This is a genomic window from Dechloromonas sp. H13, from assembly GCF_009469615.1.
GTDB lineage: Bacteria > Pseudomonadota > Gammaproteobacteria > Burkholderiales > Rhodocyclaceae > Azonexus.
Genome location: NZ_SSXX01000004.1, coordinates 112,835 through 331,379, shown reverse-complemented (window position 1 = coordinate 331,379; position 218,545 = coordinate 112,835). Strand labels below are relative to the sequence as shown.

Genomic DNA, 218,545 nt, shown 5'->3' with positions numbered 1-218,545 from the left:
AAGGCAAGGGCAAGACCCAGCCGGTGACCGGCGACAAGTGCAAGGGCAATGCCAAGACCAAGGCCCTGATCGAGTGCCTGCAGCCGGATCGTCGTGCCGACATCGAAATCATCGGCACCAAGTAAGCCTCCGCGCTTCATCAAAAACCCCGCTCGCGCGGGGTTTTTTTTTACGATCAAAAAAATGAAAACCTCCCTGCCCCGACTCCTGCGTCTTCTCGCTTCCACCTCGCTGGCGTTGCTGTTGAGCACCCAGGCGATCGCCGCTGACGGACATCCGAAAATCGGCCTCGTGCTCGGTGGCGGTGGCGCCCGCGGCGCGGCGCACATCGGGGTGCTGGAAGTCCTTGAGGAGCTGAAGGTTCCGGTCGACTGCGTGGCGGGCACCAGCATGGGCGCGCTGGTCGCCGGCGCCTACGCGTCGGGCCTGACCCCGGCCATGATGCGGAAGGCGCTGGCCGAGGCAGACTGGGACACCATGTTCAGCGACATCCCCGACTTTTCGGATGTCAATTACCGTTTCAAGGAGACGCTGCGCCGCTTCATTCCCGGCTCCGAGCTCGGCGTGTCGAGCGATGGCGTCCGCTTCCCGCCTGGCGTTGTCGACGGGATCAAGATCAAGCTCTTCTTCAACCAGCTGGTCGGTGCCAACCGGACCGAGCGTGTCATCGAGAAGCTGCCGCTGCCGGTGTCGCTGATCGCGACCGACATCGGCACCGGCGAGCGCGTGGTCATGCGCGACGGCAGCCTGACCACGGCCATGCGCGCCAGCATGTCGGTACCGGGACTGCTGGCGCCGATCACGCGCGACGGGCGAAAGCTGGTCGATGGCGGCCTCGTCGATAACGTGCCGATCGCCGAGGCGCGCGAACGCTGCGACGCCGACATCGTGATCGCGATCAACGTGGGGTCGCCCCTGATGCCCGCCGAACGCGTCGGTTCGCTGCTGACCATCTCGGCGCAGATGGTCAACATCCTGACCGAGCAGAACGTGACCCGCTCGCTGGCCACCCTCAAGCCGACCGACATCTACATCCAGCCCGATCTCGGAACGATCAGCGCCGGCGATTTCAGCCGCAACGCCGAGGCCGCCGACCGCGGGCGCGCCGCTGCCGAAGCAGTGCGCGACCGCCTGGCCAGGCTCGGCACCGATGCCGCCACGTACGCCCAATGGCGGGAACCGATCGATCGCAGCTACAAGCCGAAGCCGGTCATCGATGAAATCGAGATCGCCGGCCTCGAGCGCGTCAACCCGGCCATGGTCGAACGCCAGCTGACGATCAAGCCCGGCGAGCAGTTGGCCACTTCCAGCATCGACCGCGATGTCCTGCGCATGTACGGTGACGGCTTTTACCAGAGCGTCGATTACCAGCTGCTCAACCAGCGCGACCGCAATATCCTGCGCATTCTCCCTGTGGAAAAGAGCTGGGGGCCGGACTACCTGCGTTTCGCGCTGAATCTGGACACCGACAGCAACCAGGGATCCAGCTTCGGCCTGCGGGCCGCCTACCAGAAGACGCTAATCAACGACCTCGGTGCCGAACTGCTGGTAACGGTCGGCATCGGCAGCAATCTGGGGGCCGGCATCGACTTCTATCAGCCGCTCGACCCAGCGCAACGCTTCTTCGTCGAGACCGGCGTCAAGTACGAACGGATACAGCAGGATATCTTCCAGGACAACAGCCGTGTTGCCCAATACACCAACTCGGGCACCGCGTTCGCCTTGTCGGTCGGCACCAATTTCGGCACCCTTGGCCAGGCCCGCCTCGGCTGGATCGAGCAAAAGCGCAATTTCGACCGCGACATCGGCGCGTCGCAATTGCCCAATTTCGAAACCTCATACTCCGGCTGGAATGCCCGACTTTCGCTGGACCAGATGAACCGGCTCTACTTCGCGACGCAGGGCTGGTCGACGAAGCTCGATTATTTCGATTCCAATGACGCCGGGTTCGCACGCGCCGAAGTCGACGTGCAGGGCGCCTTCTCGCTCGGCAAGACGGTGATCACCGGGCGCGCCAATTACGTCGGTTCCCCGCGCGGACAACTCCCGTTCTACAGCGCCGGCCGGCTCGGCGGCTTCCTGAACATGAGCGCCTTTGCCCGCGGCCAGATTCTCGGCGACGAAATCACCTATGCCGGCATCCGCGCCGAGCAGATCATCGGGACCTTCCCGATCGGCCTGCGCGGCGACATGCGCCTCGGCTTCGCCCTCGAGGGCGCCCATGTCGGCACCTACTACACCGAAACGAATCTCAGCGGCACCAACATCCTCAATTCCGCCGCCATCTATCTCGGCGGCGAAACGCCGTTCGGTCCTGCCTATCTCGGCGTCGGCTACTCGACCAGCGGCGCCTCCAATCTCTTCCTGAACATCGGCATTCCATAGAACCCGCCTCCAGTTCGCTGGCATAATCGGCATTTTCCGAAGGAGCAATGCGCCATGAAAACCCGTTCCCTGCTGCTCGCCACCCTGATCGCCACCCTGCCCGCCGTCGCTGCCGCCCAGGAACCGCCGAAAGCGGTAACCGTCGTCGAAAAGGAGAAGGGCGCCGCGACCATCACCGAAGCCGTCGAACTCCAGGGCATCGTCACCGCCATCGACAAGACCAGGCGCGAGCTGACGATCAAGGGCGGATCGGGCCAGGACGTGACCTTCACGGCCGGCCCGCAGGTCAAGAACTTCAAGCAGATCAAGGTCGGCGACCTCGTCACCCTGAATTACATCGCCGCGCTCGGGATCGAACTCAAGAAGGGCGGCGGCCGCCTGCGCGAGCGCATCGAATCGGAACAGGCGATGGTCGCCAAGCCGGGAGAAGTGCCGGCCGCCGGCAAGGCCCGCACGGTCAAGGTGCTCGCCGACGTCACCGCCGTGGATGCGGGCGCCGGCACGATCACGCTGCGCGGCCCGCAGCGCAGCGTCGACCTCGTCGTCAAGGACAGGGAAGTGCTGAAGGACATTCGCGTCGGCGACCAGATCGCCGCCACCTACGAGGAAGCGCTGCTCGTTTCGGTCGCCCCCGCGACGCCGCCCGCACCGCCGGCCCCCGCCGCGCCCGCGGCTCAATAATTTCCTCGATCGGGGATCGCCATGATCAGAAACCTGCTGCGCGCCCTCGCCGGCTGGCTGTTGCTGTCCGGCCTGGCGCTGGCCCAGATCAACATCAACACCGCCAGCCGTGAAGAACTGGACGCTCTCAAGGGCATCGGCCCGACCAAGGCGCAGGCCATCGTCGATTACCGGCGGCAGAACGGCCCCTTCAGGTCAGTCGACGATCTGCAGAATGTCCCGGGTATCGGACCGGCCACCCTCAGGGACATCCGCCGCGACGTGACGGTCGGTGCTTCAGCACCGCACGCGCCGGCGGTTCAGGCACCGGCGGCGCCCAAGGCTCAGGCGAAACCGGCTGCCGCGACGGCGACCCCGGCCCACCCCGCGGCACCGGCCAGGCCGGCCCTGCCACCGTCCCCGGAAACGAAGCCGGCAGCACCGGCCCATCCGGCATCCCCGGCCGCCAGCGACCCGAGGCCGACGCCGGCAACGCCGGCGATGCCCGCGCAACCCGCCCGCCCGGCCGTTCCCGGCAAACCTGCCCAACCGGCTGCCGCGGCGCCGGCGACACCGCCGGCCGCGCCGGCGGCCACTCCCGCCATGCCGGCCAGGCCGGCGCAGCCCGCCCGACCACCCGCGAACTGACCTGCCCGGCTTGACCGACCGCCTGCTCCTCTGCGCCACCTCGCGCCTCGCCCAGACGCTGCGCGGGATGGCGCCGGGCAACGCCGCGGTCTGGCAGACGCCGCGGGCGCTGACCGTCGCCCAGTGGCTGGCGACGCTCGCCGACGAGGCCTTGCTGAGCGGCACGGCGGTCCTGCCGCAGGCGCTCGATCCCTTCGCCGAAGTCCTGCTGTGGGAAAAGGTGATCGCCGATTCCCTGCCCGACGACTCAGCGCCGCTGTTCGACATCCAGGGCATGGCGGCATCGGCCGCCGAGGCGCACGCCCTGACCCGCGTCTGGCAGTTGTCGCTGCCGGCGGCCGCGAGCGCCGCCGAGGAAACCCGGCGATTCCTGGCCTGGCAGGGCGAATTCCTGAAACGCTGCCGGGCGGCGCAGGCGATCGACCCGGCCGGGCAGCAGGCGCTGGTCGTCGAGCAGATCGAGCGTGGTCGACTGCAATTACCGGCCGAAATCGAATTCGCCGGCTTCGATCGCGAAACGCCGTTCGAGGCCCGCCTCAAGCGGGCGCTCGCGGAGCGCGGCTGCCTCGTCGTCGCGCGACCGGCCGGCCGGCAGGCCGCCGAGCCGCCGACCACCCTGCGCTGCCCCGACCCGGCAGCCGAGTGCGCGGCGGTCGCCGCCTGGGCGCAACGCAAGCTGGCCGTGGCGCCGCAGGCCCGGCTCGCCATCGTCGCCCCCGACCTCGCCGCCATCCGCGACCCGCTGGCCTTCGCCCTCGACGACGTCCTGCATCCCGGGCTGATCCGCCCGGCAGCCGCCGAGGCGGCCCGGACCTACAACATTTCGCTCGGCCGTCCGCTGGCGGCCCAGCCGCTGGTCGCGACGGCGCTCGAACTGATCGCGCTGGCCGGTGGCGGCAAGGTCGAGCAATCCCGCCTCGGCGCCCTGCTGCGCGCGCCCGACTGGTCGGCGGCCGCCAGCGAAGGCGACGGCCGCGCCCGCCTCGACGCCGCCATGCGCCGCGATCTGCCCTATTTCATCCGCCCGGCGGCCCTGCTGCGCTTGGCCGTCCGGCTGGCCGGCGCCGGCGATCCTCCGCCGTGCCCGCAGACGACGGAGCATCTGGCGGCCCTGCTCGACGCTGCGACCGCGGCGGGCGGACGGCGGCGGCCGCTGTCGCAATGGGCGGCGCTCTTCCGCCAATGGCTGCGGACGGCCGGCTGGCCCGGCGAACGCAGCCTCTCCAGCCATGAATACCAGGCGCGCCGCGCCTTTTCCGCCCTCCTCGACAGCCTCGGCAGCCTCGACGGCGTGCTCGGGCCGCTGAGCCAGGGCGAGGCGGCGCGCCGCCTGGCGCAACTCTGCCGTCAGCGCATTTTCCAGCCCGAAACCCGCGGCCAGCCGGCGATCCAGGTGCTCGGCATCCTCGAAAGCGCGGGCCTCGAATTCGACGCCCTGTGGGTAATGGGCATGAGCGACGACGCCTGGCCGCCGGCACCGCGGCCCAACCCGCTGCTGCCGGCCGAACTGCTGCGCCAGGCGGGCGCCGCGCACGCCAGCGCCGAGGTCGAACTCGAATTCGCCTCCTGCGTGCATGCCCGCCTGCTGCAGGCGGCACCGGAAGTCGTCTTCTCGTACCCGGCCAGCGCCGGCAACCGCCTGCTCCGCCGGAGCCCGTTGCTCGCCGGCCTTGCGGCGATGACCGACGCCCCGGCGCCGGCGGCGACCCTGGCGCAACGACTCGCCGCCGAGGCGCCGGACGCCTGCGTCGGCCTGCTCGACGCGCAGGCGCCGCCGGTCGGCGACGGCGAACGGGTGGCCGGCGGCACCTGGCTGCTGCGCGCGCAGGCGATCTGTCCGGCCTGGGGCTACTTCCGCTACCGCCTCGCCGGCGAGGCGCTGGAAGCACCGGTCGAGGGCCTCGATCCACGCGCCCGCGGCACACTGGTGCATGGGGCCCTGGAAGCCTTCTGGCGCACCACCGGCGATTCGGCGACGCTGGCCGTCATGAGCGACGCTGCCCGCGGCGCCGCCATCGCCACCGCCGTGGCAACGGCGCTCGCCGAATTCGAGAACGCACGGCGCAGCGCACTGCCGACGCGCTTCCGCCAGCTGGAGGGAATCCGCCTGGCGCGCCTGCTCGCCACCTGGCTCGACTTCGAGGCGCAGCGCGGCGCGCCCTTCACGGTCGTCGCCTGCGAGCAGGAAGCGCTGGTCGAGATCGAGCAAATCCGGGTCAAAATGTTCGTCGACCGCATCGATCAGCTGGCCGACGGCCGCCGGATCATCATCGACTACAAGACCGGGGCGACGATCGACACCAAAAACTGGGCAAGCGAACGGCTGACCGAACCGCAGTTGCCGATCTACGCCGCGCTCGCCTCGCCCGAGCCGGTCGCCGCCGTGGTTTTCGCCAAGGTCCTGGCGGACAAGCCGGCCTTCGCCGGCGTTGCCGAGGAGCGCGACCTGCTGCCAGGGATCGCCGGTGTCGGCGACGACAAGCAGAAGCTGTTCGACCCGGCGCAGTTCCCCGACTGGGCCGCCGTCGTCCGCCACTGGCAGGCGCGCCTGCAAGCGGTGGCCGGCGAAGTGCGCGCCGGCGTCGCCGGCGTCGTCGTCGCCGACGAGAACCTGCTCGCCTATTGCGACGTCAGGCCGCTGCTGCGCCTGGCCGAGCGCCGCCGGCAACTCGAACGGGCCGCCGCCGGAGGCCGAGCATGAGCGACCGCCGCCTCGCCGAAGATGCCGCCGCCCGCCTGCGCGCGCTCGAACTGGCCTCGTTCATCGTCGAGGCGCCGGCCGGTGCCGGCAAGACCGAACTGCTGACCCAGCGCTACCTGCGCCTGCTGGCCGAGGTCCGCCATCCCGAGGAGGTCCTCGCGCTGACCTTCACCAACAAGGCGGCGACCGAGATGCGCGACCGCATCCTCGGCAGCCTCGAATCCGTCGCCACCGCCAATCCCGCCGCACTGGCGCCGCACAAGCGCCAGACCTGCGAACTCGCCCGCGCCGTGCTCGACCACGATGCCCGCCAGGGCTGGGGGCTGCTGCAGCACCCCGGCCGCCTGCGCATCACGACCCTCGATGCGCTGTGCGCCAGCCTCGCCCGGCAGATGCCCTATCTCAGCCGCTTCGGCGCCCAGCCCGGCGTCACCGACGACGCCCTCCCCCACTACCGCACGGCGGCCCGCCGCACGCTGGAGATGGTCGAGGCAGAAGGCCCGGACGCCGAGGTGGTGGCGGCGGCGCTGCAGTTCATGGACAACGACGCCGGCCGCCTGGAAGCGCTGATCGTCAGCCTGCTCGGGCGCCGCGAGCAATGGCTGCACCATGCCGGGCGCATTGGCGAGGAAGACCTGCGCACGGAAGTGAGCGCCGGCTTCGCGGCCCTGATCGGGCGCGACCTGGCGGAACTCGCCGGCCGTCTCGACGCGACGCTGCAGGCGACGCTGATGCCGCCCCTGCGCTACGCCGCGGCCAACCTGCCGGCGCGGCTCGGCGCCCTGCTCGACTGGCAGACGCCGCTCGGTGCCGATCTCGCCGACCTGCCGGCCTGGCAGGCACTGGCCGGCGTATTGCTGACCGGCAAGGGCGAGTGGCGCAAGAATTTCACGAAGAACGACGGCTTCCCCGCCGACAAGGAAGGCAAGCCGTTCAAGGAGGCGATCGTCGCCGCGGTCGACCAACTGGCCGGCAACGACGGCCTGGCCGCCGCGCTGGCGCAGGCCGTCGACCTGCCCACTCCGGAACTGGACGATGGCGAGTGGTCGACCGTGGAAGCCTGCGCCCGCCTGCTGCAACTGGCGGCCGGCCAGTTGTGGCTGGCCTTCCAGGAGGCCGGCGCCGTCGATTTCGGCGAGATCGCCGCGCGTGCCAGCCTGGCGCTGGGCGATGACGATGCGCCGACCGACCTGGCGCAGGCGCTCGACTACCGGATCTCGCACCTGCTGGTCGACGAATTCCAGGACACCAGCCCGCTCCAGGTCGACTTGCTGGAAAAGCTGACGCGCGGCTGGACGCCCGGCGACGGGCGCACGCTGTTCGTCGTCGGCGACCCGATGCAGTCGATCTACCGTTTCCGCAAGGCCGACGTCGGCCTCTTCCTGCGCGTCCGGCAACGCGGCATCGGCGACATCCGCCTCGAAAACCTGCGCCTGTTCCGCAACAACCGTTCGCACCCGGCGATCGTCGACTGGGTCAACCAGACTTTCCCGCAGGTCTTCCCCGCCGCCGACAGCCCCGAGCGCGGCGCCGTGCGCTATGCCGAATCGGCCGCCACGCTGGCGCCCTGCGCCGACAGCGGGGTCCGCATCCACGCCCTGCTCGCCGGCGACGACGGCACCGAAGCCGGCGAGGCGGCGCGGGTGATCGACGTCATCCGGACCACGCTGCGCGAGCATCCGGACCAACGCATCGCCGTCTTGGTCCGCGCCCGCAGCCATCTCGACGAACTGGTCGCGGCCATCCGCCGCGACGCACCCGAGTTGCGCTTCCAGGCTGTCGATATCGAGGGCCTCGCCGACCGCCAGCATGTCCAGGACCTGCTGATCCTTGCCCACGCGCTATTCCACCGCGCTGACCGCGTGAACTGGCTGGCCCTGCTGCGCGCGCCGTGGTGCGGCCTGACGCTGCACGACCTGCACCAACTGGCCGCCGACGACCGCCTGTCGACGATCTGGCAGCTGATGCAGGACGAGGCCCGCGTCGACCGCCTGAGCAACGATGGTCGGCAACGCCTGCGCCAGGTGCGCGACATCCTGCGCGAGGCGCTGGCGCAACAGGGGCGGCAGCATCCGCGGCGCTGGCTTCAGGGCGTCTGGCTGATGCTCGGCGGGCCGCGCTGCCTGGAATCGCCGGCGGCGCTCGCCGACGTCGACGCCTTCTTCGCACTGATGGACGAGCTGGCGGCCGCCGGCAAGCTCGATCCGGAAACGCTGCAGGAGAAAAGCGTCGAACTTTTCGCCCCGCCCGACCCGCTGGCCGGCGCGCAAATCCAGATGATGACCATCCACAAGTCGAAGGGGCTGGAATTCGATACCGTCATCCTGCCCGGGCTGCAGCGCGTCGCCCGCGGCGGCGAAAGCAGCCTGCTGCTGTGGGACGAAGTGACGGTGGCAGACACCCACGAGCATCTGGTCGTGGCGCCGCTCAAGGCGCGCGGCGCCAGCGCCGACGGCCCCACAGCCTACGATTACCTGCGCCGCCTCGAGGCCGAGCGCAGTGCCCACGAAGCGGAGCGTCTGCTCTACGTCGCCGCCACGCGGGCGATCCGCGCCCTGCACCTGTTCGGCACGCTGGAACCCGATGCGAAACAGGAAACGGGGCTGAAGACGCCGGCGGCCGGCTCGCTGCTCCGGCTCCTGTGGCCGCACACCGCCGGCCCGGCCTTCGCAGCGGCGCTTGCCGGCGAGCCGGCTGCCGCGGCCGCGGCGCCGGGCGGCGTCGATGCGGCGAGTTTCGTACCGCAACTGATCCGCCTGCGCACCCCCGCCCTGCCCGGGGAATTCCTGACAGCACCCGCTACGCCGCCGGGCAACCCGCCGGCAGACGAGACCCCGGCGCCGGCCCTTGACGCCGCCGTCGGCACCCTGGTCCATCGCTGCCTCGAACTGGTCGCCAACGACGCGCTGGCCAACTGGTCGGCCGCGCGCATCCGTTCGCTCGAACCGGCCTACCGGCGCTGGCTGGCGCACGCCGGCCACGGCCCAGCAGAGGCCGCCGCCGGCGCCGCCACCGTGGTCGGCGCGCTGTGCCGGACGCTGGAATCGGCGGCCGGACGCTGGGTGCTGGCGCAGGCCGACGCCGCGGCCGCCGAGCAGGCGTGGTCGAGCCGCGCGACGCCGGAGGAGGGAACGGTTGCGGTCCACCACGTAATCGACCGCATTTTCATCGCCGACGGCTGCCGCTGGATCGTCGATTACAAGACGGTGCATGTGCCCGAAGGTGCCGACGAGAGCGCCTTCCTGAACGCGCGGGCCGCCGACTACCGGCCGCAACTGGCGCGTTACGCCAGCCTCTTCGCCAGCGACCCGCTCCCGCTCCGGCTGGCGATCTTCTTCCCGCTACAGGGCGTTCTGGTCGAACTGCCCTGACTTCGGGAAGCCTTGTCGCCGGTCGACGACGCGACAAGGCATTCGGATATACTCGAAATCAATGTAAAAAGTTGTCAAGAACAAATGCCGCCTCGCCTGCGCCTCGCCGTCGCCTGTCTCGCCGCCATCCTCTGTCTGGCGGGCGGGGCGACGCATGCAGCGCCGACCGTGCTCAAGGTCGCCATCCTGGAAAATTCGCCGCCGATGGCTTATCGTGATGCCGACGGCCGGCTGACCGGCTTCAGCGTCGAGATCGCCCGCGCGCTCTGCCAGGAAATGCAGGTCCATTGCGAATTCCAGGTGATCTTCCTCGAGCGCGTGATCGACGCGCTGGTCGGCGGCGAAGTCGACATCGCCGCCGTCAGCCTGCTCGACACGCCGGAACGGCGCGCCAGGATCATTTTTGCCAAGCCCTACTTCCGCTCGATCTCGCTGTGGTTCGCCCGCCCCGGCGTCATGCCCGGCGACCAGGGTGTGCGCGTCGCCACGGTCAAGGGGTCGGCGCAGGAACGCTACGTCCGCCAGCAGGGCTGGGACACGGTCGCCGTGGCGACCAATGGCGACCTCGGCAAGCCGCTGGTCGCCGGCGTCGCCCAGGCGGCCATCGTGCCCATGAACACCGCCCTGAATCTGGTCAAGGATCCGGAGTTCCGACGCCTCGGCTTCGATTCGACGGTGATGAAGGTGCCCGAACTGGTCGGCAACGCCTCCTTCGGCATCAGCCCGCACCGGCCGGAACTCAAGGAGTCGGTGGACAGCGCCCTCGAACGCATCCAGCGCAACGGCGTATACGAGCGGATCAACACGCAGTTCCTGCCCTTCCGCGTGCATTGATGGCGGCCCTGCGCACACTGTTCCTGATCGGCGGCCTGTGCGCGGGCCTCGCCGTCCAGGCCGCCGAACTCGCGGTGGCGGTCGGCGTCCTCGACCCGGCCCAGGTCGCCGGGCAGGACAAGGCCTTTCCGCGCGGCGCGCCGGGCGCCGAACTGGTTGCGGTCAACGACGATCTCGCCCGCGAAATCTGCCGCCGCATCAACGCCCGCTGCGCCCTGAACTACATCGCCTTCGCGGAAATCCTGCCGGGCGTCGAGGCGCGCCGCTTCGACCTCGGCTTCGGCAACTTCCTGCGCTCGCCGGAACGCGAAAGGCGCGTCGCCTTCAGCGACACGATCTGGCGCTCGTCATCGCGCCTGGTCGGCTCCCCGGCTGCCGCCAGAGCCTTCGCCGGCAAGCTCGGGCGGCCGGTGACCCTCGACAGCCTGCGCGACGCCCGCGTGACGGCGATCGCCGGGTCGCAGCAACTGACCTTCCTCGAACGCCTCCCCGGCGAGCGCCGCCTGACGGCGATCGGTACGCCGACGCCGATCGACGCCCTCCAGGCGTTGCGCGACGACGGCGCCGATTTCGCGCTGCTGCCGACCCTGTCCGCCTATTCCCTGCTCAGCCACGACAGCAGCGGCGACTTCGAATTCGTCGGCCCGGCGGCCGCCGACCGCGGCCTCGGCGGCACCGTGCACATCATCCTGCCCCGCCAGCATGAGCAGTTGCGCCGGGCGGTCAACCAGGCCATCGCGGCGATCCGCAGCGACGGCACCTACCAGCGCATCGTGCGCCGCTATTTCCCGGTGGGTCTGGACTGAACGCCATGACGACGCCCGACCGGGAACGCTACAGCGCCAACCGCGCCTTCGTGCTGCTGGCGACCGTCTTCGCCCTGCTGTTCGGCGGCGTCGTCGCGCTCCTCGCCTTCGACCAGCACCGCGTCCTCGAGGCCTCGCAGCGCCTGCAGCAGGAGACGGTGCCGGAAATCATCCGTTTCCAGCGCCTGGCGCGCAACCTCGACCAGCTGCGCCAGGAAGGCGAGCGCCTCTTTTCGGCCGGCACCCCGGAAGGGCGTCAGCAATCGCTGTTCATCGTCATGCTGGTGGCCAGCCACCCGAGCATTCTCGAACATCCGCAATCGGCCGAAACGGCCCGCGACACCGAGAATTTCCTCGTCGAAACCAGCCGCCGTGCCGGCGCCGACCCGGCGCTCCTCAAGGCGCGCCATGCCGAATGGCTGAACTACTCCAAGCGGCTGAGCCTGCTGGTCGACGATCTCTCGGTGCAGGGCGCCAGCCTGGCCACCGACGACCTCGCCAACATGGTCGCGGTCATGCGCCTGGCGCGCATCAAGCTGCTCGGCGCGCTGGTGCTGGTCGGCTGCTTCCTGCTGCTGATGATGCTCCTGCTCAGGCAACACCTGATCCGCCCGCTGCAGCGCATCGACCAGGCCCTGTCGTCGCTCGGCGTCGACCGACCGGCGCCCGAATTCCCGGACGTCCGGCTGACCGAGATCCACGCCGTCGAGGAAGCGACCAAGCGCCTGCACGCCGAGATGGTCAGCAACGAGGAGGCGCGCCGCGAACTGGAACTGCTGGCCAGCCGCGACGGCCTCACCGGCCTCATGAACCGCCGCCATTTCATGCTTCTCGCCCAGGCCGAACTGCAGCGTGCCCACCGCTATGGCCGGCCGATCGCCGTCGCCCTCGGCGACCTCGATTTCTTCAAGCGCCTCAACGACACCTACGGCCACGGCGCCGGCGATGTCGTGCTGCGCACCTTCGCCGGCCTGCTCGCCGAAAGCGTGCGTCAGTCCGACCTGGTCTGCCGTTACGGCGGCGAGGAATTCGCCTTTCTCTTTCCCGAAAGCAGCGTCGAGCAGGCGCGCATCCTCGTCGAACGCTTCCGCCAGCGCTTCGCCGACCACGACATCCGCCTGCCGGACGGCCTGCTGGTGCGCGTCACCCTGAGCATCGGCCTTGCCGATGCCAGCCGCTGCCCGATCGAGGTCGCCCTGCAGCACGCCGATTACGCCCTCTACGAGGCCAAGCGCCTGGGGCGCAACCGCGTCATCGTCGCCGACGAGACGACCTGATGCACATCCTGATCGTCGAGGACGAGCGGCCGATCGCCGAAAATCTCTACGATTTTCTGGAAGGCTGCGGGCATCGCTGCGATTTCGCGCCGACCCTGGCCGCCGCCAACGCCCTGCTCGGACGCGACACCTTCGACGCCCTGGTGCTCGACCGCTGCCTGCCCGACGGCGATGGCGCCCAACTGGCCAGCCGCTTGCGGTCGACCGGGAATTCCGTGCCGATTCTGATGTTGACCGCACGCGACACGCTGGATGACAAGCTGGCCGGCTTCGACGCCGGCGCCGACGACTATCTCGCCAAGCCCTTCGCCCTCAAGGAAGTCGAGGCCCGCCTGCAGGCGCTGCTGCGCCGTGCCGGCGGGCGGACGGCGGCAGCGCGCCTGGCGTTCGGGGCGCTCGCCTTCGATCCGGCGGCGCAAACGGCGACGCTCGACGAGGCGCCGCTGACCCTGCCCCCCAAGGCCGTGCGCCTGGTCGAAATCCTGCTGCAGCAGCCGCAGCGGGTTTTCTCGCGACGCGAGCTGGAAGTCGCCATCTGGGGACAGGCCCAGGAATCGAGCGACAACCTGCGCAGCGTCCTGCACACGCTGCGAAAGGCGCTACCGGCCGGCGCGCCGGTCGAGATCGTCAACGTCCATGGCCTCGGCTACAAGCTCGTCGGGCGCTAGGGCGGCCCCCAGCATGCGCCTGCGCATCGCGGCCGCGGTCGCCGCGCTGACCCTGCTCGCCATCGCGGCGCAGGCGGTGGCCATGCTGATGATCTTCGACGAAAAGGAAGAGGAATTCATCGCGGAAATCCTCGGCCAGCAGATCGCCCACAGCATGGCGGTGTGGCAGACGGCGCCGGAATCCGCCTTTCCCAACACGCCGGACATGCAGCTGTACCGGATCGCCCGGGGCACTCAGCCGGCCGCCGGCATTCCCGCCGACGTCGCCCGCCTGGCGGTCGGCAATCATGAAATCCTGCGCGCCGGCCGAGAATTCCACGTTGCGGTGCGCGAGGACGACGGCGCGCGCTACATCCTGGTCTACGACGTCGAGGACCACGAAACGCGCCTGCACGAGCTGATCCTGATCACCGCCAGCGCCGGCGGCCTGCTCGCCCTGGTCGTGCTGCTCGCCGGCTACGCCCTGGCCGGCGGCCTGGCCAGCCGGCTCGAACGCCTCGCCGGGCGGGTCGGCGAGCCGGGCGACACGGCGCTGGCGGAACCCGGCATGGAGCGCGAACTGCTCGCCATCGCCGACGCGCTCGACCGCTACCGCCAGCGCCAGCAGCAGGCGCTGGCCCGCGAACAGGCGTTCGCCGCCAACCTGTCGCACGAACTGCGCACGCCGCTGACGGCGATCCGCACCGACGCCGAACTCATGGCGGCCCTGCCCGATCTCCCGGAATCCGTCGCGCGCCGCGCAAATCGCGTGATCGGCAACGTCGACCGCATCAATGCCCTCGGCAACAGCCTGCTGCTCCTCGGGCGCGAGGCGCGCCCGGCGCTGCTCGAGGAAATCCGCCTGCGCCCGGCCATCGCGGCGGTCTGGGAAGCGCTGACCATCGCCAATCCCAAGCCGGTGCACCTGCGCCTGGATATCCCGGAGGGAAGCGCCGTCGCCGCCGATCCGGCCCTGTTCGACCTGATCCTGCGTAACCTGCTGGACAACGCCCTGCGCTACAGCGAGGCGGGCGAAATCGTCTGCACCCTGGCCGGCAGCCGGCTGAGCGTGACCGATTGCGGTCCCGGCTTCGCAGCGGCCGACCTGGCGCACGTCTTCGACCGTTTCTATACCGGCCCGCGCGGCCGCCACGGCCTCGGCCTGGCGCTGGTACACCATGTCTGCACGGCCAGCGGCTGGCAGGTCAGCGCCGGAAACGCGACGACGGGCGGCGCCGAGGTCGTGGTCGACCTGGGCCGCAGCGTCCGCCGCTTCTGACCTCACAATTTCCTCACAAATCGCTCACTAAACCCTCACGCGCGGTCGACTAAATTCGCCGGCACATTTTGCCGGGTGGTCGACAATGAATATTTTCAAGGGTTTGAACGGGTCCGCGCTGCGCGTCTGGGGCTTTGCCGTGCTGGTCGCGCTGGCGGTGTTTTCCGTCACGCGCCTCGCCCTGCTGGGCTATTCGGTGCTGTTCAGCGACCAGTCGCTGCGCGACCTGCTCGCCCCGCTGGCGATCGGCGTCCTGCGCGACCTGCCGGTGGCCGCCGCCGCCGCCTCGCCGTGGCTGCTTCTCGAACTGATGCCCGGCACCAGATGGCGGGAACGCCTGCGCTGGCCGCTGTTTGCCGTCTATCTCTTCGCGCTGCTCTTCGTCGGCGTCTCGGAAGGCATCTTCTGGGACGAATTCAGCACCCGTTTCAATTTCATCGCCGTCGACTATCTGGTCTATACCACCGAAGTGATCGGCAACATCCGCGAATCCTACCCGGTGGGCAAGATCATCGGCGCCCTGCTGCTGCTGACCGTTTTCCTCGCCTGTGCCCTGCGCCGTCCGCTGCGCGCCGCCGCCAGCGGCCAAACGACGCGCCGCAGCCAGCTCGGCTGGGGCCTGGGCCTGATCGTGCTCGCATGGTTCGCGGCAGGCAAGCTGGCCGCCCCCGAGTTTTCCGCCAATGCCTACGGCAACGAACTGGCCGACAACGGCTGGCGCAGCTTCGTCGCCGCCGCCGGCCAGAACCGGCTGGATTACCGCCATTTCTACGCCACCCGGCCCGATGCCGAGGTGATGGCCGACCTGCAGCGCCTGTCCGGGCACGACAATGTCACGGCGAGCCGCCCGCCGGTGCGGAAGGCCACCTATGCGGTGCAACGCCAGCCGAATGTCGTGGTGATCATGATGGAGAGCATGTCGGCCGAGTACATGGCGACCTTCGGCAACCGCGAGAACATCACACCCAACCTTGACCGCCTGGCCGGCGAAGGCCTGCTGTTCAGCCGACTGTACGCCACCGGCACGCGCACCGTGCGCGGGCTGGAAGCGCTCTCCGCCGCCCTGCCGCCGCAGCCGGGCATGGCCGTGGTGCGCTGGCCGCACGTCACCAACCTGAACACCCTGGGCAGCACGCTGGCCGCCCACGGCTGGACCCCGCATTTCCTGTACGGCGGCTATGGCATGTTCGACAACATGAACAGCTATTTCGATGCCCAGGGCTATCAGGTCACCGACCGCACCAACTTCCGGGAAGGACTCGTTCAGTTCGAGAACATCTGGGGCGTCGCCGACGAGCACCTGTTCGACCAGGCGCTGCTCAACTTGGACCAGGACGCGGCCACCGGCAAGCCCTTCTTCTATCACATCATGACGACCTCGAACCATCGTCCCTTCACCTACCCCGACGGACGCATCGACATCCCGTCGCCGGGCAAGCGGGCGGGCGGCGTCAAGTACGCCGACTACGCCATCGGCCGCTTCATCGAAATGGCCAGGACGAAGCCGTGGTTCGACAACACCATCTTCCTGATCGTCGCCGACCACTGCGCGAGTAGCGCCGGCAAGACCAAGATCCCGGTCGACCGCTACCACATCCCGGCCATCGTCTATGCGCCGAAGATCGTTTCGCCGCAACGCGTCGACACGCTGGCCAGCCAGATCGACCTCGCCCCCACCCTGCTCGCCATGCTCGGCCTGGAAGGCAACGACCGCTTCGTCGGCCGCGACATCCTCAGTACGCCACCCGACCAGGGGCGCGCCCTGCTGTCGACCTACCAGAACGTCGGCTACCTGAAGGGCGACCTCATGACCGTGCTGCAACCGAAGCGCAGGATCGAAACCTTCCGCATCAGCGCCGACGGCAAGGAAGCCCAACTGGTGCCGACCGACCGGCAACTGGCGGACGAAGCGATCGCCTACTTCCAGGGCGCCGCCATGCTGATGGAAAGACACGGCACCAACGGTTCGCGCAGCTGAGGGAAGCCGCGGGAATGACGCGCCGCTGGTTCCTCGGGCACGGCCTGTTTCTGGCGCTGAGCGGCGTATTGCTGTTTTACGTCTTCGAACGCACCGATCTCGACCTGCAACTGGCGGCGCCATTCTTCAACCCGGTGCTGGGCGACTTTCCGCTCCGCCAGCACGGGTTCTTCACCCCGGTTTTCTACTACGGCGTCAAATTCGCCGTGCTGGCCGGCGCGCTGCTGGCGGGCGCCGGCTGCCTTTATGGCCTGGGCGGCAGGCTGCCCTGGCTGCCGCCGCGCAATGCTGCGCTGGCCCTGCTCGGCCTGATCCTGATTCCAGCGGCCGTCGCCGTCCTCCGACTGAACACCAACCGCCACTGCCCGTGGGACATCTCGGCGTTCGGCGGATTTGCCCCCTACCTGGGCCTGTTTGCGCAAGCGTCGGGCGACATCGCGCGCGGCATGTGCTTCCCGGCGGCGCACGCGGCGACCGGCTTCATGTGGCTGGCCGGCGGTCTGGCCCTGCACACCCATTCGCCGCGCCTGGCCCGCCGCCTCATCCTCGGCGCCCTCTGCCTCGGTCTGGTCATGGGGCTGACCCGCCAGGCCCAGGGGGGACATTTCCTCTCGCACACCCTGTGGTCGGCCTGGCTGGCCTGGGCGATCAGTCTGGCGCTGGCCGCTGCGCTGGGCGTCGGCCGCTCAGCCGCGGGCGATCGGCCACAGCACGCAGAGCCAGATCGCCGCAGCGTTTATCAGGCTTAGGAGCACCGCCGCGCTGCCCATGTCCTTGGCGCGCTTGGCCAATTCGTGCTTTTCGGGCGACGCCTTGTCGACCACGGCCTCGACCGCCGAATTGAGGATCTCGACGATGAGGATCAGCAGGATGCTGCCGACCAGCAGGGCACGGTCGACACCGCTCCGCCCCAGATAAAGGGCGAGCGGAATCGTCACCGCGGCGAGCAGCACCTCCTCGCGGAACGCCGCCTCGTTCTTCCAGGCGGCGGCGATGCCGTCGCGCGAATAACCCAGCGCGTTCCACAGCCGGACCAGCCCCTTCTTGCCCTTCAACTCGGCGGCACTCATGCCTTTTTCTCCAGCAGCGGTTTCAGGAAACGGCCGGTATGACTGGCCTTGCAGCGGACAATCTGCTCCGGCGTGCCGGCGGCGAGGATGCGCCCGCCGCCGTCGCCGCCCTCCGGCCCGAGGTCGACGATCCAGTCGGCGGTCTTGATGACGTCGAGGTTGTGCTCGATGACGACCACCGTGTTGCCGTTGGCGACCAGGCGCTGCAGCACACTGAGCAGCATCTCGATGTCCTGGAAATGCAGGCCGGTGGTCGGTTCGTCGAGAATGTACAGGGTGCGGCCGGTGTCGCGCTTGGACAGTTCGAGCGCCAGCTTGACGCGCTGTGCCTCGCCGCCGGACAGCGTGGTCGCACTCTGGCCAAGGGTGATGTAGCTGAGACCGACGTCGACCAGGGTCTGCAGTTTGCGGGCGACGACCGGCACGGCGTCGAAGAATTCGCGCGCCTGCTCGACGGTCATGCCGAGCACGTCGTGGATGGTCTTGCCCTTGTAGTGGACCTCCAGCGTCTCGCGGTTGTAACGCTTGCCGTGACAGACGTCGCACGGCACGTAGATGTCGGGCAGGAAGTGCATCTCGACCTTGATCATGCCGTCGCCCTGGCAGGCCTCGCAGCGGCCGCCCTTGACGTTGAAGCTGAAGCGCCCGGGCCCGTAGCCGCGCGCCCGCGACTCCGGCACCTGCGAGAACAGCTCGCGGATCGGCGTCAGCAGGCCGGTGTAGGTCGCCGGGTTGGAGCGCGGCGTGCGGCCGATCGGCGCCTGGTCGACGTTGATCACCTTGTCGAACAGTTCGAGGCCGACGATTTCCTTGTGCGGCGCCGGCTCGGCGGTCGAACCGTAGAGGTGCCGGGCAGCGGCGGCATAGAGCGTGTCGTTGATCAGCGTCGACTTGCCGGAACCGGAAACGCCGGTGATGCAGGTGAGCAGGCCGACCGGCAGCTCCAGCGTGACGTCCTTCAGGTTGTTGCCGTAGGCGCCGACCACGCGCAGCTGGCGGTCGGGCTGCTGCGGTCGACGCTGCTGCGGGGCCAGAATTGCCCGGCGGCCGGCCAGGTAGTCGCCGGTCATCGACGCCGGGTTGGCCGCGACCTCGGCCGGCGTGCCTTCGGCGACGATGGCGCCGCCGTGCACGCCGGCGCCGGGGCCGATGTCGACGACGTAGTCGGCGGTGCGGATGGCGTCCTCGTCGTGCTCGACGACGAGCACGGTGTTGCCCATGTCGCGCAGGTTGCGCAGGGTCTGCAGCAGGCGGTCGTTGTCGCGCTGGTGGAGACCGATCGACGGCTCGTCGAGCACGTACATGACGCCGGTCAGCCCGGAGCCGATCTGCGAGGCCAGGCGGATGCGCTGCGACTCACCACCGGAGAGGGTCTCGGCGCTGCGCTCCAGGCACAGGTAGTCGAGCCCGACGTTGATCAGGAAGGAAAGGCGGGCGGTGATTTCCTTGAGGATCTTGTCCGCCACCTGCGCCTTGTGGCCGGCCAGGGTCAGGCAGTTGAAGTAGTTGCGCGCCTCGCCCAGCGGCAGGCGGCTGATCTCGTGCAGGGTGCGCGCGCCGACGCGCACGTGGCGCGCCTCGATGCGCAGGCGCGTGCCGTTGCAGTGCGGGCAGGTCGAGTTGCTGATGTACTTGGAGAGTTCTTCGCGCACCGCCTGCGAATCGCTGCCGCGGTAACGCCGCTCGAGGTTGGGGATGATGCCCTCGAAGGTGTGGCTGCGGTCGAAGCGCGTGCCCTTCTCGTTGGCGTAGCGGAAGCTGATCGCATCGCGCCCGGAACCGTAGAGGATGACCTGGCGCACCGCCTCGGAAAGCTGGGCGAACGGCGTGTCGACTGCAAACCCGTAATGCTCGGCCAGCGATTCGAGGATCTGGAAGTAGAACTGGTTCTTCCTGTCCCAGCCGCGGATCGCCCCCGCCGCCAGCGACAGTTCGGGGTTGCCGACGACGCGCCTGGGGTCGAAGAACTGGATGACGCCCAGCCCGTCGCACTTCGGGCAGGCGCCCATCGGGTTGTTGAACGAGAACAGGCGCGGCTCGAGCTCCTGCAGGGCATACGAGCAGACCGGACAGGCGAACTTGGCCGAGAACAGGTGCTCCTTCCCGCTGTCCATCTCCAGCGCGATCGCCCGGCCGTCGGCATGGCGCAGCGCCGTCTCGAAGGATTCCGCCAGGCGCTGCCGCATGTCGTCGCGCACCTTGAGGCGATCGACGACGACATCGACATTGTGCTTCTGCGTCTTGGCCAACTTGGGAACGGCGTCGATCTCATGGACCGTGCCGTCGACCCGCACGCGGGCGAAGCCCTGGGCGCGCAGTTCGGCGAAGAGATCGGCTTGCTCGCCCTTGCGGTTGGCCACCACCGGCGCGAGGATCATCAGTTTGGTTTCTTCCGGCAGGGCCAGCACGTGATCGACCATCTGCGACACCGTCTGCGCTTCCAGCGGCTGGTCGTGTTCCGGGCAATACGGCGTGCCGGCGCGGGCGAACAGCAGGCGCAGGTAATCGTGGATCTCGGTGACGGTGCCGACGGTGGAGCGCGGGTTGTGCGAGGTCGCCTTCTGCTCGATGGAAATGGCCGGGCTCAACCCCTCGATCAGATCGACATCGGGCTTCTCCATCAACTGCAGGAATTGCCGGGCATAGGCCGACAGCGACTCGACGTAGCGCCGCTGCCCCTCGGCGTAGAGCGTGTCGAAGGCCAGCGACGACTTGCCCGAGCCGGACAGCCCGGTGATGACGATCAGCCGGTCGCGCGGCAGATCGAGGTTGATGTTCTTGAGGTTGTGCGTGCGCGCGCCGCGAATGCGGATGGTTTCCATGATGCCGGAGTCGGAATGAATTGGTGCAGCCGACAACTATACGCAAGTTCGCCGCGCCTTCGGGCAAAGAAGCGCTACGCCCGTTGCTTTCCGCGGCCCCGCGGTTCATGCTATCCGCCACGGGAGGAATTCGCACATGCGTCTGGGTTTTCTCGGTGCGGCCGGCGAGGTGACCGGTTCGTGCACGCTGGTGGACACGGGGGGTTGCCGCTTCCTCGTCGACTGCGGCATGTTCCAGGGCGGACCGGAAGCGCGCACCAAGAACCTGCGGGCGCTGAATTTCGGCTTCGATGTGCGGAACATCGATTTCGTCCTGCTTACCCATGCCCACATCGACCATTCCGGGCTCCTGCCGCGCCTGATGGTCCTCGGTTTCCGCGGACCGATCTACGCGACGCCGGCGACCATCGATCTGCTCGAGGTCCTCCTGCCGGACAGCGCGCACATCCAGGAAAAGGAAGCCGAATGGCAGCTGCGCCACCGCTTCCGCCGCGGCAGGAGCGAACGCGGCGTCGCGGCCCCGCTGTACACCGTCGCCCAGGCGCTGGCAGTGCTCGGACAGTTGCAGCCGGTCGCCTACGGCGCGACGCTGCAGCCGGCGGAAGCGGTCACCGTGCGTTTCCACGACGCCGGGCACATCCTCGGGTCGGCCTGGCTGGAAGTCACGGTTGGCGTTAAAGGTCGGCCGCGGCGGCTGGTGTTCTCGGGCGATCTCGGCATGCCGAACCGGCCGGTGCTGCGCAATCCGGAGAAGGTCGCGGTGGATGCCGACGCGCTGCTGATCGAATCGACCTACGGCGACCGCCTGCACCGTTCGCTGCCGGAAACCGAGGACGAAATCGTCGCCGCCTTCGAGCGGACCCGCGCCGCCCGCGGCAACCTCGTCATCCCCGCCTTCGCCGTCGGCCGCACGCAGGAGATCATCTACCTGCTGGCCGATCTGGTGCGGCGCCAGCGGCTGTCGCCGCTCAAGGTCTATGTCGACTCGCCAATGGCGAATTCCGCGACCCGGATCACGCTGGCGCATCCGGAATTGCTCGATGCCGAGACGCGCGCCCTGATCGCCTGGCAGCAGGCCCATCCGGACCGGATGAAACTCGAGTTCGTCGCCGACGTCGAGGCGTCCAAGGCGCTGAACGAAATCCGCAGCGGCGCAGTGATCATTTCGGCCAGCGGCATGTGCGAGGCGGGACGGATCAAGTACCACCTGCGCGAAAACCTGCCGCGCAGCGAATGCAGCGTCCTGATCGCCGGCTTTCAGGCGGCCGGCACGCTTGGCCGGCGCCTGGTCGACGGTGCCCGGCTGGTCCGCATCTTCGGCGAGACGGTCCCGGTCCGCGCCCGGGTCTATACAGTAGGCGGCCTCTCGGCCCATGCCGACCAAGCAGCCCTGCTCGACTGGCTGCGCGGCTTCCGCAGCCCGCCGGGCCGGGCCTTCGTCGTGCATGGCGAAGCGCTGGCCTCGGAGAACTTCGCCGCAGCGATTCGCGAGCGGCTGGGCTGGACGGCGGTAAGCCTGCCGCACGCCGGCGAATTCGTTGAAATATAGGCCCCCACTATAGCCCACGACCATGGACACGCCAGCCGCCATCGAACGCATCGCCCGCCACCTCGCCCGTTCGCGCCGGGTGCTTTTCATCACCGGCGCCGGCATCTCGGCTGACTCCGGGCTACCCACCTACCGCGGGGTCGGCGGTCTGTACAACGACGAAGAGACCGAGGACGGGCTGCCGATCGAAACGGCGCTGTCGGGAAGCATGTTTTCCGTCCGCCCGGAAATCACCTGGAAATACCTGGCGCGGATCGCCCATCACTGCCGCGACGCGCTGCCCAATCCCGCGCACCGGGCCATCGCGAGCCTGGAAGCGAAAGTTCCCGACACCTTCGTCTTCACGCAGAACATCGACGGCCTGCACCGCAAGGCGGGCAGCACCAAGCTGATCGAGATCCATGGCAACCTGCAGACGCTGGTCTGTGCGAGTTGCGACTTCCACGAACCGGTCGACGATCTGGGCCGCCATGAGCTCCCGCCCCGCTGCCCGAAATGCGGCGGAACGCTGCGCCCGGACGTCGTGCTCTTCGGCGAGGCCTTGCCGGAAGCGGCGATGACCCGCTTCATCGGCGCCCTCGAACGCGGTGTGGACATGGTATTCACCATCGGCACCTCCGCCGTCTTTCCGTACATCGCCGAGCCGGTGGTCTGGGCCGCGCGGGTCGGGATTCCCACCGTCGAGATCAACCCCGCGCAAACCCGCCTGACTCCCCACGTCGCCTACCACTTGCCACTGGGCGCCGCCGCGGCCATGACGGAAATCATGGCCCACCTGGACGGCACCTGACCGCACGGAACACGGGCGGGCTTCCAGGGGCGGCCTTGGCGCAGATCACCCTGGGGGGTTTTGCGAGGCCATAGCGGCTACGGCGTGCATTCTCACGGCGTCCCGATGAACAGGTAGAAATTGCCCATGCCGTTCGGCGCATACCCGTAACCGACATAAACCATCCCCAACGGCGTCTCGCCTCCTGCATAAGCGGTCACCGAGCTTTGCCAGCCGTTCAGGTTCGTTTCCGTGTAGCGGCCGTTGACCTGCCCGCCCTCCAGAGCCACGCCGACCCGCATGTCGCCGCGCAGGCCTGCCGGCAGTCGCCCGACAACCTTCTCGACGCGGACGTTGCCATACATGAGCGAGTCGCCGATGATCTGGTTGCGCACGAACCCCGACAGGTTGAGGAAACCGCCCAGCGCCACGGCGTCGTAGAAGGGCAACGTGCCGGTCAGGGAACCGGCGCCGCGGATCCGCCCGTGGAAGACGTAGTCGCCGATGCTCTGCGCGGCGCGCAGGTCCAGTTCCGCCCGGTCATAGCCGTCGCCCGCCGCGTAGAAGTAGTTCCCGTAGGCCGCCCAGCCGGTCGTCGGGTTGTACAGGCGGTCGAACTGGTCGAATTCCATCTTGGCTAGGAAGCCACCATAGCCCTTGCCTCCACTCCTGAAAGTCGGCGATCCGGTTTCCAGGTCGGCATTGCGGTAACGCTCGGTCCAGCCAAACGCCACCGGCCCCCACAGGCCGACGTTGATTCCCGCCAGCAGGTCGAGGGTCGTCTGATCGACCCGGTATTCGGCCACCCGATTGTTGTTCTGATAGATATCGAGCGGTACGCGCAGGTAGATAAGCCTGGGCTCGAAAAAGAAACGCCGCTCGGCGTCGAGCGGTTGATAGAACTCAGTGAACGCCCCGATTTCGTTGCCGACCTGGACCCCGGCCAGCCACTCGCCGCCCAGGCTGTTGATCAGGGTTTTCTGGTAGGCGACCCGCATGTTGAAGGTGGACGAGCCGTTGGAAACCGAGTTTAGATTGAAGCCAAAGCGCAGGTAATCCGGCCCGAATTCCTTTTCCAGCGGCGTCACGCGCAGGATGTTGCGATCCCGCGTGGACAACAGCGAGAAGTCCACATGGTCATATTCGCCATCGCCGAAGATCAGGCCGATATCCTTGTCCAGCCGGTCGACGTCGACCGGCACGCCTTCGTAATTCTTCAGATAGCGATCCGGATAGGCCGGGTTCACCCGCTTCAGGCCGGCGATCCGCACTTCGTCGACGACCGGCAACGGGCCACGGACCGGCGTCATGGCCGTCAGCCAGGCCTGATACTGCGTCTCGTCCACGCTCAGTGCCTGCAGCCGCGGCAGCAGCGCCTCGGCCGCTGCGCGCCCGCGCTTCGCCGTTTCATCGTAGCGACCGAATTCGGCCGCGGTAATGCCCTCCAGGTCCGGCTTGATGTAGATATCCGACGCGGTGAGCGTAGCCAGCGACCTCGTCACGTTCTGCTCGGTCAGGATGTTGACCATCTGCCCGGCCACCGAGAGGATGCCGCCGATCTCGCCGGCCTTCATCAGCGGCGACCCGACGTTGACGGCGATCACGACATCGGCCTTGCAGTTCTTGCGCACCTCGTCGATCGGCACGTTGTCGACCAGACCGCCATCGACCAGCAGCCGGTCACCGTCCTTGACCGGCGTCATCAGGCCGGGCACCGACATCGTCGCGCGCATGGCCTTGGTCAGGCTGCCCTCGCGGAACACCACCTTGTCGCCGGTCACCAGGTCGGTGGCGACGATGGAAACCGGGAGCGGCATGTTCTCGATCTGCGGCTCGCCATACTGGCTGCGAACCAGCTGATTGATGAACAGCTTGACCTTCTGCCCACCGACGACCGAGGGAAGCGCCTGTACGCCGTCCTTCGTCATCCCCATCTCGGTACCGGGAATGAAACGCCGGGACTGGTACTTGATGCGCGGATTGAGATCCTCCACCGGCGGGTTGTCGTTGAACATGGCCCGCCAGTCAGCCTTGCCCATCGCCGCCAGCATCTCGTCGGGACTCAGGCCGGCGGCAAAGGCGCCGGTGACCAGCCCGCCCATGCTGGTGCCGGCCACGCAGTCGACCGGTATCCGGTTCTCCCGGAGCACCTCGAGGACACCGATGTGCGCTGCCCCGCGGGCGCCGCCACCACCGAGAACGAGGCCGACGCGGGGCCGCTCGGCGGCCGCGGCAAGTGTGCCGACGAGGGCGAATGCAGCAATGCTGCCCGAAGCGATGCGCCGGATGGCGGATCGCGAGCACTTGGGTTCGATCATGACTGGCACCAATGAAGCACGGAGGGAGACGCCGCCGGATACTTGTCGCGGCGGTAGTGAACAGCGCGCAAGCTTACCAGCGGAAACAAAAGCGATGCTGTCAGCAGCAATTTTCGGACCCTGCCAGGCAGAGCCACGAGCGCTAGACCGGCGTTCGCCTCCCTGGCGCCGCGCAGTTCGGTCGCACACCGCCGCGGCAGGTCGCCGAAACCCCTGTCAAGGGAAGCGGATGGTGAAAAAAAAAGGGCGCCGCATCGGCGCCCTTCCCGGTTTTCGTGAACTTGGCGACAAGCCGCCGCCGAAATTCACCAGTTCGGCTCGCGCTCGGGCGTTGCGGTGATCTTGTGGATGCTCAGGTCGGCGCCCTGGTATTCCTCTTCCTGATCGAGGCGCAGGCCGAGCACCGCCTTCAGCGCACCATAGACCAGCAGACTGCCGGCCATCGCCACCACGATCGCCAGCCCGGTCATGATCAGTTGCGGCATGAAGGCGATGCCGCCGGCGCCGCCGAGCGCCTTGCTGCCGAAGATGCCGGCGGCAATGCCGCCCCAGGCGCCGCACAGGCCGTGCAGGGGCCAGACGCCGAGCACGTCGTCGATCTTCCAGCGGTTCTGGGTCAGCGTGAACATGACCACGAACAGTGCGCCAGCGACGCCGCCGACGACCAGCGCACCAATCGGGTGCATCAGGTCCGAACCGGCACAGACGGCGACCAGTCCGGCGAGCGGGCCGTTATGCACGAAGCCGGGGTCGTTCTTGCCGATCAGCAGCGCGACCAGCGTGCCGCCGACCATCGCCATCAGCGAATTGAGTGCCACCAGCCCGGAAATCTTGTCCAGCGTCTGGGCGCTCATGACGTTGAAGCCGAACCAGCCGACCGTCAGGATCCAGGCACCGAGCGCCAGGAAGGGAATCGACGAGGGCGGGTGGGCGGAAATCCGCCCGTCCTTGCTGTAGCGGCCATAGCGGGCACCGAGCAGGAGCACCGCCGGCAGCGCGATCCAGCCGCCCATGGCGTGCACCACCACGGAACCGGCGAAATCGTGGAACTCCTCGCCGAACGTGGCCTTGAGCCAGGCCTGGATGCCGAACGCCTGGTTCCAGGCGATGCCCTCGAAGAACGGATAGACGAAGCCGACCAGCAGGAAGGTGGCGATCAGTTGCGGATGAAACTTGGCGCGCTCGGCGATGCCGCCGGAGATGATGGCCGGAATGGCGGCGGCGAAGGTGAGCAGGAAGAAGAACTTGGTCAGCTCGAAGCCGTTCTTCTCCATCAGCGTATCGACGCCGGAGAAGAAGCTGACGCCGTAGGCGATGCTGTAGCCGATAAAGAAATAGGCGATGGTCGACATCGCGAAATCGGTCAGGATCTTGACCAGCGCGTTGACCTGGTTTTTCTTGCGCACCGTGCCGACTTCGAGAAACGCGAAGCCGGCGTGCATGGCGAGCACCATGATGGCACCCAGCAAAATGAAGAGGACGTTGCCGCCAGACTGAAAAGCTTCCATGAAACCCCCGGATCAAAGAATCCGGATGCGAAAGCAAGCACCATTCCAGTGCATTAATATTATTTCAAATCAGTGCATTAGATTCTCGCATACGAGAAGTTTTGCACCTGTTTTGTGCAAATTACCGGCTGCGCGCATTCAAATGGTGCGCTCATGCCTCATTTTGGGACCGCTTCCGGCGGCAACAGCAACCACATGCGGCCGGCCTGCTTCATGCGCCCCGCCTGCTCGCCAGCTTCCTTGCCGAAGCCCCAGAAGAAGTCGGCGCGCACCGCCCCCTTGATCGCGCTGCCGGTATCCTGAGCCAGCATCAGGCGATTCAACGCCCTGCCCGAATTCGGACGCGTCGTCGCCAGGAATACCGGCGCGCCCAGCGGTACCGAGCGCGGATCGACGGCGATGCTGCGCTCGGCGGTCAGCGGCACGCCCAGCGCGCCGACCGGGCCATCCTTGCTGTTCGGCACTTCACGGAAGAAGACGTAGCTGGGATTGGTGTTGAGCAATTCATCCAGGCGCCCCGGGTTGGCCCGCGCCCAGGCCTGGATGCCCTGCATCGACGCCTCTTCCAGTTTCAGTTCGCCGCGGTCGACCAGCACCCGGCCGATGGATTGGTAGGGATATCCGTTCTGGTCGGCATAGTTGAGGCGGGTCATCGTGCCGTCGGTCAGCCTGACGCGCCCGGAGCCCTGGACCTGCAGGAAGAAGAGCTCGACCGCATCGTCGACGTAGAGCAGCGTGCGCGCCGGCAGCTTGTCGCCGCGCGCGGCGATCTCGCCCCGCGACCAGTAGGGCACGACCTTGTTGCCTTCGAGCCGGCCGCGCACCCGCTTGTCCTTCAGCTCGGGAAAGATGGCCGACAGGTCGACGGTCAGCAGGTCGTCCGGCACGCCGCGCACCGGTTGCTCGAAGCCCCTGGTCCGCGTCCGGCTGCCGCGCAGCAGCGGCTCGTAGTAGCCGGTCACCAGGCCGCTGGCATTGCCGTCGGCGGCCTGGATTGCGTAGGGCTTGAGCTGGGTCTCGAAGAAGCGGCGCGCATCGTGCCCCGGCTTGCCCTCGGCGGCCCGCGCCAGATCGCAGACGCGCTTCCAGCCCGCGCCGTGCGGCTTGCCGGCAATGCCGCGGCAGCTGGCCATGAAGGCCGGCCAGGCGGCGCCGTGATCGTCGTCTACCCAGCCCGGAAGGTCGGACCAGGCGGCCGCCACCAGGGTACGGGAGAAGGGCACGGCGGCGGGTGGCGCCACCGCAGGCGGCGGACATGTCGGGCAGGCGGGACAGGATTTGCAGCCGACGGTCGGCTCACCGGTCGGGGTCGTAGTAGTGGTCGTGGTGCAGGCAGCCAGGAATAGCGCGGCAAGAATGGCGGTGAAAAGCGCGGCAGCTTGGATTTTTCGCATGTGTTTCGTTAGAGTTCGCAGATTCGCCGCGAAGTATAAAGCCACCATGCCGAACACCCTGCAACTCGAACGTCTCCTGACCCGCGCCGAGGCCGTTCTCGGGCAACTTGAAGCCAGCCTCCCACCCGCCCCGCCGCCACCCGCCTGGGATGCGGCGATTGCCTTCCGCTGGCGCACGCGCAACGGCCGCGGCTGGCTGCAGGCGGTGCGCCACCCGCACCCGATCCGCCTCGCCGACCTCGAGCACATCGATGACCAGAAGGCGCGCATCGTCGCCAACACACGCCAGTTCGTCGCCGGCCAGCCGGCCAACAACGTGCTGCTGACTGGCAGCCGCGGCTCGGGCAAGTCGTCGCTGGTCAAGGCGGTGCTCAACGAATTCGCGAAGAAGGGCCTGCGCCTGATCGAGGTCGACAAGGACGACCTGGTCGACCTGCAGGACATCGTCGAACTGCTCGAGGGGCGCCGCGAGCGCTTCATCGTCTTTTGCGACGACCTCTCGTTCGAAGCCGGGGAAACAGCGTACAAGGCGCTGAAATCGGTGCTCGACGGCTCGGTCGCGGCACCGCCGGACAACGTGCTGATCTACGCCACCTCGAACCGGCGCCACCTGATGCCCGAATACTTTGCCGAGAATCTCGACACCACGCGCGTCGACGACGAGATCCATCCCGGCGAGGCGACCGAGGAGAAGATTTCCCTCTCCGAGCGCTTCGGGCTGTGGATTTCCTTCTACCCGTTCAGCCAGGATGACTACCTGGGCATCGTCAACCACTGGCTGCGCCATTTCGGCGTCGACGAGGCGCGGATCGCCGCCTGCGAGCGCGATGCGCTGAACTGGGCGCTCGGCCGTGGCTCGCGCAGCGGACGCGTCGCCTGGCAGTTCGCCCGCGACCTGGCGGGACAGCAGAAGCCGGCGCGAAAGAAGGCGAAGTGAGCCAGGTGGTCGAGGTCGCCGCCGCCGTGATGCTGCGCGCCGGCGGCCGCGAATTCCTGCTCGCCCAGCGCCCCGAGGGCAAGGTGTATGCGGGTTACTGGGAGTTTCCCGGCGGCAAGGTGGAGCCTGGCGAAACAGTGCGCGACGCGCTGGTCCGCGAACTGCACGAGGAACTCGGCATCTTGGTCACCGCCTGTTCGCCCTGGCTGACCCGCGTCTTCACCTACCCGCACGCCACCGTGCGTCTCAATTTCTGGCGCGTGACGGCGTGGGAGGGCGAAATCGGGATCACCGCCCCACTCGAACATGCTGCGGTCGACTGGCAGGAATGCGGCAAATCGGCGACCGTCGCCCCCATCCTGCCGGCCAACGATCCGATCCTGAAGGCGCTGGCGCTACCGACGACGATGGCCATCACCATGGCCGAAAGCGAAGGCGTCGAACGCCAGCTGGAGCGACTGGAAGAGGCGCTGAGCGCCGGCCTGCGGCTGATCCAGGTACGCGACAAGGGCTGGCCGCCGGCGCAGCGTCTGTGGTTTGCCGAGACCGTCGTCCGCCTGGCGCACAGCCACGGCGCGCTGGTTGTCATCAATGACGACGAGGAGATCGCCCGGCGTACCGGCGCCGACGGCGTACACCTGTCGGCCGCCCGGCTTGCCACCTGCACCCGGCGCCCGGATTTCGCGTGGGTGGGCGCCTCGTGCCACGACACGGCGGAAATCGCCCGCGCCGGCGAGTTGGCCTTCGACTATGCGCTGCTCGGCCCGGTGCTGCCGACGCCGACCCATCCGGAATCATCGGGAATTGGCTGGACGGAATTCGAGCGCTTGCTGGCCGGCAATACGCTGCCGGTTCTGGCGCTGGGCGGCATGCGGATGGAAATGCTGACCACGGCCCAGGGCCACGGCGCGCACGGCATCGCGCTTATGCGCGGCTGGTAGGATCGGGATCGACGCCCGGATCGTTGTCTTCTTCCTGCACCGGAATCCGGTAGGAATCGCTGGCCCAGCAACCGAGATCGATCTGCTTGCAGCGTTCGGAACAGAAGGGGCGCCACGGGTTTTCCGGCGCCCACAGCGCCTCGCCGCCGCATTGCGGGCAGCGCACCTTGCGCACAGCCATCAGAGGTTGCAGAAGGTAATGTTGAAAACCGACCGAAGGCTTTTATTAATCATCGTTCTGATCACAAAATATTTATTGGCCACGCACTGAGCTACACAAAGCCTCGGGGGCGAGCAGTTTAACCCCCACCCACCGAGTAGCCTTTAGCGCAAAAGCCAAATGGGCTGCGATAGTAACTGAGACGCCTCAAAGCTCATACCCATTTCTCTTGATGAAGTCCTCGAAGGCGGCACGGGCCTTGCCCTTGAAGTCGGACGGGCGGAAATCCATGTCGTAAAGGTCTTGCCACTCTTCGTCATTGGTCTTGGTTTGCAGTTCAGCTTCGTCGATGTACGTGAGGTTAGCAGGATCGCACTTGATTACAGGTATTTTTGACATTTGTAGCTCCTTGTTCAATACGGATAACGGCTAACCACATCGTCAGCCATCAAGTCCCATTCAAATAAATCGTTCAAGTCGGCACCCACCTGCCGAACGACATCAGAAAGCTCCAATTTCTCGATCCACTCTGAAGGAATTGCCTGAGTACCGAGCAACGCTCCCAAGATATTTCCCGTGATGCTTCCTGTGGAGTCGCTATCCCCACTGTGATTGACGGAGAGCAACAAGGCTTTTCTGAAATCGTCGGGATACGAGAGGGCGCAGTAAATAGCCAACGCAAGAGCCTCCTCCGCTATCCACCCCTCCCCGAGAGAAGTCATCGCGACATGGTCCCCCGGAACGTTTGATGCAAGAGCAATTGCTTGTTCAATGGCTCCGCTTGTTTCGTCATGGTCACGATAAGTCATCAATACGGACAGCGTTCGCCCAAGCGATTCCTCAAGCCCATCGCCTGCCATCAGCGACGCAATCAACAACGAGAAAGCTCCGGCGCTCAGATAGCCGGTTGGATGCCCGTGAGTAATTCTTGCTAGATCACAACCCAACTCAAAGATGGCTTTTTCTGCGCCCGCCCCCGAAAATACACGATGACCAAACAAGCCAACGGGAGCAACACGCATCACCCCACCGCAGCCCTTGCTATCGTTTGTAGCTCGCATTGAGGCCGAAGGGGCGATTCGCTGCAAAGCGTGGATACAGGTTCTTCCCGGTGCGCAGATTTCGTGCAAAGCCCGCGTCTTGTAGAGCCAGCCATTTTGGGGGGCGGGCTGGGCCGCCAGCATTCTCTGGGTTGCGAGCCAGCGGAGGTAAGCATCCGCTGTGGCACCCACATAATCCGGGCTACTGCCATCCTGCTTAGCTTTTACTCCTGCTCGTATCAGTCCTTCGGCGGTAAAGAGGGTCATCTGGGTATCGTCGGTGATCCATCCTAGCCGCCCTGTCGAGACAGGGACATAGCCTGAAATTCCGGAAGGTCCGAAACGGCTCACAATTTCGGAGGCCGACATAAATTCAATTGGTGCTCCTAGTGCATCCCCCACCGCCCCACCGAGCAGGCTTCCGGTGCATCTATCTCGACTTGAAATATCCGCGCTCATCATTCTCCCTTGGTCAAAACTGAAAATCCGGAGTTGCCTGATACAACTGGGCCGGTCTATAAGCCCCCTCCCGGAATTGACCCTGCACAGGGCGAATACAGGTTTCGGCTTTCATTCGACGACGGAAACTGCTCTTATCCACTGGAGAGCCAAGAATGAGGCTGCACGCATCTTGTAGATCAAGGAGCGAAAAAGTCGCATTGAGCAGATGAAGCGGCAGCGCACGATGCTTGATCTTCGCCCGCAGGAATTGCAACGCTTCTGTGAGCATCACTCCATGGTCAAACGCCAGTTCCTTATCTGTAGCAAGCTTTACCGGAACCCAGCCAACCTCACTGGTTTTCAGCCCTGCCACCGCACACACCTGATCCTTCGAGAGCAGGGCGCAATAGAGTTGGCTCAGGGAGTAGCCTCTTGGGTCTCTCGTTGCCCCGCTAAACAACCGAACCTGCTCGACGCATCCCGCTGAAACACCAACCTTGTCACGAATGATGCGAACTGCGGTCTGATCCAATGAAGCATCAATCATCGGCTTTAGGATACCTCCGGGTAGTGCCCACTTGTTCGCCTCCGGGTCGTTAGCTCTTCGAGCAAGAAGAACACACAAGTCCCGCTCTTGGATCGAGAACAGGGCTACGTCAGCGAATACCAGCGGATAGATCACCCCATCGGTCAACATCCTCCACTCCCGTTGCAATTAACTGCAACGGATACTGCCACACTTAGTTGCACGCCGCCAATAACATGACAAAATCACACTGCAATTACATGGGCATGCATGATGCCACCTGAGACAAATCAATGGGAGTAACCATGAAATACAACGGCAGCGATATTGAGCGGATTTTTAATGAAAACCTTTGTCTTGCAATGACGGGACTTGAGTCCATCCCAATCGCTAGAGGACGAAAACCATCATTCCAAGGACTGAATGGTTGGGTATATGAGCAAACCATTCACTCATGCCTTGAAGATGAGTTGCTACTGCAAGACATCACCCTGCCAATCACTCAGCAAAAAACACTGAAGGGCCGTGCCAAGGTTGATCTGTTCGTTGGATTAAATACCGCCGTCGAGATCAAGGCGGGCGGAATTTTTGGCGATGATGCTGAGAGGTATCAAAAGTACTGCAACATCGCAGCAGGGCTTGGCTGGACCTATCTTTACATTACCAAAAAAGAAACCCACAAGCCCTATTACGATGCCACCAAGGCGGTCTTTGGCTCTGATGCAGCCTTCTTCTTGGATGAAGAAACAGGCTGGCACGACTTTGTGAATGCAGTCATCAGAGCAAATGGGACCAACAAGGCGGGCAGCTAAAACGAGAGATCGCAATTAGGACTACTGAATACCCCCAGCGCAGCGCGTAGCCTGATAGCTGGGGGATTGGCTGGCCCCATCAAATCCCTGAGCGTGTTCTCCGCCAAAGAATTCAGGCTATTGATTTCGGCGATTGTATTGTTCAAGGCAAGGAGTCGCATCTCTTGGCAGAGGGCACGAAAAGCCGGCTTACGTTTCCAAATCGAGATCGTTTCAGGGGTAACACCAACGATCTTGGCAACATCTTTGGCAATCTTCCCAACGGTAAGCAGTTCAGCGGCCTTGAGTTGCGACGGGGTAAGTGAGGCGTCAGGGGAAATCACACTTGTCTCCACTAATGGACTTGATAATTATTGAATTTTCTTAATACCGACCAACTCTTTTTCACAACATCGGATTGCAGGTAACTGCACTGGAAAACCGCTGCTCCCTATCCGCTGCCGGCACTCGCCCCCCCCTAACCGCCAGTTCAATCACATCGGCTAACTGGTGCTGCAAGCTCTTATCGAAATCGCCGGTTCCCCTCCCATGGGTCAAAGGGAAGGGGATCACGTTGTAATTTTGGATAGGCAATAGTCCTACGAGAGCTGAGGTAGCTTCGTCTATACCTTTAGCGCCCCTCGCGGGGGCGGGGTCTCCGTATTCTGGGAGGTTGCGTATTAGCTCTTCTAGGTAATTATCGGCATGGTGGCGGAATTTCTCTTCATAAATCTCCGTGAGCATTTCTTCTGCCTGCTTACGAACCGCAATCTCCCGGCGCATTTTCTTATCGGTCAGGCTTTGACCACCCTCATAGCCTGCCTCGTCCTGATTGGATAGCTCTTTCGAGAGCGGATCAAAATATTCGAGGAAAGACTCCCACCATGGGAGCAGCTTTGCACGGCTAACGTTTGACACAGTGGTGCGCTCCCGAAACGACAATCGGGACTTCAGGGCATCTAACGCGAGACGCTTAAACTGTTCCACGTATTCGGGCGGCATGTAGCTATCCAGCACATCCATATCGGATGCGTCATAACAAAGTAGGACTGGGTCTGTCTTAGCTTTCACAGCGTGATACCGAACGTCAGTGTCAGTCTCCATTGGAGCATCTGCAAAAAAAGCTTCCGCAAATTTTCTTGCTTCTGAATCGGCAAGCCTGATTTCCCAGCGGACCCACTCTCCCTCTTCGGCAGCCCCCGTCTCCAATCCTTTGTCGTAGGCGACGAGATAAGAAGCACTGAACTTACTTCCAAACTGGATACTCCGCCCCCGCTGAACGCCAGAAGAAAGCGAGATTTTCTTCTTCGAGTCAGATTCTTTCCAGCGCGAAACAACACACCCCGAATCCACCGCATCACACACGGCATCTAGAGAGAGAACACCTCGTCGATCATCAAAAGCCAAATCCACCCGAGTAGTTTTTACTCCAAGATCAAATAGCTTCTTCAGCAAGGGAAAATGCTCGGAGGGTTTCGTTTTCCCCGAAATGACCAAACAACATGTTTCGTTGTAGCGGTTGAGATGATAAAACCTTGCTCCATCAGCGAACTGCAAACACTTCCGGTAACAACGCATTTCCTTCGGGATGTCATCCCTCGTTTCTGGCATCCCAAATACCGAAATCAGTTGCGCCAGAACAGGTTCATGAAGGGAACTGGGCATCGTGGCCTGAAACCAGTCGCAGACGATTACAGCACGCTGGTTCGGCTGTACCTTCCCCTCTACCTTCCCTATGGTTGAGGGGGTGCGAATTACATCACCCGACTCCCAATCAAGAGTGCAAACACGGATGGCATTTGAAGCAGCCATTAACGGCTCCCCATCCATTCACGTACATCTTCCACAGCCCACGCCGTAACACGCTCAGAAAGTTTGATGGGGCGAGGAAAATCGCCTGATTTCACCTTCCGCCAAAGCGTAGCTGGGGAGAAAGGAATGATGTGCGGAACCAGTTGGGATTGGCGGACATAGCCGGTGCTAGGCAACACCCCGAGCGTCGCTGCTTGCTTTGACATGTACTGCTCCTTCGCGGTCGATTAACTGATGCCTCGAAGTTTGCTGCTATCGGTGTCGCTAGGCGTCCATGGACAAAAGATTGTTGCCATGGACATCCTGCCCCCCTACTTCTCGTCGCTCACCTTCTTGAATCCTAGCAATTCAAGCCCCTCACGAATGCTGTCATTGATCTTGCTCTCGGAGTAAAAATTAAGCTTCTGATTGCCCATTTGTTCGGCTGGCAATGCCGCAATGGCTTGAGATATGGCAAGTGCTATCGCAGAACTGTTGGGCCTCTCCCCCCACGCGAACTTCGTTTGTTCCTTAGACAGAAGAATAGCTAACGCTGCAATTTGCTTGAGCAGTGTGCTCCTGCGTGCAATTGACATTTCCTGCTCATCCGCCCCCATCTCACTTGTGTCCTCGCCAACCAAATTTGCCAACTCTGCGAAGGCTTTTGGCAAAACGATCAAGTGCTCCGCAGTAAGCTGACGCTCCGGGAAAAACACAGGCGTTGCCTCTGATTCATCGAAGCGAATACCTCCCCCAATATACGCATCACCTACACTCGCAATTCTTTTCAGAACATCAGGGGCAACGAACACAGCCCAACTTGGAAATTCATCGTCATCAGTAGGATCGGCAACATAATGATCGGCTCCACGAAACTCAAGAATGGCAACACCAATTCCCCGTTCAAGGACAAGCCTCAGCAGTTCGCAGACATCCAGCTTCCATAGTGAGGCAAGGTCAGTCAGGCGGTAATATTTACTGGCCGAAAGTTTTGTGTCGTAACTCATTTCGCCCCCTTCACGCAGCAGCAAGCTGAACAGAACTCACATGACTTGGTCTGCCGGCCTCGCATGCCTCAAAGTAGTTCGAGAGGCTGGTATGTGCTTTCCTTCGTGCATCTATGTAGTCATGTTGGTCATACACAGCCACGAGCCCCCCGAGCGAGTGATTGATGCATCGCTCAGCAACCAGAAAATCAACACCAAGCGCCCCCAAATGACTTCTGGCTGTTGAACGGAGATCATGAGGCGTAAATCGACGACACTTTTCCTGCATGATCTTTTTACAGAAGGTATTGATCGCGGCGTTAAAGGTTGATGGCTCCATAGGGACATCACCTTCAGCCTTTTTGCGCGCCCGAATCGGCAAAACATATGCCGATCCAAACGCCAACGACTCAAGTTCAAGAAAGGAAGCAATAACTTGCGGGGTCAAAGGAATGACGAAATCCTTCACGTCTTCTCCCTTGCTTGCCTTCACCTTGCGCCCTTTGATGTCTTCCGCCGGGATTGTCCAAAGCTGTTTCTCAAAATCAACATTGACCCACTTCGCATTGATTAGCTCGCCAATCCGCACGCCAGTAGAAACAAGTATCTTGAACATCAAGGCGTTCTGTACCCCCATCTCCGGCAAAAGGGGGAAGATTGCCCGGAGTTCCTGTTCATTCAGCATGATGCGGCTTCTGCTTGTCGGGCGAGGGCCTATTACCGAGTTTGACTTGATATGAGCAGAGGGGTCGCTTGCAATCACATGGCGAGCAATCCCATGGGCAAATACTTCTCGTAACGCAATCAACACCAGCCGTGCGACATGACGGGACTTCACAGTCACTCGTTCCACAATATCAACCAGAGCGAGGGGCTCAACCTCTCTGGCCGGCATATTTCCGATCAAGGGAAAGACGTAATCCCGGAGTTGCTGCCGCCGCCCCTTGATCGTCGTTTCGGCAATCCGCCCCGAGGATTTCTCCAAGTAATCCTCAGCCAATTGCTTCACTGTCCAAGCCCCTGCGGTTATCAACTTGGCCTTCTTCTTTTCCATGGCAACGTCGGTGCCTGTCTGGATTTTTGCCCGATCCTCCGCCGCAATCTTCCGGGCATCAGCGAGAGAAATATCGGGATAACGCCCAATGGTTTTCTCCTTGGCCTTTCCCCCAAAACGGTAGCGCAACACCCAAGCGGCCACACCACTAGCTGACAAAGTGAATGTCAGCCCATTCCCATCAGATTTAGCAACGTGTTCGCCTGCCTTTACCCACTGCTTGAGTTGGACATCAGTAAGTTTTCCCATCGCACCCCCCCAATCACTCTGGCTACACAGCAGTTACGCCAGCCACACCTCGGGCTACATACAGCCACATTAATTCCATGATAGCTCATGAGACAACCAGAAACAAAAAACCCCGCAACAGCGGGGTCTTGAAGGCAATATTGAGGCTGGATGAAATGACGATGGAAGTCGTTATAGATTACAGAAGGTCAGGTCGAAGGGCACATCGTGCTCGCAGACCCGGGCCTTGAGTTCGCCGGCTGACGGGTTGGTGAAGCGGATGTTGAGGAAATACTTGTTGGCGCTGACCTCGGGGATCGCCGGCTCCTCGGTCCTGACCTCGACGCGCACCATCTGCGCCGCGGTGCCGCCGAGATTGAGCTGGAACTGCCCTTTGAGCGCGGTGTGGTGCTTGGGCCGGCCGCTCGAGCGCAGCAGGCGCAGCACGATCGCCGCGGCATCGCGCAGCGGCAGCAGCGGCCGGGTCCACCCGGCGATCGCCTCACGCCGGACTTCCGGAGAGCGGTGCAGCCACCAATGGTAGGACGGCAAGTCGAATTCGCAGACGCCGCCGGGAATCGCGGCGCGGCTCTTGATGCCCATCAGCCAGTCGTTGTCGCGCAGGTACTGGCCGATCTTGCCGGCCATGCCGAGCAGCGCAGCCGACGAATGCTCGATCTCGTACAAGGCGCCGGAGAGGGCCTCTTCGGAAATCTCGGGGTTGTTGCGGTAGGCCAGCAGGGTCTGGCGCTGGCGTTCGAGTTCCTGGATGAGATCCATCTTGAGGTCGGCGCGGCCGGCCGTTTCCAGGATTTCGAACAGGGTGACGAGCGCGGTATGGTGTTCCAGCTGCCCGTCGCTTTCCGCGAAATAAGCCGTTTTTTCGAATAAATCTTCGAGACGCAACAAGGTGCGGATGCGCTCATTGAAGGGATATTCGTAGGTGATCACGCGTTTTTTGGCTTTTAAGAACGGAAAATTTCGCTAATTCTGAGCCATTTGCAGGCAAATCTCAACAGTTTGCTTTAGCTTTCCGCGACGCCAGCCGCAGGTAGTTGCGGTGCAGTTCGCCGACCTGGCGCTCGAGATTGGCCAGATCGCCGTCGTTGGCGATCACGTCGTCGGCGACCGCGAGCCGTTCTCCACGTGTCGCCTGAGTCGCCATGATGGCGCGCACCTCGGCTTCGCCCAGCCCGTTGCGCGCCATGACCCGGCTGATTTGCAGGCTTTCCGGGCAGTCGACCACAACGATCCGGTCGCAGCGCTCGCGATAGCTTCCCGATTCGACCAGCAGCGGCACGGCGAGAATGACGTAGGCCGATTCGGCGAGCCGGCAGCGTTCGGCCGACAGGGTGCGGATCAGCGGGTGCAGGATGGCCTCCAGGCGCCCGCGGGCAGCCGGGTCGGCGAACGCCAGGCGCCGCATGCGCGCGCGGTCGAGAGCGCCGCTGGCGGTCGCCACCGTGGCGCCGAATTCGGCCACCAGGGCCGGCATCGCCGCCCCGCCGGCGGCGGTCAGTTCGTGGGCGATGGCATCAGTATCGACGACGCCGACGCCCAACGCGGCGAAGGCGTCGGCGGCGGCGCTCTTGCCACTGCCGATGCCGCCGGTGAGGCCGACGACGAAACCGCTCACTTGCAGACCTGGGCGGTCGCCTTCGGCACGATGCCGGTGGCGGCGGCCTGCACGTCGGTGCGCTGCGCCAGCGGCCCGCGCGCCTCGACCGAGAAATGGGGTTCCCGGCCCGGACGCGGCGCGATCTTCGCCGATTTGACACCCTTTGCCTTCAGTTCGGCCAGGCGCCCCTGGGCGCCCTTTTCCCCGGAAAAGACGCCGAGCGAAATGGCGAAGCGGTTGGGTCCGGCATCCTGGATGATGAAGAAGTCCTTGACCTCCAGTTCCTTCAATTCACTCGCCTTCTTGTCGGCATCGGCCTTGCTCGCCTGGGGCGGCACGAAGACCCACCAGCCGGAACCCTCGGATGCCACGACCCGGCGCTCGACGCGCACGCCGGCGAACTTCTCGGCCAGCGTCGACGCCAGCTGGTCGGCCTCGGCCGCCGGCAGGCGCTCCCACAACAGGCACAGCTCCTCGGGCTCGGCGCTGCGCTGGGGAACGGCCTCCGGCGCGCCGTTGGCCTCCTTGGGCAGCGGCTGGTTGCCGCGCCCAACGATGCGCACGCGCTCGGGCGCCAGCTGCTGCTCGACGCGCCCGGCATCGGGGTTGCCCGGGCGACCGAAGGAGCCCGACGCAAAGGCATAGAACAGCAGATTGACCAGGACGAGGAAAAAAACCAGGGCTTTCAAGCGCTCAACCCACCTTCGGCAAATGCTTCAGCGACTCGGCGATGGCCGCCGCCGGGTAGTCGTAATCCTCCAACTGGCCGGAGAAATACTTGTCGTAGGAGGCCATGTCGAAGTGGCCGTGGCCGGTCAGGCAGAACAGGATGGTTTTCGCCTCGCCGGTCGCCTTGCATTTCAGCGCCTCGTCGATGGCGGCGCGAATCGCGTGGCAGGATTCCGGCGCCGGAATGATGCCCTCGGCGCGCGCGAACTGGACGCCGGCCTCGAAGGTCGCCACCTGCGGCACGGCCAGCGCCTCGATGTGCCCCTCGTGCAGCAGTTGCGAAACGAGCGGCGAATCGCCGTGGTAGCGCAGGCCGCCGGCGTGGATACCAGGCGGCATGAAGTCGTGGCCGAGGGTGTACATGCGCATGATCGGCGTGTAGCCGGAAACGTCGCCGTAGTCGTAGGCATAGTGGCCCTTGGTCAGCGTCGGGCAGGAGGTCGGCTCGACGGCGACGCAGCGCAGGTTGGCGGCGCGCTTGTCGCCGGCCGCCTTGTCGGCAAGGAAGGGAAAGGCGACGCCGCCGAAGCTGGAACCGCCGCCGCAGGGGCCGAAGATCACGTCGGGGTAGAGGCCGATCTTGGCGAACTGCTTCTTCGCCTCCAGCCCGATCACCGACTGGTGCAGGACGACGTGGTTGAGCACCGAGCCGAGCGTGTAGCAGGTCGTCGGATCGGCGGCGGCCTCCTCGACGGCTTCCGAGATGGCCAGGCCGAGCGAACCCTGGTTGTCGGGATCGGCGGCCAGCGCGGCGCGCCCGGCGTTGGTCAGGTCGGTCGGGCTGGCGAACACCTCGGCGCCCCAGGTCTGCATCATCGAGCGGCGGAAGGGTTTCTGCTGGTAGCTGACCTTGACCATGAAGACGCGCACCGGCAGGCCGAACATCTGGCCGGCGTAGGCGATCGACGAGCCCCACTGGCCGGCGCCAGTCTCGGTGGTCAGCCTTTTCGTTCCCGCCAGCTTGTTGAAATAGGCCTGCGGCACGGCCGAGTTCGGCTTGTGCGAACCGGCCGGCGAAACGCCCTCGTACTTGAAGAAGATCTTCGCCGGCGTGCCCAGCGCCTGCTCCAGGCGCAAGGCCCGGCACAGCGGGGCCGGGCGCCATTGCGCGTAGATCTGGCGCACTTCCTCGGGGATGGCGATCCAGCGCTCGGCCGACATTTCCTGTTCGAGGATCGGCCCCGGGAAAATCGCCCCCATCGCCTCCGGCGGCACCGGCTTGCCGTCCGGACCGAGCGGCGGTGCCGGCGGGTTGGCCAGGTCGGCAACGATATTGTACCAGTGGCTGGGGATTTCTTCCTGTTCCAGATTGATGCGTAGCGGCGTCATTTTTCTCTCCCTGCAAGCGGTTCCGCAAAGGCGGTAAATTACTCCAAAAGCCCCGGCCGACCAAGGGCGCGCCCCGGTTTTCGCCGCTTTTGGACGGTCGACCGCAGCAATCCACCGCGCGAGCGGTTAAAGTACGGCCTGCGCCTTCCGCCTGCCGATCGACGACGTCTTGCCCGCCACCCGAGAACTTATCCTGCGCTGCCACCCCGCCCTGCCCTGCGTGGCTGTCAGCGCCATCGCGGTCAGCGTGCAGCTGACGGAAGGCGGCGACCTCGCGCTGTGCTACGACGTCCGCGGCGCCGCGGACGGCATGCGCATCCCCGCCCCGCGGGTTTCCGGCGCATCCGACGGCCTGTGGCGGCACACCTGCTGCGAAGCCTTCGTCGCCGCGGTCGACGGTCCGGAATACCGCGAATTCAATTTTTCGCCGTCCGGGGAATGGGCCGCCTACCGCTTCACCGCCTACCGTGAACGCGATGCCGGTTTCGTGCCGCCGGTTGCCCCGCAACTGGACTTCCGGCACACCGCCGACGGTTTCCACTTGCACGCGCGGATTCCCGGCGCCCTGCTGCCGCCGTCCGGCGCCTGGCAGGTCGGCCTGAACGCCGTCATCGAAGCCGCCGACGGCGCCACGAGCTACTGGGCGCTCGCCCATGCCGCCGCGCAGCCCGACTTTCACCACCCGCAGAGTTTCACGCTGCCCCTGAACATCGCCAAGCCATGACCGCCACCCTCCAGTTCGGCATCGACCGCCTGCTCGCCGATCCCGCCCTGCGCCAGCCGCTCGCCGGCCGCCGCGTCGCCCTGCTCGCCCACCCGGCCTCGGTGACTGCCGACCTCACGCACAGCCTCGATGCGCTCACCGCCCTGCCCGACCTGAAACTGACCGCCGCCTTCGGCCCGCAGCACGGCCTGCGCGGCGACAAGCAGGACAACATGGTCGAATCGCCGGACTTCGTCGACCCGCAACTGGGCATCCCGGTCTTCAGCCTGTACGGCGAGGTGCGCCGGCCGACCGACGCGATGATGGACAGCTTCGACGTGCTGCTCGTCGATCTGCAGGACCTCGGCTGCCGCATCTACACCTTCATCACCACGCTGCGCTACGTGCTGGAAGCGGCGGCGCGGCACGGCAAGAGCGTCTGGGTGCTCGACCGCCCGAACCCGGCCGGCCGCCCGGTCGAAGGGCTGACCCTGCGCGCCGGCTGGGAAAGCTTCGTCGGCGCCGGCGCCATGCCGATGCGCCACGGCCTGACCCTGGGCGAACTCGGTCGCTGGTTCATCGCCGCGCTCGGCCTGAACGTCGACTACCGCGTCGTCGCCATGCACGGCTGGCAGCCCGACGCGGCGCCCGGCTACGGCTGGCCGCTGGGCGAACGCACCTGGGTCAATCCCAGCCCGAACGCCCCCAACCTGTGGATGGCGCGCGCCTACGCCGGCACCGTCATGCTCGAAGGCACGACGCTTTCGGAAGGGCGCGGCACGACGCGTCCGCTGGAAATCTTCGGCGCTCCCGACCTCGACGCCCGCGCCGTGCTGGCCGAAATGCGCAGCCTCGCCCCCCACTGGCTGGCCGGTTGCCAGCTGCGCGAAATCTGGTTCGAGCCGACCTTCCACAAACACGCCGGCCAGCTGTGCAACGGCCTGCAGATCCACGTCGAGGACGCCCGCTACGACCACGCCGCCTTCCGCCCCTGGCGCCTGCAGGCGCTGGCCTTCAAGGCCATCCGCCGGCTCTGGCCGGACTACCCGCTGTGGCGCGACTTCGCCTACGAATACGAACACGAGCGGCTGGCCATCGACCTCATCAACGGTTCGCCGTTGCTGCGGGAATGGGTGGACGACGCGGCGGCGACACCCGCCGAGCTGGACATCCTGGCGCAAGCCGACGAGGCCGCCTGGTCGGCGGCACGCCGGGAGTTCCTGCTCTATTGACGGCGCGGGCCCCGGCGAACCGCCGCCTTACCTGGCGAATTCGATCTTGCGCGCCGGATCGACGGAATTCAGGTAATAGCCGCCGTCCGCACCCTTGATAATGAAGGCGCACCATTTTTCGTCCTCGGCTTTCCAGTCAATCTGGATGCAATATTTGCCATCACTATTGATCGACCACTTGCCCGACGCCGTCTTTGAGGCGCTCAACGCGCTCCCATGCTTCTGGTTGCTGGTCGAGGCCACAAAGGTGCCATCCGGGTCATTCGTCCACCGCCGAAGGCTGCCATATCTGTTTAGATGTGTCACGTTGGCGCCAGTCACGAGGGTGCGCAACTCGTCACCGGAAACCTTCGTTCCACTTTCCTGCGCCTGCACGCCAGCCAGGGCCAGAATCGAAACGGCTGCAGCAAGGTATCTACGCATTTTCCCTCTCCTCATTGTCGACAAATGCCAAACGCTTTGGCAGATCATTGCCGCACGACTCGGCACACGCATTCATTGTAGATAAATTGCGGGCATTTTAAAGCCGCCGGAATTGTGGCGAAGCGAGTACCTGATCGGCCGCCATCACCCCGCGATACTGGGCCTCCTCGAACAGCGAGAACCCTGAGAGATCGGCGTGCGCCAGCGCGATGCGCGGATGGCGGAAGTTGACCAGCTTTTCCCGCGCGCCGCCCCACAGGCTGCCCGGCAGCGGGCGGCGCATGGCGTGGCCGTTGCGGAAAATGTCGAGGCGCGTGGTCAGGCGGCGGATGTCGGGATGGACCCGTTCCAGTTCCCCGAGAATGCCCTCGGCCCAGGCGGCGCGCGGCGTTTCCAGCAGCAGGCGACGCCCTTCCGCCGGCGCGACCTCGTGCAGGGCACGGTAATAGGTGAACACTGTGCCGCGTAGCCGGCGGCGGATCAACTGATGGGTCGCCGTGACGTAACCCAGGCCGGGGCTGTCGTGGAACACGTTGTCCCAGGCCGGCGGCGCGCCGTGGCGCTCTTCCGGAAAATCGGCGAGATGCAGGTTGGCGGTCAGCCACGGCGCGTAATCGCCGGCCAGCGCAGCCGCCTTGAGTTCGCCCGGGATGGCGCCCCAGACGCGCGGCAGAACGAAGGCCGGCGCTGCCCAGACCAGCTGCCGCGCCTCGTAGCGCACGGTTTTTGCCCCCTGCAGCACGTCGACCGCAACCACCGCCTTGCCTTCCTCAATGCGCCAGACCAACGCCTCGGTCACGATGCGCCCCGCGGCGTGGCGGGCCAGCCCGCGCGCCAGCCAGGCGTTGCCCTCGGGCGCCGTCAGCACGGTGTCGGGCGCAGCGTTGGCCGCTTCGCCGTCGCGGCACGCGAAGTAATGCAGGCCGGCCCAGGCCGAGGTATGGTCGTGGGCTGTACCGTAATCGTCGCGCGTCGCATAGTTGGCCAGCCAGTGCAGGCTGGGCGCGTCGAAGCCGTTGGCGCTCAGCCACTGGCGGAAGGAAATGCGGTCGAGCGCCAGCCATTCCGGGTCGCGGCTCGACAGTTCCATCGGCATGGCGAAGGCACGCCGGCCGTCGCGGCCGCGCGCCACCTTGAGTTCCTCCATGCGCGCCTGAAAGCGCCGCTGCTGCGCGCGCTCGCCGGCAGCGACGCCGCGATGCGGGAGCAGACCTTCTTCCCACAATCCGTGGCGCCAGATCCGCTCCTGCGGTGTCGCGCACAGGAAGCGCTCGTCGTAGGTCGGCCGCGCCGCCTGCGGGTCGCCCTGCAGGACGTTGAGCTCAGCCAGCAGCTCGCGGACCAGCGTCGCTTCCCTCCCGGGCAGCGGCAGGTAGTGCGCGCCCCACGGGTAGGCGACGAGCGGGCTCTCGCCGGCGCGCGAGTTGCCGCCCGCTTCGCTTTCCATTTCGAGCAGCAGGAAATCGTCGACTCCGCCGCGCGCCAGCCGCCAGGCCGCCGAGAGGCCGGAAATGCCGCCGCCGACAATCAGCACCCCGGTCCTTCGGGTCTCGGACGTAGCCGGGAAATCGCCTTCGCGCAGGCGGTGGCCGAGCGCGTGGTTCATGCCGAGCAGTTCGCCGGGCGGCAGCGGCGGGTTTCCCTGCGGCGCGCAACCGGCCAGGGTGGCGGCCCCCACCGTGCACAGGAAATCCCGGCGGCTAGTCAAATTTCCGCAGCGACAGGCTGACGGAGAGCTGCGCGCCGATCCAGCCCAGGAAGGCGCCAAGGGCGGCCAGCGCCGCGACCTCGACGGGGCCCGGTTCACGCAGCGCGAAGCTGCTGCCGTAGAGCGCCGCCAGGTTGCCGACCGGTTCGCCCAGCAGGTGGAGCGCGGCGAACACCAGCCCGGCCGCCAGCAGGCCACCGAGCGCACCCTGCAGCGCGCCGTAGTAGTAGAAGGGCCGCCGGATGAACGCGTCGGTGGCGCCGATCATGCGCGCCACCTCGATTTCGGCGGCCTGCGCCATGACCTGCAGGCGGATGGTGTTGAAAGTGACGGCGACCAGCCCGGCGGCGAAGATGGCGGCCAGCATCCAAAGCGCCAGCCGGGCCAGCCGCAGGAAGGCGTCGAAGCGCTTGACCCAGGCCGAATCGAGCTGGACGTGGGCAACCTTGGGCCAGCCGGCGATCTCCTTGCGCAGGATCTCCAGCGCCTCCGGCTCGCCGTTGGTCGGCTCGATGACGAAGGCGTCGGGCAGCGGGTTGCGCGGCAGGCTGGCGACGATCTCGGCCATGCCCTCGCTCGCCTGCATGCGCTTCAGCGCCTCCTCCTTCGGCACGAAATGCCACTTGCCGGTCGCCGCCTGGCGCAGCCGGTTCTCGATTTCGCCGACGTCCTTCCGGCTGGCGTCCAGGTTCATGAACAGGCTGATCTGCTGCACGCCGGTGGCGCTGTTGCCGAGATCGCGCAGGTTGTCGAGCGCCACGTAGCCGAAGCCGGGCAGGGTCAGCGCGATGCCGATGACGAGCAGCGACAGCAGGGTGTTGAGCGGCGTCGACCACAGGCGACGCAGGGCCGCGGCCAGCGCCGCGCGGTGCTGGGCGAACCAGGCGCTCATGCGACCAGCCTCCCGTGGTCGAGCCGCAGCACGTTCGGGCGGTAGCGCTCGATCCAGTTCTGGTCGTGCGTGGCGACGACGACGGTGACGCCGACGCGGTTGAAGTCGGCAAAGAGTTCGAGGATGTCGCCGGCCGATTCGGCGTCGAGATTGCCGGTCGGCTCGTCGGCGATCAGGATGGTCGGCCGGTTCACGACGGCGCGGGCGATCGCCAGGCGCTGCTGCTCGCCGCCGGAGAGGGCGATCGGCCGCGCCTTCTCGCGCGCCAGCAGGCCGACCTTGTCGAGCGCCGCCTGGGCGCGGCGCACCGCCTCGCGCCGCGGCATGCCGGCAATCTGCAGGGGCAGCAGGACGTTGTCCAGCGCACTGCGGTCGAACAACAGCTTCTGGTCCTGGAAGATCAGCCCGAGATGGCGCCGCACGTAGGGAATGGCGCTACGCCGCAGGGCCGAGAGGTTCTGGCCGTTGACCACCAGGCTGCCGGCGGTCGGGCGCTCGATCGAGGCGACCAGCTTGACCAGCGTCGTCTTGCCGGCGCCTGAATGGCCGGTGATGAACACCATCTGCCCGGCCTCGATGGCGAAGCTGACGTCCCCGAGCGCCTCGTAGCCGCCGGGGTAGCGCTTGCTCAGGTTGCTGGCGACGATCATTTTTAGCCGGTAGTGGTTAGTCGTTGGTTATTGGCGGATTTTGCCGGCGACAAATGACCAGCAATTCGCAACTACTCGAACAGTGCGTCGACGAAATCCCTGGCGGAGAACGGGCGCAGGTCGTCGATCTGCTCGCCGACGCCGATGAAGCGGATCGGCTTCGGGCACTGGCGGGCGATGCCGAGCACGACGCCGCCCTTGGCCGTGCCATCGAGCTTGGTAACGACCAGGCCGGTAACCTGGATCGCCTTGTCGAAGGCCTTGACCTGCTGCAGCGCATTCTGGCCGATGTTGGCGTCGAGCACCAGCAGCGTCTCGTGGGGGCCGTCCGGCTCGACCTTCTGGATCACGCGGCGCACCTTGGCGATTTCTTCCATCAGGTGCAGTTGGGTCGGCAGGCGGCCGGCGGTGTCGGCGAGCACGACGTCGATGCCGCGCGCCCGGGCAGCCGAGATGGCGTCGAAGACGACGGCGGCCGGGTCGCCCTTGTCCTGGGCGATGACCGTCACGTTGTTGCGCTCGCCCCAGGTTTCCAGCTGCTCGCGGGCGGCGGCGCGGAAGGTGTCGCCGGCGGCCAGCAGCACGCTCCTGCCCTGGCCTTGGAAATACTTGGCCAGCTTGCCGATCGAGGTCGTCTTGCCGGCGCCGTTCACGCCGGCGATCATGATCACGTAGGGCTTGTGGCCGCTGACGTCGAGCGGCTGCTCGAGCGGCTGCAGCGTGGCCAGCAGGACGTCGGCCAGCGCCTTCTGGATCGCTTCCGGTGTCTCCAGCTTGTCGCGCTTGGCCGCCTTCTTCAGTTCGTCGAGCAGATGCGTGGTCGCCTCGATGCCGACGTCGCTGGTCAGCAGCAGGGTTTCCAGTTCCTCGAGCAGTTCGTCGTCGACCTTGCCGCGCGAAAAGATCGACTTGAGCGTGCCGCCCCACTGGGCGCGCGTCTTGGCCAGCCCCTTGAACAGGCGCTCGCGCCAGGAGGGAGCGGCGGCGGCCGGCTCGGCAGGCGGCGCGTCGCTGGTGGTTTTTTTCAGGAAACTGAACATGGGGAATGAGGTCTGAAGCCGTGCTGACAGGCAGACGGCAAGCCGTTAAGATGCCGTCCGAATCAATAAAAATTTCGCCGCTGATTCTAGCAGAAAGCCCGATTTTCCATGCGCCTACGACACCTGATCGCCATTTTGATCGCCCCCTGGCTGTTGACCGCAGCGATCGCCAATCCCTACGAGATGACGCTGAAAAACGGCCTGCGCGTCATCGTCAAGGAAGATCGTCGCGCGCCGACCGTCGCCCAGATGGTCTGGTACCGCATCGGCAGCATGGACGAGGTCGATGGCGCCTCGGGCGTCGCCCACGTCCTCGAGCACATGATGTTCAAGGGCACGCCGAGCGTCGGCCCGGGCGAATTCAACAAGCTGGTCGCTGCCGCCGGCGGGCGCGACAACGCCTTCACCAGCCGCGACTACACCGCCTACTTCCAGCAGGTGCCGAAGGAAAAGCTGCCCGAGATGATGCGCCTCGAAGCCGACCGCATGCGCCACCTCAACGTCGATCCCAAGGAGTTCGCGCAGGAGATCAAGGTGGTCATGGAAGAGCGCCGCATGCGCACCGACGACAACCCGCAGTCGCGCCTGTTCGAGCAGATGAACGCCGTCGCCTTCCAGGCCCACCCCTACCGGCGGCCGATCATCGGCTGGATGAGCGATCTCGAGAACTTGAGCGCCGCCGATGCCAAGGCCTGGTACGACACGTGGTACGTGCCGAACAACGCCTACGTGGTGATCGTCGGCGACGTCGACCATCGCGAGGTCTTCGCGCTGGCCGAAAAGTATTACGGCGTACTCGAAGGGCGCGCCCTGCCGGCGCGCAAGCCGCAGGTCGAGCCGGTCCAGGACGGCACGCGGCGGGTCAACGTCAAGGCGCCGGCCGAGCTGCCGGTACTGATCATGGGCTACAAGGCGCCGGTCCTGCGCGACGTCGACAAGGACGTCGATCCCTACGCGCTGCAGATGCTGGCCGCCATCCTCGACGGCCACGACGCCGCGCGCTTCAACAAGAAGCTGGTGCGCGAGGACAAGGTGGCGATTGCGGTGAACATCGACTACGACGCCACGGCGCGCGGCCCCGGCATGATCTACCTCTCCGGCTCGCCGTCCGAAGGCAGGACGGTGGCCGAACTCGAAACCGCGCTGCGTGCCGAGATCGCCCGCCTCCAGAAGGACGGCGTCAGCGAGCCGGAACTCAAGCGGGCGCGGGCCCAGCTGGTCGCCGCCGAGGTCTACAAGCTCGACTCGATGTTCGGCCAGGCGATGGAGATCGGCCAGACCGAATCGGCCGGCATTCCCTACCAGAAGCTCGACCGCATGCTGGAGAAGCTGCAGCAGGTGACCGCCGCCGAGGTGCAGGCGGTGGCGAAGAAGTATTTCACCGACGACACCCTGACCGTCGGCGTCCTCGAACCGCAGCCGCTCGACGGCAAGCAGCGCCGTCCGTCCGCCGCCCCCCGTCACTAAGAAAATGACCATGAAAAAACTGTTGACCGCAGCAATCGCCCTGCTCGCCGCCCAGGCCGCGCTGGCCGGCGTCAAGATCGAACACTGGGTGGCGCCGAGCGGCGCCCGCGTCTACTTCGTCGAAAGCCGGGTGCTGCCCATCCTCGACGTGCAGGTCGATTTCGCCGCCGGCTCGATGTTCGATCCGGCCGGCAAATCGGGCACCGCGGCACTGACCCGCGCAACCCTCGATCTCGGCGCCGGCACGCGTGACGAAACCGCCATCGCCGAGCAGCTCGCCGACATTGGCGCCACGCTTGGCGGCGGCGCCGACACCGACCGCGCCAGCGTCGCCGTGCGCACCCTGGCGACGCCCGAAAAGCGTAACGCGGCGATCGACATCCTGAAGAACGTGCTGCAGGCGCCGCGCTTCGACGCCACCATCGTCGACCGCGAACGCGCGCGCACCGTCGCCGGCCTCAAGGAAGCCATGACGCGCCCCGACGCCATCGCCGGCAAGGCCTTCTGGGGCGCCCTCTATCCGGCACACCCCTATGGCCGGCAGGCGACGCCCGAATCGGTCGCGGCGCTGACCCGCGACGACCTCGTGGCCCACCATGCCCGCTACTACACCGCCGCCAACGCGAGCATCACGCTGGTCGGCGACATCTCGCGCGGCGACGCCGAAAAAATCGCCGAGTCGCTGGGCGCCGGATTGCCGGCCGGTGCCGCCGCGACCTTGCCGGCGCCGCCGGTCGTCGCACCCGGCAAGACCGTCGCCCTCGCCCACCCGGCCAGCCAGGCGCACGTGCTGATCGGCCTGCCGGCGATCGAGCGCGGCAACCCGGATTTCTTCCCGCTGCTGGTCGGCAACTACACGCTGGGCGGCGGCGGCTTCGTCTCGCGCCTGATGAAGGAAGTGCGCGACAAGCGCGGCTACGCCTACAGTGTCTACAGCTACTTCTCGCCGCTCAGGCAGACCGGGCCGTTCCAGATCGGCCTGCAGACCAAACGCTCGCAGGCGAAGGACGCGATCAAGCTGACGCGCGACGTGCTCGACGGCTTCCTGAAGGACGGCCCGAGCGGCGAGGAACTGGCGGCGGCCAAGGCCAACCTGACCGGCAGCTTCCCGCTGCGCCTCGACAGCAACAAGAAGATCCTCGACAACGTCGCCGTCATCGGCTTCTACGGCCTACCGCTCGACTGGCTCGACCGCTACCAGGAAAAGGTCCAGGCGGTTACGGTCGACTATGTGAAACAGGCTTTTTCCCGGCGCGTACGGGCGGCCGACCTGATGACGGTCACGGTCGCCGCCGATTGAACTCGGTCCGCATCATCGGCGGCCACTATCGTCGCCGCATCCTGCGCTTTCCCGACAGCGAAGGCCTCCGTCCGACGCCGGACCGCGTGCGCGAAACGCTGTTCAACTGGCTCGGCCAGGATCTCGACGGCCGGCATTGCCTTGACCTCTTCGCCGGCAGCGGCGCCCTCGGCTTCGAAGCGGCGTCGCGCGGTGCCGCCCGCGTCGTGATGGTCGAACAGGCCCCGAAAGTGCTCGCCGCCCTCCGCGAAAACGCCAAAATGCTGCAAAACCCGCGCGAAGTGGAGATCATGCGCGGGGATGCGCTACAATACTTGGCCTCGAATACGTCGAAATTCGACCTCATCTTCCTCGATCCGCCCTACGGCAAGGGCTGGATTCCCCGCCTGGCGCCACTGCTGGCCGGCGTTGCGAACGAAGATGCGGCGCTCTACGTCGAGGCGGAAGCACGGATCGAGGCCCTGGGCGATTGGCGCGCGGTGCGCCACGGCAAGGCTGGCGAGGTTCATTTTCAGTTGATGCGGCGGGAAACAGCTTGAGCAGACTCAATCATCGCGTGGCGATCTACCCGGGCACCTTCGACCCGATCACCCGCGGCCACGAAGACCTCGTGCGCCGGGCATCCGGCCTGTTCGACAAGCTGATCCTGGCGATCGCCGAGAGCCCGGCGAAGCAGCCGCGCTTCACGCTGGCCGACCGCGTCGAGATGGCGCAGGAAATCCTCGGCGACGTGAAGAACGTCGAGATCGTCGGCTTCAACACCCTGCTCATGGATTTCGTCCACGCCCAGGGCGCCAAGGTCATCGTGCGCGGCCTGCGCGCCGTTTCCGACTTCGAATACGAATTCCAGATGGCCGGAATGAACCGCAGCCTCTATCCCGAGGTCGAAACCGTGTTCCTGACGCCAGGCGAGCAATACATGTTCATCTCCGCCACGATGGTCCGCGAAATCGCGCGTCTCGGCGGCGACGTCAGCAAGTTTGTGCAACCTTGTGTAAATAAGCGCCTGCGGGCGAAAACTTCAGTTAATTGAGAGAGGAAAGAGAGCCATGTCTCTGATCATCACCGACGAGTGCATCAACTGCGACGTCTGCGAACCCGAGTGCCCGAACGAGGCGATTTCCCAGGGCGAGGAGATCTACGAGATCGACCCCAACAAGTGCACGGAATGCGTCGGCCACTACGACGAGCCGCAGTGCGTGCAGGTCTGCCCGGTGGATTGCATCCCCAAGGATCCCGACCACGTCGAATCCGAGGAAATGCTGTGGGTCAAGTACGAGAAGCTGACGGGCAACAAGCGCCCCTGAGCCTCGCGCAGCCCCGCAAAAAAAACCCGCGAAATTCGCGGGTTTTTTGTTGTCGACCGCAGACGGCCGGATCAGGCGGCCCGCAGTTGCGCCGCCGGCGGCAGGAGCATTTCCCGCACCCGCCCGACCACCCCTTCGAGCGCCTGGATCTGTTGCAGCAGGCTCTGCTCGATGCTTTCCAGTTCGCTGATGCGCTCTTCCAGCGTATCGGTCGCCTGGTGGATGCGCTTGATGCTTTCCAGGCGGCGCCTGAGCTGAATCTGGTGCTCGCGCACCTGCGTTTCCATCGGCGCCATGATCGCCCGCAGCCAGGTTTCCGCATCCTTGTTGGCCCGCTCGAAGGCGCGCCGCACCTGCAGCGCGACCTCCTCGAAGAATCTCTGCGTGAGGTGCTTCTTGTCGGTGGTCAGCAGGCTGCGCATCGTGTTGAGATGCGTGTTGCACCAGCCTTCCAGGCGATCCAGCTCCTTCTCGTAGCGCAGCAGCGAGAAGGCCGCCGGGGTGCCGAGCTTGAGCCCGTGCTCGACGGAGAACTTCTTGTAGATCGCCTCCATCATGTTCTGGATCTCGCCGATCTCGCCGGCCGACTTGGCCAGCGCGTAGCGCGAACGGCCGAAAAAGCCGCCCATCGCGTCGGACAGCGTCGTCGAAAAGCTCGCCTCCAGCATCGCGCTGCGGGTTTCATGGGTCAGGTGGCGCAGGGCATCGAGGCCGAGATGGGCGAACAGGTTGTTGGTCAGGGTCGAGAACACGCTGCGCACCGCGTAGTAGCGCTGCAGGCCGGCCTCGAATTCGTCCTTGTCGGAACGCACCTTGCCCATCATGTACTCGACGACGCCCTTGTTCTTGCCGCGCAGTTCGATCAGTTCGGTCAGCTGCTCGCGCAGGCTGGCGAGGCGCGATTCGAGCAGGCCGCGCACGCGCAGGCTGACTTCGCCGAATTCGCAGTCGGTGCTGTCGCGGACGATATCCTGCTTGGCCGGGATCAGTTCGTCCGACAATGCCGCCTCGAGGACGGGCAGGCGGCTCCGGTCGAGCAGCGCCGCGTCGCCGTTGATCTTGGCGACCAGCCCCTTCTGCGCCGACACTGGAAAGATCTGGCGCTCGGGCAGGCCGAGGATCGCCGCGCAGGAATCGACCTGGCGGCCGATTTCGGCATCGACCTCGGCGGCCGACTTCAGTTCGTCCCACTGGCCGTCGATCTTGTTCAGCACGACGACCCGCCCGCGCTTGGCGGTGCCGCCATCGCCGATATGCTCCTTCCAGATCGTCAGGTCGGACTGGGTGACGCCGGTATCGGCGGCGAGGATGAAGAGGACGGCATGCGCGTTGGGCAGCAACGACAGGGTCAGCTCGGGTTCGGCGCCGATGGCGTTGAGGCCCGGCGTGTCGAGGATGACGAGGCCCTGCTTGAGCAGCGGGTGCGGAAAATTGATCAGCGCGTGCCGCCAGCGCGGGATTTCGACCAGGCCGTCGGGACCCGGCCGGTAGAGGTCGCTCGCCCGCTCGCCGATCTCGAAGCCGAGGCGTCCGGCCTCCTCGGGCGTCACCCGGATCGTTTCGCTGACATGGCGCAGCGCCTCCTGCATGACGTCCGCCGACTCCACGTCGAGCGGCACCATGAACCACTCCTCGGGGTAGCGCTTGTATTCGCTGACGCTGCCGTTGGCGGCGCGCGTCTGGATCGCCAGCAGTTCGATGCGCGGCGTCTTGTCCGGATCGCAGAACAGCTCGGTCGGGCACATCGTCGTGCGGCCGGCCGACGAGGGCAGGATGCGGTTACCGTAGTCGGCGAAGAAGATGGCGTTGATCAGTTCCGACTTGCCGCGAGAAAACTCGGCGACGAAGGCGACGTTCAGGCGATCCTCGCGCAGGCGCTCGAGCAGCCGGGTCAGGCTGAGGTCGGTCTGCGCGTCCGACAACTCGTTGGCGGCGAGCCAGCCCTGGAATTCGCCGATATTGGCGGACAGGCGCGAGCGCCATTCGGTGTAGGCAGCAAATTGGTGGGCAAGGGTCATGGCAGTCGGCGGTCGCGGAAGATGGTTCAATTTAGCACGAAAACATGGACTTGCAGCAGGATTTCAATGTTGGCACGCAGGACAGTAGAAGGTCGAGCGGCCGCCCTGCCGCACCTGCCGGACGACCCCGGCGCAGCGCCGGCACGGCGCCCCGGCGCGGTCGTAGACGGCGCACTCGACCTGGAAGCAGCCGGCCCCGCCGTCGCTGTGCACATAGTCGCGGATGCTGCTGCCGCCGGCCGCGATGGCATCCGCCAGGGTCTGGCGGATGGCCGGCACCAGGCGTTTGTAGCGTTCGCGGCTGATCCGGTTGGCCGCGCGCAGGGGCGAAATGCCGGCGCGAAACAGGCTTTCCGAGGCGTAGATGTTGCCGATGCCGACCACCAGATGACTGTCCATCAACAGCGGCTTGATCGGTCCGGCCCGCCGCCGCGTCGCCGCGAACAGCCAGTCGGCCGTGAATTCGTCGCCCAGCGGCTCGATGCCGAGCACCGCCAGCAACGGATGCGGCGGCGCCTCCGCCGCCTGCCAGAGGACCACGCCGAAGCGCCGCGGGTCGGCGAAGCGCAGCGTCTGCCCGGCGAACAGCAGGTCGACGTGGTCGTGCTTGCCGGGCGGCGCATCGGGCGGCACGAACCGCAGGTTGCCCGACATCCCGAGGTGGATGATCAGGCAGCCATCCTCGCCCCCGCCGCGGCAGTCGAGCAGGAGGTACTTGCCGCGCCGGCGCACGGCGGCCACCCGCTGCCCGGCCAGCGTCTCGCCGAGCGCGGCAGGCAGCGGCAAACGCAGGCGCGGCGCGCGCACGACGGCGCCGAGCAGGGTCCGTCCCTCGACCTCCGGCTGCAGTCCGCGCCGGCAAACCTCGACCTCCGGCAATTCCGGCATCGCTTGTCCCTCCGGGCAATCCCCAATAACATCGCAAACTTAGCAGACTTTGCGCGATCCAACGTGCGATCCACGACTGAAAGCAGTCCATGTCCAAGAAGCTGATCCTCGCCACCCTCGCCCTGGCCCTTGCCGGGCCGCTTCATGCTGCCGACCCGGCGCCGGCGAAAAAGCCGCCCCGCAAGCAGTCGACCGCAACCTACGGCCCCGAGGACCTGCTCGCCCGCACCGTTTTCCAGTCCATCCTCGCCGATCTGGCGCTGCAGCGCGGCGATACCGAACTCGGCGTCAGCGCCTGGGCCGATCTCGCCCGCCGCACCCGCGACCCGGCCGTCATCGCGCGCGCCACCGAAGTCGCCGCCGGCGCCCGGCACTACGACCTGGCGCTCGAACTGACCCGCCTCTGGCTGCAGGTCGATCCCGAGTCGACCCAGGCCCGGCAGACCGAATCCTCGCTGCTGCTGCTGTCCAACCGCATCGACGACCTCGCGCCGCAGCTCGCCAAGCTGCTCGAGCAGGACAAGGCCGGCCTGCCCAACAACCTGATGCACCTGAACCGGATGCTCAGCCGTCACCCCGACAAGAAGGCGGTGCAACGGCTGATCGACCGCGTGGCCGCCCCCTACGCCGAGATGCCGGAAGCGCATTTCGCGATGGGTCTCGCCGCCGCCAATGCCGACGACCCGATGCGCGCCCAGAGCGAATTCCAGAAAGCCCTGCAGCTGCGCCCCGACTGGGAGGCCGCCGCCCTAGCCTGGGCGCAGTTCCAGGCACGGCAGTCCAATGCCACCGCGCTCGAAAGCCTGAGCGAGTTCGTCGCCGCCAACCCCGACGCCCGCGACGCGCGCCTGACCCTGGCCCGCCTGCTGATCAGCGAGCGCCGGTACGACGAGGCGCGGGTGCACTTCGACCGCCTGCTCAAGGATCACCCCGACAATCCGGAAGTGATCTACCCGGTCGCCATGCTGGCGCTGCAGCAGGGTGACACCGTCACCGGCCGCGCGCAGCTCGAAAGGCTGCTGAAGTCGGATTTCCCGGACAAGAGCACCGTCCATTTCTTCCTCGGCCAGCTCGACGAGGAGCAGAAGAAGCCGGAAGCGGCCCTCGCACATTTCCGCCAGGTCACCGCCGGCGACCAGTACATCGCCGCCCGTGCCCGGGCTGCGCAGATCCTGCTGCAGCAGGGTAAGCCGGAGGAAGCGCGCGAACTGCTGCACGCGACGCGTGGCGGCAGCCCGGCCGAACAGGCCCAGCTGGCGATTGCCGAAGCGCAGCTGCTGCGCGAGGCCGGCCGCGGCGAACAGGGCTACGCCGTGCTCGAGGCCGCGCTCGCCAAGTACCCGGACAACCCGGAACTGCTCTATGAAACGGCGCTTACCGCCGAACGCCAGGGCAAGCCCGAGGTCATGGAAATGCACCTGCGGCGCCTGCTCGCCTTGAAGCCGGAGCATGCCCACGCGCTCAACGCGCTCGGCTATTCGCTGGCCGATCGCAACATCCGCCTCGCCGAGGCGCAGGACCTGATTGCCCGTGCCCTCAAGCTGGCACCCGACGACCCTTTCATCATGGACAGCATGGGCTGGGTGCTGTTCCGCCAGGGCAAGCTGCCGGAAGCGCTGAAGACCCTCGAAACCGCCTACGGCATCAAGGCCGACCCGGAAATCGCCGCCCATCTCGGCGAGGTACTGTGGACCATGGGCCGCAAGGATGAAGCGGCGCGCGTGCTCAGCGAGGCGGTCAGGAAATTCCCGGACAACGAAGTGCTGGCCGGCGCCGCGAAAAAATTCCTGCCTTGAGCCTGCGCTTCGCCCTGCCGCTCGCCTGCGGCCTGCTGGCGGCCTGCGCCACGACGCCGCCGCCGGCGTTGCCGGCGCGCGCCGAAGTCCGCGACTTCGCCCTCGACGCGCGCTTCGCCCTGCGCATCAGCCTGGCCGACCGAGCGCCGGAAAGCAGCGGCGGTCGACTCGCCTGGGAGCACAAAAATGGCAACGACCGCATCCTGATCTCCAGCCCGCTCGGCGCCGCCGTCGCCGAAATCGACGCTACCCCCACTCTGTCGCGCCTGCGCACCGCCGACGGCCAGACCCGCGAAGCGGCCGACGCCGATGCGCTGATGGCGGAGGTCACCGGCCAGCGCCTGCCCATCCGGCAATTGCCGGCCTGGCTGCTTGGCCGCGGCGGCGGCAAGCTCGAAAAGGACGCCGGCGGACGTCCGCTGCGCCTGGCCGCAGCCGGCTGGCTGGTCGACTACGCCTACGCCGACGAAGCGCCGGACGCCCTGCCCGAGCGCGTCACGCTGCGCCGCGCCGACGAAATCGAACTCCGCCTGCGCATCGAGGAATGGCGGGTATCGCCGTGAGCCGCTGGGACTGGGACAGCGTCTGGCCGGCGCCTGCCAAGCTCAACCTGTTCCTGCACGTGATCGGGCGCCGCGCCGACGGTTACCACCTGCTGCAGACCGTCTTTCGCTTCATCGACCGCGCCGACACGCTGCGCTTCGCCCCGCGCGCCGACAGCGCCATCGTGCTGGCGACGCCGACCCCGGGCGTCGCCCCGGACAGCGACCTCACCGTCCGTGCCGCCCGGCTGCTGCAGCAGGCCACCGGCTGTCGTCAGGGCGCCACCATCCATCTCGAGAAGCAGCTGCCGATGGGCGGCGGCCTCGGTGGCGGCTCGTCGGACGCCGCCACGGTGCTGCTCGCCCTCGACCACCTGTGGCAGACCGGGCTCGGGCGCGGCGAACTGGAGAAGCTCGGCCTCGCGCTCGGCGCCGACGTGCCGGTCTTCGTGCACGGCCGCAACACCTTCGCCGAGGGCGTCGGCGAAGCCTTTACCGATGTCGACCTGCCGGCGGCGTGCTATCTCGTGCTGCATCCCGCGGTCAACGTCCCGACCGCGGCCATTTTCGGCGCCCCCGAACTGTGCCGCGACACGCCGCCGATCCGTCCCGCCGACTGGCGTCACGGCGACGGCCGCAACGACCTCGAACCGGTCGCCTGCGCCAGGTTTCCGGCGGTCGCCGAACACCTCGCCTGGCTCCGCCAGCACGCCCCGGCGGCGCTGATGACCGGCTCCGGCGCCTGCGTCTTCGCCAGCTTCGCGACGCGCGCCGAAGCGGAGGCCGTCTTCGCCCGCCGGCCGGCGCACATGGCCGGCTGGATCGCCGCCGGCCTGGCGGAACACCCCCTCGCCAGTCTCTGAAAGGCTTGCCTGATGGTACCGGCCGGCTTACATTGGCGGCCTATATCAGCTTTTCACTATTTTCTACTGGAGACAAACCATGAAACTGCTCAACGCCGCCCTCGCCTGCCTCCTGGCCGCCACGCTCGTCCAGACCGCCGGCGCCCAGGAAAAGAAGAAGCTGCGCATCATCGGCGAGGAAACCAAGTTCGTCGTGAACACCGCCAACGGCCCGCTCGAAATCACCCGCGTCATGACCCCGTGCGCCAAGAACGAAGGCTGGCTGCAGGCGCTGGTTCCGGAAAAGGGCACGCATCCGGTCACCGAAATCGAGATTCTCCATGCCCTCAACGACAAGGATTCGCTCGTCGTCGACATGCGCGTCGTCGACGACCGCATCAAGGGCACCATCCCCAACTCGATCAGCATGCCCTATACCGAAGTCTCGATGCGCCTGAACGAACTGGGCTGCACCAAGGCCGCCGGCAAGTGGGACTGCAGCAAGGCCAAGAAGGTCTACGCCTTCTGCAACGGCCCGGTCTGCCCGCAAAGCCCGATCGCCATGAGCGCGATGATTCGCGACGGCTTCCCCGCCGACAAGATCTATTACTACCGCGGCGGCATGCTCGACTGGGAAGCGCTGGGCCTGACCACCGTGCGCGGCGATTTCTGATCGCGGCGCACTGCACTTTTCCGATTAAAAATGCTGGATTTCCTGCGGCGACTCCTGTAATATCCGCGCCTCGTTCGCACGCGAACCCGTGCAGACGTCCCGCTGGGGAGTCGCCAAGTTGGTCAAGGCACCGGATTTTGATTCCGGCATTCGAAGGTTCGAATCCTTCTTCCCCAGCCAAATTCCTTCGGGCAGGTCACAAGCCTGCCCGATTTTCATTGTGGCGGGCGAAACGCGAGCAGGAACAGCCCGGAGGATGTGAAAATGGCCTACAACAGCCTGATGGTCTTCACCGGCAACGCCAACCCCCGACTGGCGGCGGACGTTGCGAACCAGCTCAACGTCGATCTCGGACGCGCCAACGTCGGCCGCTTTTCCGACGGTGAAGTCAGCGTCGAGCTGCAGGAACACGTCCGCGGCCGCGACATCTTCGTGCTGCAATCGACCTGCGCGCCATGCAACGACAACCTGATGGAACTGCTGGTCATTGTCGATTCGCTCAAGCGCGCCTCGGCCGGCCGCATCACCGCCGCCATCCCCTACTTCGGCTACGCCCGCCAGGACCGCCGTTCGCGTTCGTCGCGCGTGCCCATCGCCGCCAAGCTGGTCGCCAACATGCTGGTCGCCTCCGGCGTCGACCGCGTGCTGACCATGGACCTGCACGCCGAGCAGATCCAGGGCTTCTTCGACATTCCGGTCGACAACATCTACGCCCTGCCCATCCTGCTCGACGACATCCGCAAGCAGAACTACGAGAACCCGATGGTCGTCTCGCCGGACCACGGCGGCGTCGTCCGCGCCCGCTCGCTGGCCAAGCGCCTCGAATGCGACCTGGCGATCATCGACAAGCGCCGCCCGAAGGCCAACGTCTCGGAAGTCATGAACATCATCGGCGAAGTCGAAGGGCGCACCTGCATCATCATGGACGACATGGTCGACACCGCCGGCACGCTGTGCAAGGCGGCCACCGCGCTCAAGGAAAATGGCGCCAGACAGGTCGTCGCCTACTGTACCCACCCGGTGCTGTCCGGCCCGGCGATCGATCGTCTGAACGACTCCGACCTCGATTCCCTGGTCGTCACCGACACCATTCCGCTGCGCGATGACGCCATCGCCTGTCCGCGCATCCGCCAGCTGTCGGTCGCCGAAATCATGGCCGAAACCATCCGCCGCATCAGCAACGACGACTCCGTCTCGTCGCTGTTCATCGACTAAGTTTTTTCAACCTTCCCGTTCTGGTCGCGGATCGGGAAACATTCTGGAGTATCACCATGCAATTCGAAATCATCGCCCAAGCGCGTACGCTGCAGGGATCGGGTGCGAGCCGCCGCCTGCGTCGCGCCGGCAAGGTACCGGGCATCATCTACGGTGGCGAAGCCGCCCCGCAGGCCATCGAGGTCGACCACAACGACCTGCTGCTCAACCTGAAGAAGGAAGCCTTCCACGCCTCCATCCTCAACATCGTCATCGACGGCACGAAGCAGCAGGTTCTGCTGCGCGACACGCAGCGCCACGCCTACAAGCCGCTCGTCCTGCACGTCGACTTCCAGCGCGTCGATGCCACCCATGAGCTGCACATCAAGGTGCCGCTGCACTTTGTCAACGAGGAAACCGCCCCCGGCGTCAAGCTCTCCGGCGGCCTGGTCAACCACGTCATCACCGAACTGGACGTCCAGTGCCTGGCCAAGGACCTGCCCGAGTTCATCGAGGTCGACCTCGGTGCCCTCAAGGTCGGCGACAGCATCCACCTGTCCCAGCTCAAGCTGCCGAAGGGCGTCAAGCTGGCGCACCACGGCGCTGACGACTCCGTCGTCGTCGGCATCGTCGGCAAGGGCGGCTCTTCCGAAGAAGCTGCCGAAGGCGAAGCGGCTGCCGAGTAATTTCCGGCACCTCGCTGCAATGGCCGCCGCTGGCAAGATGCCGCCGGCGGCTTTTTCGCACTTGTAGCCATGACTCCCCCGCGCCTCATCGTCGGCCTCGGCAACCCCGGGCCGGAATACGAAACCACCCGGCACAACGTCGGCTTCTGGTTCGTCGACCACCTGGCCGACCGGCTGAAGGTAACGCTCGCCCCGCAAGGCAAGTTCTTCGGCAAGGCCGGACGCGCCGGCGACACCTGGCTGCTCGAACCGACCACCTTCATGAACCGCTCCGGGCAGGCGGTGGCGGCGCTAGCCAACTTCTACAAGATTCCGCCGGCCGAGATTCTCGTCATCCACGACGAGCTCGACCTGCCACCCGGCGGCATCCGCCTCAAGCAGGGTGGCGGCAACGGCGGGCACAACGGCCTCAAGGACATCCAGGCCCGCCTCGGCACCCCCGATTTCTGGCGCCTGCGCCTCGGCATCGGCCACCCGCGCACCCTCGGCCTGGCGCAACAGGTCGTCGATTTCGTCCTCCACCCGCCGCGCAAGGAAGAGCTGCCCGAGATCGAGCACGCCCTCGCCCGCTGCCTGCTGGCCTGGCCCAAACTCGCAGCCGGCGACTTCGCCGGCGCCCAACAACAGTTGCACGGCAAAGCCGTCTAAGGAACAACAAATGTCTTTGAAATGCGGCATCGTCGGCCTGCCCAACGTCGGCAAATCCACACTCTTCAACGCCCTGACCAAGGCCGGCATCGAAGCCGCCAACTACCCGTTCTGCACCATCGAGCCGAACGTCGGCATCGTCGAGGTGCCCGACCCGCGGCTCGCCCAGCTGTCGGCCATCGTCAAGCCGCAGAAGATCCAGCCGGCCATCGTCGAATTCGTCGACATCGCCGGGCTGGTCGCCGGCGCCTCGAAGGGTGAAGGCCTGGGCAACCAGTTCCTCGCCAACATCCGCGAAACCGACGCCATCGTCCACGTCGTGCGCTGCTTTGCCGACGACAACGTGGTCCACGTCTCGGGCAACGTCGATCCGCTCCGCGACATCGAGGTGATCGACACCGAACTGGCGCTCGCCGACATGGCAACCGTCGAAAAGGCCCTCAACCGCTACCGGCGTCCGGCCAGCTCGGGCGACAAGGAAGCCAAAATCCTGGTCGCCGTGCTGGAGAAGTGCTTCGCCCAGCTCGACCAGGGCAAGCCGGTGCGCTCCCTTGATCTGGCCAAGGAAGAATGGGCCAGCCTCAAGCCCTTCTGCCTGATCACCGCAAAGCCGGTGCTCTACGCCGCCAACGTCGCCGAAGACGGCTTCGAGAACAATCCACATCTTGATGCGGTGCGCGCCCACGCCGCCGGCGAAGGCGCCGAGGTGGTCGCGCTGTGCGCCGCCATCGAAGCCGAAATCGCCGATCTCGACGATGCCGACAAGGTCGAGTTCCTCGAATCGATGGGCCTCCACGAACCCGGCCTCGACCGCCTGATCCGCGCCGGCTACAAGCTGCTCGGCCTCGCCACCTACTTCACCGCCGGCGTCAAGGAAGTCCGCGCCTGGACCATCCACCTCGGCGACACCGCCCCGCAGGCCGCCGGCGTCATCCACACCGACTTCGAACGCGGCTTCATCCGCGCCCAGACCATCGCCTTCGACGACTTCATCGCCTGCAAGGGCGAAGCCGGCGCCAAGGAAGCCGGCAAGATGCGCGCCGAAGGCAAGGAATACGTGGTCAAGGACGGCGACGTGCTGAACTTCCTGTTCAACGTCTAAACAAAACATAGGATGTTGGCGGATTTCGTCGGACAACAAAGACTGTTTTAATTCAAGCTGTTGAGGTGTTTTTCGCTCCTTGACAATCCGCGATGATCCGTTGAAAGCCGGGTACAAACCGGGTACCATTCCGGGTATGGAGTCGAAACCGGATATCTGAAAACCGGGTACGACTCGAACCCGGAGAACAGGCCATGCTGACCGACACCCAATGCCGCACCGCCAAGCCCAAGGACAAGCCTTACAAACTTTCAGACGGCAAAGGGCTGTATCTGGAAATCAAACCTAACGGGGTGAAGGCTTGGCGCTACCGTTTCGAGTTGCGTGAAGGCGATTCCACCAAGGAGAGCGTCTTTGCGATTGGCGACTACGTTGCCGTCCCTAGTGGCGAATCGTCAGAAGAGGCACAGGCCCGACGGGGTGGTCAGCGATTTTCCTTGGCCGAGGCTCGAGATGAACGCATCAAGGCACGGGCGCTGGTCAAGCAAGGCATCAACCCGGCGCACAACCGACAGCGTGAACGCATCAAGCGCGAGCTGGAAAATGCCACTACCTTCGAGGCCGTAGCAAATGAATGGCTGGCTCTGAAGGACTGGGAGGAGGTCACCAAGACGCGGCGGCTAGACATGCTCACCCGTGTCGTTTTCCCGAAGATCGGTTCGCTACCGGTCAAGAGCATCACCCCGGCTCATATCCTCGACGTACTAAATACCGCGGCGAAGAAAAACGGACTGACCGTTGCAGCGGAAGCCAAGCGCACGATGTCCGGTGTCTTTGAATTGGCGGTATCCACCTTGCGGGTAGAGTCCGATCCGGTGTATCCGGTGCGCAAGGCGCTGCCAGCCAACAAGACCCAGCACAAGCGCCCTTTGGATTCCGGCGAGATCGGGCAGTTATTGCGCGACGTGGAAGGGCATGGTGGTCGCCATGAAACCATCACCGCATTCCGACTCATGTGGCTGACCCTCTGCCGCCCGAGCGAGGCAACTGAAGCGCGATGGGATGAATTCGATCTCGACGCGGCGGTCTGGCGCATTCCCGCAGAGCGGATGAAAAAGCGCAAGGCACATGCGATGCCCCTGCCCACGCAAGCAGTCGAAATGCTGCGTGCACTGCACGGACTCACTGGGCGCCATACTCACCTATTCCCGCATCGTGATGACCGGACGAAACCAATGGTCGCGGCCTCATTCCGGCAAATGCTCAATTCCTTGGGCTGGGGTGGCAAATACAGCCCCCACGCCACCCGGACAACCGGTAGCACCCGGCTAAACGAGTTGGGTTTCGCCTCCGACTGGATCGAGCGCCAGTTGGCCCACGCCGAACCCAACATGGTGCGGCGCACCTACAACCACGCCGAACATCTTACTGACCGCGCCAAGATGATGCAGGAATGGGCTGACATGCTGGACACTTGGAAAAGGAACGACACTAAAGTGGTGCCGATAAAAGAACGACGGATAAAAGCGTAAGGTTCTGCCAAAAGTGCGGAGGAACAGATGAGCAACGATCTGAGCGGCTATGGCCAAGAACTTCGTGAGCTTTCTCAGGCGGCAGAGAAGGGCGATGCAGAAGCAGGTGAAAAGCTGTTGAGACTCTTCGCATCGTTGGTTAATTTTCCCGAACATGCTCACCCGGAATTGGTACGGCACTTGGCAAAGTGTGTGGTCCGCTTCAGGAAGCTCGATTCACTGCAGCGGCGCAATGGTGCACCACGTGCTTTCTGTGTCCAGAAGCCAGCTCATCGCCCCCCCGATGTTAAACCCTCGGAAAATCACGTAAGGGCGTGGTATGCCTTCCTGTTGGCGCGCTCGGAAGGAAAGAGATTTGAGGAAGCAAAGGCTATTGGAGCTGATGCGGGCAACATTTCAGAGGAGACCATGCATGATCTTGCTCGATCTACTAAGAAGACAAAACAAGCGCTGAACGAGGAAATGTTTGCCTTGTTTCAACTCTCACTTGAACAACGTAAAGCGCTTCTTGGTGATTAAGTGATCACTTAATCACCCTGACCCGCTCGAGGTGGACCAATACAGTCGGAGCCGTCTATTAACGTACAAGGACGGATACGATGAGTCTTCTCCCTGAAACCGGCTTCGTTCGCCTGCCTCAAATTATTGGCGACCCCAAAGCAAATCCGCCGATCCCCCCGATCATTCCCGTCAAGAAGACCTGCTGGTGGCAGGGGGTCAAGACGGGGCGCTTCCCCAAGCCCGTGAAGCTCGGGCCGCGCGTTACTGCGTGGCGTGTCGAGGATATTCGCGACTTGATCGCAAAGGCTTAGGGACGATGCCGAACGGACAATGGATGGAGCACCTGCTCATGCTGATGGCTGGTGCTCGGGGGCTGGGCTTCGAGGCGGATATCTCCAGCCTTTCCCTTGAGGAAATCTATGGCCTGTACTTGTACTTGTGTCGAGTATTGCCCATAGAAGGTATCACGCCTAATAACGCGGTAGGGAGCCCGCAGGATGACTAAACGGCGCAAGGGGGCGAGCATTGATGGGCGATTCTTGGCCTTGCCCCATCGTCTGCTGGACAGCAAGGCGTATATCGGGCTCAGCGCGCCAGCAAGCCGCCTCTTGGTTGATTTGGCTAGGCAATATGCAGGGGTGAATAACGGAAAATTACTTTGTACGTTGAGCGCTTTGAAGTCTCGCGGTTGGACCAGTAATGACACGCTGTACCGCGCAAGGCGCGAGCTTGAGGCGGTCAAATTGATACAGCTGACTCGCCATGCAATGAAGCCGAGAAGGGCGGCTTGGTGGGGCCTTTGCTGGCTTCCATTGGACTACGATCCCCTTATGGACATCAAGCCCGCGGACTTCCAAGTCAAGAGCTTCCTCCGGGATGGATAAAGTGCTCTACCGCCTCCCGGTTATACCAATAGTCTCATTAGACCGGCAGACGGTGATACGCATAGGCTGAATTCACCGCTTGCCGGTCTAATAGACACCAAAATCGACGTTTTCGTATCACCGTAAGGCGGTGAATATTTATATTATTTATATATTGCCATCTGAGCGGTGCTTCTTGGTCATGGGGTGTATAGGCGATTTCATAGCCCTTGGTGATTTCGAACGAAGCACTTCTCTCCGTTGGCATACAGTGAGTTCGCCATCGACAGGACCTCAGCGTAACTGAAGTGATCAAAAAGTTTGTTGGCAATTTGGCAATAAAAGACACCATCAGTTAAATGAATCGTCCCTTCGCGGAGATGATATTTCATTAACGCCTGATGGTCTGAACCCATAAATTCTTTCGCGGCTGAGCGATCAAAATAGAGTCTATCTGGGTAATGGAATTCTCCATCGCCAAACGATGATTCATATGTATCCTCGTACAGGATTAGATAGATAACTATTGATTGCCCCTCAAGTTGAGCGAGGTGTCCAGCCAAGTGCTGATAGTCCTTCGCCAGTAAGGGCTTTGGTGGTGGCGGTGGTGGCGGATTGACCGCTTCTGGTGGAATCGATTCGGGTGGTGGAGGCAAGTTTGGCGGAAGATCTTCCTTGTTTATCTTGTCCGGTCGAAAGTTTCTGTAGATGCGCTGATGAACGGCATCCCAATGGTTGTAGTTGTTATTTAAAAGTTTCCATTGCGGAGACTGATCCGTGCGGTTGGCGGCAAAGATGTAATGACGATTTAGGCAGACGAAGTAGTTGTCGGTGTCCCACCAGTCGTCGTAATACTCGATACTGGTCACCTTATTCTGTGACTGGTCAGGCAGGGCGTCAGGAATGGCGGTCACTACCCTATTTTGTGGCCTTGTTAGCGATTCCTGTAGCGCTTTCAGTGCCGGAGTGAATTGCTCAATCACTGCCATTTGCTGCTTGTTGAGATGGACTCGCCACCCTTGATCGGAGCCACTCGAAGTCGTCAAGCAAAACGATGTAATCCCGGTACGTTGCGGAGGGTGAAGATAACCGGGGCCCAGCGTGGTCTCGATGCTGAAAACAGCTCGATAGACTCCAAGCCAGATCCCCTTTTTGGCAACACCATTTATTTTGCATATTTTCGGTGCCGAGGAGCGGGGCTTGGGTTTCGGCCAATGCCCCTCAAGCCACGCGTTCAAGCATTCGATGCAGAGTGTTGCGCTTTCCTCTTTTGCTATTTCGAACAGTCGGGTCGCCCGCGGACCAATCTGGGGCTGGTCTTCCCGGTCTTCGTTTTCGCTTTGCCTGGCGCCTGGAGTTTGGTTGTGAGCGGCCCCTTCGAGTTCGTCAGCGTCGCTCTGTAGTATTCGCAACAACAAGGCCTTGGTACCCAATCGTTCTATCGAGGGCTTGCCAAGTTCTGCACCTTCGTAATCGGTTCCCTCATTTATGAGTTCCCAGCGGTTATTTCCGAGATACCTAACGTACTCCGTCCAAGACTCGGCTCGCCCCGGGGCATCATGGAGTTCTCCGCTATAAAGCTGGTGGTAGCGTGAGGTCATATAGAGTATTTGATGGTTAGATACATGGACGTCGCGACGTGTTCAATATGCAACTGTATGCCTTCAGCCTTCCGCAAGCTCTTGTCGCCCGTCAGGCACTATCCTTCAGCCACTTCCAGTGGGCGTGGTACTTGCGCATACGTTTGACATCCTTATCGGAGAGGTCGGCGATGCGCAGGATGTTCATGTTGTCTTCGAGGTCTGCCAGCTTCACGGTCTTGGCGAGGGGGTTGCTGGCGGCCCGCTGAATGAACCGGGTGTAGTCCTCGTCTTCATGCAGCTTGGTGACACAGCGCAGGGCATCGATGACGACTTCGGGAATGCCCTCCTCCGCCAGTCGTTCAAAGGTCCAGCCTTCGCTGGCGTGGTCTTCGACGACGTCGTGCAGCACGGCGACCATTTTTTCTTCGTCGGTCGTCATTTTCATCATCATCCGCAGGGGATGCAGGATGTAGGGCGAGCCGCCTTTGTCGGGGGCGTGGGTCAGGTGGGCGTTGGCAGCGATTGCCACGGCTTTGACGAGTGGGTTCATGCTCTTCTCCAGACTCCCTATCATTCCGGCGCAGCCGGCCTCCGGGAGTGGAGAAGCGAGCGACGCTTTAGCAGCATTTGTCAGTCGCCCTGCAAGTTGCCTTTAACTCGGCGACGGTGACCGCAGACACCCAAAGAAAAACCCGTTCAGCTCGGCAGCCGGAACGGGTTTTTCACCGCTTTAGCTGCATTTGTATGGCGCCCGCAAGCTGAAACTCAAATCGGCGCAAGTGCATCGTAGATCACACCCGGGGATGGGTCAAGATGCTTCCGAATATGTCGCAGTTTGCCGATACGTTTGCCATCAGGTCGATCTGGCAGGACAAAATACTTGGGGTTTGATTACGATGCCCGGGGACGTAGTGGCTGAATCAGTTTGGCAAAATCACGCCCTCCATCTGGTTACGTAGGGGAATCAACCGGCTTCGTCCTTGCTTGTGCGTGTTGTAAAGTGACAGGCTTCTGCCATTTGGCATTACAACTCCAAGAAGCCCGATCATGGCCCTCAAGAAATCCGAACTTTATTCCTCCCTCTGGAAGTCCTGCGACGAGCTGCGCGGGGGCATGGATGCCAGCCAGTACAAGGATTACGTCCTCATCCTGCTGTTCGTCAAATACGTCTCCGACAAATACGCCGGTGATCCCGATGCCCTGATCGACGTGCCGGCGGGCGGCGGCTTCGCCGACATGGTGGCGGCCAAGGGCAGCAAAGAGATCGGCGACCGCATCAACAAGATCATCGGTAGGTTGGCCGACGCCAACGACAGCCTCAAGGGCGCGATCAACGTCGCCGACTTCAACGACGAAGAAAAGCTCGGCAAGGCCGATGCCATGGTGCAGCGCCTGACCAAGCTGGTCTCGATCTTCGAGGGGCTGAATTTCGGTGGCAACCGGGCCGAGGGCGACGACCTGCTCGGCGACGCCTACGAATACCTGATGCGCCACTTCGCCACCGAGTCCGGCAAGAGCAAGGGGCAGTTCTACACCCCGGCGGAAGTCTCTCGTGTCATGTCCATGGTCATCGATCTGGGCAAGGCCAACCATGCCGGGCAGAGCATCTACGACCCCACCTGTGGTTCCGGCTCCCTGCTGCTCAAGGCGCACGACGAGGCCAAGAGCCGCACCGGGCTGGACTTGGCGCTGTACGGGCAGGAGATGGACAACGCCACCTCGGCGCTGGCGCGCATGAACATGGTGCTGCACGACTGCCCGACGGCGGAAATCTGGCAGGACAACGTCCTCTCGCACCCGCATTTCAAGAATGCCGACGGCGGTCTCAAGACCTTCGACTTCGTGGTCGCCAATTTTCCCTTCTCGGTCAAGGCATGGATGAGCGGCCTCGATCCGGCCAACGACCTCTTCGGGCGCTTCGACTACGGCCTGCCCCCGGCCAAGAATGGCGACTACGCCTTCCTGCTGCACATCCTCGCCTCGCTCAAGAGTACCGGCAAGGGTGCGGTGATTCACCCGCACGGCGTGCTGTTCCGGGGTGGTGCCGAGGCGGTGATCCGCAAGAACCTCGTCCGGCGTGGGTTCATCAAGGGCATCATCGGCCTGCCGGCCAACCTGTTCTACGGCACCGGCATCCCCGCCTGCATTCTGGTACTGGACAAGGAAGGGGCGGCCGGGCGCAAGGGCATCTTCATGGTCGATGCCAGCAAGGGCTTCATCAAGGATGGCAACAAGAACCGGCTGCGGGCGCAGGACATCCACAAGATTGTCGATACCTTCAACCGCCAGTTGGACATCCCCAAGTATTCGCGCATGGTGCCGCTGGCCGAGATCGAGGCCAACGACTTCAACCTCAATCTGCCGCGCTATATCGACAGTACCGAACCGGAAGACGTGCAGGACATCGAGGCCCATCTCAAGGGCGGCATCCCCAATGCCGACATCGATAGTCTTGCCGCTTACTGGCAGATTTTTCCCGGCGTGCGCGGCGAACTCTTTGCCGATGCGGATCGCCCCGGCTACAGCCAGCCCAAGGTCGAAGCCAGCCAGATCAAGGCGACGATCTTCGCCCATCCTGAATTCACCGCCTTCAACCAACAAGTCAGTGCGCTGTATGCCTACTGGAAAGCAACCAATACCCCGCTGCTCTCCGGAATCAAACAGGGCGACCGCCCCAAGCTGCTGATTGAGACGCTGGCGGAAAACCTGCTGGACACCTTCCGCAGCGGGGAGGCCATCGCCTCGCTGATCGACCCCTACGGCGTCTACCAGCACCTGATGGACTACTGGGCCGAGACCATGCAGGACGATGCGTGGATGATCGCCAGCGACGGCTGGAAGGCTGTGGTCGACGGCAAAAACAACGTGGATTTGATCCCGCCCGCGCTGGTCGTTGCACGCTATTTCTCCGCCGAGCAGGCTGCCATCGAGCAACGCGAAGCCGAGCGCGACGCTATCAGCCGCCAGATGGAGGAGATGGACGAAGAGCATGGCGGCGAGGATGGGCTGCTGGCCGAAGCGAAGAACGACAAGGGCAAGCTCACGAAGGCCACCGTCAAGGCGCGGCTGGCCGAGATCAAGCATGACAAGGACGCCGCCGACGAGCGCAAGCTGCTCAACGCCTACGCCGACCTGATCGAACAGGAAGCCGCTGCCAGCAAGGCCGTGAAGGATGCGCAGAAGGCGCTCGATGCCAAGGTGGCCGCCCAATACGCCAAGCTCACCGAGACCGAGATCAAAACGCTGGCGGTGGATGACAAATGGTTAGCCGCACTCGCCGCCAGCGTGCAGGGCGAACTTGATCGCGTCAGCCAATCCCTCACCGGGCGCATCCGGCAACTGACCGAACGCTACGCAACGCCGCTGCCGCGCTTGGCCGAAGAAGTGGAGACCCTCGCCACCCGTGTCGATGAACACCTGAAGAAGATGGGGTTCGTATGGCAGTGAGGCCGGGATACAAGCAGACCGACGTGGGCGTGATACCGTCGGACTGGACGGTGGTCTCAGTAGGCGAGCTAGCTCGATTTACATCCGGAAAAGGAATCAGCGTAGCGGCACTCCGTACGAAGTCATCAGACATATCCGTGCCGGTATATGGCGGAAATGGAATAGCTGGCTATACGATGACCCCAAATATTAATGCCGCCTGTGTAGTGGTGGGGCGTGTTGGGCAAAGATGTGGAGAGGTCTATCTAACCGATGGGCCTGCGTGGATCACCGACAACGCGCTTTACCCGAAGGATACCTATCAACTCTTTTGCGCCCCGTTCCTCGCTTACGCGCTCAAGGCGGCCAAGCTAAACGAGGTCAAGAACAAGAATGACCTTCCGCTGGTTACACAGACAATTTTGGCAGCGGTAAGGATTGCGTGGCCAGAGATTGATGAACAACGCGCCATTGCCACCGCGCTGTCGGATGTGGATGCTCTCCTCGCCAAGCTCGACCAGTTCATCGCCAAGAAGCGCGATCTCAAAGAGGCCGCCATGCAACAACTTCTCACTGGGCACACCCGCCTGCCGGGGTTTAGCGGGGAGTGGAAGGTGAAGTTGTTGGAGGAACTTATCGTCCGGCTCAAGAAAACCACCCGCCTGTCATCATCGGGCAGAACAGAAGGCACTTTTCCATTCTTTACGAACACCACAAAGCCTGTTCAAAGATTCTTGGATGATGCTGACTTTGACACCGAGGCGATCATAGCAAACACGGGAGGAGAGGCGTATTTCAATTACTTCGACGGCCGCTTCGCAGCCATGTCTGACTGCTTTGTTTTCGAAACGAGGTGTGTCACGCGGTTTCTCTATTTCTTTCTCAAGTCTGTTGAGCGAGCAGTCAATGACAACTGTTTCACTGGGTCTGGAATAAAGCATCTCGACAAGAAATTCTTCTACCAGATGGAAGTCCGGTGCCCTGCCGAGCTTTCGGAACAAACGGCCATCGCAACCGTCCTCTCCGACATGGACGCCGAACTCGCCGCCCTCGAAGCCCACCGCGACAAGACCCGCGCCCTCAAGCAGGGCATGATGCAGGAACTGCTGACGGGAAGGATTCGGCTGGTATGAAAGTCGAGAGCATCAACGGGCGAGACTACCGCCTGCCCACTGGGCTAAATGAATTCCAGCTTCAGATGTATGTTCACCTGATTGATTGGAAATGGGCGCACATCACGGACAAACCCGGCAATTACGAATACAAAGAGCACCTAATCCCCTACGACGCCATCCTTCCGAGTGATAAGGCCGACGAGCTTCGCGTCATCTATCCACCCGTGGTTGAAGCGCTTCGGCAACACTGGAGGAAGAACCCCTTCAGGTTTCACACCCACTTCAACCACATGGCCAGCTCACAGGCCGCCAACGTGAATCTCTTCCTGCCATTGTTGCACCATCCGCTGGGGAGCAAAGTCCTCGCATCACTCAAGCCAGACTTCGCCTCGCTGGCGACCGACCAGCTAGACCATGGCTATTGCATTGAGTACTGGGGTGGAAACTTCGGGGGCGACGATTCCGACAGGGGGCTACTGGGTGACAAGTCCGCCCTCGGAGGAACGGATTCCGATGTTGCGATTGCCTACCGCAATTTCTCGGGCGAACTTTGCCTCTGGCTGATCGAGCACAAGCTGACCGAGAGCGAGTTCACTCCGTGCGGGGGCTACAAGAGCAAGGATCGGAAGAACCACCCCTCCTGCGACTGCACACGGAGCGTCTCGGAAATACTGAAGGACAAGAACGCCTGCTTTCACCGCGCTGTCCGCGAGCGCAATTACTGGAACATCACTGAGAGAAACGCCGAGTTTTTCGTCAACCACGGAAGGTACCCGCATTGCCCGTTCCAAGGCGGAATGAACCAACTCTGGCGCAATCAACTGCTTGCCTTGGCGATGGAGCAGGACGAACAGCAGCCGTATCAACACGCGTCGTTTTCAGTGGTCAGGCACCCCGGCAATAGCCATCTGGACGATTCGCTGGACGCCTTCAAGGAATTGGTGGGCCACAATCCGAAGTTCTCCGTCTTTACCTCGGAAGATTTGGTTCGCGCTGCCGAGGGACAGCAGGACGATGCGCTCAACCAGTGGGCGCATTGGTATCGCACGCTCTACATGCTATGAACTCACGGGCGCAGTCATCCTTGTACTACGTCGGCTGGGATGTCGGCGGCTGGAATTGCGACAAGAACGGCAAGAGCCGTGACGCGCTGGTGATTCTCGACGCCAACCGGAATATCGTCGGCAAGCCGTGGCGGGGCAATTTGCGCGCTGCCATCAACGAAGCCACCGATAGTGCCGAATGGATCAGCAAACTGTTCGCCCTCTGCAAGGCACAGCCCTTAGCTTGCTGCCCTCAGATCACGCTGGCAATCGATACCCCACTGGGATTTTCTGAGGAATTCACCCGTCTGGTGACGCAGCGAATTCACGCGGGCGCGGTAGGCAATTCAGCCACGAACCCCTACCTGTTTCGGCAAACCGAACGGTTTCTGTTTGAGAATGGCCTGAAACCCCTGTCGGCCATCAAGGACATGATCGGTAGTCAGGCCACCAAGGGGATGCACGTCCTCGCCAAATTCGCGCCGCAAACTCTGCGCTGCGGGGTATGGTTGGATGGTACGTGGCTCAGCGCCATCGAAGCCTATCCGTCGGCCTGCAGGGCCTCCGCAACGATTCAAAGCTTGCAGCAGCCGTTCGGTAAGCTTGCCCACGACGACCTCGACGATGCGCTGACCTGTGCCTTGGTGGGCTACCTGTTCGATAAGCATCCCGATAAGCTCATCTCGCCGGAGGCGTCAGTGCCAGCCTCTGAAGGGTGGATTTGGGTGCCGCAGGATGGTTTGCCGCGTAACCTTGGAGTCAAGGAATCAAGACCATGAAGAGCTACTACCGCGTGATGCTGGGCAAGCAAAGTGTCCATGCTGCGACCTGTTTCGCCAACGGTTACATCGGCATCGACGATGACCTTCAGCGGGACATCGGGCCGTACCTGACCGATGACTGGCGGCATTTCAATGCCAAGATGGTGCCGGAGTACCTCAAGCTCTATCCCGACAAGTCGAGGATTGCAGCGGGCTTGGCCTGTGGCGTCGCATGGACAGTCTGTAAGGGCATTCTGAAAGGCGATATTGTTTTGTGCCCGGATGGCAAAGGCACTTACCGAGTCGGCGAGATCATCGGTGATTATGATTACCTGCCGGGCGAAGACTTGCCGCTGCGACGGGCGGTTCACTGGTTTGAGGTATCAATCGAACGGGCGAGCTTGAGCGACGCCCTGAAACGGTCGACCGGGTCGATTGGCACGGTAGCCAACGTTTCAGGCTATCGCGAAGAACTGGAGGCGTTTATCGGTGGGAAGGTGGCTCCCAAGCTGATATCTACCGACGAGACGGTTGAGGACGCTTCGGCCTTCGCCTTGGAAAAACACCTCGAAGACTTTCTTGTCCAGAATTGGGCGCACACCGACCTCGGCAAGAATTACGACATCTACGAGGAAGACGGTGCAAAGGTGGGGCAGCAGTACCTGACCGACACCGGCCCGATGGACATCCTCGCGATCAAGAAGGACAAGTCGGAACTGCTAGTCGTCGAGCTTAAGAAAGGCCGGGCGAGCGACGTGGTCGTGGGCCAGACGCTGCGCTATATGGGCTTTGCCGCGCTGGAGCTGGCCGAGCCGAACCAGAAGGTTCGCGGAGTGATCATTGCGCTCGAAGATGATCAGCGGATTCGGCGGGCGTTGGCGGTCGCGCCCAATATCGACTTCTTCCGCTACCAAATCAGTTTCAAGCTGATCAAGGCGTGACATGACAACCGTCGGCCAGATCGAAAAGAAAACCCAAGCCCGCGTCGTCGCGCTGTTCCGAGATCGCCTGTGTTACGACTACCTCGGCGACAAGACCGACCTCGACAACCGCAACATCGAGGAAGCGTTATTGCGTGGCTGGCTGGCCAAGCAGGGCGTCAGCGACATGCTCATTAACCGGGCGCTGCACGAACTGAACAAGGTGGCGACGGACACCAGCAAGAGCCTCTACGACCGCAACAAGGAGGTTTACAACCTGCTGCGCTATGGGGTGAAGGTACAACCGGGTGCCGGCGAGAACCGTGAAACGGTCTGGCTGATCGACTGGCAGCACCCGGAGAACAACCACTTCGCCATTGCCGAGGAAGTGACGGTGAAGGGCGCTGACTTGGCGAATGCCGCCAAGGCCAGCACCAAGCGCCCGGATGTGGTGATCTACATCAACGGGATCGCGCTCGGTGTACTGGAGCTGAAACGCTCCACTGTATCGGTAGCCGAGGGCATCCGCCAGAATCTGGACAACCAGAAGAAGGAATTCATCCAGCCTTTCTTCTCGACTATGCAGTGGGTGATGGCGGGGAACGACACCGAGGGGCTGCGCTACGGCACCATCGAGACGCCAGAGAAGTATTACCTGCGCTGGGTCGAGGACGCTGGCCCCTATGCCGGCGAGGCGAACCTGCTGGATCGCCACCTGCTACAGGTCTGCGGCAAGGCGCGACTGCTGGAACTGATCCACGACTTCGTCGTCTTCGATGCCGGTACCAAGAAGCTCTGCCGCCAGAACCAGTTTTTCGGAGTGAAGGCCGCGCAGGACTTCATCCGTCGCCGCGAGGGCGGCATCATCTGGCACACCCAAGGCAGCGGCAAGTCGCTGACCATGGTCTGGCTGGCCAAGTGGATACGCGAGAACCGCGAAGGTTCGCGGGTGCTGATCATCACCGACCGCACCGAACTGGACGAGCAGATCGAGAAAGTCTTCAAGGGCGTCCATGAGCAGATCTACCGCACCAAGAGCGGCACCGACCTCATCGAAAAACTGAACGGCACCGAGGAATCGCTGCTCTGTTCGCTGGTGCATAAATTCGGCGGCAAAGGCGACGACAGGAACGATGAAGGCACCAAGGAATTCATCGCCGCCATCCAGAAGCTGCCACCCGACTTCAAGGCCAAGGGCGACATTCATGTGTTCGTCGATGAGTGCCACCGCACCCAGAGCGGCGACCTGCACAAGGCGATGAAGGCGCTGCTGCCCAATGCCCTGTTCATCGGCTTTACCGGCACCCCCCTGCTGAAGGCGGACAAGCAGAAGAGCATCGAGGTCTTCGGTAGCTATATCCACACCTACAAGTTCGACCAAGCCGTGCGCGAAGGGGTGGTGCTGGACTTGCGCTACGAGGCGCGGGACATCGATCAGTCCATCACCTCGCAGAAGAAGATCGACGAGTGGTTTGAAGCCAACACCAAGGGGCTGAACGACGTCGCCAAGGCGCAACTCAAGCAGAAATGGGGAACCATGCAGACGGTGCTGTCCAGTCAGGACAGGCTGTCGAAAATCGTTGCCGACATACTCATGGACATGGCGACCAAGCCGCGCCTGATGGACGGCCACGGCAACGCCATGCTGGTCGCCGGCAGCATCTACGAGGCGTGCAAGTTCTATGAGTTGTTCGCCAAGACGGTACTCAAAGGCAAGTGCGCCATTGTCACCAGCTATGCACCCAGTATTGCCGACACCAAGGGCGAGACGACGGGCGCGGGCGATACGGACAACCTGCTCAAGTACGGGATTTACGCCCAGATGCTGGCCGACTGGTTCGATGAGCCGGCAGACAAGGCCATCGGCAAGGTCGAGAAATTCGAGCAAGCGGTGAAGAAGAAATTCATCGACGAGCCGGGGCAGATGAAGCTACTGATCGTGGTGGACAAGCTGCTAACGGGATTCGATGCGCCCTCGGCCACCTACCTCTACATCGACAAGCAGATGCGCGACCACGGCTTGTTCCAAGCCATCTGCCGGGTCAATCGGCTGGATGGCGAAAGCAAGGACTACGGCTACATCATCGACTACAAGGACTTGTTCCAGAGTCTGGAAGGCGCGGTCAGCGATTACACCAGTGGCGCACTGGACGGCTACGACAAGGACGACGTAAAGGGGTTGCTGGAGAACCGGCTGGAGAAGGCGCGGGAGGATCTGGAAGAGGCCCGGGAAGCAGTCAGGGCGCTATGCGAGCCGGTCGAAGCTCCGAGAGATTCGGCGGCTTACCTGCACTATTTCTGCGCCAAGGAATCGGGCAATGCCGATCAGCTCAAGGACAACGAACCGAAGCGCTTGAAGCTGTACAAGTTCGTCGCGGCGCTGCTTCGTGCCTACGCCAGCATTGCCAGCGAACTGGCTGAAGCGGGTTACACCCTCGAACAGATCGGGACGATCAAGGGCGAGGTCGATCACTACAGCAAGGTGCGCGACGAGGTGCGGCTTGCCAGTGGCGACTATATCGACCTCAAGGCCTATGAGCCGGCCATGCGCCACCTGATCGACACCTATATCCGGGCCGAGGAGAGCGAGAAGATTTCGGCCTTCGACGACTTGAGCCTAATCCAGTTGATCGTCGAACGCGGCCCCGATGCAGCGGCGGAAAAGGCCAAGGGGGTGATGAAGACCGACGAGGCGGTGGCCGAAACCATCGAGAACAACGTCCGCAAGCTGATCATCAACGAGTCGCCCGTCGATCCGGCCTACTACGACAAGATGTCGAAGCTGCTGGATGCCCTGATCGAACTACGGCGCAAGGGTGTGGTGAGCTACAAGGAATATCTGGAGAAGATCGCCCAACTGACCAAGGAGGCGACGATGCCGGGGGGCGGGCCGGGCGGTTATCCGACCAGCGTCAAGACGGCGGCACAGCGGGCGCTCTACAACAATCTGGGCAAGGACGAGGGGCTGGCGCTGGCGGCGGATGCGGCAATTACTGGCCATCGGCAAGATGGCTGGAAGTCGAACACCATGAAAACCAAGAAGGTGCGGATCGCTATTCGTGCCTTGCTCAATGATGACGGCTTGGCCGACCAGATTCTGGAACTGGCGAAGCACCAGAATGACTACTGAGATTCACCACCTCACCGTCAGCGGCATCAAGGTGGAGGTGGTTCGCAAGGACATCAAGAACCTGCACTTGGGCGTCTATCCGCCCCATGGCCGGGTACGCGTGGCGGCACCCTTGGTCATCAGTGACGAAGCCGTGCGGCTGGCGGTGATCGACAAGCTCGGCTGGATCCGGCGCCAGAAAGCCAAGTTCGCCGAGCAGCCGCGCCAGTCACAGCGCGAGATGGTGAATGGCGAGAGCCATTACTTTCTCGGGCAGCGCTACCGTCTTCGGGTGCATGAGCAGGATGCGCCAGCCCGTGTTGCCGTGCGCGGTATTGCCAGCCTCGATCTATTCGTGCGCCCCGGCACGACTGCCGACCAGCGGGAAGCCGTGCTGCTGCGCTGGCATCGCGAACAACTCAAGGCGTTGATCCCGCCGATGCTGGAGAAGTGGCAACCAATCCTCGGCATACAGGTCGCCGATTGGGGAATCAAGAAGATGAAAACCAAGTGGGGAAGCTGCAACCTTACTGCCCGGCGTGTTTGGTTCAATCTGGAACTAGCCAAGAAGCCGGTCCAGTGTCTGGAATACATCGTCGTGCATGAACTCGTGCATCTGCTGGAGCGGCATCACAATGAGCGGTTCGCGGCATTGCTAGAGGCGCACCTGCCCCAGTGGCGGCAGTACCGGGAGATGTTGAATCAGGCACCACTGGGGCATGAAGAGTGGAATTACTAAAGCTACTCGAGTGTTAGAAGCTTATGCAGTTGGATGTTGGGTCCGGCTTCAGAGGCTGTTTGGCAGGGTAGAAACACGGAAAACCATTCCAGCACCAAAAACGGGACATTTGAAGAACCGGTGTGTCCTCAATGTTTGGCTCCAAACGCCCTTGATTTCTAGGCGCTCGTGATGTCTATCAGAGAGGCGATGGCGGTCAATTCGTATTCGAGTGCTAGCAGTACATGTACCCCAATGGTGGTTCCGGCTTCAAAGGGCATCGTAGGCACTTTGGCAGGGTTGAAATACTGGAAAACCATTTCGGACCAAAATCAAGACAGCTAGCGAACCAGTGGATTTCCGGCGCTTCGCACCAACCTGTATTGATAGCAAGATACCGAGATTGTCCAGCCAGAGAGAGAAAGAAGAACTGCTCTTCGGCCCCGGAGTGGAATTAGGATGACCTAGTAGCTGATCGTAAATCCCTTGAATGGTATGGTAGCGGTATGGGCGGCTCGATCCTGTTGGAAGGCAAGCGGCAGCATTGAGGAATTTTTAAGCCGGGTACAAAACCGGGTATGGAATGAAATCGAAATCAGCAAACCCAAGCAGTGCAGCCATTGGTGAGGCGCACTTTTTGTTCAACGTCTGATACCGCCTCCGCCGCCGGACCGCTAGAATGGGGGAGCTTTCAGGCTCCCCTTTTTTCATCATGACCCAGAAACTCCTCGCCCCCGTCCGCCTCGGCGCCCTCGAACTGAAGAACCGCGTCGTCATGGCGCCGTTGACGCGCTGCCGCTGCGACAACCCCGGCTACGTGCCGACCGAAATGATGGCTCGCTACTACGCGCAGCGGGCGAGTGCCGGGCTGATCGTTTCCGAGGGCACCATCGTCTCGCCGCAGGGTCGCGGCTACCCGTTCACGCCGGGCATCTGGTCGGCCGAGCAGGTCGCGGGCTGGCGGCTGGTCACCGATGCCATGCATGAAAACGGCGGCCTGATCGTCTGCCAGTTGTGGCATTGCGGGCGCCTGTCGCTGCCGGAATTCCACGACGGCCAGCCACCGGTGGCGCCTTCCGCGGTCAACCCGAACTGGAAGATGTTTTCGACCACCGGCCACCCGGAAACAGTCACCCCGCACGCGCTGACCCGCGACGAGATCAAGGCCACTGTCGCCGATTTCCGGCACGGCGCGGCCAATGCCATGGCGGCCGGCTTCGACGGCATCGAGATCCACTCGTCGAACGGCTACCTGTTCCACCAGTTCTTCTCGCACCAGTCGAACCAGCGCGACGACGAGTACGGCGGCAGTCATGAGAACCGCGCCCGCTTCTTCCGCGAGGTCCTCGACGCCGTCGGCGAAGTCATGCCGCTCGACCGCGTCGGTTTCCGTCTCAACCCGATGCTCAACCACTTCCACGGCATCACCGTCGACGCCGACACGGTGCCGATGTGGGAACACGTCGTGCGCACCGCCAACGGTTACGGGCTGGCCTACCTGCACCTGACCGAGCCGCTGTCGCCGAAGCAGGTCGCCAACACGCCGGGCACGCTGCTCGACGTCGGCGCCCACTTCCGCCCCATCGCCACGATGCCGGTCATCAGCAACGGCGCCCTCGACCAGGCCAGAGGCGAGGCACGCCTCGCCGCCAATCTGTGCGACGCGGTCGCGTATGGTCAGGCGTGGATCGCCAACCCGGATCTCGTCGAACGCTTCCGCCGCGGCGCGCCACTCAACGAACCCGACCGCGACACCTTCTACCAGGGCGGCGAAAAGGGCTACCTCGACTACCCGACGCTCGCCGCATGAAACGCTGTTGCACGCTGCTGGCGCTCGGACTTCTGACCCTGCCGGCGCTCGCCGACGGCCTGCCGCCCGGCGTCCTCGGCGCGCTGAAGGCGGCGCAGATCCCGGCGAGCAGCGTCGCTGTCGTCGTCCAGCCGGTCGATGCCGGCAAGCCGCTGGTCGCCCACAACGCGGCGCAGGCGATGAACCCCGCCTCGGTCATGAAGCTGGTCACCACCTACGCCGCCCTCGACCTGCTCGGCCCGGCGTGGACGTGGAAGACCACGGCGTGGACCGAGGCTGCTGCGGTCGACGGGGTTTTGAGCGGCAATTTGTACCTCAAGGGCAGCGGCGACCCGCGCTTTTCGATCGAACACCTGTGGGCCCTGCTGCGCCAGCTGCAGGTGCGCGGCATCCGGCACATCGCCGGCGACGTTGTGCTCGACCGCACCGTCTTCAACGTCCCGGCGATCGACCCCGGCGCCTTCGACGACAAGCCGATGCGCCCCTACAACGTCGGCCCGGACGGCCTGTTGATCAACTTCCGCGCGCTGCGCTTCACGCTGCTTCCCGACAACGGCCGGCCGCGCGTACTGCTGGAAACGCCGAGTGACGGCCTGCGCGTGGACAACCAGTTGCGCGCCGGCGAAGGCGGCTGCGGCAGCAACTGGAAGGACTTCATCAACGTCCGCCTGATCCCGGAAAACGCCGGCAATCGCCTCGAATTCACCGGCACCTACAGCGCGGCGTGCGGCGAGAAGGCGCTCAACCTCTCGCCGCTGGCGGCCGATGCCCAGGTCGGCGGGCTGATCCGCAGCCTGTGGAAGGAACTGGGCGGCACGCTGGCCGGCCAGGTGCGTGGCGGCGCCGTGCCCGCCGGCGGCAAGCTGCTCGCCACCCACGAATCGCCGCCGCTGGCCGAAGCCGTGCGCGACATCAACAAGTTCAGCAACAACGTGATGGCCCGCCAGGTCTATCTGACGCTCGGCAACGATACCGAACCGGCGACTGCCGAACGCTCGCGCCAGCGCATCGGCGACTGGCTCAACGCGCGCGGCCTGCGCTTCACCGAACTGGAAATCGAGAACGGCTCCGGCCTCTCGCGGCGCGAGCGGATCAGCGCCGACAGCCTCAACCGCCTGCTGCTCGACGCCTGGAAGAATCCGGTGATGCCGGAATTCATCTCCAGCCTGCCCATCGTCGGCATCGACGGCACCATGAAGAAGCGCCTCAACGGCTCGCAGGCCACCGGTCGCGCCCACATCAAGACCGGCACGCTGGACGGCGTCAAGACCGCCGCCGGCTACGCACTCGACGCCCAGGGCCGGCGCTACGCGGTGACCTTCCTGATCAACCACCCGCAGGCGCAGGCCGGCAGCGCCGCCATCGACGCCCTGCTGGTCTGGGTCGCGCAACGACGGGCGGGCGAGAAGAGCGTCGTCCTCGAAAGCGAGTGAGCTGGCGGCGATGACCGGCTTCCAGCCCTTTCCCGGCGCGGCCTTCGATCGTTGCGGACTCAACCGGCAGCACGTTTTCGACCTCGCCGACCTGCCGCCCGCCGTCGCCGCCACCCTGGGCGACACCGCCCCCTTCCGCCAGCTGATCCTCCTCGGCCATGCCGGCAAGGCGCTATGGGACTGCGTCAAGGCCGCCGGCGCCGGTGGCGAACACCCGATCGACGATTTCACCGTGCGCAGCATCGAACGCTGTTTCGCCGAGCACCTGCCGGCCAGCCGCTTCCGCCTCGTCTATCCCGGCGACCACCCGGTCGGCCTGCAACGGCTCGGCACGCTCGCCGGATGGCACCATGCCTCGCCCTTTATGGTCGGCATCGACCCCGAATGGGGTACGTGGTACGCCTACCGCGCCGTCGTGCTGGCCGACACCCGTTTTCGGCCTTTTCCGGCGGTCAACCGCAGCAGCCCCTGTACCAGCTGCCCAGCCAGGCCCTGCATCACCGCCTGCCCCGCCCAGGCCATGGCCGACGGCAGTTTTTCCCTCGCCCGCTGCAGCGTCTACCGCCTGCAGCCCGATTCGGCCTGCACCGCGACCTGTCAGGCGCGTCTCGCCTGCCCGGTCGGCGCCGCGCATCGCTACGACGTCGACCAGCTGCGCCATTCGTATTCTATTTCGCTGCAGACCCTGCGCCAGATCCATCGCCCGTCTTGATGCAGCACATGGCGCGCCCCGGCGGCGCCGCACTATGATCGCAGTTCATCGTCCCCGGAAACGCGAACAACCATGACCGAAGCCAGCCCCCCGCCCGACGAAGACCGCGTGCGCACCCTGCTGCGCCAGGTGATCGACCCCGAAGTGGGCGCCAACATCGTCGACCTCGGGCTGGTCTACGAGATCGACATCGCAGCCGGCCGCGTCCGGGTCGCCATGACCATGACCTCGCCGGCCTGCCCGATGGGCGAGATGATCGTCGACGAGGCGCGCGCCGCGCTCGCCGACGGCCTGCCGCCCGGCTGGCAGGCGGAGGTCGCGCTGGTCTGGGAACCGCCGTGGAGCCCGGCGCTGATGAGCGAGCGCACGCGCCGCAATTTCGGCTGGTAGCGACGACGATGCGCGACCTGCCGCCGGCCGCCCGGCTGCCGCTGCTCTTCTTCGGCATGATCTCGCTGCTCGCCGGCGTCGCCGCCGGGCTGGCGCGCCTCGCCTGGGATGTGCCGCCGCTCGCTGCAGCCGCCGCCGGCTGGCATGGCGCGCTGATGATTTCCGCCTTCTTCGGCACCGTCATCAGTCTCGAACGCGCCGTCGCCATCGGCCGCCTGTGGGCCTATCTGGCACCGGCCGCCGCCGGCCTCGGCGGCTTCAGCCTGCTCACCGGCGCCCCGCTCGGGGCCGCCCAGGCGCTCGCCATCGTCGCCGCTATCGTGATGATCATCGCCAGCCTGCAGGTGCTGCACCGGCTGATCGCCCCGTTCACCATCGTCCTCGCCCTCGGCGCCGGCTGCTGGCTGATCGGCAATCTGGCCTGGCTGGCGAGTGGCGGGCTGGCCGCGGCCATACCTTGGTGGCTGGCCTTCCTGGTATTGACCATCGCCGGCGAACGTCTCGAACTGACCCGCTTCATGCCAACCCCGCCGGCGGCGCAGCAGCGCTTCATGCTCATCGTCGGCGCCATACTGGCCGGCGCCACGCTCAGTCTGTGGTTCGCCAGCGAAGGCCTGCGGTTCTTCGCCGCCGGGCTCCTCGCCCTCGCCGCCTGGCTGCTGCGTTACGACATCGCCCGGCGCAATGCGCGGCAGCAGGGATTGACGCGTTTCATCGCCATTTGCCTGCTGTCCGGCTATGTCTGGCTGGCCCTGGCCGGCGCCCTCGGGCTGGCTGGCGCCCTGCTGCCCGCCCACGTCTGGCGCGATGCGGCACTCCACGCCATCGGCCTCGGCTTTGTATTCGCCATGGTCTTCGGCCACGCGCCGATCATTTTCCCGGCCGTGGCGCGGGTGAAGATTCCCTACCATTCGGCTTTCTATCTGCCGCTGCTGGTGCTGCATGCCTCGCTGGCGCTGCGCGTCGGTGGCGGCCTGGCCGGCGATTTCGCCATGCTGCGCACCGGCGGCGCGGCCAATGCCAGCGCCCTGCTGCTGTTCATCGCCACCATCCTAATCAGCGTCGTGCGCGGCAAGCGGCAACACCTTTCTTCCGAACAGGCGGCCCACGATGAAACGCCATGAGGCTTTGCAGGATCTTTCGCGCGAACATCACCTGGCCCTGAAACTGGCGCTGCATGGCCGGCGCGCAATCGCCTCGGGCGACCCGGGCCAGATCACGGCGGCGGCGAATGCCTGCGCCGAGGCATTCGGCAGCGAACTGGGGCCACATTTTGTCCGCGAAGAAACGGATGTACTGCCGCTGCTCGCGCAAGCCGGTGAAACTGCGCTCGTCCAGCGCACGCTGAACGAGCATGCCGAGCTGCGCAGCCTTGCCGCCCGCCTACTCGACGCCGATATGACGGCGCTGGAGCGCTTCGTGGAATTGCTCGGGGCACATGTCCGCTTCGAGGAGCAGGAATTGTTCGAAGCGGCGCAAACCTGCCTGGACCTGGGCAAGCCCCGGCAAAAATGACGAACGCCTCTTGGTCGCAGCGCTTCCGGCACTTCATCGGCTTCCCGGCCAGCAGCCACCATGCCGGCGAGCAACTGGTCGCCACGCTCGGCGGCGCGCTCGGCATCCTGCTCGTGCTGGTGGTTACCAGGGCGCTCGTCGGGCCGACGGCGGCGCTCGTCATCGTCCCCTCGATGGGTGCCTCGGCAGTACTCATCTTCGCCGCGCCGCACAGCCCGTTCGCCCAGCCGTGGGCGGTGCTGGCCGGGCACGTCCTGTCGGCGCTGGTCGGCGTCGCCTGCTGGCAGCTGATTCCCAATCCGACCCTGGCGGCCGGCCTCGCCGTCGGCCTGGCGATCGGTGTCATGCACGTCGCGCGCTGCCTGCACCCACCGGGCGGCGCCACGGCGCTGGCGGCGGTGATCGGCGGCGCGACGGTGCACGAACTCGGTTATCGCTATGCGCTGAGCCCGATCGCCGCCAATGCCCTGATCATTCTCGCGGTCGGCGTCGCCTTCAACTACGCCTTCGCCTGGCGGCGTTACCCGGCGAGCCTGATGCGCTACCGGCATGCACCGGAGCACCCCGGCACCGGCTGGCCGCCCATCGACGAGCGGCACGTCGTGGCGGCCATGGAACACCTCAACGTCGTCGTCGACGTCAGTCCCGACGAAATGGGCGAACTGATTCACCAGACGCTGGATATCGCCCAGCGCGAGCAGGACGCCCGCCTGCCGGAAGTCCGGCTCGGGCGCTTCTACTGCAACGACCGTCCGGGGCAGCAGTGGTCGGTGCGCCAGATCGTCGACGAACGGCGCTCGGACAACCCCGATTTCGACCTGGTCATCTACAAGGTGGTGGATGGGAACGGCCTGAACCGCACCGGCAGCTGCACGCGTACTGAATTCGCACGCTGGGTCGGCAGCGAACTGCAGCCGCGCGCCCGGAAACCCTGACGCAGTGCTTCAGGCGACCGGCCGTTCGCCGAACAGCGCAACCCAGCCGCGGATCACCCGGTAGCCGACCCACAGGCCGAGGATGGCGATGAGAATCCAGGCGACGGGGATGCCGATGATGGTGATGATCAGCAGGCCATAGACGACCAGCCACAGCGCGGTGAACCAGAAGGTGCGGATTTGCCAGCGGAAATGGCTTTCCAGCCAGGTGCCGTTGACGTCGCCGCGCTTCAGGTAGTTGAGCAGGACGGCGACCAGCGAGGGCAGGCCAAAGACGAAGCCGCCGGCAACCGTCGCCGACGAGGTGACGCCGATGAGGACGGCGATGGCGTGCAGGCCGTAGATGAAATGGGTCAGCTGCACCAGCGAATTGCGCACGCCGTGCACGAGGGTGACAGGGACGGGTTCGGGCATGATCAGTTCTCCGGAAGATATTTTTGCAGGAACAGCGCGTGCCCGGCGGCCGGGTCGAGCACGTAGGGCGCGAAGCCGGCGCGTTCGTAGGCGGCCAGCGCCCGCGTGTTGTTGGACAGCACTTCGAGGGTCAGCTTGCAGCAGCCGAGTGCGCGCGCCCGCTGCTCGGCCCAGCCCAGCAGCACCTGGCCGACGCCCTGTCCGCGCCGCTCGGCGCGGGTGACGATGTCGTGGATGTTGAGCAGCGGCCGGGCGGCGAAGGTCGAGAAACCGGCGAAGCAGTTGATCAGGCCGACCGCCTCGTCGCCGGCGAAGGCCAGCGCGCCATGGAAGGTGGGCAGGCTTTTCAGCTCGTCGACCAGATGCCGCCTGGCGTAGTCGGACAAACCGGCGCCGCCGCCCATCGGGTCGCGCGCGTAGTGGTCGAGAAGAGTGAGCCAGGTTCTGGAAATCGCCTCGTTTTCGAGGTCGACCGCAACCACCCGCAAACTCACAGCCCGAGCCCCCCCCACATGGCATCGACGCGCTGCTTCACGTCGGCGTCCATGACGATCGGCCGACCCCATTCGCGGTTCGTTTCGCCCGGCCACTTGTTGGTCGCGTCGAGCCCCATCTTCGAGCCGAGGCCGGCTACCGGACTGGCGAAGTCGAGGTAATCGATCGGCGTGTTGTCGACCAGCGTCGTGTCGCGCGTCGCATCCATGCGCGTCGTCATCGCCCACACCACTTCCTTCCAGTCGCGGATGTCGATGTCGTCATCGACGACGATGATGGTCTTGGTGTACATGAACTGGCGCAGAAAGGACCAGATGCCGAACATGATGCGCTTGGCGTGGCCGGGGTACTGCTTCTTGATCGAAACGATGGCCATCCGGTACGAGCAGCCTTCCGGCGGCAGGTAGAAATCGACGATTTCCGGGTACTGCTTCTGGAGCAGCGGCACGAAGACCTCGTTCAACGCGACGCCCAACACGGCCGGCTCGTCGGGCGGCTTGCCGGTGTAAGTGCTGTGGTAGATCGGGTCGCGGCGCATGGTGATGCGCTCGATGGTGAACACCGGGAATTCGGCCTGCTCGTTGTAGTATCCGGTGTGGTCGCCATACGGCCCTTCGAGCGCCATCTCGCCCGGGTGGATGACACCTTCGAGCACGATCTCGGCCGAAGCGGGCACTTGCAGACCAGAGCCGAGGCACTGGGTCAGCTCGGTCTTGCCGCCGCGCAGCAGGCCGGCGAACTGGTATTCGGACAGCGAATCTGGCACCGGCGTCACGGCGCCGAGGATGGTCGCCGGGTCGCAGCCGAGCACGACGGCGACCGGGAAGGGTTGGCCCGGATTGGCCAGTTGGTGGTCGCGGAAATCCAGCGCCCCGCCGCGATGCGCCAGCCAGCGCATGATCACCTTGTTCGGCCCCAACACCTGTTGGCGGTAGATGCCGAGATTCTGCCGGTTCTTGTGCGGCCCCTTGGTCACGACCAGACCCCAGGTGATCAGCGGCGCGATGTCGCCCGGCCAGCAATGCTGGATCGGCAGGCGCGCCAGATCGACATCCTTGCCTTCCCAGACGATTTCCTGGCACGGCGCGTTCGACACCTTCTTCGGCGCCATGTTGAGCACCTGCTTCAAAATCGGCAGCTTGTCCCACGCGTCCTTCAGCCCCTTGGGTGGCTCGGGCTCCTTCAGGTAGGCAAGCAGCTTGCCGACTTCGCGCAACGCCTGCACCGACTCCTCGCCCATGCCGAGCGCCACCCGCTGCGGCGTACCGAACAAATTGGCGAGCACCGGGATGCTGTGACCCTTCGGCTTCTCGAACAGGATGGCCGGACCGCCGGCGCGCAGCACGCGGTCGCAGATCTCGGTCATTTCGAGACGGGTATCGACCTCGACGCCGATCCGTTTGAGCCCGCCGGTCTTTTCCAGTTGCGACATGAAGTCGCGCAGATCGTGGTATTTCATCGCGTACGGTAGGAGAAGTGGCAGGCGACGCAGCCCGAGGTCAGGTTAGGCAGCAGGGCCAGCGCCTTGTCACGGTCGCCGGTTTTGGCTGCGGCAGCGAACTCGCTCGCCGCCTTGTGTCCATCCATGCCGATGCCGTGCATGGCCGGCGGCATGTGCGGGCCGGGGCGCGCGTCGAAAGGCTTGTCACGATGCCTGCCCATGGCCGACAGCCCCAGTTTGGTCTCGGCCGCCTCGCCGGCCTCCCGGACCTTGCCGGCGGCCAGCAGCGATAGCACTTCGTTGAGGGCGACGAGGTTGCCCTGCATCTCCTCGCGCAGGGCGTCCTGCGCCGGCGGCGGCAACTTGACGAGTTGGCGGGCATCGTCGGCGACGGCTGCGGTCGACGCCAGAAAAAGGGCAAAAACCAGGGCTTTCATGCGAAGCTCCTCCCGGAAACCAGGAAATCGACGACGATGCCGGCGAAGATCGCCGCGCCGACGTAGTTGTTGTGCAGGAAGGCCTTGAAGCAGGCCATGCGCTCGCGGCCGCGGATCCACGTGTAATGCACGCCCATGATGCCGGCGGCGATCGCCAGCCCGGCGTAGAAGGCCCAGCCGAGATTCTGCGCGTAGCCGACGCCGGCGATGATGAGCAGCGTCGTCGCATAACAGAGCATCACCGCCGCCACGTCGAAGCGGCCGAAGGTGATGGCCGAGGTCTTGATGCCGATCTTGAGGTCGTCGTCCCGGTCGACCATGGCATATTCGGTGTCGTAGGCGACCGCCCAGAAGACGTTGGCGAGCAGCAGCCACCACGCCGCCGCCGGCACCGCGCCGAGCTGCGCCGCGTAGGCCATCGGGATGCCGAAGCCGAAGGCGATGCCGAGATAGGCCTGCGGGATGGCGAGGAAGCGCTTGGTGAACGGGTAGCTGGCGGCAAGGAAGAGCGCCGGCACCGAGAGCCAGATCACCAGCGGGTTGCCGAGCAGCAGCACGAGCGCGAAGGCGCACAGCGAAAGGCCGGCGAACAGCGCCAGCGCTTCCTTCGTGGTCACCCGGCCGGCGGTCAGCGGACGTTCCTTCGTCCGCTCGACATGGCGGTCGAAATCGCGGTCGGCGTAGTCGTTGATGACGCAGCCGGCGGAACGCATCAGCACGGTGCCGAGGATGAAGACCCAGAGCACGATGCGGTCGGGCCGACCGTCTGCCGACAGCCACAGCGCCCACAGCGTCGGCCACAGCAGGAGCAGGATGCCGATCGGCTTGTCGAGCCGCATCAGCTTTTCGTAAAGATCGACTTTTTCCTTGATTGCAGGCCAGTTCATCTGGTTGATTCTACCTTGGTGCCCGGTGGGTACGGCTGCGTGCACATTCCCACGAAGAGAGCGATGCGGCGGGAGTGGATGAAGCGGTGGTCATGACAATGCGACGAAAAACAGAAGCGTGCATTTTACCGGTGTCGCGACCCTCAGGCCGCGCCAGGCAGTGGCAACGGCGCAAAACAATCAAAACACCCCGCGACGGTGCGATCCCCATATACTGATGACGTAAAAGCCGAAAACAAACACAATCATCACATGCGCCCCAACGCACCCGCCCCCCGCCGCCGCTATTGGGTGAGCGGAGGCCTTTTTGTCGCCCTGCTCGCCGCTGCCGGCCTGTGGGTCGCCGACGAAATTGAAACCTCCCGCCTGCAGGCCACCCATCTGGCCCGCTACGCGGCGACTCTCGATTTCCGGATGGTCGACGGCGCCAGCGACGCCATCCGCTTCCCGACGCACGGCCCCTTCAACCAGCGCATGGGCTACAGCGAGTTGCCCCAGCTCGCCAGCCGCCTGAGCGCCAACGGCTTCAAGCTGACCCGGCAGGCCCGCTTTTCCGAAGCGCTGCTCGACTACACCGACCACGGCTACTTCCCGCCCTACCGGGAAAAGACCTCGGCCGGGCTGACCGTCACCGACTGCCGGGGCGACACCCTGTATCGCTTCCGCTACCCCTACCGGGCCTACGCCGACTTCGCCGCCGTGCCGCCGCGCATCGGCCAGGCGCTGATCTACATCGAGAACCGCGACCTGCTCGACGAGTCGCGGCCGACCATGAACCCGGCCATCGACTGGGTGCGTTTCGCCCGCGCAGTGCTTGGCCGCATCGGGCGGATGGTCAACGAGGATTTCGACGCCCCGGGCGGTAGCACGCTGGCGACGCAGATCGAGAAATTCCGCCATTCGCCGGACGGCGTAACGCCGAACAGCGGCGAGAAGCTGCGCCAGATGGTCTCGGCCAGCGTCCGCGCCTACCGCGATGGAGAGGATACGCTGCCGGTCCGGCGCACGCTGCTGTTAGATTACCTGAACACCGTGCCGCTCTCGGCCGCGCCCACCTTCGGCGAGGTCAACGGCCTCGGCGACGGCCTGTGGGTGTGGTTCGGCGCCGATTTCGACGAAGTCAACGCGCTGCTCGCCGCGCCGGAAGCCGAGGGCTCTCGCCTCGCCGACCAGGGTCGGGCGCTGCACCAGGTGGTGGCGCTGATGATCGCCCACCGCCGCCCGACCTACTATCTGTCGGCCAGGGGGCACGACAGCCTGGCCCGGCTATCGGAGAGCTACGTCCGCCTGCTCGCCGAGCAGGGCGTGATCAGCCCGGCCCTACGCGATGCGGCGCTGAACCAGCCGCTGCAGTTCCGCAACCAGGCGACCGACCCGGCCCTGCTGCCGGCCGATGCCGGCAAGGGCGCGATGGCCATCCGCAACCGGCTATCCGGCCTGCTCGACGCCTCGCTGTACGAACTCGACCGCTACGACGCCGATGTCTCGACGACGCTGAACGGCAAGCTGCAGCAAGAAGTCACCAGCTTCCTGCGCCATCTGGACGAACCGGAGGTGGCACGCAAGGTAGGCCTGCTCGGCGAACGGATGCTCGACCCGGGCAAGCTCGACGGCGTCTATTACAGCTTCACGCTGGTCGAAAGCACACCAGCCGGCAACCGCGTCCGCGTCCAGACCGACACCACCGACCAGCCGCTCGACATCAACGAAGGCAGCAAGCTGGAACTCGGCTCGACAGCCAAGCTGCGCGTGCTGACCACCTATCTGGAAATCGTCGCCGAACTGCACCAGCGCTACGCCGGGCAGACGCCAGCCGAATTGCGCAAGATCCCGGTCGAAAAGCGCGACCGCCTGACCCAGTGGGCCATCGACTATCTGGCCAGGGCCAAGGACCGCGAACTGCCGGCCATGCTGCAGGCGGCGCTGGCCCGCAGCTACTCGGCCAGCCCCGGCGAGGATTTTTTCACCGGCGGCGGCGTCCATAATTTCAACAACTTCCGGCACGAGGACGATGGCCGGGCGCCGACCGTGCGCGAAGCGCTGCAGGGTTCGATCAACCTGCCCTTCGTCCGCCTGATGCGCGACATCGTGCGTTACACCATGTACCAGGTGCCGGGCAGCAGCGCGCAACTGCTGGAAAAGGCCGGCGATCCGCGGCGCAACGAATACCTGGCCCGCTTCGCCGACCAGGAGGGGCAGGTCTTCCTGCGCCGCTTCTGGCACAAGTACCGGGGCAAGAAAGCGGCCGATATCCAGGATGTCTTCCTCGACGGCCTGCGTCCGAACGCGAGCCGGCTGGCCGCCGTGTTTCGTTACCTGTCGCCGCAGGCGACGCCGGCAGAGCTGGAGACCTTCCTGCGCCAGCGTCTGGAAGGGGCGCGCCTGAGCAGCGACGAAGTCGCCCGCCTCTACGAACGCAGCGGGCCGGAGGCTTTCGACCTGCCGGATCGTGGCTACGTGGCGCGCGTCCATCCGCTCGAACTGTGGCTGGTCGGCTACCTGTCGGCCCATCCGGAAACCACCTGGAGCGAGCTGGTACAGGCCAGCGCCAAGGAACGGCAGGCGGTCTACCGCTGGCTGTTCAAGACCCGCTTCAAGGGGGCCCAGGATTCACGCATCTATACCATGCTCGAAGTCGAAGCCTTCCTCGACATTCATCGCCGCTGGGCCCGCGTCGGCTATCCCTTCGGCCACCTGGTGCCGTCGCTGGCCACCGCGCTCGGCAGTTCCGGCGACCGGCCGGCCGCGCTGGCCGAGCTGATGGGCATCATCCAAAACGACGGCATCCGCAAGCCGACGCGGCGCATCGACCGCCTCGATTTTGCCGTCGGCACCCCCTACGAGACCCGCTTCGCCAGCAACGGCAAAACGGGCGAACGCGTCATGGCACCGGAAGTTGCCGCCGCGCTGCGCAACGGGCTGTCGGAAGTGGTCGAGGGCGGCACGGCGCGCCGGCTGTCCGGCGCCTTCAAGCTGGCCGATGGCACGCCGCTCGCCGTCGGCGGCAAGACCGGCACCGGCGACAACCGCATCGTCCTCGGCCGGGGCGCGACGCGCGGCGTCACCATGAACCGCACGGCGACCTTCGTCTTCTACCTCGGCCCGCGCCACTTCGGTACGCTGACCGCCTACGTGATCGGCCCGCAAGCCGCCAGCTACCGCTTCACCTCGGCGCTGCCGGTGCAGATCCTGAAATCGATGGGCCCTCTGCTGCTGCCGGCGCTCGAACCGGCCGCCACGCCCTGCCAGCCGTAAGCCGCGCGGCGCCCACCCTCAGCGGCAATCGCCGCGCAGGGCGAGCACCGTGGCCTGCAGCTTCGCCGGCGTCGCCTCGGCGGCGGCAACCGGTGCCCCGACCCGCAGCGTGATCCGCGAGAACAGGCCGCGCCGGAACGGCTTCTTCATCGCCTCGCCATCGACCCGCGAGAAGAAGCTGCCCCACAGACCGGACAGCGCCAGCGGCACGACCGGCACCGGGTTGGCGGCGAGGATGCGGCTGATGCCGGGGCGGAAGGTCTGCAGTTCGCCGTCGCGGGTGATGTTGCCCTCGGGGAAGATGGCGACCAGCTCGCCCTCGGCCAGCGCGGTCGACACTGCGGCGAAAGCCTTTTCCATCAGCGCCGGGTCTTCCTTGGCCGCGGCGATGGGAATCGCGCCGCAGTGGCGGAAGATGTAGCTGAGAACGGGAATGCGGAAGATGCGGTGGTCCATCACGAAGCGCACCGGGCGCGGCGCGGCGCCCATGATGATCACCGCGTCGACGAAACTGACGTGGTTGGCGACCAGCACGGCGGCCCCCTCCTGCGGGATATGGTCGAGCCCTTCACTGCGCAACCGGTAGGCGGCCTTGATCAGCAGCCAGGCGATGAAACGCAGCAGGAATTCCGGCACCAGCCCGTAGATGTAGATCGCCACCGCCGCGTTGAGCAGGGCCGCGATGCCGAACAACGCGGGGATCGACAACCCGGCGCTGAGCAGCGCCGCCGCGCCGAGGGCGCCGACGACCATGAACAGCGCATTGACGATGTTGTTGGCGGCGATGATGCGGGCGCGCGTTTCCTCGGCGCTGCGCAACTGGACCAGGGCGTAGAGCGGGACGATGAAGAAGCCGCCGAAGACGCCGAGCATCATCAGGTCGAACAGCACGCGCCAGACCGCCGGCAGGCTGAGCAGGGCCAGCAGTTCGTGGGTGCCGTTGCCGGCCAGCCCGACCGGCGAGGCGAAATAGAGGTCGAGCCCGAACAGCGTCAGGCCGATCGAGCCGAAGGGCACGAGGCCGATCTCGACGCGCTTGCCGGACATCCGCTCGCACAACAGCGAGCCGAGGCCGATACCGACCGTGAAGGTGGCGAGCAGCAGCGTGACCGATGCTTCGCTACCGCCCAGCACGTTCCTCGCGTAGGCCGGGAACTGGGCGAGGAACAGCGCGCCGTAGAGCCAGAACCACGAGATGCCGAGGATGGAGAGGAAGACCGTGCGGTTGGCGCGGGCGAAGTTGATGTTGCGCCAGGTTTCGGTGATCGGATTGGGGTTGACCTTCAACCCGGGCACCGGCGCCGGTGCCGCAGGAATGCCGCGGCTGGCCAGGTAGCCGGCGAAGGCGACGACGAAACCGCCAAGCGCGATCCACGCCGAATGCTCGACCGACCCGGCGAGCAGGCCGCCGGCCAGCGTGCCGACCAGGATGGCGACGAAGGTGCCGGCCTCGATCAGCGCGTTGCCGCCGACCAGCTCGTCGGTGTGCAGGTGCTGCGGCAGGATGGCGTACTTGACCGGCCCGAACAGCGTCGAATGCAGGCCGAGCAGGAACAGCCCGCCCATCAGCAAGGGCAGGCTGTGCATGAAAAAGCCGGCGGCGGCGACGCCCATGATGACCATTTCCAGTACCTTGACCAGGCGCGCCAGCACGGCTTTGTCATACTTGTCGGCCAGTTGCCCGGCGGTCGCCGAGAACAGGAAGAAGGGCAGGATGAAGATGCCGGCCGCCAGGTTGGCCAGCAGCTCCGGCTGGAGCGTCGTCCATTGCACCGACTGGAAGGTCAGCAGGACGATCAGCGCGTTCTTGAACAGGTTGTCGTTGAAGGCGCCGAGAAACTGGGTGGTGAAGAAGGGCGCAAAGCGCTTCGTCTTCAGGAGTCCGAATTGTCCGCTCATGTTTACACTGCCTCGGCCAGACGTTTAAGGGTCACGTAATCGATCTTGCCGGTGCCGAGCAGCGGCAGCGCCTCGACGCACCGGATCTTGCGCGGCACGGCCAGCTCCGGCACGCCGAGTTCGCGCGCCGTGGCGGCGAGCTGTTCGCGGGTCAGCTCGCCGTCGGTGGTGAACAGCACCAGCGCCTCGCCCTTGGCAGCGTCGGGCTGGCTGGAAACGGCGTGCATTTTTTCCGGCGAACTCGCCGCCGCCAGCTTTTCCGCCACTTCCAGGCTGACCATCTCGCCGGCGATCTTGGCGAAGCGTTTGACGCGGCCGACGATCTTCACGAAACCCTCGTCGTCGATCTGCACGACGTCGCCGGTCTCGTACCAGCCGGCGCCGAGTTCGGAAGCCGGCGGCTGCAGCACGCCCGGCTGGTCGGCCTTGAGGTAGCCGGCCATCACGTTCGGCCCGCGCACGTGCAGGATGCCGCCGTGCTCGATGCCGGGCACCGGCAGCAGGCGGTGTTCGATGCCCGGCAGCAGGTTGCCGACGGTGCCGGTTTTATAGGCCATCGGCGTGTTGACCGAGAGCACCGGCGCGGTTTCGGTCGCGCCGTAGCCTTCGAAGATGCGGATGCCGAATTTCTCGAACCACTGGCTGCGCACCGCCTCCGACAGCTTTTCGGCGCCGGCCACGACGTAGCGCAGGCGGTAGAAGTCGTAGGGATGGGCGAACTTGGCGTAGTTGGCGAGAAAGGTCGACGTGCCGAAGAGCACCGTGCAGGAACGATCGTAGGCCAGTTCCGGGATGATGCGGTAGTGCAGCGGCGACGGGTAGAGGAAGAGGCTGGCGCCGGTCAGCACCGGCAGCAGCGCGCCGGCGGTGAGGCCGAAGCTGTGGAAGATCGGCAGCGCGTTGAGCACCTTGTCGTCCACCGAGAAGTCGATCACCGCGCGGATCTGGGCGATGTTGGCGAGGATGGCGCGGTGCGGCAGCACGACCCCCTTCGGCTTGCCCTCCGAGCCGGAGGTGAACAGCACCACCGCGGCGTCCTCCGGCGAGGCGTGCAGTTCCATGGCGCGCGGAAAATGGATGGCGTAGGCGATCAGCCACAGCTTGTCGGCGAGACCGATGCGCTCGCGGATGTCCTCCAGGTACTGCACCGTGACGCCCTGCAGGGCCGCCAGCTTGTCGCCCAGCTTGGCCTGCTCGACGAAGGCGCGCGAGGTGACGACGATGCGCACCTCGGCGCCGTCGCAAGCCGCCTGCATGGCGTCCACGCCGGCCGTGTAGTTGAGCATGGCCGGCACGCGGCGGCGGGCGCTCAGGCCGAAGATCAACCCCAGCGTCGGCACCAGGTTGGGCAGCAGCAGGCCGACGCGCTCGCCGGGCCGCGACAGGCGTTCGACCTGGCGACCGAGGACGAGCGCCATCTTGAGCAGGTCGTTGTACGAATACTCGATCTGCTTGACGTCCTCGAGCAGGCGGCGGCGCTTGCCGAAAATCTCGGCGGCGTCGCACAGCGCCGTGTAGATCGTCTGTTCGGGGCGCGAGGCGAAGATCATTTCCTGCATCAGGCGGCGCATCGCCTCGCCCGACTTGCGGCGGCGCAGGCGGGCCGTGGCGCCTTCCGGCATCGGGAAATGGCGCTCCGGCAACACCGTCAGGCGGATGGTCGGGAAGAACTCCTTGGGGTATTTTCCGGAGAGGCGCGAGAAATAGCTGCGCGAGGCGCCGTCGAGGCGCACCGGCAGCACCGTCGCGCCGGTCTTGGCGGCGACGAAGGCCGGGCCGTCGTAGACCTTCATCAGGCTGCCGGTCAGCGTGATGCGCCCTTCCGGGAAGATCACCACCGGCCGCCCGGATTCGATCAGGCGGATTACCTTCTTCATCGCCATCGGGCTGGTCGGATCGACCGCCAGGTAATCCACCTGCGAGAGCAGGATGCGGAACCAGAAATTGTTGGCGATGCCGGTATGGACCACGAAAACCGGGTCGATCGGCAGGAAGAGGCCGATCAGCAGGCCGTCGAGGAAGGATTCGTGATTGGCGACGACGAGCAGCCGCGGGCGGGCGAAATCCGACTGGTGCAGGCGGACGTCCACGCGGAACAGCAGACGGGCCAGGCCGCGCAACAGCGGCCGCAGGAGGGTACGCATCATGTGAAATCCCTGATGTAGTCGAGAACGTTGCCCAGCGTGGCCTGCAGGGCGTCGCGATTGATCCAGAACCAGACTTCCTTGCCGATCTTCTCGGAAGCCAGAACGCCCGATTCGTGCAGGATTTTCAGGTGGTGCGAGACGGTCGACCGCGCCAGGGTCGACACCTCGGCGATCTGCCCGACATTGAGCCGCTCGCCCGGCTCGAACAGCAGCAGGATGCGCTGCCGGTGCTCGTCGCCCAGCGCGACGAAAATCCGGGACATGGCCTGCCACTCGGACGGGATAGACTGGGAGTAATCATTTTTCATGTCGATGATCTTAGTTATATCGACACGTACCCGTCAAGCATTTTTTAGACACCGGCCGTTCGCGGCTCTTCGCGCACGCCCCGGCAACTCGCGCCCCGTCGCAAAAAAAGGCCCGGGCATCCCCGGGCCGCTCCGATTTATCCGGTGCTTACTTGAATTCCAGAACCAGCGGCTCTTCGACCATGGCGTGGCGAACCTGGGCGTTGTCGAACAGCGCGACGCCGAAGCCGTAGGTCTTCTTCAGGTCGTCGAACTGCACGTCGTATTTCGAGCCGGTCACCAGCTTGCGGGAGATTTCGGCAACCCACTTGCCCTTGACCCACTTGGCGACGTACTTCACGTCGCCGCGGTCGCCGACGAAGGGGGCGACCAGAATCGACGCGACTTCGTCGCCCGGCTTGAACTTGGCGTCGTCGAACGGCACCTTGTCTTCCGCCTTGATCCAGTAGGTGCCGCCCTTGTTGGCCGGCTTGCCGTCCTTGCCCATGAATTCGGGCTTGCCGTTGACCAGATTGACGTCATCGTAGCCGCCGCCGGTCTTGGGGTCGGTCTTGCGGCCGGCATTTTTCTCCTTCTGGGCGTCGTAGCGGGTGTGATCGAGATAACCGTCGTCGATCTGGCCGTTGGGGGCGCCCGTCCGCACCCACTTCATGTGCCAGAGGTCGCCGAGCTCGCCCTCTTCCTCGACATACTTGTTGCCGTAGGGCTTGCCGGCCTCGCCGCCGTGGCAGCCGATCTGGCAGCCGAATTTCTCGAAGCCGACGATGCTCTTGTTGATGTTCCACAGCACGGCCAGCTTGTCCTCGTAATAGACGCAGTTGTCGCCGCCCTTGTCATCCGGATCCTTCAACATCTGCCAGCTGCCGTCTGCCTGTTTCTTGTATGGGCTGCGCTGCACCGACAGGGTCGGGTCGTCGTAGGTGACGAGCATGTAGATGTTTTCCTTGTCGTAGGCGACCTGCAGCGTGGCGGTCGTCTTGCCGTCCTTGAAGTTGCAGCCCTTGACCGCGTTGAGCTTGGTCACCGGCGCCGTTTTCCAGATCGCATCCTTGGTGTCGCCATCGAGGACCGGCGCCGCCGCAGCCGCCACGGCAGTGACGGTGATCGGCTTCATTTCCTTCGGCTTTTCCTTGGGTGCCGGTTCGCGGCCGGCGGCGAACGCCGTGCCAATGGCCAAGGACAGCGGTGCGATGAGCGCCCAGCTTGCAACGGTTTTCATTCTCATGATTTCAACTCCTTCTTTTTGGCAAAGAAAAAACAGTGACGGGAATTTCCGGGTTCCGGGACTATGAGCCGCGCCTGTCGGCATGGCGACGGTCGCCATGGCGGCTTTCTTCGGGGCCGACATGTTCGTGCCAGCCGTTGATCATGGTCTTGAACATGCTGGTGGCAGTGGTGCCGGTGGTGCCGAGATAGATGTGCGCGATCATGAACATCACGATGACGGCGCCGGTGAGGTAGTGCACCACGGCCACCGGCAGCAGGCCGTCGAAACCGAAGACGCGGTCGGGGGCAAATTCGGGAAACAGGAAAAGCAGGCCGGAGAGCAGCATGAGCGGCATGACCATGTACATGATGAACCAGTAGCTCAGCGCCTGCAGGGCATTGAAGTTGGTTTCCTCCGAGACCCGGTAGGGATGCGGCTCGCCGCGGAAGATGCCGAACATGTACCACTTTGCCTGCACCCAGCAGCGCTCGATGATGCCGGGCGGCTTGGGGATGTACTGCCACCAGTTGCCGGTGACGAGGTTGGCCACGACGAAGAAGGCATAGAGCGCGACCAGCGCGATGCCGGCGACCTGGTGGAGGCGCGCAGCCAGCGAGAACTCGACCAGCGGCAGTTTCGGATCGGCGAAATGCAGGCTGAAGCCGGTCACCGAGAGGGTGATGATCAGCAGCGCGTTGCTCCAGTGCCAGAGACGAATCCAAAGGGGCAGCAGATAGATGCGCTCGGTCATTGCTTTTCTCCATTTTTACGGCGGCGCAGGGCGGCGATGAAGCGGACGGCGCCGTGGCCAAGTACGCCGGCCAGCGTGAGGACGATGAACCCGATGACGATCCTGTCCAGCTCCGGGTGCCGGGTGGCACCGATCACATAGGAATTGGAGAGGATCACGCTGTTGGTGAAACCCAGGCGTTGCTGCTCGTCCTTCACCATGTGGCGGTAGAGACGGGTCTTCAGCGAACTGTCGGCCGAGTGGCAGGTCAGGCACTTCTTCTCGGCCTTTTCCTTGTTCAGGATTTCGTGCGAAAGCATCTTGCCCGCCGCCACTTCCGGCGTATGGCATTCGACGCAGCGCACTGCCTTCCAGTGGGCCTTCGTGTTTGGCAACCACTCGTGGATGGTGTCGATGTCCGGGCGCGCCTTCTTCTGCCCGGGCATCTTGTCGCTCGCCGGCGCGAACCGGGCGAAGGTGGCGTCCGAGTTGTGGCAGGCGAGACAGCCATGGTTGTCCTGCTCGACGATCTTGGCCGGATCCTTGAGGCGCAGCGCAAGGACGTTAACGTGGACGTTGTGGCAGGTGTTGCAGGTGAACTTTTCCTTGACTCCCTCGACCTTGGCATGCACCGAGGCATTGAACTGCGGCTCGAGGCGCAACTGCTTGGCGGCATGGCACTCGTTGCAGGGGCTGGTTTCCGTCTTGCCGGCGGCGCCATGCGGATACTCGGCGCCGTAGTGCTTGGACGAATGGCACTGGCGGCAGTCCATCACGCCATGGTCGGCCTTGTTGAAGATTTCCGGCTCGACGCGGGAATCGGCCAGCTTGCTCATGTCGAGGTCAGCGCGCGGCGGCTTGGCGATGCCCGCCGGACTGTGGCAGGCGAAGCAGACCTCGTTGGCCTTGCGGTTCTTGGCGAGCGTTTCGCTGTCGATCGGGCTGTCGCTGCCGGCATGGACCGGCGCTCCGCACAGGCCGGCGACCAGCAGTGCTCCGAAGATTCGTTGGCACCAGGTTGAGAACACCTTGTTTTCCCCTTGATTCGAGATTGATCCGAATCAGGAAAGGCAATCTGCATGCCAATAGGGGTGCCCGGAAAAAACCTCAGCGAATTAAGGGTTTCTCTTTTTGCTGCACCGTTAGGGCTGTCACAAAATCGTGACAGCTGTCATCAGTCGGTGACAAGTCCCCAGCGCTTCATCCGCACATACAGGCTCTGGCGCGGTATCCCGCTCAGGCGGGCGGCTTCCGAAACGTTGCCGCCAGCCGCTTCGAGTATGCGGGTCAGGTAGTCGCGCTCGAAATTGGCGCGCGCCTCTTCGTAGGCGGATGGCAGTGCGACTGCAGCAACCGTTCCATCCGACGCCGGCAGATCGTCCAGGCACACGTGCATGGCGTCGATCGGGCCGCCCGGATGCAGGGCGACCGCGCGTTCGATACAGTGCTTGAGTTCCCGGACGTTGCCCGGCCAGGTCGCGGACTCGAGCCGACGCACGGCATCCGGCGTCAGCGGACCGCAGTTCTTGTGGAATTTCGCATTGAAATGCTCGATGAAGTGGGTGGCGAGCAGGATCACGTCGCCCTGGCGCTCGCGCAGCGGCGGCAGGCGGACCCGGACGACGTTGATGCGGTAGAACAGGTCTTCCCGGAAGCGCCCGGCTTTGACCTCGCCCGCCAGGCTGCGGTTGGTCGCGCAGATGAGGCGGAAATCGGCCTTGCGTGGTTCGGTGCTGCCGATTCGCGTGCACTGGTGGTCCTGGAGCACGCGCAGCAGGCTGCTTTGCAGCTTGGGACTCATGTCGGCGATCTCGTCTAGGAACAGGTTGCCGCCGTGCGCCTTTTCGAAATATCCCGGGGTGGCCACGCTGGCGCCGGTGAAGGCGCCCTTCTCGTAACCGAACAACAGACTTTCGAGCAGGGATTCGGGCAGCGCGCCGCAGTTCACTTCCATGAAGGGCTTGCCTGCCCGTGCGCTCCAGGCGTGGATCAATTTGGCGACGACGTCCTTGCCGGTGCCGCTTTCGCCTTCGAGCAAGACGGTGGTATCGAGCCCGGCGACCTGGCGGATCTGGCCCAGCATCCGTTCCATCGCTGCGCTTTGCCCGATGACCACCGGCGCGCCGTCGATGCTGTCCAGCCGGGCGCGCAGCCCGTCAATTTCACGATAGGCGGCGTCGAGTTCGAGTGCCTTGCCGACGGTGGCCTCGAAGCTTTCGAGATCCTCGAAGGGCTTGGTCAGGTAGTCGAACACCCCCTCGCGCACGGCCGCGACGGCGTCGCGCACGTCGGCGAACCCGGTCATCAGGATGCCGACCAGCTTCGGCCGCCGGGCGCGAAATTCGCGCAGCAGTTCGATGCCGTTGTCGCCCGGCAGGCATTGATCCATCAGCACCAGGTTGAAGTCCTCGTCGGCAAACAGACGGCGTGCCTCGCCGCCATCCGCCGCCAGACGGATATCGACGGACTTGCCGAGCAGGCGATCGAGCAGGGTACGGGTGTAGCGATCGTCGTCGACGACCAGGACTCTGGGTTTCATCGTGGCAGCCATAGTGCAAATTCTGCGCCACCCTGCGGACGATTGCGCGCGGAAACGTGCCCGTGGTGCAGCAGGGCGACCTGCTGGACGACCGGCAGGCCGAGCCCGGTCCCGTCGCTGCGGGTGGTGAAGAAGGGGACGAAGAGCTTGTCCAGCGCTTCCGGCGCGATGCCCCGCCCCTGATCCGCGACGATCAGCGACCAGCCCGGCGCGCCCGAGTCCTCGTCGGTCCCGGCGACCAGCCGGATCGTGATGCCGGCCTGGCCGTCGGTCGCCTGGGCGGCATTCTGCAGGAGATTGAACAGCGCATGACGCACGAGGATCGGATCGATCAGCAGCTCCGGCGGCGGATCGGGCAATTCGACCGCCACCGGCAAATGCCGCGCTTCGGTCTGGCGGAACATCAGCACCGTGTCGTTGATCAGGTCGGCGATCGGCGTCGGCCTGCTCTCGAAACGGGAGACCTTGGAAAATTCGAGCATGCGGCGCACGAAGCTCCGGCAGTCCCTGCCGGCGCGCTGGATTTCGTCGAGCAGCTCGCGGGTGCGATCCGGATCGTCGGCTTCGCGTGCCGCCAGTTCCGCCATATTGACGACGCCGACCAGCGGATTGTTCAGCTGGTGGGCGATGCCGCCGACCATCGTGCCCAGCGCCGAAAGCTTCTCGAGTTGCAGGATGCGCTGGTGCTCGGTGTTCATGCGCAACAGGCGATGCTCGAGTTCGTGCTGGCGCTGGTAGTCCTTGTCGACGCGCTCCAGGGCGACGTAGAAGACGCCGAAGACACCGGCGGCAACTCCCAGGCTGAGCAGGATCACGACCGCCATGTAGCCATTGAAGGTCGCTTCCAGGTCGCTGATGTCGCGGATCAGCAGCAGTTCGCCGATATGATGGCCGGCAGCATCGTCGAGGGGCGCCAGCGCCGCATGCAGCGAACGCCCCTGATCCTTGATCTTGACCGTTTTCCCGGCCAGCAGCCTGGCGAGCACCGTTTCGTCGAGGGTAGCGGGCAGCCCGGTCATCGTTTGCGCCTGGACGACATGGCTCGCGAAGCGACTCCAGTCCCCCTGCCGGTTCATCATGTCCTGCCCCTGCTGCCACTGCGGTTCGGCAAGATAACGCTTGTTGACCAGCACGGCGAGATCGACGGCCAGCGTGGCGCTGACCTCGCTGATCAGATGCTCGATTTCCTCGCCGACTTCGATGTAGCCGAGATGCTGCCTACCCTGGCGCCACGGCATGACCATGCGCAGCGTCAGGGTGCCGAGCGGGCCGAGTTCCAGGCCGTTGACCGGTTCGCTGCGACTGTGCGCCTGCAGCATGGTGGCGCGGTCGATCTTGTCGCCATACCGGTCGGGACTGTGAAAGCGATACAGGTTGACGCGGTCGGGCAGGTCGAAATACAGGTGGGTGATGCGATGGTCGGTTCGCAGGATCTCGAACAGCTCCCGGCCTTGATCCTCCAGCGCCTGCCGGTTGCGTTGCCGGAACGCCTGCGCGATGGCCGCATTGCCCATCATCGCGTGCCCGACGGCATGCATCAGGGCGCTGTCCTTGCCCAGCTTGACGGCAAAAAGCGCGGCCACCGCCGGCGCGCGTTCCGCGAGGTCGCGGTCGCGAACCTTGGCTTCCGCCATGTAGATGGCAGTCGCGAACACCCCCATGATGACGAGCAGCGCCAGCCCGAAGGCGCGCAGAAATGCCGCCTTGATGCTCTTGGGTCTGGTCGGGAAAGCCTGGTTGTCCATCGCCGCGATAGTAGGTTGGAATGCGGCAAGACGCCAAGCGACCGGATCCGGCCGGCAACCACGCGCGACGCCCCGGGGCGCAACCGGCAACCCTGTCCGCAGCGGGCGATTGACCTCCCGCCGATCCGCCGGCAACATCCGGCGCAATGCGCATTCGCCAGCCGTGCTGCGGCGTCGCCCTGTCCGGCATGCGCCCCCGATGGAAGCCTGAATGACGATCGACAACATGCCCCGGCGCCGCCAGGCGCCGAAAGCCGGGATGCTCCGCATCGCGCCGCTGATGGCGATTCCCGAGCTGCTGCAGGAATTCGGCGTGCGCCCCGAACCGCTCATCGAGTCCTGCGGCATCGCGCCGGGCGACTTCGACAACCCCGAAAACCTGGTGCCCTACGTCCGCGCGGCAGCCCTGATCAAGGCCGGCGCGCAGGCTACCGGCTGTCCGCATTTCGGTCTGCTGCTCGGGCAGCGGGGCGGCGCCTCGTCGCTGGGGGCCGTCGGCTTCCTGATGCGCAACGCGCCCGATGTCGGGACGGCCCTGGGCGACCTGGTGGCGAATCTCGACCTCCACGAGCGCGGCGCCAATGCCTTCATGGAAGTGGCGGGCGACATGGCCGCCATCGGTTACGAAATCACCGAGAAGGGCGTGGCCGGCAGCGACGAGGTATACGAAACGGCGCTGGCGATCGGCTGGAAGATCCTGCATGCCTTGTGCGGGCCGGACTGGCGGCCGGTCGAGGTCATGTTCCGGCGCGATCGCCCGGCCGACGTCGGCGTCTACGAACGCTTCTTCAAGGCGCCGGTGCATTTCAACGCCGAACGGAATTGCCTGCGCTTCGCAGCGGCCTGCCTGACGCGCCCGATCAGCCAGGCCGACCCCTTGCTGCGGCGGCATTTCGAGCAGTACCTGAGCGACTTGCGCCGGCATGCGGACGCCGGTTTTCACGACGAGGCCTACCTCGCCATCTTCGCCCGCCTCGGCAGCAGCCGCCTCACCCTCAACGCGCTGGCCGCCGAACTGTCGCTACACCCGCGCACCCTGAACCGGCGCCTCGAAACGGCCGGTACCAGCTTCCGCGAGCTGTACAACAAGGCCCGCCACGATCTCGCCTGCCAGCTGCTGTGCGACACCCGCAGCAGCCTCAAGGAAATCGCCAGGATGCTCGGCTATTCCAACGCCAGCGCCTTCAACCGCGCCTTCGTCGCCTGGGAGGGCATTTCGCCGGCGGCCTGGCGCAAGAAATAGCGGCGGCGGTTCAGCGGTTTTGCCCCGGTTTCTGGGGTTGACCGCGGCGAAGGTGCTCGATCAGCTGCTGCGCCTCGGGGTTGTCCGGATGCGCGGCCAGCAGGCGCTCGGCGTAGCGCAGCGCGGATTCCCGGCGGCCTTCCTGCAGGTACAGGCTCGCCAGCGCATAGGCGTAGGCCGGCTCGCCGGAATCGAGGTCGTAGGCCCGGATCAGCGCCGCTTCGGCGTCGCGCCGGCGGCCGAGCTGCTGCAGCGCCAGGCCGTGGTTGTAGGCGATGCGGGCGTTGTCCGGCTGCAGACGGGCGGCCGCCCCCAGTTCCCCGGCCGCCGCGGCGAGTTGCCCCGATTCGGCGAGCAGGAGGCCGAGCGAATAGTGCAGGCCGCCATCGTCGGGACTGCGCCGGACGCCCTCGCGCAGCACGGCCTCGGCCGCGGCGTGGTCGCCGGCTGCGCTCAGGTGGCTGGCGAAAGCAGTGCGCGCCGGCACCAGGTAGGGGTCCATCTCCAGGGTGCGGGCATAGAGCGCCCGCGCTGCGGCGTCCTCGCCGCGCAGCGAATTCAGATTGGCCAGGTTGAGGCTGGTAGCCGGCATGTCGGCCAGCGCGGCCTGGGCGTCCATGTATTCGGCGAACGCCGCGTCGAAGGCCCGCCGTTCGGCCGTGGAAAAACTCGCCAGCGGCACGGTGGACAGGCTGCGCGCCGCCTGGATGCGGACCAGGCGGACCGGGTCGTGCAGCAGGGGCGCCAGCGCGTAGAGGCGACGGGCCGGCGGCTGGTCGGCCAGCGCCTGGGCGGCCGCCGCGCGCACCAGCGCCTCGCGGTCGTCCCGGGCCTGCATCAGGGCGCTCTGCGCCGCCTCGCCATCGTCGCGCAGCATCTCGATGGCCGTCGCGCGGACGATGGCGGCCTGGTCGGGGTCGCGGATGATCGCCAGCAGGGCGGGACCAGCCTCGCGCCGGCCGGCGCGGGCAGCGGCGAAGGCCGGCGCGAAGGTCGCTTCCTGGCGGCGGCCGGCGCCGTACCAGCCGGCAACGGCGGCGGCCGCCCAGACCGGCGTGCGGTCGGCGTGGCACTGGTTGCAGGCGTTCGGCGTGCCGAGCCTGGCCGAGAGATCGGGGCGCGGAATGCGGAAACTGTGATCGGGACGCGCGTGGACGACCATGTAATTTTTGCTCGGCATGTGGCAGCTCGTGCACTGGGCGGCGGCACCGCCGGCCGGATGGAAGTGGTGCGCCGGGGTGTCGTAATCGGCGTGCCGTAGGGTCGGAAAGCGCGGGTTGCCGGCGGCGTTGTGGCATTGGGTGCACACCGCGTTGCCGGCGGCCTTGAGCCTCAGGCTGTGGGCGTCGTGGCAATCGGTGCAGCGCACGCCGCGCTGGTACATCCGGCTCTGCAGCATCGAGCCTTAGACGTAGACCTCGTCGAGCTGCTGGCCGTCGGCGTGATACAGCCCCTCGCGCAGCAGTTCCGGCTGATGGTTGTCGAGATAGGGCACGCCCGGCGCGTCGCCGTCGCTCAGGCGCTGGCGGCGCGAATGGCAGGCGCCGCAGGCGTCGACCTCGTGGCGCGCATCGCCGGCCCGGAAATCGACCACCAGGCCATAACGCGCGTGACCGTCGGCCGGCGCCGGCTTGCCGCCCTGCCGCGCCTCGGCCCAGGCGACGTGGGCGCCGCCAGGGCCGTGACACGACTGGCAGCCGACGTTGAGCAGATCCCAGCGGGTGTCGTAGGTGTCGGTCCTGGTATCGTAGCCCTTGCGCAGGTTGGTGCTGTGGCACTCGGCGCACATCAGGTTCCAGTTCTGGTAGCGCCCGCTCCAGTGCAGCCGGTCGTCGGCGGCGCGGCGGGTTTCGCCGGCCAGATGGAACCAGCGCCGCTGGCGCGTATCCCAGGCGAGCGGCAGAGCCTGCAGGCGGCCGCCGGGAAATTCGACCAGGTATTGCTGCAGGGGATCGACGCCGAAGGTGTACTTGACCTCGAAATCCTGCGCCTTGCCGTCGGCCCCCGGCGTGTTGACGAAGAATCGGCCGTCGCGCCGGAAAAAACGCGACTTCTCGCCCTTGCGGGTGAAGCTGGCATTGTTGAAATCGCCGCGCACGCTGGCTTCGCTGGCGTGCATCATCGCCTGGTCGTGGTGCGAACCCTGCCAGGCCGAGAACGCCTTTTCATGGCATTGGGCGCAGGCCGTTTCGGCGACATAGGCGACCGGCCGCGCCGCACCTTGCAGCGCCGGCACCGCCGCTTCGCCCGCCGGCGCCGGGCCACGCGACCACCAGAAGGCGACGGCAGCAACGACGACGAACAGCAGGATGGCGGCAAGCGGCGCCCACAGGCGGCCCGAACCGCCACCGGCGCGCGGCGCGCTGCCCGTCCTTTGATCGGCGCCGGCCGCCGCCGTCCCGGCCCGCGGCCGTCCCTTGTACTTCACGATTCAGCGCTCCCCCGCAATGTTGATCGCATTTTGCCGCCATGCTGGCGCAAGAAGCACAAATGTCGCAAACGGTGAATAGATTGTCGCAACATGTAAGTTTTTTGACATTTATTAGTTCTAGAATTATCCATAAGGTATTCATGAGGCCCGGCAGCTGGGAGGCGATCCGGGCTTGATCTTTTGGCGCGTCACCACAGGGGGATTCATGAAGCATCAGGCCATACGCACCGCGGCGGTCGCCGCGACCACCGCAGCAGCGCTGCTGACACCCGGCCTGGCGAATGCCCAGACTGCCGTCGCCGAGGGCTGGAAGTTCACCGTGGAGCCTTACATCTGGCTGCCCACCGTCAAGGGCGAGCTCAACTACGGGCCGCCGCCGCTGGGTGGCGGCAGTGCCCGCGTCAAGATCGACCCCGACAACTATTTCGACAGCCTGGACATGGCGGCGATGGTGACCGGCACCGCGCGCAACGGCCGCTGGGTGCTCGGCACCGACCTGATCTATCTCCATTTCTCCGGCACCGACGGCAAGGTGCAGAGCGTCGATCTCAACCCCGGCCCCGGCCCGGTCAATATCTCGACGTCGTCGGTCAATGCCGGCGCAACCTCCGACCTCAAGGGCGTGGTGTGGACGATGGCCGGCGGCTATGCACTGGTGCAGGAGCCGAAGGCGAACCTGGAGGTGCTTGGCGGCTTCCGCTATCTCGGCCTCGACGCCGAAACCAACTGGTCGCTGACGACGACGATCACCGGCACCGGCCCCGGCGGACGCACGGCAACCTTCGCCCGCCAGGGCGGCGTCAGCAAGCGTGAAGACATCTGGGCCGGCATCGTCGGCCTGCGCGGCCGCGCGAATTTCGGCGAGAGCGACTGGTTCGCCCGCGGTTACGTCGACGTCGGCGGCGGCGGTTCGACCTTCACCTGGCAGGGCGTCGCCGGCATCGGCTACGCCTTCAAGTGGGGCGACCTCGTGGTCGACTACCGCTACCTGTACTACAGCCAGGATGACGACAAGCTGCTCGACAACCTGAGCTTCGGCGGCCTGGCGATCGGGGCCAACTTCCGCTTCTGAGCAAGCGGCAACATGCAGTAGCTGTCTGGAGAAAGCAACATGAAAAACACCGCACTGGCAGTGATTTTCGGGCTTGCGGGGCTGTTGACCGCAGCCGCCCCGCAACCGGCCTCGGCCCAGCAGGTGACCGGCGTGTTGGGTTCGCCCGATGCGACGACGACGATCAGCAACAAGCAGTTGCCGGCACCCGACCCCAAGTTCGGCGGCGTCATCAAGAACGATGCGCTGCAGTCCAAGTACTGGTGGGCACCGCGCATCGTGCCGCCCAAGGGCGCGCCGAACGTGCTGCTGATCATCACCGACGACGCCGGCTTTGGCGTGCCCAGCACCTTCGGCGGCGTCATCCCGACGCCCACCATGGACCGCATCGCCAACAACGGCCTGCGCTACAACCGCGTCTTCTCGACGGCGCTGTGCTCGCCGACGCGCGCCGCGCTGATCACCGGGCGCAACCACCATTCGGCCGGCTTCGGCGTGATCTCCGAGCAGTCCACCGGCTTCCCCGGCTACAACTCGATCATCGAGCGCGACAAGGCGACGATCGGCCGCATGCTCAAGGACAACGGCTACTCCACCGCGTGGTTCGGCAAGGACCATAACGTGCCGGCCTTCCAGGCGAGCCAGGTCGGCCCGTTCGACCAGTGGCCCATCGGCATGGGCTTCGAGTACTTCTACGGCTTCGTCGGCGGCGACTCCAACCAGTGGCAGCCGAACCTGTTCCGCAATACCACGCAGATCTATCCGTTCCAGGGCAAGCCGGGCTGGAACCTGATCACGGGCATGGCGGACGACGCGGTGGACTACATCTCGCGCATGCACCAGATCGACCCGGCCAAGCCGATCTTCATCAAGTACGCGCCGGGCGCCACGCACGCGCCGCACCACCCGACCAAGGAATGGGTGGAGAAGATCCGGGCGATGAAACTCTTCGACGATGGCTACGAGAAGCTGCGCGAAACCATCTTCGAGAACCAGAAGAGGCTCGGTGTGATCCCCAAGGACCTGAAGCTCACGCCCTGGCCTAGCGACGTGCTGAAGCCCTGGGCATCGCTTACCGCCGAGGAAAAGAAGCTCTTCATCCGCCAGGTCGAAGTCTTTGCCGCCTATGCAGCCTACAGCGACAGCGAGATCGGCCGCGTAGTCCAGGCCTTCGAGGACGCTGGCCGCCTGGACAACACGCTGATCATCTACATCAACGGCGACAACGGCACCAGCGCCGAGGGCGGGCCCCTGGGCACGCCGAACGAGGTGGCCTTTTTCAACGGCCTGAACGAGTTGCCGGCGGAAGTTCAGATGAAATTCTACGACGTCTGGGGTACCGAGCAAACCTACAACCACATGTCGGCCGGCTGGTCGTGGGCCTTCGACACACCCTTCGACTGGTTCAAGCAGAACGCCTCGCGCCTCGGCGGCATCAACCAGAACATGGCGGTGTCGTGGCCGGCGCGGATCAAGGACAAGGGCGCGCTGCGCGAGCAGTTCATCCACGTCATCGACGTCGTGCCGACCATCCTCGAAGCCGCCGGACTGAAGGCGCCCGATATCGTCGACGGCATCAAGCAGGCACCGATCGAGGGCACCAGCTTCCTCTACACCTTCGACGCGAAGAACGCGAAAGCGCCGTCGCGCCACAAGACCCAGTACTTCGAAATGATGGGCCAGTGGGCCTTGTACGACGACGGCTGGCTGCTCAGCACCAAGGTCAACCGTGCGCCGTGGCAGGCCTTCGGCGCGGCCAATCCCGACCCGCTGAACAACCAGGTCTTCCAGCTCTACAACCTCAAGGAAAGCTGGAACCAACAGGAGGACGTTGCCGCGAAGTACCCGCAGAAGGTCAAGGAGATGCGCTCGGCGTTCCTGGCCGAGGCGAAGAAGCACCAGGTGCTGCCGCTTGATGCGTCGGTGGCTGCGCGTATCGTCGCGCCACGCCCGAACATCACCGCGGGCCGCAACGAGTTCGTCTATACGCGGCCGATGACCGGCCTGCCGCAGGGCGATTCGCCGTTCATCCTGAACGCTTCCTATACCTTCACGGCGGACATCGACGTGCCGCAGGGCGGTGCCGAAGGGATGATCGTGACCTCGGGCGGCCGCTTCGCCGGCTACGGCTTCTATCTGCTCAAGGGCAAGCCGGTGTGGCTGTGGAACATGGTCGATCTGGAACGCCTGAAGTGGGAAGGCCCGGATGTCCTGACGCCGGGCAAGCACACCCTCGAGTTCGACTTCAAGTACGACGGCCTGGGCGCCGGCACGCTGGCGTTCAACAACTTCAGCGGCGTCGGTCGGCCAGGCACGGGCACGCTCAAGGTCGACGGCAAGGTGGTCGCGACCAAGACGATGCCTAAGACGCTGCCGATGATCCTGCAGTGGGACGAAAGCTTCGACGTCGGTTCCGACACGCTGACCGGCGTGAACGATGCCGACTACAAGCCGCCGTTCGCCTTCACCGGCAAACTGAACAAGCTGACGATCAAGATCGACCGGCCGCAATTGTCGCCGGAGGACATCAAGAAGCTCGAAGCGGCGATGAAGGGCAAGGACTGACCGTCGTGATGGTGCTGGCGCCAGTTCGGCGCCAGCCGGGCATTTTCCGGAGGCTGCTGCGTTGATGATGAAAATGGCCGCTTTTTCGCTGTCGACCGCAGCACTGCTTGTCAGCCTGATTCCCTTGCCGGCGCAGGCGCAGGTCAGGGCGGACGCCCCAGCGGCACAGGCCGAAAGTATCTTCGGCGCGCTGCCGGGCCGCTGGGTGCGGCCGGATGGCGGCTACGTCATCAACATCAGGGGTGTCGACGCCGGAGGCAAGCTGGACGCTTCCTACGCCAATCCCAATCCACTGCCGTTCTCCAGGGCCGAGGCGACGCGCGAGGGCAAGACCATCCGCTTATTCTTCGAACTGCGCGCCGGCGGCTACAACGGCTCGACCTACACGCTGACCTACGACCCGGCGAGCGATGTGCTCAAGGGCGTCTATTACCAGGCGGTGGCGCAACAGAAGTTCGATATCTATTTCACGCGTGCAAGGTGAATAAGACTTTTCTTCGGGAACGATCATGCAGTATTTCCAAAAGCAGGTAGTAGCAGTTGGGTTGGGTGCCATGTGTCTTTCGGGTGCCGTGCACGCCGAACTGAGCGCCGAGGAACTGGCCAAGCTGGCGCAGAATCCGGTCGGCAATCTGGTCAGCATCCCCTTCCAGAACAACACCAACCTCAACTTCGGGCCGGAGAAGAAGACCCAGAACATCCTCAACATCCAGCCGGTGATCCCGGTTTCGGTCAACGAGGACTGGAACATCATCACCCGCACCATCGTGCCGGTGGTGTCGCAGCCGGCGCTCTATCCCGGCGACGACCGCACCAACGGGCTGGGCGACACGGTGTTCACCGCCTTCCTCTCCCCGGCCAAGCCGGGCAGCGTGATCTGGGGGGCGGGGCCGGTGGTGCAGCTGCCGACCAATACCGACTCGCAACTCGGCAACCGCAACTGGGGCATGGGGCTGTCCGGCGTCGTGCTGCACCTGGAACACGGCAGCCCTTGGGTCTACGGGGTGCTGGTCAACAACATCTGGTCGCTGAGCGACAGCGGCACCGGTGGCTCGTACAACAATGCGACCATCCAGCCCTTCCTCAACTACAACTTTCCCGGCGGGCTCTACCTGACCACCTCCCCCATCATCACTGCCAACTGGAAGGCGGAGGACAGCCAGCGCTGGACGGTGCCGCTGGGCGGCGGTGTCGGCAAGATTTTCCACATCGGCAAACTGCCGGTGAACACGCAGCTTTCGGCGTATTACAACGTGGTGACACCGGACGACGGCGCCAACTGGCAGATCCGTTTCCAGGTCCAGTTCATGTTCCCCAAATAACTTTACCGGCGTGACCTCACGCCACTTTTGCAGGAGAAAATCATGTTGAAAAAAGCACTGCTTCCCCTCGCCCTCGTCGCCGCGCTCGGCGGTTGCGTCAGCCAGAGCACCTACAACCAGGAAGTCCAGACGGCCAACACCTACGCCGCCCAGAGCAAGACCTACCAGGCGCTCAACGCCCAGCTGCAGAAGGAGGTCCAGGCCGACCAGGTGCGCATCAAGCAGCTCGAGGGCCGCCTGACGATCACCCTGATCGACGAAATCCTCTTCGCCTCCGGCAGCGCCGAAATGCATGCCGCGGGTCGCAGCACGCTGGAAAAGATCGTCGGCACCCTGCAGTCGACCACCGACAAGCGCATCGTCATCCGCGGCTATACCGACAACGAGCCGATCGGCCCCGCCCTGCGCGCCCGCTATCCGAGCAACTGGGAACTGTCGACCGCGCGCGCCAGCGACGTCGTCCGCTTCCTGCAGGCCAAGGGCATCGATCCGAAGCGCCTCGAAGCCGCCGGCTACGGCGAATACCAGCCGGTCGCCTCCAACGCGACGCCGGCCGGCCGCAAGGAAAACCGCCGCATCGAGATCGTCCTCACCGACATGGCTTACTGAACGCCACCCGCCAAGGAGCGAAGCATGAAGAAACACCTGATCCTGCTTGCCACGCTGGGCTGCATCGCCGGCGCCGCGCACGCGCAGTACCCCATCCTCGACGCGGTGGCCAATCGCGTCGTCCAGAAATACCAGTCCGAGAACTGCGAAGATCTTTGGAAGAAGAAGGGCGAGCCGAAGTCGCCGGAAGAGCAGCGCGTCATCGAGTTCCTGCGCCAGGATCCGCAGATGCGCACGGCCTTCATCGACAAGGTCGCCGGGCCCATCGTCAACAAGATGTTCGAATGCGGGCTGATTCCATGAGCCCGGCCGACCGCATCTTCCGCCGGCCGGCCCGCCTGGCGCTGGCCATCGCCCTGGGTTGCGCGGCGCTGGGCGCCACTGCCGCCGACCCGGCGCCAACGGTCAGACCGGCCAAGGTGGCCAAGAAGCCGGCCGCCCCGGCCTTCAAGCCGATCGTCGAGGAACGCGCCATGGCGCTGCTCAAGGCGACGAGCGAGCGCCTCGCGGCGGCGAAGACGATGTCCTTCACCGCCACGGCCGACTTCGAATTCCCGAGCAAGCTCGGGCCGGCCATCGTCTACAGCATGCGCTACGACGTCGCGCTGCAGCGGCCGGACCGCCTGCGCGTCATCGTGCCCGGCGACGGGCCGGCGTCGGAGTTCTACTACGACGGCAAGACGCTGATGGCCTTCGCCCCGGCGGAAAACCTGGTCGCCGTCGCCGAGGCGCAGCCGACCATCGACGCCATGCTGCAGCAGGCGTACCAGAAGGCGGCCGTCTTCTTCCCGTTCGCCGACCTGATCGCCGCCGACCCCTACACGGCGCTGGCGGCGGGCGCCAAGTCGGCGTTCTACATCGGGCCGTCGGGCGTCGTCGGCGGCGTCCCGACCGAGATGGTGGCATGGGCTGACAACGACGTCTTCCTGCAGATCTGGATCGGCAGCGACGACAAGCTGCCGCGCCGCATCCGCGCTGTCTACCGCGCCGATCCGCTGCGCCTGCGCCACGATCTCGAACTTTCCAACTGGCAGCTCGACGCGCCGATCGCCGTCGACGCCTTCGCCTCGGCCAAGGCGCAGGCGGCCGACCGCATTCCCTTCGTCCATCCGGGCGCGGCGCCGCCGCCGGGCGTCAAGCCACTGACGGCGGGCAAGGCGACAAAGGGCAAAGCGGCAGCATCTTCCGGAGGTGGCAAATGAATCGGCAACGCGACATGAAAAGGACGGCGGCGCTCGTTTCGGTACTGCTGGCGGCCGGCCTGTGGGCCTCCGAGGCGGCGGCCTGGCGCAGCGCCAACCGTTTCGGCGGCGGCACCGAGCATACCTGGGGCCAGACCGGCCATGAGAACCGCTGGGGCGGCAGCACCGAACACGTGGCGGGCGAAGGTACCGAGCACACCAACGCCTGGGGCGGCGACACCGCGCACGCCTACGGCGGCGGCACCGAGCACACCAACGTCTACGGCGGCACGACGGCCGGCCGCTACGGCGAGGGCGCCTACCACACCTACCCGGGCGGCGCGACGGCGTATCGCCCGCCGGGCGTCCCGCCACCGCCGCCGGCGGTCTATCACCCACCGGTGGCAGTGCCCTATTACAGCACCGGCTGCTACGGTTGCGCGGCGGCGGCCGGCGCCGTGGTCGGCATGGCGACCGGCGCCGCCATCGCCTCGGCGAACACCGCGGCGGCCACCTCGAACGCCTACGCCGCCGGCGTCGCGACCGGCAGCGCCAGCACCGCCGCGGCCACCACCAATGCCTACAACGCGGGCGTCGCCGCCGGCGCGGCCGGTGCCGCGCCGGCCGGGGGCTACACGATGGGGGGCAGCTACGCCCAGTTGCCGTCCGGCTGCATCCGGCCCAGCGTGGCCGGCGCGACCTACTACCTGTGCGGCAACACCTGGTTCAAGCCGGTTTACGGCGCGAACGGGGTGTACTACCAGGTCGTGCCGACGCCGTAGGGGCTGCGCAGTCGATTCACGCCCTCCCCTGCCAGGGGAGGGCCGGCGCAGGGATGGGGCTCTGGAATGCTGTAGCGCCGCAAATCCTGAACCCATCTCCCGCCCTCTCCCTTCAGGGGAAGGGACTGGCGGCGCGGTTTCGGTTCCCCGCGCCAAGGGCGCGCTAGAATCGGCCTTACGCCGCCTGTTGCGGTCGACCGCCTGAAAAGCTCGAAAACCGATGCGCCCTTCCCGCTCCGAAACCCTCGACCTGCCCGCCGTTCGCCTCCACATCCGCCGCTGGGGCGATCCGCAGGCGCCCCTGCTGTTCCTGCTGCACGGCTGGATGGACGTTTCCGCCTCGTTCCAGTTCGTCGTCGACGAACTGCAGCGCGACTGGAACATCGTCGCCCCCGACTGGCGCGGCTTCGGGCGCTCGCAATGGCTGCACCGCCCCTATTTCTTCGCCGAACACCTCGGCGACCTCGAGGCCATCATCGACCGCTACGCGCCGGCCGGCCAGGTCCGCCTCGCCGGCCACAGCATGGGCGGCATCCTCGCCTGCCTGTACGCCGGCATCCGCCCCGGACGCGTCGAAAAGCTGATCACCCTGGAAGGCTTCGGCATCGCCCCGACGAAGCCCGGCATGGCGCCGGAGCGTTACCAGCAGTGGCTGGGCGCCCTCCGGAAGCCGCCGCGCATGCACGTCTATGCCGACCGCGCCGCCTTCGCCCGCCGCCTGCTGCACAGCGACCGCTTCCTGACGCCGGAACGCGCCGCCTTCCTCGCCAAGCACCTGGCGCGCATCGGCGACGGCGAGAACAAGGCCGGCGAGCGCCGGCACGGGGTCATCTGGAACGGCGACCCGTGGCACAAGGCGCCGGCGCCCTACCTGTTCCGCCTCGAAGAATCGATGGCCATCTGGAAACAGGTCGCCTGCCCGGTGCTCTGGGTGGCCGGCCGCGAATCGTGGATCGTCCGCGACTACGCGACCCGCCCCGGCGACTGGGAAGCCCGCCGCGCCTGCTTCGCCGACGTCGACGAAAAGTGGATCGACGGCGCCGACCACATGCTGCACCACGACCAGCCGGCAGCGGTGGCGCGAATCATCGAGGATTTTTTCGGCTAGCGGCCACCGAGTGCGGTCGACCCGTTTTTTTTGGGCAAATTCCGGCCGGGTCAGCCGCCGGAAACCAGCGCGTCGGGAATCTCGAAACGTTCCTCGCTGCCGAAACGGACGACGCTGACATCGCCGTTGCGCTCGACGGAAAACATCTCCGGCGAATCCGCCGCCACCACCCTGCCCTTGACGAACAGGATGCGGCGCTTGAGGCCGTCGCCCCAGCGCACCTCGACGGTCGCCGTCCCGTCGAAACCGCGGCGGATGACGAAGGCTTCGCATTCCTTCGTTTTGGCATCGAAGGGGGGCACGCAGGCGATCTTCGCCGAAGCATGAAAAGGTGTGCCGGGAATCAGCGCATCCTTGGCGGCCGGCGTCGCCGCCAGCGGCTGGCCGCTGACGCCAACGGTCAGCATATAGTTTGCCGATTCATTGCGGCGCGCGGCACTGCGCATCAGGTAGACGCGAATCACGTAATCGCCGTCCGCCGGCAGCACGCCCGAGAACTGGTTACCGGACGTGCTGCCGACGAACATCGCGACATCGCTGCTGCCCGGCGGCAGGATGTTGAAATAGTTGGCGCCGTTGCCGGTCTGCATCTCGACGCTCAAGGTCTGTCCAGCTGCGGCGTGCACCACGTAGTCGATGTAGCGATACCCCTTGATCCGGCCCTTGACCACCGTTGAGCTCGCGCCCTTGGTAAAGTGGACGAGCTCGCTGCGACGATCCGGGTCGCCCGGGGCCGCGCTGGCGACGAGCGGCTGGGCAAGGATCAACGCAGCGGCAATTGTGCCGATAACGCATTTCATGACTGAGCTCCTTGGCTAAATGGCGAAACCTGATGGCGACCGGAAAAAGGCGTCCGAGTTGTCAGCCAAGCAGGCTGGCAGGTCAAGCCTCTTCCTTCACGACTTCAGCAACTCCTCCCGCGACCCCAGCCAGCGTTGCAGGTGGCGCTCGGCCAGTTCGGGGTGGGCGGTCAGCATGTTCTCGGCGACGCCGCGCGCCATCTCGACCAGGTCGGCGTCCGCTTCCAGGTCGGCGTAGCGCAGTAGCGGCACGCCGCTCTGCCGGCTGCCGACGAATTCACCGGGGCCGCGCAGCTGCAGGTCGCGGCGGGCGATCTCGAAGCCGTCAGTGTGCTCGTAGATGATCTTCAGCCGCTGGCGGGCGACCTCGCCGAGCGGGCCGGCGTAGATGAGGACGCAGCTCGACTCGTGCGCCCCGCGCCCGACGCGGCCGCGCAGCTGGTGCAGTTGCGAGAGGCCGAAGCGCTCGGCGTGCTCGATGACCATCAGGCTGGCATTGGGCACATCGACGCCGACCTCGATGACCGTCGTCGCCACCAGCACGTCGATCTCGCCGGCCGCAAAGGCGGCCATCACCGCCTGCTTCTCGTCGGCTTTCAGGCGGCCGTGCACGAGGCCCACGGTCAACCCGGAAAACTCGGCGAGAAGCGTCGCGTAGGTTTCCTGCGCCGTCTGCAGCTGCAGGGCTTCCGACTCCTCGATCAGCGGGCACACCCAGTAGGCCTGGCGGCCTTCCTCGACATGCTTTTTGACGAAGCCGACGAGTTCATCGCGCCGGCTGTCGGCGATCAGCCGGGTCTTGATCGGCGTGCGGCCGGGCGGCAGCTCGTCGAGCACGGTGACGTCGAGGTCGGCGTAGTAGCTCATGGCCAGCGTGCGCGGGATCGGCGTCGCCGACATCATCAGCTGGTGCGGGTTGCTCCCCTTCTTGCGCAACGCCAGGCGCTGGGCGACGCCGAAGCGGTGCTGCTCGTCGACGATGGCGAGGCCGAGGCGGGCAAAATCGACGCCTTCCTGGATCAGAGCATGGGTGCCGACGATCAGCTGGGCGTCGGCCGCCGCCGCAGCCAGCTGTTCGCGCCGCGCCTTGCCCTTCAGGCTGCCGGAGAGCCACGCGACCTTGACGCCGAGCGGTTCCAGCCAGGCAGCGAGCTTGAGGTAATGCTGCTCGGCGAGGATTTCGGTCGGCGCCATGAAAGCCGCCTGCCAGCCGGCCGAGATGGCCTGGCAGGCGGCGAGCGCGGCGACGATGGTCTTGCCGGCGCCGACGTCACCCTGCAGCAGGCGCTGCATCGGGTAGGGCTGGCCGAGGTCGCGGGCGATTTCGGCCATCGCCCGCAACTGGGCGCCGGTAAGGCCGAAGGGCAGGCGGTCGAGCAGGCGGGCGCCGAGGTCGTCCCGCGCCACCAGCACCGGCGCCCCCTGTTCGCGGCGGGCGAGCCAGGCGCGGCGCAGCGACAGTTGCTGGGCCAGGACTTCGTCGAACTTGACGCGCCGCCAGGCCGGGTGGTGGCGGGCGTGCAGCGTGTCGAGATCGGTGCCCGGCGGCGGCGTGTGCAGGAAGCGCAGGCTGCGCGCGAGGCCGGGCAGCTTCAGCTGCTGGCGCAGCTCGTCGGGCAGGGTGTCGGCGAGGTCGGCACTTTCCAGCGCCCGGGCGATCAGCTTGTGCAGCGCCGAATTGGCGACGCCTGCGGTCGACGGGTAAATCGGGGTCAATTCCGTGGGCAGCGGCTCGTCGTCGCCCACCTTGCGGAAGCGCGGGTGCACCATCTCGGCGCCGAAGAAGCCGCCGCGCACCTCGCCGAAGGCGCGCACGCGCGAACCCGCGCTCAGCGCCGCCTGCTGGCTGGGGTAGAAGGAAAAGAAGCGCAGCGTGATCTCGCCGCTGGCGTCGGCCGCACGCACGATCAGCTGGCGGCGCGGCCGGTACTGCACCTCGTTGCCGTGGACGACGACCTCGACCTGCACCGGCCGCCCGCCGGCCGCGCGGGCGACCGGCGTGATGCAGGTTTCGTCCTCGTAGCGCAGCGGCAGGTGAACGAGCAGATCGGCCTCGCGCTGGAGGCCGATCTTCGCCAGCTTCTTGCGCAGCGCCTCCGAAGCCCGGATCGGCGCCGCACCGTCGCCGCCCATCGGCGGCTCAGCGGCCGGTGAACATCACCGCGTCGGCCTCGACCAGGGCGCCGCGCGGCAGTTCCTTGACGCCGACGGCGGCGCGCGCCGGGAACGGGTCGCTGAAATAGCGCGACATGGTTTCATTGACCCGGGCGAAATTGGCGAGGTCGGTCAGGAAGACGTTGAGCTTGACGATGTCGGCCAGCGAGCCGCCGGCCGCTTCGGCGACGGCCTTGAGATTTTCGAAGACACGAACGATTTGCGCGTCGATACCGTCTACCATCTGCATGGTCGCCGGATCGAGCCCGATCTGCCCGGAGAGGTAAACAGTGTCGCCGACGCGCACGGCCTGCGAATAGGTGCCGATGGCGGCCGGGGCGTTGGGCGTGGCGATGATGGTCTTGGCCATGATGAGTTTCCTGTCCTGATGTGCGAAAGCATTATTTTAGACCCGACCCCACATGAACCCACGCATCGAATCCCTGGAAAAAATGCTCGGCGGACCACGCGACGGCGCCCTGCTCCGCTTCTCGCTCGGCAACGAATACCTGAAGGCGGGCGACCCGGCCCGCGCCGGAAAATGCTTCCGGGACGCGGTCGACCGCGACAGCCAGTATTCGGCAGCCTGGAAGGCGCTCGGCAAGGCGCTGGCCGAGGCCGGCGACGCGCCCGGCGCGCTGGCCGCCTACGAGCGCGGCATCGCGGTCGCCGAAGCGAAGGGCGACATCCAGGCGGCGAAGGAGATGAAGGTTTTCGCCAGACGCCTGCAGAAGGCGCCCGGCACCTGAGCGGGAGGCTTAAAAGCCCTTGGAGTACTGCACGCCGAGGAGGTGCGCGCTGTCGTCGTAGGAGCCGCGCAGGTTGCTGGTGACGCCGGGAGCGAAGGTCTTGGTCTGGGTGATGCTCGGGTCGCGCAGGTACAGGTAGGCGTAGCCGGCGTCGATCCGGCCATAGACGCCGCCGTTCCACTGCGCGCCGAGCGAGAGCCAGATGCGGTCGTTGTCCGGCACGCGCGCCGTGCGGTTGCCGTCCGTCGTCGGCGTGCGGTCGTAGGCGATGCCGAACTTCAGCTTCCACGCGTCGTTGGCCTTGTAGGCGGCGCCCCAGGCGATGCGCCAGGAATCCTCGTAGCCGAAGTGTTCGCTGCCGATCTGCGCGCCGGTGTTGCCGTTGACGATGTTCAGCGTATTGACCGTGCTCCAGTTGGTATAGGAGAGATCGCCCATCGCCTCCCAGCGATCGGAAACCTGCTGCCAGACGGAGAGGATGAAGGTATCCGGCAGTTTCAGGTCCGCCCTGGCCGGCGTCGACGACAAGGCCGTGCTGGCATTGCCTTCGATCGTGTAGTTCACCGCGGAGCGATACGAAACACCAACGCGCATCGCCGGCGACAGGGTGAACAGGGCGCCGGCGTTCCAGCCCCAGGCACCGTCGTCGCCCTTGAGGTTGGAGTAGGCGAGACGCCCCGGCACGGCCGACGTCATTTCGGCGTCGATGGTCTGATAGCTGACGCCGATGCCGAGCGAAACCTTGTCGTTGACCTTCCAGGCCAGCGACGGGTTGTAGTTGACCGTGGTGATCTCGGACTTGATCGCCTGGTAGCGGCCGATCCAGTTGCTGCTGTCGTATTCCGTCTTCAGTCCGAACGGCGCCGAAATGCCGAGGCCGACGAACCAGTCCGGCGCCACCTGCCACGAGAAATAGGCATTGGGCACGGCCGCCCAGCCGCCGGCATTGCCGCCGTTGCCGCCGGTGCCGAGCAGGCCGCTCGATCCGTCGTCGCTGAACTCGAAGCGCGGCCCGACACCGGTCACGCCGGCCGACATCTGCAGGCCCGGCATGTTGGTCATGCCGGCCGGATTGAAGAAGATGGTACTGGCATTGTCGGCGACGGCCGCCGAACCGGCATAGGCCGTGCCGAGGCCGCTGGCATTCTGTTCCCAGAGCTGGAAGGCGGCAGCCGAAGCGGCACCGGAGAAGGCCGCCAGCACGAGCGCCGGCAGAACGCGCAGGGTCATTGTCTTCATCTCTTGTTTTACCTGAAAAAAAATTCGCACCTGCCTGATTCTACGTATTTTCCAGCGGAACGGAACGCTTTTCGCCATTTGCGTCGATGGCAACGTAAGTTAGTTGCGCTTCTGTCACCTTGACGGTCACCGGCTCGGCGTAGTTGCGCTCGGCATAGACCTCGACATTGACGGTGATCGAGGTGCGGCCGACGTGCACGATCTCGGCGTAAAGGCTGACGATATCGCCGACCGATATCGCCTGCTTGAACTGGAAGGAGTTGACCGAGACCGTCGCCACCCGGCCGCGCGCCCGGCGCATGGCGGGAATCGCCCCGGCGACGTCGACCTGGGCCATGACCCAGCCGCCGAAGACGTCGCCATTCTGGTTGAGGTCGGCCGGCATCGGCACGACGCGCAGCACCGGTTGCTTCTGGGGGAGGTTGACGCGGTCGACCGTCATGATGTGCCCGTTTTCAAATAAAGCCCGATTTTCCCGGAATCCGGGAAGTTTTCATATACTGGCGAAAACCCGCACCCAACCTGCCATGCGCCGCGCCACCGCCCTCCCCAAGCCCCCTGTCGGCCAGCCACTGCCCGAAAGCCACGTCTGGCTGACGCTGCGCACGCTGGTTCCCTATCTGTGGACCTATCGCCTGCGCGTGCTCGCCGCACTCGGCTGCCTGTTCGCCGCCAAGGTCGCCAACGTCAGCGTCCCCGTCGTATTCAAGCACATGATCGACGGCCTTTCGCCCGGCGAGCAGGCCCTGGCGCTGCCGGTGCTGCTGCTCCTCCTCTACGGCGCGCTGCGCTTCTCCACCGCCCTGTTCACCGAACTGCGCGAATTCCTCTTCGCCCGCGTGACGCAGCGCGCCGTCCGCCGGGTGGCGCTCGAGGTGTTCCGCCACCTGCATGCGCTGAGCCTGCGCTTCCATCTCGAACGGCAGACCGGCGGCGTCTCGCGCGACATCGAGCGCGGCACCCGTTCGATCTCCAGTCTGATCTCCTACACGCTTTACTCGATCCTCCCGACCCTGGTCGAGATCGGGCTGGTACTCGGCATCCTGTTCGTCAAATACGATCTCGGCTTCGTCCTGATCACCGTCGTCTCGCTGGTCAGCTATATCGTATTCACGGTCACCGTCAGCAACTTGCGCATCGACATCCGGCGCGCCGTCAACGAGAGCGATTCCGCCGCCAACACGCGCGCCATCGACAGCCTGCTCAACTACGAGACGGTCAAGTATTTCAACAACGAAGCCTACGAGGCGCGCCGCTACGACGCCCAGATGCTGAAGTGGGAGGATGCCGCGACGCGCAGCCAGACTACGCTCTCGGCGCTCAACCTCGGCCAGCAGGCGATCATCGCGCTCGGCGTCACCGCCATGATGTGGCGCGCGGCCAATGGCGTGGTCGACGGGAACATGACGATCGGCGATCTGGTGCTGGTCAACGCCTTCCTGATCCAGCTCTACATCCCGCTCAACTTTCTCGGTGTCGTCTATCGCGAAATCCGCCAGGCGCTGACCGACATCGAGCGCATGTTCAACCTGCTCAAGGAGAACCGCGAGATCGCCGACGCCGCGGATGCCCGCGACCTGCCGGAAGGTCCGCTACAGGTCAATTTCGCGGCGGTCGACTTCGCCTACGAGCCGGACCGGGTCATTCTCCACAACCTCGGCTTCGCCATCGCGCCGGGCAAGACGGTCGCCGTCGTCGGCCACTCCGGCGCCGGCAAATCCACCCTCGCCCGACTGCTGTTCCGCTTCTACGACGTCACCGGCGGTGCCATCCGCATCAACGGCCACGACCTGCGCCAGCTCAGGCAGGACAGCCTGCGCGCAGCGATCGGCATCGTGCCGCAGGACACCGTGCTGTTCAACGACTCCATCTTCTACAACATCAACTACGGCCGCCCCGACGCCAGCCGCGACGAGGTCTACGCCGCCGCGCGCGCCGCCCAGCTGCACGACTTCATCGAATCGCTGCCGCAGAAATACGAAACGCGCGTCGGCGAGCGCGGCCTCAAGCTCTCCGGCGGCGAAAAGCAGCGCGTCGCCATCGCCCGCACCCTGCTCAAGAATCCGCCCATCCTGATCTTCGACGAGGCGACGTCGGCGCTCGATTCGGCCACCGAGCGGGCGATCCAGGCCCAGCTCGAACTCGCCGCCGTCGGCCGCACGACGCTGATCATCGCCCACCGCCTATCGACGGTCATGAACGCCGACGAAATCCTGGTCATGGAGGACGGCCGGATCATCGAGCGCGGAACGCATACGGCGCTGCTCGAAGCCGGCGGCGCCTACGCCCGCATGTGGACCCTGCAGCAACAGGAACAGGCGCTGGCTGCCGAAAATGCATGACTTTCTTCTATACTGGCCGCAACGCTCACTTGGACCTCGCAGCCGGCGGTCGTGCCCGATGACACTTTCAGCAATCGCCCTCGCCCCCGACAGACAGTGCCGGCCGCCAGCCGCTGCATTCCGCGCATGCCAAGCGACGCCGACATGACCGAAGCCCATCTCCTCGTCGTCGATCGCGACCCGCGCAGCCTCGCAACCCTGGTCGACCATTTCCGCAGCGAGCCGGGCGTCACCTTCCATACGGCAGGCGATCCGGATACCGCATGGGCCATCCTGCAGGACCAGGCCGAGCATTTCGACCTGATGATTCTCGATTGCCTGATGCCGCAAGGCGGCGGCCTCGACCTGGCGCGGCGGATCCGCGCCAGCCAGCGGCTGGCCGGGATTCCCGTCGTCCTGCAGACGCCGGCGCCGCCGACCGCCGAGCAGATGCGCAGCGGCGCCGCCGCCGGCGCCTACCATTACCTGACCATGCCCGCCCAGCACGATGCGGTGCTCTCCATCGTCCATGCGGCGCTCGCCAAGTCCTCGTTCCGCAACGCCCTGCGCCGGCAACTGCGCCGGCAGTCGGGGAAGCATCGCGAGCTCGACACCTGCGAATTCTCGATCCGCACGCTCGAGGAGGCCGGCGAACTCGCCACCCTGATCGCCCAGGCCTGCCCGAATCCCGATGCTGCCCTGTTCGGCATCTCCGAACTTCTGGTCAACGGCGTCGAGCATGGCAACCTTGGGCTCTCCTACGAGGAAAAATCGCAACTGGCGCTCGACAATTGCTGGAAGAGCGAGGTCGACCGGCGCAGCGCGCTGCCCGACAACCTGGGCAAGCGTGTCCGCCTCAGCTTTCGCCGCGAGCCGGAGCGCATCACCCTGCGCATCGCCGACGAAGGCAGGGGATTCGCCTGGCGCGACTATCTGGAGCTCGACCCGCGCCGCGCCTGCGACCCGAATGGACGCGGCATCGCACTAGCCAGGATGTTAAGCTTCAGCAGCATTCATTACGAGGGCTGCGGCAACGTCGCAGTCGCCACCATCGCGCCGCCCGGCAACTGAATTCCAGCAGGCATTGTCGAAAGCAGTATCAAACCAACCTAGTCCAGGAGAAACCCCATGCTACTGAACCGATTGGCCCCCGCCGCCCTGATCGCCGCCGCCATCGCCGCCACGCCGGCGCTGGCTCAGGAATCGCCCACGCTGAAAAAGATCAAGGACACCGGCACGATCACCTTGGGTCACCGCGAATCCTCGATTCCGTTCTCGTACTACAACGACCAGCAGCAGGTCATCGGCTACTCGCAGGAACTGATGCTGAAAGCCGTCGACGGCGTCAAGGAGCAATTGAAGCTCGCCAAGCTCGACACCAAGCTGATGCCGGTCACCTCGGCCAACCGCATCACCCTGGTCCAGAACGGCACCATCGACATCGAATGCGGTTCGACCACCAACAACCTCGAGCGCCAGAAGCAGGTCGGCTTCTCGACCACCATCTTCGTCATCGGCACCAAGCTGATGACCAAGAAAGATTCGGGCATCAAGGACTTCCCCGACCTCGCCGGCAAGAACGTCGTCACCACTGCCGGCACCACCTCCGAGCGCCTGCTCCGGAAGATGAACGAAGAGAAGCAGCTGAAGATGAACATCATCTCCGCCAAGGATCACGGCGAAGCCTTCCTGACGCTGGAAACCGGGCGTGCCGTCGCCTTCATGATGGACGACGCGCTGCTCTACGGCGAAATGGCCAAGGCCAAGAAGCCGGGCGACTGGATCGTCACCGGCACCGCCCAGTCCAAGGAAGCCTACGGCTGCATGCTCCGGAAGGACGACCCGGAATTCAAGAAGATCATCGATGCCGCGCTGAGCAAGGCGATGACCTCGGGCGATGCCGAGAAGATCTACGCCAAGTGGTTCATGAACCCGATCCCGCCCAAGGGGCTGAACCTGAGCATGCCCCTCTCCGACGAGATGAAGGCCCTGTACAAGGCTCCCAACGACAAGGCGTTCGAGTAATTCCATCGGTTGCGGTCGACGGTCTGCCGGGGGCGATTTTCCGGGCAGACCGCTTCTGAGGGGGAGGTGGTCGCATGGCGTACAACTGGAATTGGCAGGTCTTTCTCCAGCCCAGCGCGACGGGTGAGGGAACCTATCTGGCCTGGCTGTTCGAAGGCCTGAAGTGGACCGTCACCCTCTCGCTCACCGCGTGGATCATCGCGCTGGTCGTCGGTTCGGTCATCGGCGTCCTGCGCACGGTTCCCAACCGCTGGCTGGGACTGATCGCTGCCAGCTACGTCGAGGTCTTCCGCAACATTCCCCTGCTGGTCCAACTGTTCATCTGGTATTTCGTGCTGCCGGAACTGCTGCCGGGCGAAATGGGCAACACCTTCAAGCAGATGAATCCGCTGGCCCAGCAGTTCTTCTCGGCCATGGTCTGCCTTGGCCTGTTCACGGCGGCGCGCGTCGCCGAACAGGTGCGCGCCGGCATCAATTCCCTTCCGCGCGGCCAGAAGAATGCCGGCCTGGCGATGGGCTTCACGCTGGCCCAGTGCTATCGCCACGTGCTGCTGCCGATGGCCTACCGCATCATCGTCCCGCCGCTGACCTCGGAATTCCTCAACATCTTCAAGAACTCCGCGGTCGCCACCACCATCGGCCTCATCGAGCTCTCGCGCCAGGCCCAGCACCTGGTCGATTTCACCGCCCAACCCTACGAGGCCTTCATCGCCGTGACGCTGCTCTACCTGCTGATCAACGTCACCGTGATGTTCCTCATGCGCCGTCTCGAAAAGCGGGTGCAGGTGCCCGGCTTCGTCGGAGGGAAATGAGCATGTACGAATTCGACTGGTCCTCCATCCCCGGTGCCATCCCCCTGCTCCTCAAGGGCATGGCGATCACGCTCGAAGTGACGCTGACCGCCATTTTCGTCGGCATCGTCTGGGGCACCCTGCTGGCGGTTGCACGCCTCGGCAGGAGCCGCGTCCTGGCGTTTCTCGCCACGGCCTACGTCAACCTGTTCCGTTCGGTACCGCTGGTGATGGTCATCCTGTGGTTCTACCTGATCGTGCCGCAAGGCTTGAAGGCCATTTTCGGGCAGAACATCGGCGATATCCGGCTGACCTCGGCGCTCGTCGCCTTCGCCCTGTTCGAGGCCGCCTACTACTCGGAAATCATCCGCGCCGGGATTCAGAGCGTGGCCAAGGGACAGGTCGCCGCCGGCCTCGCCCTCGGCCTGACGCCGGGGCAGACGATGCGCCTGATCGTCCTGCCGCAGGCCTTCCGCAATATGCTCCCGCTGCTCCTGACGCAGGGCATCATCCTGTTCCAGGACACTTCCCTGGTCTATGTGATCGGCCTTTCCGACTTCTTCGGCACCTCGTACAAGATCGGCGACCGTGACGGGCGGCTCGTCGAACTGCTGCTTTTTGCCGGCGCCGTCTATTTCGTCATCTGCTTCTCGGTCTCCCGGGTCGTGAAGCGCCTTCAAGCGAGATTCAGCCAATGATCGAAATCAAGGATGTTTCCAAGTGGTATGGCCAGTTCCAGGTCCTCACGGATTGCACGACCAGTGTCGAGAAAGGCGAGGTGGTCGTCGTCTGCGGCCCTTCGGGGTCGGGAAAATCGACCCTGATCAAGTGCGTGAATGGGCTGGAACCGTTCCAGAAAGGCGAAATCCTCGTCAGGGGCACCTCAGTCGGCGACCCGAAGACCAATCTATCGAAATTGCGCGCCCACGTCGGCATGGTTTTTCAGCACTTCGAACTGTTTCCGCACATGAGCATTACCGACAACCTGACCATCGGCCAGATCAAGGTGCTCAAGCGCGGCAAGGACGAGGCAACCGAGAAGGGCCTGAAACTGCTCGACCGCGTCGGCCTGAAAGCGCATGCCCACAAGTTCCCGGGTGAGCTTTCCGGCGGCCAGCAGCAGCGCGTGGCGATCGCCCGCGCGCTGGCCATGGACCCGATCTGCATGCTGTTCGACGAGCCCACGTCGGCGCTCGACCCCGAGATGATCAACGAGGTGCTTGACGTCATGGTCGAACTGGCTCACGAAGGCATGACCATGATGTGCGTCACCCACGAGATGGGCTTCGCGCGCAAGGTCGCACATCGGGTAATCTTCATGGATCAGGGGAAGATCGTCGAGGATGCAAGGAAGGAAGACTTCTTCGGCACGCCGCGCTCTCAGCGAGCGCAATTGTTCCTCTCGAAAATCCTTCAGCACTGAAAGAAAAAAGGCCGGGAAAATCCCGGCCTTCTTCATTCTGCGGCTGACAGCTTATTCGGCTGCAGATTCTTCAACTTCCACCGCTTCGGTCGGCTCCGGGCGGTCCACCAATTCGACGAACGCCATCGGCGCATTGTCACCGACGCGGAAGCCGCACTTGAGGATGCGCAGGTAGCCACCCGGACGGGTCGCATAGCGCGGGCCGATTTCGGCGAACAGCTTGACGACGATTTCGCGGTCGCGCAGGCGATCGAACGCCAGGCGCTTGTTCGCCAGGGTCGGCGTCTTGCCGAGGGTGATCATCGGTTCGACGACACGACGCAGTTCCTTGGCCTTCGGCACGGTGGTCTTGATGGCTTCGTGACGGAGCAGCGAAACGGTCATGTTGCGCAGCATCGCCAGGCGATGGCTGCTGGTACGGTTGAGTTTGCGAAGTCCCAAACGGTGACGCATGGTTAATCCTTTCTATGTTCTACAGGCGTCCCTTGACTGCCCGGGTCGGAAAAGGTCCTCAGACCTTTTCCAGACCGGCCGGCGGCCAATTTTCCAATTTCATGCCCAGGGTCAAGCCGCGGGCAGCCAGCACTTCCTTGATCTCGTTCAGCGACTTGCGACCCAGGTTCGGGGTCTTGAGAAGCTCGTTCTCGGTACGCTGGATGAGGTCGCCGATGTAATAGATGTTCTCGGCCTTCAGGCAGTTCGCCGAGCGAACAGTCAGTTCGAGATCATCCACCGGACGGAGCAGCACCGGGTCGACCTGTGCAGGCTTCGAGGCCTCGGCGACCGGCGCGGTACCTTCGAGGTCGGCGAAGACGGAGAGTTGCTCCATCAGCACGCGAGCCGCGTAGCGGATGGCCTCTTCCGGCTCGACGACGCCGTTGGTCTCGATATCGACGATCAGCTTGTCAAGGTCGGTACGCTGTTCGACACGCGCACTCTCGACGGCGTAGGCGACACGGCGGATGGGGCTGAACGAAGCGTCCAGAACCAGTTTTCCGATTGCCTTCGAGTCGCCCAGGTTGCGCACGTTGCCCGGCACATAGCCGCGACCCTTCTCAACCTTCACTTCCATGGCCAGCTTGCCGCCCGGGGAAAGGTGAGCGATGACGTGCTCCGGATTGATGATTTCGACGTCGTGCGGCAACTCGATGTCACCGGCGCGAACGGCACCTTCGCCTTCCTTGGCGAGCTTCAGGTTGACCACGTCGCGGTTGTGCAGCTTGAAAACGATACCCTTGAGGTTCAGCAGGATGTCGACGACATCTTCCTGAACGCCATCGACGGTCGAGTACTCGTGCAGCACGCCGTCGATACCGACTTCCGTCGGTGCGTAACCGGGCATCGACGACAGCAGGATGCGGCGCAACGCGTTGCCCAGGGTATGTCCATAACCGCGTTCGAACGGCTCCATGACCACCTTGGCCTGCACGGGCGAAACGCTTTGCACGTCGATGATGCGGGGTTTTAGAAGTCCACTGCTTTGCATGGGCTAAATTCCTCTGCTCAGTGCTTACTTCGAGTAAAGTTCGATGACGAGACCTTCGTTCAGGGTCGATGGCAGCTCGGAGCGCTGCGGCATGGCCTTGAACGTGCCCTTGCCTTCCTTGACATCGACGGCGATCCACTCGGGGAAACCGCGGGATTCGGCGGCTTCGAGAGCGGCCTTGCAACGCAGGGAAGCGCGCGCACGGTCGGTCAACTGGACGACGTCGCCCGGCTTGACGATGAAGGAAGGAATGTTCACGCGCTTGCCATTGACCAGGACGCCGTTGTGGCGGACGATCTGGCGCGACTCGGTGCGCGAGGCGCCGAAGCCCATGCGATAGGCGACGGAATCGAGGCGTGCTTCCAGCAGTTGCAGCAGGTTTTCGCCGGTCTGGCCCTTGCGGCGCTCGGCTTCGGCAAAGGTCTTGCGGAACTGGCCTTCGAGCACGCCGTATACGCGACGGATCTTCTGCTTGGCGCGCAGGTGCACGCCGTAGTCGGACAGGCGGGCACCGGACTTCTGGCCATGCTGGCCAGGCGCATACGAGCGGCGCTCAATGGCGCACTTGTCGGTGAAGCACTTTTCGCCCTTCAGGAACAGCTTTTCGCCCTCGCGGCGGCACTGACGGCATTTCGGATCGAGATTACGAGCCACTTGTCTTTCTCCTTAGATGCGGCGCTTTTTAGGCGGACGGCAGCCGTTGTGCGGCACCGGCGTCACGTCGGAAATCGCGGTGATCTTCATGCCCAGCGCGTTCAGCGCGCGGACGGAAGATTCGCGGCCAGGACCCGGGCCCTTGATGCGGACTTCGAGGTTCTTGACGCCACATTCCTGGGCGGCCTTGCCAGCGGCTTCGGCAGCGACCTGGGCGGCAAACGGGGTGGACTTCCGCGAACCGCGGAAGCCGGCACCGCCGGAAGTAGCCCAGGACAGCGCGTTGCCCTGACGGTCGGTAATGGTGATGATGGTGTTGTTGAACGAAGCGTGAATGTGGGCGATGCCCTCGGCAACGTTCTTCTTGACCTTCTTGCGAACTTTGGTAGCAGTCTTTGCCATGTTCTGTCCCTATTACTTCTTGCCGGCGATGGCCTTGCGCGGGCCCTTGCGGGTACGCGCATTGGTACGGGTGCGCTGGCCACGGCAAGGCAGACCCTTGCGGTGACGCAGGCCACGGTAGCAACCGAGGTCCATCAGACGCTTGATGTTCATGGTGACTTCGCGGCGCAGGTCACCTTCGACGGTGAACTTGCCGACTTCGTCACGCAGGCGGTCCATGTCCGCGTCGGACAGGTCCTTCATTTTGATGGTACGAGCCACACCGGCCGCATCACAGATCTTCTGCGCACGGCTACGGCCGATGCCGTAAATCGCGGTCAGGGCGATTTCAGCATGCTGATGGTTCGGAATGTTTACCCCTGCAATACGGGCCATCGAATCACTCCAATATTTCGAAAATTAACAAATGCCGGACTCGACAGGGAATCAACCCTGGCGCTGCTTATGACGCGGGTCCTTGCAAATGACGCGCACCACACCCTTGCGACGGATGACTTTGCAATTGCGGCAAACGCGCTTCACTGAAGGTTGCACTTTCATGTCTTACTCCTCGTCTGCGAGAGCTTGGAAGCAGCCGTGATTCCTTGCCCTGCGGTTTATTGCGTAGAGAATCTTTACTTGGCCCGGAAAACGATCCGCGCCTTGGTCAGGTCATACGGGGTCAACTGCACGGTCACCTTATCGCCAGGCAGGATGCGGATGTAGTGCATGCGCATCTTCCCGGAAATGAAGCTATGCACGATGTGCCCGTTTTCCAGCTTGACCTTGAAGGTCGCATTGGGGAGGTTCTCGACGACCTCGCCCTGCATTTCGATGTAATCTTCCTTGGCCATGACTGGTTACTTGATCATTGGCGAGCCCTTGAAGTTCGCTTTCTTCAAGAGGCTTTCGTATTGATGCGACATCACGTAGGCCTGGACCTGGGACATGAAGTCCATCGTGACGACGACGATAATCAGCAGGGAAGTGCCACCGAAATAGAATGGCACGTTCCACTTGAGAATAAGAAATTCGGGCAGCAGGCAGACCAGTGTGATGTACGCAGCACCGATCAGCGTCAGGCGCATCAGAATCTTGTCGATATAGCGCGCCGTCTGTTCGCCCGGGCGAATGCCGGGAACGAAGGCGCCGCTCTTCTTAAGGTTGTCCGCGGTTTCCTTGGAATTGAAAACCAGCGCGGTGTAGAAGAAGCAGAAAAAGACGATGGCTGCGGCGTAGAGCATCACGTAGATCGGCTGACCCGGCGACAGGGTGCCAGCGATATCCTTGAGCCAGCGCATCGACTCCCCGGACCCGAACCAGCCGGCGACGGTTGCCGGGAAAAGGATGATCGACGAGGCGAAGATCGGCGGAATGACGCCCGACATGTTGAGCTTGAGCGGCAGATGGGAGCTCTGGCCACCGTAGATCTTGTTGCCAACCTGACGCTTGGCGTAATTGACCAGAATTTTTCGTTGACCACGCTCGACGAAGACGACGAATGCCGTAACCAGAACCACCAGGACGCTGATGATCAGGGCCGTCAGCGGGTGCATGGCACCGGTGCGCACCAGTTCGAGCAGGCCGCCGATGGCGTTCGGCAAACCGGCGGCGATACCGGCGAAAATGATGATCGAGATGCCGTTCCCCAGACCGCGCTCGGTCACCTGCTCGCCCAGCCACATCAGGAACATCGTTCCGGTCAACAGGGTCGAGACGGTGGTCAAGCGGAACAGGAAACCGGGATCATTGACCAGCCCAGGCTGCGCCTCGAGCGCCACGGCAATGCCCAACCCCTGGAACAGAGCCAGGGCTACGGTACCGTAGCGGGTGTACTGCGTAATCTTGCGGCGTCCGGCCTCGCCCTCCTTCTTGAGGGCTTCAAGTTGCGGACTGGCAACGCTCATCAGCTGCATGATGATCGAAGCCGAAATGTACGGCATGATCCCCAGCGCGAAAATGGTGAAACGCGACAGGGCGCCGCCCGAGAACATGTTGAACATGCCCAGGATGCCGCCCTGTTGCGAATTGAAGAGATCGGAGAGAACGTTGGGATCGATCCCGGGAACCGGAATGTGCGCGCCGATGCGATACACGACCAGTGCCCCGAGCAGGAACCACAGCCGGCGCTTGAGATCGCCGAACTTGCCGCCCTTGCCAACGGTATTGGGATTTGCAGCCAACGCCCTGACCTTTCCTGTCCTTACTCGCCGACCGAGCCGCCGGCAGCTTCGATGGCCACCTTGGCGCCCTTGGTCGCACCGACCCCCTTGAGCGTCACCTTGCGGGTGATCTCGCCCGAGAGGATTACCTTGGCGGACAGCGCGTCACCCGGAACGATGCCGGCAGCCTGCAATCCGAGCAGATCGATCTCATCGACCGACAGACGGTCGAGGTCGGTCAGACGAACTTCGTAGTTGCGGGCGCGCGTCAGCGAATTGAAGCCGCGCTTCGGCAGACGGCGCTGCAAAGGCATCTGGCCGCCCTCGAAGCCGACCTTGTGGAAGCCGCCGGAACGGGACTTCTGGCCCTTGTGGCCACGACCACAGGTTTTGCCGAGACCGGAGCCGATGCCGCGACCGACGCGCTTGGCGGCCTTCTTGGAGCCTTCACCCGGCTTGATGGTATTGAGACGCATGGCTTAACCCTCAACCTTCACGAGATACTGGACCTTATGAATCATGCCGCGAACCGCCGGCGTATCCACGAGTTCAGCAGAACTGTTCACCTTGCGCAGACCCAGGCCACGCACCGTCGCGCGGTGATCCTGCTTGGTGCCGATGACGCTCTTGACGAGCGTCACTTTGATTTTCTTGTCAGCCATGGCTTACCCCAGGATCTGTTCAACCGACAGGCCACGCTTGGCGGCAATCTCGGCCGGCGTATTCACCTTCGACAGGCCGTCGATTGTGGCACGCACGATGTTGTAGGGATTGGTCGAACCATGCGCCTTGGCGACGACGTTGGTGACGCCGACGACTTCGAACACGGCGCGCATGGCGCCGCCGGCAATGATGCCGGTGCCTTCCGGGGCCGGCTGGATCATCACGGTGGTCGCGCCATGACGGCCCATGACCGTGTGATGCACGGTGCCGTTCTTCAGGCTGACCTTGGCCATCTTGCGACGCGCCTCTTCCATTGCCTTCTGCGCAGCAACCGGCACTTCGCGGGACTTGCCCTTGCCCATGCCGATACCGCCGTCGCCGTCGCCAACGACCGTCAGCGCAGCGAAACCGAGGATGCGGCCGCCCTTCACCACCTTGGTGACGCGGTTGACCGCAACCATCTTTTCGCGCATGCCGTCGTCGCGCTCGTCAGCCTGCTGGGGCTTCTTGTTTCTTTCAGGTTTAGCCATTTTCTAACCTTGTCCTTTCGCGGCGATCAGAACTTCAGACCGGCTTCACGCGCAGCTTCCGCCAGCGCCTGAACACGACCGTGGTACTGGAGACCGGAGCGATCAAAAGCCACTTGCTCGATGCCGGCGGCCTTGGCGCGCTCGGCGATCAGCTTGCCGATCGAAGTGGCGGCAGCCTTGTTGCCACCGTTGACGACGTCCTTACGAACAGCCGTTTCCAGCGTGGAAGCCGAAGCCAGAACCTTGCCACCACAGGCCGAGATGATCTGGGCGTAAATGTGGCAGTTCGTGCGGTTGACACACAGGCGTACAGCCTTGAGCTCGGCGATTTTGGCCCGGGTTTTGCGGGCGCGGCGCAGACGCGCTTCTTTCCTGTTAAACATATGTCACCCTTACTTCTTCTTGGTTTCCTTGATGACCACCACTTCGTCCGAGTAGCGAACGCCCTTGCCCTTGTAGGGCTCCGGCTTCCGATACGCACGAACTTCGGCGGCGACCTGGCCGACTTGCTGCTTGTCCGAACCCTTGATCACGATTTCGGTCTGGGTCGGGCACTCGACCTTCACACCGGCGGGCATCTTGTGCGCGACCGGATGCGAGAAGCCAAGGGTCAGATTCAGGGTATCGCCCTGTGCCTGGGCGCGGTAACCCACGCCAACCAGCTGCAGCTTCTTTTCGAACCCTTTGGAAACACCGGTAACCATGTTGTTCAGGTTGGCGCGCATGGTGCCCCACATGGCACCGGCATTAACCGCCCCTTCAATCTTGGAAACCACAACACTCTGACCCTCAACGGCGACGTTGACCGACGGGTGCGCCGCGGTCTTCAGGCTACCCAGAGGGCCCTTGACCGTGATCTGCTCGCCGATGCTGAGCTCGACGCCAGCCGGAAGGACGATGGGATTCTTACCAACTCGAGACATGTCTGCTCCCTTACGCCACGATGCACAGGACTTCGCCGCCAACCTTGCTGGCGCGAGCCTTGCGATCAGTCATGACGCCCTTCGGAGTCGACACGATGGCGACACCAAGACCGTTCATGACACGGGGAATATCGTCGCAGCCCTTGTAGATACGCAGACCAGGCTTCGAAACACGCTCGATGCGCTCGATGACCGGACGACCGGCATAGTACTTGAGCGCGATATCGAGGGTCGGCTTGCCATCGGCCTCACGAACTGCGAAATCATCAACGTAACCCTCATCCTTCAACACGGCGGCAATCGCCACCTTGAGCTTGGAAGAAGGCATGGACACAGACGCCTTTTCGGCGAGCTGGGCGTTGCGGATGCGGGTCAGCATGTCCGCGATCGGATCGCTCATAGCCATTTCTGTATCTCCTGATTACCAGCTGGCCTTGACAACACCCGGAATCTCGCCGTTGAAGGCGAGTTCGCGGATCTTGTTGCGGCACAGACCAAATTTGCGGAAAACACCACGCGGACGACCGGTCAGCTGGCAGCGGTTGCGCAGGCGCGACGGACTGGCGTTGCGCGGCAGTGCCTGCAGCTTGAGACGAGCCTGATAACGCTCCTCGTCCGACAGGCCGGCGTCGTTGATGATCGCCTCAAGGGCGGCGCGCTTCTTGGCGTACTGAGCCACCAGCTTGCGGCGCTTCTCTTCACGGTTGATCAGAGCAAGTTTTGCCATGATTGCCTCAATTCTTGAACGGGAACTTGAACGCGGTGAGCAATGCCTTGCACTCGGCATCGGTCTTCGCGGTCGTGGTGACGCTGATATTCATACCCCGGAGCGCATCGATCTTGTCGTATTCGATTTCCGGGAAAATGATCTGCTCCTTGACACCCATGTTGTAGTTACCCTGGCCGTCGAAACCCTTGCCGGAAACACCACGGAAGTCGCGAACGCGCGGCAGGGCGATGGTAACGAGGCGGTCAAGGAATTCGAACATGCGAGGACCACGCAGGGTCACCATGCAACCGATCGGATAGCCATCACGAATCTTGAAGCCCGCGATGGACTTGCGAGCCTTGGTCGTAACCGGCTTCTGGCCCGCGATCTTCTGCATGTCGCCTACGGCGTTCTCGAGAACCTTCTTGTCGGCCACCGCCTCACCCACACCCATGTTGAGGGTAATCTTGGTGATGCGTGGCACTTCCATGACCGACTTGTAGCCAAACTGCTTGGTCAGATCGGCCACGACGGTGTCTTTGTAAAACTGTTGCAAACGCGCCATGACTACCCCTTATGCGTTCACCAGTTCGCCGTTCGACTTGAACACGCGAACCTTGCGACCGTCCTCCAGAACCTTGATGCCGACACGATCGGCCTTCTTGGTCGCATGGTTGAACAGCGCAACATTGGAGAGATGAATCGGCATGTCCTTATCAACGATGCCACCCGCCACACCCTTCATCGGATTCGGCTTGACGTGCTTCTTGGCACGATTGACACCCTCGACGACGACACGGTCTTCACCAACGCGAAGCAGCACGGTACCGCGCTTGCCCTTATCCTTGCCGGTAATCACGACGACTTCGTCGCCTTTGCGAATCTTTTCCATTACCCGCTCCTTACAGCACTTCAGGCGCCAGGGACACGATCTTCATGAAGCGCTCGGTACGCAATTCGCGGGTCACCGGGCCAAAGATGCGCGTGCCGATCGGCTCGAGCTTGTTGTTGAGAAGGACTGCGGCATTGCCATCAAAACGCACGAGCGAGCCGTCCGGACGGCGCACACCCTTGGCGGTACGAACCACCACGGCGTTATAGACGTCGCCCTTTTTGACGCGGCCACGCGGCGCAGCATCCTTAATGCTGACCTTGATGATGTCGCCAATGCCCGCGTAGCGGCGCTTGGATCCACCAAGGACCTTGATACACATTACTGAACGAGCACCGGTGTTGTCGGCGACGTCCAGAGTCGTCTGCATCTGAATCATTTAAATTAACTCCAACTTAACCCGCTTGCGCGGTCAGTCTTGGAACCCGTACGGGTCGAACAACTTTGCCGCCCCAGGACAGGGCCTGCAAAAAAGAAGCCGGATTATACCGGCTTCTTTTATAGTCACGCAAGCGTTTTCGACAATTTCCTCAGACGACGATCGCCTTCTGGAGAACGCTGGTAACTGCCCACGTCTTGGTACGCGAAACCGGGCGGGTTTCAATGATCTCAACGAGATCCCCGGCCTTGGCTGCGTTGCCTTCGTTGTGGGCGTGGTACTTCCTGGAACGAACCATCACCTTGCCGTACATCGGGTGCTTGACCTTACGTTCGACGAGGACGGTGACCGTCTTTTCCATCTTGTCGCTGACGACACGGCCGATCAGCGTACGCTTGATGCTGGTGGATTCGCTCATTGCTGCACCGCCTTTTCACGGATAAGCGTGCGGACGCGAGCGATGTCGCGACGCACCTTGGACATTTGGCTGGTATTGGACAGCTGTTGCGTAGCGAGCTGCATACGCAGGCCGAACTGGGCCTTCAGCAGATCCAGCAGTTCCTTGTTGAGCTCGTCCACGCTCTTGGTTCTCAGTTCACTTGCTTTCATGATTACCCCAGATGACGAGTCACGAAGGTGGTGGAAATCGGCAGCTTGGCGGCAGCAAGGGCAAACGCCTCGCGTGCCAGCGCTTCATTCACGCCATCCATCTCATACAGGACCTTGCCCGGCTGGATTTCGGCGACCCAGTACTCCGGGTTACCCTTACCGTTACCCATACGAACTTCGGCCGGCTTCTTGGAAATCGGCTTGTCCGGGAAGATACGGATCCAGATGCGGCCGCCCCGCTTGATGTGGCGGGTCATGGCACGACGGGCCGCCTCGATCTGGCGGGCGGTCAGGCGGCCACGTCCGGTGGCCTTGAGACCCCATTCACCAAACGAAACCTTGGCGCCACGGGTCGCCAGACCTTCGTTGCGGCCCTTGTGTTCCTTGCGGAACTTGCGACGATTTGGTTGCAGCATTTAGGCACCTGCCTTTCTTACACGCTTTGCCGGCGCGGCATCACCTTCCGGCTTCTTCACCGTACGGGTACGCGGCTTGTCGCCTTCCGGACGACCGGGTGCGCGACGCGGCTTACGATCGTCGGCAGCCGGTTCGACGGCCTCCGGTTGCTCGTTGCGGTCGAGCATGTCGCCCTTGTAGACCCAGACCTTGATCCCGATGATGCCGTAGGTGGTCAGCGCTTCGGAAGTTGCGTAATCGATGTTGGCACGCAGGGTATGAAGCGGCACGCGCCCTTCGCGATACCACTCGCTGCGGGCGATTTCCGCACCGTTCAGGCGACCCGCGCTCATGACCTTGATGCCCTGGGCGCCGAGACGCATGGCGTTCTGCATCGCGCGCTTCATGGCGCGACGGAACATGATGCGCTTCTCGAGTTGCTGGGCAATCGAATCTGCGATCAGTTGGGCATCGACTTCCGGCTTGCGGATTTCTTCGATCGACACATGGACAGGAACGCCCATAATGCGCTGAAGGTCCGTGCGCAATTGTTCGATGTCCTCGCCCTTCTTGCCGATGACGACGCCCGGACGGGCCGAGAAGACAGTGACGCGGGCATTCTTGGCGGGACGCTCGATCAGAACGCGACCCACGGAAGCGTGCGCCAGTTTCCGCTTGAGATACTCGCGGACCTTGATATCTTCGTGGAGCATGCCCGGGAATTCCTTGCTGTTTGCATACCAGCGGGAACCCCAGTTTTTGGTGACGGCTAGACGAAAGCCAATCGGATGAATTTTCTGTCCCATGGCTCTTCCTTAGTTACCAACGGTCAGATAGATATGGCAGGTCGGCTTGACGATCCGATTGCCACGACCCTTGGCGCGCGCGGTAAAGCGCTTCAGCACCATGCCCTTTTCGACGTAGATGGTCTTGACCTTCAGTTCGTCGATATCGGCCCCGTCATTGTGCTCGGCGTTGGCGATAGCCGACTCCAGCACCTTCTTGACGATACCAGCCCCCTTCTTGGGGGAAAAGGCCAGGATGTCGAGAGCCTGACCGACCGGCTTGCCACGCACCAGATCCGCCACGAGGCGGCCTTTTTGCTCAGAGAGGCGTACGCCCCGCAGACTTGCACGAGTTTCCATGTCAGCTCCTTACTTCTTGGCCTTCTTGCCGGCAGTGTGACCCTTGAACGTCCGGGTCAGCGAAAACTCGCCGAGCTTGTGACCGACCATATTCTCGGTCACGAAAACCGGAATATGCTGCTTGCCATTGTGGACCGCGATCGTCAAACCGATGAACTCGGGGAGAATCGTCGAGCGACGCGACCAGGTCTTGATCGGGCGCTTGTCGCTAGTGGCACGGACCGCTTCGACTTTGTCGATCAGGTACGCATCAACGAACGGGCCTTTTTTGAGAGAACGTCCCATTTCCTACCCCTTAACGCTTATGACGGCGCTGAACGATCATGCTGTTCGTGCGCTTGTTGCTGCGGGTGCGATAGCCCTTGGTCGGCTGACCCCACGGGTTAACCGGCACCCGGCCTTCACCAGTGCGACCCTCGCCACCCCCATGCGGGTGGTCGACCGGGTTCATGGCGACACCACGAACCGTCGGACGGATACCACGCCAGCGTTGCGCGCCAGCCTTGCCGATCTTGCGCAGGTTGAACTCTTCGTTGCCAACCTCGCCGATCGTGGCACGGCATTCCACATGCACGCGGCGGACTTCGCCGGAGCGCAGACGGATCTGGGCGTAGGAACCTTCACGCGCCAGCAGTTGGGCCGAGGTACCGGCCGAACGGGCCAGTTGCGCGCCCTTGCCGGGCAGCATCTCGACGCAGCAGATGGTCGTACCAACCGGGATATTGCGGATGGGCAGGGCGTTGCCGGACTTGATCGGCGCCTCGGAACCGCTCATGACCTGCTGGCCGACCACCATCCCCTTGTTGGCGATGATGTAGCGGCGCTCGCCATCGGCGTAGCAAACCAGCGCGATGTTGGCGGTGCGGTTGGGGTCGTATTCCAGACGTTCGACCTTGGCCGGGATACCGTCCTTGGCTCGCTTGAAATCGACGATACGATAGGCCTGCTTATGACCACCACCCTGATGGCGAACCGTCACATGGCCATTGTTGTTACGACCGGCATTCTTCGATTGCGACTCGACCAGGGCAGCGAACGGCTTGCCCTTGTGCAGATGGGCATTGACGACCTGCACCACGGCACGACGGCCGGGGGAAGTCGGCTTGACTTTAACGAGTGCCATCAGGCATTCCCCCCTTCAACAAAATTGATTTCCTGGCCCGGCTTCAGGCTCACGAAGGCCTTCTTCCAGCCCTTGCGACGACCAGCCATGCCCTTGAAACGCTTGACCTTGCCCTTGACGTTGGCGACCTGAACGGCCTCAACCTCGACCTTGAAAAGCAATTCGACCGCAGCCTTGATTTCCGGCTTGGTGGCATCGGAGGCAACGCGGAAAATCACCTGCTCGTGCTTGTCTGCAACGTAGGTCGCCTTCTCGGAGATTTGCGGCGCCAGTAGCACCTGCATCAGACGTTGTTGGTTCATCCCCACATCTCCTCGAACTTGGCCACCGCGTTCTTGGTCACAAGGACCTTGGCGAAGCGAACCAGGGAAACCGGATCGGCCTCCTGCGCTTCCAGCACCAGAACGTTCGGCAGGTTGCGCGACGAGAGATAAAGATTCTCGGACAGCGCATCCGTAATAACCAGAAGATTACCCTCGAGACCCATACCCTTCAGTTTCTGGGAGAAGAGCTTGGTCTTGGGTGCCTCGACAGCCAGATCGTCGACGACGACCAGACGGTCCTGGCGGGCCAACTCGGAGAGGATCGCAGCCATGCCGGCGCGGAACATCTTCTTGTTAACCTTCTGACTGAAATTTTCTTCGGGCGAGTTCGGAAAAATCCGACCGCCTCCACGCCACAGCGGACTGCCATTGCTACCGGCACGAGCACGGCCCGTACCCTTCTGGCGCCACGGTTTGGTGGTGGTATGACGGACTTCGGAGCGATCCTTCTGCTGACGGTCGCCAGAGCGCGCGTTGGCCTGATAGGCGACGACGATCTGATGCACCAGCGCTTCGTTGAAATCGCGACCGAACAGCACGTCGGAAGCCTGCAGCTTGGCAGCTTCCTGACCTCGTTCGTTGATTACCTTGAGTTCCATGTCGCCCCCTTTAAGCCTTGACCGCCGGACGCACGACGACGTCGGAACCCTTGGCACCAGGAACGGCACCCTTGACCAACAGCAACTGGCGGTCGGCATCAACGCGAACGATAGTCAGCCCCTGCATCGTCGTCTGGACATCACCGAGGTGACCAGCCATGCGCTTACCCGGGAAAACACGACCCGGATCCTGCGCCATACCGATGGAACCCGGCGCATTGTGCGACACCGAGTTACCGTGGGAAGCACGGTTGGAACTGAAATTATGACGCTTGATACCCCCCTGGAAGCCCTTGCCGATCGAGGTACCGCTCACGTCCACCTTCTGCCCTTCGGCGAAGATGGTCGCAGCAACCTGATCGCCAGCCTTGAACGAGGCGAGCTGATCAGCTTCGATACGGAATTCCTTGAGGACATGCCCGGCCTCCACGCCAGCCTTGGCCAGATGGCCAGCCAAGGGCTTGGAAACGCGCGAGGCACGGCGCTTGCCGAAAGAGACCTGGATGGCGGCGTAGCCATCGTTCTCCGGCGTTTTAACTTGGGTCACGCGGTTGTTCGACACGTCAAGCACAGTCACCGGAATGGACGCACCATCCTCGGCGAAAATGCGAGTCATGCCGACCTTGCGACCGACAAGGCCTAGACTCATGGTTATTCTCCTCATCGCCGGCTGCGATTGGCCGGTCGATGTAAAACAACAAATGGGCAACCGTCACCGGCCACCCCCGAAAGGCGCGGATTATATCCGCAAAACTTCTATTACTGCAACTTGATTTCGACGTCGACGCCAGCCGGCAGATCCAGCTTCATCAGGGCATCAACGGTCTTATCGGTCGGATCGACGATATCCATCAAACGCAGATGGGTACGAATTTCCAACTGATCGCGGGAAGCCTTGTTCACGTGCGGCGAACGCAGGATGTCGAAACGCTGCTTGCGGGTCGGCAGGGGCACCGGACCGCGAACGACTGCACCGGTACGCTTGGCTGTTTCGACGATTTCCTGAGCGGATTGATCGATCAGGCGATAGTCGAAGGCCTTGAGACGGATACGGATTTTCTGGCTTTGCATTTTTGGCTTCCAAAGAGCGATGGGGTGGAATCACGTCCCACCCCGATTTTCGAAAAGAGCGAGTTACTCGATGATTTTAGCGACGACGCCGGCGCCGACGGTACGACCGCCTTCACGGATGGCGAAGCGCAGGCCTTCTTCCATGGCGATCGGGGCGATCAGCTTGATCGTCATCGCGATGTTGTCGCCCGGCATGACCATCTCGGTGCCTTCAGGCAGGTCGATCGAGCCGGTGACGTCGGTGGTGCGGAAGTAGAACTGCGGACGGTAGCCGTTGAAGAACGGGGTGTGGCGACCGCCTTCGTCCTTGGACAGGATGTACACTTCGGAGGTGAAGTGGGTGTGCGGCTTGACCGAACCCGGCTTGCACAGAACCTGGCCACGCTCGACGTCTTCACGCTTGGTGCCGCGCAGCAGGGCGCCGATGTTGTCGCCGGCCTGACCCTGGTCGAGCAGCTTGCGGAACATTTCGACACCGGTGCAGGTGGTCTTCTGGGTCGGGCGGATACCGACGATTTCGATTTCCTCGCCGACCTTGACAATGCCGCGCTCGACACGGCCGGTGACGACGGTGCCGCGACCGGAGATGGAGAAGACGTCTTCGACCGGCATCAGGAAGGGCTGGTCGATGGCGCGCTCCGGGGTCGGGATGTAGGAATCCAGGGCGTCGGCGAGACGGAAGATGGAGGGTTCGCCGATTTCGGACTGGTCGCCTTCGAGGGCCTTGAGAGCGGAGCCGTGGATGATCGGGGTGTCGTCACCCGGGAAGTCGTACTTGGAGAGGAGTTCGCGGAGTTCCATTTCGACGAGTTCGAGCAGTTCGGCGTCGTCGACCATGTCGCACTTGTTCATGTAAACCAGGACGTACGGGACGCCGACCTGACGGGCGAGCAGGATGTGCTCGCGGGTCTGCGGCATCGGGCCGTCGGCGGCGGAACAGACGAGGATCGCACCGTCCATCTGGGCGGCACCGGTGATCATGTTCTTGACGTAGTCGGCGTGGCCCGGGCAGTCGACGTGGGCGTAGTGGCGGTTGGCGGTTTCGTATTCGACGTGGGCGGTGTTGATGGTGATGCCGCGTGCCTTTTCTTCCGGCGCCGCGTCGATTTCGTCGTACTTCTTGGCCGAGCCGCCGAACTTGGCCGACAGCACCGTAGTGATCGCAGCAGTCAGCGTGGTCTTGCCGTGGTCAACGTGTCCAATCGTGCCAACGTTTACGTGCGGCTTGGTCCGTTCAAATTTCTCTTTTGCCATTATCGGTTCTCCAATAACGTGTTACTTCTTGTTGATGACAGCCTCGGCGACGTTCTTCGGCGCCTCGGTATAGTGCTTGAACTCCATCGAGTAGGTCGCGCGACCCTGCGACAGCGAACGCAGCGAGGTGGCGTAACCGAACATCTCGGACAGCGGCACTTCGGCGCGCACGACCTTGATGCCACCAGCCTGGTCCTCCATACCCTGGACAATGCCGCGACGGGACGAGAGGTCGCCCATGACGTTGCCCATGTAATCTTCAGGCGTTTCGACCTCGACCGCCATCATCGGCTCAAGCAGCGTCGGGCTGGCCTTCTTCATGCCTTCCTTGAAAGCCATGGAAGCAGCCATGCGGAACGCGTTTTCGTTCGAGTCCACGTCGTGGTAGGAACCATCGAACAACGTGAATTTGACATCTACGACCGGGAAGCCGGCCAACACGCCACTCGTCACGGCATCCTGCAGACCCTTGTCAACCGCCGGGATGTATTCACGCGGCACGACACCACCCTTGATGGCATCAACGAACTCGTAGCCCTTGCCGGCTTCGTTCGGCTCGATCTTGAGCCAGACGTGACCGAACTGACCGCGACCGCCGGACTGCTTGACGAACTTGCCTTCCTGTTCGACAGCCTTTTTGATGCATTCGCGATAAGCAACCTGCGGCGCACCAACGGCAGCTTCGACGTTGAATTCGCGACGCATGCGGTCGACGATGATATCGAGGTGCAATTCGCCCATGCCGGAAATAATGGTCTGGCCGGACTCCTCGTCGGTGCGAACACGGAAGGACGGATCTTCAGCAGCCAGGCGGCCGAGAGCGATACCCATCTTCTCCTGGTCGGCCTTGGTCTTCGGCTCGACGGCGACGTGAATCACCGGCTCCGGGAAGACCATGCGCTCGAGGATGATCGGCGCATCCGGATCGCACAGGGTTTCACCGGTGGTAACTTCCTTCAGACCGACGCAGGCAGCGATGTCACCCGCCAGAACTTCCTTGATTTCCTCACGGTTGTTGGCGTGCATCTGCAGAATACGGCCAATGCGCTCCTTCTTGCCCTTGACCGAGTTGTACACCGTGGCACCGGAATTCAGCACGCCAGAGTAGACGCGGATGAATGTTAGCTGACCGACGAACGGGTCGGTCATAAGCTTGAAGGCGAGGGCCGAGAACTTTTCGGAATCATCGGCCTTGCGGAAAACCTCGTTTTCACGCTCATCGACGCCACCGACTGGCGGGATATCCACCGGCGACGGCAGCAGTTCGATGACGGCGTCGAGCATGCGCTGCACGCCCTTGTTCTTGAAGGCCGTACCGCAGAGCATCGGCTGGATTTCGCAAGCCAGGGTACGCAGACGCAGCCCCTCCTTGATCTTGGCCTCGGAGAGTTCGCCGTTTTCCAGATATTCGTTCATCAGGTCTTCGGAAGCTTCGGCAGCCGCCTCGACCATCTGCTCGCGCCAGCTCTGGGCAGCCTCAACCAGTTCGGCCGGAATGTCGCGGTAATCGAACTTCATGCCCTGGGAGGCCTCGTCCCAGATGATCGCCTTCATCTTCAGCAGATCGACGACGCCGGAGAAGGTATCCTCGGCACCGATAGGAATGACGATGGGAACCGGATTCGCCTTGAGGCGGGTCTTCATCTGGTCGACGACCTTGAAGAAGTTGGCACCCGAGCGGTCCATCTTATTCACGAAGGCCAAACGCGGCACCTTGTACTTGGTCGCCTGACGCCACACGGTTTCAGACTGCGGCTGAACGCCACCAACCGCACAGTAAACCATGCAGGCACCATCGAGAACACGCATCGAACGCTCGACTTCGATGGTGAAGTCAACGTGCCCCGGGGTATCGATGATGTTGAAGCGGTGCTCCGGGAAGGAGTTATCCATACCCTTCCAGAAACAGGTGGTCGCCGCGGAGGTGATGGTGATGCCGCGCTCCTGCTCCTGCTCCATCCAGTCCATGGTCGCCGCACCGTCGTGCACTTCGCCGATCTTGTGGTTAACACCGGTGTAGTAGAGGATGCGCTCGGTGGTGGTGGTCTTGCCGGCGTCGATGTGGGCGCTGATACCGATATTCCGGTAGCGCTCGATGGGTGTCTTACGTGCCACGTTAAAGCCCTCGGTAAATTAGAAGCGGAAGTGGGCGAAGGCCTTGTTCGCCTCGGCCATGCGGTGCACTTCGTCACGCTTCTTGACGGCGCCGCCACGGTTCTCGGCAGCTTCCATCATTTCGGCAGCCAGGCGCTGGCCCATCGACTTTTCGGAACGCTTGCGCGCGGACTCGCGCAGCCAGCGCATGGCGAGCGCGGCGCGACGGGCCGGACGCACTTCGACCGGCACCTGGTAGTTGGCACCACCGACGCGACGGGACTTGACTTCGACCATCGGGCGAACGTTGCCCATGGCGGAGCTGAACACCTCCAGCGGATCCTTGCCGGACTTGGTGGAGATGATATCGAAAGCGCCATAGACGATGCGCTCGGCGACAGACTTCTTGCCACTCTGCATGATGGCGTTGATGAACTTGGAGACCTCGACATTGCCGAACTTCGGGTCCGGCAGAATATCGCGCTTCGGTACTTCACGACGACGGGGCATATTGACCTCTATTAAACACGATTCAGTTGAAAAGCCGGGCTAGGGTCTTTACCCTCCCGGCCTCTCCCGACCGTCCAACCGGACGGCCACTTACTCAAGCCACTTGAAGAATCAAGCAGCCTTCGGACGCTTGGCACCGTACTTGGAACGGGCCTGCTTACGATCCTTGACGCCCTGGGTATCCAGGGAGCCACGCACGGTGTGGTAACGCACACCGGGCAAATCCTTGACACGACCACCACGGATCAGGACCACGGAGTGTTCCTGCAGGTTGTGGCCTTCGCCGCCGATATAGGAAATGACTTCGAAGCCATTCGTCAGGCGAACCTTGCAAACCTTGCGCAGCGCGGAGTTCGGCTTCTTCGGGGTAGTGGTGTAAACACGGGTGCAGACGCCACGCTTCTGCGGGCACTTTTCCAGAGCAGGCACCTTGCTCTTGGTGACCTCGGCAACGCGCGGCTTGCGCACGAGCTGGTTGATAGTCGGCATATCGAACTTCCTTCAACAACCGGGCCCCCGAAGACGGGGCACGACGGCAATTTTGTTATCCAAAGCGGAGACAATGATTAGCCCCCGCCGACAAAGACCATAGATTCTATGGTTGATCAACCCCCATGTCAACGAAACACGGGGGTTGCGAGACGACTCAGAGCCCCTGATCGGCGACCTGTGTTGCGTTTTCGGCAGCCGGTTCCTCGAGTGCATGCGTGGCGCCAAGATCCTCCCCGGCCGCCTGAGCCTTGCGCGTACGGTGATACGCGAGGCCGGTACCGGCGGGAATGAGGCGACCGACGATGACGTTTTCCTTGAGACCGCGCAACTCGTCGCGCTTGCCCATGATGGCAGCCTCGGTGAGCACGCGGGTGGTTTCCTGGAAGGACGCCGCGGAAATGAAGGAGTCGGTCGACAGCGAAGCCTTCGTGATGCCGAGCAGCATGTGCTCGAAGGTCGCCGGCAGCTTGCCGTCGGCGATGGCACGATCGTTTTCGGCCAGCAGTTCGGCGCGCTCCACCTGCTCGGACTTGATGAAGCGGGTATCGCCCGGCTCGAGGATGGTCACGCGGCGCAGCATCTGGCGGACGATCACCTCGATGTGCTTGTCGTTGATCTTCACGCCCTGCAGACGGTAGACGTCCTGGACTTCGTCGGTGATGTAGCGGGCCAGCGCCTCGACGCCCTGCAGACGCAGGATGTCGTGGGGGTCGGGTTCGCCTTCGACGATCTTCTCACCCTTGTTGACCACCTGGCCGTCGTGCACCAGCACGTGCTTGTCCTTCGAAATCAGGAACTCGTGCTGCTCGCCGTCGAGATCGGTAATGACCAGACGCTGCTTGCCCTTGGTGTCCTTGCCGAAGCTGATCGTGCCGGTGTATTCGGCCAGCACGGAAGCATCCTTCGGCGTACGCGCTTCGAACAGCTCGGCAACACGCGGCAGACCGCCGGTAATGTCGCGGGTCTTGGCGGATTCCTGCGGCATCCGGGCGAGCACGTCGCCGACGCCGACCTGTTGGCCGTCGACCACGGAAATGATCGAGCCGACCTGGAAGGCGATCGAAACGGCATGATCGCTGCCGGCGATCCTGACTTCCTGACCGCTCTCGTCGAGCAGCTTGACCACCGGGCGGACGCCCTTGGTCGCCGCCTTGCCGCCGCGTTTGTGGTCGATGACCACCAGCGTGGACAGGCCGGTCACATCATCGACCTGCTTGGCGACGGTGACACCCTCTTCGACATTTTCGAAGCGGACGGTACCCGCGTATTCGGTCACGATCGGACGGGTATGCGGATCCCAGGTCGCCAGCTTGGCGCCCGCCTTGACCGCCTTGCCGTCATCGACGGCCAGCATGGCGCCGTAGGGCACCTTGTGCCGCTCGCGCTCGCGACCATGATCGTCGGCGATCAGCACTTCGCCGGAACGGGAGATGACCACCTTTTCGCCCTTGGCGCTGGTGACATAGCGCATGGTTGCGGTGAACCGCACCGTACCGGCGGATTTCGATTCGACTTGGGAAGCCACGGCTGCCCGCGACGCCGCGCCACCGACGTGGAAGGTACGCATGGTCAGCTGGGTGCCCGGTTCGCCGATCGACTGGGCGGCGATGACGCCGACCGATTCGCCGGCGTTGACCATGCTGCCGCGACCGAGGTCACGACCGTAGCACTTGGCGCACAGGCCGTAGCGCGTTTCGCAGGTCAGCGGGGTGCGCACCCTGACTTCGTCGATGCCGAGCTTGTCGATCAGCTCCACCAGGTCCTCGTCGAGCATGGTGCCGGCGAAAATCACCGTTTCCTGCGTTTCCGGGTCGACCAGATCGTCGCCAGTCACGCGGCCGAGGATACGCTCGCGCAGCGGCTCGATGACCTCGCCGCCTTCGACCAGCGCCTTGACGGCAAAGCCGTTCTTGGTGCCGCAATCGTCCTCGGTGATGACCAGATCCTGGGTCACGTCGACCAGACGGCGGGTCAGGTAACCGGAGTTCGCGGTCTTCAGCGCGGTGTCGGCCAGACCCTTACGGGCGCCGTGCGTCGAGATGAAGTACTGGAGAACGTTCAGGCCTTCGCGGAAGTTGGTGGTGATCGGCGTTTCGATAATGGAACCATCCGGCTTCGCCATCAGGCCGCGCATACCGGCCAGCTGACGAATCTGTGCGGCGGAACCGCGGGCGCCGGAGTCGGCCATCATGTAGATGGAATTGAAGGAATCCTGCTTGACCTTCTTGCCGTGGCGATCGACGGTTTCCTCGTGGCCGAGTTCGTCCATCATGACCTTGGCGACCTGATCGCCGGTGCGGCCCCAGATATCGACCACCTTGTTGTAGCGTTCGCCTTGGGTGACCAGACCGTTGGTGTACTGGGTTTCGATTTCCTTAACTTCGGCTTCGGCGGCCGCGATGATCTCGTGTTTCTTGGCCGGGACGCGCATGTCGTCCGAGCAGAACGAGATGCCGGCGCGGGTCGCCAGCGCATAGCCGTTCTGCATCAGCTTGTCGGCAAACACGACGGTTTCCTTGAGGCCGCAGCGACGGAAGGATTCGTCGATCAGCTTGGAGATTTCCTTCTTCTTCAGCGCGCGGTCGATGACCTTGAACGGCAGGCCCTTCGGCAGGATCTTCGACAGCAGAGCGCGGCCGGCCGTGGTTTCGATGCGAACGATTTTCTCCTCCCATTCGCCGTCGACCGCAGCAGGCTCGTACTGCTTCAGGCGCACGGAAATGCGCGAGTGGATATCCAGTTCCTTGGCCGACATGGCGCGCTCGACCTCGGCGATATCGGCGAAGTACATGCCCTCGCCCTTGCCGTTGATCTTCTCGCGGGTCGCATAGTACAGGCCGAGCACGATATCCTGTGACGGTACGATGATCGGCTGACCGTTGGCCGGCGACAGCACGTTGTTTGAGGCCAGCATCAGGGTGCGGGCTTCCATCTGCGCTTCGAGCGACAGCGGGACGTGCACGGCCATCTGGTCACCGTCGAAGTCGGCGTTAAAGGCGGCACAGACCAGCGGGTGCAGCTGGATGGCCTTGCCTTCGATCAGGGTCGGCTCGAAAGCCTGGATACCCAGACGGTGCAGGGTCGGCGCACGGTTCAGCATGACCGGGTGTTCGCGGATGACGTCTTCCAGGATGTCCCAGACTACAGGTTCCTGGCCTTCGACCATCTTCTTGGCTTGCTTGATGGTAGTGGCGTAACCGAGCACTTCCAGCTTGTGGAAGATGAAGGGCTTGAACAGTTCCAGGGCCATCAGTTTGGGCAGGCCGCACTGATGCAGCTTGAGCTGCGGACCGACCACGATGACCGAACGGCCGGAGTAGTCGACGCGCTTGCCGAGCAGGTTCTGACGGAAACGACCGCCCTTGCCCTTGATCATGTCGGCCAGCGACTTCAGCGGGCGCTTGTTGGCGCCGGTCATCGCCTTGCCGCGACGGCCGTTGTCGAGCAGCGAGTCGACCGACTCCTGCAGCATGCGCTTTTCGTTGCGCACGATGATTTCCGGAGCCTTGAGCTCAAGCAGGCGCTTGAGACGGTTATTGCGGTTGATGACGCGACGGTAGAGGTCGTTGAGGTCGGAAGTCGCGAAGCGACCACCGTCCAGCGGCACCAGCGGACGCAGGTCGGGCGGCAGCACCGGCAGCACTTCGAGGATCATCCAGTCGGGTTTGATGCCCGACTTCTGGAAACCTTCGAGAATCTTCAGACGCTTGGCGAGCTTCTTGTTCTTGGCTTCGGAACTGGTGACGTCGAGTTCGGCGCGCAGCGATTCGACCTCGCTGTTCAGATCGAGGTTGCGCAGCAGTTCGCGAATCCCCTCGGCGCCCATCAGCGCCAGGAACTCGTCGCCGTGCTCTTCCATCATCTCCAGATATTGCTCTTCGGTCAGCAGTTGACCGCGCTGGAGGTTGCTGACCATGCCCGGGTCGCAGACGACATAGGCTTCGAAGTACAGGACGCGCTCGATGTCGCGCAGCGTCATGTCGAGCACCATGCCGAGACGCGACGGCAGGGACTTGAGGAACCAGATGTGGGCGGTCGGCGAGGCCAGTTCGATGTGACCCATGCGGTCGCGGCGAACCTTGGCCAGCGTCACTTCAACGCCACATTTTTCACAGATGACACCGCGGTGCTTGAGGCGCTTGTACTTGCCACACAGGCACTCGTAATCCTTGATCGGGCCGAAGATCTTGGCGCAGAACAGGCCGTCGCGCTCCGGTTTGAAGGTACGGTAGTTGATGGTTTCCGGCTTCTTGACTTCACCGTAGGACCAGGAACGGATCTTCTCGGGCGAGGCGAGGCCAATGGTAATCGCGTCGAATTCCTCTTCGGCGGTTACCTGCTTGAACAGATCGAGCAATGCTTTCATCGTTTAACTCCTGAGCCCTGAATCAGTAACGTTCCAGATCGATATCGATCGCCAGCGAACGGATTTCCTTGACCAGCACGTTGAACGACTCCGGCATGCCGGCATCGATCTTGTGCTCGCCCTTGACGATGTTTTCGTAGACCTTGGTCCGGCCATTCACGTCGTCCGACTTGACGGTCAACATTTCCTGCAGCACGTAGGAAGCACCGTAGGCTTCCAGCGCCCACACTTCCATTTCGCCGAAACGCTGGCCACCGAACTGCGCCTTGCCGCCCAGCGGCTGCTGGGTAACCAGCGAGTACGGGCCGGTCGAGCGGGCGTGCATCTTGTCATCGACCAGGTGGTGCAGCTTCAGGAAGTGCATGTAGCCGACCGTGACCTGACGTTCGAAGGCTTCGCCCGTGCGGCCGTCGAACAGGGTCATCTGACCCGAGGAGGGCATGCCGGCGAGCGCCAGCATGGCCTTGATTTCCTCTTCCTTGGCGCCGTCGAACACCGGGGTCGCGAACGGCACGCCGCCCTCGAGGTTCCTGGCCATTTCGACGACTTCGCCATCGGTCAGCTCGTCCAGATTCTCGGACTTGCCGCTCGAGTTATAGACCTGGTCGAGGAAGCCGCGAATTTCCTTGGCGTTGGCCTGGGCCCGCAGCATGGCGCCGATCTTGTGGCCGAGACCCTTGGCAGCCAGGCCGAGGTGGACCTCCAGGATCTGGCCGACGTTCATCCGCGACGGCACGCCGAGCGGATTCAGCACGATATCGACCGGATTGCCGTCTTCCATGTAGGGCATGTCCTCGACCGGCAGGATGCGCGACACGACGCCCTTGTTGCCGTGGCGGCCGGCCATCTTGTCGCCGGGCTGCAGGCGGCGCTTTACCGCGACGTAGACCTTGACCATCTTCTGGACACCCGGCGGCAGTTCGTCGCCTTGGGTCAGCTTCTTGCGCTTGGCTTCGAAAGCCAGATCGAAATCCTTGCGCGCCTGCTCGAGGCCGTCCTTGACCTGCTCCAGTTGCTGCGCCACGTCCTCGTCGGCGACGCGGATGTCGAACCAGTGATGCGGATCCATGCCGTCCAGGTAGGACTGCTCGATCGTCGAGCCCTTGGCCAGTTTCTTCGGACCGCCGTTTGCCTTCTTGCCGACGATCAGGCGACCGACACGCTCGAACGCGTCGCGTTCGACGATGCGCATCTGGTCGGCCAGATCGAGCTTGTAATGGCGCAGGTGCTCGTCGATGATCGACTGGGCGCGCTTGTCGCGCTCGATACCCTCGCGGGTGAACACCTGGACGTCGATGACCGTGCCGGCGATGCCGGACGGCACGCGCAGCGAAGTGTCCTTCACGTCGGAAGCCTTCTCGCCGAAGATGGCGCGCAGCAGCTTTTCTTCCGGCGTCAGCTGGGTTTCGCCCTTCGGCGTCACCTTGCCGACCAGCACGTCGCCAGCCTGTACTTCGGCACCGATATAGACGATGCCGGAATCATCGAGACGGGAAAGCTGGACTTCGCCGAGCGAGGCGATGTCGCGGGTGATTTCCTCGGGCCCCAGCTTGGTGTCACGGGCGACGACCGTCAACTCCTCGATGTGGATCGAGGTGTAGCGGTCCTCGGCGACGACGCGCTCGGAAATCAGGATCGAATCTTCGAAGTTGTAGCCGTTCCACGGCATGAAGGCGATCAGCATGTTCTGGCCGAGCGCCAGTTCGCCCTTGTCGGTCGAGGCGCCGTCGGCCACGACGTCGCCGCGGGCGATCCGGTCGCCGACACGGACCAGCGGACGCTGGTTGATGTTGGTATTCTGGTTGGAGCGGGTGTACTTGACCAGGTTGTAGATATCGACACCCACCTCGCCAGCCACGGTTTCGTCGTCATTGACGCGAACCACGACGCGGCCGGCATCGACATAGTCGACCAGGCCGCCGCGCCGCGCGACGACCGCCGTACCGGAGTCGACCGCAACGGTACGCTCGATGCCGGTGCCGACCAGCGCCTTTTCGGGACGCAGGCAGGGTACCGCCTGACGCTGCATGTTGGCGCCCATCAGCGCGCGGTTCGCATCGTCGTGTTCGAGGAAGGGAATCAGCGAGGCCGCGACGGAAACGATCTGGCCCGGCGCCACGTCCATGTACTGGACACGGGAGGGTTCGGCGAGAATGGTTTCGCCCTTCTCGCGGCAGGTCACCAGATCATCCGACAAACGACCTGCTTCGTCGAGGGAGGCGTTGGCCTGGGCAACCACATAGTTCCCCTCCTCGATGGCCGACAGATATTCGATCTGATCGGTCACCTGGGAATCGACCACCTTGCGGTAGGCGGTTTCGATGAAGCCGTAGTCGTTGACCCGGGCATACAAGGCCAGCGAGTTGATGAGGCCGATGTTCGGACCTTCCGGCGTTTCGATCGGGCAGACGCGGCCGTAGTGGGTCGGGTGCACGTCGCGCACCTCGAAGCCGGCGCGTTCGCGGGTCAGACCGCCCGGGCCGAGGGCCGAGACGCGGCGCTTGTGGGTGATTTCCGACAGCGGGTTGGTCTGGTCCATGAACTGCGACAGCTGGCTGGACCCGAAGAATTCCTTGATCGCGGCGCTGATCGGCTTGGCGTTGATCAGGTCGTGCGGCATCAGGTTGTCGGACTCGGCCTGGCTCAGGCGTTCCTTGACGGCGCGCTCGACGCGGACGAGGCCGGCGCGGAACTGGTTCTCGGCGAGTTCGCCGACGGAGCGGACGCGGCGATTGCCGAGGTGGTCGATATCATCAATTTCACCGCGGCCGTTGCGCAGCTCGACGAGAATCTTGATCACCTCGACGATGTCGCGCGGCGACAGGGTTAATTGCTCGCGCACTTCGACATTGGCGCCGAGCGGCTTGATCTTGGCGGCCAGCGTCTCGGCGTCGGCCAGCGTCATGTTCTCGCACAGGGCACGAGCGCCATAGGGCATGAGGCTGACCAGATCCTGGATCACCGCCAGCGGGAAGCCGGAACCTTCCGCCAGGTTCTTCAGGGCGGCCTCGGCCTTGGAGGCCAGGCTCCTGATCATTACCTTGTGCTCGACGACGTCGGTGCGCGTCAGGCGGCGGTTGAACTTCATGCGGCCGACGCCGGACAGGTCGTAACGTTCGTCCGAATAGAACAATCCGTTGAACAGGATTTCGACAGCCTCTTCCGTCGGCGGTTCGCCCGGACGCATCATGCGGTAGATGGCGATGCGTGCTGCCTGACGCGTCGCGGTCTCGTCAGCACGCAGGGTGTTGGAAATGAACGCGCCACGATCGAGTTCGTTGGTGTACAGGGTATCGAGCGTCGTGATACCAGCCTCGCGCAGCTTGGCCAGGAGGGTTTCGGTGATTTCGTCGTTGGCGCTTGCAATGACTTCGCCGGTGTCCCTGTCGACCACGTTGGTGGCGACGACCCGGCCGAGAATGAAGTCTTCCGGCACAACGATCTGCTTCAGTCCGGCAGCCCCGATATCACGGATGTGTTTGGCGGTGATCCGCTTGTCCTTGGCGACAATCACCTTGCCATCGGGAGCGACGAAGTCGAAGCGCGCGACTTCGCCGCGCAGACGCTCCGGAACCAGCGTGAACTCGACGCTGTCCTTGCCCAGCTGGAAGGTGTCGAAGTCGAAAAATTGCGCCAGGATTTCCTCCGAAGACATGCCGATCGCCCTGAGCAGGGTGGTGACGGGCATCTTGCGGCGGCGGTCGACGCGGAAGAACAGCGTATCCTTCGGATCGAACTCGAAATCGAGCCAGGAACCGCGATAGGGAATGATGCGCGCCGAGAACAGGAGCTTGCCGGAGCTGTGCGTCTTGCCGCGGTCGTGCTCGAAGAAGACCCCCGGGGAGCGATGCAACTGGGAAACGATGACGCGTTCCGTACCGTTGATGACGAAGGAACCGTTGGTCGTCATGAGCGGAATTTCGCCCATGTACACTTCCTGCTCCTTGACTTCCTTAACCGTATCCGGCGCTTCGCGGTCCATGATCACCAGACGCACCTTGGCACGCAGGGAGGATGCGAAGGTCAGGCCGCGTTGCTGGCATTCGGTCACATCGAAGGCCGGCTCACCGAGCATATAGCTGACGAATTCCAGACGCGCATTGCCCGAGTGCGAAACGATCGGAAAAATCGAGGTGAATGCAGCCTGCAAGCCCTCGTTCTTGCGCTTCTCCGGCGCCACTTCGTCCTGCAGGAAATCCTTGAAGGACTGCAGCTGGGTGGCCAGCAGGTAAGGCACGTCAAGCACGCTGGCGCGCTTGGCGAAACTCTTGCGGATGCGTTTCTTCTCGGTGAAGGAGTAAGTCATGGTAACTCCGTGCGGATAAAATCAAACGTGGAACCTGTTGAAACAGGCAAACGCAAACGGGCTCGCCTCCCGCTTCGGGAAGAGGAGAGCAACGTTTGCGTTTGCCGGCTGGCGTGACTCAAGTTCGTTTTCTGGATTCGTGAAACCTGAAGTACAAAGTACAAAAGGGCTGGCGGGAAAACCGCCAGCCCGCACACCATCAGTCGCTTACTTGACTTCGACCTTGGCGCCCGCGTCTTCCAGCTGCTTCTTGAGGGCTTCGGCGTCGGCCTTGGAAACACCTTCCTTGACCGGCTTCGGTGCGCCGTCGACCAGATCCTTGGCTTCCTTGAGGCCCAGGCCGGTCACCGCACGCACGACCTTGATGACTTCGACCTTCTTGTCGCCGGCGGCAGCCAGGACAACGGTGAACTCGGTCTGCTCTTCGGCAGCGGCGGCGGCGCCACCACCAGCCGGGCCGGCAACGGCGACGGCTGCGGCGGAAACGCCGAACTTCTCTTCGAATGCCTTGACCAGGTCATTCAGGTCCATCACGGTCATGGAGCCGACGGCTTCCAGGATGTCTTCTTTGCTAATTGCCATTTCAATAAACTCCTAAATCAGTTCGTATGCGGTAAGGATCAAGCGGCGGCGCCTTCGCGCTGCGCAGCCAGCGCGCCCAGGGCACGGGCGAAGCCGGACACCGGAGCCTGCATGACAAACAGCAGCTTGGAGAGCAGCTCTTCACGGCTCGGCACGGAGGCAAGCGCCTGCACACCGGCTTTATCGAGCACCTTGCCGGCATAGGAACCGGCCTTGAGCACCAACTTGTCATTGGTCTTGGCGAAATCGTTGAGGACTTTCGCCGCTGCCACCGGGTCGGCGGACACGCTGTAAATCAGCGGACCCACCATGTGCTCGGCCAGGCCGGCAAACGGAGTGCCTTCCACGGCGCGACGCACCAGGGTGTTCTTGAGCACGCGCAGATATACGCCAGACTCGCGCGCCTTCTTGCGCAGCACGGTGAGGTCACCGACCTCGATGCCACGATATTCGGCGATCGCGATGGTCTGGGCATTGGCCACTTGTGCCGACACCTCAGCCACGACAGCTTTTTTGTCGTTCAGATTGAGACCCACAGGTCTTTCCTCCTTTCAAGTCATAACACGGCGGGAACAATTTCCCGCCGCACCTACGGCGACCTGAACCAGAAGCAATGCCGTCCGTTGCCGGGTGGCAGAAAATCTTGTTCGGGGACACCGTCTGCGCAGGGTGCTTTCGCGATTAAGCCTCGTTGCCGGGGCGCCTGCGGTCTTTGACGATCCGCAGCCCAACGTCGGAACGGTAGGCTGCGGCCCAAAGTACTGTTTAGCCGACCAGAGTAGCCTGATCGACGCGAACGCCCGGCCCCATGGTGGCAGCAACCGCGACCTTGCGCAGGTACTGGCCCTTGGACGAAGCCGGCTTCGCCTTGTTCAGCGCATCGATCAACGCCTTCAGGTTGGTTTCCAGATTCTCGACGGAGAACGAGGCGCGACCGATGGTGGCGTGAATGATGCCGGCCTTGTCAGTGCGGTACTGAACCTGACCGGCCTTGGCATTCTTGACGGCCGTCGTCACATCCATGGTCACCGTACCGACCTTCGGGTTCGGCATCAGACCGCGCGGGCCGAGGATCTGGCCGAGTTGACCGACAACCTTCATGGCATCCGGCGTGGCGATGACAATATCGAAATTCAGGTTGCCGGCCTTGACCTCGGCCGCCAGATCGTCGAAACCGACGACATCGGCACCGGCAGCCTTGGCAGCTTCCGCCTTTTCACCCTGGGCAAAAACGGCGACGCGCACCGACTTGCCGGTCCCGGCCGGCAGCACGACGGAGCCACGGACAACCTGGTCGGACTTGCGCGCATCGACGCCGAGATTGACCGCGACGTCGATCGACTCGTCGAACTTGGCAATCGCGGTTTCCTTCGCCAGCGTCAGGGCTTCCTGAACCGGATAGAGCTTCTGCGGGACAATCTTGCCCTGCAGCGACTTCTGCTTTTTCGTGAGCTTGGCCATGATCACAGACCCTCCACCGTAATGCCCATGGAACGGGCGGAACCTGCGATGGTACGAACCGCTGCATCCATGTCGGCTGCAGTCAGGTCGGGCATCTTGGTCTTGGCGATTTCTTCGGCCTGGGCGCGCGTGATCTTGCCGACCTTGTCGGTATGCGGCTTGGCGGAGCCGGACTTGATGCCGGCAGCCTTCTTGATCAGGATGGTCGCCGGCGGGGTCTTCATCACGAAGGTGAAGGACTTGTCCGCGAAGGCGGTGATCACCACCGGAATCGGCAGACCCGGCTCGACGCCCTGCGTCTGCGCGTTGAAGGCCTTGCAGAATTCCATGATGTTCAGACCGCGCTGACCCAGCGCGGGACCGATCGGCGGCGACGGGTTCGCCTTGCCGGCCGGCACTTGCAGCTTGATGTAGCCAACAATTTTCTTGGCCATGATTGCTCCTTGATTGATGAGTGGTAACGCGCTTTCGGCCTACGCCTAGTTGCGCTCCTCTTGCCGGACTAATTCGGGGCAGCCGGCAGACCCCTGAAACCTTTCCGTCCGCTCAGGCCTTTTCCACCTGGGCAAACTCGAGTTCGACCGGCGTCGCGCGTCCGAAAATCGTGACCGACACGCGCAGGCGATTCTTTTCGTAATTGACGTCCTCGACCGAGCCATGGAAGTCGGTGAACGGGCCTTCCTTGACTCGCACGACCTCGCCGACTTCGAACAGCACTTTCGGACGGGGCTTTTCCACCCCTTCCTGCATCTGCTGCATGATCTTGTCGACTTCCTTCTGGGAAATCGGCGTCGGCTTGGTTGCGGTACCACCAACGAATCCGGTGACCTTGGGCGTGTTCTTGACCAGATGCCAGGAGTCGTCGTCCATCTCCATTTCGCACAGCACATAGCCGGGGAAGAACTTGCGCTCGGAAATGGCCTTCTGACCACCCTTCATTTCAACGACTTCCTCGACCGGCACCATGATGCGACCGAACTTGTCCTGCATCCCAAGCCGCTCGATCCGTTCCTGAATGGCGCGCATCACGCTTTTCTCGAACCCGGAGTAGGCATGAACCACATACCAGCGCTTGCTCATGATTTCCTCCAGCCCAGCACGAGATCGTAAAGCACCCATTCGAGGCTCTTGTCAGTCAGATAGAGGAACAGGGCCATGACCACGACGAAGGCGAATACCGCGCCGGTGGTCTGCATGGTTTCCTTGCGCGTCGGCCAGACGACCTTTTTCGCCTCGACCACCGACTCGTTGGCAAAGGTGAAGAAGCGCTGCCCCGGTTCGGTTTTCCACGCAACGGCAACGGCAAGCGCCACCCCGGCAAGTACCGCAAGGACGCGCAAAATCATTGCCTGCTCGGAGAGCAGGTAGAAACCAGCCACGCCCGCAGCCAGGACAACCAGCGCCAGCGCAAACTTGATCTTGTCAGCCATGACTTTCGCGATCTTTAAAGAGAGTGGCAGGGGCGGAGGGAATCGAACCCCCGACCTACGGTTTTGGAAACCGTTGCTCTACCAATTGAGCTACACCCCTGCTGCAGAAACATCAAAGCGCTTCGGTTGCCCGAAGCGCTTTCAATACCAGACTTCCGTCGATTACTCGATGATTTTAGCGACGACGCCGGCGCCGACGGTACGACCGCCTTCACGGATGGCGAAGCGCAGGCCTTCTTCCATGGCGATCGGGGCGATCAGCTTGATCGTCATCGCGATGTTGTCGCCCGGCATGACCATCTCGGTGCCTTCAGGCAGGTCGATCGAGCCGGTGACGTCGGTGGTGCGGAAGTAGAACTGCGGACGGTAGCCGTTGAAGAACGGGGTGTGGCGACCGCCTTCGTCCTTGGACAGGATGTACACTTCGGAGGTGAAGTGGGTGTGCGGCTTGACCGAACCCGGCTTGCACAGAACCTGGCCACGCTCGACGTCTTCACGCTTGGTGCCGCGCAGCAGGGCGCCGATGTTGTCGCCGGCCTGACCCTGGTCGAGCAGCTTGCGGAACATTTCGACACCGGTGCAGGTGGTCTTCTGGGTCGGGCGGATACCGACGATTTCGATTTCCTCGCCGACCTTGACAATGCCGCGCTCGACACGGCCGGTGACGACGGTGCCGCGACCGGAGATGGAGAAGACGTCTTCGACCGGCATCAGGAAGGGCTGGTCGATGGCGCGCTCCGGGGTCGGGATGTAGGAATCCAGGGCGTCGGCGAGACGGAAGATGGAGGGTTCGCCGATTTCGGACTGGTCGCCTTCGAGGGCCTTGAGAGCGGAGCCGTGGATGATCGGGGTGTCGTCACCCGGGAAGTCGTACTTGGAGAGGAGTTCGCGGAGTTCCATTTCGACGAGTTCGAGCAGTTCGGCGTCGTCGACCATGTCGCACTTGTTCATGTAAACCAGGACGTACGGGACGCCGACCTGACGGGCGAGCAGGATGTGCTCGCGGGTCTGCGGCATCGGGCCGTCGGCGGCGGAACAGACGAGGATCGCACCGTCCATCTGGGCGGCACCGGTGATCATGTTCTTGACGTAGTCGGCGTGGCCCGGGCAGTCGACGTGGGCGTAGTGGCGGTTGGCGGTTTCGTATTCGACGTGGGCGGTGTTGATGGTGATGCCGCGTGCCTTTTCTTCCGGCGCCGCGTCGATTTCGTCGTACTTCTTGGCCGAGCCGCCGAACTTGGCCGACAGCACCGTAGTGATCGCAGCAGTCAGCGTGGTCTTGCCGTGGTCAACGTGTCCAATCGTGCCAACGTTTACGTGCGGTTTCGTACGCTCGAATTTTTCCTTAGCCATTCCAGTTCCCCAATCATCAAATAAGCAAAAAATCCAGAATCAAAGCTAAATCGGTGGTGCCCATGGGCAGGATCGAACTGCCGACCTCTCCCTTACCAAGGGAGTGCTCTACCACTGAGCCACATGGGCCTACCTTAAAACTCCAGCCGTACCGCAAAATGGAGCGGGCGAAGGGAATCGAACCCTCGTCTTAAGCTTGGAAGGCTTCAGCTCTACCATTGAGCTACACCCGCTTAACCCTTGCCCCGCAGCACTAGCCGCTACAGCATTCAATCTGGTGGAGGGGGAAGGATTCGAACCTTCGAAGGCAGAGCCGACAGATTTACAGTCTGTTCCCGTTGACCGCTTGGGTACCCCTCCGGAAGAACGCGAGATTATCCCGAGGCACGACTGTCGTGTCAACACCCGTAAACGCAAAAAAGCCGGCCAAGGCCGGCTTTCTGACAATAACACGGTTATTTCTGGGCCAGGACCCAGGTTGCCAGCTTGGTCGCCTCTTCCGGCGTGACGTTGTTCGGGGGCATCGGAACCTCGCCCCAGACGCCCTTGCCGCCGGCCTTGATCTTGGCGGCCAGGGTAGCGACGGCGCCCTTGTCGCCCTTGTACTTGGCGGCAACGTCCTTGTACGCCGGACCGACCACCTTCTTGTCGATGGCATGGCAGGCCATGCAGTTCTTGGCCTTGGCCAGCGCTTCGTCAGCCTGGGCCTGACCGGCAATCACGACACCTGCTGCGGCCAGCATGGCAACATAAACAGCTTTCATTCTCTCGCTCCGTTCGTCGGGTTGATGGTGGTAAATCAGTTGGTGATGATAAAACCTTTTGTCGGCCTTGAAAACCGCTTGCCGCCACGATTCGGCCCGGTAAGACGCCGGCCGCCATCGATTAACGCGGGACATGCGACGAGCGTTGACCGGCACCGTCACGCGTTGCGCGAAGAGAAGGCGAGAAGTGCGCCGGCCGACACGAACAGCCCGCCGAACATGCGGTTCTGCAACCGGATGGCCGCCGGATCGTGCAACCAGCGACCGAGGTGCGCCGCGGCCAGGGCATAGCCCGACATCACTACGATGTCGGTCAGGCACAGCGTCGCCGCGATGACCAGGTATTGCGGCAGTTGCGCCCGCGCCGGATCGATGAAGGGCGGGACCAGCGCGCAGATGAAAACGATGGCCTTGGGATTCGTCAGATTGACCAGCACCCCCTGCAGGAACAAGCCGTTGCGGGGCAGGGGCGACGCAGCGGCATCGGCGGGAACGACGGGCGCCCGCCATTTCTGTGTGCCGAGCCAGATCAGGTAGGAGGCCCCGATGAACCTGAGCACCGCGAAGGCGGTCTCGGAAGCCGCCAGCAGCGCGCCGAGCCCCAGCGCGACGACCGCGACATGCGCCACCAGCGCCACCTGCAACCCGAGAATGACCGTCAGCGCCGCCCGGTAGCCGTGGCGGATGCCGGTGCCCATGCTGATAACCGCGCCCGGCCCGGGCGTGACGGCGATCAGGATCGCCGCCAGCAGGAACCCGAGCCAGAGCGGCAGACTCACTTGCGGCGCTGGATCTGCGTCACGTCGCGCACGGCACCCTTGTCGGCCGAGGTAGTCATCAGGGCGTAGGCCTGCAGGGCTGCCGAAACGAAGCGCTCGCGCGCCACCGGCTGCCATGCCGCATCGCCCCGCGCCTCCATGGCGGCACGCCGGCGCGCCAGTTCGTCATCGCTGACGGCGAGATGGATGCGCCGGTTGGGGATGTCGATCTCGATGGTGTCACCCTCTTCGACCAGCCCGATAGCGCCGCCGTCGGCGGCTTCCGGCGAAGCATGGCCGATCGACAGGCCGGAAGTGCCGCCGGAGAAGCGGCCATCGGTGAGCAGCGCGCATTGCTTGCCGAGACCGCGCGACTTCAGGTACGAGGTCGGGTAGAGCATTTCCTGCATGCCGGGGCCGCCCTTGGGGCCTTCGTAGCGAATCACGACAACGTCGCCGGCGACGATTTTGCCCCCCAGAATGCCGTCGACCGCAGCATCCTGGCTTTCGAAGACGCGCGCGGTGCCGGTGAATTTCCAGATAGACTCGTCGACGCCGGCCGTCTTGACGATACAGCCGTCCACCGCGATGTTGCCGTGGAGGACCGCCAGGCCGCCTTCCTGGGAATAGGCGTCGGCCCGGGTACGGATGCAGCCACGACTGCGGTCGAGGTCGAGTTCGCTGAAACGCAGGTTCTGGGAGAAGGCGACCTGGGTCGGCACGCCGCCCGGGGCGGCGCGGAAGAATTCGTGGACCGTCGCGTCCTGCGTGCGCACGATGTCCCAGCGGTCGATGGCGTCGCCCAGCGTCTTCTCATGCACGGTCGCCACGTTGCGGTGCAGCAGGCCGGCGCGGTCGAGTTCGCCGAGGATGCCCATGATGCCGCCGGCGCGATGCACGTCCTCGATGTGGTATTTGTCAGTCATCGGCGCCACCTTGCACAGGCAGGGCACCTGGCGCGAAATGCGGTCGATGTCGGCCATCTTGAAATCAACGCCAGCCTCCTGCGCCGCCGCCAGGATGTGCAGCACGGTGTTGGTCGAGCCGCCCATCGCAACGTCGAGGGTCATCGCGTTCTCGAAGGCTTGGAAGGTGGCGATCGAACGCGGCAGGATCGAGAGGTCGCCCTGCTCGTAATAGCGGCGGCACAGCTCGACGACCTGGCGCCCGGCGCGCAGGAACAGTTCCTTGCGGTCGGCGTGCGTCGCGACGACGGTGCCGTTGCCGGGCAACGAGAGGCCGAGCGCCTCGGTCAGGCAGTTCATCGAGTTGGCGGTGAACATGCCGGAACACGAACCGCAGGTCGGGCAGGCCGAGCGCTCGATCTCGGCCAGGTCGGCCTCGGAGACGGCGCTGTCGGCGGCCTTGACCATGGCATCGACGAGGTCGAGGTGGATGACCTCGCCCTGCAGCCTGACCTTGCCGGCTTCCATCGGGCCGCCGGAAACGAAGATGCACGGAATGTTGAGGCGCATGGCGGCCATCAGCATGCCCGGGGTGATCTTGTCGCAGTTCGAGATGCAGACCATGGCGTCGGCGCAGTGGGCATTGACCATGTATTCGACCGAATCGGCGATCAGGTCGCGGCTGGGCAGCGAGTAGAGCATGCCACCGTGGCCCATGGCGATGCCGTCGTCGATGGCGATGGTGTTGAATTCCTTGGCGATGCCGCCGGCCGCCTCGATCTCGCGGGCGACCATCTGGCCGAGGTCCTTGAGATGGACGTGGCCCGGCACGAACTGGGTGAAGCTGTTGACCACGGCGATGATCGGCTTGCCGAAATCGCCGTCCTTCATGCCGGTGGCGCGCCACAGGGCGCGCGCGCCGGCCATGTTGCGGCCGTGGGTGGAGGTGCGGGAGCGGTAATCGGGCATGTCTGTCTCCGTCGAAAACTTTGCGCATAGCGGCGCGAACTATAATTGGACCATTTTAGCCGACTCTCCGCTGCGATGCTTCTTCATCCCCAGTTCGACCCCGTCGCCTTCTCGCTCGGCCCGCTGGCCGTGCGCTGGTACGGCTTGATGTACCTGGTCGCCTTCATTCAGTTCATCCTGCTCGGCCGCTACCGGATTCGCACCCGGCCCGGTCTGCTGACCGTCGAGCAGCTCGACGACCTGCTGTTCTACGGCATGCTCGGGGTGATCGTCGGCGGCCGCCTGGGGCAGGTGTTGTTCTACGAACCCGCTTACTACCTCGCCCACCCGCTCGAAATATTCGCCGTCTGGAAGGGCGGCATGTCCTTTCACGGCGGCTTTCTCGGCGTCCTCGCCGCCATGGGCCTGTGGTCGCGCAAGCACCGCATCGCCTGGTTCGACGTCACCGACTTCATCGCGCCGCTGGTGCCGCTCGGGCTGGCCGCCGGGCGCATTGGCAACTTCATCAATGGCGAGCTGTGGGGCCGCGTCGCCGACCCCGGCCTGCCCTGGGCGATGGTGTTTCCGCAGTCCGGCGACATGCAGCCGCGCCATCCGTCGCAGCTCTATCATGTCGCGCTGGAAGGGCTGGCGCTGTTCGCGATTTTGTGGATTTTCAGTAGTCGACCGCGACCGCGCGCCGCGGTGTCCGGCGTCTTCCTGATCGGCTACGGTGCCTTCCGCTTCGTCACCGAGTATTTCCGCGAGCCCGACCACGGCATCTTCGGGCAGTCGTACACGATCAGCATGGGCCAGTGGCTGTCGCTGCCGATGGTCCTGATCGGCGTCGCCATGCTGGTGCTGGCCTACCGCCGGAAGCCTCTATAATTATGGATTACGTTATCCACCACACGACAGGAATCCAGTCATGACACGTCCGTTCAAGGTTCTCGGCATCCAGCAAATCGCCATCGGCGGCCCGTCCAAGGACAAGCTGCGCACGCTGTGGGTCGACATGTTCGGCCTCGAGGTCACCAGCACCTTCGTTTCCGAGCGCGAAAACGTCGACGAGGACATCTGCGCCATGGGCAGCGGCCCGTTCAAGGTCGAGGTCGACCTGATGCAGCCGCTCGATCCGGAAAAGAAGCCGGCCGTCCATGCCACGCCGCTCAATCACGTCGGCCTGTGGATCGACGACCTGCCGAAGGCCGTCGAATGGCTGTCGGCCAACGGCGTGCGCTTCGCGCCGGGCGGCATCCGCAAGGGCGCTGCCGGGTTCGACATCACCTTCCTGCACCCCAAGGGCAACGAGGAGTTCCCGATCGGCGGCGAAGGCGTGCTGATCGAACTGGTGCAGGCTCCGCCGGAGGTCGTTTCGGCCTTCGCCAAACTGGCCGCCGGCTGATCTGCACCCCGGGCGCGGCCGGTTGCGGTCGACGCCCGCAAAAACCCGAATTTCGCGGCACATGGCGCGGTGCGCCGGCGCCGGCCGCTTACGCCGGCTGGGCATCCCCGGCCAGGTCGCCCGGCGACGCCGGATCCTGCGTCAGGTCGAACATCTTGCGCAGGTGTTCGCTCGCCGCCTTGGCCTGATGCCGGGCCTGCGCCGCCTCGTGCTCGACGAGGGCGAGCGTCACCATGTTCGCCACCGCGTGGGCGAACAGGCAATGGGCGGCATGCCAGGGTTCGCGCGTGCCGACCTGTTCGAGCGAAAGAACGCCCTGTAACTCGCCGCGAATGTGGATCGGCGTGTCGAGCACCGCCGCAATGCGATGGCGTGTCAGGTAGTCGGTGGCGAACTCCCTGGTGGCCGGATGGCGGGCGGCATCGTCGGCGACGATGCAGGATTCGCTGCGCAGGGCCCGGAAGTAGTCGGGATAATGGCTGGCCATGATGCGCTCGCCGCCGCCGTGCCGCTGCGGCGACAGTTCGTAGAGATCCAGGCAGCACAGTTCGCGATGATCGCCGGTCAGCGCCCAGATGCTGACGCGTTCGATGCCCGACATGCGCGCCGCCGATTCGGTCAGGATGCTCAACGCCATTTCGAGCGACGCCTCGCGGAAGTAGGCGCCGCGTGACAAGGCGGCGATGCCCTCCTGCAGTTGCGTCGGCGACGCCAGGACGGGCCGGGCGCCAGGGTCGGGGATGGTGTGCATCGGGTTGCGTGGACGGGCGGATTCATACCGTGACAAGATGCCGGCGATTCTAGGCGCGCCCCCGCAAAGCGACCGTGAAATCCGCCACGACGCAGCGATTCCGCCGGTCGAAAATCCCCGTCAGCCCGGCCCGGGCATGGTCTTGAAGACGAACGCCGCCTTCTCGATGTCGGTGATCCACACCAGCCCGTCGCCGTAATGCCCGGTCTGGGCGATCTCGGTGATGCGCTGGAAGATGGCCTCGGCGACCTCGTCCGGGGCGATGATCTCGACCCGCACCTTCGGCGAATAGTCGGTCAGTTCGTCCTTGATCTTCTGGCGGACGATGTGGCGCGAGGGCGCGCTGCACCCCTCGACCTTGCTCACCGTCATACCGGGAAACCCGGGCAGTGCGACCAGCGCGTCGCGCAGCAGCGTCAGCTTGTTGGGGCGGATGACCGCCTTGATTTCCTTCATGCCTCGACTTCCTCCTCGTCAAACCAGCGGTAGATGGTGGGCAGGACGACCAGCGTCAGCAGCGTCGATGTGATCAGACCGCCAATCACGACGATGGCGAGCGGCCGTTGCACCTCGGAACCCGGCCCGCTCGAGAACAGGAAGGGGATCAGGCCGAGCATGGCGACCGTCGCCGTCATCATCACCGGCCGGAAACGCAGCGTTGCGCCTTCGACCACCGCCTCGCGCACGCTGCGCCCCTCCTCGCGCAGGCCGCGAATGTACGAAACCAGGACCACGCCGTTCAGTACGGCGATGCCCCAGAGCGCGATGAAGCCCACCGAGGCCGGCACCGACAGGTATTCGCCGGTGATGAAGAGGCCGATGATGCCGCCGATCGAGGCGAAGGGCAGGACGGTGATGATCAGGGTCGCGAAGCGCAGCGAATTGAACAGCAGGAAGAGCAGGAAGAAGATCGCCGCGATGGTGATCGGGATGATCACCATCAGGTGGCCGAGCGCCCGTTCCATGTTCTGGAACTGGCCGCCCCACTCCAGGTAATAGCCTTCCGGAAGCTTGACCTGCTGCTCGACCTTCTTCTGCAGTTCGGCGACGAAGCCGCCCAGGTCGCGGTCCTTGACGTTGACGCCGACGACGATGCGGCGCTTGCCGAGCTCGCGCGAAATTTGCGCCGGCCCGTCCATGACGCGGATCTTCGCGACGTCGGTCAAGCGCACCTGGGCGCCGTTCGGCGAGGTGATCAGCACGTTCGAAATGGCCTCGACATTGTTGCGGAAGCGTTCCGGCAGCCGCACGACGCCCGGGAAGCGGCGCTCGCCCTCGAAGATTTCGGTCGCCACCTTGCCGCCGATCGCCGTCTCGAGCACATCGTTGACGTCGGCGACGTTGAGGCCGAGGCGGGCGATCGCCTGGCGGTCGATCTCGACCGACAGGTACTGCTGGCCGCTGATCCGTTCGATGCGCAGATCCTGCGCCCCCTGCAGCGACTGCGCGACCTTGCCGATCTGGCCGGCGACCCGGCGCAACTGGTCGAGATCGTCGCCGAAGACCTTGACCGCGATGTCGGAACGAACGCCGGTCACCATCTCGTCGACACGGTCGGAAATCGGCTGCGCCATGACGATCTGCACGCCCGGCAGGACCCGCAGCTTTTCGCGCATCGCCTCCTGGATGTCGTCCTGCGTCCAGCCGCTTGGCCATTCGCTGCGCGGCTTGAGGCTGACGATGGGCGTCGATTCGTTCGGCCCCTGCGGGTCGGCCGGCGATTCGCCGCGCCCGACGCCGGACACCGCCGACTTGACGCCAGGCACCTGCATGACCAGGCGCATCGCCTCCATTTCCATCTTGATCGACTCGTCGAGCGAGATGTTCGGCACCCGGTTGATGCCGGGCACCACCGAGCCTTCCTTCATTTCCGGAATGAAGGCGGTGCCGAGGAAGGGCAGCATGCCGAGCGTCAGCGCGAAGGCGCCGACCGCCACGGTCACGGTCTTCTTCTCGTTGCCCAGTGCCCAGTGCAGCATCTTCATGTAGCGCTGCTTCATCGCCGCGATCAGCCTGGTGTCGTGGTCCCCGTCGTGCGCCGGCGGCTTGAGCAGGTAGGTCGACATCACCGGCGTCAGCGACAGCGACAGGATCAGCGAAATGCCGAGCGCGATGGCGATGGTGTAGGCGAGCGGCGCGAACATCTTGCCTTCCATCCCCTGCAGCGTCATCAGCGGCAGGAAGACGAGGATGATGATGCCGACGCCGAAGATGACCGGCGTCGCCACCTCGAGGACGGCACGCAGGATGACCCGCGTCTGGCTTTCGCCGCTCTTGGCATGGCGGCCGAGCTGCAGGAAGGCGTTCTCGACGACCACCACCGAGCCGTCGACCATCAGGCCGATGGCGATGGCGAGGCCGCCGAGCGACATCAGGTTGGCAGAAATGCCGAGCTTGTTCATCGCCATGAAGGTCAGCAGCGGCGTCAAGACCAGCGTCGCGACGACGATCAGCGACGAACGCACGTCGCCGAGGAAGAGGAAGAGGACGACGACGACCAGCACGACGCCTTCGAGCAGCACCTTGGTCACGGTCCACAGTGCCGCATCGACCAGTTCCGAGCGGTCGTAATAGGCGACGATCTTCAACCCGTCCGGCAGCATGCCCTTGGCGTTGATCTCGTCGACCCGCGCCTTGATCCGGCTGACCACCTCCTTGGCGTTGCCGCCGGCGATCATCATCACCACGCCGCCGACCGCTTCGGTGACGCCGTTCTTGATCACCGCGCCCTGGCGTACCTCGTGGCCGATCTGCACTTCGGCGACGTCGCGCACATAGACCGGCACGCCGTCCTTCTCCTTGAGCACGATGGCGCGCAGGTCGTCGAGGTCGCGCACCAGGCCGACGCCGCGGATCAGGTACTGCTCGGCGTATTGCGGCAGCACGCCGCCGCCGGCGTTGGCGTTGTTGCGCCCGACCGCCTGGTAGACGTCGGCGATCGACAACCCGAAATGGCGCAGCTTGTCGGGATTGACCAGCACCTGGTACTGCTTGGCGAAGCCGCCCTGCGAGTTGATCTCGGCGACACCGGGAATCGAACGCAGCAGCGGCCGCACCACCCAGTCCTGGGCGATGCGGCGCTGCATCAGTTCGTCCTGCGTCAGCGTCCGGTCGCCGTCGTCCGGGTGTTCGAGCGTGTATTGGTAGACCTCGCCGAGGCCGGTCGACACCGGCCCGAGCACCGGCGTGATGCCCTGCGGAAGGCGCGAGCCGACTTCGAGCAGACGCTCCATGACCAGCTGGCGGGCGAAATAGACGTCGGTCTTATCGTTGAAGACCAGGGTGATCAGCGACAGCCCCGGCTTGTTCAGCGAGCGCATTTCCTCCAGCCCGGGCAAGCCGGTCATCGCCACTTCCAGCGGTACCGTGGCGAAGCGCTCGACTTCCTCCGGCGAACGGCCGGGAGCTTCGGTGGCGATCTGCACCTGGATGTTGGTGACATCGGGAAAGGCGTCGACGGAAAGCTTGCGCGCCGCGTCGAGTCCGAAGAAGAAGAGGACGCTGGCGATCACCGCGACGACCAGGCGCTGCTTGAGCGCCCCACGAACGAGCGACTCGATCACGCGCCCTCCATTTCCTTGCGGTTACGCTCGTTGTTCAGATGGAAGGCGCCGCCGACGACCACCTTCTCCTGCCCCTTGAGCCCGGCGAGGACCACCCGCACCCCGCTGTGCTCGGGACCGAGCTTGACCTTGAGCAGGCGGAACACGCCGTCGCCCTCGGCGACGAAGACATGGTCCTCGTCGTTTTCGCGCACCACGGCGCTGGCCGGGACCACCAGGTGCTCGACCGGCTTCGCCTCGATCAGCATCGAGGCCAGCATGGCCGGCTTGAGGCGGCCGTCGCGGTTGTCCAGCTCGGTGCGGACGAGCACCGTACGCGTTTCCGGGTTGATCGTCTGGCCGACGAAGATCAGCTTGCCGACCAGCTTCTCGTTGCCCAGCGCCGGCACCTCGATACTGACCGACTGCCCGGCCTTGACCTGGCTGACCTGCTGTTCCGGCACCTGCGCCACCGCCCACAGGCGGGAGAGATCGGCCACCACAAAGAGTGCGTCAGCCGGCTGCACGACCTGGCCCTGGGCCAGCTTGCGCTCGACGACGACGCCGCCGATGGTGGCCACCACTGGCGTCACCGAGTCGACCGCGCCCTGCTGGCCGAGACGGTCGATGGCCGCCGCGCTGACGCCCAGCAGCTGCAGTTGGTCGGCGGCGGCGCGGGTCTCGGCGACCGATATCTGGAATTCGCTTTCGCGGCGCTGCAATTCGGCGGCAGCGATCACGTCGGCCTCGAACAACGCCTTGGCGCGCTCGGCATTGCGCCGGTTCAGTTCGAGCTGGGCACGCGCCTTCAGATAGGCCAGCTGCTGGCTCGACAGCTCGCTGCTGTTCAGGCGCGCCAGCACTTCGCCCTTCTTCACTTCCTGGCCGAGCAGCGCGTCGATCTGCGTGACGCGCCCGGTGACCGTGGCGCCGATGCGCGCCAGGCGCTGCTCGTCGAAATCGATGCGCCCGGCGACGCGCAGGGTTTCGGCGACTGGCCGCGTGCCGACATCGGCCAGCTGCAGTTGCGCCAGCAGCTCCGGAGCCGGCGCGACGAGCATCGGATCGTTCGCCGACGGCGCCGCCGTCCTGGCATCCTCTTTGTTGCAGCCGGCGAGCACTGCTGCGGTCAACAGCCAAAAAAGAGCATTTTTCATTCGCTTCTTCCTCCGGGGATCGCCCGCAGTCTTTCAATTTCCACCCAGGCCGAGGCCAGTTCGTAGCGCGCCGCGATCAGTTCGGCACGTGCCGCGCGATAGACGCGCTGGGCGTCGAGCACTTCGAGAAAGCCGCGCTCGCCGAAACGGTAGGCGGCTTCGGCAACGCGCAGCGCCGACTCGGCCTGGCGGACGATGCCCGATTCGAGCGCCGTCACCTGCGTCTGGGCGATTTCGTACTGCTGGTAGGCGACCTCCAGGGTCTGCGCCAGCGAAAATTCGTGGGCCTGCAGCTCGTTGCGCGCCCGCGACAGCTGCGCGGCCGCTTCGCCGACCGGGCCGCTGCGGCGATCCCAGATCGGAATCGTCAGCACCACGCCGAGTTGCGAAGCGCGCATGTCGGGGTCCTCGTTGAACGCGCCCTTGACGGCCAGGTTCGGCCAGCGCTGAGCGCGTTCGAGATCGAGCTGACGCTCGGCGCGCACCGTTTCGGCGCGCGCCCGCGCCAATTCGGGGCTGCTTTCGTTCAGTTGCCGGCGCAGCCCGTCGAGCGGCTGCAACGGCGGCACATCGCCGAGGCGGCCACTCAGGACGAACTCGGCCGGCAGGGCGCCGCCGACCGCCTGGCGCAACAGGGAACGCGCCTGATCGACGCGGAAGCCGGCGGCCTGCGCCGTCTTCTGGGCATTCAGCGCCTCGGCGTCGGCCTTGATCAGCTCGAAGCGCGCGGCGTCGCCGGTTTCGACGCGCTTCGCGATACGTGAGCGCACACTCTCCATGGCTGCCATGTCTTCGCGTGCATTGCGCAGCTCGGCCTCACGGCGCAGGACGTCGAAATAGCGGCTGCGCAGGCGCGCCAGCAGGTCGGCCTCGAAGCCGCGGGTCGCTGCGGTCGTCGCCGCCAGCCCCGCCTCGGCAGCGCCGATGCGCGCCGAACGCCGCCACGGCATATCGAGCGGCTGGGTTAGCGTCACGCTGCGCGCGTCGCCCGGCGTCCCGGCCAGGCTGCTGCGCGCCCGCGTCGTGCCGCCCAGATACTCCAGCTCCGGGTTGGGAAAGGCGCTGGCGCTATCGACGGCATGACGCGCCGCCGTCACCTGGTCGCGCGCGGCGAACAGGGCGCGGCTGGAATCGAGGGCCAGCGCCTCCAGTTGCGGCAGGTCGTAGGCAGGCTGGGCGAAGGCCAGCGTCGCCCCCAGCCCGCAGGCCAGGGCGACAAGTTTTGTGCAATGCATCATAAGCGGGATTCTAGCAAGCCTCGTACCATTCGTGTCAGCCAGCGGTCAGGAATGATTCAGCGCAGCAATCCGCTCTTCCAGCGGCGGGTGAGTGGCGAACAGCGCCATCAGGCCGGCGCCGCCGGCGATGCCGGAAGCCGCCATGTTCGACGGCAGCGGTTCGGTATGCAGGCTGCCGAGGCGGCGCAGCGCGTTCTGCATCGGCACCGGCGAGCGCATCAGTTGCGCCGCGCCGGCGTCAGCACGGAACTCGCGCTGCCGGGAGAACCAGGCAACGATGATGCTGGCGAGCACGCCGAAGATCACCTCGCAGATCATGCTGGTGACCATGTAGCCGATCCCCGGCCCGCTGTTTTCCTCGCCGCGGCGCAGGAAGCCATCGACCACATAGCCGACGACGCGGGCGAGGAAGACGACGAAGGTGTTGACCACGCCCTGGATCAGCGTCAATGTCACCATGTCGCCGTTGGCGATGTGGGCGACTTCGTGGGCGAGCACGGCCTCGGCCTCCTCGCGCGTCATGCTGGCGAGCAGGCCGGTCGACACCGCGACCAGCGAGCTGTTCTTCGTGGCGCCGGTGGCGAAGGCGTTCGGTTCACCTTCATAGATGGCCACTTCCGGCATCGGCAGGCCGGCGCGTTCGGCCAGGCGGGCTACGGTATCGACCAGCCAGACCTCGGTCGAGGTGCTGGGCGACTCGATGACCTGCGCCCCGGTGCTCCACTTGGCCATGGTCTTCGACATCAGCAGCGAGATGAAGGCGCCGCCGAAGCCGATCAGCGCGGAAAAGGCGAGCAGCATGCCGAGGTTGAGGCCGTTGGCGGTCAGGAAGCGATTGACGCCGAGCAGGCTGGCCGCCACGCCGAGCACCAGCATGACGGCGAGGTTGGTGGCGAGGAACAGAAGAACACGTTTCATGATGGTCTCCATCGGGACAGAAAACGCCGTCATGATAATGCGCTTGACACTCCTTTAAAACCTTATTCAGACTGACGCATATTTCGTTTTTTACGGATAATCCATGGCCAACCTGAACTACAAGCACCTGCACTATTTCTGGGTCGTCGCGCACGAGGGCAGCATGACGCGCGCCGCCGAGCGCCTCGGCGTGGCGGTGCAGACGATCAGCGGCCAGCTGTCGCTGCTCGAACGCAGCCTGGGCAAGGCGCTGTTCGTCAGCCAGGGGCGCGGGCTGGCCCTGAGCGACGCCGGGCGCCTGGCGCTCGGTTACGCCGACCAGATCTTCCAGCTCGGCGAGGCGCTGGAGGAGGCGGTGCGCAACGCCGACAGCGGCAGCGCCCTGCGCCTGCGCGCCGGCATCTCGGACGGCATTCCCAAGCTGCTGGCCTACCGGCTGCTGGCGTCGGTGCTGGCGATGCCGGAAGACGTGCGCCTGATCTGCAGCGAGGGCGGTTTCGAGCCGCTGCTCGCCGAACTGGCGCTGCACCACCTCGACGTCGTGCTGACCGACCGCCCGGCGCCGGTCAGCGGCAACCTCAAGGTGTTCAGCACGCCCCTCGGCGACTTCGCCGCCGGCCTGTTCGGCAGCGCCGCACTGGTCGCGCGCTATGCCCCCGACTTCCCGGCCAGCCTGAACGACGCGCCGCTCTTCCTGCCGACCCGCCAGAATGCCCTGCGCGGGCGCATCGACCGCTGGATCGAGAGCATCGGCATCCGGCCGCGCATCGTCGGCGAATTCCAGGACAGCGCCCTGCTCACCACCTTCGGGCGCGCCGGGCTCGGCCTCTTTCCGGCGCCGCTGGCGCTCGCGGCGCAGGTCGCCGAACAGCTCGACGCCCGGCCGCTCGGCGAGATGAGTGGCGTCAGCGAGCAGATCTACGCCATCTCGAACGAACGGCGCATCCGCCATCCGGCCATCGAGGTCCTGTGCTCGTCGTCGCCGACGCCGCCGGGCGCCTGATTCCACGAGGGGTATAATCCCTTCCCCCGACGCAGAACCAGAATCGAAAATTCCATGCTCCAAATTCGCAAATTCATCGCCCTCCTCGCGCTGATCACGCTCGCCGGCCACGCGACGGCCCAGCAACTGCCGGTGCCCCCGACACTCGCCGCCAAATCCTGGCTGCTGCTGGAAATGGGCTCCGGCCAGGTGTTGACCGCAGAAAAGCCAGACGAGCGCATCGAGCCCGCCTCGCTGACCAAGCTGATGACGGCCTACCTGACCTTCGCCGCGCTGCGCCAGAAGACCATCGCCCTCGACCAGCCGATCCCGGTCTCGCAGAAGGCCTGGAAAACCGGCGGCTCAAAGATGTTCATCAAGGTCGACACACAGGTGCCGGTGGAAGACCTGATCAAGGGCATGATCGTGCAATCCGGCAACGACGCCTGTGTCGCGCTGGCCGAGGCGATCGCCGGCAGCGAGGAGAGTTTTGCGCAGATGATGAACCGCGAGGCCAAGCGTCTCGGCATGAACTCGTCGAACTTCACCAATTCGACCGGCCTGCCCGACCCGCAGCTATACACCACGGCGCGCGACCTGGCGACGCTGGCGGCGGCGCTGATCCGCGACTTCCCCGAGGAATACAGGAAGTATTACTCGATGAAGGAATTCCGTTACAACAACATCACCCAGCCCAACCGCAACCGCCTGCTGTTCATGGATTCATCGGTCGACGGCGTCAAGACCGGCCATACCGAGGGCGCCGGCTACTGCCTGGTTTCGTCGGCCCTGCGTGACCAGCGCCGCCTGCTGTCGGTGGTTCTCGGCACCAAGTCGGACGCCACGCGCGCCAGCGAATCGCTCAAGCTGCTCAACTGGGGCTTCCAGTCCTACGACGCCGTGACGCTGTTCCCCAAGGACCAGCCGGTGGCCACGCTGCGCGTCTGGAAGGGTACGCAGAAGACGGTCAAGGCCGGCTTCGACCGGCCGTTCATGATTGCCGTGCCGCGCGGCTACGCCGACAAGGTCAAGAGCGAATTCACGCCGCAGCCGCGCCTGATGGCGCCGATCGAGGCCGGCCAGCCGCTCGGTTCGCTGAAGGTCACCATCGACGGCAAGCTGTATGGCGAATATCCCGTGCCGGCCCTTGAAAATGTCGGTTTGATCGGCATCTTCGGTCGTACCATCGACAGCGTCCTGCTCTGGTTCCAGTAAGCCCATGACCCCCTATGTCGCCGACCCCGTCTACCTGAACGGCCGCTTCCTGCCGCTGGCGGAAGCCGGCATCTCGCCGCTCGACCGGGGGTTTCTCTACGGCGACGGGGTCTATGAACTGATCCCGGTCTACTCGCGGCGCCCCTTCCGCTGCGCCGAACACCTGGCGCGGCTGCAGGCGACGCTCGACGGCATCCGCCTGGCCAACCCGCTCGACACCGCCGGCTGGACGGCCGTCGTCGACCGGCTGATCGCCGAAGCGCCGTGGGAAGACCTGTCGATCTACCTGCAGGTCACGCGCGGCGCCGACGACAAGCGCGACCACGCCTTCCCGCCGGCCGGCGTGCCGCCGACCGTCTTCGCCTTCGCCTCGCCGCTGGTCACCACGCCGTCCGACGTTCGCGCCCGGGGCGTCGCCGCGATCACCGTCGCCGACGACCGCTGGGCGCACTGCGACCTCAAGGTGATCTCGCTGCTCGCCAACATCCTGGCCCGCCAGCAGGCGGTCGACGCCGGTTGCGCCGAGGCGCTGCTGATCCGCGACGGCTGCCTGAAGGAAGGTGCGGCGTCGAACATCTTCGTGGTCAGGGACGGCGTGCTGCTCGCCCCGCCAAAGACCCGCTTCATGCTGCCCGGCATCACCTACGACGTCGTCCTAGAACTGGCCGCCTGCCACGGTCAACCGCTCGAAATACGCGAAATTCACGAAAATGAACTTCGCGCCGCCGACGAGGTCTGGATGACCTCCTCGACCAAGGAAGTGCTGGCGATCACGACGCTCGACGGAGCTCCCGTCGGCAACGGCAAGCCGGGCCCGGTCGGCGAGCGGATGTGGCAGTGGTATCAGGATTTCAAGAACACTGTAATGCGCAAAGGCTGAGATGGCTTCGTACAAGGACACCCTCCTCGAATTTCCCTGCGACTTTCCCCTGAAGATCATGGGCAAGGCGGAGGACGAGCTCGCCCAGGTCGTCCTCGAGATCGTCACCCGCCACGCTCCCGACTTCGACGGCGCGACGATGGAGATGCGCGCCAGCTCCGGCGGCAACTATCTGAGCCTGACGTGCACAGTGGTCGCCACCTCGAAGCCGCAACTCGACGCCCTGTACATGGACCTGACTGCGCACCCGCTGGTGAAGGTCGTCCTGTAACGTGGATTGCGTCGTCAAACGTCTGGGACGGGTCGACTACGCGCCGACCTTCCAGGCCATGCAGGATTTCACTGCCGCCCGCACCCCTGAAACGCCCGACGAACTGTGGATCGTCGAGCATCCGCCGGTGTTCACGCTGGGCCAGGCCGGCAAGCCCGAACACCTGCTCGAAGATATCGGCATCCCAATCGTCAAGATCGACCGTGGCGGCCAGGTCACCTACCACGGCCCCGGCCAGGTGGTGATCTACCTGCTGCTCGATCTGGCCCGCCTGAAGATCAAGGTCCGCGAACTGGTCACCGCCATCGAACAGGGCATCATCGAGTTTCTCGCGGCACATGGCGTTGCCGCCGAGCGCCGCACCGGCGCCCCGGGCGTCTACGTCGGCGATGCCAAGATTGCCGCCCTCGGCCTCAAGATCAGGAACGGCTGCAGCTACCACGGCTTGTCGCTCAATGTCGATATGGATCTTTACCCATTTACCGCAATCAACCCTTGCGGCTATGCTGGGCTCAAGGTCACGCAAACCCGCGACCTCGGCATTCCGCTCACCGCTCACGAGGCCGGCGAGCAACTCTCTCAACACCTGCTACGGCAACTGGAAATACAACATGGCTGAAAAAGGCGTCAAGCAAAAAGGCGAACTCAAAACCGCGCGCATCCCGATCAAGATCGTCCCGGTCGACCGGCCGCTCAAGAAACCCGACTGGATCCGCGTCAAGGCCGGCAACAGCGCCGGGCGCTTCGGCGAGATCAAGGCCATGCTGCGTGAACGCAAGCTGCACACCGTCTGCGAGGAAGCCACCTGCCCCAACATCGGCGAGTGCTTCGGGCGCGGCACGGCGACCTTCATGATCCTCGGCGACATCTGCACCCGCCGCTGCCCCTTCTGCGACGTCGGCCACGGCCAGCCGCTGCCGCCCAACCCGGATGAACCGCGCCAGCTCGGCGAATCGGTCGCCGCGCTCAAGCTCAAATATGTGGTCATCACCAGCGTCGACCGCGACGACCTGCGCGACGGCGGCGCCCAGCACTTCGTCGACGTGATCCGCCACGTCCGCGACCTGTCGCCGGCCACCACCGTCGAAACCCTGGTCCCCGACTTCCGCGGCCGCATGGAAGTCGCCCTCGACGTCCTCGGCGGCGCGCTGCCCGACGTCCTCAACCACAACATGGAAACCGTGCCGCGCCTCTACAAGCAGGCCCGCCCGGGCGCCGACTATGCCCACTCGCTCGAATTCCTCAAGCAGTTCAAGGCGCGCTACCCGCAGGTCTCGACCAAATCCGGCCTGATGGTCGGCCTCGGCGAAACCGATGAGGAAATCCTCGACGTCATGCGCGACCTGCGCGCCCACGACGTCGAGATGCTGACCATCGGCCAGTACCTGGCGCCAACCGGGCACCACCTGCCGGTCAGCCGCTACGTGCCGCCAGACACCTTCAGGATGTACGAGGAAGAAGCCAAAAAGATGGGCTTCACCGGCGCCGCCTGCGCGCCAATGGTCCGTTCCAGCTACTGGGCTGACCAGCAGGCGCACACTGCCGGCGTCGCCTGAGCCGCACAACCATTATCGGAACGGCCCCGGTCGCAACACCCCATTACTCGCCGCTCCATGCCGGGCAAGCATTTTTGCCCCTTTTTGGCGGTCGACCGCAACAAACCCAAGGAAAACTGAGAAAGACCCCGTTTTCAAAACAGTTCTTCCGATTCCGGCACCATCTCCTTGCGCGGGCGACCCGGTTTTCCCGGTTGCGCCCGGCGGCCCAGAACCAGGGCAATCTGCTCGGCAAAACGGCTTTCGCCTAGCACGTAGTTCCCGTTCGTCGCCCCGCGAATCTCGTCGACCACGCCTGGCGCCAGTTCATGCCGGAACAATTCGCGGTAGGCGGATCGCCTCGACTCCGCCTCGGCCCCCAACGCAAGGTACCTCTCATGGGGGCTAACCAGGGAATTCCCCTCGCCCTGGGCATTTGCCCCGTAGCTTGACCAACGGTACTCGCCGGGATGGACAACCATGCCCGCCCTGACCGGATTCAACTCGATATAGCGCTGGCAAGCCAGCAGATAGTTCTCCTCCTGTAGCAGGCAGGAACGGAAACGCCCCTCCCACAGGGTGCCGCTTCGTCGATAGGTGCGATTGACGTACTGCACGTAACGCTGCCCCAGCGCCTTCATCATCGTTCCCGCACCACCTGCCGTCTGCGAGGACAGCATCAAATGCACGTGATTCGTCATCAGCACGTAGGCGTGAATCTCGCAGCCCGCCTTGCCGGCACAATCCTTCAGCCACTCGAGGTAGAACAGATAGTCTTCATCGGCGAAGAAACAGGCTTGCCGGTTGTTGCCGCGCTGAATCAGGTGCAACGGAACATTGGGAAGCGATAGTCGCGCACGTCGCGGCATACGAAGGTCTCAAGAGAGGGGGTGTTGCAGCGCAGCGAAAAACGGGGTCTGTCCCCTATTATTACTGGATTTGTACCGCCCTTCCCACAGGCTGCCGGTTCGCCTATAGAAACGGTTGATGTACTGCACATAGCGACGGCCGACGGATTGCATCATTCGCGATGGCGCACCATTGGCCAATGGTGTCAGAAGCAAATGAACGTGGTTGGTCATCAGTACATAAGCATGAATTCTGCAGCCACAATTGCCAGCCGCTTCCTCCAGCCAATGGAGATAGCAGTAGTAATCTTCATCTGTGAAAAAACACGGCTCGCGATTGATGCCGCGCTGAACAATGTGCAGCGGGTAATCGGCAAGAAGAACTCGGGGGCGACGGGGCATATTCAATGTCTCAGAAAACTAAATGTCTCTGACCCCTTTGATTGTTCGTGTTGTCATTCAAGATATAGCTCGTTGGAAATTGATTATTCAGACACCACTAACACCAACACGAACAATTCATTTCCCATATCCCCCAATACAGGAAATGTTTGATACGAGAGAACTCTCACCTTCGAGCCTGAGTGGAGTATTGAACCCCACCCTCCGAGCACGACTCCTTTTTCAATAGCGTGTTTGAGATCCTGGCGTAGCTCCTCTTGGTAAGCCTGGTAGGTGAAAGTGTGTGAATCCAGCAAAGAAACGGCCTTCGAGAGCGCTACAACCTCATTTACTTTGGGCAACCCTTGGGTGTTAAAAATTTCTTGATGTTCGAATTGCACCTTGGGAACATGTATATACCAAACGTTCCCGACGCACCCACCAACCATCTGGCAGGACTCTGCGACGGCTGTTGATGTCAAAAGGACAAGCCAAACCAAGAGTAAATATTTATTTACACCGCTCCTTAAGTGATCATATTTAATTTGTGGTTCTCTTTTTTTCACCAGAGTTACTCGCGACAGAGTCTTTCTCTCGCCATGGCTCAAATCCCTTGTCTTCATTTCTCCTCCTCTAGCACTTCCATCTGCCGGTTGGTATTCGTTCCCAATTCAATCACCTCATCCACCGCCAGCCCCCTCGGAATCTGATGCGTGATGAACAACATCGTCACTTTGCCTTTCAGCTTGTTGATCGTCCTGGCAAAGTGCTCCGCCGTCTGCTGATCGAGGTTCGACACCGCCTCATCGAAGATCAGGATTTTGGGCCGCTTCAGTAACGCCCGGGCAATGGCAATCCGTTGCCTCTGCCCACCCGACAGCCCGGTACCTCTTTCCCCAATCTCCGTCTGATACCCGTCATTGAGTTTCTCGATCACCTCATGAATCTCTGCCGCCTTGCACGCCTGGATCACGTCCTCGAAACTGGCATGCGGGTGCGCCATGACCAGATTGTCGTAGAGCGTACCGGAGAAGAGTACGGTTTCCTGCGGCACCACGCCGAAGGTGGTGCGCAGTTCGTTGGCCGCCAGATGCCGGATGTCCTTGCCATCGAGGGCGATATTGCCTTCATTGGGCTGGTAGAAACCGAGCAGCAGTTTGGCCAGGGTGCTCTTGCCACAGCCCGACGGCCCCATCAGTACCGTGAGGTGCCCTGGTTTGATGCTCAGGCTCAGGTTGCGGTAGAGCCAGGGGTGATGTTCCGAGTAGCGGAAGGCGAGATGGTTGAGGTCGATTCTGCCCGGTCCCTGGTTCTCCCGGCTGGGGGTTAGGGTATGCGGTTCCTGCGGCATATCGAGAATGTCGCCCAGACGCTTGACGGCGATGTTGGCCTGCTGGAATTCCTGCCACAGGCCGACGAGTCTTAGCAGTGGCTGGCTCATGCGGCTGGCGAACATCTGGAAGGCGACCAGCATGCCGACCGTAAAGCCGTCGTTCTGCATGACCAGCAGCGCACCGACGATCAGGATGGCCAGGGTCATCACCTGTTCCAGCCCGTTGGCGATGACGTTGTAGGTATTGCCCACCTGTTTGGTGGAGAAACCGGCGGCCAGGTACTGGGCGAGGAAGTCGCCGTACTTGCGGTCGATGTCGGGTTCCATCTGCAGGGATTTGACCGTCGCCATGCCCGAGACGTATTCGGTGAGGAAGGACTGGTTGCGGGCACCGAGCATGAATTGCTGGTTGAGGCGCTCGCGGAAGACCGGGGCGACGAGGAAGCTGAGACGCCCCTGCCCGGATGTGCTTTGGATGACAAGCCATGCAATGCTCATGGCGTACATTATGCCCGTGCCGGGCAGCGGGCGGATTGCGATGCACCCGGCGCGAAAGTCTCAACCGACATTCAGGCCGGGCGACGCCTGCCGGTGCGCTATCGGGTACCTTGCATGGCGCCTCCCCAGGCTTACCTGGGCGGCGGAGGCGGCGGCGCGCCCGGCGGTGGGGGCGGAATGTCGGGATCGCTGCGCACCGACCGCGGATAGGCCATGTTGGCCGGCACCGGCACCCGGTGCCCCTTGGCGTACATGCACTGGATGTAGGCGTTGTCGTACTGACGCTGGGCGCCATAGCCCGAGACATAGGCGGAATTGGCGCCCCACGCGCTGCCGCCGACCAGACCCACGCCGGCCCCGACCGCGGCGCCCTGGCTGCCGCCCATCGCCGCCCCGGCGGCGGCGCCGACCGCGGTGCCGACCACGGCGCTGCCGACTGCTGCCTGGTTCGCCGCCTGTTGCGGCGTGGTGCCGCCGATCTGGGCGTAGGCATACTGGCGACATTCGTTGTCGTCGTAGCGGAAGCTCTCCATCGACCGGCCGGTGCCAGGCAGGACCAGCATGCTCGGCCCGGTCGGCATGACGGTGCAGGCGCCGAGAACTAGCGCGCCGGCGACGATGCCGGCACGCGCGGCGATACGGTTTCGGATTTTCATCGGCTCACTGCGCCGGACGTGGCGGAACCTTCTGCCAGCCGCCCGGGCACTCCTTCACATAGGGGTAATAATTGTTCGCGGCGCGGCAGAAATACCAGTATTGCGAGCCGTTCGGAGCCTGTTCGACGGCGACCGCGTCGCCCTGCTCGATGTAGACCGGCGGCGCCGCGGGAACGACGACGACCGGCGCCTCGTCGTAATAGGGCCCGGGATACGGGTAGAACCCCGGATAGTACGGACGCGGGTAATAGTACGGACGCGGGTAGGGTGGCCCCCAGCCCCAGTAGGGACCCGGACCGCCGAGATAGACGCCGACGCCGCCATAGACCCGGCCGCCCGCCCAGGAATTCCCGATGCCGGCGAGTAGCAGCGCCATCAGGACAAAGAGGATTTTTCGCGCATTCATCCGAACGTTTCCAATGCAGGCATTCATGCCTCCGCATATGGAAAAGATAGCCGATTGCGCGGCGTGCCACCGAAACAAATTGCTACAAGATGTAAGCGCCGGGCAGCGGCGGCAGCCGTCCGCGCCGCCCGGCATCGGCGCTTCAGAGCAGCTTCATCTTCTTCGCCATCTCGCGCAGTTCGCCACGGAAGTCGGGATGGGCGATGGCGATCAGCGACTCGCAGCGCTGCTTGGCGGTCTTGCCGCGCAGCTGGGCGACGCCGAACTCGGTGACCACGTAGTTGATGTCATTCTTGCCGGTCGACACGTGCGTGCCGGGCGACAGCGTCGGCACGATGCGCGAGATGGTGTCGTTTTTGGCCGTCGACGGCAGGACGATGAAGGCCTTGCCGCCGTTCGATCGATTGGCGGCACGCACGAAGTCCGACTGGCCGCCGGTGCCGGAATACGGGGCGAAGCCGAGGCTCTCGGAGCCGCACTGGCCCATGAAGTCGATCTGCATCGTCGCATTGATGGCGTGCAGGTTGTCGTTCTGGCCGGCCAGGTAGGGATCGTTGGTGAAGTCCACCGGGTGCATTTCGAGCGCAGGGTTGCGGTGCATGAACTGGTAGAGCTTCTTCGAACCGAGCGCGAAGGTCGCCAGCATCTTGCCGTGATGGTAGTTCTTCTTGCGGTTGGTCACGACGCCGGCCTCGACCAGGGTCATGATGCCGTCACCGACCATCTCGGTGTGGATGCCGAGATCGTGCTTGTGCGTCAGCTGCATGACCACGGCGTCGGGAATGCCGCCGTAGCCGATCTGCAGGGTGGCGCCGTCGGGGATCATGTCGGCGACGTACTTGCCGATGGCCTCCTGGACCGGGCCGATCTTCGGCAGGCCGACCTCGAGGATGGGCTCCTCGCTCTCGGTCAGTGCGGTGACCTGCGAGATGTGGATGTGGCAGTCGCCGTTGGCGAACGGCACGTTGGGATTGACCTCGAGCACCACTGCGCGCGCCTTCTCGATGGCGGCCATCGTGTAGTCGGCGGCCAGCGCCAGCGAGAAATAGCCGTGCTCGTCCATCGGCGACGCCAGGCTGAAGACGACGTCGGCGGGAATCAGGTCGTTCTTGATCAGCGACGGCAGCTCGGAGAAATAGGCCGGGATGTAGTCGATCCAGCCCTCCTGGCCGCCGGCGCGCGAGGCGCCGCTGAAGAAGTAGGCCTCGTGGCGGACGTGCTCGATCGTCTCGGGGTCCAGGTAACCGTACTTGCGCACCGCCAGGATCTGCGAAACCTTGACGTCGCGGAATTCGCGGCGCCGCTCGGAAAGCGCCGTCAACAGGACAGGTGGCTCGCCGACGGCGGTCGGGACGATGATCGTTTCACCGTTGCGGACGACGCGCACGGCATCGGTGGCGGACATGCGTTTCTGCTGGTAAAGCGCCTTGGCGGACATGCGGTTCTCTCCTCGGTTTATTGTTCGAAATCGTGATGCTCGCATAGCGGCCAGCCCGCCGGGCTGACCAAGATCAAGAAAATACGCCTGCCGGCGGGTAACGATCAAGCCTTGCGGTTGCTCCCCGCCACCATGCGGATCTCGAACAGGCGGCATTCCAGCGGACCGTTGAACAGCGGCGTCTTGCGGCTCGGCCTGAGGCCGACCAGTTTGGGCAGGCGCAGGTCGGCGGTGAAGAAAAAGCAGTTCCAGCCGGCCCAGTGTTTTTTCAGCGCCGAACCGAGCTGCGGGTAGAACGCGGCGAGTTCTTCCTGCTCGCCGATGCGCTCGCCGTAGGGTGGGTTGGTGACGAGGATGCCGCGATCGGTCAGCGGCTGGATTTCCAGCAGATCGCCGCGGTCGACCGTGACAATGCCGCCAAATCCGGCTTCCTGCAGATTGCGCCGGGTCGCGCGCACTGCCTTGTCGTCGATGTCGTAACCGCGGATGTCGAGCGGCTCCGCCGGCTTGCAGCGCGCCTCGGCGGCCTGGCGGAGGTGCGCCCAGTCGAGCGCCGCGAAGCTCTTCAGCAATTCGAAGGCGAACCCACGGTCGAGCCCCGGCGCGCGGTCGAGCGCGACCTGCACCGCTTCGAGCAGGAAGGTGCCGCTGCCGCACATCGGGTCGACCAGCGGCAGGCCGGGCTGCCAGCCGGTCATCTTCAGGATGCCGGCCGCCAGGTTTTCCTTCAGCGGCGCGTCCACGCTGGCCTTGCGAAAGCCGCGCTGCCACAGCGGCTGGCCCGAGGTGTCGAGGTACAGCGTGCACTCGTTCTCGGTCAGGAAAACATGGATGCTGACATCCGGATGGCGCGTCTCGATGTTCGGCCGCTCGCCGAGGTCCTCGCGGAAGCGGTCGCAGACGGCGTCCTTGACGCGCAGGGTGACGAAATCGAGCGACTTGAGCGGGCACTTGATCGCCGTCGTCACGACGCGCATGGTGCGCGACACCGAAAAATGGTTCGGCCACAGCTGGCGGACGGCCAGCCGGTAGATGTCCTCTTCCTTGGCGTAGGGCCCCTTGACGATGTGCCAGAGGATGCGGGTCGCCAGCCGCGATTCCAGGTTGGCGCGGTAGCAGACGAGCCAGTCGCCGGAAAAATGGACGCCGCCGTGGGTCGACCGCAACTCGTCGGCGCCGACCGCGCGCAGTTCCTCGACCAGCAGTTCCTCGAGCCCGCGCGGGCAGATCGCAAAATATTTGTTCATCAGAAGGGTTTCAGGACGACGAGAAAGACCACGGCGAAGAGCACCAGCACGGGCATTTCGTTATAGAAACGGAACCAGACGTGGGACCGGGCATTGCTGCCGGTCCGGAAAGCCTTGAGCAGGCGCCCGCAATGCCAGTGATAGACAAGCAGCCCGGCGACCAGCAGCGTCTTGGCGTGCAGCCAGCCGCCCGAGAAACCGTAGCCGAACCACAGCCACAGGCCGAACAGCACCGCCAGCACGCCGAGCGGCGTCATGAAGCGGTACAGCTTGCCGGCCATCAGCAGCAGGCGCTCGCGCTCGGCAACGCTGTCGGCCGGCACCATGGCCAGATTGACGAATATGCGCGGCAGGTAGAAGAGCCCGGCGAACCAGGCGACGACCAGCGAGATGTGCAGGGCCTTGACGATCAGCATGCGGATTTCCTTTCCAGCGCGGCGCGTATCCCGTCGTCGACCGTCGGATAGGCGAGCCGCAGTTTCAGTTCGTTCTTGAGGCGGCGGTTGCCGATGCGCCGCGATTCGCGCAGGAAGGACATCTGCAGCGGCGACAGCCGGCGCCCGGCCTCGGCGCGCGACAGGCGCGGCGGCGGCGGCAGGGCGAAGGCGGCGGCGACGCGGTCGAAATAGTCGGCCATCTTCAGGTCGGAATCGTCGACCGCGTTGTAGGCGCGGTTGCTGCGACCGCGACGCAAGGCGGCAAGGCAGGCGGCGGCGAGGTCGTCGGCATGGATGTGGTTGGTGTACACGTCGTCCGCCGCGGCGAGCGCCGGCAGTCCCTTTTCCAGGCGCTCCAGCGGCAGGCGGTCGGCGGCGTAGATGCCGGGTGCGCGCAGGATCACCACGCTGACGCCGGTACGCCGCCCCCAGGCGCGCAGGCAGCGTTCGGCGGCGACCCGGCGGCCGGCGCGGGCGCTTTCCGGGTTGAGGCGGCGCGTCTCGTCGATGCGCTCGCCCGCGCAATCGCCGTAGACGCCGGTCGTACTAACGTAGATCAGGCGGCGTGGTAGACTTTCGCCCTTGCCCAACGCGGCCAGCAGGTTGCGGGTGCGGCGGTCGCCCGACCCTTCGCCGGGCGGCGGCGCCAGGTGCAGCACGCAGTCGGCGAGGCCGGCCAGGCGCTGCAGGCTGGCCCGGTCGTCGAGGTCGGCCAGCAGCGGCGTCGCGCCGGCCGCGCGCCACGCCGCGCAACGACCAGCGTCGCGCAGCACCGCATAGACGCGATAGCGGCGGGCAAGGCGGGAGAGGATGCGGCGGGCCACGTCCCCGCTGCCGACAATCAGGATTTTTTGCACGCCGGCATTGTAGCCGACGACCAAGGGAAACAATGAGCCACCAGATCACCGTCCAGCCGAGCGGCCGCCAGTTCGCTGCCGAAGCCGGCGAAACCATCCTCGACGCCGCATTGCGCCAGGGCTTCACCATGCCCTACGGCTGCAAGGACGGCGCCTGCGGCTCGTGCAAGGGCAAGGTGCTGGCCGGCACGGTCGACCACGGCAAGGCGCAGCCCAACGCGCTGAAGGACGAGGAGAAGGCGGCCGGCCTCGCCCTCTTCTGCTGCGCCCGGCCGCAGTCCGACCTGACGCTGGAGTGCAAGCAGTTGACCTCGGGCGCCGACATCCCGGTCAAGACCCTGCCGTCGCGCATCGAGAAGCTCGAACGGCTGGCGCCGGACGTCATCGAGATGCACCTCCGCCTGCCGGCCAGCGAGCGCCTGCAGTTTCTCGCCGGGCAGTACATCGACATCCTGCTCAAGGACGGCCGGCGGCGCAGCTTCTCGCTGGCCAACGCACCGCACGACGACGCCTTCCTGCAGCTGCACATCCGGCACGTGCCGGGCGGCCTGTTCACCGACCAGGTCTTCTCGACCATGAAGGTGCGCGACATCCTGCGCTTCAACGGGCCGCACGGCAGCTTCTACCTGCGCGAGGATTCGCCGAAGCCGATGATCCTGCTCGCCGGCGGCACCGGCTTCGCGCCGATCAAGGCCATCGTCGAACACGCGCTGGCCGAGCAATGCCAGCGCCCGATGCATATCTACTGGGGCGCCAAATCCCGCGCCGACCTCTACCAGAGCGACCTGCCGCAAAGGTGGGCGGCGGAAAACGCCAGCGTCAGCTACGTGCCGGTATTGTCGGAACCGGCACCCGGCGACGCCTGGGAAGGCCGCACCGGCTTCGTGCACCGGGCGGTGATGGCCGATTTCCCGGACCTCTCCGGCCATCAGGTCTACGCCTGCGGCGCGCCGGTGATGATCGACGCGGCGCGCCACGATTTCGTCACCGCCTGCCGGCTGCCGGAAGAGGAATTCTTCGCCGACGCCTTCAGCTTTTCGACCACCTGATTCCGCACCGCATGCCGCGCCGCCGTTCCCTCGTCACCCCCGCATGGCGCCCCGCCCTGCTCGCGCTGGGCGGGCTGTTGCTCGGCGCCTGCGCGTCGCCGCCGCCGGCCGCCTACACCGCCGAGACCTTCAACGCCGATTCGCCGTTCCGCTACTGGAGCACGAAGGAACCCGAGGCCGCCTGCGAACTCGGTCGCCGGGCGCTGCTCAGCCAGGGTTACCAGGTCGATGATTCGAAGCCGCAGACCATCCGCGGCGAAAAGCTCTTCCAGCCGCAGGCGGATTACGTGATGAAGCTCAACATCACGCTGGTCTGCCTGCCCAGCAACGTCGGCGCCGGGCTGTACGCCAATGCCCTGCAGACGCGCTACGAGCTGAAGTCACGCGGCACCAGCGCCGGCGTCAGCGTCGCCGGCTTCGGCTCGATCAACCTGCCGTGGGGGGGCGACAAGGATGTGCTGGTCAAAGTCGGCGAGGAAACCATCGCCGACCCCGACTTCTACCGCCGGCTGTTCGCCCTCATCGACGCGCTGGGCGGCTAGGGCGTGTTCACAGTAACCGGCGGGACTGCGTTTGCCGGGACGGGAGGGGCGCCAAGGCGCGAGGCGCGGGGAATGGTCGTTGCATTCCCAAGCCGAGCGACGCCGGCGACCGCCCGTCCCGGCAAACCCGAAGGGCAAGGGGCTGGCGGGGCGTATTGCCGCGTTGCCGTTCGCTTGTGCAGATCACTGCACCGCGCGACCGGCGCCTTACACTGCCTCCCCGCCAGCCCCTTGCGCAGCCCGTCGCTTACTGTGAACACGCCCTAGCGCTGCCAGGCGCAGCCCTTGAGCGCCTCGCCGTTGAACTCGACCGTCGCCGTCCAGCCGAACACCGCGTCGGCCATCGTGTCGAGACAGACCTTGGGTTCGAAGCGCGCCCTGAGCCGCGCCGCATCCGTCCGCGCCTCGAAGCGAACGACCCCGCCGTCGCGGGTGGCCGCCCCACCGGGCACATTGACGTCGGCCTTGCCCAGCCGCTTGAGGACCACCACTTCCGGCCCGATCGCCAGCAGCCAGCTTGGCTCGTTGCCGCTGGCCCGCCACGATTCCTCGTTGCCGCCCGGCTGCTGGCAGCGCCCTTCGGCGCGCGCCAGGTTGAGTCCGGAAGCGCGGACCATGCCGCCGTCGACCACCGCCATCAGCTCGACGTAGAGCTTCCTGCCGGCCGCCAGGCCAATGCCGTCGAGCGCCTTGGTCACCGCCCGCTCGGGCGAAATGTCGTCGACCAAGGCATAGCTGCGGTCGCGACAGGGCGCGAAGACGAGCTTGTCGCCCTGCTTCATCAGCAGGCCGGCGGCGATCTTCGGCGTGGTGTCGGCCGGCTTGCTGCCCTGGGCCTGCAGTCCGCAGGCGAACGCGGCGGCCAGCAGGGCGACGATGGAATGGCGGATTTTCATGGCTTCTCGCAGGGTCGGGAACAACGGACGGTCATTGTCGCGCGCGGCGGCGCCGACGGGTTTGATGCAGCTGAAAAAAGCGCGGACGGCTCACTCGCCGAGATAGGCGGCGCGCACCTTGGGATCGTTGAGCAGATCGCCGGCGGCGCCGTGCAGCGTGATCTCGCCGCTCTCCATGACGTAGCCGCGCTGGCTGGTTTCGAGCGCCAGCTTGGCGTTCTGCTCGATGAGCAGGATGGTCATGCCCTGGGCGGCGACGGCGCGGATCACCTCGAAGATCTTCTGCACCATGATCGGCGCCAGGCCCATCGACGGTTCGTCGAGCAGCAGCATGCGCGGCCGGCTCATCAGCGCGCGGCCGATCGCCAGCATCTGCTGTTCGCCACCGGACAGGGTGCCGGCCAGTTGCGCCTCGCGCTCCTTGAGACGCGGGAAGTAGCCAAAGACCATTTTCAGGTCCTTTTCGATGTCGACCGCATCGTTGCGCACGAAGGCGCCCATCGCCAGATTCTCGGCGACGGTCAGGCGCGGGAAGACGCCGCGCCCTTCCGGCACCAGCGCGATGCCCTGGCGGATGACGTCGTGCGGCGCGATGCGGGTGATCTTCTCGCCGCAGAAATGGACGTCGCCGCCCGCCGCATCGAGGACGCGGGCGATGGCCTTCAGCGTGCTGGTCTTGCCGGCGCCGTTGGCGCCGATCAGCGCCACCATCTCGCCCTCGTTGACGTGGAAGGTGATGCTGCGCACCGCCTGGATGCCGCCGTAGGCGACGCGGAGTCCGGTAACCTCAAGCACCCAGGTACGCCTCGATCACGCGTTGATCCTTCTGCACCACCGCCGGCACGTCCTCGATGATCATCGCGCCGTAGTCGAGCACGGCGACGCGGTCGCACAGGCCCATGACCAGCTTGACGTCGTGCTCGATGAGCAGAATGGTCGTCCCGTCGCGGCGGATGCCGTCGATCAGGTCGCGCAGTTCCTCGGTCTCGGTGGCGTTCATGCCGGCCGCCGGCTCGTCCAGGCACAGCAGGCGCGGCTCGGTGGCCAGCGCGCGGGCGATTTCCAGGCGGCGCTGGTCGCCATAGGACAGGTTCTTGGCCAGGTCGTCGGCGCGGTCCTCGATGCGGACGTAGTGCAGCAGGTCCTCGGCGCGCTGGCGAATGGCCGCCTCTTCGGCGCGCGTCGCCCGGTTCTGGAAGATCGCCCCGAGCACCCCGGCGGCGGTCCGCACGTGGCGGCCGACCATGACGTTCTCGAGCGCCGTCATGTTGGCGAACAGGCGGATGTTCTGGAAGGTGCGGGCGATGCCGCGCTCGGCCGCCTTGTGCGGCGCATCGGCGACCAGCGGCGCGCCGGCGAAGTCGAAGCCGCCGCCGTCCGGAATGTAGAGGCCGGTCATGCAGTTGAAGAAGGTCGTCTTGCCGGCGCCGTTGGGGCCGATCAGGCCGTAGATCTCGCCCTGGCGGATGGTCAGCGAGACGTCGCGCAGCGCCTTGACGCCGCCGAAATGCTTGGCGACCGCCTTCGCTTCGAGCAGCACGGTCATCAGGCTGCCCCCGTCCGCTTCTCGCTCAACTCGCGCTTGCGCTCCGGCGACGGCCACAGGCCGGCCGGCTTGAAGCGCATGACGAGCACCAGCGCGAGGCCGAAGATCAGCATGCGCAGGCTCTCCGGGTCGATCAGCATCTTGCCGAACAGCGCCATCTGCAGCGGCCCGACGCCGTAGCGCAGCACCTCCGGCAGGACGGTCAGCAGCACGGCGCCGAGGATGACGCCGGGAATGTGGCCCATGCCGCCGAGGACGACCATCGCCAGGATCATGATCGACTCGATCAGCGAGAAGCTCTCCGGCGAGACGAAGCCCTGCATCGCCGAGAAGACGCCGCCGGCGACGCCACCGAAGCTGGCGCCCATGGCGAAGGCGAGCAGCTTGAGGTTGCGCGTGTTGATGCCGACCGCCTTGGCGGCGATCTCGTCCTCGCGGATCGCCTGCCAGGCGCGGCCGATGCGCGAATTCTGCAGGCGCTGGTTGATGACGATGACGAGAATGGCCAGCGCCAGCAGCAGGAAGTAGTACTTCTGCGGTCCACTCAGCGAAATGCCCAATATCTGCGAGGTACCGGAAAACCTGAGATCGCCGATCGCCACCGGATCGATCAGGGTGATGCCCTGCGGCCCGTTGGTGATGTTGATCGGCGCATTGAGGTTGTTCATGAAGATGCGCACGATCTCGCCGAAGCCGAGGGTGACGATGGCCAGGTAGTCGCCGCGCAGCTTGAGCGTCGGCGAGCCGAGCAGGACGCCGAAGACGCAGGCGAGCGCCGCGCCGAGCGGCAGGATGACCCAGAACGGCCAGTGCAACCCGAAATGCGGGCTGGCGAGCAGGGCGTAGGTATAGGCGCCGACGGCATAGAAGGCGACGTAGCCGAGATCGAGCAGGCCGGCATAGCCAACGACGATGTTGAGGCCGAGCGCCAGGAAGATGTAGAGGATGGCGAAATTGACGATGCGCACCCAGGCCTGGCCGCCCAGCGCGGCGACGAAGGGCAGCGCGATCAGCACGGCGGCGATCAGCAGCATGCCGAAGGTGGAACGCGGGTCGAACCACTTGCTCATGCCCGGTCTCCGGTCTTCTCGCCGAAGAGGCCGGACGGCTTGAACATCAGCACGACGATGAGCACGATGAAGGCGAATATGTCCTGGTAGTGGCTGCCGAAGAAACCGCCGGTCAGGTCGCCGATGTAGCCCGCCCCGAGCGCCTCGATGATGCCGAGCAGGATGCCGCCGGCCATCGCCCCGGCGAGGTTGCCGATGCCGCCGAGGACGGCCGCCGTGAATGCCTTGAGGCCGAGCATGAAGCCCATCTGGTAATGGGCGATTTCGTAATAGGTGCCGACCATGACGCCGGCCAGCGCGCCGAGCGCCGAGCCGATGACGAAGGCGGCGGAAATGACGCGGTTGCTGTTCACGCCCATCAGGCTCGCCACCTGCGGATTCTGTGCCGTCGCCCGCATCGCCATGCCGAGCCTGGTGCGATAGACGAGGAAAACGAGGCCGGCCATGGTCAGCCCCGAAACACCGACGATCATCACCTGGATGGCCGTGAAATGGGCGCCGGCGAACTCGAAATTGACCTTCGGCAACAGGTGCGGGAAGGTCAGGTAGTTGCGCCCCCAGACGATCATCGCCACGTTCTGAAGGACGATCGACATGCCGATCGCCGTGATCAGCGGCGTCAGGCGCGGCGCGTTGCGCAGCGGCCGGTAGGCGATGCGCTCCAGCCCCCAGCCGAGCGCCATGCAGACCAGAACCGCCGCCGCCAGCCCGTTGACGCCGGCCAGCGCCACCGGGACGCCGGCCTTGATAAGGGTGCCGGCGACCGAAATGGCGACCAGCGTGCCGATCATCACCACCTCGCCGTGCGCGAAGTTGATCAGGCCCATGATGCCGTACACCATCGTATAGCCCAGCGCGACCAGCGCGTAGATGCTGCCCTGGACGAGGCCGTTGATGATCTGCTGGAGGAAAATATCCATTTTGGGAAGGTCGACCGCAACATGTGGAAACGGCACCTTGCGGTGCCGTTTCGTTCGCGTCGGGCCGGCTTTACTTCTTCTCGACCGCTGCCTTGGTTGCCTCGGCGGCGCCCTTGACCGCCTCGGCGCCGCTCTTGACAGCATCGGAACCGGCCGCTGCCGCCGCACCGGCCACCGCCTTGGCGGCCTCCTTGACCTCGGCAGCCGCTTCCTTCACGGCCCCCATGGCGCCGCCGCCGAGCGTCTCGACGTACTCGAGCTTGCCGCCCTTGTACTGGTACATGGAGATCGCGCCGCCCTTGAGGTCGCCGAACTCGTCGAACTCGATCACCGCGGTGACCCCGTCATACTTGGTCTTGCCGACTTCCGGCAGGTACTTGGCGGGATCGACCGAGTCGGCACGCTTCATCGAATCGGCCATCACCAGCACGGCGTCGTAGACATACGGGGCGTAGAGCTGGATCTCGGCGCCAAACTTCTTGTTGAACTTGTCCTTGAATTCCGGACCCTTGGCCAGCTTTTCAAGCGGCATGCCCGGCAGCGAGCAGTAGTTGCCTTCGGTCGCCTCGCCGCCCAGCTTCATGAACTCGGGCGTACACACGCCGTCGCCGCCAAGGAACTTGGCCTTGATGCCGAGTTCCTTCATCTGCTTGGCCATCGGGCCGCCCTGGGCATCCATGCCGCCGTAGAAGACGAGATCCGGCTTGGTGGACTTGATCTTGGTCAGGATGGCCTTGAAGTCGGTGGCCTTGTCGTTGGTGTATTCGGTGGCGACGACCTTGATGCCGGCGGCTTCGGCCGACTTCCTGAACTCGTCGGCCAGGCCCTGGCCGTAGGCCGTGCGGTCATCGACGATGGCGACGGTCTTGGCGCCCTGCTTGGCGGCGAATTCGCCGAGCGCCTTGCCCTGCTGGACGTCGTTGGCCATCACGCGGAAGGCGGTCTTGAAGCCCTGCTGCGTGTATTTCGGGTTGGTCGCCGAACCGGAAATCTGCGGGATGCCGGCGTCGGAATAGAGCTTGGAAGCCGGGATGGTGGTGCCCGAATTCAGGTGGCCGATGACGCCCTGGACCTTCGCGTCGACCAGCTTCTGGGCGACGATCGAGCCCTGCTTGGGATCGGCCTGGTCGTCTTCGGCCAGCAGTTCGAAACTGACCTTGGCGCCGCCGATTTCCAGGCCTTGCGCGTTCAGTTCCTCGATCGCCAGGCGGGCGCCGTTCTCATTGTCTTTGCCGAGGTGAGCCTGGGGGCCGGTCATCGGCGCCACGTGGCCGAGCTTGACGACGATCACCGGCTTGGCGGCCGGCGCCGGGGCGGCCGGGGCGGCGGCGGGCTTCGGTTCCTCCTTCTTGCCGCAGGCGGTCATGGCCAGGGCGGCGGCAACGGAAAGGGCAACAACGGAAAGCTTGGCTTGCATCGAGGTTTCTCCTGACGGGTCGGGGGGAATGGCTGATTGTCAGGCGATTGTCCGGAGGCACCAGAGTCCTGTCAATAACAAGGTGCTATGATGATTGCAGAAAGAGGACAACAATCCGGCATCGCCATGCGGCCTATCAAGTTCCTGAGAACGATCACCAACCGGGCGGCGCGCGAGGCGCTTGCATTGCTGCCACGGCGCAAACGCTATCGCGTCTTCCGCTACTTCGCAGAATACGACCCGGCGCCCAGCCCGCGCCTGACCCTGAAGATCGCCGAAACCCGCGACGAGCTGGAGGCCTGTTTCCGCCTGCTGCACGACACCTACGTCAAGCGCGGCTTCATGCACCCCGACCCGTCGGGCATGCGGGTGACGATCTACCACGCGCTGCCGACCACCACGACGCTGTGCGCCAAGTACGACGGCAAGGTCGTCGGGACGCTTTCGCTGATCCGCGAGAGCGCCATCGGCTTCCCGCTGCAGCGCATCTTCGACCTGACCAGCGTGCGCGCCCGGCGCGGCAACATCGCCGAGGCCTCGGCGCTGGCGATCCACCCGGACTTCCAGGGCCATGGCGGGATGGTGCTGCTGCCGCTGCTGAAGTTCATGTACGAGTACTGCACGACCTTCTTCGACACCCGGCACCTGGTCATCGCGGTCAACCCGAAGCACATCGAGACCTACGAATCGCTGCTCTTCTTCCGCCGCCTCTCGGGCACGGTGGTCGACAGCTACGACTTCGTCAACGGCGCGCCGGCGATCGGCGCCACGCTCGATCTCCGCCACGCGCCGGAAATCCTGCGCAAGCACTACGGCGGGCGCCCCCTGCGCCGCAACCTGCACCACTATTTCGTGGCCATGCAGCTGCCCAACATCGAGATGCCGAACCGGCGCTTCTACACGACCAACGACCCGGTCATGACGCCGGAACTGATCGACCACTTCTTCAACCGCAAGACCGATGTCTTCGCCACCCTGAGCGAGCGCAAGAAGGGGCTGCTGCACATGATCTACGACCTGCCGGAATACCGGCAGGTCCTGCCGTCGCTGCCGCAGCCGTGCAGCGACCTCAAGGTGCGCCAGCACCGGCGCTTCTCGGTCAAGTGCCCGGGACGCCTGATCGTGCCGAACGACGACGGCAAGCCGGTCGCCATGGAAGTCAGCGAGGTTTCGCGCTACGGCTTCCGCGCCACCACCCGGCAACCGGTGACGCCGGACACCTGGCTGACGGCGGTGATCCAGCTCGGCCGCCAGGAGACGTCGCTGCTGCAGGTGCGCTGCGTGCAGGACACGCAGTTCGAGGGCAGCCACCGCTTCGGCTTCCAGATTGGCGAGCCCGACCTGATCTGGCGCAAGTTCGTCAATGCGCTGTACGACGGCCGCACCCAGGGCGACCTCGACAACGCCACCCGCTTCCTCTCCCGTGGCTGAGCCGTCACCCTCCCGCCGCCTGCCGGAAAGCCTTCGGCAACGCCTCGCCGAGCACTTCGGCACGCGCTTTTCCTGCGGCGAATCGATCCGCCTGCAGCACGGTCGCGACGAATCGGTCCACGACCCGCTGCCGCCCGACGGCGTCGTCCTCGCCGAAAGCACCGCCGAAGTCGCGCTGGTCGTCCGCCTGTGTGCCGAACACGGCGTGCCGGTCATCCCCTACGGCGTCGGCAGTTCGGTCGAGGGCCACGTGCTGGCGCCGGGCGGCGGCATCTCGCTCGACCTTTCCGGGATGAACCGCGTCGTCGCCATCCATGCCGACGACGGCGACGCCGTCGTCGAGGCGGGCGTCACGCGCAAGCAGCTCAACGACGCGCTCAAGGGCAGCGGCCTCTTCTTCCCGATTGACCCCGGCGCCGACGCAACGCTCGGCGGCATGGCGGCGACCCGCGCCTCGGGCACCAACGCCGTGCGCTACGGGACGATGAAAGACAACGTGCTGGCCACCACCACGGTGCTCGCCGACGGCCGCGTCATGAAGACCGGCGGCCGCGCCCGCAAGTCGTCGGCCGGCTACGACCTGACCCGCCTGCTGGTCGGCTCGGAAGGCACGCTCGGCATCATGACCGAGCTGACGGTGAAGCTCTACCCGATCCCCGAGGCCATCTCGGCCGCGGTGTGCACCTTCCCCGACATCGACGCCGCCGTGCGGACGGTGATCCAGACCATCCAGCTCGGCGTGCCGGTGGCGCGCATCGAACTGCTCGACGCGCTGTCGCTGGCGGCCATCAACAAGTTCAGCAAGACCACGCTGGCCGAGGCGCCGACGCTGTTCTTCGAATTCCACGGCAGCCCGGCCGGCGTCGCCGAGCAGGCCGAAACCGTCCAGGCCATCGCCGGCGAACTGGGTGGTGCCGATTTCCAGTGGGCGACGCGCCCGGAAGACCGCAGCCGCCTGTGGCAGGCGCGGCACGACGCCTACTTCGCCTGCCTGCAACTCAAGCCGGGTGGCCGCTGCTTCCCGACCGACGTCTGCGTGCCGATCTCGCGGCTCGCCGAATGCATCGCCGAAACGCAGGCCGACATCGCCAAGGTAAACATCCCGATCGCGCTGTTCGGCCACGTCGGCGACGGCAATTTCCACCTTGTCGTCCTGGTCGACCGCGACAACCCGCAGGACATGGCGGAAGCGGCCTGGATCAGTGAGCGCGTCGTCGAGCGCGCCATCGCGCTGGAGGGGACGTGTACCGGCGAGCACGGCGTCGGGCTCGGCAAGCGGAAGTACCTCATCGCCGAACATGGTGCTGTGGCGGTCGACGTCATGCGGATGCTCAAAACCGCGCTCGATCCGCAGAATCTGCTGAATCCGGGGAAGGTGTTGCCGTGATTTCCCTGGTTTCGTTTTTCCGGGTTGCTGGTTTCTGCGCCTGACGCGCGGGCGGGTTCTTGATGCGCTGTTTTCCGCCTGCCGGCGGGCGTACTTTCTTTTGCTTCGCCAAAAGAAAGTAGCCAAAGAAAAGGCGACCCCAGGTTCTGCGCCCGGCTACGCCGGGTTCCCTGCGCTACTCGAAGGGCCGGGCGGCTGCGGAACTCGGGGCTGCGCCCCTCAGGCAGCCCTCGCCGACTGCCCCCGGCCCGCCTGCGTTGCTCGGCGCTCCACATGGGGACCCGGAAGAGCGTCGCGGCACGACCGCTCTGCCTACTGCGGTCGACCATCCAAAAAAGCCAAAAATGCGGCACACCAATTGTGTACCGGTGGTTTTCCGGGCCCCTTGGGAGGCGCCGAGCAACGCAGGGTTGTTGGGGGCCTTCGGCTGGCGTTGTCCGAGCCGCAGGCGAGTTTTGCCAGCCGCCCAACAACCCGAGTAGCGCAGGACACTCGGCAACGCCGGGCGCCGACCCAGGGTCGCCTTTTCTTTGGCTACTTTCTTCTTGGCGACCCAAGAAGAAAGTAAGACGCCGGTCAACGGCGGAATGCAGCGCGCCAAACAACCATCACCGCGTCAGACGCGAAAACCTGCCCCCCAAAACCACCCCTCGCCCCCCGCTTGCCAGAACCATCCCCCCACCCCGATACTCCAATTTCCAATCCCGCCAACCACCACCCCCCGGCGCGCGGGAAGACAGCAACCGGCCCACAAGGCCGTACGAATGGAGACAACCATGGGCAAGCCCGATTTGCCGTCGTCGCTCGCTGCGACGCTGGACGACAAGTACACCGCCACCGCCGGCCGCGTCTTCCTGACCGGCACCCAGGCGTTGATCCGCCTGCCCATGCTGCAGCGCGAGAGCGATCTCGCCGCCGGGCTGAACACCGCCGGCTTCATTTCCGGCTACCGCGGCAGCCCGCTCGGCAACCTCGACCTCGGGCTGTGGAAGGCGAAGCAGCACCTCGCCGACCACCACGTCACCTTCCAGCCCGGCATCAACGAGGACATGGCGGCGACCGCCGTCTGGGGCAGCCAGCAGGTCGGCCTGTTTCCCGGCGCCAAATACGACGGGGTGTTCGCCATGTGGTACGGCAAGGGGCCGGGCGTGGACCGCTGCGGCGACGTCTTCCGCCACGCCAACGCCGCCGGCACGGCGCCGCACGGCGGCGTTCTGGTCATCGCCGGCGACGACCACGCGGCCAAGTCGTCGACCCTGCCGCACCAGACCGAGCACATCTTCAAGGCGGTGTTGATGCCGGTGCTCTACCCGGCCAACGTCCAGGAATACCTCGACTACGGCCTGCACGGCTGGGCGATGAGCCGCTATTCGGGCTGCTGGGTGGCGTTCAAGGCACTCGCCGACACCGTCGAAACCTCGGCTTCGGTGCGCGTCGACCCGGCTGCGGTCGACATCGTCCTGCCGACCGATTTCAGGCTGCCGGCGGACGGCCTCAACATCCGCTGGCCCGACCCGCCGCTGCTCCAGGAAGCCCGGCTGCTCAACCACAAGCTCTACGCGGCGCTGGCCTACTGCCGCGCCAACAAGCTGAACCGGGTGATCATCGACTCGCCGAATCCCCGGCTCGGCATCCTGACCGCCGGCAAGAGCTACCTCGACGTCCGCCAGGCGCTCGACGAGCTGGGCATCGACGACGCGCTGGCCGCCAAGATCGGCATCCGCCTCTACAAGGTCGGCATGGTCTGGCCGCTTGAACCGGAGGGCGTGCGCCACTTCGCCGAAGGGCTGGAGGAAATCCTGGTCGTCGAGGAAAAACGCCAATTGCTCGAATACCAGCTCAAGGAAGAACTTTACAACTGGCGCGAGGACGTGCGGCCGCGCGTCATCGGCAAGTTCGACGAGATCGGCGAATGGTCCGAAGGCAACTGGCTGCTGCCGGCGACCGGCGAGCTGCCGGTGGCAACCATCGCCCGCGTCATCGCCGGACGCATCGAGCGCTTCTTCACCTCACCGACCATCGAGGCGCGCCTCAAGCTGATCGCCGCCAAGCAGCAGGCAGCGCAGACGCCGGTCGTGCTGGCCGAGCGCAAGCCGCATTTCTGCTCGGGCTGCCCGCACAACACCTCGACCCGCGTGCCCGAAGGTTCGCGCGCCGTCGCCGGCATCGGCTGCCACTACATGGTGACGTGGATGGACCGCGCCACCTCGACCTACACCCACATGGGCGGCGAGGGCGTGCCGTGGGTCGGCCAGGCGCCGTTCACCGAAGAAAAGCACATCTTCGCCAACCTCGGCGACGGCACCTACTTCCACTCCGGGCTGCTCGCCATCCGCCAGGCCGTCGCCGCCAAGGTGCCGATCACCTACAAGATCCTCTACAACGACGCCGTGGCGATGACCGGCGGCCAGCCGGTCGACGGCATCCTCAGCGTCGCCCGCATCACGCGCCAGCTGGAGGCCGAGGGCGTCGAGAAGATGGTCGTCGTCACCGACGATCCGGCCAAGTATGCCGAGATCACCGATCTCGCCCCCGGCGTGCCGGTCCGCCACCGCGACGAGCTCGACGCCATCCAGCGCGAACTGCGCGCCTACGCCGGCGCCTCGGTGCTGATCTACGACCAGGTCTGCGCCACCGAGGCGCGGCGGCGCCGCAAGCGCGGCAGGATGCCGGTCGTCGACCGCCGCGTGTTCATCAACGAGGACGTCTGCGAAGGCTGCGGCGACTGCTCGGTGCAGTCCAATTGCCTGTCCGTCGTGCCGGTCGAAACCGCCTTCGGCACCAAGCGGCAGATCGACCAGTCGGCGTGCAACCAGGACTTCTCCTGCCTCAAGGGCTTCTGCCCCAGCTTCGTCACCGTCGAGGGCGGCCGGCTGAAAAAGGGAACAGCTGCGGTCGACGCCGAAAACTGGCCGATTTTGCCGGCCCCCGCGCTGCCCGCCACCGCCCAGCCCTACAACCTGCTAATCACCGGGGTCGGCGGCATGGGTGTCATCACCCTCGGCGCACTGATCGGCATGGCCGCCCATCTCGACGGCAAGGGCATTTCCACCCTCGACATGACCGGGCTGGCGCAGAAATTTGGCGCTGTCTTCTCGCACCTGCGCATCGCCGACCGGCCGGAAGATATCCACGCCGCCCGCATCGCCACCGGCGAGGCGCATGCCGTGCTCGGCGGCGACCTGGTGGTCAGCGCCGGCACCGAAGCCCTGTCCAAAATGCTTGAAGGGCGCACGCGGGCGGTGGTCAGCTGCAGTGAATCGCCGACCGCCGATTTCACGCGCAACCGCGACTGGCACTTCCCGCTCGCCGGCATGAAGCGGCAACTCGTCGACACGCTGGGCAGCGACCGGGTCGCCTTCCTCGACGCCCAGCATCTCGCCACCCGGCTGATGGGCGATGCCCTCTACGGCAACATGCTGCTCCTCGGCTACGCCTGGCAACTCGGGCTGGTGCCGGTCTCCGCCCGCGCGCTGGATCAGGCCATCGAACTCAACGGTACCGCCGTCGCCGCCAACCGCCAGGCTTTCCTGTGGGGCCGGCGGGCTGCGGTCGACCCGCAAAAGGTGGCCGAAATCGCCGGACCGCTCGCCGGCCAGCCCTTCGTCGAGCCGGCGCTGGGCGAACTGGTCGCCCAACGTGCCGCCCACCTCGCCGCCTACCAGGACGCCGCGCTGGGCGAGCGCTACCGCCTGCGCATCGCCGCCGTCCACGCGCGCGGCGACGACGAACTGACGCGCACCGTCGCCACCCAGTACGCCCGCCTGCTGGCGCCCAAGGACGAATACGAGGTCGCCCGCCTGTACACCGAGACCGATTTCCTGCAGCGCCTCGCCGACACCTTCGACGGCGACCTGCGCCTGAGCTTCCACCTGGCGCCGCCCGGCCTGACCAGGCCGGGGCCGGACGGCCGGCCGCGCAAGATCGTATTCGGTCCCTGGCTGCTGCACGGCCTGAAATGGCTGGCCAAGGCGCGCCGCCTGCGCGGCGGCTGGCTCGACCCCTTCCGTTTCGGCGCCGAAAAGGCGGTCGACCGCAACTTGCTCGCCAGCTACGAGGCCGACCTCGACCTGATCCTCGCCAGCCCCGGCGCCGACCCCGCCGCGGCCCGCGCGCTCGCCGCCTGGCCGGCGCCGGTGCGCGGCTTCGGGCCGCTGCGCGCCCGCGCGGCAGAAGCGGCGATGGCTGCGCGCGACGCCGCGCGAGGCGCGTTGATGACATAGAATCGCGGGATGCCCGACACCCCGCTACGCCAACTCGCCCTGCAAGGCGCCGCCGTCATTTGCGTGCTCTCGCTGGCCTGGCCCTATTTCGGCTGGACGGCGCAGGCGATGCCGTGGCGGGAAACCAGCTTCGTCATCGGCGCCGTCGCCTTCGCGTTCGCCACGCTGGCCCGCCAACCCTGGCCCTGGCGCATCGTGCACGCCGTCTGCATGCCGCTCGCCTGGTTCCTCTATCCCTTCCCCGGATGATCCGCCGGCGCCCTGACCTCCTGGCACTGATCGTCGCGCTGGCCGGCACGCTGGCCGTGGTCGCCGTCTTCATCAGCGACCTGATGCTCTCGCGCGAACGCGAGATGGCGCAGGGCGAGCGGCGGGTCCAGCATTTCGGGATGATGCTCGGCGAACACACAGCGCGCACCTTCGAGGCGGTCAACATCCTGCTGCGCGAAATCGCCACCGACCTCTCCGAGAACCACACCGAGTGGGACAGCTGGCAGCCGAGCCGCGGCTGGGAATACCTGGCCACCCGCCATTCGCGCAACCTGCCGCAGCTGCGCGACCTGATCCTCTTCGACCGCGCCGGCGAGCAGCGCTTCATCTCGACCTACTTTCCCTCGCCGCGCATCAACGTGCGCGACCGCCCGTATTTCGTCGCCCTCGAACTGGGCGACGCCGCCGCCACCTACGGCCCCTACATCGGGCGCAACTCCGGCCGCTACACCTACGCGCTGGCGCGCCGCATCCACGACGGGCGGGGCAATTTCGCCGGCGCCTCCTTCGCCGCCATCGAGCCGGCCTATTTCCAGGATTTCTGCTGGTCCAACCGCCTGGCCGACGATTTCGAGTCGGTCATCATCAACGCCCGCGGGCAGATCGTCGCCTCCTGCCGGCCGACCGACCTCAGCAAGCAGTCGCCGCTGCTCGGCGCGCTGGCCGTCGATGCGCTGTACGGCGGCAAATTGCGCGGCTGGCTGCCGGAAAGCGGCGGCACCCGCCAGGACGGCCTGATCGTTTCCGTCTCGCCGGTGCCCGACTTCGCCGACCTGCGCGTGCTGACGGTGATTCCCGAATCCAGCCTGCTGGGCGCCTGGCGGGCGCATCTCAACCAACTCGGCACCCTCGCCTTCCTCGTCACCTTCGTGCTGCTCGTCGGCGGCCTGCTGGTGCGGCGCCAGGTGCGGGAAATGCACGAAATGACCGGCCAGCTGGCGAGCAGCCACGACAAGCTGGAGGAGCGGGTACGCGATGCGACGCTCGAACTGTCGGCGCAGAAGGACGAGGCCGAGCGGGCCAGCCGGGCCAAGAGCCGCTTCCTGGCTGCCGCCAGCCACGACCTGCGGCAGCCGCTGCACGCCCTGGCGCTGTTCGCCGCCGATCTCCAGCGCCAGGTCCGCAGCGGCAATCTCGGCGAACTGTCGCGGCTGTCCGGGCAGATCTCCAGCTCGACCGGCGCCCTCGGCGAGATGCTCGACTCGCTGCTCGACATCTCGCGCCTCGATGTCGCCGGCATCCAGCCCGACATCAAGGCCTTCTCGCTCAACCCGATGCTCGAACGCCTGGCCTCGTCGTTCCGGCGTGCTGCGGTCGACCGCAACCAGGCGCTGATTTTCCAGCCGACCCGGCTGTGGGCCGAGTCCGACCCGCAGATGGTCGAGCGCATGGTCGCCAACCTGCTCTCCAACGCCCTGCGCTACACCCCGGACGGCGGCCGCATCCTGGTCGCCGTCCGGCGCCGCGGCCGCAACGTGCTGATCGAGGTGCGCGACAACGGCCCGGGCATCGCCCCCGAGCACCAGGCGGCGATCTTTGCCGAGTTCTACCAGATCGGCAACGCCGCCCGCGAGCAGGGCAAGGGCCTCGGCCTCGGCCTCTCGATCATCGACCGCCTGGCGCGCGCCCTTGGCATCGAGATTCGCCTGCGCTCGAAAGTCGGACACGGCACCACCTTCGGGCTGCTGATCAAGGCGGCCGTCCCGCGCACCGAACTCAGCCTGCTCGGCGAAACGGAAAGCCGGGCGGCGATCCATTTCATTGGCGAAGGCAGCGACCTGCAGACCGCCATGGTGCTGGCCGGCGGCTGGAACCACGCCGTCAGCCACGCGCCGGCGCCCGGCGGCAACCCGCCCGACAGCCGGCGGCGCCTGATCGTCGTCACCCTCGCCCCGCTGGCCGCCGCGGTGCGCAGCGCGATGCCCGCGACGATGCCGGTCATCGCGCTCGGCGACACCCGCGAGTTCCGCCTGCCGGAAGGCGTCTATCCGCTACCGCTGCCGGTCCGCCCGGCCAAGCTGCGCGCCCTGCTCGACCAGCTTCAGAAAACCCTGGCGAAATCGATGCCGTAACGGGCCACGGCGACCAGCGCCTGGGTCCGGCTGCCGACGCCGAGCGCCTTGAACACCGCCGTCGCGTGGATCTTGACGGTGCCCTCGGACAGCCCCAGCTGCTCGGCGATCTCGCGATTGGAAAGGCCGCGCACCATGAGCGCGAGGACCTGCGCCTGGCGTTCGGTCAGCCCGACCTCCTCCGGCTGCACCGCCGTCCGGCAGGGCGGCACCGGCGTCGCGTCGTCGAGCCGGGCGCCGCTGTAGGCGCCGTCGGGACGGAACAGGTGGCCGGCCAGTACCCGGCGCACCGCCGCCAGCAGGGCCTCGCCGGAAAAGGCCTTGGGAATGAAGCCCGAGGCCCCGAGATTCATGACGCGGGTAATGGTCGGCAGATCGTCGAAGGCCGAGACCACCGCCACCGGAACCGCCGGGTAGTGGCGACGCAGGACGTCGAGCCCGGCGAAGCCGTCGATGCCCGGCAGCGCCAGGTCGAGCAGGATCAGGTCGAACTCGTCCTCGCCGTCGAGCAGCGCCAGCGCCGACTCGAAATCCGGCCGGTCGAGCACCGTCGCCCCCGGCTCGATCTGGGCCAGCAGCCGCACCAGGCCCTCGCGCACCAGCGCATGATCCTCGATCACCAATAGTTTGAGCATCCCGCCCCCTTTTTAACCGCTTCTTGTCGGCCATTAATTTATCATTTGTCCCGGCGAAGTGGTTTAAGATGCAACGAGACACACGCATGGAGAGAGACATGTCAAACGACACCCATAACATGAACGACCCGCTGTCTTTTGTCCGCAACCTGTGGAGCGGGATGGGCATCTCGATGCCCGGCATGGTGGCGCCGACCTTCGACGTCGACGAACTCGACAAGCGCATCAAGGACATGAAGGCGGTCGAAGGCTGGCTGCGCATGAACCTGTCGATGCTGCAGATGACCATCCAGGGACTGGAAATGCAGCGCACGACGCTGACCGCCGTCCAGGCCATGGGCCAGATGGCCACCGACGCCGCCAAGTCGATGAAGCCGGAAGCGGCACCGGAGCCGACGGCCGCCCCGGCGCCCGAGGCATTCGCCGGCGCCGCCGGCGCGGCGGCGATGTGGCCGTGGCAGATGATGCAGCAGATGCGCGAGCAGATGCAGCAGTCGGCCGAAGCGGCGCAGGCGGCGGGCGAGGAAAAATCCGCCACCGCGACGGCAGCCCGGCGCGCCAGGAAATAGGCTGCCCGGCGGCTACCTGATCAGCCAGGCCGCCCACAGCGGCAGCGTCAGCATCGACCCGAGCGTGGTCGCCGAGATCAGCCAGGCCACGCTGCGCCCGTCGCCGCCCATGCGCATGGCCAGGATGTAGGCCGACGACGCCGTCGGCAGGGCGGCAAAGAGCACCACCACCTGGTAATTCAGGTCGCTCAGGCCGAGTTGACGGCCGACGCCTGCCGCGATCAGCGGCAGGGCCAGCAGCTTGACCGCCAGCAGCCACAGCGAAACGCCGCGCACGCCGGGTGTGCCTTCGAGCCGCAGGGCGGCGCCGACGGTGATCAGGCCGAGCGCGATCGACGCATCGGCGAGGCGGCCGAGAAAGGCCTGGACCGGCGGCGGCGGCAAAAAGCCGGCGAGGTTCAGCAGAAAGCCGGCCGCCGTGCCCCAGATCAGCGGGTTGCGCGCCACCTCGCGCCAGAGGCCGACTTCGCCGTGGCGGGCGAGCATCCACACCGACACCAGATTGGCCAGCGGCACGGCGGCACCGACGATCAGCCCCATCGTCGCGATGCCCGGCGCGCCGAAGAGCATGCCGGCCACCGCCAGCGCGATGTAGGAATTGAAGCGGTAACCGCACTGGAACAGCGAGGCGAAGGTCAGCGGCGGCAACCTGACGACCAGCCTCGGCAGCAGCCCGAGCAGCATGCCGCCGGCCATCGCGGCGAAGGCGGTCGCCAGCAGCGGCAGCGCCGCCCCGAGGTCGAGCCGGGTCTTGACGATGGCGTTGATCAGCAGGGCCGGGAAGAGGATGAAGTAGACGAGCTTCTCGACCCCGTTCCAGAAATGGTCGCCGAGATGCATCCAGCGGCGGATCGCCGTGCCGAGCAGGATCAGGGCGAAATCGGGAAAGAGGAGCAGCGCGGTGTTCATCGCGCCATTCTAGGCGATACCGGACAAGCCCCCGCTTGTGGATTGACGCAGGACCGGGTCACGGCAGGCGACCGGTTACGGGAACGCGCCCCGGTCAGATCGCCCCGTCGGCGGCCAGCGCGGCGATTTCGTCATCCGTGTAGCCGGCGCCGCGCAGGATTCCGGCGTTGTGCTCGCCGACCCGCGGGGCCGCCTGGCGGACCGCGAATGCATGCTCCGAGAGCTTGAGCGGCGGCGCGAACTGGGTCAGGCCACCGTCGCGCAGGACCATCCCGCGCGCCGCGATCTGGGCGTTGTCCAGCGCTTCCTCGGGGCTCAAAATCGGCGTCACGCAGCAGTCGACCGCAGCGAAGCGCGCCGCCCAGTCGTCGCGCGGACGGGTGGCGAACAGGGCGGCCATTTCGTCGCGCAGGCCGGCGTCCCACTGGCGGGCAACCCATTCCGGGCGTTCGAGCGTCGCGCAGCAGATCTTCCAGAACTTGCCTTCGAGGGCGCCGACCGCCATGTGCCGGCCGTCGGCGCAGCGATAGGTGGCGTAGCACGGCAGGCCGCCGCTGAGCAGGTCGCTGCCGCGCGGCGCCGAGCGGCCGGCGTCGTTGAGGCGCAGCATGGCGAAATAGGTATGCGCCAGGACGCTGTCGGTCATCGAGACGTCGATGTGGCGTCCCTGGCCGCTGCGCTGCGCGTCGAGCACGGCGGAGAGGATGCCCATGGCGGCGGTCAGCGCGCCGCCGAGCAGATCGGCGATCTGGAAATTGGGAATCGCCGGATCGCCGCCGGCGCGGCCGATCTGGTCGAGGACGCCGGCGTAGCCGAGGTAGTTGATGTCGTGCCCGGCGAGATCGCGATAGGGGCCGTCCTGCCCGTAGCCGCTGATCGAACAGTAGGCGATTTTCGGGTTTACCGCGGCGACCGCCGCGTAGCCGATGCCCAGCTTGTCCATGACGCCGGGGCGGAAACTCTCGACGACGACGTCGGCCGTGCGCGCCAGGCGCAGGAAGACCTCGACGCCGGCCGGCTGCTTCAGGTCAAGGCGCAGGCCCTGCTTGTTGCGGTTGATCATTCGGAAATAGGCGCTGTCCCCCCCCGTGCCGGTGCCCAGCGTGCGCGCGTAGTCGCCGACCTGCGGGTCCTCGATCTTGATCACCTCGGCGCCGAGGTCGGCGAGATGCAGGGTCGCCACCGGGCCGGGCAGCAGGCGGGTCAGGTCGAGGATGCGGATGCCGGCCAGCGGCGGCGGCCGGCTCATGATGCGCAGGCGCCGAGCAGGTCGGCTTCGAGTTCGATTTCCATGTCCTTCTTCAACTCCCGGTCAAGATAGGTGCCACGATAGAGGCGCCCGGCGTTGGCGGCACGCCTGGCGTGCGGAGTCTCCCAGTCCTCGACGCGCAGGCGGACGATGCCGAGTTGCACGTCGTAGGCCGCCGCATCGCTGGAAACGCAGGGCTGGGCGAGGGCCAGCCGGTTGAATTCGGCCCGGCTGTACTGGTCGATGCCGCGCCCCGGGACCAGCGGGCAGGCCGCCAGACGCCGGGTTTCGATGCGGGTGACGAGCACCCGACCGCGCACGAAATATTCGGTGTCGCTGGCGCCGTTGCCGCCCCCGTTTTCCTGATAGACCACGCAGCGCCCGACTTCCAGCCCGTCCGGCCGGGACTGGAGCAGGCGCGCCGAGGGACGCAGGGGAAGGTCGCCGGCCAGCGCCGTGAACGCCAGCAGGGCGAGCACCACAGGGATGAAACGCATCGCGGGGAATGGTCAGGTCAATAGACCCGGCTATCTTCGATCACCTTCCCGTCGTTGGGCAAGCCGCCCGGGGCGCAGAAGGCGACCTCGCCGCGCAGCTTGGTCACCTCGCGCAGGCTGGCGAGCACCGCCTTGTCGAGCGCCTCGGCACCGGCCTCGATCTCGCAGTGCAGGGTCATCCGGTCCTGCCCGCCGGGGTTATCGACGACCAGGCGCAGACGGTGGATTTCCGGATGGCGGCGGGCGATGTCGGCGACCTGCTCGGGATGCACGAACATGCCCTTGACCTTGGTCGTCTGGTCGGCGCGCCCGAGCCAGCCCCGGAGCCGGATATTGCTGCGCCCGCAGGGCGAGCGGCCGGGCAGGATGGCCGAGAGGTCGCCGGTGGCGAAGCGGATCAGCGGATAGTCCGGGTTGAAGGTGGTGACGACGACCTCGCCGACCTCGCCATGCGCCACCGGATCACCGGTGCCGGGACGGACGATCTCGACCAGCAGCCCCTCCTCGACCACCAGCCCTTCCTCGGCGTCGGTCTCATAGGCGATGGCGCCGATGTCGGCGGTGGCGTAGCACTGGCGCACCGTGATGCCGCGTTCGCGCAGCCAGTCGCGCGTCACGCCGGGCAGTGCCTCGCCGGAAACGCAGGCCTTCTTCAGCGACGACACATCAGCGCCCATTTCCTCCGCTTTTTCAATGATGATGCGCAGGAAGGACGGCGTGCCGACGTAGCCTTCCGGCCGCAGGTCGGCGATCGCCTGCACCTGCTGCTCGGTCTGCCCGGTGCCCCCGGGAAAGACCGAGCAGCCGAGCTTGCGCGCCCCGCCCTCGAAGATAAAGGCGCCGGGCGTGAAGTGGTAGGAAAAGCAGTTGTGGATCAGGTCGCCGTGGCGGAAGCCGGCCGCGTAGAGCACGCGGGCCATGCGCCAGGGGTCGAGGTCCTTGCCCTGCAGCTCGTAGATCGGCCCGGGCGAGGCGAAGACCCTTTTCGCCTGCTGCCGCGACAGCGCGTTCAGGCCGCCGAACGGCGGGTGCTTCTTCTGCAGCTCGATGAGGTCGCGCTTGCGCGTCAGCGGCAGGCGAGCCAGCGCCTCGCGCGTCGCGCAGTCGAACGGATTGATGCCGGCCAGCGCCTGGAAATAGTAATGCGTCGTTTCCTTGGCATGAGCGACCTGACGCGCCAGCTTGTCCATCAGGTCGGCTTCGCGCTCGTCGGGGTCGCGAGTTTCCAGTGGGTCGTAAAAGCTCATTTTGGTTTTCTCCGTTTTTTCGCGGTCGACCGCAACAGGCCCCTGCCGAGGCCGAGGTCGCAAAGTAGGTGTGTCGGGCAAGGCGGAGGCCGGCGCCGTTTGCTCACTGCAAACAAGCCGGCCGACAACGCCGCCCGGCACGCCGCTCTGCGACCTTTCAGGAGAGCCAGCGTTTGCGGCGTCTGTAGTGCTTGACGTCCTTGAAGGACTTCCGGCCGGCCGAACTCAGCCCCAGGTAGAACTCCTTGACGTCCTCGTTGGTCCGCAGGTCTTCGGCGTCGCCTTCCATGACCACCCGCCCGTTTTCCAGGATGTAGCCGAAGTCGGCGTAGCGCAGGGCGACCATGGTGTTCTGTTCGGCCAGCAGGAAGCTGACGTTCTCGCGGCTGTTCAGGTCCTTCACGATCTCGAAGATTTCCTCGACGATCTGCGGCGCCAGGCCCATCGACGGCTCATCGAGCAGGATCATTTCCGGCTTGGCCATCAGCGCGCGGCCGATGGCGCACATCTGCTGCTCGCCGCCGGAGGTGTAGCCGGCCTGCGAGGTGCGCCGCGTCTTGAGGCGCGGGAAATAGTGGTAGACCTTGTCGAGGCTGTCCTTCAATTCGCCGCGCGAAATCGAGCGGGTGAAGGCACCGGTCAGCAGGTTTTCCTCGATGGTCAGGTGGCCGAAGCAGTGGCGACCTTCCATGACCTGGATGACGCCGCGCTTGACCAGCTCGTTGGGCGACAGCTGGTCGATGCGTTCGCCCTTGTATTCGACCGAACCCTTGGTGACGTCGCCGCGTTCGGCGTGCAGAAGGTTCGAGATGGCCTTCAGCGTCGTCGACTTGCCGGCGCCGTTGGCGCCGAGCAGCGCGACGATCTTGCCCTTCGGCACGTTCAGCGAAACGCCCTTGAGCACCAGGATCACGTGGTCGTAGATGACCTCGATGTTGTTGATGCTCAGGTAATTGTCGACCGCGACAGCGGCAGTTTGTGTACTCATGGTTGTTCCCGAAGCATGGAAACCAGGAAATGGCGAGGGGTCGCCCCCTCGCACTTCCTCTCTCTCGCCTTATTTTTCCTTGGCGCAGTCACGCGGCGTGATGCCCTTTTCCTTGGCGTACTGCTTGGCCGATGCCTGGAACAGGGGGTGGATCAGCCCCTTGTTGCCCTCGATCCAGCCGGACACCGGCACCCACTTGGTGCCATCCCACTGCTGGATCTTCACCTTGCCGGAACCCTCGTGGTTGTCGCAGGAGGTCTTGATTTCCGGCAGCAGGTCGGTGGCGCCCAGCGCCTTCAGGCGGGCGTCGGTGATGTTCAGGTTCTCCAGGCCCCAGCGCACCTGCTCGCCGGTCATCGCCTTGCCCTTGCCGTACTTTTCCTGCGCCTTGCGGATCGCCTCGACCGACAGCACGGCCGCCGAAACGCCGCGGTTGTAGAGGACGGTGCCGATCTTCGACTTGTCCTGCAGGTTGCCCTTGCCGGCGCCGTACACCACCTTCTCGATGTCGGCGATCAGCGGCACCTGCTTGCCGGAAACGTTCCACGTCGCGGCCATGTAGCCCTTGGCGGCGTCGCCGGCCGGCACGACGTCTTCCTCGGAACCGGTCCACCACGAGCCGATCATCCGGTCACGCGGGAAACCGACCTTCTGGGCGGCCTTCAGGGCGGTCTGGTTCATCACGCCCCAGCCCCAGAAAACGACGAAGTCCGGCTTTTCCTGGCGGATCTTCAGCCACTGGGCGCCCTGCTCGTTGCCCGGGTGGGCGACCGGGATCTGGACCAGCGTGAACTTGTTCAGCGCCGCCTCGGCTTCCATGGCGATGATCGCCTCCTTGCCGTAAGCGGAATCGTGATACAGATAGACGATCTTCTTGCCGTTCAGGTCGCCGCCGAGTTTTTCCTTGATGAACTTGACGATGGCCGAGGCCTGCATCTGATAGGTCGTCACCAGCGGGAAGGCATAGGGGAAGACCGAGCCGTCGACCGCGTCGGTGCGGCCGTAGCCCATCATCGCCAGCGGCAGCTTGTCCTGCGCCGACTTGTCGATCAGCGCGTAGGAGATGCCGGTCGACATCGTGTGGATCGGGCCGGACGACTTGGCGGCCTTGCCCTTGAGGCGCTCGTAGCATTCGACGCCCTTGGCGTTGTTGTACTCGGTTTCGCATTCCTCGTAGGTCAACATGACGCCGTTGACGCCCTTATCCTTGAGGTTGACGTAGTTGAGGTAGTCGACGAAGCCGCCGTAGAAGGCCTGGCCGTTGGCGCCGTAGGGGCCGACGCGGTAGCCCGGAATCGGGAAAAACTGCTCTTCGGCGGCGACCGCCACCTGCGACAGCATGGCCACGGAGAGCGCGGCTGCGGCAAGCATGGGTTTGATGCTTTTAATCATTTAGTTGTCTCCTCCAGTAATACAAAACGATGGCCGGCCCTAGTGCGGGAACGGCCACAGGCGCAGCTTCTCCTTGGCGATCTGCCACAGACGGGCCAGCCCGTGCGGCTCGACGATCAGGAAGAACATGATCAGCGCACCGAACACCAGGATCTGGATGTGCGACACGGTGGCGCTGGAAAACGGCAGGCCGAACAGGTCGGCGAAGAACGGCAGGATCACGTCGAGAAAGATCGGCAGCAGCAGGATGAAGGCCGCGCCGAGGAAGCTGCCCATGATCGACCCGACGCCGCCGATGATGATCATGAACAGGATGCGGAAGGACATTTCCAGCGAAAAGCCGTCCGGCTCGACCGAACCGAGGTAGCAGAAGGCGTACATGGCGCCCGCCACGCCGCAGTAGAAGGAACTGACGGCGAAGGCGAGGAGCTTGGTCGGCATCAGGCGGATGCCGATCACCGAGGCCGCCACGTCCATGTCGCGCACCGCCATCCAGGCCCGGCCGGTGGATGAACGCACCATGTTCTTGGCCGCCAGCGCCATGACGACGACGATGGACAGCACCAGCAGGTACTTCTCGACCGGCGTGTTGAGTTCATGGCCGAACAACTCCAGCTTCTGCGTCGAGATCACGCCGGACGACGAGTTGTTCGACAGCCAGGGGAACTTGGTCAGGCACCAGACGATGAAGAACTGCGCCGCCAGCGTCGCCACCGCCAGGTAGAAGCCCTTGATGCGCAGCGACGGAAGGCCGAACAGGATGCCGACGCCGGCTGCGGTCAACCCCGCGCAGACGAAGGAAAGCAGCAGCGGAATCCCTTCGACGCGCAGCTGGAAGTTGTAGGCCGCGTAGGCGCCGACTGCCATGAAGGCAGCCGAACCGAGCGATAGCTGGCCGGCGTAGCCGGTCAGGATGTTCAAGCCGAGCGCCGCCAGGGCGAAGATCAGGAACGGGATCAGGATCGCCGAGAACCAGTATTCGCTGGCCAGCAGCGGCACGCCGAGAAAGGCGACGGCGAGCAGCACGAGCAGGCCGATGCGGTCCTGGCGGATGGGAAAGAGTTGTTGGTCAGCAGCGTAGCTTGTCTTGAACTGACCGGCTTCACGGTAAAGCATGTTGTTCTAGCCTCTCTCAAACACGGTCGATGTGACGTTCGCCGAACAGCCCTTCAGGCCGCACGAGAAGGAACAGCAGCGCCAGCACATAAGGGAACCAGCCCTCGATACCGCCGAAGTTGCCGCCAAAGAGATCCTGCATGACCGGCGGGATATAGATTTCGGCCAGCTTTTCCGACGCGCCGATGATCAGGCCGCCGACGATCGCCCCCGGCACCGAGGTGAAGCCGCCGAGGATCAGCACCGGCAGTGCCTTGAGCGCCGTGAAAGTGAGCGCAAACTGCACGCCGTTGCGGGCACCCCACATCATGCCGGCGACCAAGGCGACGAAACCGGCGACGCCCCAGACGATGGCCCAGATCTGCTGCAGCGGAATGCCGATCGACAGCGCGGCCTGGTGGTCATCCGCCACCGCCCGCAGCGCCCGGCCGATCCGCGTGTACTGGAAGAACAGGGCGAGCGTGGCAACCAGCAGCGACGCGACGCCGGCGGCGACGAGGTCGAAGCGCGAGATCACCATGTTGAAGTTTTCGAGGATGTACTCGATTGGCTCGTCGACGATGCCGATGTCGAGCGCGCGCGGCTCGGAGCCGAAGATCATCGGCGCCAGGCCTTCGATGAAGAAGGCGAGACCGATGGTCGCCATGAACAGCGCGATCGGCGGCTGGTTGACCAGCTTGCGCAGCACGAACTTCTCGGTCGCGATGCCGAACAGCGTCATGATGGCGAAGGCCAGGATCACCGCCAGCCAGAGCGGCGCCCCGAACTCCATGACGCCGACCACCGACAGCGCCGCCAGGTAGACCATCGCCCCCTGCGCGAAGTTGAACACGCCGGATGCCTTGTAGATCAGCACGAAACCGAGGGCCACCAGCGCGTACATGACGCCGGAAAGGAGGCCGCCGATCAATACTTCGAAAAAGAAATTCATCTCGCCCGCTCCTTAATGGCCAGCCCCGAGGTACGCCTTGATGACGTCCTCGTTGTTCTTCACTTCGTCCGGCACGCCGTCGCCGATCTTCTTGCCGTAATCGAGCACGACGACGCGGTCGGAGATGTCCATGACGACGCCCATGTCGTGCTCGATCAGCACGATGGTGGTACCGAACTGGTCGTTGACGTCGAGGATGAAGCGGCACATGTCCTGTTTTTCCTCGACGTTCATGCCGGCCATCGGCTCGTCGAGCAGCAGCATCGACGGCTCGGCGGCCAGCGCGCGGGCCAGTTCGACGCGCTTCTGCAGGCCGTAGGGCAGGCGGCCGACCGGCGTCTTGCGGATGTGCTGGATTTCCAGGAAGTCGATGACTTCCTCCACCTTCTTGCGATGTTCCAGTTCCTCCCGACGGGCGCGGCCGAACCACAGCGCGTGCTCGACGAAGCTGGCCTTCATCTTGGTGATGCGCCCGGTCATGATGTTGTCGAGCACCGTCATGCCCTTGAACAGCGCGATGTTCTGGAAGGTGCGGGCGATGTGCTGCTGCGCCGCCATGTGCGGTTCCATCTTCTCGCGCTCGGCCCCGCGCCACATGATCTTGCCTTCCTGCGGGTGGTAGACGCCGTTGATGACGTTCAGCATCGAGCTCTTGCCGGCGCCATTGGGACCGATGATGGCGCGGATTTCGTGCTCGCGGACGTTGAAGGAGATGTCGGTCAGCGCCTTGACGCCGCCGAAGCGCAGGGAAATGTTCTGCAGGTCGAGAATGACGTCGCCTATTTTCTTGGACATGTTCAGGCCGCCTTTTTCACGATCGGGAAGGTCTTGGCATCGACGATCTTCAGGTCGGCCGATACCTTGCCGCGCCGGCCGTCCTCGAACTTGACCTCGGTTTCGATGAACTGGTTGGCCTTGCCGGCGTACAGCGCGTCGATCAGCACCTTGTACTTCTCGGCGACGAAGTTGCGGCGCACCTTGCGCGTCCGGGTCAGTTCGTCGTCGTCCGGGTCGAGTTCCTTGTGCAGGACGAGGAAGCGGTGGATCTGCGAATCGGCGACCATGGCGTCGTGCACCAGGTCGGCATTGACCTGCTCGACGCACTCGCGGATCAGTTCCAGCACCTCGGCCTTGCCGGCGAGGTCGGTGTAGCCAGAATAGGCGATGCCGCGCCGCTCGGCCCAGTTGCCGACGGCGCCCATGTCGATGTTGATGAAGGCGCAGACCATGTCGCGGTCGTGGCCGAAGCAGACGGCTTCCTTGATGTGCTGGAAGAACTTGAGCTTGTTCTCGATGTAGTTGGGGGCGAACATGGCGCCGTTCGACAGCTTGCCGACATCCTTGGCGCGGTCGATGATCTTCAGGTGACCGTCTTCGTCGAGGAAGCCGGCATCGCCGGTCATGAAGTAGCCGTCGGCGTTGATCGATTCGGCCGTGGCGTCGGGGCGCTTGTAGTATTCCTTGAGCAGCATCGGCCCCTTGACCAGCACCTCGCCGTTGTCGGCGATCTTGATTTCGACGCCCGGCGCCGGCTGGCCGACCGAGTCGAACTTGATCTGGCCATCCGGCTGCAGGCAAACATAGGCGCAGGTTTCGGTCTGGCCGTAGAACTGCTTGAGGTTGATGCCCATCGAGCGGTAGAAGCGGAACAGCTCCGGCCCGATCGCCGCGCCGGCGGTGTAGGCGACCTTGATCCGGCTCATGCCGAGGACGTTGCGCAGCGGGCCGTAGACCAGGATGTTGCCGAGCCAGTATTGCAGCCGGTCGCCGAAGCCGACCGACTTGCCGTCGAGGATGTCGGCGCCGCAGCGCTTGGCCACTGCCATGAAGTGATGGAACATCTTCTGTTTGAGCTTGCCGGCGTCCTCCATGCGGATCATCACCGAGGTCAGCAGGCTCTCGAAGACGCGCGGCGGGGCGAAATAGCAGGTCGGGCCGATTTCGCGCAGGTCGGTCATCACCGTGTCGCCGGATTCCGGGCAGTTGATGGTGAAGCCGGCGACCAGCGCCTGGGCGTAGGAAAACAGGTGGTCGCCGACCCAGGCCATCGGCAGGTAGGACAGGATGTCGCCGTCGGCGTCGAGGTGGTCGACCTGGACGCCGCCCTGCGCCGCGGCGATGAAGGCGGCGTGCGTCTGGCAGACGCCCTTCGGCTTGCCGGTGGTGCCCGAGGTGTAGAGCATCACCGACACGTCGTCGTAGTGCCCCTTCTCGATTTCGGCATTGAGGAAATCGGAATGGTTGCGGTCGTGGATCCGGCCCATCTCCATCAGCTCGTGGATGTCGTGCAGGAAGGGCTGCGAGTAGTGGCGCATGCCGCGCGGGTCGTCGTAGATGACGTGTTCGAGCGTGGCGACCTGGTCGCGGATTTCCAGCATCTTGTCGACCTGCTCCTGGTCCTCGACCACCACGAAACGGATGCCGGCGTCCTGCAGCACGAAAAGCATCTCGCTGGCCACCGCATCCTGGTAGAGCGGCACCGGCACGCCGCCGAGGCATTGGGCGGCGGTCATCATCATGTAGAGATGCGGACGGTTGTCGCCGATGATCGCCAGATTGTCGCCGCGCCTGAAGCCGAGCGACGCCAGCCCGCAGGCCAGCGCCCGCACGCGGTCTTTGACGTCGGCCCACGACCAGGTCTGCCAGATCCCGAGGTATTTTTCCCGCATCGCCGGGGCATCCGGGCGGTGCCGGGCATGATTCAGCAGCAGGCGCGGAAAGGTGTGCAACCCGTCCACGGATGCAAGATTCGCCTGACCAGGCATTTTTGTCTCCTCTTGCCGCGCCTCGGTGGGCCACGGTCTAACGTTCGTTTGACGCATTGTCTCCATTGCCACCGACTGCGTAAACCTTGCAGTGCACCACGGCAATGACTCACTGTAGGCGCAGAGTCTAGGGAGATTGCCGGCTTATAATTGTCGCCTGGCAGACATTCCGGGAAATATTTTGAAAAATGCAGAGGAGTTGCTCCGCACCTCGCTGTGGGGGCGGGCGCTGACCGAGGCTGAAATGGCCAGGGCACTGGCCGGCACCAGCGAGCGCACCTTTGCCGCCGGCGCCTTCATCTGCATGAAGGGCGAGCCGGTCGATTACTGGATGGGCATCGTTTCCGGCCTGGGCAAGATGGCCAGCCACTGGACCACCGGCAAGACCACCTCGCTGACCGGCATCAGTACCGGCGGCTGGTTCGGCGAAGGCTCGCTGATGAAGAACGAGCCGCGCCGCTACGACGTGATGGCGCTGCGCGAAAGCCGGGTCGCCTTCATGAACCGCAGCACCTTCCTGTGGCTGCTCGACCACAGCATTCCCTTCAACCGATACATGATCGCCCAGCTGAACGAACGCCTCGGCCAGTTCATCGGCATGATCGAGAACGAGCGCATGCTCGACACCGACGCGCGCATCGCCCGTTGTCTCGCCGGGCTGTTCAACCCGGTGCTCTACCCGGGCACCAACCGCCTGCTGCAGATTTCCCAGGAAGAACTCGGCTACCTCGCCGGCGTTTCCCGGCAGCGGGCCAACCAGGCGCTCAAGGCGCTCGAGGATGCCGGCCTGGTGCGCAGCGAATATGGCGGGATCAACGTGCTCGACCTCGACGGGCTACGCCGCTTCGGCGACTGACGGTTGCGGTCGACGGCCAAAAACGGGCCAAAACCGCGCCCTACTTCACATAACCCCAGCCCTGCAGGCGACTGTAGGCGTATTCCGCTGCCTTGCCCTTCTGCGTGCGCTTCAGGTAAGCCACATAGTAGCCGGCCGCTTCCTGCCGGCGGCCCATGCCTTCCAGTGAAACGCCCTTGAGAAAGGTGACGCCGGCGTCGCCGGGCAGCAACTGGTCGTAGCGGTCGAGGTGCTCGTAGGCGGCGGCCGGATCCTTCTGGCCGAGTAGCAGCACGCCGACCAGCTTGTGCCCCTGCGCTTCCTGCGGATAGATGGCGGTTGCCGTTCGGGCGTATTCCAGCGCCTGGGCGTCCCTGTCCTGGGCCGCCAGGCACCTCGCCAGCAGCAGATTGGCGGCGTAGTCGCGCGGCGTCGCCTTCACCGCCGTGCGGAACTGCGCCTCGGCCTTGCCATACTGCTCGCCGGCCAGCGCCACCTCCCCCTGCTGGCAGGCGACGATGGTCGGCTTGAGGCGGCGCACACCGGCGGTGTTGTCCATGAAACGCTCACGCCCCGGGTCACGGCCATTGCTCGCCGCGTACTTTCCCTCGGCCAGTTGGCGCGCCGTGTCGCGCCGCTCGCTGCTCATCGGATGGGTCGCGAACATGGTCTGCAACATGCCCGGCGACTCCTTCTGCTGTTCGACCAACAGTTGCTGCAGGCCGACCATGCCGTTGGCCGGATAGCCGGCACGGACCATGTATTCCTGCCCGAGCGCATCGGCCTCGCGTTCGTTGTCGCGCGAATAGCTGGAAAGCAGGGCGCTGGCGCCGAGTTGGGTGCCGAGGTCGGTCAGGCCGCCGACACCGGCAGCCGAGCCGAGGATGTTGACGCCGGTCATCGCCACCTGCGCGACCATCACCTGCCCCTGGCGCTGCGCCGCATGGCGCGCGTTGACGTGGCCGATCTCGTGACCGAGCAGCGCCGCCAGCTCGGCTTCGTTGTCGAGATCGACCAGGATGCCGCGCGTCACCCCCATCGCGCCGCCCGGAAAAGTGTAGGCATTGACGTGGTTGGCGTTGAGCACGCGGTAGGAATACGGCATCTGCGGCCGGTGCGATTTGCCGCCCAGCCGCTGACCGACCTCGCTCACGTACTGGTTGAGCGTACCATCCTGGACGGCGCCGAGATCCTGCGAAAACTGTTGCGGCGCAAGCTTGCGGTCGACCGCCTTTTCTTCGTCCTCGTCCATGCCGACTAGGATCGACCCGCCACCGACCGGCGAGGTGGCGCAACCGGACAAGGCGGCCGCCCCGAACAGGCCGAGCACCTGGCGGCGGGTGATGCGGTTGCGCTGCAGGTCCTGGCCAAGATCATCGCGAAGGCACATGACGACTCCCGACGAAACGAGTGAAAACGGGTGCCTTCGATTCTGCGACAAAATCGGGCCGGCTGCCATGCGCCAATGAAAACGGCGAGGTCCTTGGCCTCGCCGTCGTTTTGTCTCCTCACCGGAATTGGTCAGGCGTGCTGCTCCCCTTCCAGGGAAAGGCTCACATGCTGCGCCGGTACTGCCCGCCGACCTCGTAGAGCGCGCTGCTGATCTGGCCGAGCGAGCAAACCTTGACGGCATCGACGAGCACGGCGAAGACGTTGCCGTTGTCGATCACCGTCTGCTTCAGGCGGGCGAGCATGGCCGGCGCCCGATCGGCATTGCGGGCGTGGAAGTCGCGCAGGCGCTGGATCTGCGACTGCTTCTCCTCGTCCGTCGAGCGGGCGAGTTCGATTTCCTGCTGCGCCATGCCCTTCGGGTTGAGGAAGGTGTTGACGCCGATGATCGGGTAGGAGCCGTCGTGCTTCTTGTGCTCGTAGTACATCGACTCTTCCTGGATCTTGCCGCGCTGGTAGCCGGTTTCCATGGCACCGAGCACGCCGCCACGGGCGGCGATGGCTTCGAATTCCTTCAACACCGCTTCCTCGACGAGGTCAGTCAGTTCGTCGATGACGAAGGCGCCCTGGTTCGGGTTCTCGTTCTTGGCCACACCCCATTCGCGGTTGATGATCAACTGGATGGCCATGGCTCGGCGCACGGACTCCTCGGTCGGCGTGGTGATCGCTTCGTCGTAGGCGTTGGTGTGCAGCGAGTTGCAGTTGTCGTAGATAGCGATCAGCGCCTGCAGCGTCGTACGGATGTCGTTGAAGTCCATTTCCTGGGCGTGCAGCGAGCGGCCGGAGGTCTGGATGTGGTACTTCAACTTCTGGCTGCGTTCGTTGGCGCCGTACTTGTTCTTCATCGCCACCGCCCAGATGCGGCGGGCGACGCGGCCGATCACCGAGTATTCGGGGTCCATGCCGTTGGAGAAGAAGAAGGACAGGTTCGGGGCGAAGTCGTCGATGTGCATGCCGCGCGCCAGGTAGCTTTCGACGTAGGTGAAACCGTTGGACAGCGTGAAGGCGAGCTGGCTGATCGGGTTGGCGCCGGCTTCGGCGATGTGGTAGCCGGAGATCGACACCGAGTAGAAGTTCTGCACCTGGTTGTGCACAAAGAACTCCTGGATGTCGCCCATCATCTTGAGCGCGAATTCGGTGCTGAAAATGCAGGTGTTCTGGCCCTGGTCTTCCTTGAGGATGTCGGCCTGGACGGTGCCGCGCACCGACTTGAGCACCCACTCGCGGATCTTCTCGGCTTCGTCCTCGGTCGGCTGGCGGCCGTTTTGCTGCTCGAACTTGGCCAGTTGCTGGTCGATGGCGGTGTTGAAGAAGCAGGCGAGGATGATCGGCGCCGGGCCGTTGATGGTCATCGACACGGACGTGCTCGGGGCGAGCAGGTCGAAGCCGTCGTAGAGCACCTTGAGGTCGTCGAGCGTGGCAATCGAGACGCCGGAGTTGCCGATCTTGCCGTAGATGTCCGGGCGCTCGTCGGGGTCGCAGCCGTAAAGCGTGACCGAGTCGAAGGCGGTGGACAGCCGGTGCGCCGGCATGCCTTCGGAGACCTTCTTGAAGCGACGGTTGGTACGGAAGGCATCGCCTTCGCCGGCGAACATGCGGGTCGGGTCCTCCCCCTCGCGCTTGAAGGCGAAGACGCCCGACGTGTAGGGGAAGGAGCCGGGAACGTTTTCCTTCATCAGGAAGCGCAGTATTTCGCCGTCGTCGGTGTACTTCGGCAGGATGACCTTGCGGATCTTGGTGCCGGACAGCGATTCGCTGGTCAGCTTGGTGCGGATTTCCTTGTCGCGGATCTTCACGACGTATTCGTCGCCGGAATAGGCTTCCAGCGTCTGCGGCCACATGTCGAGCAGCTTCCTGGCCTTCGGGTCCTGCTGGCTGTCCTTGAAAGCCTGCATTTCGTCGAAGTCTGCGGTCGACTTGTCGCAACCGGCAAAAACCGACTTGGCGATGCGCAGCGACTGGCGCTCGCGGGCGATCTTGACCTGTTGCTCGGTGTGGGCGTGATAGCTGCGCACACTGTCGGCGATTTCGGCGAGGTAGCGAACGCGGGCGGTCGGGACGATGGCGCGGCTGGCCGAGGATTGCTTGACGGTGACCAGCGGCAGCTTGCCCGGCTTGAGCCTGAGGCCCTTTTCGGTCAGGGCCGGGACCAGCGCCTGGTAGAGACCGGTGACGCCGTCGTCGTTGAAGCGCGCGGCCATGGTGCCGAAGACCGGCATGTCGTCGGTCGGGGTGGTGAACAGTTCGCGGTTGCGCTGGTACTGCTTGCGCACATCGCGCAGCGCGTCCTCGGCGCCCTTGCGGTCGAACTTGTTGATGGCGACGAAGTCGGCGAAGTCGAGCATGTCGATCTTTTCCAGCTGCGACGCGGCGCCGAACTCGGGGGTCATCACGTACATCGAGACATCGACGAAAGGCACGATGGCGGCGTCGCCCTGGCCGATGCCCGAGGTTTCGACGATGACCAGATCGAAGCCGGCGAGCTTGCAGGCAGCGATGACTTCCGGCAGCGCGGCGGAGATTTCGGAGCCGGTGTCGCGGGTGGCCAGCGAGCGCATGAAGATGTTCGGATGCTCGATGGCGTTCATGCGGATGCGGTCGCCGAGCAGCGCGCCGCCGGTGCGCTTGCGCGAGGGGTCGATCGAGATCAGACCGATCTTGACGGTGTCGCCCTGGTCGAGGCGGAAGCGGCGCACCAGCTCGTCGGTCAGCGACGACTTGCCGGCGCCGCCGGTGCCGGTGATGCCGAGGACCGGCGTTTCCAGCGCGGCTGCTGCCTTGAGCAGCGGCTCCTTCAGCGCCGGCGCCGCACCGTTTTCCAGCAGCGTGATGACGCGGGCCAGCAGGCGCCTGTCGCCGGCCTGCAGCCCGGCCAGCGCCTGCTCGGCGGTCGGCGCGCCCTGCTCGGCAAGATCGTAGTCGGCCTTCTGGACGACCTCGTTGATCATGCCCTGCAGCCCCATGTGCACACCGTCTTCCGGTGCGTAGATGCGGGTCACGCCGTAAGCGTGCAGTTCCTTGATCTCGGACGGGACGATGACACCGCCGCCGCCGCCGAAGACCTTGATGTTGGCGCCACCGTTGGCCTTCAGCAGATCGATCATGTACTTGAAGAACTCGACGTGGCCGCCCTGGTAGGAAGTGATGCAGATGCCCTGGACGTCCTCCTGCAGCGCGGCGTTGACGATTTCCTGCACCGAGCGATTGTGGCCGAGATGGATCACTTCCGAACCGGTCGCCTGCAGGATGCGGCGCATGATGTTGATCGACGCGTCGTGGCCGTCGAACAGCGAGGCGGCGGTGACGAAACGCACCTTGTTCTTCGGCTTGTACGGGGAAAGCTTCTTGGCAACGGAAAGATCGGTCATGGCGCCAGCCTCGTCGGAAATGATGGAAAGGCGCCCATGGTACGGCGCTTTGGCCGTCCCGCCATTGTCCCGACTGACGTCTATCGTGCAAACTCCGCCAACGTGATACCCTGTTGCGGTCGACCACCCGAAAGTGGCAAAAATGCTGCACAGCAACATTCCGAGCCCGCCGACATGCACGCAAGCGACTGTTGCCATGGGATTTGTTACCGGCATGCTGGCCGGGCTGGCCCGGCGCGGAATCGATCCGCAACCCTTGCTGGCCGCCACGGACATCGATATTGCAGACTCCGCCAACCGGGTGCCGATCGAACGCTACGCCGAGCTATACAACCGCATCAACCGCCGGCTGGATGACGAAGGCTTCGGCCTTTTCGCGCAGCCGATGCGCGCCGGCAGCTTCGAGTTCCTGTGCCGCAGCACCATCAGCGCCCCGACGCTGGCCGAAGCCCTGCATCGCGCCAGCCGTTTCCTGCGCATCGTCCTGCCCGACCTGGCGGTCGCCGTGCGCCGCGCGCAGGGTCGGGCCGAGCTGGTCATCACGGAAAGCCGGCGGCTGGCCGACGACCCGGACGACCCCGGCCGCATCTTCGCCTTCGAATGGCTGCTGCGCCTACTGCACGGCCTCGCGTGCTGGCTCGCCGGGCGCGGCCTGGCGCTCGACAGCGTGATCTTCCCCTACCGCAAGCCGGCCCACTTCGCCGACTACGCCCTCATCTTCACCGCCGACTCGCGCTTCGCGCCGACCGTGCCCGGCGGCGTCGGCACGCTGGTCGCCGCCTTCAACGCCAACCTGCTCGACCTTCCCGTCCGCCGCGACGAGGCGGCGCTGACCGCCTTTCTCGACGGCGCACCGGGCAAGATCACCACGCTCTACCGGCGCGACCGGGAAATGGTCATCCGCGTCCGCGACCTCCTGCGCGCCGCCCTGCCGGCGACCCTGAGCCTGGACGACATCGCCGGCCAGCTCCATCTTTCGCCGCGCACCATCCATCGCCGCCTGGAAAACGAAGGATCGAGCTTCCGCACCATCAAGGACGCGCTGCGCCGCGACATGGCGCTCGCCCGGCTGACCAAGACCCGCGATCCGATCGCCCAGGTCGCCGCCGACCTCGGCTACACTGACGCCTCGGCTTTCTACCGCGCCTTCGTCGAATGGACCGGCATGGCCCCCGTCCATTACCGGCGGCGCTGGAGCGCCGAACGC

Annotated in this window: 212 protein-coding genes, 5 tRNA genes and 1 pseudogene (1 of these 218 only partly in view); 87 read left to right on the top strand and 131 right to left on the bottom strand. The window is 64.7% G+C overall.

What is annotated here, in order from left to right; translation table 11 throughout:
- The 13 genes and pseudogenes from GH660_RS17910 to GH660_RS11845 all read left to right on the top strand — a co-directional run.
- Nucleotides 1-125: pseudogene (locus GH660_RS17910) on the top strand (OmpA family protein); the annotation flags it as partial.
- A 58-nt stretch (nucleotides 126-183) separates the two neighbouring features.
- Nucleotides 184-2,385: a patatin-like phospholipase family protein gene (locus GH660_RS11900; RefSeq protein ID WP_153146877.1), complete on the top strand. Its 2,202-nt coding sequence runs from the start codon at nucleotides 184-186 to the stop codon at nucleotides 2,383-2,385.
- Between the two features lie 54 nt (nucleotides 2,386-2,439).
- Nucleotides 2,440-3,066, top strand: a complete 627-nt coding sequence (locus tag GH660_RS11895) for a hypothetical protein (protein WP_153146876.1) — start codon at nucleotides 2,440-2,442, stop codon at nucleotides 3,064-3,066.
- Between the two features lie 21 nt (nucleotides 3,067-3,087).
- On the top strand, nucleotides 3,088-3,693 hold the full coding sequence (locus GH660_RS18135) for a ComEA family DNA-binding protein (RefSeq protein WP_153146875.1): 606 nt from the start codon (nucleotides 3,088-3,090) through the stop codon (nucleotides 3,691-3,693).
- 10 nt (nucleotides 3,694-3,703) lie between these two features.
- Nucleotides 3,704-6,394: a PD-(D/E)XK nuclease family protein gene (locus tag GH660_RS11885; protein ID WP_194266306.1), complete on the top strand. Its 2,691-nt coding sequence runs from the start codon at nucleotides 3,704-3,706 to the stop codon at nucleotides 6,392-6,394.
- Entirely contained in the window at nucleotides 6,391-9,765 is a 3,375-nt protein-coding gene (locus tag GH660_RS11880; protein ID WP_153146873.1) for an exodeoxyribonuclease V subunit beta, read from the top strand. The genes GH660_RS11885 and GH660_RS11880 overlap by 4 nt, the downstream gene beginning before the upstream one ends.
- Nucleotides 9,766-9,849: 84 nt before the next feature.
- Entirely contained in the window at nucleotides 9,850-10,599 is a 750-nt protein-coding gene (locus tag GH660_RS11875) for a transporter substrate-binding domain-containing protein (protein WP_153146872.1), read from the top strand.
- Entirely contained in the window at nucleotides 10,599-11,405 is an 807-nt protein-coding gene (locus GH660_RS11870) for an ABC transporter substrate-binding protein (RefSeq protein WP_153146871.1), read from the top strand. The genes GH660_RS11875 and GH660_RS11870 overlap by 1 nt, the downstream gene beginning before the upstream one ends.
- Before the next feature lie 5 nt (nucleotides 11,406-11,410).
- Nucleotides 11,411-12,682 (top strand): diguanylate cyclase, encoded by a 1,272-nt coding sequence (locus GH660_RS11865; protein WP_153146870.1) that lies wholly within the window; start codon nucleotides 11,411-11,413, stop codon nucleotides 12,680-12,682.
- The gene (locus GH660_RS11860) at nucleotides 12,682-13,350 is read left to right on the top strand and encodes a response regulator transcription factor (RefSeq protein WP_153146869.1); all 669 of its coding nucleotides are present in this window, start codon (nucleotides 12,682-12,684) and stop codon (nucleotides 13,348-13,350) included. The genes GH660_RS11865 and GH660_RS11860 overlap by 1 nt, the downstream gene beginning before the upstream one ends.
- A gap of 13 nt (nucleotides 13,351-13,363) precedes the next feature.
- Entirely contained in the window at nucleotides 13,364-14,608 is a 1,245-nt protein-coding gene (locus GH660_RS11855; RefSeq protein ID WP_194266305.1) for a sensor histidine kinase KdpD, read from the top strand.
- A gap of 85 nt (nucleotides 14,609-14,693) precedes the next feature.
- Entirely contained in the window at nucleotides 14,694-16,586 is a 1,893-nt protein-coding gene (locus GH660_RS11850) for an LTA synthase family protein (protein WP_153146867.1), read from the top strand.
- A gap of 14 nt (nucleotides 16,587-16,600) precedes the next feature.
- On the top strand, nucleotides 16,601-17,335 hold the full coding sequence (locus GH660_RS11845; RefSeq protein WP_153146866.1) for a phosphatase PAP2 family protein: 735 nt from the start codon (nucleotides 16,601-16,603) through the stop codon (nucleotides 17,333-17,335).
- Here GH660_RS11845 and GH660_RS11840 read toward each other — a convergent pair.
- Together GH660_RS11840 and uvrA are read right to left on the bottom strand one after the other, a co-directional pair.
- Entirely contained in the window at nucleotides 17,273-17,656 is a 384-nt protein-coding gene (locus GH660_RS11840) for a diacylglycerol kinase (protein WP_153146865.1), read from the bottom strand. The genes GH660_RS11845 and GH660_RS11840 overlap by 63 nt on opposite strands.
- Nucleotides 17,653-20,478, bottom strand: a complete 2,826-nt coding sequence (gene uvrA / locus GH660_RS11835) for an excinuclease ABC subunit UvrA (RefSeq protein WP_153146864.1) — start codon at nucleotides 20,476-20,478, stop codon at nucleotides 17,653-17,655. The genes GH660_RS11840 and uvrA overlap by 4 nt, the downstream gene beginning before the upstream one ends.
- A gap of 136 nt (nucleotides 20,479-20,614) precedes the next feature.
- Here uvrA and GH660_RS11830 point away from each other — a divergent pair, with 136 nt between their 5' ends.
- Nucleotides 20,615-22,027, top strand: a complete 1,413-nt coding sequence (locus GH660_RS11830) for an MBL fold metallo-hydrolase RNA specificity domain-containing protein (RefSeq protein ID WP_153146863.1) — start codon at nucleotides 20,615-20,617, stop codon at nucleotides 22,025-22,027.
- A gap of 22 nt (nucleotides 22,028-22,049) precedes the next feature.
- Nucleotides 22,050-22,817 carry an NAD-dependent deacylase gene (locus GH660_RS11825; RefSeq protein ID WP_153146862.1) on the top strand — a complete coding sequence of 256 codons (768 nt, stop codon included), beginning with the start codon at nucleotides 22,050-22,052 and terminating at the stop codon, nucleotides 22,815-22,817.
- Between the two features lie 92 nt (nucleotides 22,818-22,909).
- Here the strand turns inward: GH660_RS11825 and GH660_RS11820 are convergent, their stop codons facing one another.
- From GH660_RS11820 to GH660_RS11810, 3 genes are all read right to left on the bottom strand, one after another.
- Nucleotides 22,910-25,114, bottom strand: coding sequence for a patatin-like phospholipase family protein (locus tag GH660_RS11820; RefSeq protein WP_153146861.1), 2,205 nt, complete (start codon nucleotides 25,112-25,114; stop codon nucleotides 22,910-22,912).
- A gap of 305 nt (nucleotides 25,115-25,419) precedes the next feature.
- Nucleotides 25,420-26,622, bottom strand: a complete 1,203-nt coding sequence (locus tag GH660_RS11815; RefSeq protein WP_153146860.1) for an ammonium transporter — start codon at nucleotides 26,620-26,622, stop codon at nucleotides 25,420-25,422.
- Between the two features lie 158 nt (nucleotides 26,623-26,780).
- A complete protein-coding gene (locus GH660_RS11810) occupies nucleotides 26,781-28,016 on the bottom strand; it encodes a murein transglycosylase A (RefSeq protein WP_153146859.1) in 1,236 nt (411 codons plus the stop codon).
- A gap of 46 nt (nucleotides 28,017-28,062) precedes the next feature.
- On the opposite strand from GH660_RS11810, the gene GH660_RS11805 reads away from it, so the two are divergent.
- Both GH660_RS11805 and GH660_RS11800 read left to right on the top strand, forming a co-directional pair.
- Nucleotides 28,063-28,953, top strand: coding sequence for an ATP-binding protein (locus GH660_RS11805; RefSeq protein ID WP_153146858.1), 891 nt, complete (start codon nucleotides 28,063-28,065; stop codon nucleotides 28,951-28,953).
- Entirely contained in the window at nucleotides 28,950-29,894 is a 945-nt protein-coding gene (locus GH660_RS11800; protein ID WP_153146857.1) for a Nudix family hydrolase, read from the top strand. The genes GH660_RS11805 and GH660_RS11800 overlap by 4 nt, the downstream gene beginning before the upstream one ends.
- On the opposite strand, the gene GH660_RS11795 is transcribed toward GH660_RS11800, so the two are convergent.
- From GH660_RS11795 to GH660_RS11780, 4 genes are all read right to left on the bottom strand, one after another.
- Nucleotides 29,878-30,075, bottom strand: coding sequence for a DNA gyrase inhibitor YacG (locus GH660_RS11795; RefSeq protein ID WP_153146856.1), 198 nt, complete (start codon nucleotides 30,073-30,075; stop codon nucleotides 29,878-29,880). The two genes, GH660_RS11800 and GH660_RS11795, sit on opposite strands and share 17 nt — an antisense overlap.
- A gap of 186 nt (nucleotides 30,076-30,261) precedes the next feature.
- Nucleotides 30,262-30,453 carry a hypothetical protein gene (locus tag GH660_RS11790; RefSeq protein WP_153146855.1) on the bottom strand — a complete coding sequence of 64 codons (192 nt, stop codon included), beginning with the start codon at nucleotides 30,451-30,453 and terminating at the stop codon, nucleotides 30,262-30,264.
- Between the two features lie 14 nt (nucleotides 30,454-30,467).
- On the bottom strand, nucleotides 30,468-31,553 hold the full coding sequence (locus GH660_RS11785; RefSeq protein WP_153146893.1) for an ADP-ribosylglycohydrolase family protein: 1,086 nt from the start codon (nucleotides 31,551-31,553) through the stop codon (nucleotides 30,468-30,470).
- Nucleotides 31,554-31,566: 13 nt separating this feature from the next.
- Nucleotides 31,567-32,232: an NUDIX domain-containing protein gene (locus GH660_RS11780; protein WP_153146854.1), complete on the bottom strand. Its 666-nt coding sequence runs from the start codon at nucleotides 32,230-32,232 to the stop codon at nucleotides 31,567-31,569.
- A 134-nt stretch (nucleotides 32,233-32,366) separates the two neighbouring features.
- On the opposite strand from GH660_RS11780, the gene GH660_RS11775 reads away from it, so the two are divergent.
- On the top strand, nucleotides 32,367-32,873 hold the full coding sequence (locus GH660_RS11775; protein ID WP_153146853.1) for a hypothetical protein: 507 nt from the start codon (nucleotides 32,367-32,369) through the stop codon (nucleotides 32,871-32,873).
- Here GH660_RS11775 and GH660_RS11770 read toward each other — a convergent pair.
- From GH660_RS11770 to GH660_RS11730, 9 genes are all read right to left on the bottom strand, one after another.
- Complete coding sequence (locus GH660_RS11770) at nucleotides 32,870-33,196, bottom strand: hypothetical protein (protein WP_153146852.1); 327 nt, start codon at nucleotides 33,194-33,196, stop codon at nucleotides 32,870-32,872. The two genes, GH660_RS11775 and GH660_RS11770, sit on opposite strands and share 4 nt — an antisense overlap.
- Nucleotides 33,197-33,257: 61 nt before the next feature.
- Nucleotides 33,258-34,664 (bottom strand): replication initiation factor domain-containing protein, encoded by a 1,407-nt coding sequence (locus GH660_RS11765; RefSeq protein WP_194266304.1) that lies wholly within the window; start codon nucleotides 34,662-34,664, stop codon nucleotides 33,258-33,260.
- The gene (locus tag GH660_RS11760; RefSeq protein ID WP_153146850.1) at nucleotides 34,664-34,870 is read right to left on the bottom strand and encodes an AlpA family transcriptional regulator; all 207 of its coding nucleotides are present in this window, start codon (nucleotides 34,868-34,870) and stop codon (nucleotides 34,664-34,666) included. Before GH660_RS11760 ends, GH660_RS11765 begins: the two co-directional genes overlap by 1 nt.
- A gap of 105 nt (nucleotides 34,871-34,975) precedes the next feature.
- Nucleotides 34,976-35,650, bottom strand: coding sequence for a hypothetical protein (locus tag GH660_RS11755; RefSeq protein WP_153146849.1), 675 nt, complete (start codon nucleotides 35,648-35,650; stop codon nucleotides 34,976-34,978).
- Between the two features lie 10 nt (nucleotides 35,651-35,660).
- A complete protein-coding gene (locus GH660_RS11750; RefSeq protein ID WP_153146848.1) occupies nucleotides 35,661-36,932 on the bottom strand; it encodes a site-specific integrase in 1,272 nt (423 codons plus the stop codon).
- 171 nt (nucleotides 36,933-37,103) lie between these two features.
- Nucleotides 37,104-37,862 (bottom strand): cell division protein ZapD, encoded by a 759-nt coding sequence (gene zapD, locus GH660_RS11745; protein WP_153146847.1) that lies wholly within the window; start codon nucleotides 37,860-37,862, stop codon nucleotides 37,104-37,106.
- Nucleotides 37,863-37,923: 61 nt separating this feature from the next.
- Entirely contained in the window at nucleotides 37,924-38,547 is a 624-nt protein-coding gene (gene coaE, locus GH660_RS11740; RefSeq protein WP_153146846.1) for a dephospho-CoA kinase, read from the bottom strand.
- On the bottom strand, nucleotides 38,544-39,218 hold the full coding sequence (locus GH660_RS11735; protein WP_194266303.1) for an SPOR domain-containing protein: 675 nt from the start codon (nucleotides 39,216-39,218) through the stop codon (nucleotides 38,544-38,546). Before GH660_RS11735 ends, coaE begins: the two co-directional genes overlap by 4 nt.
- Before the next feature lie 4 nt (nucleotides 39,219-39,222).
- On the bottom strand, nucleotides 39,223-40,587 hold the full coding sequence (locus GH660_RS11730) for a TrpB-like pyridoxal phosphate-dependent enzyme (protein ID WP_153146844.1): 1,365 nt from the start codon (nucleotides 40,585-40,587) through the stop codon (nucleotides 39,223-39,225).
- 169 nt (nucleotides 40,588-40,756) lie between these two features.
- Between GH660_RS11730 and GH660_RS11725 the strand changes: the two genes are divergently transcribed.
- On the top strand, nucleotides 40,757-41,311 hold the full coding sequence (locus GH660_RS11725; RefSeq protein WP_153146843.1) for a DOMON-like domain-containing protein: 555 nt from the start codon (nucleotides 40,757-40,759) through the stop codon (nucleotides 41,309-41,311).
- The gene (locus GH660_RS11720) at nucleotides 41,308-42,522 is read left to right on the top strand and encodes an exo-beta-N-acetylmuramidase NamZ domain-containing protein (RefSeq protein WP_153146842.1); all 1,215 of its coding nucleotides are present in this window, start codon (nucleotides 41,308-41,310) and stop codon (nucleotides 42,520-42,522) included. Before GH660_RS11725 ends, GH660_RS11720 begins: the two co-directional genes overlap by 4 nt.
- 27 nt (nucleotides 42,523-42,549) lie before the next feature.
- On the opposite strand, the gene GH660_RS11715 is transcribed toward GH660_RS11720, so the two are convergent.
- The 5 genes from GH660_RS11715 to ftsY all read right to left on the bottom strand — a co-directional run bounded on the left by GH660_RS11715 (nucleotide 42,550) and on the right by ftsY (nucleotide 47,235).
- Nucleotides 42,550-42,945 (bottom strand): DUF995 domain-containing protein, encoded by a 396-nt coding sequence (locus GH660_RS11715; protein WP_194266302.1) that lies wholly within the window; start codon nucleotides 42,943-42,945, stop codon nucleotides 42,550-42,552.
- A 97-nt stretch (nucleotides 42,946-43,042) separates the two neighbouring features.
- The gene (locus GH660_RS11710) at nucleotides 43,043-44,653 is read right to left on the bottom strand and encodes an NAD(P)/FAD-dependent oxidoreductase (RefSeq protein ID WP_153146840.1); all 1,611 of its coding nucleotides are present in this window, start codon (nucleotides 44,651-44,653) and stop codon (nucleotides 43,043-43,045) included.
- Nucleotides 44,646-45,545, bottom strand: a complete 900-nt coding sequence (gene ftsX, locus GH660_RS11705) for a permease-like cell division protein FtsX (RefSeq protein WP_153146839.1) — start codon at nucleotides 45,543-45,545, stop codon at nucleotides 44,646-44,648. The genes GH660_RS11710 and ftsX overlap by 8 nt, the downstream gene beginning before the upstream one ends.
- Nucleotides 45,542-46,195, bottom strand: coding sequence for a cell division ATP-binding protein FtsE (gene ftsE, locus GH660_RS11700; RefSeq protein WP_153146838.1), 654 nt, complete (start codon nucleotides 46,193-46,195; stop codon nucleotides 45,542-45,544). The genes ftsX and ftsE overlap by 4 nt, the downstream gene beginning before the upstream one ends.
- Nucleotides 46,196-46,266: 71 nt before the next feature.
- Nucleotides 46,267-47,235, bottom strand: coding sequence for a signal recognition particle-docking protein FtsY (gene ftsY, locus GH660_RS11695; RefSeq protein ID WP_153146837.1), 969 nt, complete (start codon nucleotides 47,233-47,235; stop codon nucleotides 46,267-46,269).
- A gap of 108 nt (nucleotides 47,236-47,343) precedes the next feature.
- Between ftsY and GH660_RS11690 the strand changes: the two genes are divergently transcribed.
- The 5 genes from GH660_RS11690 to GH660_RS11670 are packed head-to-tail and all read left to right on the top strand — an operon-like array spanning nucleotide 47,344 to nucleotide 51,309.
- Nucleotides 47,344-48,702, top strand: a complete 1,359-nt coding sequence (locus GH660_RS11690) for a pitrilysin family protein (protein ID WP_153146836.1) — start codon at nucleotides 47,344-47,346, stop codon at nucleotides 48,700-48,702.
- A gap of 10 nt (nucleotides 48,703-48,712) precedes the next feature.
- Nucleotides 48,713-50,002: a pitrilysin family protein gene (locus GH660_RS11685; RefSeq protein WP_228276475.1), complete on the top strand. Its 1,290-nt coding sequence runs from the start codon at nucleotides 48,713-48,715 to the stop codon at nucleotides 50,000-50,002.
- Nucleotides 49,999-50,541, top strand: a complete 543-nt coding sequence (gene rsmD, locus GH660_RS11680) for a 16S rRNA (guanine(966)-N(2))-methyltransferase RsmD (protein ID WP_153146834.1) — start codon at nucleotides 49,999-50,001, stop codon at nucleotides 50,539-50,541. Before GH660_RS11685 ends, rsmD begins: the two co-directional genes overlap by 4 nt.
- On the top strand, nucleotides 50,538-51,035 hold the full coding sequence (gene coaD / locus GH660_RS11675) for a pantetheine-phosphate adenylyltransferase (RefSeq protein WP_153146833.1): 498 nt from the start codon (nucleotides 50,538-50,540) through the stop codon (nucleotides 51,033-51,035). The genes rsmD and coaD overlap by 4 nt, the downstream gene beginning before the upstream one ends.
- 16 nt (nucleotides 51,036-51,051) lie before the next feature.
- Nucleotides 51,052-51,309: a YfhL family 4Fe-4S dicluster ferredoxin gene (locus GH660_RS11670; RefSeq protein ID WP_153146832.1), complete on the top strand. Its 258-nt coding sequence runs from the start codon at nucleotides 51,052-51,054 to the stop codon at nucleotides 51,307-51,309.
- A 71-nt stretch (nucleotides 51,310-51,380) separates the two neighbouring features.
- Here GH660_RS11670 and GH660_RS11665 read toward each other — a convergent pair whose 3' ends face one another.
- The gene (locus GH660_RS11665; protein ID WP_153146831.1) at nucleotides 51,381-53,327 is read right to left on the bottom strand and encodes a dynamin family protein; all 1,947 of its coding nucleotides are present in this window, start codon (nucleotides 53,325-53,327) and stop codon (nucleotides 51,381-51,383) included.
- A 63-nt stretch (nucleotides 53,328-53,390) separates the two neighbouring features.
- Nucleotides 53,391-54,215: a bifunctional DNA-formamidopyrimidine glycosylase/DNA-(apurinic or apyrimidinic site) lyase gene (mutM, locus tag GH660_RS11660; protein ID WP_153146830.1), complete on the bottom strand. Its 825-nt coding sequence runs from the start codon at nucleotides 54,213-54,215 to the stop codon at nucleotides 53,391-53,393.
- Nucleotides 54,216-54,304: 89 nt separating this feature from the next.
- On the opposite strand from mutM, the gene GH660_RS11655 reads away from it, so the two are divergent.
- From GH660_RS11655 to GH660_RS11600, 12 genes are all read left to right on the top strand, one after another.
- On the top strand, nucleotides 54,305-56,011 hold the full coding sequence (locus GH660_RS11655) for a tetratricopeptide repeat protein (protein WP_153146829.1): 1,707 nt from the start codon (nucleotides 54,305-54,307) through the stop codon (nucleotides 56,009-56,011).
- A complete protein-coding gene (lolB, locus tag GH660_RS11650) occupies nucleotides 56,008-56,574 on the top strand; it encodes a lipoprotein insertase outer membrane protein LolB (RefSeq protein ID WP_194266301.1) in 567 nt (188 codons plus the stop codon). Before GH660_RS11655 ends, lolB begins: the two co-directional genes overlap by 4 nt.
- Nucleotides 56,571-57,416: a 4-(cytidine 5'-diphospho)-2-C-methyl-D-erythritol kinase gene (gene ispE, locus GH660_RS11645; protein WP_228276474.1), complete on the top strand. Its 846-nt coding sequence runs from the start codon at nucleotides 56,571-56,573 to the stop codon at nucleotides 57,414-57,416. Before lolB ends, ispE begins: the two co-directional genes overlap by 4 nt.
- 79 nt (nucleotides 57,417-57,495) lie before the next feature.
- Entirely contained in the window at nucleotides 57,496-58,068 is a 573-nt protein-coding gene (locus GH660_RS11640) for a rhodanese-like domain-containing protein (protein WP_153146826.1), read from the top strand.
- Between the two features lie 103 nt (nucleotides 58,069-58,171).
- Nucleotides 58,172-58,248 (top strand) — tRNA-Gln (locus GH660_RS11635).
- A gap of 84 nt (nucleotides 58,249-58,332) precedes the next feature.
- Nucleotides 58,333-59,283: a ribose-phosphate pyrophosphokinase gene (locus GH660_RS11630; RefSeq protein WP_153146825.1), complete on the top strand. Its 951-nt coding sequence runs from the start codon at nucleotides 58,333-58,335 to the stop codon at nucleotides 59,281-59,283.
- Between the two features lie 56 nt (nucleotides 59,284-59,339).
- Nucleotides 59,340-59,948 (top strand): 50S ribosomal protein L25/general stress protein Ctc, encoded by a 609-nt coding sequence (locus GH660_RS11625; protein ID WP_153146824.1) that lies wholly within the window; start codon nucleotides 59,340-59,342, stop codon nucleotides 59,946-59,948.
- A gap of 69 nt (nucleotides 59,949-60,017) precedes the next feature.
- Nucleotides 60,018-60,596: an aminoacyl-tRNA hydrolase gene (gene pth / locus GH660_RS11620; RefSeq protein WP_153146823.1), complete on the top strand. Its 579-nt coding sequence runs from the start codon at nucleotides 60,018-60,020 to the stop codon at nucleotides 60,594-60,596.
- A gap of 10 nt (nucleotides 60,597-60,606) precedes the next feature.
- Nucleotides 60,607-61,698 (top strand): redox-regulated ATPase YchF, encoded by a 1,092-nt coding sequence (ychF, locus tag GH660_RS11615; RefSeq protein WP_153146822.1) that lies wholly within the window; start codon nucleotides 60,607-60,609, stop codon nucleotides 61,696-61,698.
- Between the two features lie 194 nt (nucleotides 61,699-61,892).
- Nucleotides 61,893-63,170, top strand: a complete 1,278-nt coding sequence (locus GH660_RS11610; protein ID WP_153146821.1) for a tyrosine-type recombinase/integrase — start codon at nucleotides 61,893-61,895, stop codon at nucleotides 63,168-63,170.
- 27 nt (nucleotides 63,171-63,197) lie between these two features.
- Nucleotides 63,198-63,689, top strand: coding sequence for a hypothetical protein (locus tag GH660_RS11605; protein WP_153146820.1), 492 nt, complete (start codon nucleotides 63,198-63,200; stop codon nucleotides 63,687-63,689).
- An 80-nt stretch (nucleotides 63,690-63,769) separates the two neighbouring features.
- Nucleotides 63,770-63,982 (top strand): AlpA family transcriptional regulator, encoded by a 213-nt coding sequence (locus tag GH660_RS11600; protein ID WP_153146819.1) that lies wholly within the window; start codon nucleotides 63,770-63,772, stop codon nucleotides 63,980-63,982.
- Between the two features lie 773 nt (nucleotides 63,983-64,755).
- On the opposite strand, the gene GH660_RS11595 is transcribed toward GH660_RS11600, so the two are convergent.
- Both GH660_RS11595 and GH660_RS11590 read right to left on the bottom strand, forming a co-directional pair.
- Nucleotides 64,756-66,135: a hypothetical protein gene (locus GH660_RS11595; RefSeq protein WP_194266300.1), complete on the bottom strand. Its 1,380-nt coding sequence runs from the start codon at nucleotides 66,133-66,135 to the stop codon at nucleotides 64,756-64,758.
- 91 nt (nucleotides 66,136-66,226) lie between these two features.
- The gene (locus GH660_RS11590; protein WP_153146817.1) at nucleotides 66,227-66,667 is read right to left on the bottom strand and encodes a GTP pyrophosphokinase; all 441 of its coding nucleotides are present in this window, start codon (nucleotides 66,665-66,667) and stop codon (nucleotides 66,227-66,229) included.
- A gap of 497 nt (nucleotides 66,668-67,164) precedes the next feature.
- Between GH660_RS11590 and GH660_RS11585 the strand changes: the two genes are divergently transcribed.
- The 14 genes from GH660_RS11585 to GH660_RS11520 all read left to right on the top strand — a co-directional run bounded on the left by GH660_RS11585 (nucleotide 67,165) and on the right by GH660_RS11520 (nucleotide 84,004).
- Nucleotides 67,165-69,564 (top strand): type I restriction-modification system subunit M, encoded by a 2,400-nt coding sequence (locus GH660_RS11585; RefSeq protein ID WP_153146816.1) that lies wholly within the window; start codon nucleotides 67,165-67,167, stop codon nucleotides 69,562-69,564.
- Nucleotides 69,555-70,676, top strand: a complete 1,122-nt coding sequence (locus GH660_RS11580) for a restriction endonuclease subunit S (RefSeq protein WP_153146815.1) — start codon at nucleotides 69,555-69,557, stop codon at nucleotides 70,674-70,676. The genes GH660_RS11585 and GH660_RS11580 overlap by 10 nt, the downstream gene beginning before the upstream one ends.
- Nucleotides 70,673-71,722, top strand: a complete 1,050-nt coding sequence (locus tag GH660_RS11575; protein ID WP_153146814.1) for a hypothetical protein — start codon at nucleotides 70,673-70,675, stop codon at nucleotides 71,720-71,722. Before GH660_RS11580 ends, GH660_RS11575 begins: the two co-directional genes overlap by 4 nt.
- A gap of 20 nt (nucleotides 71,723-71,742) precedes the next feature.
- On the top strand, nucleotides 71,743-72,480 hold the full coding sequence (locus GH660_RS11570) for a hypothetical protein (RefSeq protein ID WP_228276473.1): 738 nt from the start codon (nucleotides 71,743-71,745) through the stop codon (nucleotides 72,478-72,480).
- Nucleotides 72,477-73,403 (top strand): endonuclease NucS domain-containing protein, encoded by a 927-nt coding sequence (locus GH660_RS11565; RefSeq protein WP_153146812.1) that lies wholly within the window; start codon nucleotides 72,477-72,479, stop codon nucleotides 73,401-73,403. Before GH660_RS11570 ends, GH660_RS11565 begins: the two co-directional genes overlap by 4 nt.
- Nucleotide 73,404: 1 nt before the next feature.
- The gene (locus GH660_RS11560; RefSeq protein ID WP_153146811.1) at nucleotides 73,405-76,512 is read left to right on the top strand and encodes a type I restriction endonuclease subunit R; all 3,108 of its coding nucleotides are present in this window, start codon (nucleotides 73,405-73,407) and stop codon (nucleotides 76,510-76,512) included.
- A complete protein-coding gene (locus tag GH660_RS11555; RefSeq protein WP_153146810.1) occupies nucleotides 76,502-77,230 on the top strand; it encodes a M48 family metallopeptidase in 729 nt (242 codons plus the stop codon). The genes GH660_RS11560 and GH660_RS11555 overlap by 11 nt, the downstream gene beginning before the upstream one ends.
- A gap of 691 nt (nucleotides 77,231-77,921) precedes the next feature.
- Entirely contained in the window at nucleotides 77,922-79,019 is a 1,098-nt protein-coding gene (locus GH660_RS11550; RefSeq protein WP_153146809.1) for an alkene reductase, read from the top strand.
- Nucleotides 79,016-80,452, top strand: a complete 1,437-nt coding sequence (gene dacB, locus GH660_RS11545) for a D-alanyl-D-alanine carboxypeptidase/D-alanyl-D-alanine-endopeptidase (protein WP_153146808.1) — start codon at nucleotides 79,016-79,018, stop codon at nucleotides 80,450-80,452. Before GH660_RS11550 ends, dacB begins: the two co-directional genes overlap by 4 nt.
- Nucleotides 80,453-80,462: 10 nt before the next feature.
- Nucleotides 80,463-81,164 carry a hypothetical protein gene (locus tag GH660_RS11540; protein ID WP_153146807.1) on the top strand — a complete coding sequence of 234 codons (702 nt, stop codon included), beginning with the start codon at nucleotides 80,463-80,465 and terminating at the stop codon, nucleotides 81,162-81,164.
- A 72-nt stretch (nucleotides 81,165-81,236) separates the two neighbouring features.
- Entirely contained in the window at nucleotides 81,237-81,554 is a 318-nt protein-coding gene (locus GH660_RS11535) for a metal-sulfur cluster assembly factor (protein WP_153146806.1), read from the top strand.
- Between the two features lie 8 nt (nucleotides 81,555-81,562).
- Entirely contained in the window at nucleotides 81,563-82,678 is a 1,116-nt protein-coding gene (locus GH660_RS11530; RefSeq protein ID WP_153146805.1) for a hypothetical protein, read from the top strand.
- Nucleotides 82,665-83,069 carry a hemerythrin domain-containing protein gene (locus tag GH660_RS11525; protein ID WP_153146804.1) on the top strand — a complete coding sequence of 135 codons (405 nt, stop codon included), beginning with the start codon at nucleotides 82,665-82,667 and terminating at the stop codon, nucleotides 83,067-83,069. The genes GH660_RS11530 and GH660_RS11525 overlap by 14 nt, the downstream gene beginning before the upstream one ends.
- Nucleotides 83,066-84,004 carry an HPP family protein gene (locus tag GH660_RS11520; protein WP_153146803.1) on the top strand — a complete coding sequence of 313 codons (939 nt, stop codon included), beginning with the start codon at nucleotides 83,066-83,068 and terminating at the stop codon, nucleotides 84,002-84,004. The genes GH660_RS11525 and GH660_RS11520 overlap by 4 nt, the downstream gene beginning before the upstream one ends.
- 9 nt (nucleotides 84,005-84,013) lie before the next feature.
- Here GH660_RS11520 and GH660_RS11515 read toward each other — a convergent pair whose 3' ends face one another.
- From GH660_RS11515 to ubiA, 5 genes are read right to left on the bottom strand one after another with little or no spacing between them, the layout of a single operon-like run.
- Entirely contained in the window at nucleotides 84,014-84,418 is a 405-nt protein-coding gene (locus tag GH660_RS11515; RefSeq protein WP_153146802.1) for a hypothetical protein, read from the bottom strand.
- Between the two features lie 2 nt (nucleotides 84,419-84,420).
- Entirely contained in the window at nucleotides 84,421-84,912 is a 492-nt protein-coding gene (locus GH660_RS11510; RefSeq protein WP_228276472.1) for an N-acetyltransferase, read from the bottom strand.
- The gene (gene ubiD, locus GH660_RS11505) at nucleotides 84,909-86,372 is read right to left on the bottom strand and encodes a 4-hydroxy-3-polyprenylbenzoate decarboxylase (protein ID WP_153146800.1); all 1,464 of its coding nucleotides are present in this window, start codon (nucleotides 86,370-86,372) and stop codon (nucleotides 84,909-84,911) included. Before ubiD ends, GH660_RS11510 begins: the two co-directional genes overlap by 4 nt.
- Entirely contained in the window at nucleotides 86,369-86,791 is a 423-nt protein-coding gene (locus tag GH660_RS11500) for a cytochrome c (RefSeq protein ID WP_153146799.1), read from the bottom strand. Before GH660_RS11500 ends, ubiD begins: the two co-directional genes overlap by 4 nt.
- On the bottom strand, nucleotides 86,788-87,678 hold the full coding sequence (gene ubiA, locus GH660_RS11495) for a 4-hydroxybenzoate octaprenyltransferase (RefSeq protein WP_153146798.1): 891 nt from the start codon (nucleotides 87,676-87,678) through the stop codon (nucleotides 86,788-86,790). Before ubiA ends, GH660_RS11500 begins: the two co-directional genes overlap by 4 nt.
- A gap of 291 nt (nucleotides 87,679-87,969) precedes the next feature.
- On the opposite strand from ubiA, the gene GH660_RS11490 reads away from it, so the two are divergent.
- On the top strand, nucleotides 87,970-90,933 hold the full coding sequence (locus tag GH660_RS11490) for a transglycosylase domain-containing protein (protein ID WP_228276471.1): 2,964 nt from the start codon (nucleotides 87,970-87,972) through the stop codon (nucleotides 90,931-90,933).
- A gap of 18 nt (nucleotides 90,934-90,951) precedes the next feature.
- Here GH660_RS11490 and GH660_RS11485 read toward each other — a convergent pair whose 3' ends face one another.
- From GH660_RS11485 to GH660_RS11450, 8 genes are all read right to left on the bottom strand, one after another.
- On the bottom strand, nucleotides 90,952-92,832 hold the full coding sequence (locus tag GH660_RS11485) for an MFS transporter (protein ID WP_153146796.1): 1,881 nt from the start codon (nucleotides 92,830-92,832) through the stop codon (nucleotides 90,952-90,954).
- Between the two features lie 2 nt (nucleotides 92,833-92,834).
- A complete protein-coding gene (gene aas / locus GH660_RS11480) occupies nucleotides 92,835-94,979 on the bottom strand; it encodes a bifunctional acyl-ACP--phospholipid O-acyltransferase/long-chain-fatty-acid--ACP ligase (RefSeq protein WP_153146795.1) in 2,145 nt (714 codons plus the stop codon).
- Complete coding sequence (locus GH660_RS11475; RefSeq protein WP_228276470.1) at nucleotides 94,976-95,242, bottom strand: helix-turn-helix transcriptional regulator; 267 nt, start codon at nucleotides 95,240-95,242, stop codon at nucleotides 94,976-94,978. The genes aas and GH660_RS11475 overlap by 4 nt, the downstream gene beginning before the upstream one ends.
- 193 nt (nucleotides 95,243-95,435) lie before the next feature.
- Nucleotides 95,436-96,512: an ethylbenzene dehydrogenase-related protein gene (locus GH660_RS11470; protein WP_194266298.1), complete on the bottom strand. Its 1,077-nt coding sequence runs from the start codon at nucleotides 96,510-96,512 to the stop codon at nucleotides 95,436-95,438.
- Between the two features lie 61 nt (nucleotides 96,513-96,573).
- Nucleotides 96,574-97,245: a cytochrome b/b6 domain-containing protein gene (locus GH660_RS11465; protein WP_153146792.1), complete on the bottom strand. Its 672-nt coding sequence runs from the start codon at nucleotides 97,243-97,245 to the stop codon at nucleotides 96,574-96,576.
- Complete coding sequence (locus GH660_RS11460) at nucleotides 97,242-98,252, bottom strand: hypothetical protein (protein WP_153146791.1); 1,011 nt, start codon at nucleotides 98,250-98,252, stop codon at nucleotides 97,242-97,244. Before GH660_RS11460 ends, GH660_RS11465 begins: the two co-directional genes overlap by 4 nt.
- Nucleotides 98,253-98,398: 146 nt before the next feature.
- Nucleotides 98,399-99,763 carry a sigma-54 dependent transcriptional regulator gene (locus GH660_RS11455; RefSeq protein WP_153146790.1) on the bottom strand — a complete coding sequence of 455 codons (1,365 nt, stop codon included), beginning with the start codon at nucleotides 99,761-99,763 and terminating at the stop codon, nucleotides 98,399-98,401.
- Nucleotides 99,760-101,508: an ATP-binding protein gene (locus GH660_RS11450; protein WP_153146789.1), complete on the bottom strand. Its 1,749-nt coding sequence runs from the start codon at nucleotides 101,506-101,508 to the stop codon at nucleotides 99,760-99,762. The genes GH660_RS11455 and GH660_RS11450 overlap by 4 nt, the downstream gene beginning before the upstream one ends.
- Nucleotides 101,509-101,719: 211 nt before the next feature.
- Here GH660_RS11450 and GH660_RS11445 point away from each other — a divergent pair, with 211 nt between their 5' ends.
- Nucleotides 101,720-102,751, top strand: coding sequence for an AraC family transcriptional regulator (locus GH660_RS11445; RefSeq protein ID WP_153146788.1), 1,032 nt, complete (start codon nucleotides 101,720-101,722; stop codon nucleotides 102,749-102,751).
- 10 nt (nucleotides 102,752-102,761) lie between these two features.
- Here the strand turns inward: GH660_RS11445 and GH660_RS11440 are convergent, their stop codons facing one another.
- On the bottom strand, nucleotides 102,762-104,135 hold the full coding sequence (locus GH660_RS11440; protein ID WP_194266297.1) for a tetratricopeptide repeat protein: 1,374 nt from the start codon (nucleotides 104,133-104,135) through the stop codon (nucleotides 102,762-102,764).
- Nucleotides 104,136-104,156: 21 nt separating this feature from the next.
- Complete coding sequence (locus GH660_RS11435; RefSeq protein WP_153146786.1) at nucleotides 104,157-105,179, bottom strand: multiheme c-type cytochrome; 1,023 nt, start codon at nucleotides 105,177-105,179, stop codon at nucleotides 104,157-104,159.
- Between the two features lie 208 nt (nucleotides 105,180-105,387).
- Here GH660_RS11435 and GH660_RS11430 point away from each other — a divergent pair, with 208 nt between their 5' ends.
- The 9 genes from GH660_RS11430 to GH660_RS11390 all read left to right on the top strand — a co-directional run bounded on the left by GH660_RS11430 (nucleotide 105,388) and on the right by GH660_RS11390 (nucleotide 113,800).
- The gene (locus GH660_RS11430; protein WP_153146785.1) at nucleotides 105,388-106,254 is read left to right on the top strand and encodes a hypothetical protein; all 867 of its coding nucleotides are present in this window, start codon (nucleotides 105,388-105,390) and stop codon (nucleotides 106,252-106,254) included.
- A gap of 39 nt (nucleotides 106,255-106,293) precedes the next feature.
- Nucleotides 106,294-108,798, top strand: a complete 2,505-nt coding sequence (locus GH660_RS11425; protein ID WP_153146784.1) for an arylsulfatase — start codon at nucleotides 106,294-106,296, stop codon at nucleotides 108,796-108,798.
- A 64-nt stretch (nucleotides 108,799-108,862) separates the two neighbouring features.
- Complete coding sequence (locus GH660_RS11420; protein ID WP_228276469.1) at nucleotides 108,863-109,282, top strand: hypothetical protein; 420 nt, start codon at nucleotides 108,863-108,865, stop codon at nucleotides 109,280-109,282.
- A 70-nt stretch (nucleotides 109,283-109,352) separates the two neighbouring features.
- Nucleotides 109,353-110,120: a neuromedin U gene (locus GH660_RS11415; protein WP_153146783.1), complete on the top strand. Its 768-nt coding sequence runs from the start codon at nucleotides 109,353-109,355 to the stop codon at nucleotides 110,118-110,120.
- A 42-nt stretch (nucleotides 110,121-110,162) separates the two neighbouring features.
- Entirely contained in the window at nucleotides 110,163-110,729 is a 567-nt protein-coding gene (locus GH660_RS11410) for an OmpA family protein (protein WP_153146782.1), read from the top strand.
- Between the two features lie 24 nt (nucleotides 110,730-110,753).
- Nucleotides 110,754-111,032, top strand: a complete 279-nt coding sequence (locus GH660_RS11405) for a hypothetical protein (RefSeq protein WP_153146781.1) — start codon at nucleotides 110,754-110,756, stop codon at nucleotides 111,030-111,032.
- The gene (locus GH660_RS11400; RefSeq protein ID WP_153146780.1) at nucleotides 111,029-111,931 is read left to right on the top strand and encodes a DUF2092 domain-containing protein; all 903 of its coding nucleotides are present in this window, start codon (nucleotides 111,029-111,031) and stop codon (nucleotides 111,929-111,931) included. Before GH660_RS11405 ends, GH660_RS11400 begins: the two co-directional genes overlap by 4 nt.
- The gene (locus GH660_RS11395; protein WP_228276468.1) at nucleotides 111,928-112,692 is read left to right on the top strand and encodes a hypothetical protein; all 765 of its coding nucleotides are present in this window, start codon (nucleotides 111,928-111,930) and stop codon (nucleotides 112,690-112,692) included. Before GH660_RS11400 ends, GH660_RS11395 begins: the two co-directional genes overlap by 4 nt.
- 220 nt (nucleotides 112,693-112,912) lie before the next feature.
- Nucleotides 112,913-113,800, top strand: a complete 888-nt coding sequence (locus GH660_RS11390; RefSeq protein WP_153146779.1) for an alpha/beta fold hydrolase — start codon at nucleotides 112,913-112,915, stop codon at nucleotides 113,798-113,800.
- Nucleotides 113,801-113,850: 50 nt separating this feature from the next.
- Here the strand turns inward: GH660_RS11390 and GH660_RS11385 are convergent, their stop codons facing one another.
- The 3 genes from GH660_RS11385 to GH660_RS11375 all read right to left on the bottom strand — a co-directional run bounded on the left by GH660_RS11385 (nucleotide 113,851) and on the right by GH660_RS11375 (nucleotide 117,124).
- A complete protein-coding gene (locus tag GH660_RS11385; protein WP_153146778.1) occupies nucleotides 113,851-114,600 on the bottom strand; it encodes a hypothetical protein in 750 nt (249 codons plus the stop codon).
- A gap of 96 nt (nucleotides 114,601-114,696) precedes the next feature.
- Complete coding sequence (recG, locus tag GH660_RS11380) at nucleotides 114,697-116,733, bottom strand: ATP-dependent DNA helicase RecG (RefSeq protein ID WP_153146777.1); 2,037 nt, start codon at nucleotides 116,731-116,733, stop codon at nucleotides 114,697-114,699.
- Between the two features lie 7 nt (nucleotides 116,734-116,740).
- Nucleotides 116,741-117,124 carry a RidA family protein gene (locus tag GH660_RS11375; RefSeq protein WP_153146776.1) on the bottom strand — a complete coding sequence of 128 codons (384 nt, stop codon included), beginning with the start codon at nucleotides 117,122-117,124 and terminating at the stop codon, nucleotides 116,741-116,743.
- Between the two features lie 52 nt (nucleotides 117,125-117,176).
- Here GH660_RS11375 and GH660_RS11370 point away from each other — a divergent pair, with 52 nt between their 5' ends.
- Nucleotides 117,177-117,503 carry a tetratricopeptide repeat protein gene (locus tag GH660_RS11370; RefSeq protein WP_153146775.1) on the top strand — a complete coding sequence of 109 codons (327 nt, stop codon included), beginning with the start codon at nucleotides 117,177-117,179 and terminating at the stop codon, nucleotides 117,501-117,503.
- A gap of 9 nt (nucleotides 117,504-117,512) precedes the next feature.
- Here the strand turns inward: GH660_RS11370 and GH660_RS11365 are convergent, their stop codons facing one another.
- Nucleotides 117,513-118,733, bottom strand: a complete 1,221-nt coding sequence (locus GH660_RS11365; RefSeq protein WP_228276467.1) for an OmpP1/FadL family transporter — start codon at nucleotides 118,731-118,733, stop codon at nucleotides 117,513-117,515.
- Between the two features lie 49 nt (nucleotides 118,734-118,782).
- Nucleotides 118,783-119,184, bottom strand: coding sequence for an acyl-CoA thioesterase (locus GH660_RS11360; RefSeq protein WP_153146773.1), 402 nt, complete (start codon nucleotides 119,182-119,184; stop codon nucleotides 118,783-118,785).
- Nucleotides 119,185-119,269: 85 nt separating this feature from the next.
- On the opposite strand from GH660_RS11360, the gene GH660_RS11355 reads away from it, so the two are divergent.
- The 6 genes from GH660_RS11355 (at nucleotide 119,270) to GH660_RS11330 (ending at nucleotide 125,302) form a co-directional block, all read left to right on the top strand.
- Nucleotides 119,270-121,084, top strand: coding sequence for an ABC transporter ATP-binding protein/permease (locus GH660_RS11355; RefSeq protein WP_153146772.1), 1,815 nt, complete (start codon nucleotides 119,270-119,272; stop codon nucleotides 121,082-121,084).
- 126 nt (nucleotides 121,085-121,210) lie between these two features.
- The gene (locus GH660_RS11350) at nucleotides 121,211-122,134 is read left to right on the top strand and encodes a response regulator (protein WP_153146771.1); all 924 of its coding nucleotides are present in this window, start codon (nucleotides 121,211-121,213) and stop codon (nucleotides 122,132-122,134) included.
- A 57-nt stretch (nucleotides 122,135-122,191) separates the two neighbouring features.
- A complete protein-coding gene (locus tag GH660_RS11345; protein WP_153146770.1) occupies nucleotides 122,192-123,088 on the top strand; it encodes a glutamate/aspartate ABC transporter substrate-binding protein in 897 nt (298 codons plus the stop codon).
- A 74-nt stretch (nucleotides 123,089-123,162) separates the two neighbouring features.
- Nucleotides 123,163-123,900, top strand: coding sequence for an amino acid ABC transporter permease (locus tag GH660_RS11340; RefSeq protein WP_153146769.1), 738 nt, complete (start codon nucleotides 123,163-123,165; stop codon nucleotides 123,898-123,900).
- A 2-nt stretch (nucleotides 123,901-123,902) separates the two neighbouring features.
- A complete protein-coding gene (gene gltK / locus GH660_RS11335) occupies nucleotides 123,903-124,577 on the top strand; it encodes a glutamate/aspartate ABC transporter permease GltK (protein WP_153146768.1) in 675 nt (224 codons plus the stop codon).
- The gene (locus GH660_RS11330; protein WP_153146767.1) at nucleotides 124,574-125,302 is read left to right on the top strand and encodes an amino acid ABC transporter ATP-binding protein; all 729 of its coding nucleotides are present in this window, start codon (nucleotides 124,574-124,576) and stop codon (nucleotides 125,300-125,302) included. Before gltK ends, GH660_RS11330 begins: the two co-directional genes overlap by 4 nt.
- Before the next feature lie 51 nt (nucleotides 125,303-125,353).
- On the opposite strand, the gene rplQ is transcribed toward GH660_RS11330, so the two are convergent.
- The 49 genes from rplQ to ilvD all read right to left on the bottom strand — a co-directional run bounded on the left by rplQ (nucleotide 125,354) and on the right by ilvD (nucleotide 160,591).
- A complete protein-coding gene (gene rplQ, locus GH660_RS11325) occupies nucleotides 125,354-125,755 on the bottom strand; it encodes a 50S ribosomal protein L17 (RefSeq protein ID WP_153146766.1) in 402 nt (133 codons plus the stop codon).
- Nucleotides 125,756-125,813: 58 nt separating this feature from the next.
- Nucleotides 125,814-126,788 carry a DNA-directed RNA polymerase subunit alpha gene (gene rpoA / locus GH660_RS11320; RefSeq protein WP_153146765.1) on the bottom strand — a complete coding sequence of 325 codons (975 nt, stop codon included), beginning with the start codon at nucleotides 126,786-126,788 and terminating at the stop codon, nucleotides 125,814-125,816.
- A gap of 24 nt (nucleotides 126,789-126,812) precedes the next feature.
- Entirely contained in the window at nucleotides 126,813-127,442 is a 630-nt protein-coding gene (gene rpsD, locus GH660_RS11315) for a 30S ribosomal protein S4 (protein ID WP_153146764.1), read from the bottom strand.
- A 12-nt stretch (nucleotides 127,443-127,454) separates the two neighbouring features.
- Complete coding sequence (gene rpsK / locus GH660_RS11310) at nucleotides 127,455-127,844, bottom strand: 30S ribosomal protein S11 (RefSeq protein ID WP_066880003.1); 390 nt, start codon at nucleotides 127,842-127,844, stop codon at nucleotides 127,455-127,457.
- Nucleotides 127,845-127,856: 12 nt separating this feature from the next.
- Nucleotides 127,857-128,219 carry a 30S ribosomal protein S13 gene (gene rpsM / locus GH660_RS11305; RefSeq protein WP_153146763.1) on the bottom strand — a complete coding sequence of 121 codons (363 nt, stop codon included), beginning with the start codon at nucleotides 128,217-128,219 and terminating at the stop codon, nucleotides 127,857-127,859.
- Nucleotides 128,220-128,270: 51 nt separating this feature from the next.
- Entirely contained in the window at nucleotides 128,271-128,384 is a 114-nt protein-coding gene (gene rpmJ / locus GH660_RS11300; RefSeq protein ID WP_028994206.1) for a 50S ribosomal protein L36, read from the bottom strand.
- A gap of 74 nt (nucleotides 128,385-128,458) precedes the next feature.
- Nucleotides 128,459-128,677, bottom strand: a complete 219-nt coding sequence (gene infA, locus GH660_RS11295; RefSeq protein WP_153146762.1) for a translation initiation factor IF-1 — start codon at nucleotides 128,675-128,677, stop codon at nucleotides 128,459-128,461.
- Nucleotides 128,678-128,683: 6 nt separating this feature from the next.
- Nucleotides 128,684-130,006 (bottom strand): preprotein translocase subunit SecY, encoded by a 1,323-nt coding sequence (gene secY, locus GH660_RS11290; RefSeq protein ID WP_153146761.1) that lies wholly within the window; start codon nucleotides 130,004-130,006, stop codon nucleotides 128,684-128,686.
- A 20-nt stretch (nucleotides 130,007-130,026) separates the two neighbouring features.
- Nucleotides 130,027-130,461: a 50S ribosomal protein L15 gene (gene rplO, locus GH660_RS11285; protein ID WP_153146760.1), complete on the bottom strand. Its 435-nt coding sequence runs from the start codon at nucleotides 130,459-130,461 to the stop codon at nucleotides 130,027-130,029.
- A 3-nt stretch (nucleotides 130,462-130,464) separates the two neighbouring features.
- Entirely contained in the window at nucleotides 130,465-130,647 is a 183-nt protein-coding gene (gene rpmD / locus GH660_RS11280) for a 50S ribosomal protein L30 (RefSeq protein WP_153146759.1), read from the bottom strand.
- A 3-nt stretch (nucleotides 130,648-130,650) separates the two neighbouring features.
- Nucleotides 130,651-131,178 carry a 30S ribosomal protein S5 gene (gene rpsE / locus GH660_RS11275; protein ID WP_153146758.1) on the bottom strand — a complete coding sequence of 176 codons (528 nt, stop codon included), beginning with the start codon at nucleotides 131,176-131,178 and terminating at the stop codon, nucleotides 130,651-130,653.
- A 26-nt stretch (nucleotides 131,179-131,204) separates the two neighbouring features.
- Nucleotides 131,205-131,561 (bottom strand): 50S ribosomal protein L18, encoded by a 357-nt coding sequence (rplR, locus tag GH660_RS11270; protein WP_153146757.1) that lies wholly within the window; start codon nucleotides 131,559-131,561, stop codon nucleotides 131,205-131,207.
- A 9-nt stretch (nucleotides 131,562-131,570) separates the two neighbouring features.
- Nucleotides 131,571-132,101 carry a 50S ribosomal protein L6 gene (rplF, locus tag GH660_RS11265; protein WP_153146756.1) on the bottom strand — a complete coding sequence of 177 codons (531 nt, stop codon included), beginning with the start codon at nucleotides 132,099-132,101 and terminating at the stop codon, nucleotides 131,571-131,573.
- Between the two features lie 10 nt (nucleotides 132,102-132,111).
- Nucleotides 132,112-132,507, bottom strand: a complete 396-nt coding sequence (rpsH, locus tag GH660_RS11260; protein ID WP_153146755.1) for a 30S ribosomal protein S8 — start codon at nucleotides 132,505-132,507, stop codon at nucleotides 132,112-132,114.
- 15 nt (nucleotides 132,508-132,522) lie between these two features.
- Complete coding sequence (gene rpsN, locus GH660_RS11255) at nucleotides 132,523-132,828, bottom strand: 30S ribosomal protein S14 (protein ID WP_153146754.1); 306 nt, start codon at nucleotides 132,826-132,828, stop codon at nucleotides 132,523-132,525.
- 7 nt (nucleotides 132,829-132,835) lie between these two features.
- Entirely contained in the window at nucleotides 132,836-133,375 is a 540-nt protein-coding gene (gene rplE / locus GH660_RS11250) for a 50S ribosomal protein L5 (RefSeq protein ID WP_153146753.1), read from the bottom strand.
- Between the two features lie 9 nt (nucleotides 133,376-133,384).
- Nucleotides 133,385-133,702, bottom strand: coding sequence for a 50S ribosomal protein L24 (gene rplX / locus GH660_RS11245; RefSeq protein ID WP_153146752.1), 318 nt, complete (start codon nucleotides 133,700-133,702; stop codon nucleotides 133,385-133,387).
- Nucleotides 133,703-133,712: 10 nt separating this feature from the next.
- Nucleotides 133,713-134,081, bottom strand: coding sequence for a 50S ribosomal protein L14 (gene rplN, locus GH660_RS11240; RefSeq protein ID WP_028994194.1), 369 nt, complete (start codon nucleotides 134,079-134,081; stop codon nucleotides 133,713-133,715).
- 151 nt (nucleotides 134,082-134,232) lie between these two features.
- On the bottom strand, nucleotides 134,233-134,499 hold the full coding sequence (gene rpsQ / locus GH660_RS11235; protein ID WP_153146751.1) for a 30S ribosomal protein S17: 267 nt from the start codon (nucleotides 134,497-134,499) through the stop codon (nucleotides 134,233-134,235).
- The gene (gene rpmC / locus GH660_RS11230) at nucleotides 134,496-134,690 is read right to left on the bottom strand and encodes a 50S ribosomal protein L29 (RefSeq protein WP_027456670.1); all 195 of its coding nucleotides are present in this window, start codon (nucleotides 134,688-134,690) and stop codon (nucleotides 134,496-134,498) included. Before rpmC ends, rpsQ begins: the two co-directional genes overlap by 4 nt.
- 2 nt (nucleotides 134,691-134,692) lie before the next feature.
- Nucleotides 134,693-135,106 (bottom strand): 50S ribosomal protein L16, encoded by a 414-nt coding sequence (gene rplP, locus GH660_RS11225; protein WP_153146750.1) that lies wholly within the window; start codon nucleotides 135,104-135,106, stop codon nucleotides 134,693-134,695.
- A complete protein-coding gene (gene rpsC, locus GH660_RS11220; protein ID WP_153146749.1) occupies nucleotides 135,107-135,892 on the bottom strand; it encodes a 30S ribosomal protein S3 in 786 nt (261 codons plus the stop codon). It lies immediately after the preceding gene.
- A 9-nt stretch (nucleotides 135,893-135,901) separates the two neighbouring features.
- Nucleotides 135,902-136,231 (bottom strand): 50S ribosomal protein L22, encoded by a 330-nt coding sequence (rplV, locus tag GH660_RS11215; RefSeq protein ID WP_153146748.1) that lies wholly within the window; start codon nucleotides 136,229-136,231, stop codon nucleotides 135,902-135,904.
- Between the two features lie 9 nt (nucleotides 136,232-136,240).
- Nucleotides 136,241-136,516 (bottom strand): 30S ribosomal protein S19, encoded by a 276-nt coding sequence (rpsS, locus tag GH660_RS11210; protein ID WP_066879986.1) that lies wholly within the window; start codon nucleotides 136,514-136,516, stop codon nucleotides 136,241-136,243.
- A 10-nt stretch (nucleotides 136,517-136,526) separates the two neighbouring features.
- Nucleotides 136,527-137,354: a 50S ribosomal protein L2 gene (gene rplB, locus GH660_RS11205; protein WP_153146747.1), complete on the bottom strand. Its 828-nt coding sequence runs from the start codon at nucleotides 137,352-137,354 to the stop codon at nucleotides 136,527-136,529.
- Entirely contained in the window at nucleotides 137,354-137,656 is a 303-nt protein-coding gene (gene rplW, locus GH660_RS11200; protein ID WP_153146746.1) for a 50S ribosomal protein L23, read from the bottom strand. The genes rplB and rplW overlap by 1 nt, the downstream gene beginning before the upstream one ends.
- Nucleotides 137,653-138,276 carry a 50S ribosomal protein L4 gene (gene rplD, locus GH660_RS11195; protein WP_153146745.1) on the bottom strand — a complete coding sequence of 208 codons (624 nt, stop codon included), beginning with the start codon at nucleotides 138,274-138,276 and terminating at the stop codon, nucleotides 137,653-137,655. Before rplD ends, rplW begins: the two co-directional genes overlap by 4 nt.
- 10 nt (nucleotides 138,277-138,286) lie before the next feature.
- On the bottom strand, nucleotides 138,287-138,925 hold the full coding sequence (gene rplC, locus GH660_RS11190; RefSeq protein ID WP_153146744.1) for a 50S ribosomal protein L3: 639 nt from the start codon (nucleotides 138,923-138,925) through the stop codon (nucleotides 138,287-138,289).
- Nucleotides 138,926-139,035: 110 nt separating this feature from the next.
- Nucleotides 139,036-139,347, bottom strand: a complete 312-nt coding sequence (gene rpsJ, locus GH660_RS11185; RefSeq protein WP_028994183.1) for a 30S ribosomal protein S10 — start codon at nucleotides 139,345-139,347, stop codon at nucleotides 139,036-139,038.
- A 63-nt stretch (nucleotides 139,348-139,410) separates the two neighbouring features.
- Entirely contained in the window at nucleotides 139,411-140,601 is a 1,191-nt protein-coding gene (gene tuf, locus GH660_RS11180) for an elongation factor Tu (RefSeq protein ID WP_153146733.1), read from the bottom strand.
- Between the two features lie 21 nt (nucleotides 140,602-140,622).
- The gene (gene fusA, locus GH660_RS11175) at nucleotides 140,623-142,716 is read right to left on the bottom strand and encodes an elongation factor G (RefSeq protein ID WP_153146743.1); all 2,094 of its coding nucleotides are present in this window, start codon (nucleotides 142,714-142,716) and stop codon (nucleotides 140,623-140,625) included.
- An 18-nt stretch (nucleotides 142,717-142,734) separates the two neighbouring features.
- Entirely contained in the window at nucleotides 142,735-143,205 is a 471-nt protein-coding gene (rpsG, locus tag GH660_RS11170) for a 30S ribosomal protein S7 (RefSeq protein WP_153146742.1), read from the bottom strand.
- 111 nt (nucleotides 143,206-143,316) lie between these two features.
- Nucleotides 143,317-143,694: a 30S ribosomal protein S12 gene (gene rpsL, locus GH660_RS11165; RefSeq protein ID WP_119489314.1), complete on the bottom strand. Its 378-nt coding sequence runs from the start codon at nucleotides 143,692-143,694 to the stop codon at nucleotides 143,317-143,319.
- A gap of 157 nt (nucleotides 143,695-143,851) precedes the next feature.
- Complete coding sequence (gene rpoC, locus GH660_RS11160; RefSeq protein ID WP_153146741.1) at nucleotides 143,852-148,063, bottom strand: DNA-directed RNA polymerase subunit beta'; 4,212 nt, start codon at nucleotides 148,061-148,063, stop codon at nucleotides 143,852-143,854.
- Nucleotides 148,064-148,085: 22 nt separating this feature from the next.
- The gene (rpoB, locus tag GH660_RS11155; protein ID WP_153146740.1) at nucleotides 148,086-152,369 is read right to left on the bottom strand and encodes a DNA-directed RNA polymerase subunit beta; all 4,284 of its coding nucleotides are present in this window, start codon (nucleotides 152,367-152,369) and stop codon (nucleotides 148,086-148,088) included.
- A 207-nt stretch (nucleotides 152,370-152,576) separates the two neighbouring features.
- The gene (rplL, locus tag GH660_RS11150) at nucleotides 152,577-152,951 is read right to left on the bottom strand and encodes a 50S ribosomal protein L7/L12 (RefSeq protein ID WP_153146739.1); all 375 of its coding nucleotides are present in this window, start codon (nucleotides 152,949-152,951) and stop codon (nucleotides 152,577-152,579) included.
- 38 nt (nucleotides 152,952-152,989) lie between these two features.
- Nucleotides 152,990-153,487: a 50S ribosomal protein L10 gene (gene rplJ / locus GH660_RS11145; protein ID WP_153146738.1), complete on the bottom strand. Its 498-nt coding sequence runs from the start codon at nucleotides 153,485-153,487 to the stop codon at nucleotides 152,990-152,992.
- A gap of 229 nt (nucleotides 153,488-153,716) precedes the next feature.
- Entirely contained in the window at nucleotides 153,717-154,412 is a 696-nt protein-coding gene (rplA, locus tag GH660_RS11140) for a 50S ribosomal protein L1 (protein WP_153146737.1), read from the bottom strand.
- Nucleotides 154,413-154,414: 2 nt separating this feature from the next.
- Complete coding sequence (rplK, locus tag GH660_RS11135) at nucleotides 154,415-154,846, bottom strand: 50S ribosomal protein L11 (RefSeq protein WP_153146736.1); 432 nt, start codon at nucleotides 154,844-154,846, stop codon at nucleotides 154,415-154,417.
- A 112-nt stretch (nucleotides 154,847-154,958) separates the two neighbouring features.
- Nucleotides 154,959-155,492: a transcription termination/antitermination protein NusG gene (nusG, locus tag GH660_RS11130; protein WP_153146735.1), complete on the bottom strand. Its 534-nt coding sequence runs from the start codon at nucleotides 155,490-155,492 to the stop codon at nucleotides 154,959-154,961.
- Nucleotides 155,489-155,842 (bottom strand): preprotein translocase subunit SecE, encoded by a 354-nt coding sequence (secE, locus tag GH660_RS11125; RefSeq protein WP_153146734.1) that lies wholly within the window; start codon nucleotides 155,840-155,842, stop codon nucleotides 155,489-155,491. Before secE ends, nusG begins: the two co-directional genes overlap by 4 nt.
- A 24-nt stretch (nucleotides 155,843-155,866) precedes the next feature.
- Nucleotides 155,867-155,942, bottom strand: a tRNA-Trp gene (locus tag GH660_RS11120).
- Nucleotides 155,943-156,004: 62 nt separating this feature from the next.
- On the bottom strand, nucleotides 156,005-157,195 hold the full coding sequence (tuf, locus tag GH660_RS11115) for an elongation factor Tu (RefSeq protein ID WP_153146733.1): 1,191 nt from the start codon (nucleotides 157,193-157,195) through the stop codon (nucleotides 156,005-156,007).
- A 54-nt stretch (nucleotides 157,196-157,249) separates the two neighbouring features.
- Nucleotides 157,250-157,324, bottom strand: a tRNA-Thr gene (locus tag GH660_RS11110).
- Nucleotides 157,325-157,354: 30 nt separating this feature from the next.
- Nucleotides 157,355-157,428: transfer RNA gene (locus GH660_RS11105), tRNA-Gly, on the bottom strand.
- Between the two features lie 42 nt (nucleotides 157,429-157,470).
- Nucleotides 157,471-157,555: transfer RNA gene (locus GH660_RS11100), tRNA-Tyr, on the bottom strand.
- Between the two features lie 95 nt (nucleotides 157,556-157,650).
- A complete protein-coding gene (locus GH660_RS11095) occupies nucleotides 157,651-157,959 on the bottom strand; it encodes a c-type cytochrome (RefSeq protein WP_153146732.1) in 309 nt (102 codons plus the stop codon).
- Between the two features lie 158 nt (nucleotides 157,960-158,117).
- Complete coding sequence (rhtB, locus tag GH660_RS11090) at nucleotides 158,118-158,738, bottom strand: homoserine/homoserine lactone efflux protein (RefSeq protein ID WP_153146731.1); 621 nt, start codon at nucleotides 158,736-158,738, stop codon at nucleotides 158,118-158,120.
- Nucleotides 158,735-160,591: a dihydroxy-acid dehydratase gene (gene ilvD, locus GH660_RS11085; protein WP_153146730.1), complete on the bottom strand. Its 1,857-nt coding sequence runs from the start codon at nucleotides 160,589-160,591 to the stop codon at nucleotides 158,735-158,737. The genes rhtB and ilvD overlap by 4 nt, the downstream gene beginning before the upstream one ends.
- A gap of 75 nt (nucleotides 160,592-160,666) precedes the next feature.
- Between ilvD and lgt the strand changes: the two genes are divergently transcribed.
- Together lgt and GH660_RS11075 are read left to right on the top strand one after the other, a co-directional pair.
- Nucleotides 160,667-161,458, top strand: coding sequence for a prolipoprotein diacylglyceryl transferase (lgt, locus tag GH660_RS11080; protein ID WP_153146729.1), 792 nt, complete (start codon nucleotides 160,667-160,669; stop codon nucleotides 161,456-161,458).
- Nucleotides 161,459-161,498: 40 nt separating this feature from the next.
- Nucleotides 161,499-161,975 (top strand): VOC family protein, encoded by a 477-nt coding sequence (locus tag GH660_RS11075; RefSeq protein ID WP_153146728.1) that lies wholly within the window; start codon nucleotides 161,499-161,501, stop codon nucleotides 161,973-161,975.
- An 88-nt stretch (nucleotides 161,976-162,063) separates the two neighbouring features.
- Here the strand turns inward: GH660_RS11075 and GH660_RS11070 are convergent, their stop codons facing one another.
- The 6 genes from GH660_RS11070 to htpX form a co-directional block, all read right to left on the bottom strand.
- Nucleotides 162,064-162,726, bottom strand: a complete 663-nt coding sequence (locus tag GH660_RS11070; protein WP_153146727.1) for a GAF domain-containing protein — start codon at nucleotides 162,724-162,726, stop codon at nucleotides 162,064-162,066.
- A gap of 120 nt (nucleotides 162,727-162,846) precedes the next feature.
- The gene (locus GH660_RS11065; RefSeq protein WP_153146726.1) at nucleotides 162,847-163,182 is read right to left on the bottom strand and encodes a P-II family nitrogen regulator; all 336 of its coding nucleotides are present in this window, start codon (nucleotides 163,180-163,182) and stop codon (nucleotides 162,847-162,849) included.
- Nucleotides 163,179-166,289: an efflux RND transporter permease subunit gene (locus tag GH660_RS11060; RefSeq protein WP_153146725.1), complete on the bottom strand. Its 3,111-nt coding sequence runs from the start codon at nucleotides 166,287-166,289 to the stop codon at nucleotides 163,179-163,181. The genes GH660_RS11065 and GH660_RS11060 overlap by 4 nt, the downstream gene beginning before the upstream one ends.
- Nucleotides 166,286-167,425 carry an efflux RND transporter periplasmic adaptor subunit gene (locus tag GH660_RS11055; protein WP_153146724.1) on the bottom strand — a complete coding sequence of 380 codons (1,140 nt, stop codon included), beginning with the start codon at nucleotides 167,423-167,425 and terminating at the stop codon, nucleotides 166,286-166,288. Before GH660_RS11055 ends, GH660_RS11060 begins: the two co-directional genes overlap by 4 nt.
- The gene (locus GH660_RS11050; protein WP_153146723.1) at nucleotides 167,422-168,663 is read right to left on the bottom strand and encodes a TolC family protein; all 1,242 of its coding nucleotides are present in this window, start codon (nucleotides 168,661-168,663) and stop codon (nucleotides 167,422-167,424) included. The genes GH660_RS11055 and GH660_RS11050 overlap by 4 nt, the downstream gene beginning before the upstream one ends.
- 45 nt (nucleotides 168,664-168,708) lie before the next feature.
- Complete coding sequence (gene htpX / locus GH660_RS11045) at nucleotides 168,709-169,581, bottom strand: protease HtpX (RefSeq protein WP_153146722.1); 873 nt, start codon at nucleotides 169,579-169,581, stop codon at nucleotides 168,709-168,711.
- Nucleotides 169,582-169,684: 103 nt separating this feature from the next.
- Here htpX and GH660_RS11040 point away from each other — a divergent pair, with 103 nt between their 5' ends.
- From GH660_RS11040 to lipA, 6 genes are all read left to right on the top strand, one after another.
- Entirely contained in the window at nucleotides 169,685-170,584 is a 900-nt protein-coding gene (locus GH660_RS11040) for a LysR family transcriptional regulator (protein WP_153146721.1), read from the top strand.
- A 63-nt stretch (nucleotides 170,585-170,647) separates the two neighbouring features.
- Nucleotides 170,648-171,778, top strand: coding sequence for a D-alanyl-D-alanine carboxypeptidase family protein (locus GH660_RS11035; protein WP_153146890.1), 1,131 nt, complete (start codon nucleotides 170,648-170,650; stop codon nucleotides 171,776-171,778).
- Between the two features lie 4 nt (nucleotides 171,779-171,782).
- Nucleotides 171,783-172,658 carry a D-amino acid aminotransferase gene (locus tag GH660_RS11030; RefSeq protein ID WP_153146720.1) on the top strand — a complete coding sequence of 292 codons (876 nt, stop codon included), beginning with the start codon at nucleotides 171,783-171,785 and terminating at the stop codon, nucleotides 172,656-172,658.
- A 1-nt stretch (nucleotide 172,659) separates the two neighbouring features.
- Nucleotides 172,660-172,929 (top strand): YbeD family protein, encoded by a 270-nt coding sequence (locus GH660_RS11025; RefSeq protein WP_153146719.1) that lies wholly within the window; start codon nucleotides 172,660-172,662, stop codon nucleotides 172,927-172,929.
- Nucleotide 172,930: 1 nt separating this feature from the next.
- Nucleotides 172,931-173,548, top strand: a complete 618-nt coding sequence (gene lipB / locus GH660_RS11020; protein ID WP_153146718.1) for a lipoyl(octanoyl) transferase LipB — start codon at nucleotides 172,931-172,933, stop codon at nucleotides 173,546-173,548.
- On the top strand, nucleotides 173,541-174,485 hold the full coding sequence (gene lipA, locus GH660_RS11015) for a lipoyl synthase (protein ID WP_153146717.1): 945 nt from the start codon (nucleotides 173,541-173,543) through the stop codon (nucleotides 174,483-174,485). The genes lipB and lipA overlap by 8 nt, the downstream gene beginning before the upstream one ends.
- Before the next feature lie 134 nt (nucleotides 174,486-174,619).
- Here the strand turns inward: lipA and GH660_RS11010 are convergent, their stop codons facing one another.
- The 10 genes from GH660_RS11010 to GH660_RS10965 all read right to left on the bottom strand — a co-directional run bounded on the left by GH660_RS11010 (nucleotide 174,620) and on the right by GH660_RS10965 (nucleotide 182,565).
- On the bottom strand, nucleotides 174,620-175,294 hold the full coding sequence (locus tag GH660_RS11010; protein ID WP_255478835.1) for a transposase: 675 nt from the start codon (nucleotides 175,292-175,294) through the stop codon (nucleotides 174,620-174,622).
- Nucleotides 175,295-175,342: 48 nt separating this feature from the next.
- Nucleotides 175,343-175,714: a transposase gene (locus GH660_RS11005; RefSeq protein WP_228276466.1), complete on the bottom strand. Its 372-nt coding sequence runs from the start codon at nucleotides 175,712-175,714 to the stop codon at nucleotides 175,343-175,345.
- Between the two features lie 83 nt (nucleotides 175,715-175,797).
- Nucleotides 175,798-176,316 carry a hypothetical protein gene (locus tag GH660_RS11000; RefSeq protein WP_153146715.1) on the bottom strand — a complete coding sequence of 173 codons (519 nt, stop codon included), beginning with the start codon at nucleotides 176,314-176,316 and terminating at the stop codon, nucleotides 175,798-175,800.
- On the bottom strand, nucleotides 176,313-177,524 hold the full coding sequence (locus GH660_RS10995) for a peptidase domain-containing ABC transporter (RefSeq protein ID WP_228276465.1): 1,212 nt from the start codon (nucleotides 177,522-177,524) through the stop codon (nucleotides 176,313-176,315). The genes GH660_RS11000 and GH660_RS10995 overlap by 4 nt, the downstream gene beginning before the upstream one ends.
- Before the next feature lie 131 nt (nucleotides 177,525-177,655).
- A complete protein-coding gene (locus tag GH660_RS10990) occupies nucleotides 177,656-178,180 on the bottom strand; it encodes a YMGG-like glycine zipper-containing protein (RefSeq protein WP_153146714.1) in 525 nt (174 codons plus the stop codon).
- A gap of 4 nt (nucleotides 178,181-178,184) precedes the next feature.
- A complete protein-coding gene (locus tag GH660_RS10985) occupies nucleotides 178,185-178,586 on the bottom strand; it encodes a hypothetical protein (RefSeq protein WP_153146713.1) in 402 nt (133 codons plus the stop codon).
- A 142-nt stretch (nucleotides 178,587-178,728) separates the two neighbouring features.
- Nucleotides 178,729-180,024: an acetyl-CoA hydrolase/transferase family protein gene (locus tag GH660_RS10980; RefSeq protein WP_153146712.1), complete on the bottom strand. Its 1,296-nt coding sequence runs from the start codon at nucleotides 180,022-180,024 to the stop codon at nucleotides 178,729-178,731.
- 104 nt (nucleotides 180,025-180,128) lie between these two features.
- Nucleotides 180,129-181,274 carry a class I SAM-dependent RNA methyltransferase gene (locus GH660_RS10975; protein WP_228276477.1) on the bottom strand — a complete coding sequence of 382 codons (1,146 nt, stop codon included), beginning with the start codon at nucleotides 181,272-181,274 and terminating at the stop codon, nucleotides 180,129-180,131.
- On the bottom strand, nucleotides 181,271-181,687 hold the full coding sequence (locus tag GH660_RS10970) for a CopD family protein (protein WP_153146710.1): 417 nt from the start codon (nucleotides 181,685-181,687) through the stop codon (nucleotides 181,271-181,273). The genes GH660_RS10975 and GH660_RS10970 overlap by 4 nt, the downstream gene beginning before the upstream one ends.
- Nucleotides 181,681-182,565: an NAD-dependent epimerase/dehydratase family protein gene (locus GH660_RS10965; RefSeq protein WP_153146889.1), complete on the bottom strand. Its 885-nt coding sequence runs from the start codon at nucleotides 182,563-182,565 to the stop codon at nucleotides 181,681-181,683. Before GH660_RS10965 ends, GH660_RS10970 begins: the two co-directional genes overlap by 7 nt.
- A 32-nt stretch (nucleotides 182,566-182,597) precedes the next feature.
- Here GH660_RS10965 and GH660_RS10960 point away from each other — a divergent pair, with 32 nt between their 5' ends.
- Both GH660_RS10960 and GH660_RS10955 read left to right on the top strand, forming a co-directional pair.
- Entirely contained in the window at nucleotides 182,598-183,614 is a 1,017-nt protein-coding gene (locus GH660_RS10960) for a CDP-6-deoxy-delta-3,4-glucoseen reductase (RefSeq protein ID WP_153146709.1), read from the top strand.
- A gap of 11 nt (nucleotides 183,615-183,625) precedes the next feature.
- Nucleotides 183,626-184,156, top strand: a complete 531-nt coding sequence (locus GH660_RS10955; RefSeq protein WP_153146708.1) for a DUF2242 domain-containing protein — start codon at nucleotides 183,626-183,628, stop codon at nucleotides 184,154-184,156.
- Between the two features lie 263 nt (nucleotides 184,157-184,419).
- On the opposite strand, the gene GH660_RS10950 is transcribed toward GH660_RS10955, so the two are convergent.
- The 6 genes from GH660_RS10950 to GH660_RS10925 form a co-directional block, all read right to left on the bottom strand.
- Complete coding sequence (locus GH660_RS10950) at nucleotides 184,420-185,052, bottom strand: COG3650 family protein (RefSeq protein ID WP_153146707.1); 633 nt, start codon at nucleotides 185,050-185,052, stop codon at nucleotides 184,420-184,422.
- Nucleotides 185,053-185,142: 90 nt separating this feature from the next.
- Nucleotides 185,143-185,847: an ABC transporter ATP-binding protein gene (locus GH660_RS10945; RefSeq protein WP_153146706.1), complete on the bottom strand. Its 705-nt coding sequence runs from the start codon at nucleotides 185,845-185,847 to the stop codon at nucleotides 185,143-185,145.
- Nucleotides 185,840-186,598: an ABC transporter ATP-binding protein gene (locus tag GH660_RS10940; RefSeq protein ID WP_153146705.1), complete on the bottom strand. Its 759-nt coding sequence runs from the start codon at nucleotides 186,596-186,598 to the stop codon at nucleotides 185,840-185,842. Before GH660_RS10940 ends, GH660_RS10945 begins: the two co-directional genes overlap by 8 nt.
- On the bottom strand, nucleotides 186,598-187,668 hold the full coding sequence (locus GH660_RS10935; protein ID WP_153146704.1) for an ABC transporter ATP-binding protein: 1,071 nt from the start codon (nucleotides 187,666-187,668) through the stop codon (nucleotides 186,598-186,600). The genes GH660_RS10940 and GH660_RS10935 overlap by 1 nt, the downstream gene beginning before the upstream one ends.
- Nucleotides 187,665-188,588 (bottom strand): branched-chain amino acid ABC transporter permease, encoded by a 924-nt coding sequence (locus GH660_RS10930; protein WP_153146703.1) that lies wholly within the window; start codon nucleotides 188,586-188,588, stop codon nucleotides 187,665-187,667. Before GH660_RS10930 ends, GH660_RS10935 begins: the two co-directional genes overlap by 4 nt.
- Nucleotides 188,589-188,658: 70 nt before the next feature.
- Complete coding sequence (locus GH660_RS10925; protein WP_153146702.1) at nucleotides 188,659-190,005, bottom strand: branched-chain amino acid ABC transporter substrate-binding protein; 1,347 nt, start codon at nucleotides 190,003-190,005, stop codon at nucleotides 188,659-188,661.
- A gap of 126 nt (nucleotides 190,006-190,131) precedes the next feature.
- On the opposite strand from GH660_RS10925, the gene GH660_RS10920 reads away from it, so the two are divergent.
- The 5 genes from GH660_RS10920 to GH660_RS10900 all read left to right on the top strand — a co-directional run bounded on the left by GH660_RS10920 (nucleotide 190,132) and on the right by GH660_RS10900 (nucleotide 199,388).
- Complete coding sequence (locus GH660_RS10920) at nucleotides 190,132-191,436, top strand: hypothetical protein (protein WP_153146701.1); 1,305 nt, start codon at nucleotides 190,132-190,134, stop codon at nucleotides 191,434-191,436.
- The gene (locus GH660_RS10915) at nucleotides 191,429-192,823 is read left to right on the top strand and encodes an FAD-binding oxidoreductase (protein WP_228276464.1); all 1,395 of its coding nucleotides are present in this window, start codon (nucleotides 191,429-191,431) and stop codon (nucleotides 192,821-192,823) included. Before GH660_RS10920 ends, GH660_RS10915 begins: the two co-directional genes overlap by 8 nt.
- Nucleotides 192,824-193,599: 776 nt before the next feature.
- On the top strand, nucleotides 193,600-197,046 hold the full coding sequence (locus GH660_RS10910; RefSeq protein WP_153146699.1) for an indolepyruvate ferredoxin oxidoreductase family protein: 3,447 nt from the start codon (nucleotides 193,600-193,602) through the stop codon (nucleotides 197,044-197,046).
- Between the two features lie 9 nt (nucleotides 197,047-197,055).
- Nucleotides 197,056-197,295, top strand: coding sequence for a hypothetical protein (locus tag GH660_RS10905; RefSeq protein ID WP_153146698.1), 240 nt, complete (start codon nucleotides 197,056-197,058; stop codon nucleotides 197,293-197,295).
- On the top strand, nucleotides 197,292-199,388 hold the full coding sequence (locus GH660_RS10900) for an ATP-binding protein (RefSeq protein WP_153146697.1): 2,097 nt from the start codon (nucleotides 197,292-197,294) through the stop codon (nucleotides 199,386-199,388). Before GH660_RS10905 ends, GH660_RS10900 begins: the two co-directional genes overlap by 4 nt.
- Here the strand turns inward: GH660_RS10900 and GH660_RS10895 are convergent.
- Nucleotides 199,358-200,023, bottom strand: coding sequence for a response regulator transcription factor (locus GH660_RS10895; RefSeq protein ID WP_153146696.1), 666 nt, complete (start codon nucleotides 200,021-200,023; stop codon nucleotides 199,358-199,360). The two genes, GH660_RS10900 and GH660_RS10895, sit on opposite strands and share 31 nt — an antisense overlap.
- Before the next feature lie 98 nt (nucleotides 200,024-200,121).
- On the opposite strand from GH660_RS10895, the gene GH660_RS10890 reads away from it, so the two are divergent.
- Nucleotides 200,122-200,592, top strand: a complete 471-nt coding sequence (locus tag GH660_RS10890) for a PhaM family polyhydroxyalkanoate granule multifunctional regulatory protein (protein WP_153146695.1) — start codon at nucleotides 200,122-200,124, stop codon at nucleotides 200,590-200,592.
- Between the two features lie 12 nt (nucleotides 200,593-200,604).
- On the opposite strand, the gene GH660_RS10885 is transcribed toward GH660_RS10890, so the two are convergent.
- The 10 genes from GH660_RS10885 to GH660_RS10840 form a co-directional block, all read right to left on the bottom strand.
- A complete protein-coding gene (locus GH660_RS10885) occupies nucleotides 200,605-201,501 on the bottom strand; it encodes an AEC family transporter (RefSeq protein ID WP_153146694.1) in 897 nt (298 codons plus the stop codon).
- 94 nt (nucleotides 201,502-201,595) lie between these two features.
- The gene (locus tag GH660_RS10880; RefSeq protein WP_153146693.1) at nucleotides 201,596-202,750 is read right to left on the bottom strand and encodes a CaiB/BaiF CoA-transferase family protein; all 1,155 of its coding nucleotides are present in this window, start codon (nucleotides 202,748-202,750) and stop codon (nucleotides 201,596-201,598) included.
- Nucleotides 202,747-203,247, bottom strand: a complete 501-nt coding sequence (locus tag GH660_RS10875) for a hypothetical protein (RefSeq protein WP_153146692.1) — start codon at nucleotides 203,245-203,247, stop codon at nucleotides 202,747-202,749. Before GH660_RS10875 ends, GH660_RS10880 begins: the two co-directional genes overlap by 4 nt.
- A 17-nt stretch (nucleotides 203,248-203,264) precedes the next feature.
- Nucleotides 203,265-204,494: a phenylacetate--CoA ligase family protein gene (locus GH660_RS10870; RefSeq protein ID WP_153146691.1), complete on the bottom strand. Its 1,230-nt coding sequence runs from the start codon at nucleotides 204,492-204,494 to the stop codon at nucleotides 203,265-203,267.
- A 157-nt stretch (nucleotides 204,495-204,651) separates the two neighbouring features.
- Entirely contained in the window at nucleotides 204,652-205,482 is an 831-nt protein-coding gene (locus GH660_RS10865) for an ABC transporter ATP-binding protein (RefSeq protein ID WP_153146690.1), read from the bottom strand.
- 69 nt (nucleotides 205,483-205,551) lie between these two features.
- A complete protein-coding gene (locus tag GH660_RS10860) occupies nucleotides 205,552-206,874 on the bottom strand; it encodes an ABC transporter substrate-binding protein (protein ID WP_153146689.1) in 1,323 nt (440 codons plus the stop codon).
- Nucleotides 206,875-206,913: 39 nt separating this feature from the next.
- On the bottom strand, nucleotides 206,914-207,990 hold the full coding sequence (locus GH660_RS10855) for a branched-chain amino acid ABC transporter permease (protein ID WP_153146688.1): 1,077 nt from the start codon (nucleotides 207,988-207,990) through the stop codon (nucleotides 206,914-206,916).
- 16 nt (nucleotides 207,991-208,006) lie between these two features.
- The gene (locus tag GH660_RS10850; protein WP_153146687.1) at nucleotides 208,007-208,921 is read right to left on the bottom strand and encodes a branched-chain amino acid ABC transporter permease; all 915 of its coding nucleotides are present in this window, start codon (nucleotides 208,919-208,921) and stop codon (nucleotides 208,007-208,009) included.
- Nucleotides 208,922-208,933: 12 nt separating this feature from the next.
- The gene (locus tag GH660_RS10845; RefSeq protein ID WP_153146686.1) at nucleotides 208,934-209,716 is read right to left on the bottom strand and encodes an ABC transporter ATP-binding protein; all 783 of its coding nucleotides are present in this window, start codon (nucleotides 209,714-209,716) and stop codon (nucleotides 208,934-208,936) included.
- Nucleotides 209,717-209,718: 2 nt separating this feature from the next.
- Complete coding sequence (locus GH660_RS10840; protein WP_153146685.1) at nucleotides 209,719-211,686, bottom strand: long-chain fatty acid--CoA ligase; 1,968 nt, start codon at nucleotides 211,684-211,686, stop codon at nucleotides 209,719-209,721.
- Between the two features lie 181 nt (nucleotides 211,687-211,867).
- Between GH660_RS10840 and GH660_RS10835 the strand changes: the two genes are divergently transcribed.
- Complete coding sequence (locus GH660_RS10835; protein WP_153146684.1) at nucleotides 211,868-212,542, top strand: Crp/Fnr family transcriptional regulator; 675 nt, start codon at nucleotides 211,868-211,870, stop codon at nucleotides 212,540-212,542.
- A 40-nt stretch (nucleotides 212,543-212,582) separates the two neighbouring features.
- Here the strand turns inward: GH660_RS10835 and GH660_RS10830 are convergent, their stop codons facing one another.
- Both GH660_RS10830 and icmF read right to left on the bottom strand, forming a co-directional pair.
- Nucleotides 212,583-213,911 (bottom strand): M48 family metalloprotease, encoded by a 1,329-nt coding sequence (locus GH660_RS10830; protein WP_153146683.1) that lies wholly within the window; start codon nucleotides 213,909-213,911, stop codon nucleotides 212,583-212,585.
- Between the two features lie 163 nt (nucleotides 213,912-214,074).
- On the bottom strand, nucleotides 214,075-217,338 hold the full coding sequence (gene icmF, locus GH660_RS10825; protein WP_153146682.1) for a fused isobutyryl-CoA mutase/GTPase IcmF: 3,264 nt from the start codon (nucleotides 217,336-217,338) through the stop codon (nucleotides 214,075-214,077).
- 196 nt (nucleotides 217,339-217,534) lie between these two features.
- Here icmF and GH660_RS10820 point away from each other — a divergent pair, with 196 nt between their 5' ends.
- Nucleotides 217,535-218,545 carry the 5' portion of an AraC family transcriptional regulator gene (locus tag GH660_RS10820; protein ID WP_194266296.1) on the top strand. Its footprint extends 3 nt past the window's final position, so only the first 1,011 of its 1,014 coding nucleotides appear in the window; its start codon is at nucleotides 217,535-217,537; its stop codon lies beyond the right edge, outside the window.

Coding starts and splice junctions, on each gene's coding strand:
- GH660_RS11005 (WP_228276466.1), bottom strand. CDS start 175,714: ATGCCCCGTCGCCCCCGAGTTCTTCTTGCCGATTACCCGCTGCACATT.
- rpmJ (WP_028994206.1), bottom strand. CDS start 128,384: ATGAAAGTGCAACCTTCAGTGAAGCGCGTTTGCCGCAATTGCAAAGTC.
- lgt (WP_153146729.1), top strand. CDS start 160,667: ATGCTTCTTCATCCCCAGTTCGACCCCGTCGCCTTCTCGCTCGGCCCG.
- GH660_RS11450 (WP_153146789.1), bottom strand. CDS start 101,508: ATGGACAACCAGGCTTTCCCGACCAGACCCAAGAGCATCAAGGCGGCA.
- aas (WP_153146795.1), bottom strand. CDS start 94,979: ATGATGCGTACCCTCCTGCGGCCGCTGTTGCGCGGCCTGGCCCGTCTG.
- GH660_RS11685 (WP_228276475.1), top strand. CDS start 48,713: ATGAAAAAACTGTTGACCGCAGCAATCGCCCTGCTCGCCGCCCAGGCC.
- GH660_RS11880 (WP_153146873.1), top strand. CDS start 6,391: ATGAGCGACCGCCGCCTCGCCGAAGATGCCGCCGCCCGCCTGCGCGCG.
- rpsN (WP_153146754.1), bottom strand. CDS start 132,828: ATGGCAAAACTTGCTCTGATCAACCGTGAAGAGAAGCGCCGCAAGCTG.
- GH660_RS10930 (WP_153146703.1), bottom strand. CDS start 188,588: ATGGATATTTTCCTCCAGCAGATCATCAACGGCCTCGTCCAGGGCAGC.
- GH660_RS11790 (WP_153146855.1), bottom strand. CDS start 30,453: ATGTCAAAAATACCTGTAATCAAGTGCGATCCTGCTAACCTCACGTAC.
- GH660_RS11655 (WP_153146829.1), top strand. CDS start 54,305: ATGTCCAAGAAGCTGATCCTCGCCACCCTCGCCCTGGCCCTTGCCGGG.
- GH660_RS11340 (WP_153146769.1), top strand. CDS start 123,163: ATGGCGTACAACTGGAATTGGCAGGTCTTTCTCCAGCCCAGCGCGACG.
- gltK (WP_153146768.1), top strand. CDS start 123,903: ATGTACGAATTCGACTGGTCCTCCATCCCCGGTGCCATCCCCCTGCTC.
- GH660_RS11500 (WP_153146799.1), bottom strand. CDS start 86,791: ATGAAAGCCCTGGTTTTTGCCCTTTTTCTGGCGTCGACCGCAGCCGTC.
- GH660_RS10895 (WP_153146696.1), bottom strand. CDS start 200,023: ATGCTCAAACTATTGGTGATCGAGGATCATGCGCTGGTGCGCGAGGGC.
- GH660_RS11525 (WP_153146804.1), top strand. CDS start 82,665: ATGAAACGCCATGAGGCTTTGCAGGATCTTTCGCGCGAACATCACCTG.
- GH660_RS11075 (WP_153146728.1), top strand. CDS start 161,499: ATGACACGTCCGTTCAAGGTTCTCGGCATCCAGCAAATCGCCATCGGC.
- rplA (WP_153146737.1), bottom strand. CDS start 154,412: ATGGCCAAGCTCACGAAAAAGCAGAAGTCGCTGCAGGGCAAGATTGTC.
- rplK (WP_153146736.1), bottom strand. CDS start 154,846: ATGGCCAAGAAAATTGTTGGCTACATCAAGCTGCAAGTGCCGGCCGGC.
- GH660_RS11825 (WP_153146862.1), top strand. CDS start 22,050: ATGGACACGCCAGCCGCCATCGAACGCATCGCCCGCCACCTCGCCCGT.
- GH660_RS11475 (WP_228276470.1), bottom strand. CDS start 95,242: ATGTCCCGGATTTTCGTCGCGCTGGGCGACGAGCACCGGCAGCGCATC.
- rpmD (WP_153146759.1), bottom strand. CDS start 130,647: ATGGCTGACAAGAAAATCAAAGTGACGCTCGTCAAGAGCGTCATCGGC.
- rpsG (WP_153146742.1), bottom strand. CDS start 143,205: ATGCCCCGTCGTCGTGAAGTACCGAAGCGCGATATTCTGCCGGACCCG.
- GH660_RS11765 (WP_194266304.1), bottom strand. CDS start 34,664: ATGGCTGCTTCAAATGCCATCCGTGTTTGCACTCTTGATTGGGAGTCG.
- GH660_RS11780 (WP_153146854.1), bottom strand. CDS start 32,232: ATGTTGACCGATGGGGTGATCTATCCGCTGGTATTCGCTGACGTAGCC.
- GH660_RS10840 (WP_153146685.1), bottom strand. CDS start 211,686: ATGCCTGGTCAGGCGAATCTTGCATCCGTGGACGGGTTGCACACCTTT.
- GH660_RS10880 (WP_153146693.1), bottom strand. CDS start 202,750: ATGAGCCGGCCGCCGCCGCTGGCCGGCATCCGCATCCTCGACCTGACC.
- GH660_RS10845 (WP_153146686.1), bottom strand. CDS start 209,716: ATGTCCAAGAAAATAGGCGACGTCATTCTCGACCTGCAGAACATTTCC.
- GH660_RS11865 (WP_153146870.1), top strand. CDS start 11,411: ATGACGACGCCCGACCGGGAACGCTACAGCGCCAACCGCGCCTTCGTG.
- GH660_RS11530 (WP_153146805.1), top strand. CDS start 81,563: ATGCGCGACCTGCCGCCGGCCGCCCGGCTGCCGCTGCTCTTCTTCGGC.
- GH660_RS11715 (WP_194266302.1), bottom strand. CDS start 42,945: ATGCGTAGATACCTTGCTGCAGCCGTTTCGATTCTGGCCCTGGCTGGC.
- GH660_RS11750 (WP_153146848.1), bottom strand. CDS start 36,932: ATGGGAAAACTTACTGATGTCCAACTCAAGCAGTGGGTAAAGGCAGGC.
- rplD (WP_153146745.1), bottom strand. CDS start 138,276: ATGGAACTCAAGGTAATCAACGAACGAGGTCAGGAAGCTGCCAAGCTG.
- GH660_RS10885 (WP_153146694.1), bottom strand. CDS start 201,501: ATGAACACCGCGCTGCTCCTCTTTCCCGATTTCGCCCTGATCCTGCTC.
- htpX (WP_153146722.1), bottom strand. CDS start 169,581: ATGAAACGTGTTCTTCTGTTCCTCGCCACCAACCTCGCCGTCATGCTG.
- rplE (WP_153146753.1), bottom strand. CDS start 133,375: ATGGCGCGTTTGCAACAGTTTTACAAAGACACCGTCGTGGCCGATCTG.
- rplC (WP_153146744.1), bottom strand. CDS start 138,925: ATGAGTCTAGGCCTTGTCGGTCGCAAGGTCGGCATGACTCGCATTTTC.
- secE (WP_153146734.1), bottom strand. CDS start 155,842: ATGGCTGACAAGATCAAGTTTGCGCTGGCGCTGGTTGTCCTGGCTGCG.
- GH660_RS10950 (WP_153146707.1), bottom strand. CDS start 185,052: ATGAAAATCCGCCATTCCATCGTCGCCCTGCTGGCCGCCGCGTTCGCC.
- GH660_RS11355 (WP_153146772.1), top strand. CDS start 119,270: ATGCGCCGCGCCACCGCCCTCCCCAAGCCCCCTGTCGGCCAGCCACTG.
- GH660_RS10985 (WP_153146713.1), bottom strand. CDS start 178,586: ATGAATGCGCGAAAAATCCTCTTTGTCCTGATGGCGCTGCTACTCGCC.
- GH660_RS10940 (WP_153146705.1), bottom strand. CDS start 186,598: ATGACCGTGCTGCTCGAAGCGAAGGCGGTCGCCAAGCATTTCGGCGGC.
- GH660_RS11595 (WP_194266300.1), bottom strand. CDS start 66,135: ATGACCTCACGCTACCACCAGCTTTATAGCGGAGAACTCCATGATGCC.
- rpoB (WP_153146740.1), bottom strand. CDS start 152,369: ATGACTTACTCCTTCACCGAGAAGAAACGCATCCGCAAGAGTTTCGCC.
- GH660_RS11410 (WP_153146782.1), top strand. CDS start 110,163: ATGTTGAAAAAAGCACTGCTTCCCCTCGCCCTCGTCGCCGCGCTCGGC.
- rpoC (WP_153146741.1), bottom strand. CDS start 148,063: ATGAAAGCATTGCTCGATCTGTTCAAGCAGGTAACCGCCGAAGAGGAA.
- GH660_RS11360 (WP_153146773.1), bottom strand. CDS start 119,184: ATGACGGTCGACCGCGTCAACCTCCCCCAGAAGCAACCGGTGCTGCGC.
- rpsQ (WP_153146751.1), bottom strand. CDS start 134,499: ATGAGCGAATCCACCAGCATCAAGCGTACGCTGATCGGCCGTGTCGTC.
- GH660_RS10850 (WP_153146687.1), bottom strand. CDS start 208,921: ATGAATTTCTTTTTCGAAGTATTGATCGGCGGCCTCCTTTCCGGCGTC.
- rpsK (WP_066880003.1), bottom strand. CDS start 127,844: ATGGCAAAGACTGCTACCAAAGTTCGCAAGAAGGTCAAGAAGAACGTT.
- ubiA (WP_153146798.1), bottom strand. CDS start 87,678: ATGAACTGGCCTGCAATCAAGGAAAAAGTCGATCTTTACGAAAAGCTG.
- GH660_RS11900 (WP_153146877.1), top strand. CDS start 184: ATGAAAACCTCCCTGCCCCGACTCCTGCGTCTTCTCGCTTCCACCTCG.
- rplB (WP_153146747.1), bottom strand. CDS start 137,354: ATGGCACTCGTTAAAGTCAAGCCGACTTCCCCCGGCCGTCGTGCCGTG.
- GH660_RS11330 (WP_153146767.1), top strand. CDS start 124,574: ATGATCGAAATCAAGGATGTTTCCAAGTGGTATGGCCAGTTCCAGGTC.
- GH660_RS11465 (WP_153146792.1), bottom strand. CDS start 97,245: ATGACCGAGCGCATCTATCTGCTGCCCCTTTGGATTCGTCTCTGGCAC.
- GH660_RS11850 (WP_153146867.1), top strand. CDS start 14,694: ATGAATATTTTCAAGGGTTTGAACGGGTCCGCGCTGCGCGTCTGGGGC.
- GH660_RS11470 (WP_194266298.1), bottom strand. CDS start 96,512: ATGAGAATGAAAACCGTTGCAAGCTGGGCGCTCATCGCACCGCTGTCC.
- GH660_RS11440 (WP_194266297.1), bottom strand. CDS start 104,135: ATGTACCAGCGCGGCGTGCGCTGCACCGATTGCCACGACGCCCACAGC.
- GH660_RS11785 (WP_153146893.1), bottom strand. CDS start 31,553: ATGAGCGCGGATATTTCAAGTCGAGATAGATGCACCGGAAGCCTGCTC.
- uvrA (WP_153146864.1), bottom strand. CDS start 20,478: ATGGAAACCATCCGCATTCGCGGCGCGCGCACGCACAACCTCAAGAAC.
- GH660_RS10855 (WP_153146688.1), bottom strand. CDS start 207,990: ATGCTTTACCGTGAAGCCGGTCAGTTCAAGACAAGCTACGCTGCTGAC.
- GH660_RS10990 (WP_153146714.1), bottom strand. CDS start 178,180: ATGAAAATCCGAAACCGTATCGCCGCGCGTGCCGGCATCGTCGCCGGC.
- GH660_RS10900 (WP_153146697.1), top strand. CDS start 197,292: ATGATCCGCCGGCGCCCTGACCTCCTGGCACTGATCGTCGCGCTGGCC.
- rplO (WP_153146760.1), bottom strand. CDS start 130,461: ATGCGTCTCAATACCATCAAGCCGGGTGAAGGCTCCAAGAAGGCCGCC.
- GH660_RS11555 (WP_153146810.1), top strand. CDS start 76,502: ATGACTACTGAGATTCACCACCTCACCGTCAGCGGCATCAAGGTGGAG.
- rplL (WP_153146739.1), bottom strand. CDS start 152,951: ATGGCAATTAGCAAAGAAGACATCCTGGAAGCCGTCGGCTCCATGACC.
- GH660_RS11820 (WP_153146861.1), bottom strand. CDS start 25,114: ATGATCGAACCCAAGTGCTCGCGATCCGCCATCCGGCGCATCGCTTCG.
- infA (WP_153146762.1), bottom strand. CDS start 128,677: ATGGCCAAGGAAGATTACATCGAAATGCAGGGCGAGGTCGTCGAGAAC.
- GH660_RS11390 (WP_153146779.1), top strand. CDS start 112,913: ATGCGCCCTTCCCGCTCCGAAACCCTCGACCTGCCCGCCGTTCGCCTC.
- GH660_RS10960 (WP_153146709.1), top strand. CDS start 182,598: ATGAGCCACCAGATCACCGTCCAGCCGAGCGGCCGCCAGTTCGCTGCC.
- GH660_RS11040 (WP_153146721.1), top strand. CDS start 169,685: ATGGCCAACCTGAACTACAAGCACCTGCACTATTTCTGGGTCGTCGCG.
- dacB (WP_153146808.1), top strand. CDS start 79,016: ATGAAACGCTGTTGCACGCTGCTGGCGCTCGGACTTCTGACCCTGCCG.
- GH660_RS11030 (WP_153146720.1), top strand. CDS start 171,783: ATGACCCCCTATGTCGCCGACCCCGTCTACCTGAACGGCCGCTTCCTG.
- ilvD (WP_153146730.1), bottom strand. CDS start 160,591: ATGCCCGATTACCGCTCCCGCACCTCCACCCACGGCCGCAACATGGCC.
- GH660_RS10890 (WP_153146695.1), top strand. CDS start 200,122: ATGTCAAACGACACCCATAACATGAACGACCCGCTGTCTTTTGTCCGC.
- rpsH (WP_153146755.1), bottom strand. CDS start 132,507: ATGGCTATGAGCGATCCGATCGCGGACATGCTGACCCGCATCCGCAAC.
- rpsE (WP_153146758.1), bottom strand. CDS start 131,178: ATGGCTAAACCTGAAAGAAACAAGAAGCCCCAGCAGGCTGACGAGCGC.
- tuf (WP_153146733.1), bottom strand. CDS start 140,601: ATGGCAAAAGAGAAATTTGAACGGACCAAGCCGCACGTAAACGTTGGC.
- GH660_RS11870 (WP_153146871.1), top strand. CDS start 10,599: ATGGCGGCCCTGCGCACACTGTTCCTGATCGGCGGCCTGTGCGCGGGC.
- GH660_RS11025 (WP_153146719.1), top strand. CDS start 172,660: ATGGCTTCGTACAAGGACACCCTCCTCGAATTTCCCTGCGACTTTCCC.
- ychF (WP_153146822.1), top strand. CDS start 60,607: ATGTCTTTGAAATGCGGCATCGTCGGCCTGCCCAACGTCGGCAAATCC.
- GH660_RS11840 (WP_153146865.1), bottom strand. CDS start 17,656: ATGAGTGCCGCCGAGTTGAAGGGCAAGAAGGGGCTGGTCCGGCTGTGG.
- GH660_RS11485 (WP_153146796.1), bottom strand. CDS start 92,832: ATGAGCGGACAATTCGGACTCCTGAAGACGAAGCGCTTTGCGCCCTTC.
- GH660_RS11875 (WP_153146872.1), top strand. CDS start 9,850: ATGCCGCCTCGCCTGCGCCTCGCCGTCGCCTGTCTCGCCGCCATCCTC.
- lipA (WP_153146717.1), top strand. CDS start 173,541: ATGGCTGAAAAAGGCGTCAAGCAAAAAGGCGAACTCAAAACCGCGCGC.
- ftsX (WP_153146839.1), bottom strand. CDS start 45,545: ATGAGCGCCTGGTTCGCCCAGCACCGCGCGGCGCTGGCCGCGGCCCTG.
- GH660_RS11550 (WP_153146809.1), top strand. CDS start 77,922: ATGACCCAGAAACTCCTCGCCCCCGTCCGCCTCGGCGCCCTCGAACTG.
- rplP (WP_153146750.1), bottom strand. CDS start 135,106: ATGCTGCAACCAAATCGTCGCAAGTTCCGCAAGGAACACAAGGGCCGC.
- GH660_RS11445 (WP_153146788.1), top strand. CDS start 101,720: ATGACGATCGACAACATGCCCCGGCGCCGCCAGGCGCCGAAAGCCGGG.
- nusG (WP_153146735.1), bottom strand. CDS start 155,492: ATGAGCAAGCGCTGGTATGTGGTTCATGCCTACTCCGGGTTCGAGAAA.
- GH660_RS11640 (WP_153146826.1), top strand. CDS start 57,496: ATGAAACTGCTCAACGCCGCCCTCGCCTGCCTCCTGGCCGCCACGCTC.
- GH660_RS10830 (WP_153146683.1), bottom strand. CDS start 213,911: ATGTGCCTTCGCGATGATCTTGGCCAGGACCTGCAGCGCAACCGCATC.
- GH660_RS11580 (WP_153146815.1), top strand. CDS start 69,555: ATGGCAGTGAGGCCGGGATACAAGCAGACCGACGTGGGCGTGATACCG.
- GH660_RS11515 (WP_153146802.1), bottom strand. CDS start 84,418: ATGCCCGAACCCGTCCCTGTCACCCTCGTGCACGGCGTGCGCAATTCG.
- GH660_RS11400 (WP_153146780.1), top strand. CDS start 111,029: ATGAGCCCGGCCGACCGCATCTTCCGCCGGCCGGCCCGCCTGGCGCTG.
- GH660_RS10935 (WP_153146704.1), bottom strand. CDS start 187,668: ATGAGCAAGTGGTTCGACCCGCGTTCCACCTTCGGCATGCTGCTGATC.
- GH660_RS11610 (WP_153146821.1), top strand. CDS start 61,893: ATGCTGACCGACACCCAATGCCGCACCGCCAAGCCCAAGGACAAGCCT.
- GH660_RS18135 (WP_153146875.1), top strand. CDS start 3,088: ATGATCAGAAACCTGCTGCGCGCCCTCGCCGGCTGGCTGTTGCTGTCC.
- rplQ (WP_153146766.1), bottom strand. CDS start 125,755: ATGCGTCACCGTTTGGGACTTCGCAAACTCAACCGTACCAGCAGCCAT.
- GH660_RS11845 (WP_153146866.1), top strand. CDS start 16,601: ATGACGCGCCGCTGGTTCCTCGGGCACGGCCTGTTTCTGGCGCTGAGC.
- icmF (WP_153146682.1), bottom strand. CDS start 217,338: ATGACCGATCTTTCCGTTGCCAAGAAGCTTTCCCCGTACAAGCCGAAG.
- GH660_RS11430 (WP_153146785.1), top strand. CDS start 105,388: ATGAAGCATCAGGCCATACGCACCGCGGCGGTCGCCGCGACCACCGCA.
- GH660_RS11070 (WP_153146727.1), bottom strand. CDS start 162,726: ATGCACACCATCCCCGACCCTGGCGCCCGGCCCGTCCTGGCGTCGCCG.
- GH660_RS11625 (WP_153146824.1), top strand. CDS start 59,340: ATGCAATTCGAAATCATCGCCCAAGCGCGTACGCTGCAGGGATCGGGT.
- GH660_RS11590 (WP_153146817.1), bottom strand. CDS start 66,667: ATGAACCCACTCGTCAAAGCCGTGGCAATCGCTGCCAACGCCCACCTG.
- rplW (WP_153146746.1), bottom strand. CDS start 137,656: ATGAACCAACAACGTCTGATGCAGGTGCTACTGGCGCCGCAAATCTCC.
- GH660_RS11730 (WP_153146844.1), bottom strand. CDS start 40,587: ATGACGCCGCTACGCATCAATCTGGAACAGGAAGAAATCCCCAGCCAC.
- GH660_RS10925 (WP_153146702.1), bottom strand. CDS start 190,005: ATGCAAGCCAAGCTTTCCGTTGTTGCCCTTTCCGTTGCCGCCGCCCTG.
- GH660_RS10860 (WP_153146689.1), bottom strand. CDS start 206,874: ATGATTAAAAGCATCAAACCCATGCTTGCCGCAGCCGCGCTCTCCGTG.
- GH660_RS11405 (WP_153146781.1), top strand. CDS start 110,754: ATGAAGAAACACCTGATCCTGCTTGCCACGCTGGGCTGCATCGCCGGC.
- rpsL (WP_119489314.1), bottom strand. CDS start 143,694: ATGCCGACTATCAACCAGCTCGTGCGCAAGCCGCGCGTTGCCGAGGTC.
- GH660_RS10910 (WP_153146699.1), top strand. CDS start 193,600: ATGGGCAAGCCCGATTTGCCGTCGTCGCTCGCTGCGACGCTGGACGAC.
- GH660_RS11805 (WP_153146858.1), top strand. CDS start 28,063: ATGCCGAACACCCTGCAACTCGAACGTCTCCTGACCCGCGCCGAGGCC.
- GH660_RS11670 (WP_153146832.1), top strand. CDS start 51,052: ATGTCTCTGATCATCACCGACGAGTGCATCAACTGCGACGTCTGCGAA.
- GH660_RS11535 (WP_153146806.1), top strand. CDS start 81,237: ATGACCGAAGCCAGCCCCCCGCCCGACGAAGACCGCGTGCGCACCCTG.
- GH660_RS11810 (WP_153146859.1), bottom strand. CDS start 28,016: ATGCGAAAAATCCAAGCTGCCGCGCTTTTCACCGCCATTCTTGCCGCG.
- pth (WP_153146823.1), top strand. CDS start 60,018: ATGACTCCCCCGCGCCTCATCGTCGGCCTCGGCAACCCCGGGCCGGAA.
- GH660_RS10920 (WP_153146701.1), top strand. CDS start 190,132: ATGCGGCCTATCAAGTTCCTGAGAACGATCACCAACCGGGCGGCGCGC.
- ftsY (WP_153146837.1), bottom strand. CDS start 47,235: ATGTTCAGTTTCCTGAAAAAAACCACCAGCGACGCGCCGCCTGCCGAG.
- rpmC (WP_027456670.1), bottom strand. CDS start 134,690: ATGAAAGCAAGTGAACTGAGAACCAAGAGCGTGGACGAGCTCAACAAG.
- GH660_RS11395 (WP_228276468.1), top strand. CDS start 111,928: ATGAATCGGCAACGCGACATGAAAAGGACGGCGGCGCTCGTTTCGGTA.
- GH660_RS11585 (WP_153146816.1), top strand. CDS start 67,165: ATGGCCCTCAAGAAATCCGAACTTTATTCCTCCCTCTGGAAGTCCTGC.
- GH660_RS11370 (WP_153146775.1), top strand. CDS start 117,177: ATGAACCCACGCATCGAATCCCTGGAAAAAATGCTCGGCGGACCACGC.
- GH660_RS11455 (WP_153146790.1), bottom strand. CDS start 99,763: ATGAAACCCAGAGTCCTGGTCGTCGACGACGATCGCTACACCCGTACC.
- GH660_RS11350 (WP_153146771.1), top strand. CDS start 121,211: ATGCCAAGCGACGCCGACATGACCGAAGCCCATCTCCTCGTCGTCGAT.
- ubiD (WP_153146800.1), bottom strand. CDS start 86,372: ATGAAATACCACGATCTGCGCGACTTCATGTCGCAACTGGAAAAGACC.
- GH660_RS11385 (WP_153146778.1), bottom strand. CDS start 114,600: ATGAAATGCGTTATCGGCACAATTGCCGCTGCGTTGATCCTTGCCCAG.
- GH660_RS11795 (WP_153146856.1), bottom strand. CDS start 30,075: ATGGCTGTGCGCAAGGTGCGCTGCCCGCAATGCGGCGGCGAGGCGCTG.
- rplV (WP_153146748.1), bottom strand. CDS start 136,231: ATGGAAACTCGTGCAAGTCTGCGGGGCGTACGCCTCTCTGAGCAAAAA.
- recG (WP_153146777.1), bottom strand. CDS start 116,733: ATGGGCGGCGACGGTGCGGCGCCGATCCGGGCTTCGGAGGCGCTGCGC.
- rplX (WP_153146752.1), bottom strand. CDS start 133,702: ATGGAAAAGATTCGCAAAGGCGACGAAGTCGTCGTGATTACCGGCAAG.
- tuf (WP_153146733.1), bottom strand. CDS start 157,195: ATGGCTAAGGAAAAATTCGAGCGTACGAAACCGCACGTAAACGTTGGC.
- GH660_RS11575 (WP_153146814.1), top strand. CDS start 70,673: ATGAAAGTCGAGAGCATCAACGGGCGAGACTACCGCCTGCCCACTGGG.
- GH660_RS11520 (WP_153146803.1), top strand. CDS start 83,066: ATGACGAACGCCTCTTGGTCGCAGCGCTTCCGGCACTTCATCGGCTTC.
- GH660_RS10870 (WP_153146691.1), bottom strand. CDS start 204,494: ATGAGCTTTTACGACCCACTGGAAACTCGCGACCCCGACGAGCGCGAA.
- GH660_RS11775 (WP_153146853.1), top strand. CDS start 32,367: ATGAAATACAACGGCAGCGATATTGAGCGGATTTTTAATGAAAACCTT.
- GH660_RS10905 (WP_153146698.1), top strand. CDS start 197,056: ATGCCCGACACCCCGCTACGCCAACTCGCCCTGCAAGGCGCCGCCGTC.
- GH660_RS11600 (WP_153146819.1), top strand. CDS start 63,770: ATGAGTCTTCTCCCTGAAACCGGCTTCGTTCGCCTGCCTCAAATTATT.
- GH660_RS11760 (WP_153146850.1), bottom strand. CDS start 34,870: ATGTCAAAGCAAGCAGCGACGCTCGGGGTGTTGCCTAGCACCGGCTAT.
- GH660_RS10995 (WP_228276465.1), bottom strand. CDS start 177,524: ATGAGCATTGCATGGCTTGTCATCCAAAGCACATCCGGGCAGGGGCGT.
- GH660_RS11815 (WP_153146860.1), bottom strand. CDS start 26,622: ATGGAAGCTTTTCAGTCTGGCGGCAACGTCCTCTTCATTTTGCTGGGT.
- GH660_RS11540 (WP_153146807.1), top strand. CDS start 80,463: ATGACCGGCTTCCAGCCCTTTCCCGGCGCGGCCTTCGATCGTTGCGGA.
- GH660_RS11420 (WP_228276469.1), top strand. CDS start 108,863: ATGATGAAAATGGCCGCTTTTTCGCTGTCGACCGCAGCACTGCTTGTC.
- rpoA (WP_153146765.1), bottom strand. CDS start 126,788: ATGCAAAGCAGTGGACTTCTAAAACCCCGCATCATCGACGTGCAAAGC.
- rpsM (WP_153146763.1), bottom strand. CDS start 128,219: ATGGCCCGTATTGCAGGGGTAAACATTCCGAACCATCAGCATGCTGAA.
- mutM (WP_153146830.1), bottom strand. CDS start 54,215: ATGCCGGAATTGCCGGAGGTCGAGGTTTGCCGGCGCGGACTGCAGCCG.
- GH660_RS11895 (WP_153146876.1), top strand. CDS start 2,440: ATGAAAACCCGTTCCCTGCTGCTCGCCACCCTGATCGCCACCCTGCCC.
- GH660_RS10980 (WP_153146712.1), bottom strand. CDS start 180,024: ATGTCCGCCAAGGCGCTTTACCAGCAGAAACGCATGTCCGCCACCGAT.
- ftsE (WP_153146838.1), bottom strand. CDS start 46,195: ATGATCGTCGCCAGCAACCTGAGCAAGCGCTACCCCGGCGGCTACGAG.
- GH660_RS11860 (WP_153146869.1), top strand. CDS start 12,682: ATGCACATCCTGATCGTCGAGGACGAGCGGCCGATCGCCGAAAATCTC.
- GH660_RS11755 (WP_153146849.1), bottom strand. CDS start 35,650: ATGAGTTACGACACAAAACTTTCGGCCAGTAAATATTACCGCCTGACT.
- rplR (WP_153146757.1), bottom strand. CDS start 131,561: ATGTTTAACAGGAAAGAAGCGCGTCTGCGCCGCGCCCGCAAAACCCGG.
- GH660_RS10955 (WP_153146708.1), top strand. CDS start 183,626: ATGCCGCGCCGCCGTTCCCTCGTCACCCCCGCATGGCGCCCCGCCCTG.
- GH660_RS10875 (WP_153146692.1), bottom strand. CDS start 203,247: ATGCGTTTCATCCCTGTGGTGCTCGCCCTGCTGGCGTTCACGGCGCTG.
- GH660_RS11720 (WP_153146842.1), top strand. CDS start 41,308: ATGACCGCCACCCTCCAGTTCGGCATCGACCGCCTGCTCGCCGATCCC.
- GH660_RS11415 (WP_153146783.1), top strand. CDS start 109,353: ATGTGTCTTTCGGGTGCCGTGCACGCCGAACTGAGCGCCGAGGAACTG.
- rplF (WP_153146756.1), bottom strand. CDS start 132,101: ATGTCTCGAGTTGGTAAGAATCCCATCGTCCTTCCGGCTGGCGTCGAG.
- GH660_RS11630 (WP_153146825.1), top strand. CDS start 58,333: ATGGCCTACAACAGCCTGATGGTCTTCACCGGCAACGCCAACCCCCGA.
- GH660_RS11690 (WP_153146836.1), top strand. CDS start 47,344: ATGCGCCTACGACACCTGATCGCCATTTTGATCGCCCCCTGGCTGTTG.
- rpsJ (WP_028994183.1), bottom strand. CDS start 139,347: ATGCAAAGCCAGAAAATCCGTATCCGTCTCAAGGCCTTCGACTATCGC.
- rplN (WP_028994194.1), bottom strand. CDS start 134,081: ATGATTCAGATGCAGACGACTCTGGACGTCGCCGACAACACCGGTGCT.
- GH660_RS10970 (WP_153146710.1), bottom strand. CDS start 181,687: ATGCTGATCGTCAAGGCCCTGCACATCTCGCTGGTCGTCGCCTGGTTC.
- GH660_RS11375 (WP_153146776.1), bottom strand. CDS start 117,124: ATGGCCAAGACCATCATCGCCACGCCCAACGCCCCGGCCGCCATCGGC.
- GH660_RS10865 (WP_153146690.1), bottom strand. CDS start 205,482: ATGAGTACACAAACTGCCGCTGTCGCGGTCGACAATTACCTGAGCATC.
- GH660_RS11830 (WP_153146863.1), top strand. CDS start 20,615: ATGCGTCTGGGTTTTCTCGGTGCGGCCGGCGAGGTGACCGGTTCGTGC.
- GH660_RS11605 (WP_153146820.1), top strand. CDS start 63,198: ATGAGCAACGATCTGAGCGGCTATGGCCAAGAACTTCGTGAGCTTTCT.
- GH660_RS11050 (WP_153146723.1), bottom strand. CDS start 168,663: ATGATGCATTGCACAAAACTTGTCGCCCTGGCCTGCGGGCTGGGGGCG.
- GH660_RS11565 (WP_153146812.1), top strand. CDS start 72,477: ATGAAGAGCTACTACCGCGTGATGCTGGGCAAGCAAAGTGTCCATGCT.
- GH660_RS11665 (WP_153146831.1), bottom strand. CDS start 53,327: ATGACCCTTGCCCACCAATTTGCTGCCTACACCGAATGGCGCTCGCGC.
- GH660_RS11065 (WP_153146726.1), bottom strand. CDS start 163,182: ATGAAGGAAATCAAGGCGGTCATCCGCCCCAACAAGCTGACGCTGCTG.
- GH660_RS11095 (WP_153146732.1), bottom strand. CDS start 157,959: ATGAAAGCTGTTTATGTTGCCATGCTGGCCGCAGCAGGTGTCGTGATT.
- rpsC (WP_153146749.1), bottom strand. CDS start 135,892: ATGGGACAGAAAATTCATCCGATTGGCTTTCGTCTAGCCGTCACCAAA.
- GH660_RS11055 (WP_153146724.1), bottom strand. CDS start 167,425: ATGAAAAATGCTCTTTTTTGGCTGTTGACCGCAGCAGTGCTCGCCGGC.
- rpsS (WP_066879986.1), bottom strand. CDS start 136,516: ATGGGACGTTCTCTCAAAAAAGGCCCGTTCGTTGATGCGTACCTGATC.
- GH660_RS11425 (WP_153146784.1), top strand. CDS start 106,294: ATGAAAAACACCGCACTGGCAGTGATTTTCGGGCTTGCGGGGCTGTTG.
- GH660_RS11560 (WP_153146811.1), top strand. CDS start 73,405: ATGACAACCGTCGGCCAGATCGAAAAGAAAACCCAAGCCCGCGTCGTC.
- GH660_RS11365 (WP_228276467.1), bottom strand. CDS start 118,733: ATGACCCTGCGCGTTCTGCCGGCGCTCGTGCTGGCGGCCTTCTCCGGT.
- GH660_RS11000 (WP_153146715.1), bottom strand. CDS start 176,316: ATGAAGACAAGGGATTTGAGCCATGGCGAGAGAAAGACTCTGTCGCGA.
- GH660_RS11855 (WP_194266305.1), top strand. CDS start 13,364: ATGCGCCTGCGCATCGCGGCCGCGGTCGCCGCGCTGACCCTGCTCGCC.
- GH660_RS11345 (WP_153146770.1), top strand. CDS start 122,192: ATGCTACTGAACCGATTGGCCCCCGCCGCCCTGATCGCCGCCGCCATC.